General features: G+C 61.9%; 206 protein-coding genes (2 of these 206 running past the window's edge). 83 read left to right on the top strand and 123 right to left on the bottom strand.

Translation table 11 applies throughout. From position 1 onward, the window contains the following. The 3 genes from HPQ62_RS05005 to HPQ62_RS04995 all read right to left on the bottom strand — a co-directional run. On the bottom strand, positions 1-1,817 hold the 5' portion of the coding sequence (locus HPQ62_RS05005; protein WP_174801361.1) for an ABC transporter permease. 241 nt of this gene lie to the left of the window's left edge; only the first 1,817 of its 2,058 coding nucleotides appear in the window; its start codon is at positions 1,815-1,817; its stop codon lies beyond the left edge, outside the window. Beyond that, a complete protein-coding gene (locus HPQ62_RS05000; protein WP_174801360.1) occupies positions 1,814-3,373 on the bottom strand; it encodes a sugar ABC transporter ATP-binding protein in 1,560 nt (519 codons plus the stop codon). Before HPQ62_RS05000 ends, HPQ62_RS05005 begins: the two co-directional genes overlap by 4 nt. 66 nt (positions 3,374-3,439) lie before the next feature. Beyond that, entirely contained in the window at positions 3,440-4,546 is a 1,107-nt protein-coding gene (locus HPQ62_RS04995; protein ID WP_174801359.1) for a sugar ABC transporter substrate-binding protein, read from the bottom strand. A 137-nt stretch (positions 4,547-4,683) separates the two neighbouring features. Here HPQ62_RS04995 and HPQ62_RS04990 point away from each other — a divergent pair, with 137 nt between their 5' ends. Next, the gene (locus HPQ62_RS04990; RefSeq protein ID WP_174801358.1) at positions 4,684-5,376 is read left to right on the top strand and encodes a GntR family transcriptional regulator; all 693 of its coding nucleotides are present in this window, start codon (positions 4,684-4,686) and stop codon (positions 5,374-5,376) included. A gap of 655 nt (positions 5,377-6,031) precedes the next feature. Here the strand turns inward: HPQ62_RS04990 and HPQ62_RS04985 are convergent. The 9 genes from HPQ62_RS04985 to HPQ62_RS04945 form a co-directional block, all read right to left on the bottom strand. Continuing rightward, complete coding sequence (locus tag HPQ62_RS04985) at positions 6,032-7,069, bottom strand: zinc-dependent alcohol dehydrogenase family protein (protein WP_174801357.1); 1,038 nt, start codon at positions 7,067-7,069, stop codon at positions 6,032-6,034. Between the two features lie 172 nt (positions 7,070-7,241). Further along, on the bottom strand, positions 7,242-7,745 hold the full coding sequence (locus HPQ62_RS04980; protein ID WP_174801356.1) for an acetone carboxylase subunit gamma: 504 nt from the start codon (positions 7,743-7,745) through the stop codon (positions 7,242-7,244). A gap of 66 nt (positions 7,746-7,811) precedes the next feature. Further along, the gene (locus tag HPQ62_RS04975) at positions 7,812-10,121 is read right to left on the bottom strand and encodes a hydantoinase B/oxoprolinase family protein (protein ID WP_174801355.1); all 2,310 of its coding nucleotides are present in this window, start codon (positions 10,119-10,121) and stop codon (positions 7,812-7,814) included. Positions 10,122-10,143: 22 nt separating this feature from the next. Next, positions 10,144-12,393 (bottom strand): hydantoinase/oxoprolinase family protein, encoded by a 2,250-nt coding sequence (locus HPQ62_RS04970; protein WP_194246263.1) that lies wholly within the window; start codon positions 12,391-12,393, stop codon positions 10,144-10,146. Between the two features lie 31 nt (positions 12,394-12,424). After that, positions 12,425-14,182 carry a sigma-54-dependent Fis family transcriptional regulator gene (locus tag HPQ62_RS04965; protein ID WP_244629545.1) on the bottom strand — a complete coding sequence of 586 codons (1,758 nt, stop codon included), beginning with the start codon at positions 14,180-14,182 and terminating at the stop codon, positions 12,425-12,427. A 520-nt stretch (positions 14,183-14,702) separates the two neighbouring features. Next, on the bottom strand, positions 14,703-15,149 hold the full coding sequence (locus tag HPQ62_RS04960; RefSeq protein WP_174801352.1) for a MaoC/PaaZ C-terminal domain-containing protein: 447 nt from the start codon (positions 15,147-15,149) through the stop codon (positions 14,703-14,705). Beyond that, complete coding sequence (locus HPQ62_RS04955; RefSeq protein WP_174801454.1) at positions 15,149-16,258, bottom strand: extracellular solute-binding protein; 1,110 nt, start codon at positions 16,256-16,258, stop codon at positions 15,149-15,151. The genes HPQ62_RS04960 and HPQ62_RS04955 overlap by 1 nt, the downstream gene beginning before the upstream one ends. A gap of 17 nt (positions 16,259-16,275) precedes the next feature. Continuing rightward, a complete protein-coding gene (locus HPQ62_RS04950; RefSeq protein WP_174801351.1) occupies positions 16,276-17,439 on the bottom strand; it encodes a CaiB/BaiF CoA transferase family protein in 1,164 nt (387 codons plus the stop codon). After that, positions 17,436-18,500 (bottom strand): Gfo/Idh/MocA family oxidoreductase, encoded by a 1,065-nt coding sequence (locus HPQ62_RS04945; protein ID WP_174801350.1) that lies wholly within the window; start codon positions 18,498-18,500, stop codon positions 17,436-17,438. Before HPQ62_RS04945 ends, HPQ62_RS04950 begins: the two co-directional genes overlap by 4 nt. Positions 18,501-18,764: 264 nt before the next feature. Between HPQ62_RS04945 and HPQ62_RS04940 the strand changes: the two genes are divergently transcribed. Next, complete coding sequence (locus tag HPQ62_RS04940; RefSeq protein ID WP_174801349.1) at positions 18,765-19,097, top strand: zinc ribbon domain-containing protein YjdM; 333 nt, start codon at positions 18,765-18,767, stop codon at positions 19,095-19,097. A gap of 33 nt (positions 19,098-19,130) precedes the next feature. On the opposite strand, the gene HPQ62_RS04935 is transcribed toward HPQ62_RS04940, so the two are convergent. From HPQ62_RS04935 to HPQ62_RS04925, 3 genes are read right to left on the bottom strand one after another with little or no spacing between them, the layout of a single operon-like run. Next, positions 19,131-19,460, bottom strand: a complete 330-nt coding sequence (locus HPQ62_RS04935; protein WP_174801348.1) for an L-rhamnose mutarotase — start codon at positions 19,458-19,460, stop codon at positions 19,131-19,133. A 32-nt stretch (positions 19,461-19,492) separates the two neighbouring features. Then, positions 19,493-20,317 (bottom strand): amidohydrolase family protein, encoded by an 825-nt coding sequence (locus tag HPQ62_RS04930; RefSeq protein WP_174801347.1) that lies wholly within the window; start codon positions 20,315-20,317, stop codon positions 19,493-19,495. 53 nt (positions 20,318-20,370) lie between these two features. Continuing rightward, a complete protein-coding gene (locus tag HPQ62_RS04925; protein ID WP_174801346.1) occupies positions 20,371-21,126 on the bottom strand; it encodes an IclR family transcriptional regulator in 756 nt (251 codons plus the stop codon). Between the two features lie 181 nt (positions 21,127-21,307). Here HPQ62_RS04925 and HPQ62_RS04920 point away from each other — a divergent pair, with 181 nt between their 5' ends. From HPQ62_RS04920 to HPQ62_RS04885, 8 genes are all read left to right on the top strand, one after another. Then, positions 21,308-22,636, top strand: coding sequence for an ABC transporter substrate-binding protein (locus HPQ62_RS04920; protein WP_174801345.1), 1,329 nt, complete (start codon positions 21,308-21,310; stop codon positions 22,634-22,636). A 93-nt stretch (positions 22,637-22,729) separates the two neighbouring features. Then, positions 22,730-23,632: a carbohydrate ABC transporter permease gene (locus HPQ62_RS04915; RefSeq protein ID WP_174801344.1), complete on the top strand. Its 903-nt coding sequence runs from the start codon at positions 22,730-22,732 to the stop codon at positions 23,630-23,632. Next, on the top strand, positions 23,629-24,492 hold the full coding sequence (locus HPQ62_RS04910) for a carbohydrate ABC transporter permease (RefSeq protein ID WP_174801343.1): 864 nt from the start codon (positions 23,629-23,631) through the stop codon (positions 24,490-24,492). The genes HPQ62_RS04915 and HPQ62_RS04910 overlap by 4 nt, the downstream gene beginning before the upstream one ends. Positions 24,493-24,496: 4 nt before the next feature. Further along, on the top strand, positions 24,497-25,588 hold the full coding sequence (locus HPQ62_RS04905) for a sn-glycerol-3-phosphate ABC transporter ATP-binding protein UgpC (RefSeq protein WP_174801342.1): 1,092 nt from the start codon (positions 24,497-24,499) through the stop codon (positions 25,586-25,588). 2 nt (positions 25,589-25,590) lie between these two features. After that, positions 25,591-26,697, top strand: coding sequence for a mandelate racemase/muconate lactonizing enzyme family protein (locus HPQ62_RS04900; protein ID WP_174801341.1), 1,107 nt, complete (start codon positions 25,591-25,593; stop codon positions 26,695-26,697). Between the two features lie 11 nt (positions 26,698-26,708). Next, on the top strand, positions 26,709-27,440 hold the full coding sequence (locus tag HPQ62_RS04895; protein WP_174801340.1) for an SDR family oxidoreductase: 732 nt from the start codon (positions 26,709-26,711) through the stop codon (positions 27,438-27,440). Between the two features lie 25 nt (positions 27,441-27,465). Next, the gene (locus HPQ62_RS04890) at positions 27,466-28,752 is read left to right on the top strand and encodes an L-fuconate dehydratase (RefSeq protein ID WP_174801339.1); all 1,287 of its coding nucleotides are present in this window, start codon (positions 27,466-27,468) and stop codon (positions 28,750-28,752) included. 15 nt (positions 28,753-28,767) lie between these two features. Further along, a complete protein-coding gene (locus HPQ62_RS04885; protein ID WP_174801338.1) occupies positions 28,768-29,619 on the top strand; it encodes a fumarylacetoacetate hydrolase family protein in 852 nt (283 codons plus the stop codon). A 108-nt stretch (positions 29,620-29,727) separates the two neighbouring features. Here the strand turns inward: HPQ62_RS04885 and HPQ62_RS04880 are convergent, their stop codons facing one another. The 3 genes from HPQ62_RS04880 to HPQ62_RS04870 form a co-directional block, all read right to left on the bottom strand. Continuing rightward, positions 29,728-30,708, bottom strand: a complete 981-nt coding sequence (locus HPQ62_RS04880) for a zinc-binding dehydrogenase (protein ID WP_174801337.1) — start codon at positions 30,706-30,708, stop codon at positions 29,728-29,730. Next, the gene (locus HPQ62_RS04875) at positions 30,705-31,319 is read right to left on the bottom strand and encodes a TetR/AcrR family transcriptional regulator (protein WP_174801453.1); all 615 of its coding nucleotides are present in this window, start codon (positions 31,317-31,319) and stop codon (positions 30,705-30,707) included. Before HPQ62_RS04875 ends, HPQ62_RS04880 begins: the two co-directional genes overlap by 4 nt. Before the next feature lie 320 nt (positions 31,320-31,639). Then, entirely contained in the window at positions 31,640-32,527 is an 888-nt protein-coding gene (locus tag HPQ62_RS04870) for a LysR substrate-binding domain-containing protein (protein ID WP_244629544.1), read from the bottom strand. Between the two features lie 97 nt (positions 32,528-32,624). Between HPQ62_RS04870 and HPQ62_RS04865 the strand changes: the two genes are divergently transcribed. Continuing rightward, positions 32,625-33,014: a tautomerase family protein gene (locus HPQ62_RS04865; protein ID WP_174801336.1), complete on the top strand. Its 390-nt coding sequence runs from the start codon at positions 32,625-32,627 to the stop codon at positions 33,012-33,014. A 149-nt stretch (positions 33,015-33,163) separates the two neighbouring features. Here HPQ62_RS04865 and HPQ62_RS04860 read toward each other — a convergent pair whose 3' ends face one another. Next, positions 33,164-34,087, bottom strand: a complete 924-nt coding sequence (locus HPQ62_RS04860; RefSeq protein ID WP_174801335.1) for a LysR family transcriptional regulator — start codon at positions 34,085-34,087, stop codon at positions 33,164-33,166. Between the two features lie 256 nt (positions 34,088-34,343). Here HPQ62_RS04860 and HPQ62_RS04855 point away from each other — a divergent pair, with 256 nt between their 5' ends. The 9 genes from HPQ62_RS04855 to HPQ62_RS04815 are packed head-to-tail and all read left to right on the top strand — an operon-like array spanning position 34,344 to position 42,088. Further along, positions 34,344-35,387 carry an ABC transporter substrate-binding protein gene (locus tag HPQ62_RS04855; protein WP_174801334.1) on the top strand — a complete coding sequence of 348 codons (1,044 nt, stop codon included), beginning with the start codon at positions 34,344-34,346 and terminating at the stop codon, positions 35,385-35,387. Positions 35,388-35,392: 5 nt separating this feature from the next. Then, the gene (locus HPQ62_RS04850; RefSeq protein WP_174801333.1) at positions 35,393-36,199 is read left to right on the top strand and encodes an ABC transporter ATP-binding protein; all 807 of its coding nucleotides are present in this window, start codon (positions 35,393-35,395) and stop codon (positions 36,197-36,199) included. Next, complete coding sequence (locus HPQ62_RS04845; protein WP_174801332.1) at positions 36,193-37,008, top strand: ABC transporter permease; 816 nt, start codon at positions 36,193-36,195, stop codon at positions 37,006-37,008. Before HPQ62_RS04850 ends, HPQ62_RS04845 begins: the two co-directional genes overlap by 7 nt. 57 nt (positions 37,009-37,065) lie before the next feature. Continuing rightward, on the top strand, positions 37,066-38,433 hold the full coding sequence (locus tag HPQ62_RS04840; protein WP_174801331.1) for an FAD-dependent oxidoreductase: 1,368 nt from the start codon (positions 37,066-37,068) through the stop codon (positions 38,431-38,433). An 11-nt stretch (positions 38,434-38,444) separates the two neighbouring features. Further along, positions 38,445-39,611 (top strand): CaiB/BaiF CoA transferase family protein, encoded by a 1,167-nt coding sequence (locus HPQ62_RS04835; RefSeq protein ID WP_174801330.1) that lies wholly within the window; start codon positions 38,445-38,447, stop codon positions 39,609-39,611. Continuing rightward, positions 39,608-40,384 (top strand): enoyl-CoA hydratase-related protein, encoded by a 777-nt coding sequence (locus HPQ62_RS04830; protein WP_174801329.1) that lies wholly within the window; start codon positions 39,608-39,610, stop codon positions 40,382-40,384. Before HPQ62_RS04835 ends, HPQ62_RS04830 begins: the two co-directional genes overlap by 4 nt. A gap of 7 nt (positions 40,385-40,391) precedes the next feature. Next, on the top strand, positions 40,392-40,733 hold the full coding sequence (locus HPQ62_RS04825) for a 4Fe-4S dicluster domain-containing protein (protein ID WP_174801328.1): 342 nt from the start codon (positions 40,392-40,394) through the stop codon (positions 40,731-40,733). Continuing rightward, on the top strand, positions 40,730-41,593 hold the full coding sequence (locus HPQ62_RS04820) for a dihydrodipicolinate synthase family protein (protein ID WP_174801327.1): 864 nt from the start codon (positions 40,730-40,732) through the stop codon (positions 41,591-41,593). The genes HPQ62_RS04825 and HPQ62_RS04820 overlap by 4 nt, the downstream gene beginning before the upstream one ends. Before the next feature lie 12 nt (positions 41,594-41,605). Further along, the gene (locus HPQ62_RS04815) at positions 41,606-42,088 is read left to right on the top strand and encodes a deoxycytidylate deaminase (protein WP_174801326.1); all 483 of its coding nucleotides are present in this window, start codon (positions 41,606-41,608) and stop codon (positions 42,086-42,088) included. A 64-nt stretch (positions 42,089-42,152) separates the two neighbouring features. On the opposite strand, the gene HPQ62_RS04810 is transcribed toward HPQ62_RS04815, so the two are convergent. Then, entirely contained in the window at positions 42,153-48,494 is a 6,342-nt protein-coding gene (locus tag HPQ62_RS04810) for an autotransporter outer membrane beta-barrel domain-containing protein (RefSeq protein ID WP_174801325.1), read from the bottom strand. A gap of 280 nt (positions 48,495-48,774) precedes the next feature. Further along, positions 48,775-49,572 carry a transcriptional regulator gene (locus tag HPQ62_RS04805; protein WP_174801324.1) on the bottom strand — a complete coding sequence of 266 codons (798 nt, stop codon included), beginning with the start codon at positions 49,570-49,572 and terminating at the stop codon, positions 48,775-48,777. 225 nt (positions 49,573-49,797) lie between these two features. On the opposite strand from HPQ62_RS04805, the gene HPQ62_RS04800 reads away from it, so the two are divergent. The 11 genes from HPQ62_RS04800 to HPQ62_RS04750 all read left to right on the top strand — a co-directional run bounded on the left by HPQ62_RS04800 (position 49,798) and on the right by HPQ62_RS04750 (position 61,618). Then, positions 49,798-51,378 carry an ABC transporter substrate-binding protein gene (locus HPQ62_RS04800; protein ID WP_174801323.1) on the top strand — a complete coding sequence of 527 codons (1,581 nt, stop codon included), beginning with the start codon at positions 49,798-49,800 and terminating at the stop codon, positions 51,376-51,378. A gap of 49 nt (positions 51,379-51,427) precedes the next feature. Beyond that, entirely contained in the window at positions 51,428-52,459 is a 1,032-nt protein-coding gene (locus HPQ62_RS04795) for an ABC transporter permease (RefSeq protein ID WP_425312593.1), read from the top strand. Further along, the gene (locus HPQ62_RS04790) at positions 52,456-53,280 is read left to right on the top strand and encodes an ABC transporter permease (protein ID WP_174801322.1); all 825 of its coding nucleotides are present in this window, start codon (positions 52,456-52,458) and stop codon (positions 53,278-53,280) included. The genes HPQ62_RS04795 and HPQ62_RS04790 overlap by 4 nt, the downstream gene beginning before the upstream one ends. Positions 53,281-53,338: 58 nt before the next feature. Continuing rightward, positions 53,339-54,925 (top strand): ABC transporter ATP-binding protein, encoded by a 1,587-nt coding sequence (locus tag HPQ62_RS04785; RefSeq protein ID WP_174801450.1) that lies wholly within the window; start codon positions 53,339-53,341, stop codon positions 54,923-54,925. 73 nt (positions 54,926-54,998) lie between these two features. Then, positions 54,999-56,993 carry a CocE/NonD family hydrolase gene (locus HPQ62_RS04780; protein ID WP_174801321.1) on the top strand — a complete coding sequence of 665 codons (1,995 nt, stop codon included), beginning with the start codon at positions 54,999-55,001 and terminating at the stop codon, positions 56,991-56,993. Positions 56,994-57,337: 344 nt separating this feature from the next. Next, complete coding sequence (locus tag HPQ62_RS04775; RefSeq protein ID WP_174801320.1) at positions 57,338-57,829, top strand: Ldh family oxidoreductase; 492 nt, start codon at positions 57,338-57,340, stop codon at positions 57,827-57,829. 24 nt (positions 57,830-57,853) lie between these two features. Beyond that, positions 57,854-58,255, top strand: a complete 402-nt coding sequence (locus tag HPQ62_RS04770) for a RidA family protein (RefSeq protein WP_174801319.1) — start codon at positions 57,854-57,856, stop codon at positions 58,253-58,255. 4 nt (positions 58,256-58,259) lie between these two features. After that, positions 58,260-59,150: a fumarylacetoacetate hydrolase family protein gene (locus HPQ62_RS04765; RefSeq protein ID WP_174801318.1), complete on the top strand. Its 891-nt coding sequence runs from the start codon at positions 58,260-58,262 to the stop codon at positions 59,148-59,150. A 26-nt stretch (positions 59,151-59,176) separates the two neighbouring features. After that, the gene (locus tag HPQ62_RS20960) at positions 59,177-59,962 is read left to right on the top strand and encodes a cupin domain-containing protein (protein WP_206678044.1); all 786 of its coding nucleotides are present in this window, start codon (positions 59,177-59,179) and stop codon (positions 59,960-59,962) included. After that, positions 59,962-60,909: an amidohydrolase family protein gene (locus tag HPQ62_RS04755; protein ID WP_174801317.1), complete on the top strand. Its 948-nt coding sequence runs from the start codon at positions 59,962-59,964 to the stop codon at positions 60,907-60,909. Before HPQ62_RS20960 ends, HPQ62_RS04755 begins: the two co-directional genes overlap by 1 nt. A gap of 502 nt (positions 60,910-61,411) precedes the next feature. Beyond that, positions 61,412-61,618: a hypothetical protein gene (locus HPQ62_RS04750; protein ID WP_174801316.1), complete on the top strand. Its 207-nt coding sequence runs from the start codon at positions 61,412-61,414 to the stop codon at positions 61,616-61,618. A 56-nt stretch (positions 61,619-61,674) separates the two neighbouring features. Here HPQ62_RS04750 and HPQ62_RS04745 read toward each other — a convergent pair whose 3' ends face one another. From HPQ62_RS04745 to HPQ62_RS04725, 5 genes are read right to left on the bottom strand one after another with little or no spacing between them, the layout of a single operon-like run. After that, positions 61,675-62,721 carry a DUF2218 domain-containing protein gene (locus HPQ62_RS04745; RefSeq protein WP_174801315.1) on the bottom strand — a complete coding sequence of 349 codons (1,047 nt, stop codon included), beginning with the start codon at positions 62,719-62,721 and terminating at the stop codon, positions 61,675-61,677. Further along, a complete protein-coding gene (locus HPQ62_RS04740) occupies positions 62,718-63,551 on the bottom strand; it encodes an ABC transporter ATP-binding protein (RefSeq protein WP_174801314.1) in 834 nt (277 codons plus the stop codon). Before HPQ62_RS04740 ends, HPQ62_RS04745 begins: the two co-directional genes overlap by 4 nt. Further along, entirely contained in the window at positions 63,548-64,588 is a 1,041-nt protein-coding gene (locus HPQ62_RS04735; protein WP_174801313.1) for a FecCD family ABC transporter permease, read from the bottom strand. Before HPQ62_RS04735 ends, HPQ62_RS04740 begins: the two co-directional genes overlap by 4 nt. Further along, a complete protein-coding gene (locus HPQ62_RS04730; RefSeq protein ID WP_244629572.1) occupies positions 64,585-65,580 on the bottom strand; it encodes a FecCD family ABC transporter permease in 996 nt (331 codons plus the stop codon). Before HPQ62_RS04730 ends, HPQ62_RS04735 begins: the two co-directional genes overlap by 4 nt. Before the next feature lie 26 nt (positions 65,581-65,606). Then, positions 65,607-66,617, bottom strand: a complete 1,011-nt coding sequence (locus tag HPQ62_RS04725) for an iron-siderophore ABC transporter substrate-binding protein (protein ID WP_174801311.1) — start codon at positions 66,615-66,617, stop codon at positions 65,607-65,609. Positions 66,618-66,872: 255 nt separating this feature from the next. On the opposite strand from HPQ62_RS04725, the gene HPQ62_RS04720 reads away from it, so the two are divergent. After that, complete coding sequence (locus HPQ62_RS04720) at positions 66,873-69,011, top strand: TonB-dependent siderophore receptor (RefSeq protein ID WP_174801310.1); 2,139 nt, start codon at positions 66,873-66,875, stop codon at positions 69,009-69,011. A 40-nt stretch (positions 69,012-69,051) separates the two neighbouring features. Here HPQ62_RS04720 and HPQ62_RS04715 read toward each other — a convergent pair whose 3' ends face one another. Further along, complete coding sequence (locus tag HPQ62_RS04715) at positions 69,052-69,951, bottom strand: helix-turn-helix domain-containing protein (RefSeq protein WP_206678043.1); 900 nt, start codon at positions 69,949-69,951, stop codon at positions 69,052-69,054. A gap of 601 nt (positions 69,952-70,552) precedes the next feature. Here HPQ62_RS04715 and HPQ62_RS04710 point away from each other — a divergent pair. Further along, positions 70,553-71,590 carry an NAD(P)-dependent alcohol dehydrogenase gene (locus HPQ62_RS04710; protein ID WP_174801308.1) on the top strand — a complete coding sequence of 346 codons (1,038 nt, stop codon included), beginning with the start codon at positions 70,553-70,555 and terminating at the stop codon, positions 71,588-71,590. Between the two features lie 101 nt (positions 71,591-71,691). On the opposite strand, the gene HPQ62_RS04705 is transcribed toward HPQ62_RS04710, so the two are convergent. From HPQ62_RS04705 to HPQ62_RS04655, 11 genes are all read right to left on the bottom strand, one after another. Further along, on the bottom strand, positions 71,692-72,720 hold the full coding sequence (locus tag HPQ62_RS04705) for a LacI family DNA-binding transcriptional regulator (RefSeq protein ID WP_174801307.1): 1,029 nt from the start codon (positions 72,718-72,720) through the stop codon (positions 71,692-71,694). 7 nt (positions 72,721-72,727) lie between these two features. Further along, the gene (locus HPQ62_RS04700) at positions 72,728-73,327 is read right to left on the bottom strand and encodes a dual specificity protein phosphatase family protein (protein ID WP_174801306.1); all 600 of its coding nucleotides are present in this window, start codon (positions 73,325-73,327) and stop codon (positions 72,728-72,730) included. A 2-nt stretch (positions 73,328-73,329) separates the two neighbouring features. Further along, on the bottom strand, positions 73,330-74,355 hold the full coding sequence (locus HPQ62_RS04695; RefSeq protein WP_174801305.1) for an MBL fold metallo-hydrolase: 1,026 nt from the start codon (positions 74,353-74,355) through the stop codon (positions 73,330-73,332). Further along, positions 74,343-76,085, bottom strand: a complete 1,743-nt coding sequence (locus HPQ62_RS04690; protein WP_244629543.1) for an ABC transporter permease — start codon at positions 76,083-76,085, stop codon at positions 74,343-74,345. Before HPQ62_RS04690 ends, HPQ62_RS04695 begins: the two co-directional genes overlap by 13 nt. A gap of 5 nt (positions 76,086-76,090) precedes the next feature. Next, positions 76,091-77,065 carry an ABC transporter substrate-binding protein gene (locus HPQ62_RS04685; RefSeq protein WP_244629542.1) on the bottom strand — a complete coding sequence of 325 codons (975 nt, stop codon included), beginning with the start codon at positions 77,063-77,065 and terminating at the stop codon, positions 76,091-76,093. Positions 77,066-77,089: 24 nt separating this feature from the next. Continuing rightward, positions 77,090-78,172, bottom strand: a complete 1,083-nt coding sequence (locus tag HPQ62_RS04680) for an ABC transporter ATP-binding protein (protein WP_174801304.1) — start codon at positions 78,170-78,172, stop codon at positions 77,090-77,092. 120 nt (positions 78,173-78,292) lie between these two features. Beyond that, the gene (locus HPQ62_RS04675) at positions 78,293-79,423 is read right to left on the bottom strand and encodes a hypothetical protein (protein WP_174801303.1); all 1,131 of its coding nucleotides are present in this window, start codon (positions 79,421-79,423) and stop codon (positions 78,293-78,295) included. Positions 79,424-79,640: 217 nt separating this feature from the next. Beyond that, the gene (locus HPQ62_RS04670) at positions 79,641-80,648 is read right to left on the bottom strand and encodes a glycosyltransferase family 4 protein (RefSeq protein WP_174801302.1); all 1,008 of its coding nucleotides are present in this window, start codon (positions 80,646-80,648) and stop codon (positions 79,641-79,643) included. A gap of 18 nt (positions 80,649-80,666) precedes the next feature. Next, positions 80,667-81,662, bottom strand: a complete 996-nt coding sequence (locus tag HPQ62_RS04665; protein ID WP_174801301.1) for a glycosyltransferase family 2 protein — start codon at positions 81,660-81,662, stop codon at positions 80,667-80,669. A gap of 22 nt (positions 81,663-81,684) precedes the next feature. Further along, positions 81,685-82,623: a glycosyltransferase family 2 protein gene (locus tag HPQ62_RS04660; RefSeq protein WP_174801300.1), complete on the bottom strand. Its 939-nt coding sequence runs from the start codon at positions 82,621-82,623 to the stop codon at positions 81,685-81,687. Between the two features lie 2 nt (positions 82,624-82,625). Then, entirely contained in the window at positions 82,626-83,903 is a 1,278-nt protein-coding gene (locus HPQ62_RS04655) for an oligosaccharide flippase family protein (RefSeq protein WP_206678042.1), read from the bottom strand. Positions 83,904-84,123: 220 nt separating this feature from the next. Between HPQ62_RS04655 and HPQ62_RS04650 the strand changes: the two genes are divergently transcribed. Further along, on the top strand, positions 84,124-85,338 hold the full coding sequence (locus tag HPQ62_RS04650) for a polysaccharide biosynthesis/export family protein (protein WP_206678041.1): 1,215 nt from the start codon (positions 84,124-84,126) through the stop codon (positions 85,336-85,338). 8 nt (positions 85,339-85,346) lie between these two features. On the opposite strand, the gene HPQ62_RS04645 is transcribed toward HPQ62_RS04650, so the two are convergent. From HPQ62_RS04645 to HPQ62_RS04635, 3 genes are all read right to left on the bottom strand, one after another. Continuing rightward, on the bottom strand, positions 85,347-87,920 hold the full coding sequence (locus tag HPQ62_RS04645; protein ID WP_174801298.1) for an ATP-binding protein: 2,574 nt from the start codon (positions 87,918-87,920) through the stop codon (positions 85,347-85,349). 4 nt (positions 87,921-87,924) lie between these two features. Beyond that, complete coding sequence (locus HPQ62_RS04640; RefSeq protein ID WP_174801297.1) at positions 87,925-88,431, bottom strand: putative pterin-binding protein; 507 nt, start codon at positions 88,429-88,431, stop codon at positions 87,925-87,927. A gap of 152 nt (positions 88,432-88,583) precedes the next feature. After that, the gene (locus tag HPQ62_RS04635; RefSeq protein WP_206678039.1) at positions 88,584-89,936 is read right to left on the bottom strand and encodes a WecB/TagA/CpsF family glycosyltransferase; all 1,353 of its coding nucleotides are present in this window, start codon (positions 89,934-89,936) and stop codon (positions 88,584-88,586) included. A gap of 278 nt (positions 89,937-90,214) precedes the next feature. Here HPQ62_RS04635 and HPQ62_RS04630 point away from each other — a divergent pair, with 278 nt between their 5' ends. From HPQ62_RS04630 to HPQ62_RS04620, 3 genes are all read left to right on the top strand, one after another. Beyond that, on the top strand, positions 90,215-90,829 hold the full coding sequence (locus tag HPQ62_RS04630; protein ID WP_174801295.1) for a response regulator: 615 nt from the start codon (positions 90,215-90,217) through the stop codon (positions 90,827-90,829). A 116-nt stretch (positions 90,830-90,945) separates the two neighbouring features. Next, positions 90,946-92,484, top strand: coding sequence for a GumC family protein (locus tag HPQ62_RS04625; RefSeq protein WP_174801294.1), 1,539 nt, complete (start codon positions 90,946-90,948; stop codon positions 92,482-92,484). Then, a complete protein-coding gene (locus tag HPQ62_RS04620) occupies positions 92,474-93,799 on the top strand; it encodes a hypothetical protein (RefSeq protein WP_206678038.1) in 1,326 nt (441 codons plus the stop codon). The genes HPQ62_RS04625 and HPQ62_RS04620 overlap by 11 nt, the downstream gene beginning before the upstream one ends. Positions 93,800-93,900: 101 nt before the next feature. On the opposite strand, the gene HPQ62_RS04615 is transcribed toward HPQ62_RS04620, so the two are convergent. The 5 genes from HPQ62_RS04615 to lsrA form a co-directional block, all read right to left on the bottom strand. Then, entirely contained in the window at positions 93,901-95,154 is a 1,254-nt protein-coding gene (locus HPQ62_RS04615; RefSeq protein WP_174801293.1) for a class II aldolase, read from the bottom strand. Between the two features lie 68 nt (positions 95,155-95,222). Beyond that, entirely contained in the window at positions 95,223-96,254 is a 1,032-nt protein-coding gene (gene lsrB, locus HPQ62_RS04610; RefSeq protein ID WP_206678037.1) for an autoinducer 2 ABC transporter substrate-binding protein LsrB, read from the bottom strand. Between the two features lie 14 nt (positions 96,255-96,268). Further along, positions 96,269-97,270, bottom strand: a complete 1,002-nt coding sequence (locus tag HPQ62_RS04605) for an ABC transporter permease subunit (RefSeq protein WP_174801292.1) — start codon at positions 97,268-97,270, stop codon at positions 96,269-96,271. Next, the gene (locus HPQ62_RS04600) at positions 97,267-98,301 is read right to left on the bottom strand and encodes an ABC transporter permease subunit (RefSeq protein WP_174801291.1); all 1,035 of its coding nucleotides are present in this window, start codon (positions 98,299-98,301) and stop codon (positions 97,267-97,269) included. Before HPQ62_RS04600 ends, HPQ62_RS04605 begins: the two co-directional genes overlap by 4 nt. After that, complete coding sequence (gene lsrA / locus HPQ62_RS04595) at positions 98,294-99,790, bottom strand: autoinducer 2 ABC transporter ATP-binding protein LsrA (protein ID WP_174801290.1); 1,497 nt, start codon at positions 99,788-99,790, stop codon at positions 98,294-98,296. The genes HPQ62_RS04600 and lsrA overlap by 8 nt, the downstream gene beginning before the upstream one ends. A gap of 244 nt (positions 99,791-100,034) precedes the next feature. Between lsrA and HPQ62_RS04590 the strand changes: the two genes are divergently transcribed. Genes HPQ62_RS04590 through HPQ62_RS04580 form a run of 3 tightly spaced genes read left to right on the top strand, consistent with a single transcriptional unit; the run spans position 100,035 to position 102,896 of the window. Next, positions 100,035-100,991 carry a sugar-binding transcriptional regulator gene (locus HPQ62_RS04590; protein WP_174801289.1) on the top strand — a complete coding sequence of 319 codons (957 nt, stop codon included), beginning with the start codon at positions 100,035-100,037 and terminating at the stop codon, positions 100,989-100,991. Beyond that, entirely contained in the window at positions 100,988-102,556 is a 1,569-nt protein-coding gene (gene lsrK, locus HPQ62_RS04585; RefSeq protein ID WP_174801288.1) for an autoinducer-2 kinase, read from the top strand. The genes HPQ62_RS04590 and lsrK overlap by 4 nt, the downstream gene beginning before the upstream one ends. 40 nt (positions 102,557-102,596) lie before the next feature. Beyond that, positions 102,597-102,896 carry an antibiotic biosynthesis monooxygenase gene (locus HPQ62_RS04580; RefSeq protein WP_174801287.1) on the top strand — a complete coding sequence of 100 codons (300 nt, stop codon included), beginning with the start codon at positions 102,597-102,599 and terminating at the stop codon, positions 102,894-102,896. A gap of 111 nt (positions 102,897-103,007) precedes the next feature. On the opposite strand, the gene HPQ62_RS04575 is transcribed toward HPQ62_RS04580, so the two are convergent. From HPQ62_RS04575 to HPQ62_RS04535, 9 genes are all read right to left on the bottom strand, one after another. Further along, complete coding sequence (locus HPQ62_RS04575; RefSeq protein ID WP_174801286.1) at positions 103,008-104,243, bottom strand: metal-dependent hydrolase family protein; 1,236 nt, start codon at positions 104,241-104,243, stop codon at positions 103,008-103,010. Between the two features lie 19 nt (positions 104,244-104,262). Further along, entirely contained in the window at positions 104,263-104,745 is a 483-nt protein-coding gene (locus HPQ62_RS04570) for a GAF domain-containing protein (RefSeq protein ID WP_174801285.1), read from the bottom strand. Positions 104,746-104,749: 4 nt separating this feature from the next. Then, a complete protein-coding gene (locus HPQ62_RS04565; RefSeq protein ID WP_174801284.1) occupies positions 104,750-106,060 on the bottom strand; it encodes a TRAP transporter large permease in 1,311 nt (436 codons plus the stop codon). A gap of 23 nt (positions 106,061-106,083) precedes the next feature. Then, the gene (locus HPQ62_RS04560) at positions 106,084-106,608 is read right to left on the bottom strand and encodes a TRAP transporter small permease subunit (RefSeq protein WP_174801283.1); all 525 of its coding nucleotides are present in this window, start codon (positions 106,606-106,608) and stop codon (positions 106,084-106,086) included. 63 nt (positions 106,609-106,671) lie between these two features. Further along, entirely contained in the window at positions 106,672-107,649 is a 978-nt protein-coding gene (locus HPQ62_RS04555) for a TRAP transporter substrate-binding protein (RefSeq protein ID WP_174801282.1), read from the bottom strand. Between the two features lie 251 nt (positions 107,650-107,900). After that, complete coding sequence (locus tag HPQ62_RS04550) at positions 107,901-108,518, bottom strand: TetR/AcrR family transcriptional regulator (RefSeq protein ID WP_174801281.1); 618 nt, start codon at positions 108,516-108,518, stop codon at positions 107,901-107,903. Positions 108,519-108,745: 227 nt separating this feature from the next. Further along, complete coding sequence (locus HPQ62_RS04545) at positions 108,746-111,121, bottom strand: glycoside hydrolase family 31 protein (RefSeq protein WP_174801280.1); 2,376 nt, start codon at positions 111,119-111,121, stop codon at positions 108,746-108,748. A gap of 18 nt (positions 111,122-111,139) precedes the next feature. Next, on the bottom strand, positions 111,140-112,450 hold the full coding sequence (locus HPQ62_RS04540; RefSeq protein WP_206678036.1) for a TRAP transporter large permease: 1,311 nt from the start codon (positions 112,448-112,450) through the stop codon (positions 111,140-111,142). A gap of 12 nt (positions 112,451-112,462) precedes the next feature. Beyond that, a complete protein-coding gene (locus HPQ62_RS04535) occupies positions 112,463-113,023 on the bottom strand; it encodes a TRAP transporter small permease (RefSeq protein WP_194246262.1) in 561 nt (186 codons plus the stop codon). Between the two features lie 230 nt (positions 113,024-113,253). Here HPQ62_RS04535 and HPQ62_RS04530 point away from each other — a divergent pair, with 230 nt between their 5' ends. From HPQ62_RS04530 to uxuA, 4 genes are all read left to right on the top strand, one after another. After that, entirely contained in the window at positions 113,254-114,249 is a 996-nt protein-coding gene (locus HPQ62_RS04530; RefSeq protein WP_174801279.1) for a TRAP transporter substrate-binding protein, read from the top strand. A gap of 90 nt (positions 114,250-114,339) precedes the next feature. Then, positions 114,340-116,148 carry a glycoside hydrolase family 2 protein gene (locus HPQ62_RS04525; protein ID WP_174801278.1) on the top strand — a complete coding sequence of 603 codons (1,809 nt, stop codon included), beginning with the start codon at positions 114,340-114,342 and terminating at the stop codon, positions 116,146-116,148. Further along, positions 116,133-116,900, top strand: coding sequence for an FCD domain-containing protein (locus tag HPQ62_RS04520; protein ID WP_174801277.1), 768 nt, complete (start codon positions 116,133-116,135; stop codon positions 116,898-116,900). Before HPQ62_RS04525 ends, HPQ62_RS04520 begins: the two co-directional genes overlap by 16 nt. Positions 116,901-117,002: 102 nt before the next feature. Further along, positions 117,003-118,163 carry a mannonate dehydratase gene (uxuA, locus tag HPQ62_RS04515; protein ID WP_174801276.1) on the top strand — a complete coding sequence of 387 codons (1,161 nt, stop codon included), beginning with the start codon at positions 117,003-117,005 and terminating at the stop codon, positions 118,161-118,163. 115 nt (positions 118,164-118,278) lie between these two features. On the opposite strand, the gene HPQ62_RS04510 is transcribed toward uxuA, so the two are convergent. Continuing rightward, entirely contained in the window at positions 118,279-118,857 is a 579-nt protein-coding gene (locus HPQ62_RS04510) for an HXXEE domain-containing protein (RefSeq protein WP_174801275.1), read from the bottom strand. 360 nt (positions 118,858-119,217) lie between these two features. Here HPQ62_RS04510 and HPQ62_RS04505 point away from each other — a divergent pair, with 360 nt between their 5' ends. Beyond that, the gene (locus tag HPQ62_RS04505) at positions 119,218-119,634 is read left to right on the top strand and encodes an NUDIX hydrolase (protein ID WP_342343672.1); all 417 of its coding nucleotides are present in this window, start codon (positions 119,218-119,220) and stop codon (positions 119,632-119,634) included. 31 nt (positions 119,635-119,665) lie between these two features. Then, on the top strand, positions 119,666-121,168 hold the full coding sequence (locus HPQ62_RS04500) for an inorganic phosphate transporter (RefSeq protein WP_174801273.1): 1,503 nt from the start codon (positions 119,666-119,668) through the stop codon (positions 121,166-121,168). 35 nt (positions 121,169-121,203) lie between these two features. On the opposite strand, the gene HPQ62_RS04495 is transcribed toward HPQ62_RS04500, so the two are convergent. From HPQ62_RS04495 to HPQ62_RS04470, 6 genes are all read right to left on the bottom strand, one after another. Continuing rightward, positions 121,204-121,971 (bottom strand): ABC transporter ATP-binding protein, encoded by a 768-nt coding sequence (locus tag HPQ62_RS04495; RefSeq protein ID WP_174801272.1) that lies wholly within the window; start codon positions 121,969-121,971, stop codon positions 121,204-121,206. Then, a complete protein-coding gene (locus HPQ62_RS04490; RefSeq protein ID WP_244629540.1) occupies positions 121,968-122,987 on the bottom strand; it encodes a FecCD family ABC transporter permease in 1,020 nt (339 codons plus the stop codon). Before HPQ62_RS04490 ends, HPQ62_RS04495 begins: the two co-directional genes overlap by 4 nt. Positions 122,988-123,001: 14 nt before the next feature. Then, the gene (locus HPQ62_RS04485; RefSeq protein ID WP_174801270.1) at positions 123,002-124,018 is read right to left on the bottom strand and encodes an ABC transporter substrate-binding protein; all 1,017 of its coding nucleotides are present in this window, start codon (positions 124,016-124,018) and stop codon (positions 123,002-123,004) included. 189 nt (positions 124,019-124,207) lie between these two features. Continuing rightward, positions 124,208-125,383 (bottom strand): acetyl-CoA C-acetyltransferase, encoded by a 1,176-nt coding sequence (locus HPQ62_RS04480; RefSeq protein WP_174801269.1) that lies wholly within the window; start codon positions 125,381-125,383, stop codon positions 124,208-124,210. Further along, positions 125,380-126,039, bottom strand: a complete 660-nt coding sequence (locus tag HPQ62_RS04475; RefSeq protein WP_174801268.1) for a 3-oxoacid CoA-transferase subunit B — start codon at positions 126,037-126,039, stop codon at positions 125,380-125,382. The genes HPQ62_RS04480 and HPQ62_RS04475 overlap by 4 nt, the downstream gene beginning before the upstream one ends. After that, positions 126,039-126,752, bottom strand: coding sequence for a CoA transferase subunit A (locus HPQ62_RS04470; protein ID WP_174801267.1), 714 nt, complete (start codon positions 126,750-126,752; stop codon positions 126,039-126,041). The genes HPQ62_RS04475 and HPQ62_RS04470 overlap by 1 nt, the downstream gene beginning before the upstream one ends. A gap of 139 nt (positions 126,753-126,891) precedes the next feature. Between HPQ62_RS04470 and HPQ62_RS04465 the strand changes: the two genes are divergently transcribed. After that, positions 126,892-127,398 (top strand): PAS and helix-turn-helix domain-containing protein, encoded by a 507-nt coding sequence (locus HPQ62_RS04465; protein ID WP_174801266.1) that lies wholly within the window; start codon positions 126,892-126,894, stop codon positions 127,396-127,398. Between the two features lie 52 nt (positions 127,399-127,450). Here the strand turns inward: HPQ62_RS04465 and dhaL are convergent, their stop codons facing one another. From dhaL to HPQ62_RS04440, 5 genes are all read right to left on the bottom strand, one after another. Then, complete coding sequence (gene dhaL, locus HPQ62_RS04460) at positions 127,451-129,202, bottom strand: dihydroxyacetone kinase subunit DhaL (protein WP_174801265.1); 1,752 nt, start codon at positions 129,200-129,202, stop codon at positions 127,451-127,453. Between the two features lie 25 nt (positions 129,203-129,227). Beyond that, complete coding sequence (locus HPQ62_RS04455) at positions 129,228-130,049, bottom strand: sugar phosphate isomerase/epimerase family protein (protein WP_174801264.1); 822 nt, start codon at positions 130,047-130,049, stop codon at positions 129,228-129,230. A gap of 61 nt (positions 130,050-130,110) precedes the next feature. Next, entirely contained in the window at positions 130,111-130,869 is a 759-nt protein-coding gene (locus HPQ62_RS04450; RefSeq protein ID WP_174801263.1) for an SDR family NAD(P)-dependent oxidoreductase, read from the bottom strand. Between the two features lie 64 nt (positions 130,870-130,933). After that, on the bottom strand, positions 130,934-131,980 hold the full coding sequence (locus tag HPQ62_RS04445) for a transketolase family protein (protein WP_174801262.1): 1,047 nt from the start codon (positions 131,978-131,980) through the stop codon (positions 130,934-130,936). A gap of 12 nt (positions 131,981-131,992) precedes the next feature. Continuing rightward, positions 131,993-132,847 carry a transketolase gene (locus tag HPQ62_RS04440; protein ID WP_174801261.1) on the bottom strand — a complete coding sequence of 285 codons (855 nt, stop codon included), beginning with the start codon at positions 132,845-132,847 and terminating at the stop codon, positions 131,993-131,995. A gap of 306 nt (positions 132,848-133,153) precedes the next feature. On the opposite strand from HPQ62_RS04440, the gene HPQ62_RS04435 reads away from it, so the two are divergent. The 5 genes from HPQ62_RS04435 (at position 133,154) to HPQ62_RS04415 (ending at position 137,899) form a co-directional block, all read left to right on the top strand. Then, positions 133,154-134,131 carry a TRAP transporter substrate-binding protein gene (locus HPQ62_RS04435; protein WP_174801260.1) on the top strand — a complete coding sequence of 326 codons (978 nt, stop codon included), beginning with the start codon at positions 133,154-133,156 and terminating at the stop codon, positions 134,129-134,131. Next, complete coding sequence (locus HPQ62_RS04430) at positions 134,131-134,694, top strand: TRAP transporter small permease (protein WP_174801259.1); 564 nt, start codon at positions 134,131-134,133, stop codon at positions 134,692-134,694. Before HPQ62_RS04435 ends, HPQ62_RS04430 begins: the two co-directional genes overlap by 1 nt. After that, positions 134,691-135,950 carry a TRAP transporter large permease gene (locus HPQ62_RS04425; RefSeq protein WP_174801258.1) on the top strand — a complete coding sequence of 420 codons (1,260 nt, stop codon included), beginning with the start codon at positions 134,691-134,693 and terminating at the stop codon, positions 135,948-135,950. Before HPQ62_RS04430 ends, HPQ62_RS04425 begins: the two co-directional genes overlap by 4 nt. A gap of 7 nt (positions 135,951-135,957) precedes the next feature. Continuing rightward, a complete protein-coding gene (locus HPQ62_RS04420; protein WP_174801257.1) occupies positions 135,958-136,845 on the top strand; it encodes an NAD(P)-dependent oxidoreductase in 888 nt (295 codons plus the stop codon). Between the two features lie 79 nt (positions 136,846-136,924). Then, positions 136,925-137,899 (top strand): LysR substrate-binding domain-containing protein, encoded by a 975-nt coding sequence (locus tag HPQ62_RS04415; RefSeq protein ID WP_174801256.1) that lies wholly within the window; start codon positions 136,925-136,927, stop codon positions 137,897-137,899. Positions 137,900-137,970: 71 nt separating this feature from the next. Here the strand turns inward: HPQ62_RS04415 and HPQ62_RS04410 are convergent, their stop codons facing one another. The 5 genes from HPQ62_RS04410 to HPQ62_RS04390 all read right to left on the bottom strand — a co-directional run bounded on the left by HPQ62_RS04410 (position 137,971) and on the right by HPQ62_RS04390 (position 143,751). Then, on the bottom strand, positions 137,971-139,950 hold the full coding sequence (locus HPQ62_RS04410; protein WP_174801255.1) for a hypothetical protein: 1,980 nt from the start codon (positions 139,948-139,950) through the stop codon (positions 137,971-137,973). A gap of 248 nt (positions 139,951-140,198) precedes the next feature. Further along, complete coding sequence (locus HPQ62_RS04405; RefSeq protein ID WP_174801254.1) at positions 140,199-140,570, bottom strand: hypothetical protein; 372 nt, start codon at positions 140,568-140,570, stop codon at positions 140,199-140,201. Beyond that, entirely contained in the window at positions 140,567-141,427 is an 861-nt protein-coding gene (locus tag HPQ62_RS04400; protein ID WP_174801253.1) for a DODA-type extradiol aromatic ring-opening family dioxygenase, read from the bottom strand. The genes HPQ62_RS04405 and HPQ62_RS04400 overlap by 4 nt, the downstream gene beginning before the upstream one ends. A gap of 12 nt (positions 141,428-141,439) precedes the next feature. Continuing rightward, the gene (locus tag HPQ62_RS04395) at positions 141,440-142,888 is read right to left on the bottom strand and encodes an amidohydrolase family protein (protein ID WP_174801252.1); all 1,449 of its coding nucleotides are present in this window, start codon (positions 142,886-142,888) and stop codon (positions 141,440-141,442) included. A 41-nt stretch (positions 142,889-142,929) separates the two neighbouring features. Beyond that, the gene (locus tag HPQ62_RS04390) at positions 142,930-143,751 is read right to left on the bottom strand and encodes an IclR family transcriptional regulator domain-containing protein (RefSeq protein ID WP_342343671.1); all 822 of its coding nucleotides are present in this window, start codon (positions 143,749-143,751) and stop codon (positions 142,930-142,932) included. A 196-nt stretch (positions 143,752-143,947) separates the two neighbouring features. Here HPQ62_RS04390 and HPQ62_RS04385 point away from each other — a divergent pair, with 196 nt between their 5' ends. From HPQ62_RS04385 to HPQ62_RS04350, 8 genes are all read left to right on the top strand, one after another. Beyond that, a complete protein-coding gene (locus tag HPQ62_RS04385; RefSeq protein ID WP_174801251.1) occupies positions 143,948-144,742 on the top strand; it encodes a citryl-CoA lyase in 795 nt (264 codons plus the stop codon). Positions 144,743-144,768: 26 nt separating this feature from the next. Further along, the gene (locus HPQ62_RS04380; RefSeq protein ID WP_174801250.1) at positions 144,769-145,914 is read left to right on the top strand and encodes a CaiB/BaiF CoA transferase family protein; all 1,146 of its coding nucleotides are present in this window, start codon (positions 144,769-144,771) and stop codon (positions 145,912-145,914) included. Between the two features lie 21 nt (positions 145,915-145,935). Next, positions 145,936-146,331, top strand: a complete 396-nt coding sequence (locus tag HPQ62_RS04375; RefSeq protein ID WP_174801249.1) for a YciI family protein — start codon at positions 145,936-145,938, stop codon at positions 146,329-146,331. A 23-nt stretch (positions 146,332-146,354) separates the two neighbouring features. Then, a complete protein-coding gene (locus HPQ62_RS04370; protein WP_174801248.1) occupies positions 146,355-147,422 on the top strand; it encodes a C4-dicarboxylate TRAP transporter substrate-binding protein in 1,068 nt (355 codons plus the stop codon). 1 nt (position 147,423) lies between these two features. Beyond that, positions 147,424-148,002 carry a TRAP transporter small permease subunit gene (locus HPQ62_RS04365; protein WP_174801247.1) on the top strand — a complete coding sequence of 193 codons (579 nt, stop codon included), beginning with the start codon at positions 147,424-147,426 and terminating at the stop codon, positions 148,000-148,002. After that, entirely contained in the window at positions 147,989-149,302 is a 1,314-nt protein-coding gene (locus HPQ62_RS04360; RefSeq protein ID WP_174801246.1) for a TRAP transporter large permease, read from the top strand. The genes HPQ62_RS04365 and HPQ62_RS04360 overlap by 14 nt, the downstream gene beginning before the upstream one ends. Before the next feature lie 155 nt (positions 149,303-149,457). After that, complete coding sequence (locus HPQ62_RS04355) at positions 149,458-150,318, top strand: hypothetical protein (protein WP_206678035.1); 861 nt, start codon at positions 149,458-149,460, stop codon at positions 150,316-150,318. Next, positions 150,315-151,694, top strand: coding sequence for an NAD-dependent succinate-semialdehyde dehydrogenase (locus tag HPQ62_RS04350; protein ID WP_174801245.1), 1,380 nt, complete (start codon positions 150,315-150,317; stop codon positions 151,692-151,694). Before HPQ62_RS04355 ends, HPQ62_RS04350 begins: the two co-directional genes overlap by 4 nt. 140 nt (positions 151,695-151,834) lie before the next feature. On the opposite strand, the gene HPQ62_RS04345 is transcribed toward HPQ62_RS04350, so the two are convergent. The 9 genes from HPQ62_RS04345 to HPQ62_RS04305 all read right to left on the bottom strand — a co-directional run bounded on the left by HPQ62_RS04345 (position 151,835) and on the right by HPQ62_RS04305 (position 157,912). Then, positions 151,835-152,191, bottom strand: a complete 357-nt coding sequence (locus tag HPQ62_RS04345) for a hypothetical protein (protein WP_174801244.1) — start codon at positions 152,189-152,191, stop codon at positions 151,835-151,837. Between the two features lie 114 nt (positions 152,192-152,305). Continuing rightward, complete coding sequence (locus tag HPQ62_RS04340) at positions 152,306-152,830, bottom strand: VTT domain-containing protein (RefSeq protein WP_174801439.1); 525 nt, start codon at positions 152,828-152,830, stop codon at positions 152,306-152,308. 235 nt (positions 152,831-153,065) lie between these two features. Further along, the gene (locus HPQ62_RS04335; protein ID WP_174801243.1) at positions 153,066-153,914 is read right to left on the bottom strand and encodes an MOSC domain-containing protein; all 849 of its coding nucleotides are present in this window, start codon (positions 153,912-153,914) and stop codon (positions 153,066-153,068) included. Next, complete coding sequence (locus tag HPQ62_RS04330) at positions 153,911-154,894, bottom strand: mechanosensitive ion channel family protein (protein ID WP_174801242.1); 984 nt, start codon at positions 154,892-154,894, stop codon at positions 153,911-153,913. Before HPQ62_RS04330 ends, HPQ62_RS04335 begins: the two co-directional genes overlap by 4 nt. A 44-nt stretch (positions 154,895-154,938) precedes the next feature. Beyond that, positions 154,939-155,481, bottom strand: coding sequence for a tyrosine phosphatase family protein (locus HPQ62_RS04325; RefSeq protein WP_174801241.1), 543 nt, complete (start codon positions 155,479-155,481; stop codon positions 154,939-154,941). Beyond that, positions 155,478-156,095 (bottom strand): YfbR-like 5'-deoxynucleotidase, encoded by a 618-nt coding sequence (locus HPQ62_RS04320; protein WP_174801240.1) that lies wholly within the window; start codon positions 156,093-156,095, stop codon positions 155,478-155,480. Before HPQ62_RS04320 ends, HPQ62_RS04325 begins: the two co-directional genes overlap by 4 nt. Positions 156,096-156,098: 3 nt before the next feature. Then, on the bottom strand, positions 156,099-156,926 hold the full coding sequence (ygfZ, locus tag HPQ62_RS04315) for a CAF17-like 4Fe-4S cluster assembly/insertion protein YgfZ (RefSeq protein ID WP_174801239.1): 828 nt from the start codon (positions 156,924-156,926) through the stop codon (positions 156,099-156,101). Positions 156,927-157,075: 149 nt separating this feature from the next. After that, a complete protein-coding gene (locus HPQ62_RS04310; protein ID WP_174801238.1) occupies positions 157,076-157,333 on the bottom strand; it encodes a hypothetical protein in 258 nt (85 codons plus the stop codon). Positions 157,334-157,468: 135 nt separating this feature from the next. Then, positions 157,469-157,912, bottom strand: a complete 444-nt coding sequence (locus HPQ62_RS04305; protein ID WP_174801237.1) for an NUDIX hydrolase — start codon at positions 157,910-157,912, stop codon at positions 157,469-157,471. 60 nt (positions 157,913-157,972) lie between these two features. Between HPQ62_RS04305 and HPQ62_RS04300 the strand changes: the two genes are divergently transcribed. Next, entirely contained in the window at positions 157,973-158,716 is a 744-nt protein-coding gene (locus tag HPQ62_RS04300; RefSeq protein ID WP_174801236.1) for an SOS response-associated peptidase, read from the top strand. 75 nt (positions 158,717-158,791) lie between these two features. Here HPQ62_RS04300 and pssA read toward each other — a convergent pair whose 3' ends face one another. The 4 genes from pssA to HPQ62_RS04280 form a co-directional block, all read right to left on the bottom strand. Beyond that, on the bottom strand, positions 158,792-159,679 hold the full coding sequence (gene pssA, locus HPQ62_RS04295) for a CDP-diacylglycerol--serine O-phosphatidyltransferase (protein WP_174801235.1): 888 nt from the start codon (positions 159,677-159,679) through the stop codon (positions 158,792-158,794). Beyond that, a complete protein-coding gene (locus HPQ62_RS04290) occupies positions 159,679-160,392 on the bottom strand; it encodes a phosphatidylserine decarboxylase (RefSeq protein ID WP_174801234.1) in 714 nt (237 codons plus the stop codon). Before HPQ62_RS04290 ends, pssA begins: the two co-directional genes overlap by 1 nt. Before the next feature lie 81 nt (positions 160,393-160,473). Further along, entirely contained in the window at positions 160,474-162,360 is a 1,887-nt protein-coding gene (locus tag HPQ62_RS04285; RefSeq protein ID WP_174801233.1) for an ABCB family ABC transporter ATP-binding protein/permease, read from the bottom strand. Between the two features lie 276 nt (positions 162,361-162,636). Further along, positions 162,637-164,079 carry a LysM peptidoglycan-binding domain-containing protein gene (locus HPQ62_RS04280; RefSeq protein WP_174801232.1) on the bottom strand — a complete coding sequence of 481 codons (1,443 nt, stop codon included), beginning with the start codon at positions 164,077-164,079 and terminating at the stop codon, positions 162,637-162,639. Between the two features lie 173 nt (positions 164,080-164,252). Here HPQ62_RS04280 and HPQ62_RS04275 point away from each other — a divergent pair, with 173 nt between their 5' ends. Then, the gene (locus tag HPQ62_RS04275; RefSeq protein WP_174801231.1) at positions 164,253-164,873 is read left to right on the top strand and encodes an LOG family protein; all 621 of its coding nucleotides are present in this window, start codon (positions 164,253-164,255) and stop codon (positions 164,871-164,873) included. Positions 164,874-164,926: 53 nt separating this feature from the next. Here the strand turns inward: HPQ62_RS04275 and rarD are convergent, their stop codons facing one another. The 5 genes from rarD to cysS all read right to left on the bottom strand — a co-directional run bounded on the left by rarD (position 164,927) and on the right by cysS (position 170,172). Continuing rightward, complete coding sequence (gene rarD / locus HPQ62_RS04270; RefSeq protein WP_174801230.1) at positions 164,927-165,862, bottom strand: EamA family transporter RarD; 936 nt, start codon at positions 165,860-165,862, stop codon at positions 164,927-164,929. 98 nt (positions 165,863-165,960) lie between these two features. Next, positions 165,961-167,580, bottom strand: a complete 1,620-nt coding sequence (gene cimA, locus HPQ62_RS04265; protein WP_174801229.1) for a citramalate synthase — start codon at positions 167,578-167,580, stop codon at positions 165,961-165,963. A 49-nt stretch (positions 167,581-167,629) separates the two neighbouring features. Continuing rightward, a complete protein-coding gene (locus HPQ62_RS04260) occupies positions 167,630-168,100 on the bottom strand; it encodes a GFA family protein (RefSeq protein ID WP_174801228.1) in 471 nt (156 codons plus the stop codon). Beyond that, complete coding sequence (locus HPQ62_RS04255) at positions 168,090-168,581, bottom strand: GFA family protein (protein WP_174801227.1); 492 nt, start codon at positions 168,579-168,581, stop codon at positions 168,090-168,092. The genes HPQ62_RS04260 and HPQ62_RS04255 overlap by 11 nt, the downstream gene beginning before the upstream one ends. Positions 168,582-168,780: 199 nt before the next feature. Next, positions 168,781-170,172 carry a cysteine--tRNA ligase gene (cysS, locus tag HPQ62_RS04250; RefSeq protein WP_174801226.1) on the bottom strand — a complete coding sequence of 464 codons (1,392 nt, stop codon included), beginning with the start codon at positions 170,170-170,172 and terminating at the stop codon, positions 168,781-168,783. A gap of 408 nt (positions 170,173-170,580) precedes the next feature. Here cysS and HPQ62_RS04245 point away from each other — a divergent pair, with 408 nt between their 5' ends. After that, the gene (locus tag HPQ62_RS04245; protein WP_174801225.1) at positions 170,581-171,285 is read left to right on the top strand and encodes an outer membrane protein; all 705 of its coding nucleotides are present in this window, start codon (positions 170,581-170,583) and stop codon (positions 171,283-171,285) included. A 121-nt stretch (positions 171,286-171,406) separates the two neighbouring features. On the opposite strand, the gene HPQ62_RS04240 is transcribed toward HPQ62_RS04245, so the two are convergent. The 15 genes from HPQ62_RS04240 to HPQ62_RS04170 form a co-directional block, all read right to left on the bottom strand. After that, positions 171,407-171,988, bottom strand: coding sequence for a DUF1349 domain-containing protein (locus HPQ62_RS04240; RefSeq protein WP_244629538.1), 582 nt, complete (start codon positions 171,986-171,988; stop codon positions 171,407-171,409). Beyond that, a complete protein-coding gene (locus HPQ62_RS04235) occupies positions 171,985-172,728 on the bottom strand; it encodes an SDR family NAD(P)-dependent oxidoreductase (RefSeq protein ID WP_174801224.1) in 744 nt (247 codons plus the stop codon). The genes HPQ62_RS04240 and HPQ62_RS04235 overlap by 4 nt, the downstream gene beginning before the upstream one ends. Before the next feature lie 111 nt (positions 172,729-172,839). Beyond that, positions 172,840-174,330 carry an amidophosphoribosyltransferase gene (gene purF / locus HPQ62_RS04230; protein ID WP_174801223.1) on the bottom strand — a complete coding sequence of 497 codons (1,491 nt, stop codon included), beginning with the start codon at positions 174,328-174,330 and terminating at the stop codon, positions 172,840-172,842. Positions 174,331-174,383: 53 nt separating this feature from the next. Beyond that, positions 174,384-174,974: a CvpA family protein gene (locus HPQ62_RS04225; RefSeq protein WP_174801222.1), complete on the bottom strand. Its 591-nt coding sequence runs from the start codon at positions 174,972-174,974 to the stop codon at positions 174,384-174,386. 50 nt (positions 174,975-175,024) lie between these two features. Beyond that, positions 175,025-176,431, bottom strand: coding sequence for a DNA repair protein RadA (radA, locus tag HPQ62_RS04220; RefSeq protein ID WP_174801221.1), 1,407 nt, complete (start codon positions 176,429-176,431; stop codon positions 175,025-175,027). Positions 176,432-176,468: 37 nt separating this feature from the next. Then, positions 176,469-177,629: an alanine racemase gene (alr, locus tag HPQ62_RS04215; RefSeq protein ID WP_174801220.1), complete on the bottom strand. Its 1,161-nt coding sequence runs from the start codon at positions 177,627-177,629 to the stop codon at positions 176,469-176,471. Positions 177,630-177,691: 62 nt separating this feature from the next. Next, a complete protein-coding gene (locus tag HPQ62_RS04210) occupies positions 177,692-179,182 on the bottom strand; it encodes a replicative DNA helicase (RefSeq protein ID WP_174801219.1) in 1,491 nt (496 codons plus the stop codon). A gap of 337 nt (positions 179,183-179,519) precedes the next feature. Continuing rightward, on the bottom strand, positions 179,520-180,137 hold the full coding sequence (rplI, locus tag HPQ62_RS04205) for a 50S ribosomal protein L9 (protein WP_174801218.1): 618 nt from the start codon (positions 180,135-180,137) through the stop codon (positions 179,520-179,522). Beyond that, entirely contained in the window at positions 180,128-181,111 is a 984-nt protein-coding gene (locus HPQ62_RS04200; RefSeq protein WP_174801217.1) for a YybS family protein, read from the bottom strand. Before HPQ62_RS04200 ends, rplI begins: the two co-directional genes overlap by 10 nt. A gap of 245 nt (positions 181,112-181,356) precedes the next feature. Further along, the gene (gene rpsR, locus HPQ62_RS04195) at positions 181,357-181,605 is read right to left on the bottom strand and encodes a 30S ribosomal protein S18 (protein WP_018062978.1); all 249 of its coding nucleotides are present in this window, start codon (positions 181,603-181,605) and stop codon (positions 181,357-181,359) included. Between the two features lie 30 nt (positions 181,606-181,635). Beyond that, positions 181,636-182,085, bottom strand: coding sequence for a 30S ribosomal protein S6 (gene rpsF / locus HPQ62_RS04190; RefSeq protein ID WP_174801216.1), 450 nt, complete (start codon positions 182,083-182,085; stop codon positions 181,636-181,638). 326 nt (positions 182,086-182,411) lie between these two features. Beyond that, positions 182,412-183,605 carry a GGDEF domain-containing protein gene (locus HPQ62_RS04185; protein ID WP_174801215.1) on the bottom strand — a complete coding sequence of 398 codons (1,194 nt, stop codon included), beginning with the start codon at positions 183,603-183,605 and terminating at the stop codon, positions 182,412-182,414. A 488-nt stretch (positions 183,606-184,093) separates the two neighbouring features. Continuing rightward, positions 184,094-184,873 (bottom strand): siderophore-interacting protein, encoded by a 780-nt coding sequence (locus HPQ62_RS04180; RefSeq protein ID WP_174801214.1) that lies wholly within the window; start codon positions 184,871-184,873, stop codon positions 184,094-184,096. Between the two features lie 93 nt (positions 184,874-184,966). Continuing rightward, on the bottom strand, positions 184,967-185,887 hold the full coding sequence (locus HPQ62_RS04175) for a calcium/sodium antiporter (RefSeq protein WP_174801213.1): 921 nt from the start codon (positions 185,885-185,887) through the stop codon (positions 184,967-184,969). 357 nt (positions 185,888-186,244) lie between these two features. Continuing rightward, positions 186,245-187,288, bottom strand: a complete 1,044-nt coding sequence (locus HPQ62_RS04170) for an aldo/keto reductase (RefSeq protein WP_174801212.1) — start codon at positions 187,286-187,288, stop codon at positions 186,245-186,247. A gap of 222 nt (positions 187,289-187,510) precedes the next feature. Between HPQ62_RS04170 and fabD the strand changes: the two genes are divergently transcribed. From fabD to fabF, 4 genes are all read left to right on the top strand, one after another. Next, positions 187,511-188,455, top strand: a complete 945-nt coding sequence (fabD, locus tag HPQ62_RS04165; RefSeq protein ID WP_174801211.1) for an ACP S-malonyltransferase — start codon at positions 187,511-187,513, stop codon at positions 188,453-188,455. A gap of 48 nt (positions 188,456-188,503) precedes the next feature. Beyond that, on the top strand, positions 188,504-189,241 hold the full coding sequence (gene fabG / locus HPQ62_RS04160; protein WP_174801210.1) for a 3-oxoacyl-[acyl-carrier-protein] reductase: 738 nt from the start codon (positions 188,504-188,506) through the stop codon (positions 189,239-189,241). Positions 189,242-189,520: 279 nt separating this feature from the next. Continuing rightward, positions 189,521-189,757, top strand: coding sequence for an acyl carrier protein (locus HPQ62_RS04155; protein ID WP_018062986.1), 237 nt, complete (start codon positions 189,521-189,523; stop codon positions 189,755-189,757). Positions 189,758-189,982: 225 nt separating this feature from the next. Further along, positions 189,983-191,245 carry a beta-ketoacyl-ACP synthase II gene (gene fabF / locus HPQ62_RS04150; protein ID WP_174801209.1) on the top strand — a complete coding sequence of 421 codons (1,263 nt, stop codon included), beginning with the start codon at positions 189,983-189,985 and terminating at the stop codon, positions 191,243-191,245. 239 nt (positions 191,246-191,484) lie between these two features. On the opposite strand, the gene HPQ62_RS21290 is transcribed toward fabF, so the two are convergent. Then, positions 191,485-191,631, bottom strand: coding sequence for a hypothetical protein (locus tag HPQ62_RS21290; RefSeq protein WP_425312591.1), 147 nt, complete (start codon positions 191,629-191,631; stop codon positions 191,485-191,487). Position 191,632: 1 nt separating this feature from the next. Here HPQ62_RS21290 and mltG point away from each other — a divergent pair, with 1 nt between their 5' ends. The 3 genes from mltG to gmk all read left to right on the top strand — a co-directional run bounded on the left by mltG (position 191,633) and on the right by gmk (position 194,266). Then, positions 191,633-192,604: an endolytic transglycosylase MltG gene (gene mltG, locus HPQ62_RS04145; RefSeq protein WP_425312590.1), complete on the top strand. Its 972-nt coding sequence runs from the start codon at positions 191,633-191,635 to the stop codon at positions 192,602-192,604. Between the two features lie 127 nt (positions 192,605-192,731). Then, positions 192,732-193,619: a YicC/YloC family endoribonuclease gene (locus tag HPQ62_RS04140; RefSeq protein WP_174801208.1), complete on the top strand. Its 888-nt coding sequence runs from the start codon at positions 192,732-192,734 to the stop codon at positions 193,617-193,619. A gap of 2 nt (positions 193,620-193,621) precedes the next feature. Beyond that, complete coding sequence (gmk, locus tag HPQ62_RS04135) at positions 193,622-194,266, top strand: guanylate kinase (protein WP_174801207.1); 645 nt, start codon at positions 193,622-193,624, stop codon at positions 194,264-194,266. Positions 194,267-194,361: 95 nt separating this feature from the next. Here the strand turns inward: gmk and HPQ62_RS04130 are convergent, their stop codons facing one another. Further along, complete coding sequence (locus HPQ62_RS04130; RefSeq protein ID WP_174801206.1) at positions 194,362-194,967, bottom strand: alpha/beta hydrolase; 606 nt, start codon at positions 194,965-194,967, stop codon at positions 194,362-194,364. 83 nt (positions 194,968-195,050) lie between these two features. Further along, on the bottom strand, positions 195,051-195,983 hold the full coding sequence (locus HPQ62_RS04125) for a ring-cleaving dioxygenase (protein ID WP_174801205.1): 933 nt from the start codon (positions 195,981-195,983) through the stop codon (positions 195,051-195,053). Between the two features lie 123 nt (positions 195,984-196,106). Between HPQ62_RS04125 and HPQ62_RS04120 the strand changes: the two genes are divergently transcribed. The 3 genes from HPQ62_RS04120 (at position 196,107) to HPQ62_RS04110 (ending at position 200,257) form a co-directional block, all read left to right on the top strand. Beyond that, positions 196,107-197,006: a LysR family transcriptional regulator gene (locus tag HPQ62_RS04120; RefSeq protein ID WP_174801204.1), complete on the top strand. Its 900-nt coding sequence runs from the start codon at positions 196,107-196,109 to the stop codon at positions 197,004-197,006. A gap of 75 nt (positions 197,007-197,081) precedes the next feature. After that, positions 197,082-197,963 (top strand): DMT family transporter, encoded by an 882-nt coding sequence (locus HPQ62_RS04115; RefSeq protein ID WP_174801203.1) that lies wholly within the window; start codon positions 197,082-197,084, stop codon positions 197,961-197,963. Positions 197,964-198,061: 98 nt separating this feature from the next. After that, positions 198,062-200,257 carry an esterase-like activity of phytase family protein gene (locus tag HPQ62_RS04110; protein ID WP_174801202.1) on the top strand — a complete coding sequence of 732 codons (2,196 nt, stop codon included), beginning with the start codon at positions 198,062-198,064 and terminating at the stop codon, positions 200,255-200,257. Positions 200,258-200,344: 87 nt separating this feature from the next. Here the strand turns inward: HPQ62_RS04110 and rsmA are convergent, their stop codons facing one another. From rsmA to HPQ62_RS04075, 7 genes are all read right to left on the bottom strand, one after another. Beyond that, a complete protein-coding gene (rsmA, locus tag HPQ62_RS04105) occupies positions 200,345-201,172 on the bottom strand; it encodes a 16S rRNA (adenine(1518)-N(6)/adenine(1519)-N(6))-dimethyltransferase RsmA (RefSeq protein WP_174801201.1) in 828 nt (275 codons plus the stop codon). Next, on the bottom strand, positions 201,169-202,170 hold the full coding sequence (pdxA, locus tag HPQ62_RS04100; protein WP_174801200.1) for a 4-hydroxythreonine-4-phosphate dehydrogenase PdxA: 1,002 nt from the start codon (positions 202,168-202,170) through the stop codon (positions 201,169-201,171). The genes rsmA and pdxA overlap by 4 nt, the downstream gene beginning before the upstream one ends. A gap of 18 nt (positions 202,171-202,188) precedes the next feature. Next, entirely contained in the window at positions 202,189-203,139 is a 951-nt protein-coding gene (locus HPQ62_RS04095; protein WP_174801199.1) for a peptidylprolyl isomerase, read from the bottom strand. A gap of 258 nt (positions 203,140-203,397) precedes the next feature. Next, positions 203,398-205,716 carry an LPS-assembly protein LptD gene (locus tag HPQ62_RS04090; RefSeq protein WP_174801198.1) on the bottom strand — a complete coding sequence of 773 codons (2,319 nt, stop codon included), beginning with the start codon at positions 205,714-205,716 and terminating at the stop codon, positions 203,398-203,400. An 11-nt stretch (positions 205,717-205,727) separates the two neighbouring features. Continuing rightward, entirely contained in the window at positions 205,728-206,798 is a 1,071-nt protein-coding gene (lptG, locus tag HPQ62_RS04085; RefSeq protein WP_174801197.1) for an LPS export ABC transporter permease LptG, read from the bottom strand. Further along, positions 206,795-207,955 carry an LptF/LptG family permease gene (locus HPQ62_RS04080; RefSeq protein ID WP_244629537.1) on the bottom strand — a complete coding sequence of 387 codons (1,161 nt, stop codon included), beginning with the start codon at positions 207,953-207,955 and terminating at the stop codon, positions 206,795-206,797. Before HPQ62_RS04080 ends, lptG begins: the two co-directional genes overlap by 4 nt. A gap of 37 nt (positions 207,956-207,992) precedes the next feature. Next, on the bottom strand, positions 207,993-208,784 hold the full coding sequence (locus tag HPQ62_RS04075; protein WP_174801196.1) for a phosphatase PAP2 family protein: 792 nt from the start codon (positions 208,782-208,784) through the stop codon (positions 207,993-207,995). A 172-nt stretch (positions 208,785-208,956) separates the two neighbouring features. Between HPQ62_RS04075 and HPQ62_RS04070 the strand changes: the two genes are divergently transcribed. Together HPQ62_RS04070 and HPQ62_RS04065 are read left to right on the top strand one after the other, a co-directional pair. After that, on the top strand, positions 208,957-210,432 hold the full coding sequence (locus tag HPQ62_RS04070) for a leucyl aminopeptidase (RefSeq protein WP_174801195.1): 1,476 nt from the start codon (positions 208,957-208,959) through the stop codon (positions 210,430-210,432). A gap of 15 nt (positions 210,433-210,447) precedes the next feature. Beyond that, positions 210,448-210,897, top strand: coding sequence for a DNA polymerase III subunit chi (locus HPQ62_RS04065; protein ID WP_174801194.1), 450 nt, complete (start codon positions 210,448-210,450; stop codon positions 210,895-210,897). 39 nt (positions 210,898-210,936) lie between these two features. Here HPQ62_RS04065 and HPQ62_RS04060 read toward each other — a convergent pair whose 3' ends face one another. From HPQ62_RS04060 to HPQ62_RS04035, 6 genes are all read right to left on the bottom strand, one after another. Then, positions 210,937-211,614, bottom strand: a complete 678-nt coding sequence (locus HPQ62_RS04060; protein WP_174801193.1) for a hypothetical protein — start codon at positions 211,612-211,614, stop codon at positions 210,937-210,939. A gap of 139 nt (positions 211,615-211,753) precedes the next feature. Then, entirely contained in the window at positions 211,754-212,575 is an 822-nt protein-coding gene (gene pstB / locus HPQ62_RS04055) for a phosphate ABC transporter ATP-binding protein PstB (RefSeq protein WP_174801192.1), read from the bottom strand. A 17-nt stretch (positions 212,576-212,592) separates the two neighbouring features. Beyond that, entirely contained in the window at positions 212,593-213,498 is a 906-nt protein-coding gene (pstA, locus tag HPQ62_RS04050) for a phosphate ABC transporter permease PstA (protein ID WP_206678034.1), read from the bottom strand. Positions 213,499-213,517: 19 nt separating this feature from the next. Continuing rightward, positions 213,518-214,489, bottom strand: coding sequence for a phosphate ABC transporter permease subunit PstC (gene pstC / locus HPQ62_RS04045; protein ID WP_174801191.1), 972 nt, complete (start codon positions 214,487-214,489; stop codon positions 213,518-213,520). 114 nt (positions 214,490-214,603) lie between these two features. Further along, entirely contained in the window at positions 214,604-215,641 is a 1,038-nt protein-coding gene (gene pstS / locus HPQ62_RS04040; protein WP_174801190.1) for a phosphate ABC transporter substrate-binding protein PstS, read from the bottom strand. A gap of 390 nt (positions 215,642-216,031) precedes the next feature. Beyond that, positions 216,032-216,388 carry a hypothetical protein gene (locus tag HPQ62_RS04035; protein WP_174801189.1) on the bottom strand — a complete coding sequence of 119 codons (357 nt, stop codon included), beginning with the start codon at positions 216,386-216,388 and terminating at the stop codon, positions 216,032-216,034. A gap of 67 nt (positions 216,389-216,455) precedes the next feature. Between HPQ62_RS04035 and HPQ62_RS04030 the strand changes: the two genes are divergently transcribed. After that, entirely contained in the window at positions 216,456-216,887 is a 432-nt protein-coding gene (locus HPQ62_RS04030; protein ID WP_174801188.1) for a CoA-binding protein, read from the top strand. 93 nt (positions 216,888-216,980) lie between these two features. Here HPQ62_RS04030 and HPQ62_RS04025 read toward each other — a convergent pair whose 3' ends face one another. After that, positions 216,981-217,334, bottom strand: coding sequence for a DUF6455 family protein (locus HPQ62_RS04025; RefSeq protein WP_174801187.1), 354 nt, complete (start codon positions 217,332-217,334; stop codon positions 216,981-216,983). A 117-nt stretch (positions 217,335-217,451) separates the two neighbouring features. On the opposite strand from HPQ62_RS04025, the gene HPQ62_RS04020 reads away from it, so the two are divergent. After that, positions 217,452-218,735, top strand: coding sequence for an O-acetylhomoserine aminocarboxypropyltransferase (locus tag HPQ62_RS04020; RefSeq protein ID WP_174801186.1), 1,284 nt, complete (start codon positions 217,452-217,454; stop codon positions 218,733-218,735). A 70-nt stretch (positions 218,736-218,805) separates the two neighbouring features. Here the strand turns inward: HPQ62_RS04020 and HPQ62_RS04015 are convergent, their stop codons facing one another. After that, complete coding sequence (locus tag HPQ62_RS04015) at positions 218,806-220,002, bottom strand: GGDEF domain-containing protein (protein ID WP_174801185.1); 1,197 nt, start codon at positions 220,000-220,002, stop codon at positions 218,806-218,808. A gap of 281 nt (positions 220,003-220,283) precedes the next feature. Between HPQ62_RS04015 and clpP the strand changes: the two genes are divergently transcribed. From clpP to HPQ62_RS03985, 6 genes are all read left to right on the top strand, one after another. After that, positions 220,284-220,910, top strand: coding sequence for an ATP-dependent Clp endopeptidase proteolytic subunit ClpP (gene clpP / locus HPQ62_RS04010; RefSeq protein ID WP_174801184.1), 627 nt, complete (start codon positions 220,284-220,286; stop codon positions 220,908-220,910). A gap of 322 nt (positions 220,911-221,232) precedes the next feature. Next, a complete protein-coding gene (gene clpX / locus HPQ62_RS04005) occupies positions 221,233-222,513 on the top strand; it encodes an ATP-dependent Clp protease ATP-binding subunit ClpX (RefSeq protein WP_174801183.1) in 1,281 nt (426 codons plus the stop codon). Positions 222,514-222,758: 245 nt separating this feature from the next. Continuing rightward, positions 222,759-225,176 (top strand): endopeptidase La, encoded by a 2,418-nt coding sequence (gene lon / locus HPQ62_RS04000; RefSeq protein ID WP_174801182.1) that lies wholly within the window; start codon positions 222,759-222,761, stop codon positions 225,174-225,176. 123 nt (positions 225,177-225,299) lie between these two features. Continuing rightward, positions 225,300-225,659: an HU family DNA-binding protein gene (locus tag HPQ62_RS03995; protein ID WP_425312589.1), complete on the top strand. Its 360-nt coding sequence runs from the start codon at positions 225,300-225,302 to the stop codon at positions 225,657-225,659. Between the two features lie 199 nt (positions 225,660-225,858). Continuing rightward, entirely contained in the window at positions 225,859-227,022 is a 1,164-nt protein-coding gene (locus HPQ62_RS03990) for a TIGR03032 family protein (protein WP_174801181.1), read from the top strand. A 136-nt stretch (positions 227,023-227,158) separates the two neighbouring features. After that, positions 227,159-228,930, top strand: partial view of a PAS domain-containing protein gene (locus HPQ62_RS03985; protein ID WP_174801180.1) — the 5' end (the start) only. Its footprint extends 2,314 nt past the window's final position; the window shows 1,772 of its 4,086 coding nt (coding positions 1-1,772); its start codon is at positions 227,159-227,161; its stop codon lies beyond the right edge, outside the window.

The following is a 228,930-nucleotide window of genomic DNA, read 5'->3' as shown; positions in this document are numbered from 1 at the left end:
CCGGCGAGCAACACGCCCACCAACGCGGCGCAGAGCGCTGACAGGATATAGACCGAGACGATCACCCGCCCGGTGCGCACCCCCGACAGGCGCGCGGCGAGCGCGCTGTTGCCGACGGCATAGACGCGGCGGCCGAAGACGGTGCGGCCCAGAAGCAGGATCGCGAGGGCGGCAAAGGCGATCATGAACAGGATGACCGGGGTCACGCCGAGGATCTTGCCGGTCATGAGCCAGCGCAGCGCGGGCGGCGCAAAGCCCGCCGGCGTGCCGCCGGACCAAATCAGCGCTGCACCCTGCAGGATGCCGTTCATCGCCAGCGTCACCACGATCGGCGATAGCCCCAAAGCGACCACGCCGAGCCCGTTCGCAAGCCCGATCAGCGCGGCCACGGCGAACACCACCGGCAGCGCGACCAGAAGACCCGCGTCCTGGCCTCCGACCAGTCCGGTCATCAGCACGCCCGAAAGCGCGATGCACCAGGGCAGCGACAGGTCTAGCCCGCCGGTCAGGATCACCGCGCCCTGTCCCAACGCGAGGATAGCGAGGAAGCTAGAGAGCACCAGCAGCGAATCCCAGTAGCGCCATCCGGTGAATACGCCGCCGAGCACCAGTTGCGTCGCGATCAGCACCAGCACAAGGCAGAGCCAGGCCGGAAGCGCATGACGCAGCGTCGCGCCATAACGCTGCATGAGGCTCAGCTTCGGCGCGGTTCCGGATGGCTGTGTGAAGGCAAGTCTGCGGTCGGCCTTCGGGCGTTGCGACACCAGCCAGCCCTTGCGGCGGGCGGCAAGCGCGTCCTTCAACTCACGCAAGCGCTGCGAAAGCGGGCTGTTCTTGCTCAGCGAACCTGCCAGCACCGCAACCAGCAGCACGGCGCTTTCGGCGATGGTCGCGTAATAGGCCGAGACGTTGAGCGACAGCAGCAGGTTGACCACGATCATCAGGATATAGGCTCCGAGGATCGTGCCGGGAATGCCGCCCTTGCCGCCGCCGAGCCGGGTGCCGCCGATGACGACGGCGGCGAAGGTCGGCAGCAGCAACGCGTTGCCCACCAGCGGATCGCCACTGCCGGTCTGGGCGCTGACGAAGACCCCGGCCAGTCCGTAGAGACCGCCTGCAAGCATGTAGGTGACGAAGGTGACGGTGCGGGTCCTGAGGCCGGTCGCCCGGGCCGCCTCGGGATCGCTGCCGACCGCGAAGAGCGCCACGCCGAACGCCGTGCGCTTCAGCCAGAGCCATGCCAGGATCAGCACGCCGAGCAGGGTCAGCGGCGCTGGCAGCAGTCCCGGCAGCGTGTCGCCGAGATAGAATGATGCCAGCGACGGCGAGACGAAGCCGCCGGGCGTCGCCATGATCAGCAGCGTCAGCCCCTGAACGATGAACATGACCGCGAGCGTCACCACTATCGGCTGAAGCCGCATCACCGCGACGAAAAAACCATTTACCGCGCCGACGCCCATGCCGGTTGCGATCCCGACGGCGGTCCACAGCAGCACGGAAGCCTCGGCGTTCGCCGGGTCCATGGAGGTCGCCAGAACCGCATTGACCAGCGAAACCACGGCGCCGGCTGACAGGTCGAACCCACCGGAAAGGATCACCAGTGTCTGACCGGCAGCAGCGATGGCGGTGGTTGCCCCGCCGCTTGCAAGGAAGGAAATGTCGAAATAGCTCAGCGGATAGGGGCTCAGAAAGCTGTTCAGCAGCATCAACCCGGAAAAGACAAGTGCTGCGACGATGACCGCCTGGGCGCGCTTCAGGCTGCGCAGGCCCGAAAGAGTGGCGGTATGGGGGGTAGAGCCAAGGTGCTGATCAGTCATGCCGGGATCTCCTGGCGGGCGCTGGGGTTAGCGGCGTGCAGCGGATCGCAGCCCCCGAGCGTTGCTTCCATGATGGCGTTCTCGGTCAGGGCTTCGCCTTCGAGCCAGCGGCTCACGCGGCCCTCGTAAAGCACCCCGACCCGGTCACAGAGATGCGCCAGTTCGGGAATTTCGGTCGAATGCATGAGTACAGAGCCGCCGGCGTCGGAATAGGCGCGCAGCAATGCGTAGAGCTGTTCCTTGGTGCCCACGTCTATGCCCCGCGTCGGATCGAAGAGGAGCAGGATGCGGCTTTGCGCCACCAGCCATTTCGCCAGCACGATCTTCTGCTGGTTGCCGCCCGAAAAAGCGCCGGCGGGCAGATAATGCGCCCGCCCGTCAACCTCGACGGCGGCAAAGGCCCCGGCAGCAGCACGCGCCTCGGCGGCTTCATCCAGCAGCGGGCCACGGCTGAACCGGTCCAACACCGGCAGGCTGGCATTCTGCCGCCCCGGCAGCTTGAGGAACAGACCTTGGGTCTTGCGTTCTTCGGGCACAAGCCCGATCGCGACGGAGGGATGCAGAGCATCGGCGGGCGAGCGCAGGTGCAGCGGGCTGCCGTCCAGCTCGACATGGCCATTTGAGAGGTGTGCCTGTCCGAAAAGCGCGGAAAACAGCGCTTCCTGACCCATGCCCTGCAATCCGGCAATGCCTAGGATCTCGCCCCGGTGAAGCGCAATGTCGACATCCTTGAGCTTGGGCCCGGCGGACAGGCCGCGTGTTGCCAACACCGGCGTTTCGCCGTGCCGGTCGCGCGAGGGGCGTGGCGGTGGGAAGGCGTTTTCGACCGAGCGGCCGATGATCATTTCGACCACCTCGGCATCGGTGACATCGGCGACCTTTGCCGAATGCACCGAGCGCCCGTTGCGCAGGATCGTCAGCGTGTCGCAAAAGGCGCGCACTTCTGGCATGCGGTGCGATATGAACAGCACCGTGATGCCACGCGCCGCCGCATCGGCGATGATGCGCCCGAGCCAGTCGACATCGCTGCCCGACAGGGCCGAGGTCGGCTCGTCCAGCAACAGGATCCGGGGATTGCGATAGAGCGCCCGGGCGATTTCGATCTTCTGGCGGACCGCGAGCGTCAGTTCGCCGGCGAGCGCGTCAAGATCGACGGAAAGGTCGAGCGCTTCGAAATGGGCGCATACGGCGCGGCGGGTGCGGCCGCGGTTCAGCGTGCCGAGCGGCGTCCAGGGCGCGCGTGGCAGAAGCATGTTGTCGAGCACCGTCAGATCGGGCACCAGGGTCAGCTCCTGGAAGGCGGTCTGTACGCCGGCCGCATGGGCATCGCGCGGCGAACGCAGAACGACATCCCGTCCGTCGATGCGGATGCTGCCGGCATCTGGCCGCACGAGACCCGACAGCAGCTTCATTGTGGTCGACTTGCCCGCGCCGTTTTCGCCCAGCAATGCGTGGACTTTGCCCGGGGCAACGGAAAATTCGACCTGGTCATTGGCCACGGTCGGTCCGTAGGCCTTGGTCAGGCCGGAGACCGCGACAGCGGTTGCGGATGACATGGCGTCCTCGCGAATACTTGGGAAGAGGGGACCGGCGGCAGGCTGCCGCCGGATCGGGGCAGGGGATCAGCGCTCGGGCTGGCCCACCAGGGCAGCGTTCAAGCCGAGCTGCGGCAGTTCTTCCGAGAAGATCGAGGCAAACCAGCCGGGGTTCGACACCAGGCTTGGCTGGAACACGTTGCAGCCGGCCTTCTGTTCTTCCCAGCTCCCGGTTTCGCACAGCTCGACCGTTTCGTTGGTAACCAACGGCAGCGGCAGGGTGGTGTGCTGCGGAATATCGGTTCCATCGAGTTTGTCGACGGCCAGCTTCAGCGCCAGCGCGCCGGAATATGGCGGAGAAGCATAGGAAATTCGTTGCGCGCCCATTGGCGCATAGGGGGATGCGGCGCCATCGACCGCAGTATCGGTGGGCAACATCTGGATGCGGCCGCCGTTCGAGCCTTCGCCGGCGCAGGGCAGCAGATCCTCGGGCGCCTGCCCCGCCTCGAGCTGCATGGCATTGGCGGTATAGCAGCCAACTTGCATCCACAGACCGTCGATCGCGGACCAGTCGCGGGTCGCCATCAGCTTGTTGAGCTCGGTCCTTGCCACCGCCTGGCTCCACATGCCTACGGCTTCGCCGACGATGTTGATGCCCTCATGCTCGGCGAAGACTTCCTTCGCGGCCGTGGTGCGGGCGGTGTCAACCGAGGTTCCGGGCACGCCCGTTACCATGACGACATCGCCCATGCCGCCCATCTTTTCGACCAGCCATTCGGCGGTCTTACGGCCCGCTTCGGCCTGATCGATGGTGACGTTGTAGGCGCAGGGCTCGGTGATTTCAGCATCGTAGGCGATGATCGTCACGCCGCGCGAGCAGGCGCTGCGGACCACGCTGTTCAGCGCCGTGGGCGAGATCGGGTAGACCACGATCGCATCCGCGCCCGCCTGCACCATGGCATTGATCTGCTGGATCTGGCGCTGGGCATTGGGGCCGGCGACCTGCACCTCAAGGTTCACGCGATCCTTGTAGTCTTCCGATGCGGCCAGCGCCTTGATCATGTTCGAGGCTTCGGCCTGCCAGTCATTGCCGATGTAGCTCATCGAAAGAAAGACTTTGTAGGGCTCGGCGGCCTGTACTGCTCCGGCAAGGCCGATGGCGCAGGCAGCGCCCGCAAGTAAACGTCCAATCATGATTTCCTCCCGTTAAAGGCGACTCTCCCGATCGCCCGACAGAACTCAAGATTAAATATCTTTGATCAAAAGTCAAAACATCTTTCTCTTTGACCAGAAATTTCGTACCTTCCCCCTTCAGGACAAAGGGATTCACCATGCTCGAAAATGTAACGCCGTTGAAGAAGGAGACGCTTCAGGCTCTTGTGCACCAGCGCCTGTGCGACCTGATCCTCCAGGGCGAGATCGCGCCAGGAGAATCGGTCACCGTGGCGAGCATCGCCACAGCGCTGGATGTAAGTCCGATGCCCGTTCGCGAGGCGATTTCCCGGCTGATGGCGCTGGGCGCGCTGACGGTCGTTTCGGGCCGGTCGATCGGGGTGCCGCTGCTTGGCGCGGCGCAGCTCGAGGATTTGCGCAAGGTCCGTTCCGAGATCGAGGCCTCGGCTGTCACCTGGGCTGTGGCGAATCGGACGCCGGCGTTCGAGGCGAAACTCGAGGCCCTTTTGCAACGCATGGAAGATGCGGAAGCCCAGGGGCAGGTGCGTGATTTCATCCACCGCAACTACGAATTCCATTTCGCGATCTACACGCAGGCGGGCTCCGCGCTCATGCTTGATATCATCGCCACGCTCTGGCTCCGCATCAATCCGCAGTTCCACTTGCTGCAACGCCATGGTCACTACAAGGCGTCGAACCGGCAGCACCGCGCTCTGTATGAGCGAATCTGCGCGGGCGATGCGGGGGGCGCGGTCTCCGCCCTGCGGGAGGACATCGACAGCGCGTATGAAGTGCTCCTCAAAACGCTGAAAGAGCGCGGGCCGCGATCCGATCACACTCTGGCGCGTTAGTTCTCGGGCACATGTTGCTTGACCCGAAAGCGGCCGAGCCGATGCCTGTTCAAAGGCGACGGTCGCACCGCTTGTGAACATTGGAAAGCAGGTCGACCAGTTTCCGGAACACGCCAGGATCGACCGGACCTTCACGCGCTCGCTGAAACTTCGACGATCGATACTGCCAAGAGACGTTTGCGCCATGCGAGGAATGCGTGGCGACACGATGCATTCCAGCGACCGGGAAGCATGCCGTCATTCGACAGCGCTATCCACGACGGACGCTATCTTCGAGCAACATGTCCCGTCAATATTTCTGCCCGTCAAGCGCGTGGCTTTGCGATGCTTCAAGGGTGAGGCGTTTGGCATTCAAAGTGGTCAGGGTGGCTCTCATAAAGAGCCGAAGGCGGTGTTTCAAAACTCGCAACTTTTGCCGGCCACTTCACTGATGCTTTCGGGAGCATCAAGGCATAAAAACGGGATCAGGATTACAATTAGCCGACCGCAAAACCGGAGTTCAACGGTCGCTCGTCGCGATGACAATCCATGCGTGCTTGTGAGGCATGGCGGATACAATCTTGCTCTCCGCCAGAGACCCATGAACATAATGGTTTGATGTCCTCAGTATCCGGCGGAGAATGCCTTGCGTATCAAGCGTGGGCTGCAGGGGCGGTCAGGCGTTGAGGATGACTTTCATCGCCTTTTCGCGCGCGGCATTGCCGAACACCTCATAGGCATCGATGATCTTGTCGAGCGCGAAACGGTGGGTCACCAGCTTGCCCGGATCGACCTTGCCGGCGCTCAGCGTCTTGAGCAGCATCGGGGTGGTATTGGTGCTGACCAGACCCATCGAGATATTGATGTTCTTGATCCACAGCTCCTCGATATGCAGCTCCACCGGGGTGCCATGGACGCCGACATTGGCGACATTGCCGCCCGCCGACACGATCTTCTGGCAAATGTCGAAGGTTGCGGGCACACCGACCGCCTCGATCGCGACATCGACGCCGAGACCGTCAGTCATCGCCATGATCTTCTCGACCGCATCCTCGGACCCGACATGAACGGTGTCAGTCGCGCCGAACTGCTTTGCGAGTTCAAGACGTGACGGGTCCATGTCGACCATGATGATCCGTCCCGGTGAATAGAACTGCGCCGTCAACAGAACCGACATGCCCACGGGACCCGCGCCGACGATCGCGATCGTATCGCCCGGTTTCACGTGGCCATACTGCACGCCGATCTCAAGACCGGTCGGCATGATGTCGGAGAGCATCACCAGCGCTTCTTCGTCGGCGCCCTCTGGGATCGGGTAGAGCGAGTTGTCGCCATGGGGAATGCGGACATATTCGGCCTGGGTGCCATCGATCAGATGACCCAGAATCCACCCGCCATCCGAGCAATGGGCGTAAAGCTGGCGCTTGCAATTGGCGCATTTGCCGCAGGAGGTCACGCAGGAAATCAGCACCGGATCGCCGGGCTTGAAGTTGACCACGGCATTGCCGACTTCCTCGACAATGCCGACGCCTTCATGCCCGAGCGTCCGGCCCGGCGTCACCGCCGGCACATCGCCCTTGAGGATGTGAAGATCGGTGCCGCAAATGGTCGTCTTGGTGATCTTGACGATGACATCGGTGGGCTTCTGGATGCCCGGCTTTTCCTTTTCGACCCAGTCGTTTTCTCCAGGTCCGTTATAAACGAGTGCTTTCATCGAAACGCCTCCCTTGTTTTCTAACGGCTGCAAAGCAACCTTCTGAAGGAAGTGTACTCCTCAAAAACCGGCTGAATGTGTCCGAATCTCGGACAGCTTCTCGAAAGGGAAGCGACAAAACGCCGCGCGGAGATGGTTGCGCGGCGTCCTGTTGACGGTCTGAGTTCCGCGATCAGGCCGCGCGTTCCGGCACCTCGAGCCCCAGCCATTCAGTGTAGAAGGCATCGATATCCGGCTCGAAGTCATGGATCACCGGATACCAGGGCGTCGGCGCCTCGACATCCAGCAGGTCGCCCGATTTCGGGCAGTAATATTCGCGGATCACCTGCCAGTTCGACGAGGGCGCCATCAGCCGGGGATAGAGTTCCTCCATCTCGGCGGCCGTTTCGCGCACCCGCATTACGGCATGGAGTTTCCAGTTCTCGCGCCAGTCGCAGAACTCGTGCCCGGCCTCGGATTTGACCACCCATTTCTTGTCCGAGGGGCGCTGCACGATGTAGAGCTTCGGTCCCAGCGGCAGGATGATCCTGTCCTCCCATGGCACCTGTTCCTGCAGGATCTCGATATATTTGACGAAACGGTCGGCATCCTTGGGCGTCGAGAGCATCGTCTGGAGCGTGTCGCGGTCGATCTTGCCATCGACGAGGTCTTTGATCTTTGCCTTGGTGTAAGCCATTGTCTTTCTCCTGAATAAAAAGGGGCGCCGCGCAGAATGGCGGTTTTTTCGCGGCGCCCGGTGGGATCACTCCTCGACGAACTGAACGGTCTTCACATCCGGCAGATCGGAAAGGTCCATCGAATACTCGCGGCCATAGGACGGGATCGGAAGATCCGCCTCCTTCAGCTGCCAGTCGTCGGGCAGGTCCCAGAACTTGCGGAAACCTTCCTCCCATTTCGGGCCGAGCTTGAAGCTTGCCGCGAACATCTGCTGGACATGGGTGCCGGCATCCTTTGCGAGAATCCGCTCGCGCTCCTTCGCCATCCATTCGCGGGTCGGCTGGGCCTTTTCGAGACGCTCCTTGCGGATCTTCGTGCGCAGGGCCTTGGAGCCAGCCTCGTCGGCCGTGAACAGGCCGTCAGCGCCTTTCTTCAGGACGACGCCATAGACCGTTTCGGCGAAACGTTCGATCAGATATCCGCCGTTCACGTCGGTTGCCACGGACTGCGGCTCGCGATCCAGCGGATCGCCGAAGCCCGGCCCGCCGCGCATGTAGTTGAGATAAAGGTCGTAATCCTTGAACATCTCCTCTGTGGTGATCGCCTGCTTGTCGCGCTTGATGCCCTCGGCATTCACCAGCGCGTCGAAGGTCGGGTTTTCGGGGTCGGTATCGCCGCCGAAGGGGATCGGGTCGCCATTGGCGATCTTTTCCTTCAACCCGGTATCATGGGCTGCGAAGCGATAGCCGGAGGCTGCCGGATAACCGCCCATCAGACCCCAGTCGGAGCTGATATGGCCGTTGCCCATGAAGAACATCGTCCAGTCCTTGGCGTTCCAGACCATGCGCAGCGATTCAAAGCCGCAGCCGCCGCGATACTTGCCTGCACCGCCCGACGACGCCTTGATCTGGCGTCCGAGATAGACCAGCGGTTCCGCCAGCTCCCAGATCTCCATGTCGCCCATGTCGCCTTCCGGGTTCCAGATCGCGGCGGCATGGCTGATGCCGTCGGCGATTGCGGAAGCGCCGACCCCGTTGGCCGCGCATTCGAACGAGTTCACCGCATGGATCTCGTCATACTGGTTGAACCCGCCGCCCTGCAGCCAGTTCGAGGTGTTGGCGTTGCCGGCATTGACCTCTTCCAGATATCCGCGCCCGAAATAGGACCGCGACAGGCCGCGCCACAGCGCCGTCCACGAACTGACGAGGAAGTGCCAGCTATAGGCAAACGCCACGCGCCGGTCGTTCGGGTTCATCCAGGTGCCTTTCGGCAAACGGAATTCCGTGCCGTAGGCCGCCCCGTCATTGATCATCTCGGTCGGGATCAGCGTCTGGGTCATCATCACCCAGATGCCGGAGGTGAAGCTGACGGAATGGGCATTATAGGTATGCCAGCCCCAGCGGCTCGAGCCCTCGAAATCGAGACGCCACGTGCCATTCGGCCGGATCGTCATTTCCGACGGCGTGTGCATGATGGTGTCGACCTTGGCAAAGTCCGACGGCACGCGCACATCTTCATGGTTGTAGGGCACGTCGACGAAGCCGACCTGGCGATAGACCCCCGGAATGGTCATCGCCTTGATGCGGTTCTGCAGGCCCACGCGGCCATGCTCGACCGATTCATAGGCGAACTTCCAGTAGGCATCGATCCCTTCTTCGGCGATCACCTCCTCGACCAGCTTGCGGATCATGTGGCAGCCGGCGACGCGGGTGCGTTCATCCAGCATCCAGTAGCGGGTGGTGCGCACCGCGCGCTGGCTTTCATGGAGCCAGTCGCGCTTCAGTTCGTCATTCTCGCCGATCTTGCGGCAGGTGATGGAGTAGCCATCGCCGAAGCGCTGGACCTGACCGGTGGTCATGGAGCCCGGACCGACAGCACCGGTATCGATCACGTGGGTCACGCCGCCGACCCAGCCGATCAACTCGCCCTTGTGGAAGATCGGAACGATCGTATGTATATCGCAGGGGTGCACGTTCCCGATGAGGGAATCATTGTTGCAGAAGATATCCTTGTCCTTGACGCCGGGATTGCCCTCCCAGTCGTTCTCGATCATGTATTTGATCGCCGCGCCCATGGTGCCGACATGGATGATGATCCCCGTCGATGTCAGGATCGCGTCGCCAGCCGCATTGTAGAGGGTGAAGCAAAGCTCGCCTTCCTGCTCCACGATCGGGCTTGCGGCGATCTTCTTCGCGGTTTCGCGGGCATCCACGACGCCGGCACGCAGGCGCGAGAACAGCTTGTTGTAGAGGATCGGACTTTCCTTGTGCAGCGTCCGCTCCGTGAGGCCCGCATAGTGGCCCGTTCTCTTGGTTTTTTCCATGATCTCGTCGCGGTGCTGTTTCAGCGTCTGGCCGCCACGCACGATGCCGCGGATATCGGTTTGTACATTCATGATGTTTCTCCTCCCTTGACCGTTACACTTCTTTCAGATGGAACAGCCGGTGACCGTCGAGCCAGGTTTCAAAACCGCCTGGTACGACAAAGGTGGTGGCGTCGGATTCGATGATCGCAGGCCCGGTGACCCGGTTGCCGGGCTTCAGGCTTTCCATGCGGTAGAGCTGCGCATCGACCCATTTGCCCTTGCGGTAGAATTTGCGGGTCCCGAGCTTGGCCTCCTCAGCCGGCGTCGGGATGCCTTCTTCCTCCTTCGGAATGCGGGGTTTCGGGATCGGCACGGTGCCGCGCATGATCGCGCCGGTGACGGAAAAACCGAGCTCCGGCGAGCGCGCGGAGGCGGCATATACCCGTCCGTAAGTGTCGTTGAAGGCATCGACCAGCTTGTCCCAGTCCTCGGCAGTCCTGGCCGAACCGATGGGGCTGTCGATTTCCAGATCGTTGAGCTGGCCGCGATACTGCATCCGATAGCCGGGTTGCAGGCGGACCTGATCGCGCGAATAGCCGTTCAGCTCGAACTCCTCGAGCACCCGTTCGGCCAGTTCATGCCAGGCTGCGTTCAGCGTTTTCGCTTCGATCTCCTTGGCTTCCTCCGAGGCCGTTTCGCCGATGTTGATGTCGAGCGACTTGTCGTAGCGGTATTCGAAGTCCGCCGCCGCGCAGCCGAAGGCGGAGAAGCCCGCAGCCCAGGCCGGAACGATCACATCCTCGAAGCCCAGCCCTTCGGTGTAGCCGTAGGTGTGGACCGGCCCTGCGCCGCCATAGCTGAAGCAGGTGAAGGAGGACGGCGAATAGCCCTTGCCGGAAATCATCGAGCGCAGATAGTCGCGCAGCTCGCTGTCCAGCAGTTCGATGACGCCTGCGGCCGCTTCTTCCACCGTCAGGCCGAGCGGATCGGCAACCTGTTCCTTCATCGCGTTATAGGCGCGCTGCCGGTCGAGCTTGACCTGACCGCCGAGGAAGTTGTCGGGGTTCAGATAGCCGAGGATCACGTGGCAGTCGGAGATGGTCACCGTCTCGATACCCGACTCCTCCCAGCAGACGCCGACGCGATAGCCCGCCGAATCCGGCCCCAGCTTGATCGCCTTGGTATAGGGATCGAGGCGGATGAACGAGCCCGCGCCGGCGCCGACCGAATCGAGGCCGACCAGGGGAAGCGACAGCACCAGCCGCGCCATGTCCGGGTCGTTCTGGATCGTCAGTTCGCCCTGGGTGATCAGGGCCACATCGAACGATGTGCCGCCGATATCCGAGCAGGCGATGTTCTTGTAGCCCAGCACCTCGCCGAGATATTTGGCGCCGATCACGCCGCCGATCGGGCCGGAGACAATGGTGCGCGCCAGCTCCTTGGCCTTCCACGAAATGGTGCCGCCATGGGTGGCCATGACCCGGAAATCGAACTTCGATCCGTTCTCCTTGAACTCGGCCGAGATCTTCTTCAGGGTCTGGCGTGACGGCTCGGCCGCGAAGGCCTCCAGGATGGTGGTATTGGTGCGGTGGGTTTCCTTGCGGACCGGATAGTAGTCGGTCGATGCGAAGACCGGGGTCTGCTTGCCGGCCTTGGCGACCTCTTCCTCGACGATATCGCGCACCCGGCGTTCATGCGCGGGGTTCTTGTAGCTGTGCAGCAGCGAAATCACGATGCCTTCGACATCCTGCGCGATCAGTTCCTTCGCCGCCTGGCGGGCGGTATCCTCGCGCAACGGAATGACCACCGTGCCGAACATGTCGACCCGCTCCATGACGCCGCGCGTCAGGTGGCGCGGCACCAGCGGATCGTCGTAATAGTGGGTGTTGAGGTGAATGCGGTCCTCATAGGCCATCCCCAGATAGGCCTGGCAGGCACGGCCCATGCGGTGGAAATCCTCCATGCCCGCATTGACGATGAGACCGGTCTTGAGACCCTTGCGTTGAACCACGCGGTTGAGCATGGCCGTGCCGGAATAGACGCCGGTCTGGATCGAGCCCAGCGCATCCTCAAGCGACAGGCCCCAGCGCTCCAGTCCCTCTCGGCTCGATTCGATCAGTCCGCGCGCCTCATTGTCGGGCGTTGACTGCGCCTTGCCGACCACAAAATCCCCGTCGGAATCGACGAAGAACGTATCGGTCATCGTCCCGCCCGCATCGATGCCGAGCACCTGGACCGAACGGTTGCTTCTCTGCTCAAGTGACACGAAAAACTCCTCCCATTGTTCCGGCCATCCCGAGAGGGGACGGCCACGATTGAGAGGATGCACCTTTTGTGAATGCCGGGAGTGTCCGGTTTTCATGCGTCCGGACGGACATCTTGCGGACGCGAAATCAGTCCTTTCGCTCGCGCGAAATGCCGTAGCTGTCGAGCTTGAGGTAGAGCGTGGAGCGGGCTATGCCGAGGCGTTTTGCCACGCGGGAGAGATTGCCGTCTTCGGCCTTCACCGCGCCGAGGATTTCCGCCCGTTCGACATCGCGGAGTGTCTCCGTACGATCGGATTGCGCGCGCTGATGAAACTCGCGGGGGAGCGTGCGCTCGGTTATCAGCCCGCTTGGCGACAGCGCATCGAGCGCCGTGATCAGATTGCGCATCTCGAGCAGGTTGCCCGGCCAGGCATAGGCCTGCAACGCGCTCATGGCGCCGGAGGTGAACCGCAATTCGCGCCTGCCGGTTTCCTTGGCATGGCTCTGGACGAGCCGGCGCAGCAGCGGCTCGATTTCCCCGGAGCGTTCCCGGAGGGGAGGGATATGGAGGCGCGCGCCTGCGATCCGGTAATAGAGATCGCTGCGGAAATTGTGGGCGCGCATCTCGTCGTAAAGCGAGCGGGCCGAAAGCGCGATGATCCGGCCCCCGCGTTCGGACACCAGTTCGACGAGCGTGAACAGCAGCTTTTGCAGCGATGGCGAAATCGCGCCAGGGCTCGAGAGGCACAGCATGCCGCCAGCCTCGGTGTCGCGGGCAGAAGCGATCAGCGCGCGCAAGGTATCCTCGGTCAGCTGGGCGCAGTCGATCACCTCAAACGGGCCGTGGGCCTGTCTGCTGGCATTGTGGATCGCCTTGGCGAGAGCGTTTTTGCCCGTTCCCGTCTCGCCTTCGATCAGGATCGAGATCGGCGTCTCGGCCAGTCTCTGGGCCTGCGCGCAGAGTTCGGCCGAAACCTGTCCGACGCTGGCGATCTGCTGCAACTCCATGCCTGCCCAATTGCGCGCCAGCGGTCGCGAACGGCGCAGCGAGACCATGATGCCAATTGCCTCGCCCTCGGCTTCGATTACCTCGAAATCGGCGCCGTTCAGGCATTCGCCCAGGACCTCGCCGATCTGTCCCGCGGGCCGGTCGATCAGCGTGGGCAGAAGCTTCGGCAACTGGCGAAGGGCATCGTCATCTTCGCAGAACCGCGCGAAATCCTCCGTCGAAAACACGCTCGACCCATTGCGATCCATGACCAGCGTCTGATCATTGCCGCGCCTCAGTCGGCGAATGTGGGAATATTCGAGCAGCAGCTCGCGCTCGTGGCCGAGCATCTGGTTCAGCTCTGTCTCCACCTGCAAGGCCAGCGCCGACGACAGTGCGACGGCATTGGGCTGCATGATCGCGCCCGGCCAGGAAATATCGAGCACGCCCATGACGCGCCCGGTTCCCGGTTCGATGATCGGCGTCGCCGCGCAGTTCCAGCGCTGGATCGCCTCGCAGAAATGCTCGGCATCGCGGATGAGCGTCGGCACGCCGAGATAAAGCGCCGTGCCGATGGCGTTGGTGCCGATCGCTTCCTCGATCCACTGGCCGCCCGGGTAAAGGTGATTTTCCTGCGCATCGGCAAGCGTGTGAGGGTCGCCGGCGGCTTCGATCACCACCCCGGAATCGTCGCTGAGCAGAAGAATGTCGCGCGTTCCGATCAGCAGGTTTCCCGCCCGGTGCATGGCCTTTTGCGAGGCCTTCTCAAGTCTTCGCGCCCGCGCGCGGCGACCTTCCAGGCGCTCCTCATCGAGAACGGGAGCCATGGTGCGTTCGGCAATCGCGTGCCGCAGAGAACGCTTCCAGCTTTCCAGAACGTCATGACGAATGTCCGCAGGCGCCTGTCCCGTGGACATGAAATCTTCCCATTCCTTCTTTCGTGCAATGCGCTCCATCTTCTCCTCCCGAAAAGATAGCCCGCCAGAGAGCTGTTGCCGTTGAGGCTTACACTCTGATCGTGACCTCCATGAAACCATTAGAGCGAATATGCCGATAATACCAATTGCATGCGTTCCGTTGTGTATGAATTTCGGACAGTCTCGCCGCGGCCCCGCCGGCATTCTTGCGGGCCGCTGTTGCTTGCTGTTCAGGAACCGTGCCCTTCATTCGGCTCGGCCTTGCGCATCCAGTTGGAGCGCTTGGCCGGCGAGGCCGCACACGCGCTGGAGCTTGCCTGCGACATTGATGCAGGACAGATCATTCATCAATGAGTGTTTTGCCGGCGGCATGGAATTGCCGTCCGGCGGCGACACGCTTTCAGGCTTCGGCCGGGAGAAGGACTGGAGGGCCTGCTGTCTTTCCGCACGACCAAGGGCATCGCGACCGAGCCTTGCAGCGTCGCCGGTCTTTCGGCGCAGAGCGCATCCCTTCAATCGCTCAGACAGCCCTGCGTTGCACGAGGTAGACGTGGTCGCAGGCCATGACCACCTCGTCACGCTGGTTCTTCACGCGCACCTCCTCGATCACGCGGCCGTAGTCCGGCCGTTTCGGGTCGTCCTCGCAGCGCGCGATCGTCAGTACGGTGTGGATGGTGTCGCCGATAAATACCGGTTTGGGAAAGCGCAGGCGTTCGTAGCCATAGGTGAAGGAAAGCGGGTTGATTTCCGACGCCGACAGACCGATGCCGATCGCGAATGTCATCGTGCCATGGGCGATGCGCTGCCCGAAGGACGTCGACTTCATGTGTTCGGCGTCCATGTGGTGCGGGAAGAAATCGCCGGTATGGCCGGCATGGACCACGAAATCGGTCTCGGTGATCGTGCGGCCATAGGTGCGGCGCTCCTCGCCGACGGCAATATCCTCGAAATGGCGCGGACGTTCCATCAGAAACTCTCCTCGAACAGCCGGTTGAGCCGGGCAATTGTGGCATGGGGGGGGGCGCCGTCCCGGAGTGCCGCATTGAGCGCCTCTGAAGCCTCGGCCTGGAAGCGCATATAGCCGTCATGGCGCGGGCGCAGGTAGGAGGTCTCGAGTGTTTTCCGGGTGTTGCGGTAGAAGTCATGGGTCCTGACGTTCACCGCCTCGGCGCTCCAGCCGGCGTCATGGCCGGGCTGTCCGCCGGCCTCCGGGTAGAGCCCGGACTGAACAGCGCCGCCTGCCACCCAATAGGCATAATCCGTGGCGGCCTGCCTGTTTGGGGAAAAGGCAGAAACAGCAATGCCCGTGCCGCCCAGCGCAGAGCCGCAGGGGCCGTTTTCGCCGAGCGCCGGGATGTCCTTGAAAGTCAGGCGATGCGAACGGAAGCCATCAATCGCGTAATTCGCATAGCCATAGATGTAGGGCGAGAGCGCGGCTTCAGGGGCGGGCGCGGCGAGCGCCTCGAGCACGGCGATGGGGTCCATGGCGAAATTATTCGCCGGCACAAGGCGCGCAAGCTCAGCCAGCTTTTCGAAGACGGCCATGCCGTCGGCCGCGTCGATCAGTGGGCCTGGACCGTCATTGCGGCAGGGGCTGCCGGTGTTGGCGGCCAGGGTGTAGAATGTCATCAGATTGTGCGGCGGGCGAAGCGGCAGCATGACCCGGCCCGCGCGGGCGAGCGTGATCAGGCTTTGCCAATCGTCGGGAGGCGCTGGCAGCAGGTCTTCCCGATAGGCCAGAACCTGGGCTGCGGCATCCAGCGGGAAAGCCCATTGACGGCCATTGTAGTGATAGCTTGCATAGGAGGCACCGACAGAGCCGTCTTCCAATCCCCTGCGTTCATCCTCGCGACCTTCGACATCAAGCGGCGTCAGGCAGTTTTCCGCCGTGATCTGGCCGACATGGGGATGGTCGATGACGATCATGTCGTATTGCCGTGCCAGCTCCTCTACCGGAAAGCTCTCGAAATCCTGGAGGCTGCGCTTGTCCCACGCAATCGCAACTCCGGTCCTTTCCTGCCAGACGCTGGCGCTTGCCACCATGGGATCATAGCCGCGGGGGTGGCTCCAGGTCATGCCTCTCAGTTTGATTGTCACAGTCCGAACTCCGCGCGTATGGCCGTGCTTTGCTCCCCGATCCTCGGCGCTGCGCGGCGGGTCTGCATGCGTTTGCCATCGACCCTCAGCGGCGAGCGCGTGGTCCGGATTTCGATGCCATCCTCGCGCGTTACCGTTTGCAGCATGTCGAGCACCTTGAAGCCGGCATGATCCATGAGCTCCGGCCAATCGAGCACCTTGGCGCACCAGATGTCTGCCGGCTCCAATATGGCGAGCCAGTGCTCGGTGGCCTGCTCCTTCAGCACGTCAGCGATGATGCGCTTGATGTCGTCGCGGGCGGAAAACCAGAGATCCGGCTTTCCGCGATAGGGGGCGAGCGCGCCGATCCCCAGCGCATCGGCAAGCTGGTCGATCGGCATCATGGCCAGCGCCAGATAGCCGTCTGCGGTCGGATAAACGCCGTAGGGCGCGGACAGATAGGCGTGTGCGGAGCGAAAGGACGAGCGCTTCGGCGGACGCCTGCCGTCATTGAGATGGGTGGTCAGCACCTCGAACTGAAAATCGATCAGCGCCTCGAGAAGGCTGGTCTCGACATGGGCGCCCCTGCCGGTGCGGCCCTTCTTCACCAGCGCGGCAAGAACGCCCTGGCACAAGGCCGCGCCCGCCAGCATGTCGGCAATGGCGAGGCCGAAGGGGACCGGACCCTGCTCCTCGTCGCCATTCAGCCACATCACGCCGGAACGGGCCTGGGCGAGCAAGTCCTGCCCAGGCCGGTCGACCCAGGGGCCCTCATCGCCATAGCCGGTAATCGAGCCGTAGACGATGCCGGGATGGTACGCCTTGACGGTCTCGTAATCGAGGCCGAGCCGGGTGATCACGCCGGGACGGAAATTCTGCAGCACGACATCGGCCTTGCCGATCAGCGTCTTCAGCGCGGTCACATCGGCCTCGTCCTTCATGTCGATGGCGAGGCTTTCCTTGGAGCGGTTGATGGCGTGGAAGATGGTGGAATCGCCGCCGATTTCGGTGTCGGACAGATAGAGCCGCCGCGACAGGTCGCCGAGACCGGGGCGCTCGATCTTGATCACCCGGGCGCCGAGGTCCTGCAGGCGCAGGGAGCAGTAGGGGCCGGAGAGAAACTGGCACATGTCCAGCACAAGTATGCCGGCAAGCGGCAGGTCATCATTGTCTGCAGTCATGGTCTTTCCTTGATCGGAGTCGCGGGCGAAGCGCTCGACCGGTAGGCCGCCTCGACCAGCGCCATGGTGTTCCAGGCGTCCTCGACCGAGGTGACCAGGCGGTCATCATCGCCTGAGACGAAGCGCTGGAGATTGCTCATCACGCCGACGAAGGCATGCGGGAACCAGGTGCCGGCAAGCGGGATCTGCTGCCATTCGCCGCCTTTCGCGCAGAACCACAATTCATCCGGCACGCCTTTGGGATAGTTGAGGTTGACCCCGAGCGTCGTGCGCGCGACCCCCCTGGTGCCCTCGAAACGGAAATAGCAGTCCTGGAATTTCGGGCCGAAATCATGATTGTGGTTGATCGAAAGCACGGCGCGGACCGGGTCTGGATAATCGAGGATTGCCGATGTCCGGGTCTGGGCCATGGTCGACAGCGGATGGCCCATCGTGCGGGCGTGCACGCCCGCCGGATTGCCGAGGAAATGGCGTATCAGGTCGAGATAATGGATGGAGTGCAGCAGGATTTCGACGCGGTCCATGGTCTTCAGGAATGGCCACAGGTCCCAGGGCGTCATCATGTTGGCATGCATCTCGACATCGACCAGTTCGCCGAGCGCGCCGCTCCGGTAAAGATCGTGGATGGCGAGCATCATCGGCGAGAAGCGAAGCTGGAAGTTCACCGCCGCCGTCAGCTTCTTCGCGCGGCAGATGTCCAGAATGGCCGTCGCTTCCTCGAGATTGCGGCCCATCGGCTTCTGTAGCAGCACGGCCGCGCCATCGGGCAGGCGGTTCAGTACGTCCAGATGCGCAACCGGCGGCAGAGCGAGGTCGAAGATCGCGCCGGGCACGGCAGCCGCTTCATCAACGCTTGCGAACGGGGTGATATCCCACTCGGCGGCGACCTTTGCCGTGCGCTCGGGATCGATGTCGTAGATGCCGGCGACCGGCAGGCCGGCCATGCGATAGGCCGGCAAATGGGCGTCACCCACGATCGAGCCGGCGCCGAAGATGACGATGGGGCGCGGGGCGCGAACCGCCGCCCAGCTTTGCGCCGGGTTGCGAGCCTTTTCTGACACCTGCTCCTCCTTCAGGTTAGAATATCATTCTTATCTGAATAGAGTATTCAAATTTGGATTGATTGCAAGGGCGCGCATTCCATGGCGTGTGTTTTCCCTGCCGTTGCTGTGCTGCATCATGAACCCGTGAAAGCAGCCCTCCGCACTCGACAAGCCGTTCGTTTCGCACTAGGAAGCGCGGGTCTTGCGATCACCGGACCATGTGCCGCGCGATCTTCCTGGTGCCATTCCGCGCACCCCACCGCCAACACGATCAGGATGATCATGAGCGAAGTTCCGCCCTGTCCCAAATGTCAGTCCAGTTACACATATGAAGACGGTGCGCTGCTGATCTGCCCCGAATGCGGCAACGAATGGTCGGCCGGTGCCGATACGGCCGTCGAGCCGGAATTCAAGGACGCCAATGGCAATCTGCTCGCCGATGGCGATACGGTGACCGTCATCAAGGATCTGAAGCTGAAGGGTTCCAGCCAGGTTCTCAAGGTCGGCACCAAGGTAAAGAACATCCGGCTTGTCGAAGGCGATCACAATATCGACTGCAAGATCGATGGTTTCGGAGCCATGAAACTGAAATCGGAATTCGTGAAGAAGATCTGAAGTCCGCTCCGGAAAGCGCCATAGGCACCGCCGTCAAGCGAGATGGAAGACGTCTTCCATCTCGGCCCACCATTCGCCTTCCGCGGCGGTGTCGAGCGGTTTCTGGCAGGGCATGCAGACCGCCCACCATTCCCGGGTCTTGGGGTCGGCCGCCATCTTCGCCTGATCGGCCTCGTAGTCGTCCCCGGTGTATTCGTAATAGGAAAACAGCAGGTTCTCCGGCTCGCGCAGGAAGATCGTGTAGTTGCGGATATTGCACGCCTTGATCATGTCCAGCACGTCCGGCCAGACATTGGCGTGAAGCTCCTTGTATTCGGCGACCTTGTCGGCGCTGAGCCCGATGACCATCCCGATGCGCTGCATGGGGTTTCTCCCTTGGTTTGTCTGAATTGCGTCTAGAGGCGGTAGAGCCTCATGGCATTGCGGGAAAACAGGTTTTCCTGGTCCTGCTGCGTTGCTCCAGCGACGATTTCCTTTGTGCTCGCAACCCAGTCTTCAAGGCTTGCGTGGATGGTGCAGACGGGAAAGTCCGAACCCCAGACCACGCGGTCGAAGGTGAACACGTCGAGGACGTGAGAGATGTAGGGGCGGAGTTTCTCCGTGTTCCAGTCCGCCCCGGCATAGGCGATCACGCCGGAAATCTTGGCGGTGACATTGGCCAGTCGCGCGCATTCGGAGATATTTTCGGCCCAAGGCGCATAGGCCTCGTTTTCGATGTCGGGCACGCCGCAATGGTCGAGCACGAACTGTACCTCTGGGCATTTTCCGGCGAGGGCGATTGCAAGCGGAAGCTGGCGGGCGGCAACGCAGAGGTCGAAGGTGAGGCCGTGGCCGGCCAGGCGACGGATATTTTCTGCAAAGAGCGGTGCCTGCGAGACATCGTCCGGCACCACATGGAGCACGCGTCTCAGCCCGCGCACGCCGGGGATGGCGGCAATCCGTTCCAGATAGGCTGGGAAGTCCGGGCTCTCCGGCCGGCAGGCGGCGATCGCGCCAGCGATCTTTTGGTGCGCGCTGACCATGAAGACGGTCTCGGCCTCCATGTCGGTCTCCGCGACATCGACTTCCATATGCAGCGCGGCATCGATGCCGAGCTTTCCGGCGCGGGCGAAATAGTCCTCAGCCGTTATCTGGTGGTCGAGCGCCGGGGCATCCTTCAGCCAGGGATAGGAGAACCGGTCCTTGTAGACGAGATGAAGGTGAGTATCGATGATGCGCATTGTTCCTCCCTTGCCTCGGTGGGCATCTGTTTGCGGCGGCCGGGCCTCTCGTCTCACGGATCGGGACGGCCTTTGGAAAGGCTTGCGGCTGCCGCGCGCACAAATTCCAGGGTGCGCGCCCGGTCGTCTTTGATCGTGCGGTCAAGGCGCTCCGTATAAGGCGATGTGACGACCGCCATCACCGACCCGAGCGGCCCGATGACCGGCGCTGAAAGATTGGTGACGCCTGCGATCTGCTCGCTCGGCATCATGGTGTACCCCGCTTTGCGGATCCCCTCGAGACGGGCTTCGGTCTCCGGCGTCAGCGTCTCGCCGGCGCCCTTCAGCATCAACGCCCGGTTTTCGGGCGAAGAGAAGGCGAGGAAGACGAGGCCGGAGCCGGTCGAGGTAAGCTTCAGTCGCGTGCCGACGCGAACGGCGAGGCTCCAGTAGCTCGGCGCATCAACCTGCGCGACGACGACGGCGGCGTTGCGGTCGAACACGACGATATGACAGGACTGTCCCGTCTCCTGCGCCACGTGCTGAAGCAGCGGCATCGCCTGGTTGACCAGCCGGCGCAGTGGCGGTCTGGCATGGACCAGTTCGAACATCTTCAGCGTGATCTCGTAGCGGTCCTCCGGCGTGCGGCGGATATAGTCGCGCCGCACCAGCCGGTCGAGCATGCGGTAGATTTCGTTGGGTGTGCGGCCGAGCGACTTCGCGATCTCCGCCTGGCTCAGCGATCCGTCGGTCTCGGCCAGCAGCTCAAATATGTCGAGCCCCTTGTCGAGGGCAGGGGCGCGGTAGCGGTCGGAGTCTTCTGAAGCCATGTTCGTTCCTTGCGGCACGGGTGAAACTTCACCCTGAATTTGCTGCGAAACTGACGTCGTTCCCGCCCGATATCAAGAGCGACGTTGACGGCTGCGCCAAATTGATGCTTATATACGAATAGACTTTTCAAATATGGAGGATCAAGTCTTTTCTGGACTTGAGGGATTGAGGAGGACAGACATGCGACGGAATTTTCTGACAACAGCGCTGATTACTACCTGCGCGTTCGGCGGCCTTGCGGCTGGCGCACAGGCCGATGACTTCGACTACGGCAGTTTTCCGGGCTATACGCTTCAGGTGAAGCTGATTGGCGGCACCCAGTACGAGAAGCTCTACACGCGCATCCCCGAATGGGAGGAGATGACCGGCGCCAAGGTCGAGATCGTTTCTTCCAAGAACCATTTCGAGCTTGACCGCGAGATCAAGCAGGATATCGCGACCGGCGGCATCTCCTGGTGCCTTGGCTCGAACCACACCAGCTTCGCCCCGCAATATGGCGACCTCTATATCGACCTGTCGGAGTTCATTCCGCAGTCGGAGCTCGACAAATATGTCCCGGGGACGCTTGAGTCCGCCAAGGTCGATGGCCGCCTCGTCCAGTTGCCGCGTGTCACCGACGTGTCGAACCTCTATTATCGCAAGAGCCTCTACGCGGATCCGGCAAACCAGACGGCGTGGAAGGAGAAATATGGCACCGACCTTGCCCCGCCGAAGACCTTTGACGAGTTTCGCGACCAGGTGATTTTCTTCGCCGATCCGCCGAACCTCTATGGCACCGCGTTTGCCGGCAAGGACGAGGGCATGTCGGGCCGCTTCATGGAAATCCTGCGGGCCAATGGCGGCGATATGTTCGACGCCGATTTCAAACCGGTCTTCAATTCGCCGGAAGGCGTTGCCGCCCTGGAGTGGTTTATCGATGTCTACGACGCCGGCGCGGTGCCGGCCGGCACGGTCAATTACACCTGGGACGATATCGGCCAGGCGATGGCCGCGGGCCAACTCGCCATCGATCTGGACTGGCCGGGTTTCGCCGCCTTCTTTGCGGATCCGTCTTCATCCAAGATCGCGGATGACCTCGGGTATGCCGTGGCCCCGGTCGGCTCGTCGGGCAAGCGCGGCGGCTGGTCCGGTTCGCATTCGTTCTCGGTGACTGAGGATTGCGACAACAAGGATGCCGCCGTTTCCTTTGCCGTGTTCATGACCAATGACGAGAGCGAGCTCATGGAAGCGATGGCCGGCAACCTGCCGACCCGCTCTGCCACCTATGAAGAGGTGATCAACTGGTTCAACGAGAACGGCAAGGAGAACCTCGCCGAAATGTTCCAGGTCTGGCAGGAATCGCTGGCTGACGCCCGCACCCCGCCGCTGATTCCGGAATGGATCCAGGTCTCGAACGTTCTGTGGCCCGAGCTGCAGGCTGCAATCGTCGGCGAGAAGACCCCGCAGGAAGCGCTCGATGACGCCGCCGACAAGGCGACCATGATCATGGAAGACGCAGGCTACTACTGACCTGCCCACCTGACGCCGCCGGCCAAGGCTGGCGGCGTCATCGGCTCCGGCTGAACAGACTTTCCGATTTCCTGAACTTTCCGAAGGCGCGACATGAAGTTCTTCAGGTCTCCGCAGGCGACACCCTATCTTTTGCTGATGCCGGCCATCATCGTCATTATGGCGGTGGTGCTGGTGCCGCTTCTGGTGTCGTTCTGGACGAGCTTCACCAGCTACAATCTGGTGCGGCCGGACTCGCTCTATAATTTTGTCGGCCTGCGCAATTACAGGCGACTGATCGGCAATGAAGACTTCTGGTGGGCCTTCGGGCGCACCGTGGTGTTCATCACCATCGCGCTCAATCTGGAAATGCTGTTGGGGCTCGGTCTGGCACTGCTCGTTAACCGCATCACCTGGGGCCAGCGGACGCTCAGAACCATCATGATGTTTCCGATGATGTTCTCGCCGATCCTTGTGGGCTTCCAGTTCAAGTACCTGTTCAACGATTCCGTTGGCCTGGTGAACAATGCGCTGTTCGCGCTCGATCTGATCGACAAGCCGATCCCGTGGCTGGTCAATGGCTGGCTCGCCAATTTCTCGATCATCGTCGCCGAAATGTGGATGTCGACCTCGATCTTCGCGATCCTGTTGATGGCCGGCCTGCTCGCCATGCCGAAGGAGCCGATCGAGGCCGCGAAGGTTGACGGCTGCAACGCGCTGCAGGTGTTCCGCCACATCACGCTGCCCTTCCTGATGCCGTTCATCTGGATCGCGATGACCATCCGCTCGCTCGATGTCGCGCGCGCCTATGACATGGTCAAGATCATGACCAATGGCGGCCCCGCCGGACGCACCGAACTGATCTGGACGCTGATGACGCGCACCGGATACCAGAACGCGCAGATGGGGATGGCGAACGCCATGGGCTACATCTCGATCCTGCTTTCGATCGGCTTTACCATCATGTTCTACCGCAATCTGTCGAAGGCCCGCGTCTTCATGGGAGGGGCCCAATGAGCGCGCGCACCATCGAAAAGCCCTGGCAGCGCTGGCTGCTCCGGATCACGCTGTTCATCGCGATGATGATCCTGGTCGTCCCCGGCGCCTGGGTGGTGCTGACCGCCTTTCGTCCCAATGTCGAAGTCATGGCCCGCCCGCCGGTCTGGATCCCGCAGGTTTGGACGCTCGATAATTTCCTCGGCATTTTCGGACTTTTGCCCGACCGCCAGCAGGGATTGCCGGTCGAGCGCTATTTCATCAATTCGCTGGTGATTTCGCTGACCTCCACCGTGGTCGCGATCCTGGTCGGGATGATGGGCGGCTATGCCTTCGCCCGCTACCGGTTCAAGGGCAAGGGCGCGCTGTTCCTGTCGTTCATGCTGTCGCGCACCGTGCCGGGCGTGGCGCTGTCGCTGCCGCTCTTCATCCTGTGGAGCAAGGTCGGTCTGATCGACACCAAGTTCGGCCTGATCCTCGTCTACATGGCGATCAACATCCCGTTCACGATCTGGCTCACCGACGGTTTCTTCCGGCAGATCCCGGCCGATCTTTCCGAGGCTGCCCAGATCGACGGCTGCACCCGGTGGCAGGCCTTCTGGAAGGTCGAGTTTCCGCTTGCCCGTTCGGGCCTCGCCTCTGCCGGCATCTTCGCCTTTCTGACGGCCTGGAACGAATTCGCGCTGGCAAGCCAGCTCACCCGCACCACGGCGTCGAAGACCATGCCGGTCGGGTTGATGGACTTCACCGCCCAGTTCACCGTCGACTGGACCGGGATGAGCGCCATGGCCGTGCTGATCATCATCCCGGCGCTGATCCTCACCTTCATCGTACAAAAGCACCTGATTGCCGGACTGACGTTCGGCGGCGTGAAAGGATAATCCCGTGGCCGAAGTGCACCTTTCCAAAATCGTCAAGCGCTACGGCGCGCTTGAAGTCGTCCACGGCATCGATCTCGACGTCGCCCACAACGAGTTCGTGGTCCTTGTCGGCCCGTCGGGCTGCGGCAAGTCGACGACGCTCAGGATGATCGCCGGGCTCGAGGACATTTCCGGCGGAGAGCTCCGCATCGGCGACCGGGTCGTCAACACCCTGCCGCCGCGGGCGCGCAACATCTCGATGGTGTTCCAGTCCTATGCGCTCTATCCGCACATGACAGTCAGGGAAAATCTCGGCTTCGGCCTGAAGATCGCCGGCATGACGCCGGAGGACATCAAGCCGCGCGTCGACGAGGCGGCAGGCATTCTCGGCCTCGAACCCTTCATGGACCGGTTACCCGCCAATCTTTCCGGCGGCCAGCGCCAGCGCGTCGCCATGGGCCGCGCCATCGTGCGCCATCCGGATGTGTTCCTGTTCGACGAGCCGCTGTCGAACCTCGATGCGAAGCTCCGCGGCCAGATGCGCGTCGAGATCAAGAAGCTGCATCAGCGGGTCAAGACCACGGTCATCTACGTCACCCACGACCAGGTCGAGGCGATGACGCTTGCCGACCGGATCGTGATCATGCGCGACGGCTATGTCGAGCAGGTCGGCACTCCGACGGAGGTCTTTGAAAACCCGGTGAACACCTTTGTTGCAGGCTTCATCGGCTCTCCGCCGATGAACCAGCTTGAGGGCGTTGCCGAGAACGGCGCGGCGCGGCTCTCCGATGGCGCGCTGGTGCCGTTGCCTGGCGATATCGCGTCGAAGGTCTCGTCAGGTGACAAGGTCATTATCGGCTTCCGTCCGGACGCCTTCGCGCCGAAGGGTCATTCGCTGCATGCCGAGGACCGCTCGTTGGAGGTCGACCTGCAGGTGTTGATCTCCGAGCCGCTGGGCACCGAGACCATCATCTACACCGAGCTGGGCGGCAAGGAGGTGCAGGCGAAGATGCTCGATCCGCGGCCGCTGGCCGATGGCGAGAAACTGACCTTCACCCTCGACCTCGATCGTCTGCACGTCTTCGACGCCGACACCGGCAAGAGCCTGAGGGCCTGACCATGGGGAAGATCGTCCGCGCCGAAATCGTGATGGTCGACCTGAAGCCGAAGGTGAAGCGCGTCGATGCGATCCAGTCTTTCGTCTCCCAGGAAACGCCGATCGTGCGCATTACCGATTCTGACGGCGTTACCGGTACGGGTTATTCCTATACGATCGGCACGGGCGGCCCTTCGGTGATGGCGCTTCTGGAACGGACGCTGCTGCCGGCGCTGATCGGCCGCGAAGCGTTCGACATCGAAAGCATCTGGCGCGATCTGACTTTCCTGACCCACGCAACGGCGGTCGGCGCAATCACATCCATCGCGCTTGCCGCCATCGATACGGCGCTTTGGGACCTGAAGGCGGTCAGGCTCGGCCTGCCGCTTTATCGCCTGGCGGGAGGCGCGAAGTCCGAAATACCGCTCTACACCACCGAAGGCGGCTGGCTGCATCTTGAGACGGAAGCGCTGGTCGAGGATGCGGTGCGGGCGAAATCCGACGGCTTTTCGGGTTGCAAGCTCAAGGTCGGGCGACCGCTTTCGGAGGATGCCGCCCGCATCGGCGCGGTGCGCGAGGCTGTCGGGCCGGCCTTCGAAATCTTCACCGACGCCAACCAGGCCTTCAATGTCGATGAGGCGGTGCGTCGCGCCGCCGTCTACCAGCGCTTCGACATCGGCTGGCTGGAAGAGCCGCTGCCGGCCGACGATATCGAAGGCCATGCCGTGCTTTCGCGCCACACATCCGTGCCGGTCGCGGTCGGCGAGAGCCTTTATTCCGCCGCGCATTTCCGCGAATATCTGGAACGGCGCGCCTGCTCCATCGTCCAGGTCGATGTCGGCCGCATCGGCGGCATAACGCCGTGGCTCAAGGTTGCGCATATGGCGGAATGCTTCAACGTCGCGGTCGCGCCCCACTTCCTGATGGAATTGCATGTGTCGCTTTGCGCGGCCGTGCCCAATGCGCGCTGGGTCGAATACATTCCACAGCTCGACGCGATCACGCTTTGCGGCATGACCATGCGCAACGGACGCGCCGTACCATCGGATGAACCCGGCCTTGGCATCGCCTGGGATTTCGAGGCGATCGCCCGCATGGCGGTCGAAGGATCGCAGAAGACAATCACATGAAGGACACGCCCATGACTGACCTCACCGGCAAGACCTGCCTCATCACCGCCGCCGCGCAAGGCATCGGCGCGGCCTCCGTCACGGCTTTTGCAAGGGCCGGCGCAAGAGTGATCGCAAGCGATATCAACGCCGAGAAACTCGCCGAGCTGGAAAGCATGGATGGCGTCACCACACGGCTTCTGGACGTGTTGTCGGACGCGGCCGTCGTCAATGCCGCGCGTGAAATCGGCGCGATCGACATCCTGTTCAATTGCGCCGGCGTCGTCCATGCCGGTTCGGTTCTGGACATGAAGGACGGCGATCTCGATTTCGCCTACGACCTCAACGTCAAGGCGATGGTGCGCACCGTGCGGGCGTTCCTGCCGGGCATGCTGGAGCGCGAACACGGCGTGATCATCAACATGTCCTCTGTCGCTTCCTCGCTGAAGGGCGTGCCGAACCGCTTTGCCTATTCGACCACCAAGGCCGCCGTGATCGGCCTCACCAAGTCGATTGCCGCCGATTATGTGACGAAGGGCATACGCTGCAACGCGATCTGCCCCGGAACGGTCGACAGCCCCTCGCTGCAGGAACGGCTGAAGGCGACGGGCGACTATGAAAAGGCACGGACCGATTTCATCGCCCGCCAGCCCATTGGTCGTATCGGCACGCCGGAAGAGATCGCCGATCTCGCCGTCTATCTCGCCGGCGCGACCTATACCACGGGCCAGGCCCATATCATCGATGGCGGCTGGACCGCCTGAGCGACCGCAAGACCGAGTGCACGACATGACCACCATTACCGGACTTTCCATCCACGATCTGCGTTTCCCGACCTCGGCCAAGCTTGATGGGTCCGACGCGATGAACCCCGATCCGGACTATTCCGCCGCCTACGTCATCCTTAAAACGGATGACGGGCTCGAGGGCCACGGCCTGACCTTCACGATCGGCCGTGGCAATGAGGTCGTCTGCGCCGCGATCCGCGCGCTGGAGGCCCGGTTGAGGGGGCTCTCGCTCGACTGGATTGCCGAAAATCCCGGCCGCTTCTGGCGCCATGTCACCGGCGACAGCCAGCTGCGCTGGATCGGGCCGGACAAGGGCGCCATGCATCTGGCGACGGGCGCCGTTGTCAACGCCGCCTGGGACCTGATGGCGAAGGCGGCAGGCAAGCCGGTCTGGCAGCTCGTCGCCGATATGACGCCGGAACAGCTCGTTTCGATCGTCGATTTCCGTTACCTGACCGACGCGATCACGCCGGAGGAAGCGCTCGCCATCTTCCGCAAGGCGGAGGCCGGCAAGGCAGAGCGCATCGCGGAACTGAAGACGAACGGTTATCCCTGCTACACGACCTCCGCAGGCTGGCTCGGCTACAGCCATGACAAGCTCCGGCGTCTGGCGCAGGAAGCGGTCGATGCCGGCTTCACCCATATCAAGATGAAGGTCGGGCAGGATCGCGACGAGGATGTGGCGCGGCTGAAGATTGTGCGCGAGGTGATCGGCGAGGATCGCACGCTGATGATCGACGCCAACCAGGTCTGGGAGGTTGATCAGGCGATCGACTGGGTGAGGGCGCTCAGCGCCTTCCGGCCCTATTTCATCGAGGAGCCGACAAGCCCGGACGATGTCGCCGGCCACAGGAAAATCCGTGAGGCGGTGGTGCCGGTCAAGGTCGCGACCGGCGAAATGTGCCAGAATCGCATCCTGTTCAAGCAGTTCATCGCCGGCGGCGCGATCGACATCGTCCAGATCGATGCCTGCCGCATCGGCGGGTTGAACGAGGTGTTGTCGGTGCTGCTGATGGCCGCGAAATTCGGCCTTCCGGTCTGGCCGCATGCCGGCGGCGTCGGGCTCTGCGAATATGTCCAGCATCTGTCGATGATCGACTATCTCGTCGTCTCCGGCACCAAGGAGGGGCGGGTGATCGAATATGTCGATCATCTGCACGAGCACTTCGTCGACCCCTGCCGGATCGAACGGGCTGCCTACATGCCGCCGGAAAAGCCGGGCTTCTCCATCGAGATGAAACCGGAAACGATACGCAATTTTGCACACACGATGCCCAAGGCGTCGTAATCAGGGAATAGGATCATGAAACTGCTACGAGTCGGCGCAAGGGGCGCCGAGCGCCCTGCCATCCTCCACACCGATGGCAGTTATCGCGACATATCCGCGATTGTCGCCGATATTGCGGGAGAGGCGCTTTCAGACCATGGCCTGTCACGCATCCGCGCTGCAGATATCGCCAGCCTGCCGGTGCTGCCGGGGGAAAGCCGTATCGGTCCCTGCGTCGGCAGCGTCGGCAAATTCATCTGCATCGGTCTCAACTATGCCGACCACGCCGCCGAAACGGGTGCTGCGATCCCCGAGGAGCCGATCATCTTCATGAAGGCGACCAGCGCCATCGTCGGCCCGAACGATGATGTCCGCATTCCCAGAAACTCGAAGAAGAGCGACTGGGAGGTCGAACTCGGCGTCGTCATCGGCAAGGAAGCCCGCTATGTCGATGAGGCCAATGCGATGGATCACGTCGCCGGTTATTGCGTGGTCAACGACCTGTCCGAGCGAGAATTCCAGATCGAGCGCTCAGGCCAGTGGGTCAAGGGGAAGAGCGCCGATACCTTCGGCCCGATCGGTCCCTGGCTGGTCACGCGCGACGAGATCGATGATCCCCAGGACCTTGCCATGTGGCTCGAGGTCGATGGCCACCGCTATCAGGACGGCTCGACCAGGACGATGGTCTTCGGCGTGCGCCATCTCGTCAGCTATCTGTCGCAGTTCATGAGCCTGCAGCCTGGCGACATCATCTCCACCGGCACGCCGCCCGGCGTCGGCATGGGCCAGAAGCCTGCGCCGATCTATCTCAAGGAAGGCCAGCGAATGCGCCTCGGTATCGAAGGCCTCGGCGAGCAATCCCAGAAGACGATCGCCTGGAACGCGTAAGCACACCCTAGCTCCGCCATTTCCGAGGCGCAGATACACCGTCAGAAGAGGCCCGAAATTGTTGAGACAATCCGAGCCACTTCTTTCAGGAGGCGTTGTTGCTTCTGTTTAAGGCTTCAGCATCACCTTGCCGGCGCGGCCGGGCGTCAGGCTTGCATCCATCGCTTCCTTCACCTGGTCGAGCGGGAAAATGCCGCCAACATCAAGCGTCAAAACACCTTTTGCCGCGAGTGTGACCAGTTCGGTGATCAGGCGGATGCGTTTGTCGGGCTCCATTTCGGCGCTGACGCGCGCGCCCCAGAAGCCCTTGACCGTGATCTGCTTCATGATCAGGGCGCCCGATGAGAGCGGCATAGGCGCACCAGTCGCGGTGCCGAAAACGACCAACTCACCGTCGGATGCGAGAAGGTCGACCAGATCTGCGGCAATATCGCCGCCGACGGAATCGATTGCGGACATGACGCGGCCTTCACCGATGATCTTCCGCGCCTCGTCCTTCCAGCCATCGGCCGAAGTGGACACGACATTCTTGATGCCTTCAGCGCGAAGGTCTGCGGCGGCCTCATCGCGCCGCACAAGGTTCAGGAGGTGAACCCCGCGGGCCTCGGCCAGGATGGCCATCACCCGCCCGACAGCACCGTTGGCAGCCGTCTGGATGATCCAGTCGCCCTTGCCGGCCTTCAGCATATCGAGCATTGAAATGGCGGAGAACGGCATCGCGATCAGCTGCGCGCCCATCGCGTCGGAAATCTGCTCGGGCAGCGGCAGCACGCCGGCAGCGGGCGCGATGAAGTGTTCCGCCCAGGTTCCGTGTACGCCTGCAATGGCAACACGCTTTCCGACAAGCGCCGTGTCGACGCCTTCACCGACAGCGTCGACGATACCTGCGGCTTCCGATCCGCCGATCGCGCCGGGCAGGGGCGGCTTGTAGCCGTAATTGCCGCGGATCGTCCAGAGATCGTGATTGTGGATCGGCGAGAGGAGCGTTGCAACCCGCACCTCGCCTGCAGAAGGTTCCGGCAAGGCAACCTCGCGGGTTTCAATAACGTCTTTCGGTTCGCCAAAAACGTCGTGAACTGCAGCTTTCATTGGTTTTCTCCTTTGCGCGCGTCCGCGATCAGACGCGCTTTCGTATCGTTCATTGCCCGCTCCAGCGGGCGTTGATCAGCAGCGAGTTTCGACAGGATCGCAGCACCCAGCCATTCGGCGTAGAGCGCTTCAGCCACTGCATCGGGATCGTGCTGCGGCAGAAGGGAGCCGTCGCGGGCGCCCTCCCGCAGCAGATCTGCCAGGATCGCGATCAAAATCGTCACGCCATCATCGAGCACTTTGCGCATGCTCTCCGATAGGTCGGCAACTTCGGCGCCGAGCTTGACCACGAGACAGGTGCTGACCAGTCCCGCCTGGCGTTCCTGGTCAAGCCAGGCGGCGCAGAAGGTCATCAGCTTTTCCGCTGCCGTTAAGTCCATCTTCATCAACTGATCGAGGCGCGTCCGGTACTCCGCTACATAGTCCTGCAGCAGCGCCTCTCCGAAAGCCTCCTTTGACGGGAAGTAGTAGTAAAAAGACCCCTTCGGGACGCCTGAGGCATTGAGGATCAGGGATAGCCCGACAGCATTGAAGCCGCCCTTCGTCACCAGCTGACGGCCGGTGGCGAGGATCTTCTGTCGGGTTTGATCGGACTTGCTCTGCTTGGCCATGGGCTGCATATAGGAATTAATAGACCGGTCGTCTAGTGATGTCGAAAGAAGACCACGCATCTCCGGAAGCGGTGTCCTGGTGCAGCCCGCTCCTGGCTGATATTGTGATCGCTCGCGTGCCACGATCGATGTCGATCTGCATCGGGCAGGTGAATGGGGCAGGGGATTGGCGTTGATCATGAGGTCGGCCCCGGCCGCAAGGCCGGCTTCTCAACATCCGATGCTCCAGGTTCCTGCAAGGTCCGGGTGTTCCTTGCTAAGCGTGGCACATTCAGGGTTGGCCAAGCGCTGGAAAACGCCCGAACGTGTCGGGCTAGACTTCAGGAGCCGCTGCCTGCCGTCTGCATGGCAACGGCGGAGAGCAGCAGCTCCTCAAGCGTCTTTGATGCCTTGGTACCCGAGTTCGAGCGATGCAGGACGAGCGGGAGGGAGCCAAGGGCAGGAAGTCCGGTATCCGCGGAGCTGAGCGTGCTGAGATCGTCGGGGATAGCGTCTACGGTCCTCACCGTTATGCCGAGGCCCGCGCGGACGGCGGCCCAGACACCCAGCAGGCTCGATGTCGCAAAGGCATGTCGCCAGGGCGTTCCTGCCTTTTCGAGCGCTTCCGTCGCGCGCCGGTGGAAAGCACAAGGCGCATCGAAGGCAACGATCGGGACCGGCTCGTTGTCGGTCATCGCGTGATCCTTCCTCGCGATCCAGGCGAGCTGCCGTTCCGCGATCACGGTGCAGTCCAGGCTATTGAACCCGCCCCAGGTGAGCGCGAGGTCGAGGTCGCCGGAACGCACAGCCTCGGCCATACGGGAGCCGCGATCGACGCGCGCTTCGACACGGATTTTCGGATGCGCGCCCTGGAAGCGGGCGAGAAGAGGCGGCAGCCACGTCTCTGCAAAATCCTGTGGCACTCCGATACGAACCCAGCCTTCCAGATCCGCAAGCGTGTCGAGCGCCATGCGCGCCTCGTCATTGAGGTCGAGGATGCGGCGCGCGTAACCGATCAGCCGCTCACCGGCCTCCGTCAGGACCAGCCCGCGCCCGTGCTTGCGCATCAGCGGCTGGCCAGTCTGGTCTTCCAGCTTGCGCAGATGCAGGCTGATGGCGGAGGGCGACCGCCCAAGCCGCTCGGCGGCCTTGGCGAAACTGCCGAGGTCAACGCCGGTGACGAATGTGCGCAAAACGTCCATGTCGAGATTTACCGGAGCACCGACCATTCGTATTTCCTCAATAGAGTGTTTTGAAGATCCTGATATTCAAAACGAAATTGAACCGTCATGATGAGCCTGTCAATCCAGATCGGGAGCCATTCGAATGCCCTTCGTCCATATCAGCATCGCCGGCGCATCGCTTTCGGCCAGTGAGATCGCAACGCTTCAGTCGGAAGCAACCCGGCTGATGGCCGAGGTGATGGACAAGCGGGCGGACCTTACCGCCGTGCTGGTCGAATTCCATGAGCCAAGGCTCTGGAGCATCGGAGGGCAGTCCGTCACCGCTGCAGCCCACCTCGATGTCAAGGTGACCGCGGGGACCAATGACATGGAGCAGAAAGCGAGCTTCATCCGGCAGGCTCATGATCTTCTGGCAAGCACTGTCGGTGCGGGTCTTCCGGTCGCAACCTATGTCGTCATCGATGAAGTGGAAGCCGATGCATGGGGTTACGGCGGCCTGAGCCAGGCCGCGCGGCGGAAAGGCCTGGCCTGAGCGCCCGATTGCGGTGGTTTTTGGATCGGGACTGCACTCATGCAGGCGCAACAACGACATAAGGCGGCTTTGCGCTTGCCTGAAACGCTGGACCGCGCCGCCTAGATGTAGAACTCTGTTGTGGCTCTCTTCAATTGGGAAATAACAGACTAGACGGCGCCGGGTGCGGCGGCGTCAAGCCGGAGGCTTCCGAGGGCGCGTTTGATCTCGTTGCCGAGAAGCCGTTCCGGCGGGGAAATGCCGGAGGAGGCGGACATGATGACGCCGATCTTAAGGTTCAGCAGCACATCCTGCTGCAGCGGCACGAAACAGAGCCGGCCCTGCTGGATCTCCTCGTAAAACCCGATCTGCGTGTAAACGCCGAGGCTGCGGCCGGCCAGGATCAGGTGCTTGGCGACATGCAGCGTGTCGGTGAAGCAATTGGTCGAGAGCGACGGCGCGAGGCCGGAAAGCGCCTGGTCGATGATCGAATTGCGCCCGCGCGCGTCGACCGTGCGCACCAGCTTCAGCCCGCCGAGATCGGCGATCGAAAGGCTCGCACGGCTGGCGAGCGGATGGTCGGATCGCATGATGATCCCGATCGGGGCGCCCTTTTCCGAAATCACCCGGACGCCCGGATGGAGATCGAAGGTGAAGGTGATGCCGATATCGCAGGCCCCGTGCGCCACCTTCTCGCCGATTTCATCGGGCTGGGCCGTGGTCACCGAATAGGTGACCTGCGGATAGACGCTGTTGAAGTCGAGCAGGATGCGCGGCAGCAGGCCGTAGGTGACGGAATCGATCGCGCAGATATTGATGTGGCCGGTGCGCAGGTCGCGGATATCATCGAGCATCATCTTGGTGCGCTCGTACCCGTTCAGCGTCTCGCGGCAGTGTTCGAGCACGATCCGCCCCGCATCGGTCAACGCCACGCCCTCCGGCGTGCGTTCGAGCAGGCGCACGCCGATGGTCTTTTCGGTCGCGATGATCTTGCGGTTGACCGTGGTCGAGGACACGTTCAGCACCGCCGCCGCCTTGCGGATCGAGCGCTGGCGGGCAACCTCGTCGAAATAGCGCATGAAGGTCGAATGCATCGGGCGCTCCGCCTTAAACCTGCCGCCGTCGGACGATCCCTTCAGGCGGGTTGCTAGACATGTCAAAACAAGCAGTTAGCATCGGATCACGGTGCGGCAGACACGCACCGCATCCGGGGTGGTGCATTTTATGCCTCAGTGTTAGCAGGTTTTTGCACTTTTTGCAGCGCCATATGCTCCGTACACTTCTGGAACTGATAACCGGCAGGGGAACACCGGGTCAGTGCATCAGCAACCAGTGGCAGGGAGAACATCGATGCCGCACGCTCTTCTGAACGGTCTCAGCCGCCGTTCGCTTCTGAAATCCATGGGTGCCGCCGCCGGTCTTGCCGGCGCGGGCAGTCTGATTTCCATCACGCCATCGCGGGCCGCCGACACCTTCAAGGTCTCGATGCAGCTCGGCTGGCTCGCCTCGAACGGCAATCTTGGCGAGATCTGCGCCAACAAGCTCGGCTATTTCGCCGACGAAGGCCTCGAATTCGAGATCATTCCGGGCGGGCCGAACATCGATGGCGTCGCCTCCGTCGCCTCGGGTCGCGCCAATCTCGGGCAGGTGTCGTCCAGCCCGTCGCTGATGCTGGCGCGCGCCGCCGGCATTCCGGTCAAATGCATCGCCGCCGGATACCAGCAGCATCCCTATACCTATTTCTCGCTGAAAAAGACCCCGATCACCAAGCCGGAAGACATGATCGGCAAGAAGATCGGCACCCAGGCCACCGGCCGCATTCTGTTCCGCGCGCTGCTCGCCAAGAACGGCATTCCGGAGGACAAGGTCGAGCTGGTGATCATCGGCTCCGACATGAACCCGCTGATGACCGGCCAGGTCGATGCGATCACCGGCTGGAAAACCAATGTGAAGGCGCTCGAGATCCTCGGCGACCAGCGCGTCGACATGACCCTCTGGGACGCCGGCATCAAGCTTTACGCCAATCCCTTCTACGTCACCGACAGCACGCTTGCCGACCACGGCGACAAGGTGGACGCGATGATCCGCGCTATCTCGCGCGGCTGGGGCTTTGCCCGCGAAAACCCGGACAAGGCGGTCGACTATCTGGTCGAGGCCTATCCGAACTTCGACAAGGCCGCCGAGATGGAGGCCGTGCCGTTGGTGCTCGACTATTCCTTCAACGCGGCCACGAAGGAAAACGGCTGGGGCACGATGACCAAGGAAAACTGGCAGGACCAGATCGACATCTACTCCGAGCTCGACCAGTTCCAGGGCAAGGCGCCGACCGTCGACGAGGTCATGACGCTTTCCGTTCTGGAGGCCACCGCCGACACGCGGCCGAAGCTGGGATGATCGCCATGAACGCGCCAAACGCGGCGATGGCATACCGGGAGGCAGGCGCTCCGGCGCCTGCGGCCCGGCTGCGCAACGCTTCCGTGAAGTTCGGCGATTTCACCGCCATCCAGGATCTGAGCCTCGATATCGGCGAGGGCGAGTTCTGGACGATCCTCGGCCCCTCGGGCTGCGGCAAGTCCACGCTGCTCAGGCTCGTTTCCGATCTCATTCCGCCGGCATCCGGCGAGGTGAGCGTGTTCGGGAAGTCGACAGAGGCCGCCCGCCTTGCCCGCGAATTCGCCTTCGTGTTTCAGGACGCGAGCCTGCTGCCCTGGCGCAGCGCGCTGAAGAACGTGGAGCTGCCGCTCGAGGTCGGGCGGAGCCGCGGCATCAAGCTGCCCGTCGGCGACAAGACCCCGCGCGAGCTGCTGGAGCTTGTCGGGCTGAAAGGCCGTGAGGATGCGCTGCCGCACGAGCTTTCCGGCGGCATGCGCCAGCGCGTCGCGATCGCCCGCGCGCTGGTGTGCCATCCGAAGCTCTTGCTGATGGACGAACCCTTCGGCGCGCTCGACGAGATGACCCGCGATCACCTCAACCTTCAGCTCCTGAAGATATGGGAGGAAACCGGCGCAACCATCCTGTTCGTGACCCACTCGATCCCGGAGGCCGTTTTTCTCGGCCAGAAGGTGCTGATGCTGCAGGCCCATCCCGGCCGGCTGCGCAAGATCGTCGACATCGACATTCCCGGACCCCGCGCGATCGCCCAGCGCGAGACGCCGGAATTCATCCGCTACGCGGCCGAGCTGCGCCAGATTCTGGAGACATGCTGATGGCGACCACCGAGATGACAACGGATGTGGAGGCCATCGACGCCACCGCCGCAAGCCGCGCCGCCCGGCTATCGCGCCTCGTCGGCATCGCGATCCCGGTGTCCACCACGCTCGCGATCCTGCTGCTTTGGGAGGCGGGAGTGCGCATCTTCGGCGTGCCCTCCTACATCGCGCCGGCGCCGAGCGACGTGGCGCTGACCTTCGTCCAGGACTTTCCGACGCTGATGGCCAATTTCTGGCCGACGCTTCTGGAGGCGGTGCTCGGTTTCCTGGTCGGCAATCTGGTCGCGGTGCTGATCGCGATCGCCTTCGTCCACAGCCGGCTGATCGAGAAGGCCTTCTTCCCGCTCGCCGTGTTCGTCAACACCATCCCGATCCTCGCGATCGCGCCGATCCTGGTGCTGATCTTCGGCTCGGGGCTGACGGCCAAGGTGATGATCGCAGCGCTGATCTGCTTCTTTCCGACGCTGGTCAACATGGTGCGGGGGCTGAATTCCGTCAGCCCGCAGATCCTGGAGTTGACGCGGGTGCTGTCGGCGTCGAAATCCGAGGTGTTCTGGAAGGTGCGGTTGCCGTCGTCGCTGCCCTTCCTGTTCTCGGCGCTGAAGATCGCGGCGACTACCTGCGTCATTGGCGCGATTGTCGGCGAATGGGTCGGGGCCAATCTGGGGCTCGGGGCGCTGATCCTCGATGCCACCTTCAATTTCCGCTCCGCGCTGCTTTACGCAACGGTGTTCCTGTCCTCGGGCCTGTCTGTGCTGCTGTTTGCCGCCGTGACGCTCGCCGAGCGCCTGATCGTGCGCTGGTAGGAAAACCTCAACCGGAATTTCAAGACGGGCGGTTGCCCGGGGAAGAGCTGTGCCAAGATGAAAGAGACATACGGACATATAGCCCTGAAACGGGACGAGCAGATACCGGTGGTCGCCGATTGCGACGTCGTGGTCATCGGCGGCGGTCCGGCGGGCGTGAGTGCCGCGGTATCGGCCGCGCGCAACGGCTGCTCGGTCACCCTGATGGAGCGCTACCACCACCTCGGCGGCATGGCCTCGGGCGGCATGGTTCTGGTGCTCGACGACATGGTCAACGACGGCAACGAGATCGTCACCACCGGCATCGTCTCCGAATTCGTCGACCGGATGGCGGCAGAGGACGGCGCGGTCTATCCGCCGCCGGAGGACTGCCTGACCAATTGGGAGATGTGGCGCAAATGGTCGCGCTGGGGGGCGATCGACTTCCACAAGACCGGCATCCCGCAGCCGATCATCCACGCCGTCGCCTTCGACCCCGACTGCTGGAAGCGGACCAGCCTCAACCTGATCCGGGAAGCCGGCGTCAACCTGCGCCTCCATTCATGGTTTTCCGAGGCGCTGGTGGAGGATGGCAAGGTGACGGGCGTCATCTGCCAGACCAAGGTCGGCCGGCAGGCGATCCGGGCGAAGATGGTGATCGATGCGAGCGGCGACCTCGATGTCGCAGCCTCGGCCGGCGCCTCCTTCCTCACCGGGCAGTACATCGTCACCACGGTGTTCCGGCTTTGTGATGTCGATATCGAGAAGGCCGAGGCCTTCGAATTCGACCATCCGGAGGAATACAAGGCGCTCGACCGGCAGGTGCGCCGGGTGATCGGCGGGGCCTGGGGCATGTGGTGGCTGAAGACGCCGCTGCCGGGCATCGTATGGTGCAACTGCCCGCATATGCCGGGCTATGACGGGCTGTCGCCGGAGGACATGCTTGCCGCCGAGATCGAGGGCCGGGAACGGATGATGAAGCTTCTGCATTTCGTGCGCGCCAACCTGCCGGGCTTCGAGAACGCCAAGATGCTGGGGGCGGCCGAACAGCTCGGCATCCGCCAGACAAGGCTGCTGCAAGGCGAATATGTCGTCACCCGCGACGACGTGAAGTCCCGCCGCCACTTTGCCGACAGCGTCTGTCGCGGCCGCGATTACTACACGCCCTACCGCGCGCTGCTGCCGAAGGGGATCGACAACCTGATCGTCGCCGGGCGCCACTATTCGGTGGAAAGCGAGGCTCAGAAGCTGTCCCGCGAAATTCCGCCCTGCATGGCGCAGGGCGAGGCGGCGGGCGTCGCGGTTGCAGTCGCGCTCGAACAGAACGTGGCGCTGCGCGATGCCGATGTCGCCACCATCCAGAAGCGCATGCGCGCCCAGGGCGCCGATCCCGGCGATATTCCCTCGGCCAATGCCCGCGTGGAATCCACCGCCGCAGCAGAATGAAAGACAATGCCATGACGACAGATAATCTTCCCCTCTCCGGCATCCGGGTGATCGATTTCACCCAGGTGATGCTCGGCCCCTGCGCGACGCAGATGCTGGCGGATTTCGGCGCCGACGTGATCAAGATAGAGCGGCCCGGCGCCGGCGACCTGTCGCGCCATTTCTTCGACGACCACACCGAGGCCGGCCGCAACAACGCCGTCTACTGCTCGCTCAACCGCAACAAGCGCTCGGTCGAGATCGACACCAAGTCGGCGGAGGGCAAGGAGATGGTCTACGACCTCGTGCGCCAGGCCGATGTCGTGGTCGACAATTTCCGCGCAGGCGTGATGGAGCGGCTCGGCTTCGGCTACGAGGCGCTGAAGGCGATCAATCCGAAGATCATCTGCGCCTCGGGCACCGGCTTCGGCTCCACCGGCCCCTATGCCCACAAGGGCGGCCAGGATGTGCTGGCGCAGGCCATGACCGGCGTGATGGAGAAGACCTCGGATCCCTCGATCCCGCGCTCGATCTACCCGACCACGCTCTGCGACTACACCGCCGGCATGCATCTCGTGCAGGGCGTGCTCGCCGCCCTTCTGTCGCGCGAGAAGACCGGCCACGGCCAGCGCGTCGAGGTCTCGCTCTACGATTCGATCATCGCCATGCAGATGCAGGAAGCCGCGCAGTGGAACAAGCACCGCGCCGTGCTGAACTGGGCCGCGATGCCGCTGACGGGCGTGTTCGACAGCACCGATGGCGCGCTGGTGATCGTCGGCGCCTTCAAGGCCAATCCGCTGCGCGATATTTGCGCCGCACTCGGGCTCGAGGACCTGTCGCCGACCTATCCGGATCTTGCCAGCCAGCGCGCCAACAAGCCCTATCTGCAGAAGCGCTTCGCCGATGCGATCGCCACCAACACCACCGCCCACTGGATCGAGCGGCTCGAGGCCCAGGATCTCCTCTGCGCCCCGGTTCGCTCGCTCGGCGAGGCGCTTGCCGATCCGCAGACGGCAATCAACGACATGCTGCTCGAGTTCGACCACGATCTTCTCGGGCCGCTGACCCTCGTCGCTTCGCCGGTCCACCTCAGCGATGCGCCGGTGGTGCTGCGCCACAAGCCGCCGAAGCTCGGCGAGCACACGGCCGAGGTGATCGCCGAATTCGGTCTCGGCAGCGCCGTGAGGGCCGCCGGATGAGCGTTCTCTTCACCGTCGAAAACCATGTCGCGCGGGTAACCATCGACCGGCCTGAACGGATGAACGCTGTCGACCAGCCGACCGAGGCGCGGCTTGAAGAGATCTGGCTGGCGATCGAGGCCGATCCTGATATCCGCTGCGTGGTGCTGACCGGGGCGGGCGACCGCGCCTTTTCCGCTGGCGCCGACCTCAAGTCGGGCTCCGGCGCGTCGGGCCTCGAATACTGGGCGCGGATGAACCCGAACGGCTTCGGCGGCATCGCGCTGCGCCAGAGCCTCACCGTGCCGGTGATTGCCCGCGTCAACGGGCTGGCGCTTGGCGGGGGAATGGAAATGGTGCTCGGCGCCGACATCGTGATCGCCAGCGACACCGCCCGCTTCGGCCTGCCCGAGGCGAAGGTCGGCCGTCTGCCGCTCGATGGCGGCATGGTGGCGCTGCAACGGCTGATCCCGCGCAATATCGCCGCCGGCCTGATGATGACCGGGCGGATGATGAGTGCCGCAGAGGCCCATGCCGCTGGCCTCGTCAACGCCGTCGTGCCGGCCGAAGGCCTCGATGCAGAGGTCGATGCCTGGGTCGCCGACATCCTGAAATCGGCGCCGCTGTCGGTGAAGGCGATCAAGGCGACGTTGCGCAGGACCGCCCATCTGTCGGCGGCCGAAGCGCGGGCGCTGCAGACGCCGGAGCTGATCGCCGCGCTCGTTTCCGAGGATTCCCAGGAAGGCGTTGCCGCCTTCCGGGAAAAGCGCGCCCCGGTCTGGCGCGGCAGGTAGGCTTGCCATGGCCCTGGTCATAAAGAGCGAGTGCATCGACATCAAGGACGGCGTCTGCGCCACCGTCTGCCCGGTCGACTGCATCTATGAGGGCGAGCGGATGTTCTACATCCACCCGACCGAGTGCATCGAATGCGGCATGTGCGAAAGCATCTGCCCGGTCGACGCCATCCGCTACGATGACGATCCCGGTGAGGACATCGCCCGCTTTGTCGAAATCAACCGCGCTGTCTTCGATGATGGCGACGGCGGTTTGAAGGAGCCGGGCGGTTGGGTAAAGAACGCGCCGCCGATCGACGATCATTCCGTCATCCGTGACTGGCCAGTGAAACAGGAAAATCAGACATGAAGGGCATTATCGCCGCAGTTCCGACGCCGGTAGATGATCAGGGAAGGGCGCTCAAGGCGCCATTTCTGGAACATTGCCGCTGGGCGCTCGCACATGGTTGCGACGGGTTGAACGTGCTCGGCACCACGGGAGAAGCGAACTCGCTCGGCATCGCCGCGCGCAAGGAGGTCATGGCATGGGCGGCGGAAGCCTTCGACCCGGCGCGGCTGATGGTGGGCACCGGCCTTCCGTCTCTTGCAGATACGCTCGATCTGACGCTGTCGGCTGCCGACCTGGGCTACAGGACCGCGCTTGTTCTGCCGCCCTTCTATTACAAGCCGGTGAGCGATGACGGGCTGTTCCGATGGTACATGACGCTCGACGAAGCCTTGGGCGCAAACCCGATAGCGGTCTGGTTTTACAACTTTCCGCAGATGACCGGCGTGCCGATCCCGGTGGACGTCGTCGCCCGGCTTGCCGCCGCGCGGCCCGAGCGATTTGCAGGCATCAAGGATTCCTCCGGCGATCTTGCCTATTGCCGGAGCCTGGTTACCGCTGTGCCGGGGCTCGCCGTGTTTCCGAGTTCCGAGACCGCGCTTGCAGAAATCTCGACATCCGGCTTTGCCGGCTGCATTTCCGCGACGGTGAACATCTCCGCGCCGCTCTGCGCCCGTTATCTCGCCGCCCCGGACGACGCTCTTGCGACCGAGATCGCCGCGACCCGCAAGGCGATTGCCGCCCACCCGCTGGTGCCCGCCGTCAAATATCTGGTCGGCAAGCGCAGCGGCGATCCCGTCTGGCAAAACGTCCTGCCGCCCTTCACCCCGTCTGACGAAACCGCACGCGCCGCGCTTGACGCCGTCATTCAGGCAAACCGATGAGAGAGATCGATCATGGCCGATGAAGCAACATGGTCCAGACGCTTCCGGGCGCTCTGCGATGAGACCGCCTCCTGGTCGGAAGACCGCGATTTCAAGGTGGGGGCGGTGATCGTCGGGCCGGGCCATGAGGTCCGCGCCACCGGCTATAACGGGTTGCCGCGCGGCGTCTCGGATCATGACGACGCGCGTTTCGACCGGGCGAGCGGGGAAAAGTTCTTCTGGATCGAACATGCCGAGCGCAACGCGATCTACAACGCCGCCCGCTCCGGCGCGGCCCTTGCCGGCTGCACGCTCTATGTCAACCGTTTCCCCTGCGCCGACTGCGCCCGCGCCATCATCCAGAGCGGCATCACTTGCGTTGTGTGCCCGCCCAGGCCGGAAAACGATGGGAAGCTCGATCACAGTTTCGCTGTCTCGGAAGTGATGCTTCGCGAGGCGGGGGTTCGTTTTGGTGATGCCGAGTCATCGGCGCACAGGAACAGTCCGCGAGTGTGAGGTCTGTCCAGGGATAGGGAAGCGCGATGCAGCTGGTTTTCAGCGCGTCTGGCCGTGAAATGGTTCAGAAGCGCCAGCCCACACGTCCCGTGACGCTCTGAGCAACGGTCTCCCGGTTTCCCTCCATCTCATACTGAACCCGCACTTCAAAGCCACTGTCCGCGACATATTCGAAACCCAGCGCCCCCTGGCCGAGCCAGTCCTGGCCGTCGTAAAGGGTCGAGAAACTGGTATCCCGGCTCGATGCGCCGCTGAAGCGCGCATCCTGGGCAATATCGCGGTCGTGCCACCAGCTCACGCTGGTCCTGGCAAAGGGGCGCAGCGTACCGCCTTCGAGATCGACGCGCGCACCCCATTCAAGCCCCGGACGGATGCCGAAGGAAACGTCATCGACGCTTCCCATATCGGCGGCGTAGGCGCTGGCGCCTTGCTCCGAATAGCCCGGTACGTGGGTATAGATCGTATCGAGGTCGAGATAGGGCTTCAGATAGGATCCGCCGAGATCGGCATAATAGGCCGCTCGGAGCCGGCCGACAAAAACATGGGACTGAGGTTGCGAGAAGATGCTGTCTCCATTTCCTCCCGCAAGGGCCGCGCTGATATAGCGCGTCTGGTCGATGTCGCTGAAGATATAGCTGCCCGAGGCCGCCAGTTCGAAGGCGCCGTCGATCCGTTTCTTGACTGCAAAGCCCAGTCCATATTCGTCGGTGGAGGAGGAGTAGATGCCATTCGTCGCATGGGTGCTGCTTTGCCCGAGAACCGCCGAACCACCGATGAACCAGTCGTTTTCAAGCGCTTTCTGGCCGCCGAAGCGGAAGGCAGTGGTATCAGTGTCATAGCCTGGGGCGCCGTTTGCCGAGAATGTCCGGATCGTGCCGCCCGTGACCTTGCCCCACACGCAGCTTTCCTCCGTGAGAAACGCGGTTTCGCCGGTAAAGACCGGACAGGAATGAAGCGAGTCTGCAAGCTTCACGACCTTGCCGGATTGCTCTGCGGCAAGCCTCACCGCGCCCTGGGGCGAGAGCGATGTCAGCATCTCCGCGTAACCGGCACTGTTGCCTTCTGCCACATTGGCAAGGGCCACCATGGAGGTGCCAAGGTCGCCGATGTCGCCGCTTTGCCATTGCTGCTGGAAATAGGTCGCAAGCGAGCCCGCCGTGCCGGAAAGGCCTGCCTCAGAGGGCGCGAAATCGAGGCTTTCGGCGGCCAGCAGAATGCTTGGAAGGCCCTGATAGGTGCCTGAGGAAAGCGCATAGTCGACCACGAAGCTGTCGGTGACGGAAAGCGCGTTATAGGAGGGTGGCTCCGGCGTGCCGGTCACGCTGAAGATCGCAGCGCCCGGCAGCGGCGCGGACGGATCGCGCGTTTGGGGCAGGGCGACCACCGAAGGCGCCACGGTGCCCGCAAGCGAGACCGCCGCGTTCTCCGTTTGCATCCGGATCCAGTCCATCTGGCCATCGGCGAGGTTCACGTCGACTTCGAGCGTGGCCGAGGCCTGCTGGGTGAAATTCGAGACGAAGAAATTCGAAAAGCCGACCGTGCCAGGTCCCGCGACATTGAGCGTGCCCGCGTTCACGAATGTGTCCGCAGTGCTGTTCACGCCGCTCCGGGTCGGTACGGGATTGCCGATCGTGACGTCGGATTGGTTGGCCGCAAAGATCGTCTTCCAGAACTGGGTGCGCCCGTTCACCGGCGGCCCGCTGACGGGATAGAGGCTGTTGGCAAAATCCGTGTCATTGTCGATGACGATCCACGGGCCGGCATTCAGGGTTCCGGAATTTTCGAACCGGTTCTGGCCCACGCCGAGATCGACATTGCCACTGATCGTTCCGGCATTGGAAAGGGTGGTCAGATCGCTTGCCGGTGCAGAAACGCCGCCATTTGCCTGCCAGCCGAGACCCGTATAGGCGGCGGCGACCGCAAAGCCGTTTTCTCCCGCCGAAACCGTCCCATTTTGAATGTTGATCGTGTTTGACATGCCGCCGGCAATGGCAATGCCGGCACCTGCCGGGCCGCTGCCCCCTGTCACGTCGCCATTGACCTTGACGGCGATCTTCGGCAGGTCCGTGGTGGATACCGATAGCGGTCCGTTGCTGAGCGCCTCGGCATAGATGCCGACCGAGCCGGTGCCGGTCGCCTTGATCGTTCCTTCGAAATCAACGGTTACATTGCCGGCAACCGCGGCCGTCGGGGTGCCGTTCGACGCCGAAGACGCGCTGAAAACGCTGTAAAGTCCGGCATAGGTTGCAGCGGAGCCGCCCAGGCCGCCGGCAGACTGCGCGAAAATGCCATGCGCGCCGTACCCGGTCGTGGTGATCGAGACCGGCGCGTCATTCGTCCTGACGGTCACATTGCCGCCGGTGCTTCCCGAAGAGGGGGAACTGTAGATCTCCGTTGGCAGGAAGAGCGTTGCGAGCGCGGTATCGATGCCGCCGATATGCCCGCCGCCGCCGCCGACGGACTGCGCAAGGACACCTGCCGCGCCGGTGCCTGCGGTCGTGATGTCGCCGCCGAGCGTGACGGTGACCGCGCCGCCCGCGCCGCCGTTTCCGCCACCCGGACCATAGCTGACGTCGCCGACCGAAAGCGTCGCCGCATGACCGATCGCCCCGCCGCCACCGCCACCGCCGATGGACTGGGCAAAAATGCCGAATGCTTCGTCACCCTTGGTGACCAGCTTGCCGGTATTTACAATCGAAACCGAGCCGCCATTGCCGCCAGAGCCGCCCGATCCGCCGAGCGAAATGGAAAGGCCTGAAAAGGCTTCGCCTTCAGTGCTGGCGCCATCATTGTCCGCCACGCCGGGAGTGGCGTAGAGCGGAGCCTGCGTGCTTTCCGGCAGGTCGCTTTTCACATAGGTCTGTCCGTCGAGATAGGCATAACCGCCACCGCCACCGATGGACTGGGCCGCAAGCGCATGGCTCTGGGCACCGGAGGTGGTGATGTCGCCGGTATTGGAGATGTCGACTTCTCCGCCATTGCCGCTGGCGCCGCCATCGCCGCCATTTCGAAACTCGATACCCGTCAGGAGCGCCTTCTCGTCTGCGGCCAAACCGCCCAAGCCACCGCCGCCGCCGACGGACTGGGCAAGGATGCCGAAGGCGTGATTGCCCGAGGTGCCGATCGCACCGGTGTTCGTAACCGAAACCAGGTCGCCATTGCCGCCAGCCCCGCCAGTGGCGCCGATGATGACCGTGCCGCCCGCGGATGAACCGGCCCCGGTTGCAGCACCGCCCGCACCGCCGCCGCCGCCGATCGATTGTGCGAGAATACCGGCCGCAATCGTGCCCTCGGTCGTCACGGCGCCATGGTTCGTCACGGCTGTCGCGCCGCCCGCGCCCCCTTTTCCGGCGGAACCGCCGAGCGCGATATCCAGCGTGATCGTGCTGGAGGGCCCCTTGACGGAAGAGCGACCCTTCCACCAGTTTTCGAGCTTGGTCCAGTATTTGATGATGGTCTTGGGCGCCTTGGCATCATTCGCCATGCCAAGGGAGTTTGCCGCCGTGGCACTGCCGCCGGTTCCGCCGCCGCCGCCGACAGACTGGGCGAGGATGCCCGTGCTGCCATGCCCCTTGGTGGCGATCGACGAACCTTTCTCCGCGTGGACGGTGACATTTCCGCCCGCGCCGCCATTGCCGCCGGAACCACCGAGGCTGAAGTCAACCTGCATCTTGGCCGCGGCCGCGTTTGAGGTCGCGCCGCCGCCGAGGCCGCCGCCGCCGCCGACCGATTGTGCAAGAATGCCGCGCGAATTCGATCCTTCCGTGGAGATTGCACCCTTGCTGGTGATTGTGACCGGTCCACCCGCGCCGCCGCCACCGCCTTTGCCGCCGAGCGTGACGGAAGACGAAGCGCTTGACCCCGCCACGATCGCCACCCATTGCGGCGCATAGGCAGCCCCCGCGCCGCCGGTTCCGCCGCCGCCGCCGACAGACTGGGCGATAACGGCATCGGCGGAATTGCCGTGGGTTTTGACATGACCGTCATTGGTGAATTCGACAGTGCCGCCCGCGCCGCCGCCGCCGGCATTCCCGGCAAGGCTGACGCTGACGGCGCCATTCTTGCCCGCTCCCGCACTCGTCGACAGCGAACTGATGATGGACGTTGCCGAGGTCGCCTGGGAGTTGCCGCCATTGCCGCCGCCGCCGCCGATCGACTGCAACAGCGTACCGTAGGACTGGTCTCCCCAGGTCGTGACCGTGCCCTTGTTGGTGACCGTCACCGCGCCGCCATCGCCGCCGCCATCACCGGTGCCTGCAACGGCGACGCTGGCGGAAACGGAGACCCGGTCGCTGAGGCCTGATACCGGCGTTTCCGAAAAAGCCGTTGCCGCTCCTCCAGACCCGCCGCCGCCGCCGATCGAGGCGGCATAGATGCCGAGGGCATCATCGTCATTGGTGGTGATGGAGGCAAGATTGGTGACGCTGGTCGGGCCGCCAACGCCGCCTGCGCCGCCATTGCCGCCAATGGCAACGGACACGGCAATGCTGACGCCTTCGATGGGAATGCCGAAGGCGGCGCCGGTCGCACCGCCGCCATCGCCGCCGCCGCCGCCGACGGAAAGCGCATTGATGCCGTAGGCCCCGACCCCCCAAGTCTCGATCCTGGCCTTTTCCGCTTGCGACGCGACAGAGCTGTCAAGAACAGTCGGCAAGACGGTGACTGCCCCGCCGCTGCCGCCATTTCCGCCGGTTCCGCCTACGGTGATCGTCAGGAAGCCGCTTTCCGCGAAAGAGCCACCGCCTGCGCCGCCGCCGCCGCCAATCGACTGCGCCATGACCGCATGCGCATTGCTGCCCGACGTGGTGATACTGCCGATGGGGGCGATCTTGACTGCGCCACCTGCACCGCCGCCGCTGCCATCGCCGCCACCGGCATAGAACGCGCCGCCGGCAGAGCCGCCATCGCCGGAACTGCCGATCTCAGAGCCGAGGACAAGCCCGCCACCGCCGCCGACGCTGAAACCCGAAAGCCCGATCGCACCTGCACCAAGGGTCGTCAGCGTACCAGCGCTTGAAAGCGTCACGGCGCCGCCATTGCCGGAGCCGCCGGCATCGCCGCCGATCGAAACGAGACCGGAGGACGCGCCGCCATTGCCGCCGCCGCCGCCAACCGTTTGCGCAAGAATCGCAAGCGCGCCCGCGCCGTTCGTCCGGATCGATGATCCGGCCTTGGTGGTGATGCTGATCGCGCCGCCATTGGCACCCGCACCGCCCGCGCCCGCCCGCGCGTAAAAGGGGTCGACAGCGCCGGCGCCGGCGCCGCCTGTGCCAGCATAGGCTTGCGCGACGATACCGAATGAAGCATTTCCCTCGGTCACGACCTTGCCGGCAAGCGTGACTCCGATTGTTCCGCCTGCGCCTGCCGCACCGCCATCGCCGCCGCTTCCGAGGCTTCCGCCCGAACCGCCTTCGCCCCCGGCGCCGCCATTGGCAGAGACATAAAGACCCGCCGCACCACTTCCCGAGGTTTTGAGAAAAACATGCTCTCCCAGATCGACCGTCACGGCGTTGGCCGCACCGCCGCCGGCGCCGTTCTGTTCGGTGCCGCCTCTGCCGCCATTGCCGCCACTGGCATCGATCCAGAGCGCCGGCGCGTTCGCTCCGGAAGTCGTAATATCCGCGGCATGCCCCTTGATCGTGACCGTGCCGCCCGCGCCGCCACTGCCGCCCAAGGCCTCGACACCGAGCGGCTCGCCCTCGTTCTGGCCCGCCCCGCCGTTTCCGCCTGTTGCCGAAATGGAGATCGCGGCCGCATTGTCACCCGTCGATGTGATCGCAGGCTTTGTGTCGCCCGCGCCGGATTCAAGCGTCAATGACAGCAATCCGCCTGCGCCACCCGCACCTGATCCATTGGGGTCGTCCCATACAAAACCGGTTGCGCCGCCATTGCCGCCTTGACCGCCACTGCCGTTGACGGAGATCGCGGCTGTGCCGCTTCCGGTGGCCGTCAGCGTGGCTGCGGACGTGATCGCGGCCGTTCCGGCTGCACCGCCCGGCGCACCCGAAACGTCCGGGGTATCGTCAAACCCGCCCGACATGCTGACACCGCCACCCTTGCCGCCTGATACATCCACCATCACGGGTGCCGTGCCGGAGGGCTGGCTGTCGATCGTTCCGCTCACATCGACACTGACCGCCGATCCGTTTCCGCCGGAGGGAAGCGGATCGGAGGGATCCCCGCCATAATCGGGATAATTCGTGCCGCCGCCCTGGTAATTGACCGGCACGTTGGCGCCGTTATTGCTGACGCTGTCCGAAGACCAGGCCGGCGCTGTGAAAAGGGGATTGAGAAGGGTCGAGGCAAGAAGAAGCCGGAGGAGGGCTGCGCCGTGCGGCCGGGTGATCTCACCCTCCGTCTCGTGTCTCGTTGGAGCTTCTACAGTGCGCGCTACGGTAACCATCATGCCATGCCCCCATGATCATGCTTCAGGTTAACGCAGGCTTTTCTCGTAGACAATTGAACAGGGCTCTGAAGTTCAGCGTTTTGTGCGTGCGCAGGCACGGAAAATGGCCCTTGCATGGCCGGCTGCGGTGCCCGGGGCCGTTTGTCCCGGATCTCCGCCGTGACTGCAGGGCCTTGATTGCGAACGTTTCGATTGCAGATGGCTGCCGGCCTGCATCTATCGAGAGTATGTCCTGTTGCGGCGCGGTTGCTCGCGGGCGCTTCCAAGCGCCGGCCCGGACTTACCGGGCGGTCACCAGGGTGTGGTTTTCGCCTTCGCTGTTCAGGTAGCGGCGGACGGGGAGTGGCAGCTTCGGTGATCTTTCTGCGATCAGGCCGCATCCCTCCAGAAGCTTGCGCTTGTCGGGGTTCGTGCCGACGGCGCGCCAGATCGTGCGTGTCGAATAGGGCATGTTTTCCTGTCGCCAGGATACGCCGGTGGTGACGCCGCGAAGATAGGTGCGCTGATGCTCGCCAAACGGCATCAGTGTCGTCTGCGACAGGAACGAGTGTTCGGCCATGCCGCGCTCGACGATGAAGAGCCGATTGCGCCAGTAGGCGGCGAGCCCCGCATATTTCGAAAATTGCCGGATCTCCAGATCGGGGTCATAGATCCGCTCGATCGACTTGACCGTGATCTGGCCAGCCTTTTCTTCAATCAGGGAACAGCTCCGGACAATTTTTCCGGGCCAGGACAGGCTCTTGTGAAAAAGTTCGTAGTAGCCCGCGTAGGAGCGCAAGGCCGGGAGGTTCCCGGGAAAGCCGTCTCGCAAGAGCGAGATGGGTCCAACAGCTTCGGCCGGCGTCTCGAGAAGCTCCTGGAACCGCTTTTCGGGAAGCTCGAAATCCTGCGGGCCAAGACCGAAATACCGCGCGATCCTCCCTGTATTGTAAGGGGAGGGGCGACTTTGGGCGGCGAGGTAGCGATTGAACTGCTGCCGGTTGATACCGATCTCGCGGCAGATTGCCGTGATCGACGGGCGCGTGTCGCAGGCGAACCGTAGATTGGTCGCCAAATTGCTCTTGATCGGTGCAGTCATCTGCGGCCTGGACATTCCTCATAGCGTCAATTCGCGTCAGTTCGCGTCAATACGCGAAGTTGTCTGCTCCGCGCAAGGTGCTTATTCATCTGCCCATGTTTTTTGACCTGAGGGTCGATTGCGCCCTCAGCTATTCAGATGACGCCTTTCGCAAGTATCCGCGGCCGCTCTTTTCGGGCGGCATAAGCGAGATGCTGCCATGTTAAGTCAGTCAGGGGAAACCAGATGAAGAACAGAAAAGCCTCCATTCAGCAGGGCGGTCTCAACCGCCGCGCCTTTCTTGCCTCGGCAGCCGCGGCCGGATTTGCCGCCACCGCTTCCGGTCTTCTGATGCCGCGCGAGAGCTTTGCCGCCGAAGAGCCGCAGCGTGGCGGCAATCTCGTCCTTGGCCTGGATGGCGGACAGACCACCGATGTGCTCGATCCCGGCACCTATGCCGGCAGCACCATGTTTCTGGTGGGCTTCACCTGGGGCGACCGGCTGGTGACCACTGATCCGGTGTCCGGCGAAGCGCTGCCGAGCCTTGCCGAAAGCTGGACCACGTCCGGCGACGCGAAGACATGGACCTTCAAGCTGCGCAAGGACGTTCGCTTCCATGATGGCTCGCCGTTCACCGTCAATGATGCTGTCCAGACACTCCGCCGCCATTCCGACAAGGATTCCACCTCCGCAGCCCTCGGGCTTCTCGAAGAGATCGAAACCATCGAGGAAAGCGGCGGCGACCTGGTCATCACGCTGAAGAACGGCAATGCCGACCTGCCGCTGATGCTGACCGACTATCATCTGCAGATCCAGAAGAATGGCGGGATGGATGATCCCAACAGCGTCATCGGTACCGGCCCCTACAAGCTCGAAAGCTTCGAACCCGGCATCCGGATCACCTTTTCCAAGAATGAGGATGACTGGAACGAGGATCGCGGCTTCGTCGACAGCGTCGAGGTTCTCGTCATCAACGACAATACGGCCCGCATCGCGGCGCTGTCGTCCGGCAAGGTGCATTTCATCAACACGCTGAGCCCGAAGACGATGTCATTGCTGTCGCGGGCGCCGAATGTCGAAACCATCAGCACCAAGGGCAAGGGCTTCTATTCCTTCCTGATGCATGGCGACACCGCGCCCTTCGACAACAACGACCTGCGGATGGCGCTGAAGCTTGCCATCGACCGCGAGGCGATGCTGAAGACCGTTCTCGGCGGCTATGGCACGATCGGCAATGACTATCCCGTCAACGATGCCTATGCGCTGGCGCCGACCGATATTCCGCAGCGTGCTTACGACCCGGAAGAGGCCGCGCATTACTTCAAGAAGTCCGGCCATGAAGGTCCGGTCCTGCTGCGCACCTCCGATGCCGCCTTTACCGGCGCGGTCGACGCTTCGGTCCTGTTTCAGGCCAATGCCAAGGAAGCGGGCATCGACATCCAGCTCCAGCGCGAGCCTTCCGACGGATACTGGTCGAATATCTGGAACAAGAAGCCGTTCTGCGCCTCCTACTGGGGCGGCCGGGCGACGCAGGATATCCGCTACACCACGACACAGCTTTCGACATCGACGTGGAACGACACCCGCTTCAAGGATCCCGAATTCGACAAGATGCTGCTTGAGGCCCGTGCCGAGACCGATCAGGAGAAGCGCCGGGCGCTCTACCGCCAGATGGCGATAACGGTGCGCGACAATAGCGGCCTCATCCTGCCGGTGTTCAACAACTATCTCAACGCCCGTTCGGTGAAGCTGAAGGGCTGGATCGATGATGTCGGCAACGACCTGTCCAACGGCCAGATCGCAAGCCGCGCCTGGCTCATTTCCTGATCCGGCAACAGAGGAAGCCGCGGGCCAGACCCGCGGCTTTCATGACCCCATGACAGACACGCAACCAAACCCTTCCACCCCAGTCGCCGCGCCGCCGCCGGGCCCTGTCGTCGTCCTGCGCGCGCGCTTTCCCATGGCAAGCCGCATTGCCGAACGGATCGTGCTCGGCATCGGCCTGCTTCTTGCCAGCTCGATCCTGATCTTCGCCGGGATCGAAGTGCTGCCGGGCGATTTTGCCACCACCTATCTCGGTCAGGCGGCAACGCCGCAGGCAATCGCCAACCTCAGCGCCGAATTCGGGCTCGACCGGCCCCTGGTGACCCGCTACTTCGAGTGGCTCGTCAACATTTTGCATGGCGATTTCGGGAATTCATGGGCGAGCGGCCAGTCGGTCAGCGGCCAGATCGCCGACCGCCTGGGCAATTCGATGCTGCTGGCAGGCGCTGCCGCCGTGATCGCGGTGCCGCTTGCCGTCGGCCTAGGCCTGATCGCTGTCCTCTATCGCGACCGGCTCATGGACCGACTGATCAATCTTGTGTCGCTTGCCGCCGTTTCGCTGCCGGAATTCTTTGTCGCCTACCTGCTGATCATGGTGTTCGTGGTCCAGCATCCGGTCGCGGCGTTCCCGGCCACGGTCTATGACAGCATGAGCCTGTGGGAGAAGCTGCAGACGATCATCCTGCCGGTCGCGACACTCGTTCTGGTCGTTCTGGCACACATGATGCGCATGACGCGTGCCGCGATCATCAATGTCATGTCGTCAGCCTATATGGAGACTGCGGAACTGAAGGGCATCGGCGCCCTGCGGGCGATCGTCAAACATGCCGCGCCCAATGCGCTCGCGCCGATCATCAATGTCGTCGCGCTCAACCTGGCCTATCTGATCGTCGGGGTCGTGGTTGTCGAAGTCGTTTTCGTCTATCCAGGCATGGGCCAGTATATGGTGGATGCGGTGACGGTGCGCGACCTGCCTGTGGTGCAGGGCTGCGGGCTGATCTTCTCGGCCATCTACATCCTCCTCAACATGGTCGCCGACATTCTCTCCATCCTTGTCAATCCACGCCTGAGGCACCCACGATGAATATGCGATCCATTCCGCTGACGGCATGGATCGGCATGGCGGGCATCGCCATTGCCGTCATCGCTGCCGCCTTCGCACCCTTTCTTGCACCCTTCGGCGAAAACCAGATTGTAGGAACACCCTGGGAGCCGGGGAGCAGCGCGTTTCCGCTCGGGACCGACAATCTTGGCCGGGACCTGCTCTCGCGCTTGATCTACGGGGCGCGCATGACGCTATTCGTGTCGTTCTGCGCTACGGTTCTGGCCTTTTCCCTTGGGGTCGTTCTCAGCTTCGTGGGCGCTGTCATGCGCGGTGTGGTCGATATGGGCCTGTCGCGTCTCAACGACCTGATGATGTCGATCCCGACGCTGATCTTCGCACTGATCGTGCTGGCGGCGCTGCCGCAGAACCTGTTCGTGCTGATCGTGGTCATGGCGGTGCTCGATTCCACACGCGTCTTCCGTCTCGGACGGGCGCTGGCAGGCGATATCGCGGTGATGGACTTCGTCGAAGCGGCACGGCTGCGCGGCGAGAAGACGCTGTGGATCGTGTTCCGCGAGATCCTTCCCAATGCGATGACCCCGCTTCTGGCCGAATTCGGCCTGCGCCTCGCCTTTGCGGTGCTGTTCATTTCGACGCTCTCCTTCCTCGGCCTCGGCATTCAGCCGCCGACCGCCGACTGGGGCGGCATGGTCAAGGACAACAAGGACGGCATCATCTTCGGCGTGTCCGCAGCGCTGGTGCCGGGCGCGGCCATTGCCGCCCTCACCATTTCGATCAATCTCGTTGTCGACTGGCTGCTGAAACGCACGTCCAGCCTGAAAGGGGGCCGCGGTGGCTGAGCTTCAAACGCACGATGGATCACCTCTGCTTGAGGTCCGCAACCTCCAGATCGGCGCCATGGCCTATCCGCCGGGCGAGCGTCCGCATAAGATCGAGATCGTCAGGGGCGTGAGCTTCACGCTGGAACGCGGCAAGGTTCTCGGCCTGATCGGTGAATCGGGCGCGGGCAAGTCGACGATCGGGCTTTCTCCTCTCGCCTATGGGCGCGGCGGCGTCACCATTACCGGCGGCGAGGTTCTGCTCGATGGCATCGACATTCTGAAACTCGGAAAGTCCGGGACGCGGGCGCTTCGCGGCGCGCGGGTCTGCTACGTCTCGCAATCGGCGGCGGCCTCGTTCAATCCCGCCCACAAGCTTGGCGATCAGGTGATCGAGGCGACCGTTCGCCACGGGCTCATGAGCCGGACAGAGGCGCGCGCGCGGGCCGTGGACCTGTTTGATATCCTGGGCCTGCCGGAGCCGGAAACCTTCGGCAACCGCTATCCCCATCAGGTATCGGGCGGTCAGCTGCAGCGGGCAATGACGGCCATGGCGCTCTGCAGCCGGCCGGAACTGATCGTCTTCGACGAGCCGACCACGGCGCTCGACGTTACCACCCAGATCGACGTTCTGGCAGCGATCAAGACAGCGATCGCGAAAACCGGTACCGCCGCGCTCTACATTACCCATGATCTCGCGGTCGTGGCGCAGGTTGCCGATGACATCATGGTGCTGCGCAACGGCGAAACCGTGGAATATGGCAGCGTCCAGAAGATCATCGAGAATCCGGATGCCGAATACACCCGAGACCTGGTGAACGTCCGCGCGATCCGTCACACGGAGGCGGCGGACCAGTCCGAGCGCTTCTTCGAGATGAAGAACATCTCCGCCGCCTATGGCGCAACGCCCGTTCTGTTCGATGTTTCGCTGCATGTGCCGAAGGGCCAGACGCTAGCGATTGTCGGCGAATCCGGTTCGGGCAAATCGACGCTCGCGCGGGTCGCCACGGGCCTGTTGCCGCCGTCCGCCGGCAGCGTCCGCTTTGACGGGCAGGATATGCCGCCGGCGCTGAAAAGCCGCAGCCGTGAGGAATTGCGAAGGCTGCAGCTGATCTACCAGATGGCCGATACCGCGATGAACCCGCGCCAGACCGTCGGTGGCATCATCGGCAGGGCGGTGACATTCTACGAGGGCTTGCGCGGGTCTTCGCGGCGAAACCGCGTCAATGATCTGCTCGAGCAGATCGAAATGGGCAGCGGCTTCTATGACCGCTATCCGGCCGAGCTCTCCGGCGGCCAGAAGCAGCGCGTGGCGATTGCCCGCGCGCTGGCCGCGCAGCCGGAGTTGATCATCTGCGACGAACCGACCTCGGCCCTCGATCCGCTGGTCGCCGACGGCATCTTGAAACTGCTGCTGCAGCTTCAGAAGGAAAAGCAGCTTTCCTACGTGTTCATCACCCACGATATCGCCATTGTCCGCGCCATTGCCGACAGTGTCGCGGTGATGCACCGGGGCAGGCTGGTCCGTTTCGGTCCCAAATCGGAAGCTTTGACACCGCCTTTCGATGATTACACCGACCTGCTGCTGAATTCCGTGCCCGAAATGAAGATCGGCTGGCTGGAAGAGGTGCTGCAAAGCCGCAGGATTTCAAGCGCGGGCAATTGAAGAATTCCGGCCGGGCCGCAATGGCGGCCCGCGCCCGTCTCCCGAAAAATTCGAATACGAGAAGGTCAAAACCATGGCGCAACAAGGCTTCACGACGTCCGAAGACCAGTGGATCACGCTGAAGGACGGCACGCGCCTCGCAACGCGAATCTGGATGCCGGAGGGCGCCGGGGACAAGCCGGTGCCAACCGTGCTCGAATATCTGCCCTACCGCAAACGTGGCGGGACGGATCCGCGCGACGAATCCACCTATCCGGTGTTCGCCGCCGCCGGCATTGCCGGTGTCCGGGTCGATATCCGCGGCTCGGGCGAATCCGAAGGGGTCATCGACGGCGAATACACCCCGCGCGAACTCTCCGATGCCTGCGAAATCCTCGAATGGATTGCAGCCCAGCCCTGGTCGAACGGCAATGTCGGCATGATGGGTATTTCCTGGGGCGGCTTCAACTGCCTGCAGGTGGCAGCCCTCAAGCCGCCGCAGCTGAAGGCCGTGATCTCGATCGCTTCGACCGTCGACCGCTACAATGACGACATCCACTACAAGAACGGCACGCATCTATCCGCCCAGCTTTCCTGGGCGGGCACGATGCTCGCCTATCAGTCGCGGTCTCCCGATATCGATCTGGTCGGCGACCGGTGGAAGGAGATGTGGCTGGAGCGGCTCGAAGGCGAGCCCTTCTTCATGGAGGAATGGCTTGCGCATCAGCGCCGTGACGATTTCTGGAAACACGGCTCCATCTGCGAGGATTTCGACGGATTTCCCGTGCCGGCGCTCGTCATTGCCGGCTGGGCGGATGGCTATCGCAACACGCCGCTGAAGGCCATCGAAGGGCTCGATGAGCGGGCCAAGGCGATCATCGGCCCGTGGATCCACAAGTACCCGCATTTCGCATGGCCGAAGCCGCGCATGGATTTTCATGCCGAGGCGATTGCATGGTGGAAGCGCTGGCTGGACGATGCCGACAACGGTGCGGAGGCGTTGCCGCAAATGCGCGCCTATATTCTCGATGGGCCGCGTCCGGCGCTGCGGCGCGAGAACGATCCGGGCTACTGGATCGCCAAGAAGGACTGGGAAGAGCCGCAGACCCAAATGCTGACCGTCGCTGCCGATGGCGCGCTGAATGCAAACGGCGCCAGCGAGGGGACCGGCGACATCTATCTGCGTTCCCCGCTCGATACCGGCACCAGCGGCGGCGAGTGGTTCACGCTGAAGCCCGACGCGGAAATCGCCGGCGATCAGCGCATCGATGACGGCGGCTCGCTGATCTTCCGATCTGCGCCGCTTGACGAAGAGGTCGTCTATCTCGGCATGCCGGAATTGACGGTCGATGTTGCCTGCGCCGGCGATTGGGAAAACCTTGCCGTCCGCATCATCGATGTCCATCCCGACGGTACCGAGACCCGCGCATGCTACGGCGTGCTGAACCTCGCCCATCGCAATGGCAACGAGATTCCGGAAAACATGCCGCGCGGCGACAAGATCCGCATTTCCATGCAACTCGATGCCATGGGCTATCGTTTCGCGCCCGGTCATCGCATCAAGCTTGCGCTTTCGACGAGCTACTGGCCGATCATCCTGCCATCGCCGCAGGCGCCGGGCCTCACGATCGATACCGCGAGCATCCGCCTTGCGATGCCGCTTCTTGGTGCCCATGAGCGCATCACCGTCGATGCGCCGGAAAACCCAGACCCGCTTCCGCAGTATGAAATGCGGCTGCCCGACGAAACCCGCCGGTCGGTCGAACGGGATCTGGTCACCGGGCGCACTCATTACCGCATCTACGAGGACACCGGTCTGGAAGTGCATCCCGGAAACGGATTGCGCACCCAGGAAATCCGCAACGAGGACTGGTCGATCGACCCGAACGATCCTCTGTCGATGACAGGGGATATCGACTGGAACATCCGGATTGAACGCGATGGCTGGTCGGTTGCGACAAGGACCACCACGACAATGCGCTGCACCGAAACGGACTGGATCATTGCCGCAAGCGTGACTGCCTTAGAAGGCGAGCGGGAAATCTTTGCCAAGACGTTCGAACAACGCATTCCGCGCGACTTCATGTAGGCGAGAGCGCTGCCCGCAGACACCGGCACGACGCAGCGCGCGAACGGCTCTCCGGCATGCCGGAGCGGCGTTTGCGTGGGTCGGGTTTCAAACCTGAACGATGGTAGAGAGCATTCCGCCGCCGGCCGCAGCGCCAGTGCGTTGCCGCGAGATCAAGGAAGGATCATCGCGGCGACGGCCTCCGGGCCCCTCGGCAGCAGGCGGTTCGGCTCGACCGAGCATGGGCCGCCGAATGGATCGAGGCGGAGAGGATCCAGCATCAGGCTGCCTTTGCAAGACTGCGGGGAACCTGGTTGGGGCAGGGGCCCGATTGCAAGAAGGAGCCGCATCAGCTCCTGCCTGACATGACCACGCGACGGCCATGTCAGGCAAAGACGGCAAGCTGGGCCGTCAAGTCCGATGGCTCCCCGACCACCGATCCCGAGGAGGCGATTGAGGGCATGCTGCTTCCAACAGCCGGACCGAAGGGCTTTGGCCTCGCGCTCTCGATCGATCTTTTGTGCGGAATACTTTCGGGCGGGGCGATGGGTTCCGACGTGATGCCGCTCTATGGCAGCGCCGATGTGCCCTATGACTGTTCCCACGTGCTGATCGCGATCGACGTCGGACATTTCGGCGATGCGGCGACCGCCAGGGCCAGGGTCGAGGCATTCTGCAATGCCATACGAGACGGAGCCAAGGCCCCCGGCGTCGACCGCTTGTTCACGCCGGGCGAGCCCGAATGGCAGCGTCGCACGAAATGGGGCGACGAGGTGCCCCTGGATGCGTCGGTGCTCAACGCGCTGAAGGAGCTCGCCCGCGAGCTTGGAACCGAGATCAAGACAACTCCCCGGTAATGTGAAACAGGAAAGGCTACACTCATGCCGAAGCAGGAAATCACCTCCCCAAACCTCCGCACGCCGAATGGCCATTTTTCTCAGGCAACGACGATCGAAGCCAGGGGCAAGCTCGTGTTTGTCTCGGGCATGACGGCGCGGCGCGCGGACGGAACGATTGCGGGCATTGGCGATATCACCGAGCAGACCCGTCAGGTCTGCGAGAATGTGAAGTCCGCCGTCGAGAGGGCTGGCGGCACGCTGGATGACGTTTGCCGCGTCGACGTTTATGTGCGCAACATCGAGGATTTCGAAAAGATCCATGCAGTGCGGCGTGAATATTTCAAGTCACCCCTCCCGGCATCGACAATGGTCGAGGTCAGCAAGATGGTATTCCCGGAATATCTGATCGAGATCTCCGCCATCGCCGTCATTCCGGAGGCATGAGCAGATGCTGCACCTGGCATCCATCAATCTGAATGGCGCGCCGCGCCTTGCCTTCAAGGACGACGATCGCTTCCGCCTGCTTCCGGGCGACATGACCACGATGCAGGATGCGATCGTCGCGGGCAGCCCGGCATTGATCGAGCTATCGAACCGTGGCGACCTTGAACCCATTGCCTTTGACCCAGCCTTGCTGGTTGCGCCGAGAACGGGTAGCCGCCGCGATATTCTCTGCGCGGGTTGGAACTACTGGGACCATTTCGAAGAGGGCAGGGGGCGGCGCGACGGCCAGGATGTCGACCGTCCCGAGCACCCGACCTTCTTCACCAAGGGGCCCGATACGATGATCGACCCCTTTGGGGAAATTGCCTATGATCCCGAAATCTCCGCCAAATGGGACTATGAGGTCGAACTCGCGCTGATCATCGGCAAGGATGGCCGGAGCATTTCAGAAGACAGTGCCCTCGATCACGTGTTCGGATATTGTCTTGCCAACGACATATCGCAAAGGGACCAGCAACGCGCCCATGGCGGCCAGTGGCTCAAGGGCAAGAGCATTGACGGCACAATGCCGTTCGGCCCTTACGTAACGCTTGCGTTCGATGTTGATCCGGGCGCGGTCGACCTCGAATGCATCGTCAACGGGGAAACGGTCCAGAGCGCTTCCACGAAACTGATGGCGTTCTCCGTTCCCCAGCTGATTGCCGAACTGTCCTTTGGCATGACGCTCCGCGCGGGCGATATTCTCTTGACGGGAACGCCTGCAGGCGTTGGCAATGCCCGCACGCCACAACTATTTCTGAAGGAAGGGGATGAAGTCATCTGCCGCAGTCCGCAATTGGGCGAGCTTCGCAATCGCCTCGGTGCGACAGACCTGCATTCGACTTTCATCGCCTGACCCGCTCTTCAAGGAGATCCATCATCATGAGCGAAGATTTCGGCTTTGCACGCGCCGCAGAACGCGGCATCACACTGGGGCAGATCGGTCATCGAATTGTTGAAGAGAACGACTTGACCCGCGTTTGGGAGGTTCGGCTCGAGCCCGGCGAAGAGCTGGGCTTCCATATCCACTATCACCCCTATTGCGTGATTTCGCTGGGCGGGGGTGCGAACCGGATCGAGACGATTTTCGGAGAAGAGATCGCGACCGATGAACCGCTCGGGCACACCGTCTTCATCGACCAGAAGCGCCCGATCCACAAGCTCAAGAATGTTTCCGACACACTCTATCTTTCGCGTTTGATCGAGTTCAAGGCCCAGCGCTGGAGCTACGTTGATGACCCGTCGAATGCGAGGCCGCAGGCGGATGGCAGCGCACCGGAAGGATATGCTGCTGCGTTCAGGGAAATTCTGACGCAGACCGCCGACCTGCCATGGGAGCCCAAATCTCTCGATGGGCTGTCGCAGAAGATGCTGTGGCGCAACGAGGAGACCGGCGCCTCGATCGCGCTGATCCGGTTTGAAAAGGGCGTTGGCATTCCCAATGCGCACGCCCATGCATCCAACCAGTTCATGTTCTGCCTTTCAGGCAGGTATCGCTATATTCCGACCGGCACGACGCTGGTCGCCGGATCGTTCTATTGCAATCCGGTGGGAAGCGTCCACGGCCCGACCATTGCCGACGAGACGACGGTCTTCCTGGAAATCTACGACGGCCCTCACTATCCCGTGCAGCCGCCGTGGTACACGGATCCCAAGGATGCCCACTGATGGAGGGTGGCTGGGACATTCACACCCATCTTCTGCCGGTTGACATAACCGAGAAGGCACAGTCGGGCGCATACGGAATGAAGCCGGGCGACGGCTTCGTCGAGGTGCATGGCTTCAGGCTTCAGCTTTCCGCCATGGGCAGGCCGGAAAACCTGGTCAAGCGGATTGATCAGGACGGTCTCGATGGCGCTGTCGCCGCCGCACCGCCGCCGTTGTTTCGCGCGGATCTGCCTGCTGGCGAACGCAGGGGCTATGTCGACTGGTTGAATGCGGGTGTTCTCAAGGCCAGCGGGGCCGACCCGCGGATCAGGGCCATGGCCTATCTGCCGACGGATCTGCCCGAATGCGCGCTCGAAGTCGCGGCGTCGCTGACGCCGGACTGGGCCGGCGTGATCATCGGGACCGATATCGGCGCCCACAGCTATGCGGACGAGGCCTATCATCCGCTTTGGGCGCTCCTCTGCGAACGCCGGCTGCCGGTCCTCATCCACCCGTCCGAATCAAGGGATCGCCGGCTCGCGCCCTTTTACCTGTCCAATCTGATGGGCAATCCGATGGAAACGACGCTTGCCGCGGCACAAATGATCTTCGGGGATGTTCCGACGCGCTATCCCGATCTCAAGGTCATCCTGTCGCATGGCGGGGGAGCGCTTGCGCAGCTTGTCGGCCGGTGGCAGCGTGGTTTCGACAGCAACCGGCCGGGGATCAAGCCCTTGGGAGCAAGTCCCATCGATGCGGTCAGATGGTTCTATCTCGATACGATCGTGCATTCGGAAGCCGTGCTTGAGCTGTTGCTGAAGACGGTCGGCGAAGATCATCTCCTCCTGGGGAGCGACTGGCCTTTCCCGATGGGTACCGCAAGCGCCGAGGATGATCTGAAGCATTTGCCCGATCGGCTCAAGCGCAAGATCCGCCTTGAGAACGCAGGCCGTGTTTTTCAGCTCTGACAATCCTTGATGGGTGCAAAGGCGGGCGGGTGCGTCCTGACCGCCATGCGGTTTCTGGCAGCAGAGGCTGCTCGGAGCCTGACGCGGATCCGGAGAAACCTGCGCCTGGCACAATGACAACCCGGTTCCGTCGCGGGTGCGTGGCCCCTGGGGCAGCAGCCCCCTCACCGGGGGGCGGTGCGTTGCGGCCGCGCACTGAAGATCCGCGAAGGGTGACGACGCAAGGCCTGGTGAGGCGTGCGGCGGGCCGATCCTGTGGCACGCATTGTCGGGGCGAGAATGGCCGAGATGCAGCGGGCATATCCGATGTCTTGGAATATAAGCACGCAGGATGCAGCGATCTATTGCCTTTGCGTGGAAAGACGGCGGACCACGTTTGAGGTTGTCACGATCCGAAACCGATAGGCAAACTGCCTCTGCCGTCATCCGCTCGCGCATCAGGCTGCCGATCGCGCCATGAAGGGGCTGGACGATTGGCGGCAAATCGGCAATTCATTGATTCATGAAAACACTTTCCCTCATCTTCGGCATCCTGCTCCTGATCGGAACATTCGTCTGGTTCTCCTACTTCGTGCCATTGGGCTGCGCGATGAACACCACCGGCTGCCGGGAGGAGTTCAGCGTCTGGAGCCAGATCGGGCTCATCCATTTCTGGCTGCCATTGGCGGTTTCGGCGGCAGCGATCATTTTTGGCGTCAGGCGCGCGTGAGAGCGGCGGCGCCGGGGTTGGCTACGCCTGCGTTTTGGTGACCAACCGGCGCCGGATCAGGCGATGCTGTCGCGCTCCCAGTACCACGCGACATACATTTTCCGGCGGTCGTGCTGCCGGTTCTTCAGAAGCGCGCGGATATCGCGGATATCGCCCTTCTCGCAGGCGATCCAGACGAAGGTTTCGCTGTCGAGGCCGGTGATCGCCTCCCTGGTGGCCTCCGCCAGGCTCTTGTGGTCGGCGGAAGCGCGGTGCAGCCAGGTGAGGTCGAGATCGGCGGCCCCGCCGATCGCCTGTTCCTCAAATGCGTTTTCCACCTCGATGATCGCCGTCAGCCGTGTACCTGCCGGCGCTTCGCCGGCTATGCGGGCAATGGCGGGGAGGGCGGCCTCATCGCCGGCAAGGAAGATGTGTTCGGCCTCGGGAACGGCGCCGCCGCCGGGACCGAGAAATGCTGCCCTGTCGCCGGGCTTTGCATCGCGGGCGAAATCGGCGCCGGGCGTCTTCGTGCCCTCAGCCGGATGCTGGAGGAAATCGACCCAGACTTCGCCGCGCTCGATATCAACGAAGCGGATCGTATAGACCCGGATCAGCAACGAATCCGGGCCGTCCGGCCATTTGATCCGGCCGTCTTCGCCGATCACAGGCCAGACCGGCGGCCGGCCCTTTGGCGGCACCAGCAGGCGGACATGCATGTTGCCGCCGATGAACGGCGTCACGTCGGCGCAGGCAAACTTGACCCGCAGCATATGCGGCGTCACGCTTTCGGTTGCGACAACGCGGACCTCGTGCAGGTTTGCGGGGGCGGTTGGCGCCGGCGGTTCAGCCCATGTGAGTTCAAGCGGGTCGTCGCCTGCGAAATAGAACAGGTATTCGGCGAGCATGGTGCGCGCCAGTTGCAGCTTCTCTGTGCTTGGCGCGGCAAGCGCGATCGCCAGTTGTTCGCCATCGACCGTGAGCGCCATTGCGCCCGCTTCGGTCGTGATCGTCATCTGTCCGTCGGAATGCGCGATATCGAAATGCTCGCCCAGATGCTCTTTCAGGGTATCGAGCATGAGCGCCGGTGCTTTCGGCCGGGCGATGCCGGCAAGGTGGAACGTCATGGCGTTTTCCTTTCTGGCTTTTCGGTCGGCGTTTCGCCGCTGTGGTGGCGGCCCATCGGCAGCATCATCGGCCGGGCGGAAACCGGGTCGGTGATGATCCTGCTTTCAAGGCTGAAGACCGCGCGGATGTGGTCCTCGGTCAGCACCGTTTCCGGCGTGCCCGCCACATGAAGCCGTCCGGCCTTCATCGCTACCAGGTGATCGGCATAGCGTGCCGCCAGGTTGAGATCGTGCAGCACCATCACGACGGTGGTTCCGTGCTTCCGGTTGAGGTCGGTCAGAAGGTCCAGCACCTCGATCTGATGGCTGATGTCGAGAAATGTGGTCGGTTCGTCGAGCAGCAGGATATCGGTCTCCTGGGCCAGCACCATGGCGATCCAGACCCGCTGGCGCTGCCCGCCGGACAGTTCGTCGACGGCGCGGTCGGCAAGATCCGCCGTTCCCGTCGTATCGAGCGCAAGGGCCACCGCTGCGTCATCCTTCGCGCTCCAGCGCGAAAACATGGTCTGATGCGGGTGGCGGCCACGACTGACCAGATCGGAAACCGTGATTCCCTCCGGCGCGAGCGGCGACTGGGGTAGCAGACCGAGGGTGCGTGCCAGCAGCTTCGTCGGTGTGCGGTGGATGGCCTTGCCGTCGAGCAGCACCGCGCCCCGCTTTGGCGTCAGGAGCCGCGATAGCGTCTTGAGCAGGGTCGACTTGCCACAGGCATTGGCCCCGACAATCGCCGTGATCCGGCTTTCCGGCACGGTGAAGCTGAGATCGTCGAGCACGATCTTGTCGCCATAGCCGGTGGTGATGCCTTCTGCGCTGAGAACATGACGGTTCATGGCGCTCTTTCCGATCTGTTGGCGCGAATGATGAGATAGATGAGATAGGGTGCCCCTAGCGCCCCGGTGACGACGCCGACGGGATAGCGTGCCGGCAGCAGGAACTGGCCGGCATAATCGGCGATGAGAACGAGGCTTGCGCCGACCATGGCGGCCGGGATCAGCAGGGAGCCGCCGCTGCGCGTGATGCGCGCGGCGATCGGCCCGGAGAGAAAGGCCACGAAGGCGATCGGCCCGGTGACCGCCGTCGCGATCGCGATCAGGCCTACGGCGGCGATCGTCACCATGAGGCGGGTTCGGGCAATGCCGACGCCGAGCGCTGCGGCCGTATCGTCGCCAAGTCGGAGCGCTTCAAGATCCCGGGCCTTGCCGAGCAGCAGCCCGCCGCAGACGACAAGGCTGAGCACAAGCGGAACCGCCTGATCCGGCCGAGCGCCATTGATGCTGCCCGTCAGCCAGCGCAGCGCCTCCTGCAGGTTCCACATCGGCGCACGCGACAGCACATAGGAGATCATGCTCTCCAGCATCGAGGAAACGCCGATGCCGACGAGGATAAGCCGGGTTCCGGCAACGCCGTTCCTTGCGGCAAGGCCGTAGACGAGAAGCGCGACGCCGAGGCCGGCCGAAACGGCAAAGACCGAGACACTGGCCCCGTCGAGCTTCAGTACCACGATGGCAAACACCGCCGCGGCACTGGCACCGGAACTGATGCCGATAATGTCCGGGCTCGCCAGCGGATTGCGCAGCATGATCTGGAAGGCGACACCGCCAAGGCCGAAGCTCGCCCCGGCCAGCACCGCCAGCATGGCGCGCGGCAGGCGCAATTGCCCGACCGTGAAGGAAAGCCCCGGCACATCCTCGCCGAGCAGCACGCGCAGGACCGCGCCGGGTGGCGCGAAGGACTTGCCCAGCATCAGCGTCAACGCAAACAGGGCGGCAATCAGCGCGACGAACAGCGCCATGACCAGCCGCCGCCGATTGCCGCGCCGGGTTCTCGTCGCGCTCACGCGTTCAAGGGTCGAAGAGGGGGCCGTCATAGTTCGCGCACCTGCTGTCGCCGGACGATCCAGATGAAGACCGGCCCGCCGACCAGCGCGGTGATGATGCCGACTTCGACCTCGCCGGGACGGGCGGCAATGCGCCCGATGATATCGCTCGCCAGGAGCAGGATACCACCGCCAAGGGCCGAGAACGGAAGGAGCCAGCGGTGATCGACGCCGACGATCAGGCGGCACGCATGCGGGACCACGAGCCCGACAAAACCGATCGGCCCGCAGACCGCCGTCGTTGCCCCGCACAGGAGCACAGCTGAAAGCGCTGCGACTGCGCGGCCAAGGGCAACGTTTTCCCCGAGGCCCGCCGCCACTTCGTCGCCCAGCGCCATGGCGTTGAGCTTGCGCGCCGAGATAAAGGCGAGCGCGACGCCGACGGCAAGGAAGGGCAGGACAGGAAGGATGCGGGAAAATGTGGCCCCGCCGACGACACCGATCTGCCAGGAGCGGATGCCGCCGGCGATATCCCCTCTCGGCAGCACGATCGCCATGACCAGCGAGGCAAACGCGATCGAGGTCGCTGCCCCGGCAAGCGTCAGCTTCAGCGGCGTGGCGCCCCCGCGTCCGAGCGAGCCGACGAGATAGACGAAGACTGCGGTGACGCCCGCGCCGAGGATCGCCGTCCATATGTAGGCGTTGGAGGAGCTGATACTGAAAAAGGCGACGCCGATGACAACCGCCAGCGCCGCGCCCATGTTGACGCCGAAAATGCCGGGGTCGGCGAGGGGGTTGCGGGTGATGCCCTGCATCAGCGCGCCGGAAAGCCCGAGTGCGGCGCCCGCCAGCACGGCGAGAACCGTGCGCGGAATGCGCATTGCCACCACGGCCTCGCCGATCGTGTCGTCATGGCCGGAAAGGGCTGCCGCGATATCGGACACGGAAACCCCGCGCGTGCCGATCGCCAGCGAAGCGCCCGCCAGCACCACGACCGCGAGCATTGTGAGGGCCAGCCAGCCCACCCGCCGTCCGCCACCCATGCCGGGGGCAATTTGCCCTTGCGCCCTCATTCCGGCGTTGCGGCTGACTTTCTGGCCGCTGCGGCAAGTTTTGCCACATAGTCATCGAGCACATAGGAGATCGAAAGCGGGGTCGGGTTGGCAGCCGTGCCAAGAGGGTCGGACCCGAGGAGAACGACCGCACCATTCTTCACCGCCGGGATACGGCTCATCAGCGGGTTTGCTTTCATTGCTTCATAGAGCACGTTGTCGCCATAGGCGACGATGATGTCGACATCGTCGAGCGCATCGACCCGCTCGACGCTGAGCGAGCCTGAGAAGCTTGCGCCTTTCGAAGCCGCGACAACGCTTGCAGGCGCCTCAAGCCCGAGATCGGCGAAAAACTGCACGCGCGTGTCATGGGTCGTGTAGAAATTCACCACGCTTAGATCGGTGGCGTCGAGATGGGTTATGAACATTGCCGTCTTGCCGGACAGTTCGGGATATTTTGCAACCTCCGCCGCAATCTCTGCCTCGGTCCGGGCAATCAGCTGATCGCCCTCAGCTGCCATGCCGATGCCGGCACTGTCGAGCCGGATCATGTCGCGCCAGTTGGTCGACCAGGGCGCTTCGGGATAGGCGATCACCGGTGCAATCAGGCTCAGCGTTTCGTAATCGGCGGCAGTCAGTCCGGAATAGGCTGCGAGAATGACGTCCGGCCGGACCTCTGCAACGGCCTCGAAATCAATGCCGTCGCCCTCGTCGAACAGCGGCGGCGGTGCGGCGTCCAGTGTGCCGAGCCGCTCCGAAACCCAGGGCAAAAGCCCGTCTCCGTCATCATCGCCGAAATTGGCCGCCGCGAAGCCGACCGGCACCACGCCGAGCGCCAGTGGTACTTCTTGATTGGCCCAGGCAACGGTCGCCACCCGCTCCGGCTTTTCGGTGATCACGGTCTCGCCGAAGGCATGGCGGATGATGATCGGCTCGGCAAGGGGTTGGCCGGCAAGGGCAGCATCATGTGCGGAGAAGCTGAGCCCGGCTGCCGTGGCGAGCAGGGAGAATAGGAAAAAGCGCCGCATGACGACCTCTTTGAACGCTTAAAGTTGACGCTAACTTTCATGTTTAATAGACGAGGTCAAGCGATAGGCCTGTGCGCGCCGGCGCCGTTGGTGCAGGAGCAGGAGAATCCTTCAAAAACCGAAAAACATACAATACTAGACTAAAACAATCAGGTATTTTCGCGCCGAATATGACAGCCGTTCCGCCGCTGCCGCGCTGACGGATTGCACGGAAAAGGCTGTCAATCTGCGGGACGCGATTTCTGGAAACTGGACATGAATTTTTCAATACGCAATCAGGCCGGCCGGGGTTCCCTGAAGGGCTACAGGCTTGCTCTTCTTCTCGGCTGCACGGCGCTTGTCGCCATTCCTCTGCCTCTTTCGGCCCAGGAACAGACGGATAGCCAGGATGGCGAAAGCGTCGGTGTCACCGTTCTCGAGCCGGTCGTCGTCTCGGTTGATGGCTATGGCGCAAGCGATGAAAGCTCGATCGTTTCCTTCGGCAATACCGGCGGCGGGAAGCTCGCGACTGATTTCCTCGATACCGCAGCGTCCGTATCCGTCATTACTTCCAAGGAAATCCAGTTCCGCGATGCCCAGACCGTCGAGCAGGTGCTGGATTACACCTCGGGCGTGACCACGGACTTCTACGGTTCCGACGACCGCTTCGACTACTACAAGATCCGTGGCTTCGACGCTTACAGCTATCGCGACGGCCTTCCGCTCGGAGACCCCTTCGGGGGCATCCGCGAGGAGCCTTACGCTTTCGAGCGTGTGGAAGTCCTCAAGGGGGCTGATTCGACGATCTTCGGCGTTTCGGACCCGGGCGGGACCGTGAATTTCGTCTCGAAGAAACCGCGCAGCGAGCGGTTTGGCGAAGCCTATATCACCGGCGGTTCCTTCGATCACGCCGAGGTCGGCTTCGATTTCGGCGACAATATCACAGAAGATGACACGCTCTCCTACCGCCTGACGGGGAAATTCCAGAACGCGGATGCGGAATACGATTATTCCAATGATGACGAGAGCTTCATCATGGGCGGCCTCACCTGGCGCATCGACGACGCTACCGAGATGACGTTGATCTACGACTATCTCGACCTCGACGGCACGCCCGGCAGCGGTGGTTACCCGATCGGCTCGGACTTCAGCCGCAGCACATTTCTTGGCGAACCCGACTACAACTACAACGATGTGACCCGCAATACCGTCACGTGGATGTTCGATCACGACTTCGGTTCGGGGCTCATCTTCAGCTCGCGGACGCGCTATTCGAGCAGCGAAACCGGCTTTGGCTATGCCTATGTCTACGAGCCGGTCAGCAACGGCGACACCATCGCCGACCGCTACTATTTCGGCAATGCCCAGTCCTATGACGATTTCGTCATCGATGCGCATTTCGAGTACGATACGTCCTTCGCCAATGTCGACAGCCGGACGCTGGCGGGGATGCAGTACGAGACCTATTCCGGCACCAATGTCAGCTACTATGACGTTGCACCGGGCATAGACTGGACCAATCCGGTTCGCTCGGGCGGGCCCAACTACGCGGGCCCCTACGCCAGCACCAAGAACGACCAGATCACGACCTCGGCCTACGTGCTGGAAGAGCTGACCTTCTCCGAAAAGCTGATTGCCTCCGTCGGCCTGCGCAACGACTGGCTTAATCTCGAGCAGCTCAACCAGCTCTCCGGGACCAACACAACGGGCGACTACAGCGAGTTCACCGGGCGCGCTGGGCTGACCTACAAGATCACCGACGAAGTCTCGACCTATGCGAGCTATGCCCAGTCGGTGGCGCCGCCCACGCTCGGAATCGAGCCGGAACGCGGCGAGCAGTACGAAGTCGGCTTGAAATACGCGCCGCTCGCCTTTCCGGCCCTGTTCAGCGTCTCGCTCTACGACCTGTCGAAAACCAATATCACGGTCACCAATCCTGCGACCAGCCTGCAGGAATCGATCGGCGAGGCGCGGGTGCGCGGTATCGATCTCGAGGCCAAGGCCGAACTGCCGCACAATTTCAGCATGACGGCAGCCTATTCCTACATGATGTCGGAGATTGTGGAAAACGGCACACGGGGCAATGTCGGCAACCAGCTCGGTTTCGTGCCCAACAATGTCGCCTCGCTGTGGGTGGATTACACGCTGGAAGGCGAGGGCCGGCGCGGCGACATGACCTTCGGTCTCGGCGCACATTACCAGAGCGCCTATTATTTCGGAGAGGACAATCTCGTGAAGTCCGACCCGAACATCACGTTCGATGCGGCCTTCTCCTACGATGTCGCCGAACACACGACGCTGCAGGTCAACGCCACCAATCTCTTCAACGAGAAATACGTCGCCTATGGCGGCTACGGCGCCGACTGGTACAATCCGGGCCGAGCCGTTTATGTGACGCTGCGCCAGACCTGGTGAGACGGATCAAGGGCTGGCCCGCATCGTTGCGGGCCTTCCTTCACCCGCCCGTAGAGAGCGCCTTGCGCCAGGCAGCCGGTGTTTCACCGGTGATCTGGCGGAACACGCGGGTAAGATGCGCCTGATCGGAAAAGCCGAGCTGTGCCGCGACATCGGCAACGCTGGTTGCGCTTTCCCCGAGCAGGCCCTTGGCGCGTTCCACGCGCCGTGCAAGCTGCCATTGCAGCGGCGTCTTTCCCGTGGTCTGGCGGAAGGCTTCGGAAAACCAGCTCTCGGAAAGGCCGACGGCCTCTGCCATCTCGCCAACCGTCATGCGCCCGTCGGGCGATGCGTCGAAGCGCTGCAGCAGGCGGTTCATCTGCGCCTGCGTGATCCGGCCGTTGGACGTGCGTTTGCCGGTTTCGGCGGGAATGTCGAGCAGGGCGGTTGCAAGGCTGCCGACAAGGTTCTCGGCAAAGAGCGGATGATGCGCGGGATTGGCCAATTCATCGACGATCATGCCGGCAAGCGTGCCGATCGGGCCGACATCGTCGATTTCCGCCGGACGGCGCAGGATGGCACGTGCCGCGGAACTGCCGGTCGATGGCGCAAGGAAGCGCATCAGCCGGTCCTCATGCAGGTGGAGGTCGAGATGGGAGAAGCGATGACGGGCGGTGAACTGCGTCCACATCGGAACGCCCGCCGGCACGTAAATTGCCCGCGTCAGCGGCCGTTCATGGCCGGAAAACACGCCACCACGGTTCGACACGCGAATGCAATCTGCGACATCGTTGAAGAAGACGACGATCCGGGGGTCGGGAGAGAGATAATAGGCGTTTGCGCCCTGATCGCCTTCCGCCTCCCAGTAGACGCCGACAAGGCCGTCAAGGCCTCGCCACTGCACGGGCAAGACCGGCCGGATGCCATTTGTGTGGCACAACATGGAATGCCGATAGGTCAAGACAGGATACCGTTTTCAAATATTGGCTCACGCACGACTGCTTCGGCAACATGACGATGCCTTCAGCGGTGACGCCGGTGCGGTCAGCCAAAGCCGTATAACCTGACCATAAATATCATATTTTCTGCATGTGCAAGTTCGCATGTGCAAGCCTGCGTTTCCGAACGCACAAGTTCTATTGTGCCTCCGAACCTGATGTGCCTGCGAGGCAGCTATCGACAAAACCGGCCGAAGAACTTAGATAATGCCGCAGCGTGGTGAGGGAGCATCATGTCGCTTTCTGCGTCGCCGGCCTTGACGTGCTGTGTTGAACTGTCTGAATGGTTTGCCGCCCACAAGGGCCGATTATCGGAAGCTGATGCTGGCGGATGAGCTGGCATTTGTGCCTGTGGTCCTGCGAAAGCAGACAGCATGCGGGGGTTGGGAGGCTCTCAATGCAGAAGTCTCGAATTCCTTGTCTTTCCGCTGTAGCGCTTGGCGCTCTTCCCGTTGCCAGCGTGGTGATCTCAATCCCGCTGCCACGCTTCTTTTCCGTTCGCTCCGGCATGCTCTAACGCGCCTTCGAGCGTCAGGCCTCTGAATTTCATAAGGACACACAAACATGGAAGCTCTGGTTCTCGAACAGAAAGGCGTCCTGAAGATCCGCGATATCGATCTGCCACTTGCGGTCGGTCCGGATGACGTCAAGATCAAGATCCACACGGTTGGCGTTTGCGGCAGCGACGTCCATTATTATACCCACGGCGCCATCGGCCCCTTCGTGCTGCGTGAACCGATGGTTCTCGGCCATGAAGCCGCGGGCATCGTCGTCGAGGTCGGCGCCAATGTGAAGGACTTCGCCGTCGGAGACAGGGTCTGCATGGAGCCCGGCGTGCCGGATCTTGGCTCCCGTGCGTCGAAGCTTGGCATCTACAATGTCGACCCCGCCGTCCGCTTCTGGGCAACGCCGCCGATCCACGGTGTGCTGGCGCCCTATGTCGTGCATCCCGCGGCATTCACATACAAGCTGCCGGAGCGCGTCTCGTTCTCGGAAGGCGCGATGGTCGAGCCGTTCGCGATCGGCATGCAGGCGGCCTCGCGCGCCCGGATCGCGCCTGGGGATGTCGCGGTCGTGGTCGGCTGCGGCACGATCGGGATCATGGTCGCGCTCGCCGCGCTTGCCGGCGGCTGCTCCAAGGTGTTCATCTCTGATTTTTCGGCCCCCAAGCTTGCAATCGCGGGGCAATATCCGGGCATCATTCCGGTCAATGCCGGCGAGGAGGACTTTGCAGAGGTCGTCCTGCGGGAGACCGGCAACTGGGGCGCGGATGTCGTGTTCGAGGCGAGCGGCAGTGGCAAGGCGTTTGAAACGCTCTTCGATCTCGTTCGGCCCGGAGGCGCCGTGGTGCTTGTCGGCCTTCCGGTTGCACCGGTGAAATTTGACGTGTCAAGCGCCATTGCCAAGGAGGCGCGGATCGAGACGGTGTTCCGCTATGCCAATATTTTCGATCGGGCACTCAACCTGATCGCGTCCGGAAAGGTCGACCTCAAGCCACTGGTGGCCGAGACTTTCCCGTTCAGAGACAGCATCGCCGCCTTCGAACGCGCCGCATCTGCCAGGCCGTCGGACATCAAGCTGCAGATCGTCATGGAAGACTGATGACTTTCTATGGCGTCTGTCGAATGGCGCGAAGTGGGTTGGCAGCCGGTTCCTCACGCGCGCATTTTCGGGTGCGATGGTGGTTGCCGCGCCCGTGACGGTCATGGCCGCATCGGGCAGTCCCCTGCAGCTGCCGCGCGTACCGATGTCCGCTCGACAAGGCTTACGGGGATGAAGTGGTGGGAGGAGGGGGCATTCGCCGGTCCCATGACGGCTTTCAGCGTGGCGCGCGTGAGCGAGGACAGCGACTGGCTGATGGTGGTGAGCTGGTGCGACGACCAGTTGGAAATGGGCGCGTCGTCAAAGCCGATCACCGAGACATCGCCGGGAACGGAGAGGCCGAGCGCGTGACGCGCCGTGTTCATCACGCCGAGCGCGATCTCGTCCGTCACCCCGAAGATCCCGTCAATGCTTCCCTCGGAAAGCAATCCGTGGGCGGCTTCGATGCCGGTTTCGTAATTGTTGCGTCCACGGCTCCATTCCGTGACGGGAATGCGATGCCGCTCCATGACGTCGATGAAGGCTTCGGCGCGTGCAAGCTTGGCGGAGGTTCGGGATTCCGACAGGACGACCGCGACATTCTTGCAGCCGGCGGCAATCAGCCTCTGCGCGGCAAGCGCCCCGCCGGCGGCCGAATCCGCCTCGACCAGATCGACAAGCCCGATCTTTTCCGGCAGCGGCCGGTTGATGAGTACGAGACGCGTGCCGTTTGCGGCGGCAAGCCGCATCATCGCGTCCGGAACGGCGCCCGACAGCAGGACGACGGTGCGCACCCTGTAATCGAGCAGCTTTGCAACCGCGTTTTCCATGTCATTTTGCGCAACCGCCAGATTGAGCAGCATGCATTGCAGCCCTTGTGCCTGGAGCGCTGCGGTCAGCGCATCGACCTGGGCGGAAATATAGGGATTGGAGAGGTTCGCCCCGACAAGGCCGACGAGATCCGAGCGGTCCTTGTGCAGCGTGCGGGCGAGAAGGTTGACCCGGTAGCCGAGCTCTTCGGCTGCCTTCATCACCCGGTCGCGGGTTTTGGGCGCGACGCTTGCGCCTTCGGTGAAGGTGCGGGAGACTGCGGAGCGGGAGACGCCGGCGAGACGGGCGACATCGCCAGCGGAGATGAATTTTTCAGACATGACTTGCCTATGCCGCGTGTTCATTGCCCAGCAGATTGCGTGACCTGACCTCTTGCGCAAGCGCAAGCATGGGTGGCAGCGGGTAGTTGTCTTCGAGCCCGCGGAGGTCTCGAAGATGGGCAAGCGCATCATCGAAGCTTGAAAACCGATCATGGACAAAGCGGGAAAGCCAGAGCGCGATCAAGGTGACCGATCGCGAACGCCCGCCGCGGCAGTGGACCAGAATGTGGCCCTTGCGATGCTTGGGGTAATGCGGCTTTGCGGGCACATAGCCGCGCATCAGGCCTTCCACGGTATAGACGGCCGCTGCCATGAGATGCGGATCATTGCCGGCGCCGTCGATCATGCCGATCTGGTAGCGGCGGATATGGGTGCCGTCTGCAAGCTCGAGCGGTCCGGGGAACATGTTGATGGAAACGTTGAGCGTTTCCGTGATCCCGGCTTCGAAAAGGCAATCGGGATCTTCGGCGGCCGCAAGATTGCCGAGAAAGAGCGTTTTCTCGTATGGGCCGACATTTTCAATGACCGGAAACAACAGCGGACGGTCATCCTCGCGCGCTTCGCTTACGGGCACATGATCGGGAACTCCGAGGCGTTTTTCTGTCATGGTCAAATCTCCGTCTCCGGTTCCAGTCTTAGCCGTGCGCCGAGGTCGCGGGCAAGCGCGGGGGCGGCGGCCATGTCGACAAAGGCCGGCAGGACCTGTCGCGCGCCGCAGTGATCGGCGAGCGCAATGACATCGCCCCTGCGCGGGTGGACGTTCCAGGCAAGCCACACGGCCTCGCTGCGATCGATCAGGCGGCGCGCTGGCGTTCCGTTCGGGACATGGCTCGAAAACACGAAACGAAATCCCCCGCGTGCCAGAAGCGCCGCCGAGAGCCCGGCTTCGGCATTGGCTTCGGTCGCGACGATCACCTGCCGGGGCGTAGCGCTTTCGCCATCCACCACGGAAAACGACCGGCCGGTCGCCGCATCGATTTCTTCACCGACATCGGCGCTGACATGCACCTGGTGGCCGCGGGCGGCGAGGGCGAGTGCCATGTCCGTTCCGCGTCCGGCGGAAGGACAGCAGAGCACGGCACCACCCTCGGCATAAGCGGACATGGCCGCGATCTGGTCTTCGAGAGCCTGCGCGCGGTCGCCATAGGAAGCATCGACGACGAGGGTCGATGCAGGCGGCGGATAGTCGAACGGCATCCCGCGTGATTCCAGACTGATGTCGCCGGTATAGATGAAGTTGCCCGAAGGCGTTTGCATATGAAACCAGACGCCGCCCGGCGCATGGCCGCAGCGTCCGGTGGTCAGCGAAAGGCCGCAGGCTTCGAACGAACCCTGTTCGGGAATGATTTCCGCTGCGCTTGGCGCATGCTCGCCTTTCAGAAAGCCAAGCGTTCGCCCGGTTGCGAAGACGCACGGGTTCCCGATGTCGTCGAGGTGGTCAAGCGAGCCCGCATGGTCGCGATGGGCATGGCTGAGAAAGACCGCATCCACAGTCCCGATCGCGCCAATGTCGGGGTGTTCGTCCTTGTCGAGGCCGTCGCCGAAATCGAACAAGACGCGCTTTCCTTCCGCCTCGACCAGAAAGATCGCGGCACTCTTGCGGTTGAGCCCGCTGATCACCTTCAGTCGTGCCAAGGCAGAACTCCCTGTGGAAGCCTTTTGGCAAAGGTGAGGCTGAGTAGCATCAGCGCGAGGATGACGACGACCATCAGGCAGCCGACGGCGGCGGCAAGCGTCGATGATCCGGCCTCCTCCAGAAAGATGATCATCGGGCCGATGGTCTGGGCGCGCGAGGAAACGAGCAGGACGGAGGTCTGGATCTCGTTGATCGCTGTCATGAACACCAGGATTGCGGATGCCGCCGCCGCAGGGGCCAACACTGGCAGCACGATATCCTTCAGCCTGCGGAATATCCCGGCCCCCACCACCTGCGCGGCTTCATCGAGCGACCGTTCGACCTGCGCGAAGCCGCCAAGGATCGGCTGCAGCGAAAGCGCCAGAAAATTCGAGAGATAGGCGGCAAGGATCACCCAGACCGTGCCGTAGAGGCTGGCGCCCACGATCGGCAGGGGCTTCAGGAAGAACAGGATCATCGCCACGCCGATGATGATACCGGGGAGCGCGTAGGCGAGTTGGGAGGAAAGGTAGAGCAGGCGCGGCGTCACGCCCTTCCGCCAGCTCAGGAAATAGCCGAGCGCGACGGAGACCGGAATGAGGATCGCGACCGAGAGCCCCGTGAGCCACAGGCTGGTGAAGAAGGCGTTGCGGATGCCTTCGTGATGGAGGATGGCGTTGGCGAAATTCTCTAAGGTCAGCGTGTCGATAGTGAGCGGCTGACCGTATCCGCGCACAAGGGCGGAGCCGGCTAGTGCCGAAAGGGGCAGCGCCAGGGCAACCAGAAGGTAACCCCATGCAAGCCCGGTCACGGGCAGACGGAACCGGCCGAGCGGGAATTTGAAGGGCCTCGAGGCGCCATCGACGCGCTGGTCGCCCATCCGGCTCAGGAAGCTGGCAACGCCCATGCCGAAAATCGTCAGAGCAGCCAGCAGCAAAGCGAGGAGCGCCATGTCATTGAGCGCCGAGGGGCCGTAGGAATTGAGCTGCCGGTAGATCAGCGTGATCAGCGTCGGCACGCGGGCGGGAATCCCGAGCATGGCCTGAATGCCGAAATTGCCGATCGACGACACGAAGGCGAGCGCTGCTCCGGCGAAAATGCCGCCGCGGATCAATGGCAGAATCACGCCGATCGTGGCTTTGAGCGGCGAGGCGCCCACGGCGCGGGCGGCCTCCACCAGATCGGCGGGCACGCGGCGCAGATTGGCCCGCACCGCCAGAAACACCAGAGGCGCGTTATAAAGGCCAAGCAGAACGACGATCCCGCCTGCAGAATAGAGCGGATGGCGCATGCCGGGCGGAAAGCTGATGCCGAGAAGGTTCATCACCGGGCTTGCCGGCGAGAAAGCCTGGATCCAGGCAAGCGCGATGACCTGCGGCGGGATCATCAAAGGAAGGACGAAGCCGAATACCCAAGCAGTGCGGCCGCGCATGTCGCTTGCACCGACGAGAAGGGCGGCGACCGTACCGGCGGCGGTGGCAATGGCCGTGGCCGACAGCGAAATCCAGATCGTGTTGACCGTCGCCTCGAATACGCGGCGGCCGCCCAGCACATCGGCGATACGGCCAATTTCAAAGCCGGTGCCGGTCACGAAGGCTGCGTAGATCAGCCGTCCAAGCGGCAGAACCGACAGGATGCCGACGAACGCCGCAAGCGCCAGCATCAGCGCGCGCTCTTTCTTCAGGAGCCCGGACAGGGTGGAGAGCGTCCACGTAGGACGCTCTCCGGTTGCTGTGGTCGACAGGGACATCGCGATTACAGGCCGAAGATCTCGGCGAATTTCGCGCGGACCTGTTCGTCGGTCTTGACGGCCTCGTCGACATCATAGCCGATCAGCGTCATCGAGGAGAGTTCCGGATAGCCTTCCGGTGCGGCCACGCCCGGCATCAGCGGGATGTTGCCCTGCTTGGACACCAGTTCCTGGCCCTGTTCGGAGAGCAGGAAATCCACGAACTTCTTGGCCGCTTCCTCGTGCTTGGTCGTGCTCATGATGGCGACCGGCTCACCGATGAAGGAAACGCCATCCTTCGGGGCGATATAGTCGACGGGGGAACCGTCGGCCTTGGCGCGCAGCGTGTTGGCATCGACCAGGATGGCGTATTTCGCCATGCCGGAGGCAACGGCCTTGGTCGCCGGTCCGTTACCGCCCTCGGGCACGATGTCGAGATCGTTCAGACCCTCGTAGAACGACCAGCCGATCTCCGGCGCATTGATGAGCGCGTGAAGGTGGTTCAGCGCGGCGCCAGAATAAAGCGGGCTCGGCACGGCGATCATGCCGCGATTGTCTTCGACCAGAAGATCGTTCCAGCTTTCGACCGGCTCGGCGATATCGGTGTTGTAGGCAATGCCCGTGGTGATCGCCTTGGTGCCGAAATAGGTCATGTCCTTGTCGTAGGCGGCCTGGTCGTAGCCGTCGACCGGAGCGTCCGGATAGGCCATCAGATGGCCTTCGGCCTTGAGCGTGCCGAGGTTGATCGGGTCTGCGACCAGAAGGACGTCGGGCTGGATGTTGCCGGCTTCGATTTCGGCACGCATCACGTTCATCAGTGCCGAGGTGCCGTTGCGGGTCCAGTTGACCTTGATGTCAGGATTGGCGGCTTCGAAGGCGTCGACCGTTTCCTGGGCCTGTTCCGGCGCCTGGCTGGTGTAGAGCGTGATGGTTTCCTCAGCGTGGGCAGCCGAAAAGGCAAGTGCGCTGACCGTCGCAAGGGCAAGCATGGAGAGTTTCATCGGGGATTTCCTCGATTGTTTGGCTCAGTGGGAGAGTTCTGCTGCTTTCAGGTCCGGAAGGACCCAGCCGTCTGCAAGCGTGACGGCTACGCGCTGCCCGGCTTCAATGCGGGCCGGGGCAGGGACGTTCATGAAAAGGGTTTTTTCTTCCGGGCCGGCGGCAAGCTCGACCCGCAGGATATCGCCGCGATAGGTGATGCGGCGGATGGTGGCGGAAACGCCGCCGGTGTCCGTCAGACGGAGGTCGACGGGGTGAAAGGCGACCCGCGCCGCGCCGCTTGGCAGGGCCGAGGGGCGGTTTCGCACCCGCACGCGTTCTCCGAAGAAGCGCGCGAAACCATAGCCGCTTCGATCAGGCTGGAAATCCTCGATCGGCGCGATCTGTCCCTCGCCGATAAAGCTTGCCACCATCTCGTTGGCGGGCTGGCTGTAGAGTTCGGAAGGGCTTGCGAACTGGCTGATCGTCCCCCTGTCCATCACCGCGACGCGGTCGGCGAGCGCCAGCGCTTCGGACTGGTCGTGGGTGATGTAGAACATGGTGGCGCCGGAGCGGGCGTGGAAGCGGGCGAATTCCTCTTCCATCTCTCCGCGCAGATGCACGTCGAGATTGGCAAGCGGCTCATCGAGCAGCACAAGGCTTGCATCCATGGCAAGGCAGCGGGCGAGCGCGACGCGCTGCCTCTGCCCGCCGGAAAGGGCGGCCGGGCGGCGATCGGCAAATGCCGTCAGGCCGACTGTCTCCAGAACGCGGGCCGTGCGCGCCTCTCGCTCGGCGCGGCCGATCCCCTTGACCTTGAGGCCGAAGGCGACATTGCCCGAAACCGTCATGTGCGGCCACAGCGCGTAGCTTTGAAACACGACGCCGATACCGCGCTCTTCCGGGGGAAGGTGGCGCCCGTTTCCGGAAAGAAGCGTGTCGCCGACCCGGATCGCACCGCGATCGATCGGCTCGAACCCGGCCAGGGCCCGCAGCAGCGTGGTCTTGCCGCACCCCGACGGACCGAGGACCGCAACGAACTCGCCCGAACGGATCGAAAGCGAAATACCCTGCAATACGCTGGTCTTGCCGAAGGACTTCTCGACGTTCTCGATTTCGATCGCGCTCATGGGGTCTGTTCCGAGCTGTCGGCCGCAGTCGGAAGACCCTGCTGAGACCGGTGAGAGGCGTTTTGCAATGCTTTGCAATCTTCGACGCCATCAATGCACCGGTCGTGTGACAGTTCTGTTTCAGGCCCTTTTCGGTTTTGTGAAACTTAGGAAGTGCTGTTGGAAGCGCGCGCCCCTGATTTGTGAGGAGGGGTGCTGGCATGCCGGTCGCCTGGTGCGGATGAAGGCGGCGCCGAAAAGCGCCATCATAAAACCGAAGGCCAGACCCGCACCTGCAGCCCGCGCGATTTCAAAGGCCGGGAGCAGGTTCAGCACCAGGTTTCCGCCGCCATAGATGAAGAGGGATTGTTTGCCTGCACGCGCTAGCCCCGCTGTCAGATGCTTCAAATAGGGGGTGCGCTGCACGATCATCAGAAAGAGGCTGATGGCGCTGAACCCGAGGATGCCGACAGCGAAATAACCCGGGTGATTGGTCCAGCGGTGCGCGATAAAACGGCGACCGGCATCCATCACGCCGTTTGAGAGCTCGTGTGATAGAATAAGTGCGGCCAGCATTACCAGAATGGCGGGAAGGACCTTGCGTCGGCGCGCGGTCATCACCTCTCCGAGGGCGAGACCGAAGGCGAGAAAGGTCATCGCGGGCAGAAGTGCCGGACCATAGCCCGTGCCGATACCGGTGAAGAAGGTAAGGACGTAGGGCACGGTTGCGTCCAGGCTGCCGGCAGCGATACCCTTCAGGCCCCAGCCGAGCGCGGCGAGCCCGAGAACAAGATAGGCGCCGTAGCGCACAAAAAGTGGCAGCAGCACCAGAACCACAGAAAATAGCAGAGCGTAGATCATCAGGATCTCGCTGAAGCGGCCCGGTCCGAGACCTGCAAGGGCGCGTGCGCCCTCGGCAAGGCCAAGATTTCCCGACACCATTGCGGCAAGGGTGATGACGGAAAACAGCGACAGACATTGCACCATGCGTACCGCAATCCGGCGCCTCGCCTGCGAAATCGGCGCGCCGGCGCGCAGTTTTGAAAGATAAGCGAGCTCGATCATCACGCCGAACACGATGATGAAGCTTGGCGTCGACAGCCGGGTGAGCGGGAGCAAGAGATGAAAGTCGGGTACGAACTGCACTTTCACATGGTCGACCATGGCGAGCAGGACAGCCAGACCTCGGACAGCATCGAAAACGATGTAGCGCTGTGATGGTGGAACATGGGTCATAGGCTCACCGCCGGTTCGAACAATTTCAAGGGTCATTCTGCTTTCTGTCGCGTGCCATCGCTCTCCGTTGAGTACATCGCCACGATCGTTCGTATGACGCGGCCTTGCAGCTTTGGCCGTATCTGCTGCTCTTGCACTTTCTGGCCTCCTTGGCAGCTTTCGGGGAGGCGTGGGCATGCGGGCGAAGCCCGGATGAGAAAGGTGGGGCCCGCCGATCGAAACCGGCGAGCCCCGTTTGCGAGCGTGGATGGTTCTAGGCGGCCATCTGGTACCTGGGGGATTGGTCCTTCAGGTCACCGAGCAGTCGCAGCCAGCGTTCTGCGAATACCTGCTCAGCCTCCTTCGCTCGCTCTCTCAGGGACACGGCGCCCCGTCGAAACGTGTTGATCTCGAACGCCTGCAGAAAACGGGCCCAACCCTCCGGCGAATTGTCGCCGACGCCAAAGCCGCCGTTCCTGACATGGCCGGAAAGCCCGTCGGCAAGCGATGCGGCAACCGGCCGGCCGGCGGCCATGGCTTCAAGCGCCACGAGGCCGTAAGGTTCATAGCGCGATGGCATCGCGATCAGATCGCAGTCGGCCATCGCTGCAGCCGGACTTTTTGCAAAGCCGCAGAACTTGATGCGCGGATCGGTGCCGGCACGCGCTTTCAACTGCGCTTCCTCCGATCCTGAGCCGTAAAGCCGCAATTCAACATCCTGACGTCCGGAAAGGAGGAGCCCTTCGATCAGGATATCGAACCCTTTTTGACGGTCGAACCGGCCGAGCGCGCCGATGACGATCTTTTCCGTTGGGCGCCTGTCCTCCAGCGCGAAGAATTCATCGAGCCGCACGCAAGGCGAGACGACGGCAAGATGGTTGCGTGAGACGAACTTCCGGCCGAGCCACTCGCCCTGTTCGGCGCTGACGGCGACGATCTTGTCGAAAAGGGCATAGGCGGCCGACAGGAGCGTTTCGAACCGGTCGCGGTTTTCCACTTCGGCTGCCACGAAACGCTCGCAATAGCTGTGCTCCACATGGACCAGCGGCGTATTGGCATAGCGGGCGCGCAACGCCGTCATCAGCGGCATGTTCTTCCAGCAGACCGAGAGGTGGGAGACGATCTGCTCCGCATCGGCAAGGCGCGGGGGCGAAAGCTGGCCGCGCTTGACGCGCACGATCTCATGCGTGCCGGCCGTTTCTGCGAGCGCAGTGGTGAGATGATCGAGCATCCGGTTGATGCCGCCAAAACCGGCATCGTCGATGAGGTGATAGGTGGTCATGGTCTTCATCTTCCTTTGTCAGGCGTTGCTGTTGCCGAGCAGGCGGCTTTCGAGGTGGCCGTAGACGCCATCGCCCGCAAGCGCCATCAGCGCGGCTGCAGCAAGGGTCACGGTAGACTTCACCGGTTCTTCGAAGAACGGGCGCGGCGAGGCCTTCAGCGCGCGGAGCGCGAAGGACAGCGCCTTGCGACCCTGGCGCATCGAAACGCACCGGCGTGCGAGATAGCGCAACTGATAGGCTTCCGCGCGATTGCCGTGGCGGGCGACGAGGTCGGGCGCGATCCGGGCGATCTTGTCGCGCATCGCGCACCAGGTCTGGAACTGCCGTTCGACATTGGCCGAAAGCGCGCCGACATGGATGCGATAGAGCGTCAGGTGGCCGGGAATGCCCTCGATCTTCCAGTCCTGGGTCAGGATGAAGCGCAGCCAGCCCTCTATGTCGTCGGACTGCCGGAAGTTTTCGTCGAACCACCAGTCGCGCTCGGTTTCGCCTGCCGGACGATAGCCGAAACCCTTCAGCGCTTCTGCCCGCAGGACGGCGGCAGAGCCGTTGCCGATCGGATTGCGGCAGAACACATCTGCCGCGGTGATGTTTGAAAGCTTCGGAGTCTGATTGATGCCGACGGGCTCGCCCCTGCGGTCGATCAGGCTGGAGCCCGAAAAGCTGATGCCGACATCAAGGTTCTGCTCGAGGTGGCGGATATGAAGTTCTAGCTTTTCGGGGAGCCACAGATCGTCTGCATCGCAGAAGCCGATATATTTGCCCTTCGCAAGCGCAATGCCGGTGTTGTGCGCGCCCGCCAGTCCGCGGTTCGGTTGGCTGATCAGGCGGACGCGGGGGTCCGGGCAACGCTTGACGATTTCCGCGGTGCTGTCGCTCGAACCGTCATCGACGACGAGGATTTCAAGATCGGTAAAGCTCTGTTCCATCAGGGAAACAAGCGTTTCGCGGATGGTTGTCGCGGCGTTGTAGGCCGGTACGACGATGCTGGCGATGGGGTGCTGCCTGGTCATGATAACATCCTCCTGGTGGTGGTTAGTGGCATGCCGCAATGCGCCGGAAGACGCTGGGGCTCAGGGATTGAAGTGTGGCTGCGGCAAGTGTCAGGACACCGCGTGCCGGCTGTTTGAAGAAAGCGCGCGGGCTGAGCCGGAGCGCTTCCAGTGAAAGCTTGAGTGCCATGCCGCGCTTTGCCTCGAGCCTGAGCGCGCGGCGGGCGAGGTAGCGCAGATAGGTTGCCTCGGCCGCGTCGATTTGCTGTTCCGACAACGGAACGTCGAGAAACCGCGCTGTCGCAAGCGCCGTTTCGAAAGAGGCGCGCATTGCGAAAAGGTTCGATGACAGGCCGCGACGGCTCGTCCGGTAGAAGGTCAGGACGCGATCGATCCCCTGGATCCGCGCGCCGCCGGCTGCCAGACGCACCAGCCACTCGACATCCTCGCCGTGAACGATCTCTGCCTTCAGACCGCGGGACTTGAGGTAGGCGGCGCGGGTGACGACGATGTTCGACATCGTGCAGGTTTCGTTTTCGGCGATCAGGTCGGTGACTGTCAGCGGGCGTTTCGACACCGTCGAGAATGTCTCGACGTTTTCGGGGTTCTCGCTGAAGAATGCGACGCGACCATAGGCGACATCGAGAGCATCGGACCCGGCGAAACGTGCCTGCAGAATCTCAAGCCGGTTGACCGGCCAGATATCGTCGGCATCGAGAAAGGCAATCAGCGCGCCTTTGGCGAATTCGGACACCGCCCGGTTTCTGGCAACGCTCGGGCCGCTGTTTTCCTGCTGCACCACAGTGATGCGGGGTTCATTCCGGGCGATGGTCTTGACGACCGCGACGGTATCGTCTGTCGAACCGTCGTCGACGATGATGACTTCGAAGTCGCCGAAGGTCTGGTCGAGCACCGACGACAGCGTTCTGCGGATGGTGCTGGCTGCGTTGAAGCAGGGAATGATAACCGAGAAAGTGGGCATGATCAGGCTCCCTGGAAGGCGGTTTTGTTGAGTTTCGTGGCCGTCAGGCCGAATGCCTTGACGAGTACGGGGGCGGATACGGCAAGCTGGGCGACGGTGGCTGCGGCCAGCGTTGCGATCGCAAGGGCCTTGAGGCCATGGGGCGCGGCGATCATCGCGGCGGCGGTGATGATGCCGCCTGCAATCAATGACAGCACGAGCTCGCGTTCGGGATTGCCGCCGGAGCGCAGCCATTGGGCAGTGACCGACCACAGCATGTTCGGGATCGCCATCAGGCAGAGGATCGCAACGAGCGGTGCAACCTCATCCCACTGCGAACCGAAGACCAGGGCGACGTAGGATGGGGCGGCGATGCTTTGGGCAAGCGCCAGGACGGTGATAGCCGTCATGGCAAGCATCAGGCCACGCTTGAGCGCCAGCACCCGGTTGCCGCTCGTCGACAGATAGGGAAAGAGCACGGTCGACAGGGCGGTTGCGAGCGAAGTCGAGATGCCGACGCCAGCGTTGAAGGCGAAGAAATAGATGCCGAGGGCTTTGGTGCCGAGCACGGCGCCGACGATCAGCTTGTCGGCCTGCGCTCGGAGCGCCTTCACGAATTCGATCGCAAGCACCGACGCACCGAAACGGGCGAAGGCCGAGAATGGAGCGGGCGCGACATCGCGTTCGGGTTTCCAGGCCACCAGCCGGCGCATGCCGATCAGCCATACGGGCGCTGATACGAGTTTCGGCACGACCACGGAGAGCGGGCTTGGAAACACCGCGACCAGCACACAGGTCAGGAGATTTGCGCTGACATTCTGCGCGCCGGCGACAGCGGCCGTCTGTGCCAGCTTGCCCTTGCGCATGGCCAGCGCGCACTGCACGAGGCCACCGGGCATGAACATGTATTCGAGGCCCAGAAGCGCCATCAGGGCAAAGCCCATCAGGCTGCCGCCCGCAAGCCAGAAGCCGGCGCCGATGGCGACCTGCAGTACGGTCAGCCCCGTGCACCAGACCCAGAAGATATGGTGGGCGCGCTTGCAGACCGCTGCAAGTTCGGCTTCGGTCGCGATGATGATGCGCTGGCCGACGCCGTTTTCTGCAAGCGACTTGAGAATGTCGGAGCCGGCCATGGCCGCCGCCGCGATGCCTATTTCGAGAGGAGAGAGAAAACGGGCCATCGCGACGACGACCGCCAGTCGGGAGACCTTGGCTGCGGCCTCCGACGCCAGATAGGCCGAGGCGCCGCGCAGAAGCGGCGAAGACGCAGCATCAGCAATCATGTGTCTGAGCGTGTTCATCTTGTTATCCTGGCCTTTGTTGAAGCGGTGGACGTGTTGTTTCGTTGTGCTAGGGTTATACGTGAGAGGAGGGCGGTCTTTGGGGGTTCCGAAGATTAGCGAAACGCCCGTTCGGCTTTGTGTCCTATCCTTTGGTATAGGCGACAGGTCGCAAGGCCATGTGTTTATTGGGCGTATTGGCGGTCGCGTAAGAAAGCCGCCTTCAGTATGGGTCACCGCGTTGGAAAACCGTCTCAAATCGTCTGCCGCCCGCCTTGCGATCTTGGCGTTGCTTGCACTGGCGCAGGGCTGCGCCTCGCTCGAGCCGATCGAGAACAGCGAGAACGTGAAGCAGGGCGAAAGCTATCAGGCCCAGTATCGCGAGACGACGGACGACGAGGCCGAGCGGTTGAGGAAATCTTCCGTTCTCATGAATGCACAGCGCTGCGCGCCCGATCAGCGTCTCGGTCCCGCCGGCAGCCGCATGGTCCCGCCCGATATCGACATTCTATCGCCCGGCGATCTGATCGATGTCTCCGTGTCCGACGACGAGCTCATATCCGGGAAATATGAAATCTCACAGGATGGCACGCTCAGGCTGATGCATGTGCCGCCGGTCAGCGCCAAGGGCCGTTCGGTGGATTCCGTTGAGGAATCGGTCCGCAGGGTTCTGATCAATGCAGAACTCTACAACACCGTGCCGCTCGTCTCGATTCGGGTGATGGATTTTGCCTCGGCGCGGGTCTTCGTGGCCGGAGCGGTATTCGAACCAGGGTCCGTGACCATCGGCTCCGTCGAAAGCACCTCTCTCGATCAGCTGCGCCAGGAAACCATCGGCGGGCGTGCCAGCGGCCGACGGCTTGCCCGCGCGCTGCAGTCTGCGGGCGGCGTTCGCCCTGACGCGGATCTCTCCCGCGTATCGGTGTGGCGCGGCGGCCATCAGACGGTCTATGACATGCGCAACGTCATCACCGGTCATGCCTATCCGGACCCGATCCTGCTTGAGGGTGACCAGGTGGAAATCCCGAGCCGCAACTGTTTCCAGGAAGAGCTGATGGCGCCGTCGGCAGTGTCGCCGCCCGGGGTCAAGGTGTTCATGTCCAATCTCGCAGTGCCGGCGTCTTCAAATGCGCAGGCCGCGATTTCCAAGGATACGGTGGAGCTGCGCTACGGCACGCGGTTCCTGCAGGGCGTGTTCAGCCTGAACTGCGTCGGCGGCGCGAGGCTCACCAATTCGAACCGGTCGGCGGTGCTCTTTACCCGCAACCCGATCACGGGCCAGTCGATCGTGATCGAGCGCAATCTCGAAGAGCTTCTGCGGCGCGGCGACCGGGATGATTTCGATCCCTATCTCATGCCGGGCGATGCGCTCGCCTGCTACGATTCCTCGGTCATCAACATAACCGACCTCGCCACGAAGCTCGGCATCATCGGCGCGCTTGGCGTATTCATCTAGCGGTCGGATCAGTCCGTGAGGTCGGCAAGCGCGGCATGCGTTCTTGCGGCAAGATCTTCCGCGGCAGCGCAGAGTAGCTGGACATTCGCACCAAGGCGTGCGTTCGATTCCAGTTCCAGCAGTGCAGACCGCAACGCCAGTGCCCCGAAGACGGCCGCAGAGCCTGCCATCTTGTGCGCCTGCGCCGCAAGCTGATCGGGGTCGGGGCTGGTGAGCCACCTGGTTTCTGACAATTCGTGTCTGAACCGTTCAAGCTGCTGCACGAAAAGTTCGGGCGGAAGGGCCTCTGCAAGTTCCGCCAGGGTCTCGTGGTCGATGAGGTCGAAATCATCCAATCGGGAAAGCGGCTCGTGGGGCGGGATGGATTCGGCGTCCTGACGGGCGGTGAGGCTTGCAAGGACCTGGCGCACCTTCGCGCTTCGCAAGGGCTTGATGATGCAATCGTCCATGCCTGCCGCCGAGAGCTTCAGCCGCTCGTCGGGAAGAGCATGGGCGGTCAGGCCGATGATCGTGGTTTTGGCCGACAGCCCGCCGCCCTCGCGGATGGCGCGCGTCGCGCCGATGCCGTCGAGGCGCGGCATGCTCACATCCATGAAAATCACGTCGAAGCGCGCCTGCTCAGCCTTTTCCACGCCTTCGATGCCATCATGCGCCTCGACGATCCGGCAACCGTGTTTTGCGAGCATTTCCCTTGCCACGAAACGGTTGGTCTCGTTGTCTTCGACGAGCAGGACGGAAAGCCCGGCCTGCAGTGCCGGGACAAGCGGATCATTCTCCGGCTCGGTTTTGGCTGGCGCGGGCGAAACGGCCTCAAGCGCTGGAACCCGGAGGTAGAAACGGCTGCCTTCTCCGGGCGTGCTGTCGACGCCGATCTCGCCGCCCATGAGTTCGGCGATCCGGCGGGAGATGCCGAGCCCGAGCCCGGAGCCGGGCGCCGTCCGCTTGTAGGACGGATCGAGCATGATGAAGTCGTCGAAGATGCGCGCGCGGTCTTCCTCGCTGATGCCGATACCCGTATCGCTGACAGAGAATTCGAGCCAACCTTCCCGAGGGCCGGAGGCGGCCCGGAGCCGGATCTGTCCGTTTTCGGTGAATTTGACGGCATTGCCGACAAGGTTGATCAGAATCTGACGCAGCCCGTGACGGTCCTGCTGAAAGACTGCCGCTCCCTCGTCCACGTCGACTTCGATGCTGTTGCCGCGCGCATTGGCCGCAGGATCATTCATCTTCTTGATCTCGGTCAGCAGCGGCGTCACGTCGAAACGCGATGGCGTCAGACGGGCAACGCCGGATTCGATCCGGGTGATGTCGAGCACATTGTCGATATGGCCCTGCAGAATTTCGCCGGAGGCGATCGCGGTTTCGACATAGTCGCGCTGTTTCCGCGAAAGCCTGGTCTCGTTCAGCATGTCGAGAAGACCCATGACGCCATTGAGCGGCGTGCGCATCTCATGGCTCATCACGGCGAGAAAGTCAGACTTGGCCTTGGCCGTTGCCACTGCATCGTCGCGCGCCTGGGTAAGGTCGCGCTGGACGCGCTTGCGATCCGAGATGTCGCGCATATAGGTCACGATGATGCGGCCGTCGCCACTTCGTGTCAGGCCGACGGAGACTTCCGCCGGGAACACCTCGCCACTTGCGCGCATCGCGTTGATCTCGAAACGGCCTGTGAGATTGCTGTCGCCGCCGCGATAGGTTTCGAGAAACTGCTTGCGCCGTTCGCGGTGAAGCGCAATGTCTTCCTTCGGGATGATCAGTTTTTCCGCCGAAACGCCCAGCGTGTGTTCGCGCTTGTAGCCGAAGAGATTTTCGGCGGCCGGATTGAAGTCGAGAATACGCCCGGTCTCGTCGGAGACGATGATCGCTTCAAGCGACGCGTTGATCGCGCTTTCGTACAGAAGGTTCTGGGTCTGCAATTCCTCGCTTCTGATCCGCGCGATCCGGAACTGCCAGACCGCGAGAAACAGCGCCATGAACATGGCGGCCATCACGCCGGCGGTCACGAGCCCGGTGTGCAGCAGCAGGCTCGAGAAGGCCTGCCTGTCCTTGTCGGACTGCTCGGCCATGAACCTGACACCACTCAGCGTGATTTGGCGCACATCGTCCCGCATTGCGACGGCGGTGTCATTGAGCACGGGCAGGGCGGCTGCGAGCGCATCATCGGGCCCGTCGATGACGGGAATGAGTTGGGTCAGCGCATCGGCGACGGCGTTCAAGTCGCTTGAGATGTCCGATCCGCTGGTCAGCTTGCTGAACACAGGGCCGTCGCGCAGGGTCACGATCCGGCTGTAGAAGATGTCGAAGCGCTGCCTTACATCGGCGAGCGCGTCCCCGGTGGTATCGTGGATCGCATCATCGACGGCGCTTTCGAACATCAGCAGCTCGACCTGAACCTGGGCCATCGACCACTGGACATTGTCGGAGGATGCCGATTTCAGCCGGGCGAGTTCCTGTATGAGCTGCGCGGCGAGAAGGCTCAGCACCAGGACGACGCCCAGCAGCAGGAGACCGGCGGCGGCATAAATTCCCTTCAGGTCGCGCGGCCTGCGGGCGCTTTTGTCGTAGCCCGCCCTGTCATGCATCGTGTCAGTCTTCCACTTCGATCGATTTCAATTGCCATATGCTACGCGAATAGGTGACCTCTGTCTTGTAGGATGGCTTGTCATCAAAGGGGTAGATGACCCAGACAGGCCCCTTGTCGCGGATCGAAAGCGGTTTTCCGTCTACCCGCGTCGCCAGAATGGGGCCGCCGGCAACAGCTTCGCTTGAAGGCACTTCGATGGCGTAGTCGTTGAGCGCGGTCATCAGCAATTGCGTGCCATCGGCCTTGACGGTATCGAGCAGGGTCTTCAATTCGACACCCGAATATTCGGCATTGCCCTCCGTCCAGATGGTCTTCGTGCGGAAGCTGGTCTGCGGCAGGGCGTCGAGCATGGCCAGGTCGAATTCGGCGATCTCGCTGTCGACATTGGTCACGTCGATATTGCCGGAAACCGTGAGGATGACGCGCCCCTCGGGCCTTGCCAGGTCCTCGGCCCATGCCGACGAGGCAACCAGAAGCGCGGCGAAGGCGGCGTAAGCAAGCTTTTTCATGGTCATCAACCTTTGCGATTTTTGATCGTAGCCCGTGTTGTACGCCGTCTTGCGCTGCCGGTTTGAGCAATCAAGGATGGCGCCACTATCCGAAAGGATAGGTTTGTGCGGCCGCTGCCATGCGACCGCCGGAAACAAGCCTGATCGGGTGCCTAGTAGGCACCCCGACCGGAAAATACCGCGCGCACGGTCAGCGCGATGATCGTGAGATCGAGCAGGATGCTGCGCGAGCGGATATAGGCATTGTCCATCTGCAGCATGCGCTCGAAGCCGATCTCGGCGCGCCCGGAAACCTGCCAGAGGCCGGTGATGCCGGGCTTGGCCGCAAGCCGCGACCGGGCCTCGGGGTGATAGGCCTCTACCTCCTGCGGGAGGGCGGGCCGCGGGCCGACAATCGACATGTTGCCCTTCAGCACGTTGAAAATCTGCGGCAGTTCGTCGATCGAAAGCCTGCGCATGATGCGGCCGACCGGCGTGATCCGCGGGTCATGTCGGGACTTGAAGCAGATGCCTTCGCGGTCGCTGGTGGCAAGCAGGGCGGCGCGGCGGGCTTCCGCGTCCCGGAACATCGAGCGGAACTTGTACATGGTGAACGGCCTGCCGTTCTCGCCGATGCGTATCTGTCGAAAGAACACCGGTCCGCGCGACGTTGCAGCAACGGCAATGGCAGCTCCAACCAGCAAGGGGGAGAGCATCATGATGGCAGAGAAGGCGACGGCGATGTCGAGCAGGCGCTTGCCCTTGACGGCGCCGGGCACCCGGCCTTCGCGGACGCGCCGCGCTTCGCGCCATGCCGTCGCGAGAAAGCGGAAATTGCCGATGAGGTAGCGCTTTGCCATTCTCTTCGGTTCCATCATCAGCCGCCATACCCACTCGAAACCGGTCTTGCGAAGCAGATGCGGTGCGCGGGAAACGCGGCCTGCCCAGAAATCGAACTGTGCACCAACGCCCATCACCAGGTTTGCGTTGAGCCTATGGCGGTTGCGCGCGATCCAGACGTCCTGCATCGGCACGCCAAGCGCGACGAGCACGATGTCGGCGCAAGAGCCATTGATCGCGTCGATGATGCCGGCTTCGTCATCCTTGGTGAAATAGCCATGCCGGGTACCGGCGACCTTCAGCCCCGGCGCCAGCTCCCGCGCCTTTTCGGCGGCGTCTTCGGCGACGCCTTGCTTGCTGCCGAAGAAATAGACGGACAGGCCGCGCTGGGCTGCCTCTCTGCAGAGCGGCACGAACAGGTCGGTGCCATTGAGGTTTTCCTCGAACGACGTCTTCTGCATCTTCGCGGCAAGCTTCATGCCCGAGCCATCGGGCAGAACGTGGTCGGCCTTGCCGATCGCCCAGCGATAGGATGCATCGTCCTGATAGGTATTGATGCAGTGGGCGTTCACAAAGGCGACGCTCTGCTTCTCGTTCTGATTTTCAAGGAGACCGGCCACGACGACCTGGCGGGAGGCGCTGACGATGGGAAGTCCGAAAAGGGAAATTGTCTTGAAGGCGGTCATGTGTCTCTCCGACATGCGTGTTTGCGTTGATGGAGAGAATGGCGAACCGTTGCGCGGTTTTGTTCGTCGAGGAAGGCCAGAAGAGGTCGCAGAAGCGATGTCCGACTGTGCCGACGCAGTTTTCGCTAATGCTTTCGGATGGTTCTTATAGCCAAAGGATAGGCTTTGGTTCTGGAGACCTATCCCTTAGCCTAATTGGGGAGGGCCGGCGGTTACGGCGTGGCGGTTTTTCAGTTATGGATGAAGTATGCAGTGCAGATCACGGGAAGGGGCAAACCATGAAGATACTGATTGCCGATGACCACGAACTGGTGCGCGACACGATCTGCGCCTTTCTGGCCAATGAACCGGGTTTGCGCATTTCCGTTGCCGCCGATTTTGATGGCGCCGCCGCGCTGATGACCAAGGAAGGTCCCTTCGATCTCGTGCTGCTTGATTACTCGATGCCGGGAATGGATGGGCTCGGCGGTCTCGAAAAGGCGCGGAAGCTCAATTTCGGCAGTCCCGTTGCGATCCTTTCGGGGACGGCAAGCCGCGAGGTCGCCGAAGAGGCGCTGGCGTCCGGCGCTGCCGGGTTCCTGCCGAAAAGTCTTCCGGCGAAATCCCTGATCCATGCCGTCCGCTTCATGGCGGCCGGGGAGCAGTATGCTCCCGTCCAGTTCATGACCGAGAAGGAAGAGAAGGCGACCCATCCGCTTGCTGAAAAACTCACCAAGCGCGAGATGGAGGTGCTGAAGGGGCTGGTCGAGGGCCAATCCAACAAGGAAATCGCGCGCACGCTCGATCTTCAGGAAGTGACCGTCAAGCTGCACGTCAAGACGCTGTGTCGCAAGCTCGATGCCAAAAACCGCACCATGGCCGCCATGATCGCCAAGAACGCCGGTCTGTTCTGAAACTATCCGAACGGGTAGGGGGAATCGCGAAAGGGCATCGCATCTGTGCGACGGTGCCGGCCTGACAAAGGCGTTCGGCTTTATCTAGAACGGGAACTCAATGTGGGGACCGTTCGATGAAAACCAGCGACTTCGAAATTCCGGCCGACGACGCCAGGCCCGCCCTTGAAAGGCCTGCGCGCTCGGCCCCACGGCCGTTGAAGCGCATGCTGCGCGCCTTTGTCTATTTCCCGCGCGTGCTGAAGCTCACCCGTGGCGGCAAGCTCAGCCTGTGGCGGATTGCTGCCGGCGGCAAGCCGGACGATTCCGGTCGCCTGCCGCGCTATTTTCTGGTCGGCGCGATCATGCTGGGCGCGATCTGGGCGCCGGTGATCAGCTATGTCCGCTATGCGCCGCTCAAGTTTTCATCCGAAATGTCGCTGATCCTGCCGGGCGCCGGCGCATCGACCTCGATCAATCTCTCGGATATCGGCCAGGCTTCTTCCTCGGCCAATTCCGCCTATTCCAGCTCCACGCTGAGCCCGACCGTCACCTATCAGAGCCTGCTGTCGTCGCCGCAGGTCATCGAGCGGGCCGCTACGGCGCTCGGCGATACGCCTGCTGCCTTCGGCAATCCGCGCATCAAGCTTCTCGACCAGACGAGCTTCATCGCCGTCACCATCAAGGGCGGTTCTCCGGAGGAGGCGCGGGCTCGCAATGAGGCCCTGCTGTCCGCCTTCCTGTTCGAGCTCGACAAGCTGCGCGACGACGAGATCACGCGTCGTGAAGGCTCGGTGATCAGCGCGATCGACGCCTATCAGGGCCAGGTCGATGACGCCCGCAAGGCGATCGCCGATCTGCAGCGCGAAAGCGGACTGCAGTCCAACGATCAGTATGACGCGATCATTGCCGACAATGAGGACCTGCAGCTCGTCATCGACGCTGATGAGGCACGGCTTCGCGAACTGACCGAGCGGATCGAAACGCTTGGCCGTTCGCTCGGCACCACGGCCGAACGCGCGGCGTTGATCCTGAAGCTGGGCGCCGATCAGGAATATGTCACGCTGGCCGATGATCTTGCCCGCGACCGGGCGGATCTCGCGCGGCTTGCGGTCAATCTCGGCCCGAAACACCCCAAGATCGTTGGCGCCCACAATCGTGTCAACGGGCTCAGCGAGCGACTGTCGAGCCGGGGCGTGATCCTTGCCGGCTATGACACTGCGGATCTGGCAGGGGAGGTCGATGCGCTGGCCGAAGGCGAACGCGCAGCGCTTTTGTCAAACCTGGTGACCTATTCTGCGGAAGCACGCGGCCTTGAAGCCGAGATTGCAGCCCGCCAGGCATCGCTTGCCCTCAGCCAGGAGCGCGTCCACGCGCTGTCGGATGCCGCGGCACGGCTGGACGCGCTGAAACGGGAGTATAAGGTGGCAGAAGCCGTGTTCGCTTCGGCACTTGCGCGGATCAATACGGCAAAGTCCGATATCTTTGCGTCCTACCCGATGGTTCAGGTCGTCAGCCAACCCTCAAGCGACAAAACGCCGACATCGCCCAATATCAAGATCGCGATCGCAGGCGGCGTGGCCGGCAGTTCGTTTGCGCTCTTCAGCCTGCTGCTCGCCTGGATCCGTCAGCCGATCCTGGGCAGAGCGGTCAAACTCTTCACGCATGGCACGTAAGATGGCGTTCACCTTCAAGCCGGAGAGCATTCCGGAAGCCATTGTCTATAAGACGCTGGTGTTTACCTGGCTGTTCTATGCCTTCGGCGCGCTTTATGTCGTTGGTCCGGTCCTGGGGTGGACGCTGTTCGCCCTTGCGGTGATCGCGCTCTATTTCGGGCCGTCCCTCAGGCCGTCCCTCAGGCCGGCGGGGCCGGTGCCCTTCATCGTCTGGCTTTGGATCGCCGGCATGCTGGTGATGCTGATTGCACTTTGGGGCGGACACCTGCAATGGGGGCTTGGTCTGAAACAGACCATCAAATCCTCGGTCGGCTGGGCCAAGGGCTGGGCGCTGCTGGCGCTGTTTCCCCTTGCCGGAGCCGTGCTGCAGGTGCGGCGCGAATCGATCATACGCGGGCAATGCGTGATAGGGCTCTGGACCCTGTTGCTGCTGCCGGTGATGTTCGCCGCGCCCTATATCGGGCTGCCCGAACGGATATTCGTCTCGCCGCTGAAGGCCGTTGGCGGACCGGGGCCGGAATATTTCTCGGTCTACTTCTACACGCTCGACCCGTCGACCTGGACGCCGCGCTGGCAGTTCTATGCACCCTGGTCGCCCTTTGCCGGGCTGCTCGGCATCGTCATGGTCGCCTGCGCGCTGGAAGAAAAGCAGCCGTTCTGGAAGACCTGCGGCATTGTCGCCGGCCTTGCGATCATCGTCCTCACGAAGTCGCGGATGAGCCTTGTCGGGGTCATCGTCTGCACCGTCGCGCCCCGCATGCTGCCGCTGGTCGCAAAAGTCTATGCCTGGCGTCTCGCCGCAGCCTTCGCCACACTGATGGCAATCTTCGGCGGCGCGGTGCTGACCATGATTCAGGGCGGTATATACGCATTCAAGAACGCCCGCGCCGACAGCACGCGGGTGCGTGAGGCGCTGCAGCGCATTGCCTATGATCGCTGGTCGGAGGCCTACTGGTTTGGCCATGGCACGGTTCAGCCCGGTCCGCATCTTGTGGAATACATGCCGATCGGCTCGCATCACACCTGGTATGGCCTGCTGTTCGTGAAGGGGTTGACCGGCTTCCTGGCGATGCTGGTGCCGCTGGCAATGCAGACCTTGATCGTGGTCGTCGATTGCATCCGTCATCCCCGCGGGCAGTTGCCGCTCTCGATCGTGTTCGTCATGATCGTGCTGAGCTTCGGCGAGAACATCGAGATCGAAGCCTATCTGCTGTGGCCCGCCCTGATGATGCTTGGCATCCACGCAAGGGAGATGTGGCAGGCGGAAAACGCCAATGCGCGCTTGGCGCAGGCAGAAGAGACGATGCCTGCGTGAACACCGGTTGGTTGCGTCATGCGGTGGAGAAGCGCGCTTGGCGGAAAAGGACGCCGGTGATGGTGGTGCGCACCGATGACCGCTGCTCCTTCACCCTCACGTCATGCGCGTGCCACCTTCAGCTTTGCCTGCTCGAGCGTCCAGTATTCCATGTCGAACAGATCGGCTTCGGAAATCGGCGTGAAACGGCCATAGGATTCGGCCGCATTGATCGCCCGGGTTGCCTGTTCGCAGAGATCGCCGCCGATCCGTGCGGCGCTCTCGCTCGCGCCAAGGGCAACCATGCCTTCGCCCTTGATCACGATCACGCGCGGATAGGTGTCGAGGATGGTCTTGGGTTCGTCGGCTCGTGCTGCGTTGCGGGCGAAATAGGCCTCGTAGCGGGCGCGGTATTCCGCAAGGGCCTCTGCGATCTGCTGTTCACCGTCGTCGTTCTTGATGATCATGGGCCAAGGCTTGATGCGGATGACATGGTCGGGCGTCACCGTGCCGCGCGCGGAGACTTCATCGATGTCTGCGCGCGAGACGTAATCGCGGATCGCAGGCGTCGAACGGTAGTCCATGTGCAGCGCAGTCGCAAACGGCGAGCCTTCGCCGCGAAGCGCCTTTTCCAGCCTCTGCAGCAGCGCTTCGTCTTCTATCCCGTCGCTTTCCTGCGGTCCGGCAAGGGTGGCGCCCTCGGCGGCAAGTTCTTGCTCGGCCATGGTCACGAATTCGATCATCAGGTCGTAAGATGCCTTCGCCGTGTCCGCGAAGGTGAAAAGCCCGTGGTTTTCGAGCCAGAGGCCTTCGCAGTCAGGCTGGGCGCGGTAGATCTTGTCGGCTTCGATCGAGAGGTCGAAACCCGGCATGACATAGGGCACGAAGGCGAGCCTTTCGCCGTAAATGCGCCTTACCGTCTCGGCCATGTCCTTCTGGTCGGCCAGCGCCAGGATCGCGGTCGCATGAGTGTGGTCGACGAAGCGGAACGGCAGGAAGGCGTGAAGCAGCGCCTCGACCGAGGGGTTGGGAGAGGCGGGATCGATCAGGTTCGCCCTCAGCAGCGCGACCATCTCCGGATCGGTGAGCTTTTTGCCGTGACGCGCGGCCAGAAGCGGCGCCATCCTGACGGCAGGCAGGCCCGGCGCCTCGATCGTATCCAGATCCCAGCCGCTGCCCTTGATGTGGATGATCGCTTCGCCGTGCACGTCGGTGACCTTGACGGATGTATTGCCGCCGCCGTGGAGCACGAGATCGGGGTCGGCCCCGATGATGCGGGATGTATAGATCCTGAGGCCCAGATCCGGGTCCTGCCCTGCGGCGACCGCCGCATCCTCGAAGGCCTTTGCATCAATGTCGTTCCAGCGGCTTTGCATGTCAGATGTCCCGTTATCAAGAATGGGACGGGCGACCGTGATCGCCCGTCTCCTCTGTTGGATGTCGATCAGAAGTCGAAATCGTTGATATTGTCCTTGGTGAAGACGGTCCGCTCCGGCAGCAGGATGATGCCGTTCCCATCAGCCTCATAGTCATAGCCCTGGACGCTGTTGGGCGAGACCGTGACGGTTCCGATGCCCGGAATATCGAGCGTGTCGCCTACCTTCATCGGGCCGTTTTTTAGAACATGATCAGCGACATAGACAGAGATCTTGCCCTGCTGAGTGACGTCCCAAAGGCCGAAACGGTCGATCGTGCCGCGTTCGATATAGGGGCGCATGACGTTCGGCGTGGAGAAGCCGACAATGGTGACGTCGTCCGCCCGCTTCAGGTTTTCAGCGGCCTGGGCTGCTGCGGGAAGCGCATTGGCATCGGGCGCGATGATCGCATCGAGGTCCGGATAGGTCTGCAGGATGCTTTCCGCGGTCTGCAGCGATTTCTGGGCATCGTTGTAACCATATTGCGTGGTCACGATTTCCCAGCCCGGATGCTCCTTGGCAATCTTTTCCTTGGCGGCGTTCGCCCATGCATTCTGGTCGGTGACCGTCGGGCTCGAATAGAAGAAGGCCACCTTCGCCTTGTCCTTGGTAACGCCTTCGGCCGCCATCTCCACCAGAAGGCTGCCAAGCTGTTCCGGCGTGCCCTGGTTTACGTAGTAGCTGCGGCATTCCGGGTTGACGTCGCTGTCCCAGGTCATGACCAGCACATCGCGGGCCATGGCGCGCTTCAGCGCCGGGCAGAGACCATCGGGCGAAACGGAGGAGACGATGATCGCCTTGTAGCCCTGGTTCACGTAGTTGTTGATGAACTGCACCTGACCGGAGACGCTCGGCTCGGTCGGCCCGTCATAGGTCACCTCGTCGCCAAGCTCCTTGCCGGCCGCAACCGCACCGGCGCCGCCGCTGGTGAAAAAGCCGACGCCCACAAGCTTCGGAATGAAGGCGATCTGCTCCGATGCAAAGGCGGCTCCCGCCGTCAGCATCGAACCGGCGAGCAATGCCGCGCCGAAAATACCCGTCTTGAAACCAGAATTCTTCATTTTCGTTCTCCTCCTTAAGAAACTGACGCCCGCTTTGCATTCTGCTGACGCGCGACAGCGATGAAATCGGCAAGCATTGTCGTGCCATGACGCAATGCGACCGCTACAACCAGCAACCCTCCCGAAAGTGCGCTGGAAATCTGGCTTGGAACACCGACGGCCTGCAGCCCCTGCTGCAGGTAGCCAATGACGAAGGTGGCGATCAGGGTTCCGATGATGGAGCCCTGTCCGCCATAGATGGATGCGCCCCCGAGCACGGCTGCGGTCACGGCCGGCAACAGTGTGGCCGAGCCGAGGTCGACGCGCGCGGAGCCGAAATAGGCCGAGAGCGCGAGGCCTGCAATCGCGGCGCAGATGCCGGTGATCACATAGGTGATGGTCTGCACGCGGGTGACGGGGATGCCTGAGAAACGGGCCGCGCTTTCCGACTGACCTGTCAGGAACACAGCGCGGCCGAACCGGGTCATGTGCAGCAGCACGATCAGCACGGCGGCAAGCGCGATGAACAGCAGTGTTGGGGCGGGGATGCCCATGAATTCGGCATAGCCGAAAGCGGTGAAAGAATCCGGGAAGTTGCCGATCCCTTCATAGCCGCCCGCGCCTGCAAGGCCGGAGACCACGGTTGCCGCACCCTGAAACAGATAGAGGCTTCCAAGCGTCACCACCAGCGGCTGGATTTTCGAGAAATGGATGACGCAGGCGTTGAGAAGCCCGCAAAGCCCACCGACGATTAGTGCAACGGCGATCGAGACCGGCAGGGGCATGCCGAAATAGTTCGAAATGCCGAAGGAGATCGCGGCAAAGCCGATGACGGAGGCAAAGGACACGTCGATCCCGCCGGCGATGATGACCAGTGTCAGCGGCAGGGCGACAATGCCGATCTGCACGAAGTCCGAGATGCCGTAGATCAGGTTCGAAACGTTGAGGAATCGCGGATTGATCAGCCCGAAAATGGCAAGCTCCACGATCAGCATCAAGAGCAGCGCTGTTTCCCAGCGGAAGAGGATCTTTTTCATTGGTCAGCTCCGGCATGTGCGGGCGTGGTCGTGGAGATTTCTGTGGGCCTTTCAGTCCGGTCGTGCACGGCGTAGCGCTTGGCGCGGATGCGGCGGCTGACGATCAGGCGGATGCGGCCGTCGAGAAGGATGACGGACAGCAGAATGGCGCCGGCGATGAAGTCGTTCCAGTAGGCTGGGATCTTCAGGAAGACGAGCGCGCTGTCGATAGATGTCAGGAACAGAACCGCTGCGATGACGCCACCGACGGAGCCGGTTCCGCCAAGCAGGCTGACGCCGCCCAGAACATTGACGGCGATCGCCTTGAGTTCCACGCCGTTGCCGGCCTGGTTGGGGATGAAGCCGATCTGCGCGGCAAAGGTCAGGCCCGCAAGTGCGGCGCAGATACCGGTCACGACGAAGGCGGTGAATTGCACCAGCCTGACCGGAATGCCCAGATGATGCGCCGCCGCGTGATTGTCGCCGACGGCATAGAAGGCGCGGCCGAAGCGGGTGGCGCGAAGAAGGAGCCAGATCAGGATCAGCACGGCGAAGACGATGAGGGTCAGCACGGAGATCCCGATTGTGGCATTGGCGGCGAGCGACTTCAGGCCCTGCGGCAAATCCTCGATCCAGCGCCCGCCGGTCATGGCGAGCATGAGGCCGCGAAAGAAGCCAAGCGTTCCAAGCGTCGCCACGATTGAAGGAATGCCGAGATAGGCCACAAGCAGGCCGTTGACCGCGCCTGCCACGATGCCTGTGGCAATGCACAGCGCAATCGCAAGCGGCAGGCTTGCGCCCGCATTCAGCGTGAGGCCGAGAACGACTGCACTTAGACCCAGAACGGAACCACTGGAAACGTCGATATTGCGGGTGATGATCACCACCATCGTGCCAAGCGAAATGAGCGCCAGCACAAGGCTGTTCGAGAGCACCACGGACGCGGTTGCAAGAGACAGATATCCGGGCGCAAAGGCGCCTGCAGCAAGCGATGCAATGACCAGCACGACAAGCAGCGTCAGTACCCTGTTACGTGAAAAGGCCTCAAGCATGGGCGTTTTCTCCCGCTCCGAATGCCATGCGCGCGATCGCGTCAACGGCGATCTCGCTTCTGATTTCACCGGCAAGTCTGCCGAAGGCCATGACCTGCACGCGGTCGGCAAGCGCTTCGATCTCATCGAAATCCGAGGAAATGAGAATGATCGCGACGCCTTTTGCGGCAAGTTCGCGGATCAATGCGTAAATGTCGTTTCTGGCGGCGACATCGACGCCGCGGGTCGGTTCATCCAGAATGAGCACCTTGGGGCTTGCCGAGAGGCATTTTGCCATCAGCACCTTCTGCTGATTGCCGCCGGAAAGCCCCTTGGCCTCCTGGCCCGGCCCCGTGCAGACGATGCCCATGTCCGAGCGGAAACCGTCGAATGTCAGCCTTTCCTGTCCTGCACGCAGAAAGAAGGGCAGGCGGTGGACCAGATAGGAGGATGCGTTCCAGAAGAGCGGCGCTTCCAGAAACAGGCCGTGCTGCTGGCGATCTTCCGGCAGATAGACGAGGCCAAGGTCGATCGAGCGTCGCGGAGAGCGTTTGGCGAAGGCGGCGCCTTCGAGTGTGACGGTGCCTTCGGACTGGGGGCGAAGGCCGAACAGGGTTTCGGCAAACTCCGTGCGGCCTGCGCCAACGACACCGGCAAGGCCGAGAATTTCTCCGGCATGGACATCCATGTCGATATTGGCGAAACCTTCGCCGCTCAGATTTCTCACGGAGAGCCGCGCACGCCCGACATGGGAAATGGTCTGTGGCGTCCGTAAGGGGGCATCGGCGCTTTCGGCGTTGTCAACGCGGCTCATCGCATCGACGATCTCGTCATCGGAGAAGTCCGAAAGCGGGCCGGAGAGCACGATCGCGCCGTCGCGCAGCACGCTGATCGTTCCGCAGATTTCGCGGATTTCACGCAGCTTGTGGGAGATGAAGAAAATTCCGACGCCTTGCGCCTGCAGGCTGCGCACCCTTTCAAACAGGGCGCGGGTCTCGAACGGCGTCAGCGCCGAGGTGGGCTCGTCGAGAATGAGGACCTTGGCGTCGCGGATCATGCCGCGCAGGATCTCGACGATCTGCCGTTCGGCAATCTCGAGCCCTGCGGCCTCCTGGTCGAGGTCCAGAGAGACCGAAAGTTCTCCGAGCAATTGCTCGACACGGGGACGCATGGCTCTCGCAGACCGCTTCAGGCCGAGGCAGATGTTTTCCAGAACCGTCTGGTTCGGGAAGATATGCGCCTCCTGCGGGACGAAATAGAGCCCGAGCTTCTGCGCAGCGGCCGGCGAGGGGGTCGAAAGCGCCTGTCCGTTGATCTCCACGGATCCGGAATTGGCAGCGATGACCCCGGACATCACCTTCATGAGACTGGACTTGCCGGCGCCATTGCCACCCAGAAGCGCGTGCACCTCGCCGATGCCCAGCGTCAGCGTGACGCCCTTCAGCACCGGGACGGGCCCATAGGACTTCCAGATATCGGTCAGCTGTGCAGCCCTCCCGGCTGTCGACATCGCGCGTCCTCCTCGCCTGTTCAAATGCTCCACCTTGCGAACATTCGATCACAGTGAGCGTGCTCCGTCAATATGATCAACAATTCATATCCTGCGATTTTCACGGCCGAGGATACAATAATTCAGAATTATTATTGGAAATCAGTGCTTTGAATGAGTGCGAATTTTTAATCGTGCATATCCGTTGACGGATCAAATGTTTTTAAGATATTCAAATGTTCATGAACTGGGACGAGGGAAGCCGATGAGCGCAGACGCGGGCGACTGGAGTTATGCGGATACGGACGAGGAAATGCTCACCCGTATCGCGTGGTACTATTACAATGACGGCCTGACCCAGAGCGACATCGGCGAAAAGCTTGGCATGTCGCGCATCAAGGTGTCGCGGCTCCTGGAGAGCGGGCGCAGATCCGGCATCATCCAGGTGCGCATCAATTCCCGTTATCAGGGCTGTCTCACGCTGGAGCGGGAGGTGAAGGAGCGTTACGGCCTGCAGGAAGCCTATGTCGTTCCGAAGCTTCCCGAGGACAATCCAAGCGACCGCCTCGGCCAGGCTGCCGCGCAGTTTCTGATGCAGAGATTGCAACCGGGCGATCTGCTTGCGGTCGGCTGGGGTGAGACGGTTTCGAACACGATGCAGCGCCTGGGCCATGTCGCCAATGAGCGCAGTATCGGTCTTGTCAGCCTCACCGGCGGTGTTGGCACATATGTCGACGGCATGCGCACTGCCAACTGGGGCAGCAGTGTTCATCTGGTGCCGGCGCCGCTGGTCGTCCGCGATCCCGCCGTTGCCAATACGCTCAGCCACGAGCCGGCTGTCGCCAATCTTCTCGATATGGCGCTGAACGCCTCCTACCAGCTGGTGGGCATCGGAGAAATTTCGCCGTCGTCGACGGTGGTGCGGTCCGGATATGTCACGCCCGACGAGATAGAGCCGCTGCGGCGCAAGGGTGCGGTCGGCGATATTCTCTGCCAGTTCTTCAACGAGCAGGGCGAAGTCCTCGATCTGCCTTTCCACGACCGCGTGATCGGCGTGAAGCTCGCCGGCCTGTCGCGCGCGGAAAAGGTAATCGCGGCGGCCGGCGGCCTGCACAAGGTTCAGGCGATCCACGCCGCGTTGCGCGGACGGTTTGCCGGTATTCTGATTACCGACGAGACCACGGCGGAGGGGCTGATGAAGATCAGGGAGCGGGACGCATGAGCGGCAAGAACACCTATCTGCTCGCAATCGATGCGGGCACGGGCAGCGGACGCGCCGTGATCTTCAATGCGACAGGCGAGCAGATCGCAAGCGCGCAGCAGGAATGGTGGCACAAGCCTGACCCGCGCTTTGAAGGCTCGATGGATTTCGACGTCGAAGGGAACTGGGCGCTGCTTTCGCGCGCAATTCGTTCCGCCCTTCAAAAGGCAGGGATTTCCGGCAGCGATATCGCCGCCGTCAGCGCCACCAGCATGCGGGAAGCCTTTGTGCTGTTCGATCGTGACGGCCGCGAGATCTGGGCCTGCGCCAATGTCGACAGCCGGGCGGGGAGCGAAGTCGGCGCACTGAAACAGGCACACCCTGCACTTGAGGCGGAACTCTACGCGGAATCCGGCCAGACCTTTGCGCTCGGCGCTTTGCCGCGCCTGTTGTGGCTGAAACGAAACCTGCCCGAAATCTACGAGCGCACGCACCGCATAGCCATGCTTTCGGACTGGGTGCTTGCGCGCCTCTCCGGCGTCATTGCCAGCGACCCCTCCAATGCGGGCACCACCGGGCTCTTCGATCTGAAGGCGCGCGACTGGCAACCGAGCGCCATGAGCCGCGCCGGATTGAAAGATGACATTTTCCCTGATTGCGTCGAAACCGGCACAGTCATCGGAAGCGTGACGGAAAAGGCGGCGGCGGAGACCGGTCTTGCCGCCGGCATTCCCGTCGTCATGGGCGGCGGCGATTGCCAGATTGGCACTGCGGGGACCGGGCTCGTCAAGGAGGGCGATTGCGCCGTGCTTGGCGGAACGTTCTGGCAGCAGATCGTCAATGTCTCGCCGAGGCTCACCGACCCGTCGATGGATCTGCGCATCAACCCGCATGTCGTTGCCGGTCTCAATCAGGCCGAAGCGATCAGCTTCTTCGTTGGCGCAGTCATGCGCTGGTTCCGTGACAGTTTCGGCGCAGAAGAAGTGCTGAAGGCGGGAAGCGAGGGCGACGCTTACACGCTGCTTGAGGAGAAGGCGAGGGCCGTGCCGCCTGGCGCCTACGGCATCATCCCGATCTTCTCCGACGTCATGCATTACGGCAAATGGTATCACGCCGCACCTTCGCTCCTGAACCTGTCGATTGATCCGGAGCGCTCCGGCAAGGCCGCGATCTTCCGTGCGCTTCAGGAAAATGCAGCGATCGTGGCTGCCCGCAACCTTTCCCGGATATTCACGCTTTCGGGGATTACGCCGGACAAGATCGTGTTTGCGGCCGGCGCGGCAAAATCCGCGCACTGGGCCCAGATCCTTTCAAGCGCGACGGGCATCCCGGTGGTCACGCCGGTGGTGAAGGAGGCGACCGCGTTCGGCTGCGCCGCTGCCGCTGCCGTGGGGGCCGGGCTTTATGCGGATATGGCGGAGGCGGCGAACGCCTGGATCCGCTGGGATCAGCGGTTCGAGCCGGATGCAGGGCACAAGCAGATCTACGATGAAGCAGGCGAACGCTGGGCGCGGGCCTATGAACTGCAGCTTCAACTCGTTGACGAAGGCGTCACCACCGCAATGTGGAAAGCGCCGGGACTTTAGAATCTTACAACAGTTTCAATACCAAACCGGGAATTTAGATATGCTTGTTCAGTTGGTTAGCATCGCAGTCAAGGAAGGACATGCGGCGGAGTTCATCGAAGCGTTCCGTATCAATTATGAGGGAACGCGCAAGGAGCCCGGCAATGTCAGGTTCGATGTCCTAAGAGACCCGGAAGACGATAACAGCTTCCTGATCTACGAGGTCTTCACCTCGGAAGAGGCGGTCGATGCGCATCGCAAGACAGAGCATTACCAGGAATGCGTCCGCCGCATCGATCCGATCCTCGCCGGGCCGCGCACAAAGACATTCTACCGTGCGGAAATGGCCGAATTTCTGTGATGGCGCAACACGCCGGCCGGGCCTGGAAGGTCCGGCGCGGCGAGCCCGCGCCGGTCTGTGATGAATTGCCCGCTGCTTAAAGGCGACGGGCAAGGGGATTTGACGGTCGGGTCAGAGGCTCGATGCCTTCTTGATGGCGCGGCCGCCCTGCATGATCAGCGGCATGTGCGCGCCCTGACCGGTCAGGAGATCGAGGTTTTCGAGCGGGTTGCCGTCAACGGCGATGATGTCGGCATGGGCGCCGGGCGCAATCACGCCGACCTCGCCTTCCATCCTGAGCACCTTGGCAGCGTCGACGGTCGCGGACCGGATCACGGCATCGGAAGGAATAAAGCGACCCCGCAGCGGAAACTCGCCCGACTGCTCGGTCTGCATCCCGCCCAGAAGGTCAGAGCCGTAGCCCATGGTCACGCCCGCTTCGAATAGCTTCACCAGGCGCTCGAGACCGGCCTCGCGCACATCCGCTACCTTGGCAACCGATTCCGGCGGCAGGCCGAACTCGGCGCCCTTGCGGGCCAGCAGATCGTAGGTGATGTTGGTCGGCACCACGACCGCGCCTTCGCGCGCCACGCGCTTGATGGTCTCGTCGCCGATCAGGTTGCCGTGCTCGATGCAGGTGATGCCGCAGTCGAGCGCCCGAACGATCGCCGCATCGGCGTAAAGGTGGGCCGCGACATAGGTGCCGAAACCGTTGGCGATTTCGACGAGCGCCTTCAGCTCATCGACCGAGTACACCAGATAGCCGACCGGGTCGGAGGGTGACGAAACGCCGCCATCTGCCATTACCTTCAGAAACTGGGCTCCGCCTTTCAGCTCTTCGCGGGCGGCCCGCATCAGCTCCGGCTTGCCGTCGCAGATCCGGCCAAGCGTTCCGAGCGCCTGGGCGTACCAGCTGACGTCGCGGTTGTCGTAGGGGCCGCGGTAATCGGTGTGGCCGCCGGTCTGGGACAAGGCCTTGCCACAGATCACCAGGCGCGGCGCGGTGAAGTGACCTTCTTCCACGGCCAACTGGAGACCGCGGTCGGCGCCGCCAAGATCGCGCACCGTGGTGAAGCCGCGCATGATCATGTTCTTCATCAGCGTGGCTGCGCGCGCAGCCACAAGCGAGGAGGGAAGCGAGGCGTTGAGACCGAGATTGGCGGAGGAGGCGATGGTGTGGACGTGGCAGTCGATCAGCCCCGGCATCACCGTCAGGCCGTCGAGGTCGAGTTCTTCGTCGGCGCTGAAGGAAACCGAGGGTGCGACATCGCGGATGCGGCCGTCTTCAATGGCGATCTGCATCGGCGCGGTCGGCTCGGTCGAGGTGCCGTCAACAATGCGGGCGTTCTTGATCAGGAGGGTGGTCATTTGGTCATCCTTTCGAAGGTCAGATCAGCGCCGGCGCCAGTGTCTGCGCTATGAGTGTCATGTCGGCCATCTGATCGGGCTTGTAGGTGTCTCGCTCCGCATTCAGCGACAGCACGCCGACACAGCGCCCGGCCCAGATCACAGGCGCGCAGGCGCAGGCCTCGCATCCCTTGGACAGGATCAGCTCTGCATCGGGGAAGGCCCAGAGCACGTCCTCGCGCGAATTGCCGAGCCAGCTCTTGCCGCCATCCAGCACCACCTTACCCCATTCGGTCAGGCCCATCGGTTTCAGCGCGCCTGTCGGATAGTCGGACTCGGAACTGTGCATCCGCATCACGTTTCCGGTACCCGGAAGGTTTTTAAGAACCGTCAGGAACCGGAAGCCGAAACGTTCGCGGCAGAGGTCTTCCACAGCGCGGTAGAGCGTGTGGGGCTGGTTGAATTGTGCCTGCGCGCTCAGCAATGCGGCGAGGTCGGCGGAAGAAAGATGAGAGACGGTCATTGTCTTATCCGTAGAAGAAGTTCGGAAGCCACAGCGCGATGCCGGGGAAGATCGCGAGCAGGGCAACACCCACCAGCATCAGCAGGAAGAAGGGGAAGGCGGCGCGGGCGACATAGCTGATCGAGCGACCCGAAATGCCCTGCAGCACGAAAAGGTTGAAGCCGACCGGAGGGGTCACCTGCGCCATCTCGACCATCAGCACGAGATAGACGCCGAACCAGATCGGATCAAAACCGGCCTGCAGCGCAAGCGGGAGCGAGATCGGCAGGCTCATCACCACGATCGAGGTACCGTCGAGGAAGAAGCCAAGGCCGAGATAGAACAGCGACAGCACCACCAGAAGGCCCCATGGCGGCAGGTTGAGCGCCGCAATGCCGTCCGCGACATCGGCGGGAATATGCAGGTAACCGATCGCCGTGGACATGAAGGCGGCCGTGATCAGGATCGAGCAGACCATGGTCGAGGTCCTGAGTGCGCCCATCAGCGTGTCGCGCAACAGGGTGAGCGACAGCTGGCGGGTGACGGCGGCAATGGCGATGGCCGCGATCACGCCGACGGCTGCGGCCTCCGATGGCGTCGCGATGCCCGAATAGATCGAGCCCAGAACGATGGTCATCAGCACCACCAGCGGTGCCAGATCCCAGAGCGCGCGCAGGAAGTCAAACGCGCTGCGGGCCTCGCGCTCGGCCGGCACGAGCGCCGGATTGAGCTTGGCGCGCGTCATGATGTAGACCGAATAAAGCGCCGTGATCATCAGGCCCGGCAGCACGCCTGCGGCAAACAGGCGCGAGATCGATTGCTCCGCAAGGATGCCGTAAACGATCATCACGATTGACGGCGGGATCAGCAGGCCGAGGCTTCCCGCACCCGCCAGAGACCCCAGAGACAGACGGTCATCATAGCCGCGATTGCCGAGCTCTCGGGTCGTGATCCGCCCGACGGTCGCGGTGGTTGCCGGCGAGGAGCCTGAGACGGCGGCAAACAGGGTGCAGCCCAGAACATTGGTGTGCAGCAGACGGCCCGGAATGTAATCGACGAAGGGCGACAGGCCACGGAACAGGCGGGTCGAAATGTCGGTGCGGAAGATGATCTCGCCCATCCAGATGAACATCGGGATCGCCGAAAGCTCCCAGCTTGTGGAATAGCGGTAGATGATGCCGGCGGCGATCGAGCCGATCCGCGACAGGTCCATTCCGTGAAGGAAGAACAGCGCCGAGGTGGCGACAAGGGCCAGCGAGATGAAGACCCAGATCCCGAGGCCGAGAAACAGAAGAAGGAAGGCCAGGGTCGCGGCCGCGGTCAGAAGCGTATCCATATGCTCTCTCTCAGTGGGGCGGCTTATTCGACCGGGGTGGAAAGCGGGGAGCGGGGCGCGGGCGAGGGGTGCCCGGTGATATGGCGCAGACCGTGCGACAATGCTGCAAGCGCAAACAGCGCTAGGCCCACCATCATGGCGCCTTCGGGGATCCATGTCGGCACGGCGGCAACCGAGGAGGAGACGGTTCCGCGCGACCAGGCCCGGGCAACGCGGATCCAGAACATCCATGCAAGGCCAGCAGAAAGCGCGCACGCGACAAGCGCTGCAAATGCAGTCATCAGTTGCTGTGCGCGCTCGGGAAGGCGGTCGAGCACCAGGCCCACGCGGATCAGGTCGCCATGTTCGAGAACATAGCCGAGCGACCAGATGACGCAGACGCTGATCGCGTAGCCGACGAATTCGTCCAGCACGAATGTGGAGGTGGCGAACAGGCTCCGCAGGATGATTTCATAGGCGATGTGGCCTACCATGTAGACCAGCGCACAGGCAGCGATCACTGCGGCCACGCGCGACAGGGCGAAAACGCCGGCATAGAAGCGGGTCATGCGGAGCTCCGGAGGGAAAGGGAAAATGCGCGGGCAGAGCCTGCCCGCGCCCGTCATCTGTGATCAACGGTTGCCGTAGGCTTCCATGATGGACTGCGCACGCGGGCCAGTCTCTTCAACCCATTTGTCAATAAAGGGCTGCGCAGCTGCCGTCAGCGCTTCGGAGAATTCGGCCGGAATTTCCTCGGTCACGGTCATGCCGTTTTCGCGCATGGTGTCGAAGTCCTTGGCGGTGGCGGCGCTCAGAAGGCCCCAGCCAAATCCTTCGGCTTCTTCGGCAGCTTCCTGAACGGCCGCCTGCTGCTCTTCGCTCAGATCTTCCCAGGCGTCGAGATTGACATGGATCGCCTGAAGCGAAGAAGCGTAGTTCACATTGGTGAAGTCCGACTGCAGTTCCCACATCTGCACGCCGACGCCACCATTCGGCGAGGTCAGGACGGCGTCGATGGCATTGGTCGAAAGCTGCGCGGGCACATCCGCCCAGGAGATCTGGATCGGGAAGGCGCCGGCATTCTTCATGGTTTCGGTGGATGCGACATCATAGGTGCGCACCTTCACGCCTTCGAGATCGGCGGTCGAGGTGAACGGCTTGTTGCCCCAGAGGCCGGACGACGGCCACGGCGTCGCCAGAAGCATGATCTGGTTGTTGTCTTCAAGGACTTTCTCATATTCCGGCCGCGCAAGCTCGTAGAGTGCGAAGACATCTTCGGACTTCGGCGCGAGGAACGGCAGGGAGGACAGCTGGAAGATCGGGTCGATGCCGGTCCAGAATACAAATGCCGAGGAGGCAGCCTGAAGTGCGCCATCGCCGACAGCGTCGAAATTGTCGACGCTCTTGTAGCCGAGGGCCGCGCCATGGTGGACGGTGATCTCGACTTCGCCATCGGTCTTTTCCGCAACGGCCTTGGCGAAGAAATCGGCGGTCTGGCCCTGAAGCGAACCGGCGGGATATTCGCTCGACAGATCCCAGTTCACCGCGAATGCGGGTGCGGCGGCAAGGCAAATGCCTGCGGCGGTGGCGAGTAGCAACGTCTTGTTCATATGGACTTTCCTTTTACGGCCCTTGGAACCGGGCAAATTTCTCCAGTCTGCTCGCAGGTTAAAGATAACTTACGAACACCTCTGTCTGCATATTGCGATCAGTTCTGTTCGTAAATCAACCTTCTGCGTGCCAAAAATTGCGTATTCACCCCAGAAAAATGGCAAAAGCCACCCGGCGATCCGCAAGCCATTGGAATCGTTTGGCCTGGAAAATCCATGGCTGGGCTTTGTTTTTAGGGGCGAGCGACGGATCAGGCCTTGCCGGCGATCTTCTTCCAGAGCGCGATCAGCTTGCCGGCCGTGCGCGGATCGGAATCGAAGCTCTGGTGCATGGCAATGCCGCGCAGCACCGAGAGATGAAGCTGCACTTTCAGATCGGCCTCGTCATCATCGACATCGCCACCGACAAGGCGGACGGTGATCTTGTCGCGCTTGCGGATCCATGTGACGAGAATGTCGCGCAGTGCATGGCCGAGTTCGTTGTCCTGGCGCGCGGCAAGCATCAGTTCCATGGCCGCGATATAGCGCCCGTCGGAAAAGATGCAGTCCCACAGCGCATCGATCATCTCTTCGACGGTCAGCTGGTGTTTTTCGGGATCGAGCCCGAATGGGTAGCCGTCGCGCCAGTCGCTGACCAGCTTTTCAAAGGCGGCGACGAGCATGTCGTTGCGGGTCGGAAACTGGTGGGTAAGTGCGCCGCGCGATACCTTCGCCTTCTGGGCGATCAGCGTGGTCGAAATCTGCTCGTAACCGACTTCGACGAGCGCTTCCAATGTTGCTTCGCAGACCTTGCTGCGGGTTTCCTGAGATCGTTCCGCCTGCGTGCGGCGCGGTCTTGCTGAAGTCGGCTGTTCGGCCCCGGCGCTCATGTCCCGTCCCGTGCTCATGAAGTTACGAACCGGTCTACCTGTTTTTGCGGTCTTTGCAAACCAGCTGCGGATTGGCGGTGCCAGCAGGCGGCGCCGCGAGACAGCGTGGGCGCAGCAATCGGTCCGGCAACGCGCATCTGCCATCCTACATAAGGCGTCTGGTCGTTGCGTCGGCGCTGATCTCAATGGAAGGAAAGCGGGAGAGCCGGGGCTCTCCCGAAAGGTCGTCAGCGAGCGACGGCCGAACCGTTGGCATCTTGCGTGCCATTGACGGATATCATGCGGTTTTCGCCTGCGGGCAGCACGATGTTCACGGTCTCGTAGGCGGGTTTGTAATCGCCATCGTGCTGCCAGATCAGCGTAAGGCCGGCATCGTCGCCCGAAAGCGCGTAGCGCGTCACGACATGGGCCGAAGGCTCGCGCCAGTCGATGGTGTCGCCGTCATCCTCATAGTCGACCGCTTCCGCCGAAAATGCGCCGGGGGCCGGGAAGACCGCAAGCGTTCTGACCCGGTCTGCCGCGGCGTTGGCGCGGGTCGCACCGTCCGAGAGCGGGATGACGGATCCGGCGCGCACGAACAGCGGCATGCTCGAAAGCGTCACGGAAAGCGTCACTTCGCTTCCCGGCGCATGATAGTCGCCGGTCCAGAAGTTCCACCAACCCGTGTTGTTCTTCGGCAGGTAGACCGTGCGCTCTTGTGCCTCCTCGTCGACGATATTGGCAACCAGAAGGTCGCGCCCAAGCATGAAGTCGTCCGTCTCTTCGAACGTTCGCGGATCGTGCGGATGGTCGAGGAAGGTCGGCCGCAGCATCGGCTCGTCTGCAGTGCTGGCAAGCCATGTGAGCGTGTAGAGATAGGGCGTCAGACGATAGCGCAGCTTCAGGGCATCGCGCACGAGGGGAAGGACGTCCGGATACATCCACGCTTCATTGGCCGTGCCGTCATCATTCCAGGAGTGGATGGTAAAGCGCGGATGGAAGATGCCGTTCTGGACCCAGCGCACGAAGAGATCCGGCGAAGGCTTCGGGCCGGAAAAGCCGCCGACATCGTGTCCGACATTGTAGATGCCCGACAGCGACAGGGAGAGGCCCATGCGGATATTGTACCGGATGGTTTCCCAGCGGGTGTAGTTGTCGCCGGTCCAGGTCTGGGCGTAACGCTGGATACCGGGGCATCCGGCGCGCGAGATCAGGTATTGCCGGTGATCGGGATCGAATGTCTCCTGCGCTTCCTTTGAAGCACGGCTCATCAGCAGCGAGTGGAGCGGCCGGATGAGGGCGACGGGGATCTCCCTGCCGAACCCGTTGCAGCGGGCCGCGTCGTCCCAGATCTCGTATTCATTGTTGTCGTTCCAGGTGCAGCCAATGCCCTTTTCGAGCAGTTGCTCGGTCACGCCCTTCTGCCACCATGCCACCGCTGCCGGATTGGTGAAATCGAGATGAGCGCCCGAATCGTCCCAATAGACCGCATCGGCATAGGAGTTGGTTTCGCTGTCGGTGATGAACAGGCCGGCATCGAGCGCTTCGCGGAAGCGGGGATGGTCCTGCAAAAGCGCGGGCTTGATGTTGGCAATCAGGGCAAGCTCTGCATCCGCGAATTTCTTCGTCATCGCTTCGACGTCTGGGAACTTGTCGTAATTCCAGTTGAAGACATAGCGCTTCGAACCGATCGACGTGTAGCCGGACGACATCTGGAAACTGTCGCATGGTATGTCGTGCCGGGAGAGTTCCGCCAGAAAGCCCTCCAGCTCTTCCTGCGCATTCGGCCGGTCGGTGTAGGCCATGGTCGAGCCGGAATAGCCGAGCGCCCAGCGCGGCATGAAGGCCGTTCCGCCGGTCAGCCGGGTATGACCCCTGACGAGGGGCAGCATGTCCGGGGCCCATGCGAAATAATAGTCGAGGTCGCCATCCAGCGCCCGGTAGGCGCGGAAGGGCTTGTGATAATTGTCGAACTCATTGCCGAGATCGAACCAGCACGAGGCAAGGTTGTCGTAGAACACCGAAAACGCCCCGGCATCCGGCGTCACGGTGAAGGTGACCGGCAGATGCTTGTAGAGCGGATCGGTGCTCTTGGCGTCATAGCCCATGGCATCGAGATTGCGCATCTCGTAGCGCCTGCCCGAGCGTTCGAGATCGCCCGTCTTTTCTCCGAGGCCGTAGACCTTCTCGCCGGGCTTTCTCAGCAGGAAATGGCTGTTGCGATGATCGCGGATGCCCAGCATGTAGGCGCCGGTCGGGCGCTCCTCGGCGACGAGCTTCCACGAACCATCGGCCTGCTTCGCTTCCCAGCGCATGGTCAGCGGATTGCCGATCGTAAGCCGCAGGGTTTTCGTCTCGATCGTCAGCGTCTCGTCGCCCGTGCAGGCAAATTCCGGCAGCGAAAAGCCGGAGAGATCGTCGCGCAGGCGGCCTTCGAAGGGCACGTCCTCGGCGGGCGCGATCGACCACGTGCGGTCAAGCCGCCAGGCGCCTGCCTTCTTCAGGGAAACCCGGAAAAGGGCTTCCTCCAGAACGGTGATCTTCAGTTGATGTGAACCGTCGACGGCGAGCGTGACGCCATTGGCGTCACGCGCGTCGAGCGCCCATGATTTGAGGGTACGCATTGTCGTATTCCCGTGTCTTTAGCTGCCGTAGCCGAGAAGCAGGCGGGGCAGGGCGAGGCTGATCGCCGGAATGTAGGTCACCAGCATGAGGACCGCGATCAGCGTCAGGAAGAAGGGGATCAGCGGTTTCAGAACCTTCGGGATCGTCGTCCCGCCGACCGAGCAGCCGATGAAGAGCGCCGATCCGACCGGCGGGGTGCAGATGCCAACGCACAGATTGAGGGTCATCATCACGCCGAACTGGACCGGGTCCATGCCGAGCTTTTCAACCACCGGCATCAGGATCGGCGTGAAGATCAGAAGCGCCGGCGTCATGTCCATGAAGGTGCCGACGACGAGCAGGACCAGATTGATGATCAACAGGATCATGATCGGGTTGTCGGTCAGGCCGAGCATATAGCTCGAGATCATGTTCGGAATGTTGCCGAAAGCCATGGCGCGCGACATCGCGATCGAGCAGCCGATCATCAGGAGCACCACCGCAGTTGTGACGGCGGACTCGAGAATGATTGAGGGCAGTTGCTTGATCGAGGTCTCGCGGTACCAGACGAAGGCGAGCAGCAGCGTGTAGACCACCGCGATCGCAGAAGCTTCGGTGGCCGTGAAGATACCGCCGATGATGCCGCCCATGACCACGATGACGAGGCCGAGTGGCAGAAGCGCATCGAGGCCCTTCTTCACGAATTCGCTGCCCGAGGGGCGCGGCTGTGTCGGATAGCCGCGCTTCTTGGCGATGATGCCGGCGACGATCATGATGCCGACGCCCATCAGGATGCCGGGCACATAGCCGGCAACGAAGAGCGCTGCAACCGAGGTGCCGCCGGTGATCAGCGAGAACACGATGAAGGTGGCGCTCGGGGGAATCAGCAGGCCGGTTGTGCAGGAGGAGATGTTGACCGCGGCCGAAAACGCCGGGTCGTAGCCTTCCTTCTTCTGCAGCGGCGCCATGACGCCGCCCACGGCGGCGGCGGAAGCGACCGCGGAGCCCGAAAGCGCGCCGAACATCATGTTGGCGAGCACATTCACATGCGCGAGCGAACCGGGCAGGGCGAAGCCGAGGACCTTGCCGAAATCGATCAGCCGGCGGGCAATGCCGCCGCGATTCATGATGTTGCCGGCAAGGATGAAGAACGGAATGGCAAGCAGGGTGAACGAATCAAGGCCCGAGGCCATCTGCTGTGCGACGATGAAGAAGGACTGGTCGAAGCCGACAAACAGCATGAAGGTGAGGGCTGCCGCGACGCCGATCGCAAAGGCGATCGGGACGCCGATCAGCATCAGAACACCGAAACTGCCGAACAGCACCAGAGGGGCGTAAGACATCAACATAGTGTGGTTTCCTTAGTCCAGGCCGCCGCCGGCGGTTTCGCTCTGGCCGATCTCTACCGCGTCGTCGCGAGTGACGACTTTCAGCGCCATCTGCAGGCAGTAGAACAGGATGATCGCGCCGCCGATGGGGAGCGCCAGATAGATGTAGCCCATCGGCAGCTGCATGGCCGGGGACACCTGTCCGTTTGCAAGCGTGCGGGCAACGAGGCCGCCGCCGCCCTTCATCATCACCATGATCGCGAACAGGGCGATGATGGCGAGAACGAGCAGTTCCGACGCCTTCTTTTGCCAGCCCGACAGGGCCGGGGCCAGGAGTTCGATGGCAAGATGACGGCCTTTGCCGAACGTATATGCGCCGCCGATCAGGGCGACCCAGATGAACAGGAATCGCGAGATCTCGTCCGTGTAGATGGATGGCGTCTGCAATACATAACGGCTGACGACCTGCCAGACGACGCATCCGACCATCACCGAGAACCCGATGACGATCGCAACGCCGAGCAGGGCGTCGATCACGCGTGCAATGGCATTCACCAGGCGGCTGAATATGTCGGGTTTCTGATTTGCAGACATCCGACCCTCCCTTGTGTCTATTTTTTCGCAGCCCCCTTGGACCCAGAAGACCGGGCTGATCGGCGCGAGATTGCCCCAGTTTCAAAAATTGGTCAACCAATTAGTGAATTTGGTTGACAGTCATGGGGAATTGGTCAACCTATCGCCCATCCGCTGCGAATTTGGCACCTGAAGGCGGTCTTTACATCATTCATCCAATCCTGAAATGAAAAGGTGCCGGGAGGACAGAAATGAAAGTCTCGACCAAACTCGCTCTGGTATCCGGCGCGGCCGCTATCGCATTTGCTGCTTCGGCAGAGGCGCGCACGCTGCGTCTGAACCACAACAATCCGCCTGATCATCCGCTGCATGGCTCGATGGAGTACATGGGTGAACGGCTTTCGGCGCTGACCGATGGCCGCTGGGACATTCAGGTTTTCCCGAACGGTCAGCTCGGCAACCAGCGCGAATCCATGGAACTTGTCCAGAGCTGCGCCCTTGATATGGCAAAGAGCAATGCCTCGGAACTGGAAGCGTTCACGCCGGCCTATTCCGCGCTCAACCTGCCCTATCTTTTCGTCAACGAAGACCACCTCTTCGATGTCCTGACCGGTGAAATCGGCGATGAAATTCTTGATTCGTCGCGTGAGAACGGCTTCCAGGGCATTGGCTTCTTCGTCGAGGGCGCGCGTTCCTTCTACGGCAACAAGGCGATCTATTCGCCCGAAGACCTGAAGGGCATGAAGATCCGCGTCCAGCCGAGCCCGTCGGCCATCCGCATGGTCGAACTGCTTGGCGGCAACCCGACGCCGATCGCCTGGGGCGAGCTTTACAGCGCGCTGCAGCAGGGCGTCGTCGATGGTGCCGAAAACAACCCGACGGCGATGACGACTGCCCGTCACGGCGAAGTTGCCAAGCACTTCTCGCTCGACGAGCACACGATGATCCCGTCCGCAGTCGTGATTTCGAACTGCGCCTGGGATGAGATGACGGACGAAGACAAGGCCGCCTTCCATGAGGCCGCGATCGATGCTGCCCGTTACCATCGCGAAGCCTGGGACAAGATCAGCGATCAGGCGATGGTCGACATGCAGGAACAGCTCGGCGTCGAAGTCAACGAAGTCGACAAGGCGCCCTTCGTGGAAGCCGTACAGCCGATGTACGAGGAAATCACCAGCACTTCTCCTGTTGTCGCCGACCTCGTCGCTCGCATCCAGGAAGAAGGCAAGAACTACGGCGGCCAGTAATCCGCCGCTCTGTGACAGGATGGCCGCCGGCGACGGCGGCCATCGGTTGAAAAATATACGAAAAGATATTCATTCTTGTGGAGGGGTGAAATGCTCGAACGGTCCGATCTCGCAGAAAACGCGTTGGCAGCCCTGCATGATGAGGACTACGACCGCCCCTTCAATCTTCAGAACCTCAACCACACAACCATGATCTTCATGGGCGACCGCCAGCAGCAGTCGCTCGACGGTGAATGGAATTTCTGCGTCGACATTCTCGATACGGGCCTGCGCCAGAAGTGGTTTGCGATGCAGCCAGCCGATCCGGCAGAGAGGCTCGAACCCTGGGATTACGACCCGTTCATGGGCGAGACCGTGCCCGTGCCGTCATGCTGGCAGATGCTGAAGGAGAAGTGGTACTTTTTCGAAGGCAGCGCCTGGTACACGCGATCCATCGACTTTTCGCGCAAAGCCGGCAAGCGCAGCTTCCTGCGTGTCGGCGCCGCGCAATACGACTGCAAGGTCTTTCTGAATGGCGCCTTCGTCGGCAATCACTATGGCGGCTCGACGCCTTTCTTTGCAGAGCTCACCGATCGCCTGAAGGATGGCCGCAACTGGCTGATGCTCTGCGTCAACAATGTGCGCACCACCGATCGCGTGCCGATGCGCAATACGGACTGGTTCAATTATGGCGGAGTCTACCGCGAGGTTTCGCTGATCGAGACGCCGGAAAGCCTGATCCGCGATTTTTTCATTCACCTGAAGCCTTTCGCGGATGGCTCGGTTCTTTCCGCAAGTGTCGTTGCAGAGGGCGCGGACAGTGCCACGATCGCTATCCCCGAACTCGGGATCAGCCGGACGGTCGCGCTTGAAGATGGCCGTGCGACGGTGGACATTGAAGCTGCACCCCTTCTCTGGTCGCCAGAACGTCCGAAGCTCTATGATGTGCATGTCAGCGCGGGCGATGACCGCGTGTCCGATCGCGTCGGTTTCCGAACGATCGAGCGCCAGGGGCGTGAGCTGCGTCTCAATGGCCGGCCGCTCTGGCTGCGCGGCATCTCCGTGCATGAAGATGACGAAAAGCGCGGCAAGGTGGTCACCGAAGAGGATCTTCGCCGGCGCTATCAGCATGCCAAAGACATGGGCTGCAATTTCGTGCGGCTTGCCCACTATCCCCACCATGAACGCGCGGTCGAACTCGCCGATGAATTCGGGCTCATGGTCTGGGCCGAGATCCCGGTCTACTGGGCTATCGACTTTGCCAATCCGGCAACCGAGCGCGATGCGCAGAACCAGTTGCTGGAACTCATCCGCCGCGACCGCAACCGCGCAAGTGTCGTGATCTGGTCGGTCGGCAACGAAAACGCCGATACCGATGCGCGGCTTGCCTTCATGAAAGGATTGGCCGAGACCGCGCGCGCCGAGGACCCGACCCGTCTGATCGCTGCCGCCTGTCTCGTCAACCACGCCAAGCTCAAGATCGAGGACCGGCTTGCCAGCCACCTCGATATCATCGGCATCAACGAATATTACGGATGGTATGACGAGGATTTTTCCGAATTGCCGAAGATCCTCGCCAATTCGCAGCCTGACCGCCCGGTTGTGATTTCGGAGACCGGCGCGGACGCCGACATCACCGAAAAGGGCCCGAAGACGGGGCTGTTTTCCGAAGACTATCAGGCCGAGGTCTATGAAAAGCAGATCGCGACCCTGAAAGAGCTCGATTTCGTCAAGGGCATGTCGCCCTGGATACTTTATGATTTCAGGACCGAACGCCGGCAGGGTATCTTCCAGCGCGGTTTCAACCGGAAGGGCCTGATTGCCGCCGACAAGGCCACGAAGAAGAAGTCCTTCGCGATATTGCGCTCTTTTTATCATGCAGTGGCGGCAAGGGAGGCTGAGGAATGGGAGAGGTCGTGAAGCGCCGCTATCAGGAAGTGGCGGTTGAAATCAGGCAGATGATCGCCCGTTCCAGCCACAAGCCCGGCGACCGGCTGAAGACCGAGCGCCAGATGGCTGAAGAGCTGGGCGTCAGCCGCTCGCTTGTGCGCGAAGCCGTGATCACGCTTGAGCTTGAGGGTCTCGTCGATGTGCGCAAGGGTTCGGGCATCTATCTTGCGGTTCCTGCAGACGTCACCGAAGAAGCCGAGCCGCCCGTCGATGACCTGCCGGATGATTTCGGTCCTTTCGAATTGCTGCAGGCCCGCCAGCTTCTGGAATCGACAATTGCCGCCTTCGCTGCGGAAATGGTGTCGATGGCCGATATCAGACGCATGCGCGAGGCGCTCGACATGGAGCGGGAGGCGATCGAGAAGGGCAGCGATGACGGCTATGCCGCAGACGAGCTGTTCCACAGGTTGATTGCCGTCGCGACCCAGAATTCGGTGCTGGTCGACATGCTCGACGAACTCTGGGCCAAGCGCAAGCGGAGCCGGATGTGGGCACAGTTGCATACGCGGGTTTTCGATACCGATTACCGCCGTCGCTGGCTGCATGATCATCAGGAAATCCTGCAGGCGCTGCAGAAGAAGGACGCGGCACGCGCGCGTCAGGCGATGTGGAACCATCTCCAGAATGTACGCGAGACGCTGATGGCGCTTTCCGACGTCGATGACCCCGCCTTCGACGGCTATGTCTTCGGTTCGCATGAACTGGGACGGGTCGTGAAATGATCATCCGCCGGGATGCCCAGTGAGAGTTTTGCCGGCCTGCAGGGTTTTGAGCGCGTTTGCGCCTGCGAGCGCGGCCGGCATCGGAAATGACAGGAGAATAGCATGAAGGAAAGCTGGCGCTGGTTCGGCCCCAATGATCCGATTTCGCTTGCAGAAGTGCGCCAGACCGGCGCGACGGATATCGTCTCTGCGCTGCACGAGGTGCCGAACGGCGTATTGTGGGAACGCGATGCGATTGCCGCCCGCCGTGACATGGTTGCGAAGGCTGGGCTGACCTGGTCCGTGGTCGAGAGCATTCCCGTGCACGAGAAGATCAAGACGGCTGAATCCGGCTGGGAAAAGCTTGCCGAAACCTGGGGCCGCTCCGCCCAGAATCTGGCGCGTGAAGGCATCAACACGATCTGCTACAACTTCATGCCCGTGCTTGACTGGACCCGTACGGACCTGACCTATCCGCTGGAAGACGGCGCGCTGGCGCTGCGGTTCGATTACCCGCTTTACGTCGCGTTCGACCTGTTCGTTCTGAAGCGCAAGGATGCTGAAGCCGATTACAGCCCGGAAGTCATCGCGAGAGCCGAGGCCCGTTTCAAGGCGCTTGATGCTGACGCCGTTGCCAAGCTGACGGCGACGGTGCTGGCCGGCCTGCCGGGCGCCGAGGAGAGCTATACGCTCGACGATTTCCGCGCCCAGCTCGCGCGCTATCAATCCATTGACGCTGCCGCACTTGCCGAACAGCTCTCCCGCTTCCTCGAAATCGTCGTGCCGATGGTGGAAGAGGCGGGCGCCGTGATGGCGATCCACCCGGACGATCCGCCGCGGCCGCTTTTCGGCCTGCCGCGCGTTGTCTCGACGGTTGCGGATATGGACCGTATAGCCGCCCGCATTGAAACCCCTGCGAACGGCTTCACCTTCTGCACGGGTTCCTACGGCGTTCGCGCCGATAATGATCTGCCCGCAATGCTGAGGAAGCATGGCGACCGGGTGCACTTCCTGCATCTGCGCGCGACCCGGCGCGAGGAGGACGGGATGAGCTTCCACGAGGCTCCGCATCTCGACGGCGACGTCGATATGGTGGCCGTCGTCAAGGCGGCTCTGGAGGTGGAAAGGGCAAGGGGCGTGCAGATCCCGTTCCGCCCGGACCATGGCCATGCGATCCTTGACGATCAGTCGCGTAAGACCAATCCCGGCTATCCGCTGATCGGGCGTCTTCGCGGTCTTTCGGAGGTGCGCGGTATCGCGCGCGCACTTTCTGCAGCGCTTTAGAAATCGTAATCAAGTATATGAAAACATTGGCGAACGGTTTCGGAAGTCCGGAGGCGTTCGTTTGCTTTTGTCTGGTGCGCTGGCATTTTCGAGCGTCCGGCTTTTGCAGGAGGTCTCATTTCAGCGCGCCGCTTGCATGGCGATAGCGCCAGCCGGACTGCGCCATGATGGCGACATGGATCGCCACCGCTGCGGCGAGACCGATGAGATGATCCGCGATCGTGATGCCCGGAACGCGGAACGCGACCAGCAGCGTTGCCACGCCGAGCGGCAGGAACAGCAGGAGCGCCGTCACGAGGCCCGGATTGTAGCATCTGAGCCGCACTGTGGTTACGGCGTGAAGCAGGGCATTGACGATGAGGAGATAGGGCGCGACGAGAGCAGCGCCCGGCGCTGAAAGCAATGCTGCATAGAATGCGAACAGATTGACGCCCCAGACCACCGGCAGGTTGACCACGAGGACATCCACCGGGCGCAGCACTTCCAGTCCGTGGAACATCTGCGCATTGGCAAAATGGCGGAACCGGTCGCCGCTGTGTTCCTCGACCTGATGAAACATGTAGACCGGAAGGTGCAGGAAGATCAGCGTCGCGAACAAGGGCGTCGAGAGCGCGATGGCTGGTAAGAGCGCTGTGAAGCCGCAAGCCATGAACAACGCTGCAACGACCCAGCGTTTAGCAAGCCATGCCACCATCGATAACCTCCCACGCGTTCGCAATCCATCGCTATGACGGTGCATGAAGAGCGGACTTAAATCAACTTCGGAGGCGGGCGTCACGCCCGGATCGGTGAGGCGTGTCTCGCGCCGGGCCCTTGCGAAGCCGCTGCTGATGCCACGCTTTTGAAGCGATCACCATGATCTTCGCTCGAAGACAAAACGGTATCTGCTGCATCAGCAGCGCCCCTTTGCCCCCATGCTTCTGCCCGTCCGCGCTTGTGATCGGCGTCGCTTTTCACTAAACAGCACGGAAATTGTCCGCTGCTGAATGGTGCTTCCTTGATTACCCGGATCTGGAATAACTTCTTCGCCCCGCTTCTGCGGAGGCCTGCCCATGTGCAGATTGCCGCACTCTGCTACCGCATGACGGAAGCTGGGCCTGACGTGCTGCTCATCACCTCGCGGACCACCCGACGCTGGATCATCCCCAAGGGCTGGCCGATGAAGGGCACGGACGGGCTTGGAACGGCGCTGGAAGAGGCCTGGGAAGAAGCAGGCGTGAAGCAGCGTGGCGCGGATGCGCTTCGCATCGGACGCTATCGCTACAAGAAGATCTTCGATGGCGGGCTGCCGGTTGCGACCGATGTGCACGTCTATGCGATCGAAGTGCTCGAACTGTCCGACACCTTTCCGGAAATGGGGCAGCGGGAGCGCAAATGGATGCGCCACCAGGAGGCGGCTCTCGTTGTCGACGAGCCGCAGCTGAAGGCAATCCTGAAGGATCTTCCGGCTCTGCTCGAACAGGCGCGATGACTGTCGGCGGCACGCGCTGGCCCCTTCGTTTATGGGACTTCAAGGAAAATCGACATTGACTGAAAACGGCAACCGGGACTGGAAGACGCTCGACAAGGACCTGAACCGTCTGACGCGTCTGGAAGAAGCCTCCATGTATACCGCGCGTCCGCTCGTCGGCGTCGGGATCAGCCTCGTCTTCGTTTCGTTTGCTGCCGTGGCAGCGGCAATCTTCGCAGGCGGTGAGCCGCAAAGCATTGCCCTCGTCGTTGCCGCAGCCTTCGGGGCCTATATGGCGCTCAATATCGGCGCCAATGACGTCGCCAACAACATGGGCCCGGCCGTCGGGGCAAAGGCGTTGTCGCTTCTGGGCGCGATCGCGATTGCCGCGGTGTTTGAAAGCGCAGGCGCGCTCCTCGCCGGCGGGGATGTGGTCTCGACGATTTCCAAGGGCATCATCGATCCTTCGGCGCTCTCAAATGCCGCCGTCTTCGTCCGCGCCATGATGGCCGCGCTGCTTGCCGCATCGATCTGGGTGAATATGGCGACATGGATCGGCGCGCCGGTTTCGACGACCCATTCCGTCGTCGGCGGCGTCATGGGCGCGGGAATCGTTGCCGCGGGCGTCGGGACGGTCAACTGGTCCACCATGGGCGCCATTGCCGCAAGCTGGGTGATCTCTCCGCTTCTTGGCGGCATCATCGCCGCTGCCATGCTCGCCTTCATTAAATGGCGGGTGATCTATGTCGAAGACAAGATCGCCGCGGCCAGGACCTGGGTGCCGGTGCTGATCGGCGTGATGAGCGCCGCCTTCGCGACCTATCTTGCGCTCAAGGGCCTGAAGAAGGTCGTGTCGATCGACTTTACCACGGCGCTCGCGATCGGAGCGGTGACCGGCATCGCGCTCGGTCTGGTCTCCGTGCCTCTCGTCCGCCGCCAGTCGCGCGGGCTTGAGAACCGCAACCGGTCGCTGAAATCGCTGTTCAGCGCGCCGCTGGTCGTCTCGGCAGCGCTGCTCTCCTTTGCCCATGGCGCCAATGATGTGGCCAATGCCGTCGGCCCGCTCGCCGCCATTGCCTATGTCAACCAGTCCTCGGCCGTCGCCGGCGAGGTCTCGATCCCGCTCTGGGTCATGCTGATCGGCGCGCTCGGCATTTCATTCGGTCTTGTCCTGTTCGGCCCGAAGCTGATCGGCATGGTCGGCAGCCAGATCACCAAGCTCAATCCGATGCGTGCCTATTGCGTCGCGCTCTCGGCGGCTGTGACGGTGATTGCCGCATCCTGGCTCGGCCTGCCGGTGAGTTCGACGCACATTGCCGTTGGCGGCGTCTTCGGCGTCGGCTTCTTCCGCGAATGGTACACGGAGCGGCGCGCGCGCAAGCTGATGAGCGAGCGGCCCGTCAGCCAGCGCATGCCAGGCCAGGAGCGCGCCCGCCGCAAGCTCGTGCGCCGGTCCCATTTCATGACCATTATCGCCGCCTGGGTGATCACGGTTCCGGCCGCCGCTCTCCTGTCGGCAGCGTGCTTCCTGCTCTTGCGTGCTATCGGCTTTTGAGGCGGCGTTCGGCGGATCAGCCATGCGTGGCCGCTTCAAAGGGCCGCGCGGAAATAGATCTGCGGGTGTCCGGTATCCGGAGCGATGCCGACCTTGGCTGAGACACGGAAGACCTCCGCAATCAGCGCTTCTGTGAGCACGTCTTGCGGAGTGCCGGATGCGACGATCGCGCCATTCTTCAAGACGATGATCCGGTCGCAATAGGTTGCGGCAAGATTGAGGTCGTGGAGCGCCACGATGCTGGTCACCTCAAGCTGGCGGATGGTGTGAAGGATGTCGATCTGATGATGGATGTCGAGATGGTTGGTGGGCTCGTCGAGAAACAGCACTTCAGGGCTTTGCGCCAGCGCGCGGGCAATATGCACCCGCTGCCGTTCGCCGCCAGAGAGCGTCTGCCATGACTGGTGCTGAAGGTGGGTCATGCCGACGCGTTCAAGTGCGCGGTCGACGGCTGCCTGATCCTCCGCACGCCAGCCTGAGAGCGCCGAACGGTGCGGCGTGCGTCCGAGCCGGACGACATCGCGGACACTGACGCTGGTTTCCGTGGCCGCGCTCTGCTGGACGAAGGCGACGCGCTGCGCAAGCGTCCGTCTTGGCACATCCGCAATATCCAGGCCGTTGATGATCACCTGGCCCTGCTGCGGCCGCTTCAGCCCCGCCAGAAGCCGGAGCAGCGAGGACTTTCCAGAGCCGTTCGGCCCGATCAGCCCGAGCGTTTCACCAGTGGCGACCTCAAGCGAGACATCGCTGACGATCGTCTTGCGCTTGACGCCCCATGTGAGCCGGTCCGCGACGACGCTCATGATTGCGGCCTCGCGCGATAGAGGATGATCGCAAAAAACGGAACGCCGACAAGCGCGGTGACGACGCCGATCGGAATCGTCTGATTGGCGACCAGCACGCGTGAGGCGATGTCGGCGATCACCATGAACACGGCGCCGAGAATGGCCGATGCCGGCAGAAGCCGCATGTGCAGCGGGCCGACGACATAGCGCGCGGCATGGGGCACGACGAGGCCGACGAAGCCGATTGCGCCCACCTGGCTGACGATGGTCGCCGTCATCAGCGCCGTGACGCCGAAGAGGATCAGCCTTGTACGGGCAACGGGAATGCCGAGCGCTGCCGCATCCTCGTCACCAAAGGTGAAGGCGTCGAGTGCGCGCGCCATCACGATGCAGATCAGAAGGCAGATGACGAGGACCACCACCATCAGCTGGAACTGCGGCCAGCGTACGCCGCCGAAACTGCCGAGCAGCCAGAACATGACGCTGCGGGCCTGCTGGGCGCTTGCCGAGGTCGTGACGATATAGGCCGTCAGCGCGTTGAAAAGCTGCGAGGCGGCGACGCCGGCCAGAATGGTATGATTGGGTCCGCTTGTTGCACCGTTCGAAAGCAGGGCGACCAGTGCAAAGGCGGAAAAGGCGCCAACGAACGCGCCCAGCGACAGCGATACCGTGCCGGCACCGATGCCGAGCACGATGACCGCGACCGCGCCGGTCGAGGCGCCGGCAGAGACGCCGAGAACGAAGGGTTCGGCCAGCGCATTGCGCAGCAGCGCCTGCAGGATCGCCCCGCAGATCGCCAGTCCCGCGCCGCAGAGGGCGGCGACGAGGCTGCGGCTCAGCCGAAGGTTCCAGACCACGCTTGCTTCGATCCTGGGTATGTCGGCGGTCGTCAGGCCGAAATGATTGGTGATCGTGAGAAACACCGTTCTGACCGGAATGTTGTAGTCGCCGATGGCGGTTGCAACCGCCACCGCAGCCACGAGCACCGCTGCCGAGAGCGCAAGCAGAAACGCTAGCCTTGCACCGGCGCTCATATGCGTTCCCTTCGTCATTGCGGGAGGTCGATCGCCTTCAACTGCTGTGCGATTTCCTCGGCGCCGTAAAGCGTGCGGATGCTGGGGTTCATCGCCGCCCCGCTCATCACCACGATCCGGCCGTTCTCCACCGCATCCATCTGGCTTACGGTTGGGTCTGAGGTGAGGAACTTGATCTTGTTTTCGGCCTTGTCGAGATCCCAGCGGTTGCGATCGACCTGGGAGGCGACGATCACGGTCGGATCGGCCGCCATGATGCCTTCCCAGTTCAGGGTCGGCCATTCGGCTTCCGTCTTCAGCGCATTGGTGCCGCCGAGCAGATCGGCGATGAAGGCCGAGGGCCCGTTGCCACCGCCGAGATAGGCATCATCGGCCGGCGAGGCGCTTGAGAACCAGAACAGGAATGTCAGCTTGTCGTTCTTCGGAAACTGTTCGCGCAGCGCCGTCTCGCGTGACTTGAAATCCGCAATCACGGCTGCGCCGCGATCCTGAACGTCGAAGATCTGCGCGAGATCCTCGATTTCCTGGTAAAGCAGGTCCATGTTCCAGAGCTGGTCGCGGCTGCCATAGGCGTCGCTGGTATCGAGCTTGGTCGAGCAGGCGCTTGGGGAAAGGTAGGTCGGGATGTCGAGCTCTTCGAAATCGGTGCGCTTTGCAACCTTGCTGTCCGGGCCCATCAGCGTGGTCAGCATCGCCGCTACGAAATCAGGTTGCTGCTCGAGAACGTTTTCAAGGGTCGGGAACTCGACGGAGAGAAGTTTTACCTGCGCATTGGCATCGGCAAGTTCGGGAAGCACCTGGTTTGGCCAGAAGGCGGTTGCCGCCATGCGATCCTGAAGACCGAGAAGCAACATGATCTCGGCGCTGTTCTGACCCAGGGCGACGGCATGTTCCGGCGCCTTTTCAAAAACGACCGTCTCACCGCAATTTTCGATCGTCAGGGGATAGGTCGTCGATCCGGCGAAGGCGGCGCCGGCAGAAAGTGCCGTTGCCAGGCAAGCGAGAAGGCCAAGTTTTTTCGTCGTTTTCATGTCGCATCCAGTCTGCTCGGGTCATTCGTGCGACTTCTAGAAGCGGCAGCCTGTCAAATCAAGATAAAAATACTCATGTTTTCGCGCGGATCCCCCGAGTTCTTCCAAGCGGTTCCGACATCTGAAAGTGCAGATGATCAAGGGGGAGCAGACGGGGAGGCCGCGCTGCCTGGGCAGCGCGGCGTACCATCATGCCCGTTCGACGCACATCGCAACGCCCATGCCGCCGCCGATGCAGAGCGTGGCAAGACCCCGGCGCGCGTCGCGGCGGTTCATCTCGTGAAGCAGGGTGACGAGCACGCGTGCGCCCGATGCCCCGATCGGATGGCCGAGCGCGATGGCGCCGCCATTGACGTTGACCTTTGCGGGATCAAGGCCGAGTGCGCCGTTGACTGCGCAGGCCTGGGCGGCAAAGGCCTCGTTGGCTTCGACAAGATCGAGATCGCCGACAGTCCATCCGGCGCGCTCGAGCGCCTTTTGAGACGCATGGACCGGGCCAATCCCCATGATCGCCGGGTCTACACCCGCCGTCGCGAAGGCCTTGATCCGCGCCATCGGCTGAACGCCACGCTTCTCGGCCTCTTCGGCGGACATCAGAACCATGGCGGCGGCGCCGTCATTGAGGCCGGAGGCGTTGCCGGCTGTGACCGTGCCGGACTTGTCGAAGGCCGGGCGGAGCTTCGCAAGCGACGCCTCATCGGCATCGGCACGGATCTGCTCGTCGCGCGCAAATACCGCGTCGCCGCGGCGGTCCTTCACCGTGAAGGGAACGATCTCGCCTTCAAAGCGGCCTGCATCCTGCGCCGCGGCGGCCTTGCGGTGGCTTTGCAGCGCGAAGGCATCCTGTGCGTCGCGGCTGATCGCGTAGCGGCTTGCCACGTTCTCCGCCGTGATGCCCATGTGGTAGCCGTTGAAGGCATCCATCAGCCCGTCGTTCACCATCGTGTCGACCAGCGAAATCGGGCCCATCTTGGTGCCGGCGCGGGCATATTGGCAGTGGGGGGAGAGCGACATGTTCTCCTGCCCGCCGGCAACGACGATCCGGGACTGGCCGGTCGCGATCTGCTGGGCGGCAAGGGCCACCGCGCGCAGCCCGGAGCCACAGACCTGGTTGACGATAAGGGCGGTTGCCGCCTCCGGTATGCCGGCCTTCATCGCTGCCTGACGCGCCGGGTTCTGCCCGGCGCCTGCGGTGAGCACCTGACCCATAATGACCTCGTCCACCGCATTGGCGGAAACGCCGGCGCGCGTGAGCGCTTCGCTGATGACGGCGGCGCCGAGATCATGAGCGGGCACCGTTGCGAGCGACTTCATGAAGGCGCCGACGGCCGTGCGGCAGGCGCCGGCAATGACGATATCGCTCATGCCGTTTCTCCCGTCTCGAGCGCGACTTCGAAATCGGCTTCTGTCTTTGCGCGGATTTCGTCCACGCTGACGCCATCGGCAAGCTCGATCAGCGTCAGTTTCGCAGGGCCCGTGCGGGCCACCGTGAAGACGCCCAGATCGGTGATCACCAGATCGGTGACGCGGCTTCCCGTCAGCGGCAGGTCGCATGCCTTCAAAAGCTTGGATTTGCCCTTGGCCTCGTGTTCCATAACCACGACGACGCGCTTGACGCCGGCGACGAGATCCATTGCGCCACCCATGCCCTTGACCATCTTGCCCGGGATCATCCAGTTGGCGAGATCGCCGTTTTCAGCCACCTGCATCGCCCCCAGGATCGACAGGTCGATATGGCCGCCGCGGATCATGCCGAAACTATCGGCGCTCGAAAAATAGCTCGTCTCCGGAAGCTCGGTCACGGTCTGCTTGCCGGCATTGATCAGGTCGGCGTCCTCCTCGCCCTCGAAGGGGAAGGGGCCCATCGACATCATGCCGTTCTCGCTCTGGAGGCGCACATCGATGCCATCGGGAATATAATTGGCGACAAGGGTCGGAATGCCGATGCCGAGATTGACGTAGAAGCCGTCCTCAAGCTCGCGGGCGGCGCGCGCCGCCATCTGTTCGCGTGTCCAGGCCATCAGGCGGTCTCCTCTTTGCGCTTGCGGGTGGTGCGCTGCTCGATGTGCTTCTTCGCATCCTTCACCTCGACGATCTTCGAGACGAAGATGCCCGGCGTATGGATGTGATCGGGATCGATCTCGCCGGCGGGCACCAGATGTTCCACCTCGGCGACCGTCAGCTTCGCCGCCGTCGCCATCATCGGATTGAAGTTGCGCGCGGTCTTGCGATAGACGAGATTGCCCTCGGTATCGCCCCTGAAGGCGTGGACCAGCGCGATGTCGGCGAACAGCGCGCGCTCCATCACATAATCCTCGCCGTCGAATGTGCGCACTTCCTTGCCCTCGGCGATCATCGTGCCGACGCCCGTCTTGGTGAAGAAGGCCGGAATGCCGGCGCCGCCGGCACGGATGCGCTCGGCGAGCGTGCCCTGCGGGTTGAATTCCAGCTCCAACTCTCCAGAGAGATATTGTTCGGCAAACAGCTTGTTCTCGCCGACATAGGACGAGACCATCTTGGAAATCTGCTTTGTCGCGAGCAGCCGGCCAAGACCGATGCCATCGACGCCGGCATTGTTGGAAATCACCGTGAGATTACGCGCGCCCGACGCCTCGACCGCTTCGATCAGGCTTTCGGGAATGCCGCAAAGGCCGAACCCGCCCGACATGATCACCATGCCGTCCTTCAACTCTCCCGCAAGCGCTTCCGCTGCGGATGAAAACTGCTTTTTCATGATTTCTCCTCCCGGTTCTCAACCGTTTAGTGAGAATAGATTAGGCTTGATCTTCGACGGGCGTTAGTCGTATTTCTACCATATGACCGCACCATCCTCCCAACCGCATCGCTTCCCGCTTGCAGAAATTCCGGTGCCCATGGTCTATGCCACGCACCGCATCATTCGCGATTGCAATGACGAGTTCGCGGCCGTCTTCGGTTATGAGCGGGAAAGCCTGATCGACCGGAGTTTTTCGCGCCTTTATCCAGGCCTTGAGGATTTCGTGCGCACCGGGGAAATGTGGCGGGTCAATCTTCCGGAACATGCCGTCTATTACGATGAGCGGATCATGGCCGATGCGGGGGGGCGGCGCTTCTGGTGCCGGGTGCGCGGGCGTTCCTATGATCTGAAGGACCCCTTTGCAGCAGCGCTCTACTGCTTCGAGCCGATGACGCGGCCGGTGACAGGCGCGACGATGAAGCTGACCGGCCGCCAGCGCCAGATCCTGACGCTCGTTTCCCAGGGGAAGACCAATGGTGTAATCGCCGCCGAGATCGGGCTCTCGCCCCGCACCGTGGAGGCGCACCGCCTGCGCCTGACCCGCACGCTCGGTCTTGCCAACAGCGCGGAGCTGCTGGCGTGGTTTCTGAACAGCGAGCAGTAGCGGGCTGCTCGAACCGGCTCGGGCGGCCCCGTCGCGGGGCCGCCACGCGCGCTTAAGCCTTTGATGACTGCAGGGCGTTCAGCATTGCCTCAAGCGATACGAAGGCTGAGGCAGCGCCAGGGTCGACATGGCCAACCGAACGCGCGCCGAGCTTTGCGGAGCGGCCGCGCCGGCTTTCGATGGTTGCGGTATAGTCCATGCCGGCCTTTGCTGCCTTGACGGCCGCCGTCAGGACGCCTGCCTCATCCGCGCCTTCTCCGGCTGCTTTTTCAGCGGCTTCGGCTGCCGGAACCCAGGCGTCGATCATCGTCTTGTCGCCGGGCTTCGCGCCGCCGCGCGACAGGATTCCGTCGCTCATGCCCCTGATCCAGGCGGCCAGCGCTGCCGGATCGAGATTGAGGCGGTCGCTGACCGCGCTCGCGGCATGACGGAAGGCGCCGGCATAAAGCGGACCCGACGAGGCGCCAACGGCAGTCAGGAAGGCATGTGCGATCGTTTCGCAGGTCTCGGCGATAACAGCGTCATCCTCGCGGTTGTCAAGCTCGACCTTCACCGCGCTCCAGCCGATATTCATGGTCACGCCGTGGTCGCCGTCGCCGATCACGCCGTCAAGTTCGGAGAGCCAGTTCTGCTTGTCGCGGATCGCATCTGCGATGGCATCCATCATCGTGACGAAGAGCACGGGCGTGATCGCGCCGCTGTCCTTCAGCGATGCCCTGTCGATGGCCTGGGCCTTGGCGCCCTCCTTGACGACACGGGCGCTGCGCTTGCCGGCAGGCGCGATGTCGCCAGCAGCACCCACGCTGAGCGCAGGGGTCTGGCATGGATGGTCGAGGAGCGCGGTCAGCGTATCGTCAAGCTTCAGAAGCGTGATCGAGGCGCCTGCCATTTCGAGCGAGGTTGCGTATTCGCCGACCCAGCTGTTGTGAATGGCGATATCCTTCTCGCCAAGAATCTTGCGGACGCGGCGGAACAGCACGAAGAGTTCAAGCTGCGTCGTCGCGCCAAGGCCGTTGACCAGAACGGCAACGCGATCGCCTGCGGCAAGCGCAAGCTCTTCCAGGATCGGCGCCATCAACGTGTCGACGACACTGTCGGCCGTTTCGAGCCTGGTCCGGCGCATCCCCGGTTCGCCATGGATGCCCATGCCGATTTCCATGTCTTCCGCGCCGATCTCGAAATTGGGTTTGCCGGTCTGGGGCAGCGAGCAGGCGCCAAGCGCCACGCCCATCGACCGGCAACGTTCGTTCGCAAGCCGGGCCATCGCCTCGACCGTATCGATATCATCGCCGCGATCTGCGGCAGCGCCAGCGCATTTGAAGACGAAGAAGTCGCCGGCCACACCGCGCCGTTCGCCGATCCGCTCGCGCGGGGCAGAGGCGACGTCGTCCGTCACTGCTATGTGCCTAACAGGCGTGCCCTCGGCGGCGAGATCTTCTGCCGCCATGGTGAAGTTCAGGACGTCGCCGGTGTAATTGCCGTAGAGGAAGACGACGCCCGCGCCGCCATCGGCCGCGCGTCCGGCGTCGAGGATCTGTTCGGGCGAGGGGGAGGCGAAGACATTGCCGACGGCCGCCGCATCGGCAAGACCGCGCCCGACATAGCCTGCAAAGGCCGGTTCATGGCCCGAGCCGCCGCCGATCACGATGCCGACCTTGCCATCGCGGGGGCCGTTCTTGGCGACGACCGCGCGTCCGGTGCCACCTTCCACGCACAGCAGGTCCGGATAGGCGCCGACCAGTCCCTCGATGAATTCGGGAATGATGTCTTCCGGGGCGTTGATCAGTTTCTTTGTCTTCGTCATGGTTTCCTCCTCAAGATTGGGGTCCTCAGCCGTGATCTCCGGGAACCAGGCGTTTGGCGGCAGCGACCGTGCGGGCAAGCCATTCATGCTCGATCCGCCGGGTCTCTTCCATGTCGTCGCTCTGCGGCAACCAATGTTCAAGGATGACGCTCATGTCATCCGGGCAGTGGGAAAGGCAATCGAGAATTTCGCTGATTTCGGCCCGGCCTTCGCCGAGCGGCGTGCCGTGGATGCGGAAGCCCACACCATAGGGGTCCGGCGTGATTTCGTAGTCCTTGAGATGCAGGTTGATGGTGTAGGGCGCCAGCATCCGCACCGTGGTCATTGGCCATTCGCCGGCGCAGATCGAGTTGGCGACATCGAGGCAGACGCCAAGCGAATCGTCGGATACGGCATCGAGCAGCTCGACCATACGCGGCGAGGGGTAGTTGAAATGGTTCTCGATCGCGATCCGCATCCCGGCCTTGCGGGCATCGACCAGAAGCTCCTTGAGCTGGGCGGCGAGTTCCGGCACGGGAACGAATGCGTCCTCGGCATCGAGCGCGACCCTCAGGATCTTCGATCCGATGCGCTCGCCGATCGGGATGTAGCGGGCAAGCTGCTCGGCATTGAAGCACTGGGTGCCAAGCTCGAGCGCCATGCCGTATCCGTCTGCCTGTGCCTTCAGGGCTTTATGGTCCTCAGCGCTCAGACGGTCGAGCGGCATGTTGTCCGCATACTGGACCAGTTTCAGGCCATGCTTGTTTGCGATATCAAGCACTTCGAAGGCCGTCATCGGCACGTCGGGCTGGATATTGCCGATGCCGATGGACCAGCGGAACGCGTAGCTGCCAAGACCGAGCTTCATGTCATCCTCGATAAAAAAATGCTGCTGCGACCGGGAGGGGCCGCAGCAGCCGGAACTTTGGTTAGTGGATCAGCGAGCCGCCGTTGACGTCGACTTCCGAGCCCGTGACGTAAGCGGAGAGGTCGGACGCCAGGAACAGCGCGCAGCCGGCAACTTCTTCAGCCTTGCCTGCACGGGCCATCGGGATGCCGGCTTCGATTTCCGTCAGCTTCTCGGGCGTCAGCATGCCACCGGTGATGTCGGTTGCGATGAAGCCGGGGCAGATCGCATTGACGCGGACATTGTCGGGGGCGAGTTCGCGCGCCATGGCCTTTGTGAGGCCGAGGACACCAGCCTTTGCCGCCGAATAGTGCGGGCCGCCGAAAATGCCGCCGCCGCGCTGTGCGGAGACCGAAGACAGGTTGACGATCTTGCCCTGCTTGCGCTCGCGCATGTGCGGGATCACCGCCTGGCTGCAGTAGAGGGTTCCGCGCAGGTTCACGTCGAGAACGGCGTCGTAGTTGCCGGGACCGATCTCCATGATCTTCAGCGGCTGGGTGATGCCGGCATTGTTGACGAGGATATCGATCTGGCCCCATTTTTCGACGAGCGCCTGCATCACCTTCTTGGCTGCTTCGAGATCGGTGACATTGCAGGCCATGCCGACATGCTGCGGGCCGAGATCGGCTGCTGCCTGCTGCGCGGCGGCCTCATCGAGATCGAGAATCGCCACGGTCGCGCCGTGTTCGGCGAAGAGCTTCGCCGTTGCCTTGCCGAGGCCGCGCTTCGACGCGGCGCCGGTGATCACGGCGAATTTACCTTCCAGAAGAGCAGTACCCATATTCAGTCTCCCATTTGCTCATATGTCCGGCCGAAAAGGTCCGGTTGTTCAGGTCTTTGTTAAATCAGAGCCAGCCGCGAAGCTGATCCTTGATGGCCGCAGTGGAAATGCCGTAGCGATCGTGAAGGCTCGGCAACGCGCCCGCATCCAGGAACTGGTCGGGCAGGCCGATCATCTTGAACGGCGGCGTGACGCCGTTGGTCAGAAGCGTTGAAGCCACGGCCTCGCCAAGTCCTCCCACCACGGTGTGGTTTTCGGCGGTCACGACAAGGCGGCCGCTCTTGCCGGCCTCGCGCAGGATGGTCTCCTGATCGAGGGGTTTGATCGTCGGGCAGTGCAGCACGGCGACCGAAATATTGTCCGCCTCGAGTTCCTTCGCCGCATCAAGTGCGCGCATGGTCATGAAGCCGGAGGTGACGAGCAGCGCGTCCGTGCCGTCACGCAGGAGCTTGGCCTTGCCGAGCTCGAACTTGTAGTCCGGGCAATGGTCGCGGATCACGGACGGCACCTTGCCGCGCGGCAGGCGCATATAGACGGGGCCCGGATGCGCGGTGATTGCGGGGACCGCTTCCATCACATCGATGGCATCGCACGGGTCGACGATCGTCAGGTTCGGCAGGCCGCGGAAAATCGCGATGTCTTCGGTAGCCTGGTGGCTCGGGCCGTAACCGGTGGAAAGGCCGGGCAGGGCGCAGACGATCTTGACCGGCAGATATTCCTCGGCGATCGCCATGGCGATGAAGTCATAGGCGCGGCGAGAGGCGAAGACGGCATAGGTGGTGGCAAAGGGAATGAAGCCTTCGCGCGCCATACCGGCAGCGGCCGAAATCATCACCTGTTCCGCCATGCCCATCTGGTAGAAGCGATCCGGGAAGGCTTCGCCAAAGATGTGGAGGTCGGTGTATTTCGCAAGGTCGGCCGTGAGTCCGACGATGCGGTCATTCTTCTTCGCTTCCTCGACCAGGGCATGGCCGAACGGGGCTGAGACCGTGTCATAGCCTTCGGCTGCGAGCGATGCGATCATCGCCGACGTGCGGCCGCCTTCTCCGGGCTTCGGTGCCTGGCGGGGTTCCCATTTGCGGTGGGGATCGTAATTCTGGGCTGTGCTCATGGTTCTTCTCCCTCACTCCGGCCGGTTTTCGTCGAGAACGGCAAGCGCCTTCTGCCATTCATCCGCTTCCACCCGCACGAAATGGGTGATTTCGCGCTGCTCGAGGAAGGGCACGCCCTTGCACATCAGCGTGTCGCAGATGATCACGCGCGGCTGGTCGCCAGCGTGGTTGCGGGCGGCGTCGAGCGCCTTGACCACGGCGTCCATATCGTTTCCGTCAACGCGCTGGACTTGCCAGCCAAAGGCAGCCCACTTCTCCGGCAGTGGCTCGGAGGAGAGCATTTCCGTCGACTTGCCATCGGCCTGCTGGTTGTTGAAGTCGACCAGGCAGATCAGATTGCCGAGGCGGTGGTGGGCGGCAGACATCGCCGCTTCCCACGTCGAGCCCTCGCCGAGCTCGCCGTCCGACATCAGATTGTAAACGAAGGCGCCGTTCTTCTTGGCCTTGAGGCCGAGCGCCATGCCGACAGCGATGCCGAGCCCATGCCCAAGCGATCCGCCGGTGATTTCCATGCCGGGCGTATAGGCGGCCATGCCGGACATCGGCAGGCGGCTGTCATCGGTGCCATAGGTTTCGAGTTCGTGCTCGGGCAGGATCTTCGCCTCGATCAGGGCCGCATAAAGCGCAATGGCATAATGACCGATCGACAGCAGGAAGCGGTCCCGGCCTTCCCATAGAGGCTCATCCGGGCGATAGTTCAGTGCGTGGAAATAGGAAGCGGCGAGCACGTCGGCGACACCGAGGGCCTGGCCGACATAACCCTGGCCCTGAACTTCGCCCATGCGGACCGCCTTGCGGCGGATCTCCCAAGCGCGGCGCTCAAGACTCATGTTCGACAGCGACGCTGCCGGTTGATGACTGGTCATGTTTCCTCCCGTATCGTGCTGCTGACCGTTTTGTGGCCAGTCTCGCAATTTACTGGACTCAGGAGGGGGCTTCCCGCAATTAAGAAAATCGAACTAGTTGTTAAGTTTAACTTAGGTGACGGGCGTTTCAAAATACGCAAAGTTCGCTGCGGTCAGGCAGCAGGAGGTTTGGTTGCCAGGAGGAGGGTCAGCCTGTTTGAGGTTGGCATAGCTATCTGTAAACATTATGGCTCGTCCTCTCACCCGCTGAGCATGCGGCTCCTGTTCGCCTATTGCCTCGATTAAACAGCTCTCAGGGAGGAGTTCATGAAGATAGCTCACTTACTCGCAGCAGCGGTCGTTTCGCTCTGCGCCACGCAGGCATTTGCCGAAACGCTCCAGCTTTCGCACAATGCGGCCCCCGGCAATCCGAAGGACGTTGCGTCGCTGAAGTTTGCTGAACTGGTCAATGAAAAGACCGACGGCCGCATTACCGTCGATGTCGGCGGCTCCGCCCAGTTCGGCGACGATGCCGAAACGATCACCAATATGCGCCTCGGCACTATTGCTTTCTCTGCAAACTCGCAGGGCACGACTTCGGCCGTCGTTCCGGAGATCGCGCTTCTCGGTCTGCCCTTCCTGTTCCAGAACCTCGAGCAGGCCGAAGCCGTGATGGATGGCCCTGCGGGCGATCAGATCGCGGAAGCTGCCGAAAAGCAGGGACTGGTGGTTCTGGCATGGTGGAACAACGGCATTCGCGAAACGTCGAATTCCAAAAAGCCGATCAACACGCCGGAAGACCTGAAGGGCATGAAGATCCGCACGCCACCGGATCCGATGACGATCGACATCTTCACCGCGCTTGGTGCGTCGGCGACCCCGATGGCGTTCTCCGAGCTTTACATCGCGTTGCAGCAGGGCGTTGTCGACGGGCAGGAAAACCCGCTGATCAACATCTACTCTTCCAAGCTTCAGGAAGTGCAGCCCTACATCTCGATGACCAACCACAAATATGAATCGACGCCGTTCCTGGCCTCGAAGATCGTGTTTGATTCGCTGTCGCCGGAAGACCAGCAGGCCGTTCGCGATGCAGCCGTTGAAGCCGGCGAACTGAACCGCCAGATGGTGCGCGACCAGACTGCTGAACTGCGCGGCATCCTGGAAGCCGAAGGCATCAAGATCAACGATGTCGATCCGGCTCCCTTCGTTGCCGCAACCCAGTCTGTCTACGACAAGTGGCACGAACAGTACCCCGAGCTGGTTGACCAGCTGGTGTCGTCCGCCAAAGAAGCGGCAGCAAAGTAATGAACGCCGACGGTATCCGGACGGCGCGCAAGGCGGGAACTCCCGCCTTGCGCCTCGCTGAAGGGTTGGGCTGGCTGCTCGACCGTATCTCGATGGCAATCGCGGTCGGCTCCGTGGTGGTGATCTTCTTCTCCCTGATTGCCGAGGTGGTCGTTCGCTACATGACCGACGCAAGCCTTGGCTGGCCGAACGAAGTTCCCAATATCCTGTTTCCCTGGCTGATCATGGGCGGGATCGTCCTTGGCGCGCTCAGGGGAGCGCATATCGCCGCCGAGGCCTTCAGGTCGATGCTCAACACCGCCCAGCTCAGGGTGCTGATGATGGGTATCCATCTTCTGGTTGCCGTTTCCTTCTTCTATCTCGCCTATCTTTCCCTGCAGGTGATCCAGATCACCCGGGTACAGGTTTTCCCGATGACGGGGCTCGGTCAGGCCTGGGCCTACAGCGCGCTGCTGTTCGGCTTTGGCGGCATTGCGGTTGCTTCGGTGATCAACCTTGTCCGCACCGCCTACGCCGATGATCCGGAAACCCTGTTCGAGACCGATGTGGAGCACACGACATGACCGCAATCATGACCGGCCTTTTTGCCGTAATGCTGACGCTGTCTGTTCCGGTCGGCTATGCGCTGATCATCGCCGCCGGCGCCGCGATCCTGATCGATGGCGGAACCCCGACGGTCGTTGCCGTGGTCAAGCTGTTCCAGCCGACGCAGAGCTTTCCGCTGCTCGCCATTCCTTTCTTCATTCTTTCCGGCTCGCTGATGATGACCGGAACGCTCGGCCAGAAGCTGATCCAGTTTGCCGCCAATCTGGTGGGCCGCTTTCATGGCGGTCTTGGCCAGGTCACCGTGGTTGGCTCGACGATCTTCGGCGGCGTTTCCGGATCGGCGGTCGCCGAGGCCTCCGCGCTCGGCACGATGCTGATCCCGTGGCAGAAGCGCGAAGGCTATCCCGCAGGCTTTGCGGCTGCCGTTACCGCGTCGTCGTCCACGATTGCCGGTCTCATCCCGCCCTCGATCCCGCTGATCCTGTTTTCCACGGTGTCGAACGCTTCGATCGCGAGCCTGTTTTCGGCGGCCATCCTGCCGGGCTTGCTGCTTGCCTTCGGCATGATGATGGTGTGCTACCTGTCTGGCCGCATCCGCAATTTCCCGCGTCTGAGCGATACCGGCGGGCTGAAGCGGCTCGGCTCCACCATTGTTTCCGCAGCGCCTGCGCTTGCCATGCCGTTCATCATCATCGTGCTGCTGCGCGCCGGCATTGCAACGCCGACAGAAGTCAGCGTGATTGCGGTTGCCTATGCGCTGATCGTCAGCGTGCTGATCTACCGCGATCTCACGGTGAAGCGGCTTCAGGAGGCGCTTGTCGGCACGGTCATCACCACCGGCGTGGTCATGCTGGTGATTACCGCGTCGAGCCTTGTCGGCCACGTGCTGATTTCCGAACGCGTCCCAACCTATGTCGCCCAATGGGCGCAGGAGACGCTCGGCAACAAGTACATGATCATCCTGATGATGAACATCATCATGCTGGTCGTCGGCATGTTCCTCGATCTGCCCGCCGCGATCCTGCTGCTTGGTCCGACCTTTGTCGCAATCGCCCAGGCGATCGGCCTCGATCTCGTCCAGCTCGGCGTGATGATCTGCATCAACCTTTCGATCGGGCTGTTCACCCCGCCGATCGGCACGACGCTGTTCATCGGCGCGGTCATCGCGAAGGTTCCGATCGGTGCGGTCGTGCGTGAATTGTGGCCTTTCTACATGGTCGCGATCACGGTGCTTGCGCTGATCTCCTATGTTCCTTTCCTGACGTTCTACTGAGGTTGATATGTCGTCGAAAATGAAAGTCGCCTTTGTCGGTCTCGGATCGATGGGACTGCCGATGGCGCAAAACCTGGTGAAGGCCGGACACGAGGTGCGCGGTTTTGACATGCGCCAGGAGGCCATGGAGGCACTGGTGTCTGCCGGCGGCAAGCCGGCGGCCAGCCTCTCCTCAGCCTGCGCAGGGGCCGATGCACTGGTGCTGATGGTGGTGAATGCCGCCCAGGCCCGCAGCGTGCTCGTCGGCGCGGGAGCGCTGCAGGCGCTGCCAGAAGGCGCGCATGTCTGCCTGATGGCCACCTGTCCGCAGGACGAGGTGGTGATGCTCGACAGCGAGGTATCGGCAGAAGGCAAGGTTCTCGTCGATTGCCCGGTTTCCGGTGGCGTCGTCGGCGCCAGGGCCGGAACGCTGACAATCATGGTCGGCGCGCCAAGGTCTGCCTATGACCATGTCGAAGCACTTCTTCGGGCCATGGGCGACAAGCTTTACCACTGTGGACCGGAGGTTGGTCAGGGCGCTGCGGTGAAGGCGATCAACCAGTTGCTGTGCGGAGTTCATCTCGCCGCAGCAGGCGAAGCGATGGCGCTCGGCGAAAAGGCAGGGGTCGACACGGCCACGCTGCTCGAGATCGTGTCCGGTTCGGCCGCCTCCAGCTGGATGCTCAAGGACCGCGGGCCGCGCATGCTGATGGACGAACCGCCTGTCACCAGCGCGGTGGACATTTTCGTGAAGGATCTCGGCATTGCGCTTGCGACCGGACGCGCCGCAGGCATGGCGCTGCCGCTTGCGGCTGCCGCGCACCAGATGTTTCTTGCAGAAAGCGGCGCGGGCAATGGTTCTCGCGATGATAGCCAGGTGGTTGCGGCCTACCGCCGGCTCAATGGCATGGGTTGACAGCTTCCTCCCGAAGGCCGCATGAGGTGGGCGTGTCTGTTTTTGCAACGGGCGCGCCCAAGCTGCTTTGGAGGCCGCCATGCCGATCAGCCCCAACCTCAATTCGTTGGCCTATTTCGAAGCTGTTGCGCGCACCGGGCGGGTGACGCTTGCAGCAGCCGAGCTCGGCGTCTCGACGGCAGCGGTCAGCCAGCAGCTCAAGCAACTTGAGGAACAGTGGGGCGTGCGTCTGTTCAGGCGCAAGGACCGGCGGCTGACGCTGACGATCGATGGCGAGATGCTGTTCCAGACGACCACCTCGGCGCTGCGGATGATCCGCGATGCCCGTTCGGCGCTGGTTCACCAGCGCAACAGCCATCAGCTGACCCTGCGCTCCAGCCCGAGCTTCGCGGTGCGCTGGCTGACGCCGCGGCTCAAGCGCTTCGTCGATTCCCATCCGGACTGGGGTGTGCGCATCGATGCCTCTCCCGATTTCTCCGATTTCGAAACCGAGGTGATCGATCTTGATCTTCGGTATGGGTCCGGTGCCTGGGAAGGGTTGCATACGGAGTGCATCATCAATGATTTCGTGCTGCCGATGTGCAGCCCGGATTATCGCGAACAGATGCGATCGATCAGCCCCGATCCGATTGTCCAGTTTTCCCATTCACGGCTGATCCATTCGGTGAAGGCGCTCTACCAATGGGATGTGTGGCTGATGGTGCATGAAATTGCAGCGCCCACCGAAACAAGCGCGCTGCGCTTCGATCGGTCGTCTATGGCGATCCAGCTCGCGCGCGACGGGGCAGGGGTGGTGCTCGATTCCGCCACGCTTGCTCAAGAGGATCTCGAACGCGGGACCCTCGTGCCATTCAGTCCGCAATTCGACGTGATCGAGTTTCCGGCTTATTGGGCGGTATGCCCCGGCAGGCATGTCAACCGCCGCGTGGTGCGGCTGTTCATCGACTGGATCCTGAAGGAGGCCGAGACCTTCGACCGAACGGCGCGCGACATGCTGGTTGCGCAGGGCTGCCGGCTGCGTCTTGCGCGCGATGCCGAGCCGGGCCTCAGATAGTCCCTCCAGCCGCATGACATTTTGCATTGTGTCGCGGGCAGCGTGAAGTCACGCCGCCCGCAGCGCTCACGTTATTCGGCTGACGCGGAAATATCGACCTGCTGCAGCAGGCTCGCCGGCGCCATCGCTGCCGTCATCAGGGCCGGCATGCCGATGCCCTGATCGGACTTTGCCTTGATGGCAATTGCGAGCGTCTTGGGATCGGCGATGAAGGCCGAAACTGCGTCGATCACGGGCAGAATGGTCTGATCATCGCCCAGGCTCTCGGCAGCAACGGATAGCGTGAGGGCAACAATCGAAGCGGCATCCCCTTCGCTGATGCCCTTGTCGTCCGCATAAAGCTTCAGGGCCCGGGAGAAGAGGCCATCGTTTTCAAGCTCCATGCTGATCTCGTGGACTGTGAGCGCAAATGCCGCAGCCTGTACCAGATCCTTGTCGCCCGAGAAGAACTCTTCGCCGAAATTGCCGATCGTGGCGGCGAGCGAAATGCTGCCGATGTCCTCGCCGCTCAAGGTGATGTCTTCGATGGCCAGCTGCTTCTCGGCCCTGTCCCAACGAAGCGCAATGTTTTCCGACATCGTCACCTCTTCATAGCCCATCTTCCTGAAGATCTGGACCGCCTCGTTTTTCTCGTCGGTGAGTTTTATCTTCAACTGATCCATCGCAAAATGGATGCCGGTTGGAATGCCCTTGAAGGGCTCGTCGAAGACGACGCTGAAATCCTTGAGGCTCATCTCTAAGGTCTCATCCACGCCGAAGCCGTTTTCTGTGTCCGGCGTCGCGCTGACGGCGTAGTCCGTCATCGTGATCGTGCCGAATGCGGGCATGAAGGCACTGACCTCGAGCCGGTCCTGACCTTCCGGACCCGCCTCTATCAGGGCCCTCACTGCTTCCATCGTCGGAACGAAGGAGAAGCCGGAGCTCGTTGCCTTTTGCAGGGTGAAGAAGTCATCGCCAGCCCTGATATCGACCCCCTCTACCTCTGTATCAAAGACCAATTCGTCCATGGCGACCGCCATCCGATCAATCTTGAAGCTCATGTCCGGTTCTTCAGAGGAGGTCACGCGCATGTCGGAAACTTCCATGTCGCCCTTCGAAATCGTATCGATGAGCGACAGGACCTGAAGACCCAGACGCTGCTTCTGCTCGTCGGTCATGTCCTGCGTCTGGGCGGATTCCTGCAATGCCTGCACCGTTTCGAAGAAGGGCACTTCGGGCAGGCGCATCCAGAAACCGCTGCTCTTCAACGCGCCGTAGGAGATGCTTTCCTCGTCCATCGTCATGACGAAGTTTTTCGCCGAAACCGGTCCGTAGACCAGGCGGGGCTCGTTCTTGTCTTCGCCCGCACTGGTCTCGGTGTAGATCCGGGCGAGAAACGGTCCGTCGATGTCCTGACCTTCGATGCTTTCGATGGAAATCGTCGTCGAAAGCGGAAGGGCCGGCGCGTCTTCTCCCGTCGGCGGCGTGACCTGAGCGCGCATCTCGCCCGCGGCGTAGGAGCCGACATGTCCGTTGACGATGTCCTTCAGCACGACATCGGAGTAGGTTGTCGTCTGCGCGATGCCCTCGATATTCTGCTTCGCGTCGATCTGCGGAATTGTGATCTGACCGGCAGAGATGCGCTCGACCCGCTCCGCCGGCGTAAGGGCGCTGTTCTCGTCCATGGCGGCGAGAAACTCCCGGTTCAACCCGGCATTCTCAACCTTCAGGTTCGGAACGGTGACGTCGTACAATTCGCTCTTGAAGGAAAGGTCGCTGGCCTCGATCATGCCGGTGAGAAAAAGAAACTCTGGCCTTGCCTCGACCGAGGCGACGTGCAGGGATTGACCTTCCTCGATCGGAAGCGTGAGATCTGTTACATGGACGTGGCCAATGAGGTCAGCCTTGACGGAGGCTGCGGTTGCGCCGCTCTTTGCGATGCTGTCTGCCACCGTCTTTTCCAGCATGACCTTGCCGCCGACCGCGCCTGCAGCCGCAATCACGGCGATTGCTGCGACCGACCAAAGCAAAATCCGCCCCGCTTTCCGCGTGCCTTTTGCCTTCTCTTCCATGCGATGCTTCCTTTTATCTGTGCGTCTTAACTTTCCTAACAGGCATAAATCTCCCGGCTTTGATGTGCAACAGCGCAGGTGCTGGCGCCCTGTGATCGGTCGGAGATTGTGAAGGTATTTTCGGGTGCGCGGCCCTTCGCAGAAAGTGTTCAGGAAGGGCATGCCGCGAGTGTGAAGAGCGTCAGTTTGAAGAAAAAAAGGCCGCCGCAATCAGTGCTTGCAACGGCCTGATGTCATACGTTCGGGCTCTAGGTCTCGACCGTCGGATAGTCCTTGTCTCGCCAGTGCTGCAGCCGGGCGGCCATTTCGCGCTGGAAGGACAGCGGCCCGGTCTTCTGGATGTAGGGCTCGTCATAGATGCCGATATACATCGTCAGATTGAGGAAGAAGTGGGCCCCCATCTCGAACAGCGCCACATAGTCGTGGTTGATCAGCGCGTCGCGTTCCGCATCGGTAAATGAATGCACGCTCGAAGCCTCGACATCATTGCCGAGAAGCTTGGGCCCAATCGACTGTTCCCAGGTGGCAACGAAGGTGCGCGGATCGTCGGTGTAGCGCTTCAGCAGTTCCGGATCTCGGTCGACGGTGAACAGGAACTTGTTGACGTAATATTTGCTCATGCCGCCTGCTCCTTCGGATACCAGGTGAAATAGGCTTCCATGGTGTGGAACAGGTCGAGATTGTCGACATAGTCGGCATTCTCGGGACCGGCGACGCCCAGCATCAGGATGAAGTTCAGGAAGCCCTGGGTGGCGTTGCCGCTTTTCACCATGCTCTCATGGGTGACGTTGTCGAGGATTGCCTCGATATCGCCATTGCGAAGCCACTCGATCGCCTGCCGGTCGAACACCGGGTCCGGGCCTGTCTCCATGAACTGGCGGGGGCCGCCGAGCTCCAGCGACAGATGCCCCGTGCCGATGGCCGCAACGCGCTTGTCGGACGGATAGGCGTCGATCGCCTTCCGGATGGCGCGGCCGAGATTGTAGAAGCGGCGCGGGCTCGGAAGCGGGGGTGCGAAGATGTTGGTATAGATCGGCACCACCGGCAGATCGTTCTGCGGCCTGACGGTGATGATCGGGCAGATGATCGAATGGTCGATCTTCAGTTCGTTCGAAAATGCGAAATCGAAATCCTGATCCATCAGGTGCCTGTGCATGAAGCGCGACATGTCCTCGTCGCCTTCCAGCACATATTTCGGAATGCCGAATTCGCGCTCCTCGTTATAGAAGGTGGCGTCATAGCGCGCCGCCTTGCCGATCAGGAATTGTGGGCAGTTGTCGAGGAAGATCTGGTGGAAATGGTCGGAGCCGACCATCACCAGAATATCCGGCTCAGCCTTCGCGAGCGTCTCGCGATAGGCTTCGATTTTCTTCTTCCATGTCGGCGCCTCGGGCATCTGCTGCTCGGGCGGCATGGTGGTGGCCTTCAGATAGAAGGGGTGGTGCGTCGATGCCAGTGTGGCGACCAGTTTTGCCAAGTTCTCTCCTCCTCAATCACCAAACAGGGACCGGGTCAGTCCCGCCTTTTCGAAAATCCTGTCGCGGCTCTTCACCAGTTCGTCGCGCAGATGCGGGATATCGCAGCCGAGAAGCTTGCCCTTCCACTTGCGCACCTTGCCGGCGACCAGCACGGTGTCGACATTGGAGCGCTCCATCAGCGTCACCACCGCGCCCGGCACATTGTTGAGCGGCGCGACGTTCAGCGCTTCTGCATCGAGCAGGATGATGTCCGCTTCCTTGCCCGGCGTCAGAGATCCGGTCTTCTTCGAAAGCCGGAGGCCTTCCGCGCCGCCGACGGTTGCCGCATGGAGCGCCTGGCGCGACGTGATCAGCTCGGGATAATCCTCGCCGCCAAGCGCCTTTTCGTTGGCAAACATGCGCTGCATGGTCACCATGGCGCGCATCTGCGTGAAGAAGTCCGCCGTCATCGTGCATTCGACATCGGTGGAAAGCGACATGCTCATGCCGAGGTCGAGCGCGCGCTGGATCGGAGGCATGCCGTGGCGCATCTGCATTTCGATCGGAACCGAAAGCGAGATGTGGGCGCCGGCATCGCGGGCGTATTTCCAGCCGTCTTCGGACATGCCGGTCATGTGGATGAAGATGTTGTCCGCGCCGAACTTGCCGGACTTGCCGAGCTCGTCGAAGGTCGGCTGCATGCCGAATGTCCCGACGACGTGCAGCGCGATCGGAAGATCGAGCTCGCGGCCGATCCGCCACGCCTCCTCGTGGAAGGGCAGGTAGATCTCGCCGCCCATGACCATGGAGATGAGCTGGTCGTCGGAAGAGAAATACTGTTCCTTCAGGCGTTTCGCGTCGCCCGGATATTTCGCGCCGTCGCCCCAGCCTTCGAAATAACCGAACACCGAGCGCCTGCCCGAATCCTTGAGCGCCTTGATCACCGCGTCGGAATGCTCCGGCGTATGGTGGATCTGGCTGACGTCCATCACCGTCGTGACGCCGGCATCAAGCTGCGACAGCGCTGCGAAAAGCTCGTTGATGTAGACATCTTCCGGCGTATAGGCCATCGAGGCTGTCTGCAGCACCATCTCGTAGTAATTGTTGACGGAGGACGGCCGGCCGTCATTGATCAGGATGGCGTTGGCAAGCTGGCCGCGCAGCGCCGTTTCGAACTGGTGATGGTGGGTGTCGATGAAGCCCGGCATCACGATCTTGCCGGCAGCATCGATGACGATCGCGTCGCTTGCCTCGATCGAAGGGCCGATCTCGACGATCTTGCTGCCCTCAAGCAGGATGTCGCCGCGTTCGAAATCGCCCACCGCCTGGTCCATCGACATGACGATGCCGCCGCGAATCAGGGTGCGTTGCCCTTTTTTGCCGATCTCTTCGGCCTTGAAGCCCGACTGGCTGCTCGCACCCTCCGCCTGGAATGCCGGCATTGGCAGCGGCAGCCGCTTGGCGTCGCAAAATCTGCACATGATCTTTCCTCCCTGAAACGATGTGCGGAACCTGTTCTCCCTCAGGTTCCAAGAATTGATTGCAGGACGGGATAGCGTCCCATGGCAAAGGCAATATGCGAGGCGGCTTCCCGAAGGGCGGGAAGCCTTTCCTCGATCATCTGTTGCGGCGTCACCATGCCGGTGTAGCCGGATGTATTGAGCGCGGCGATCGTCCGGCCCTCGAAGTCGCGGACCGGCACGGCCAGTGCGGTGATGCCGTAGTCGAGCTGGTCGACCGTGGTGGAATAGCCGTTGGCGCGGACGTCCCTGATCTTCTGACGGAGAATGTCGCGGTCGGTGACGGTCTTCGAGGTCAGCGCGACGGGTTTGACCTTGGCAAGATAATCCTCAAGCGCCTCGTCGGAGAGACCGGCGAGCAGGACGCGGCCAAGCGATGTCGCAAAGGCCGGATAGCGCGCGCCGATCACGGCTGCGGCACGCCGCGCCCGCTGGACCGAGACGTGGGCGACATAGATCACATGGTCGCCGTCAAGCGTGCCGACGGACGAGGCATCGCCAAACTGTTCGACAAGGCCGCGCAGATTGGGTTGCAACACCTCGTCGATATGGGCGGAGAAATAGAAGGCGGAACTGAGCGTCATCACCTTGGGGCGCAGGTGGAACCGCTTGTCCTTCTGACCGACATAGCCGAGCGACTGGAGCGTGATGAGGCTCCGGCGCGCGGCAGCCGGAGAAAGGCCCGCGCGGCGCGCGACTTCCGACAGCGTCATTTCCGAATGGGCGGCATCGAAGGCTTCCATGATGGAAAGGCCCTTGGCGAGCGCCTCCACGAATTCCGCAGGCCGCTCTTCGCCGTCGATGATCTTCAAAGCTTCTGACACGTTTTCATTCCTTCTAGCCGAACATGCTCCGAAATTGACGGCAACGCCGCATCGGGACAAGGGCCTGTCGCGCGCTTCGGGTGGCTGATCTGATGCGATCGGTCCGCTCCTGACCTTGCGACTTGACGGCACGTTAAATGCTCTCTACGATTTCGGCAAGAGGAAATTATTTCGCACAGCGAAAACGGAGCATGCCATGCGAATTGGAAAACAGGACAACGCCCTCACTGCGATCGCCACGTCCGATGCCGAAACCATCACCGTTCGCGGCTATGATCTTTGCGACGACCTGATCGGGAAGATCGACTTCAGCGATTATTTCTGGCTGCTGGTGATCGGCGAAAAGCCGACGACCGCGCAGCGCCGCATGCTGGATGCCTGCCTCGTCGCCATCGCCGAACATGGTCTCGTGCCGAGCGTTCAGGCTGCGCGGATGACGCTTGCTGCCGGCCCCGATGCCTGGCAGGGCGCGATGGCGGCAGGCCTGCTCGGCATGGGCAGCGTGGTCGCCGGTTCTTCCGAGCAGGCGGGCCGCTATCTGGTCGAGGTGCTTGAGGACGCGGGCGAGGGCGATATAGAGCAGGCCGCCCGCAAGAGCGTCGAGGCGCTGAAGGCTCAGCGCAAGAAGGTGCCGGGCCTTGGCCATCCGCAGCATTCGTCCGGGGATCCACGCGCCAATCGGCTGCTGGAGATTGCCGATGAGCTCGGCGTATCGGGTCGACACATCGCAGCACTCAGAGCCCTCGGCAAGGTCGCGCCCGAGGTGATGGACCGTCCGCTGCCGATCAATGTGTCCGGCGCCATCCCTGCGACCATTCTCGACGCTGGCTGGCCCGTGGAGGCGCTGAAGGCCGTGCCGCTGCTCGCCCGCACCGCCGGTCTCTCGGCGCACCTGTTCGAGGAAGCGCAGCGTTCGATCGGCTTCATCATGTCGCACCAGGCCGATCAGGCGATCGCCTATGACGGCAAGACATCCAAAAAGACGGCCTGAAACAGGCAATTCCGGGAGGCAGCCATATGGTCAAGATTTTGAAGGACATCCGGGTCATCGAACTCGGCACCTATATCACCGGTCCGGCGGCAGCCGCCCATCTTGCCGATCTCGGCGCGGATGTGATCAAGGTCGAGCGCCCGGGCGAGGGCGACCCCTTCCGCGCCTTCAAGGGCGGGCTCTATTCGCCGCATTACCAGACTTATAACCGCAACAAGCGTTCGATCGCGCTCGACACCCGCAATGCGGAAGACCTCGCCGTGCTCCATGACCTGATTGCGGGCGCCGATGTCTTCATCCAGAATTTCCGTCCCGGCGTTGCCGAAAAGCTCGGCGTTGGCGAGGAGGATCTGCGCAAGGTCAATCCGAAGCTGGTCTATTGCGCGATCTCGGGCTTTGGCCAGTCCGGGCCGTCGCGGGATCGTCCCGCTTTCGATACGGTTGCGCAGGCAGCAAGCGGATTTCTCCGGCTCCTGACGCCACCGGATCGCCCCCGCGTCATCGGCCCGGCGATTGCCGATGCCATGACAGGCCAATATGCGGCCATGGCAATCCTCGCTGCATTGCTGGAGCGCAGTTCGACCGGCAAGGGCCGGCGGATCGACATCTCGATGCTGGAGGCGATGAGCCATTTCAACCTCGACAGCTTCACCCATTACTACGCCGAGGGCGAGGTGATGGGCCCGCTGTCGCGCCCCGTGGTGTCGCAGAGCTACACCTTCGAATGTTCCGATGAAAAGTGGGTTGCGATCCACATGTCGTCGCCGCCGAAATTCTGGGAAGGTCTGCTTGCAGCCACGGAACAGCAACAGCTCGCCGACGATCCGCGCTTTGCCGAAAGGCTGGAGCGGATCCAGCATCAGGATGAGCTGATCGACATCCTGACGCCGGTGTTCAAGACCCGCAGCCGTGATGAATGGTGCGACCGCCTGCTGGAAGCCGAAGTGCCGCATGCGCCGGCCTATGACAGTGACGAGGCGATGGAGGATCCGCAGGCGGTCCATCTCGGCATTGCCGTCGACATGGATCACCCGGTCAAGGGCCGCACCAAGACCATTCGCGCGCCCTACAGCTTTGACGGCAAGGCGGAAACCGATATCAGCCCGCCGCCCGAACTTGACCAACATGGCGCGGAAATCCGCGCCGAACTGGCCCGCCGCAAGGCCGGCTGAGGGACCACGGGGGGAGGAGCCATGGACAGGATAGACAGCGTACCGGCTGCGGCCGTGCTCGAGGCGAGCAAGGGCATGCTTCAGAAACGGCTCTATGCCATCACCACCACGCCGGTGGATGGCCTGGGCCCGGTCTTCGCCGGCATGGAGGAGCATCTCGCCTATCAGGTGAAGCTCGAACAGGACGGCCTGCTTTATGCCGCAGGGCCCTTGTTTTCCGATGATGGCGAGACCTGGGCTGGCGAGGGTTTCGTGGTGGTCCGCACCGCGACGCTGGAGGAGGCCCGCGCCATCGCCGAGGCCGATCCCATGCACAAAAGCGGTGCCCGGACCTTCCGGCTGCGCCCGTGGATGATCAATGAGGGCCGGGTCTCGATCCGGCTCGACTATTCGACGCAGACTTTTTCACTGGACTGAACGCATATTTTGGGGAGGAACCAATGCGTAAACTCTTGAAAATGACGGCGGCAGCGATTGTCGTGATGCCTTCTTCGCTCTTCGCACAGGAGATCATCGATCTCACCATTGCATCCAGCCATCCGACGGTCATTCCGTGGGTCGGCATGATGCAGACCCATTTCATGGCAAAGACCGATGAGATTCTTGCCGAGACCGGCGATTACGAGATCAACTGGAACGAAGCCTTTGGCGGCACGCTCTACAAGGCGAATGCGACGCTCTCTTCCGTCGAGGAAGGCATCACCGATGTCGGCTGGGTGTTCTCCATGCTCGAGCCAGCCAAGCTGCCGCTCAGCCAGCTGTCGAGCTATGCACCGTTCTCGACTGCCAATCCGAAGGTCATGCTGACCGTGATGCAGGATCTGATGGAGAACAACGAGGCGCTTAGGGAAGAGTGGGAACAGTACAATCTGAAGGTGCTGGGGCTGACCGGAACCGACATGTACGACATCTACACCAAGGAGCCGATCGAGAGCATCGAGGATATCAACGGCATGAAGATTTCCGCCCCCGGCGTGCTCGGCACCTGGCTGCGCGGCACGGGCGCAAATGCCGTCGATGGAGCGCTGACGACTTTCTACACCGATATCCAGACCGGTGTTTCCGATGGCGTGCTGACGCTGGCGCTCGGCGCCAAGCCCGCCAAGCTCTATGAAGTCGCGCCGTATCTCAATCGCTTCGATGCAGCCGTTGCCTTCTCGGGCGCGATCGCCATCAACCGCGATGTCTGGGACACGCTTCCGGAGGAAGTGCAGGACGCCATGCTGGAAGCCGGCAAATATTACACCGATGCCCACGGCACCCAGCTTCTCGAAGGCCACGAGCAGGCGCTTCTCGACATGGTCGAGCTCGGCAAGGATCAGAACCCGCCGGTGACGCTGGTGGAGATGCCCGCCGACCAGCGCGAGGCCTGGGTGGCGCTGCTGCCGGACCTCGCCGGCGAATGGGCCGAAAGCCAGGGACCTGCCGCTCAGGAAATGCTGTCTGCCTACATGCAGGGCCTGCGCGATGCCGGTGAAACCCCTGTGCGCGACTGGGACAAGCAGTAACATGGCCCCACAGCCTGAACAGGATACTGCCCGCCATGATGGCGGGCAGGGCGGAACGGCAGCGCGGCTGTGGCAGGGCCTCGTCGATGGGCTTGCAGCCCTCGGCACGGCCCTGATCCTTGGCCTGATGCTGATCATCACGGCCGATATCGTGGTTCGAAACGGCGCCGGCTCCTCGCTGCCGCTGATTTCGGAACTCGGCGCGCTGCTTCTCGTGATGATCGTTTCTCTGCAGCTCGGCAGTACGGTGAAAGCCGACCGGCTGGCGCGCACCGAGATCTTCTATCCGCAGTTCAGGCTCAAGTATCCCCGCGCCGGCGCACTGTTGTCGGCGTTCTTCAACCTGACCGGCGCTGCCGTGATCGGCGGCATCGCCTGGTCCACCTTGGCCATCCTTGAGAAGGACTGGAACGCGGGAGAATTCATCGGCGTGGTGGGGATCGCAACGCTGCCGACATGGCCGTTCCGCGTCTTCATCCTGCTTGGCGTCACGGTTGCCGCGCTGGAATTCCTTGTGCAGGCGGTCCGCGATCTGCGGTCCGCTGCCAGAAAACATGAGGCCCCTCATGAGCCCGCTTGAAATCGGCGGACTGGCGATCGCCGGCCTCCTCGTCCTGATCTATCTCGGCATGCCGATCGGCGTTGCCATGCTCGCCGTCTCCTTCGCAGGCGTCGCCGCCATCCGCGGTGAACCTGTGTCGATGCGGATGCTGGGGGCGGCAGCCAACAATTCGCTTCGGGAGTATCTCTACGCCATCGTGCCGCTATTCGTTTTGATGGGCCTCCTGGTGACCGTCTCCAAGGTGGGGAAGGACACGTTCGACGTTTTCCAGCGCCTGCTTGGCCGGATCACCGCCGGGCTCGGCATCGCCACCGTCTTTGCGAATGCGGTGTTTGCGGCGATCACCGGCGTCTCGATTGCCTCGGCAACGGTGTTTTCCCGCGTCGCCGTGCCCGAGATGACCCGTCATGGCTATACCAGGAAATTCGCGACCGGCGTCGTGGCCGGATCGTCCGTTCTCGGCATGCTGATCCCGCCGTCGCTCCTGATGATCGTCTATGCGGTGCTTGCCGAGGAATCGGTCGGCCGCATGTTTCTGGCGGGCGTCGGCCCGGGCATGCTGCTCGCCTTCGCCTTCTCGGTGACGATCTTCCTGCTCGCACGCTTTTCACCCGGCTTCGTCTTTACCGGCGAGAAGGAGAGCGAAACGGAGGATACGCTCGGCTGGGGCGCGTTGCTGCGCAAGGCCGTTCCGATCGTGTTTCTGATGGTGCTGGTACTGGGCGGGCTTTACGGCGGCTTCCTCAATCCTACGGAAGCTGGCGCTGCGGGCGCGCTCGGTGCGCTTGCAATCGCACTGCTGCGCCGGTCGCTCTCTTGGCGCAGTTTCTGGAACCTTCTGGTCGAAACCGGCCAGATCACCGTCTCCGTCCTGTTCCTGATCCTCGCCGCCACCTTTTTCAGCCGCATGCTGGCGCTTTCCGGCGTGCCGCGCTTCCTGGCGGAAGTGATGCTGGATGGACCGGTGGGCCCCTGGGGCTTTCTGGTGCTCTATCTGCTGCTGATCATCGCGCTCGGCTGTCTGATCGATTCGATCTCGATCATGCTGATCCTGCTGCCGATCGCCCTGCCGGTGGCCGAAGCGGCGGGCTTCGACCTGATCTGGTTCGGTGTGCTCACCGTCGTGTCGGTGGAAATCGGTCTCCTGACGCCGCCATTCGGCCTTTCGGTCTATGTCATCAAATCGGCGATGAACGATCCCGACCTGAAAATCTCCGACATCTTCAGGGGCGCGCTGCCATTCGTCGGCGCGATGATCGCATCGCTGGGTCTGATCGTTCTCATCCCAGGCATCGCGACCTTCCTCGCGCGGCTCTGATCTGTTGAAGTGCATCCCGGTGCTGCGCGAAATTGACGCAGGCCGGGAGCGGCGCAACGTCTTTGTCTGACAGGTCTCCCGGGCCGATCGCATGCCGCTTCCGGCAGACAAGTTGATCAAAGTTGTTCGTTTGAAAAGGAACCAAACGAGGGCCCATGACCTTTAGTCTGGACCATCAAGGTTTCGAACGGACGATTGTTTTGAGCATGCAGCTATCATCGGACTTCTGGAATTTTCGCGGCTCCTTCAGAATCGCGAAGATCGTCGACATCGGCACGCACATGTCGCTGGTGAGGCGCGCCAACGGTCGTTTCATCATGATCGACAGCTGCGCGCTGGACGACACGCAGCGGGGAGAGCTGCTGCAGTTGACCGATGGGGGCAGGGCGATCGAGGCAATCATCAATGTCCACCCGTTTCATACGCTGCATTGCCGCTCCGGCCACGAAATGGCGCCTCATGCGCGCCTGATCGGCACCCGCCGGCATCGGCAACAGGATAGCGACCTGCCCTGGGACAGCCAGGTTATCGAGGACGCGGAAACCCAGGCCGCATTTTCTGAAGACCTCGCCTTCACCCGCCCAGACGGAGTGGACCTTGTGACCGATGACGATGACGTGCACGCCGGATCCGTCTTGGTCCGCCATGAGCGCAGCGCCATCGTGCATGTCGATGACACGCTCAACGTCATCGCCGCGCCCGGTTTTCTGGGTCGGCTCCTGCCGCAATCGCGGCTGAAGTTTCATCCCATGCTTCCGAAGGCGCTCCAGCCACGGGCGGGCGCTGCCGATGCGTTTTCCGGCTGGGCGAGGGCGCTCGCAGAGAACTGGTCCGAAACGCGCATCGTCTGCGCGGCGCACTCTGCCATCAGGCGTCTGCCGGAAGTTGGCTGGCGCAAAGAAATCCATGCTGCCCTCGCGGACATCGAAAGCAAACTCGAAAAACACCGTGCGGCAAACGGCTCATCCGGCCGAAGCCGTAATAAACCTGAACTAGGGAAGGATGCACACCCATGAGTGACAAACAGCTTAAGACGATCAACCCTCTGACCGAAGACGTCATCGACACATATGATTACATGAGCGACGCCGAGGCGAAGGCCGTGGTGGAAGCAAGCCATGAAGCCTATCTGGAGTGGCGTCTGAAGAGCCTGGACGAACGGGCAAAGGTGATCTCGGCGATTGCAAAGGCGCTGCGTGACCGCAAGGAAGAATTCGCTCAGCTGATGACCGACGAGGTTGGCAAGCTGATCGGCGACAGCCGCAATGAAGTCGAACTCTGCGCTGCGATCTGCGATTATACAGCCAAACATGGACCTGAGGTGCTCGCCGACGAGGAGCGCGAGGTGGACGGGGCGAAGGCCTATGTCGCCCATGCGCCGATCGGCGTGGTCTACGGGATCCAGCCCTGGAATTTCCCCGCCTATCAGGCGGTGCGCTATTCGATCTCAAGCCTGATGGCAGGCAATGGCGTCCTGCTGAAACACGCCGAAAACTGCACCGGCAGCGGCCTGTTTCTGCGCGATCTCTATGAAAGTGCCGGCCTCCCGAAGGGGCTCTTCGGTGTCCTTCTGATCTCGCATGATCAGTCCAACGCGGTGATCGAGAACAAGCTGGTGCGTGGCGTCACGCTGACCGGTTCCGACAAGGCCGGCCGCGCGGTCGCAGCCATTGCCGGCGAGCAGGTCAAGAAGACGGTGCTCGAGCTTGGCTCGAACGACGCCTACATGGTGTTTGACGACGCCGATCTCGACCTTGCGGTCAAGACCTGCGTTGCCGGACGGATCTACAATAACGGCCAGACCTGCGTGAACGCGAAGCGCTTCATCGTGACGGAGCGAAACTACGACGCGTTTGTGAAGGCCTACGCCGAGGCCTTTGCCGCAATCGAGCCCGGCGATCCGAATGCCAAAGATACCAAGCTTGGGCCGATGGTGAGCAAGGCACAGCGCGACAAGCTCCATGAGCAGGTCACCGAAAGCGTGTCGAAGGGCGCGCGGGTGGTCGTCGGCGGCGAGGTTCCGGACCGCAAGGGCTGGTTCTATCCCGCGACCGTTCTCGCCGATGTCGCGCCCGGCCAGCCGGCGTATGATGACGAATTGTTCGGCCCCGCCGCTTCGATCATCAAGGCAAAAGACGACAAGGATGCCATGCGCATTGCCAATGACAGCCGCTATGGCCTTGGCGGCGGCATCTTCAGCCGCGACGTCGAAAGGGCCCGCAAGCTCGCCGCAACAGAGTTCGACACGGGCATGATCTTTATCAACACCTTCGACGTGGCAACGCCCAACCTGCCGTTCGGCGGTGTGAAGGATTCCGGTTATGGCCGCGAGCACGGCCCGGAGGGCATCAAGGAATTCGTCAACGTCAAGTCGATCAAGATCGCATCCTAGCAAGCCTTCGGCTGCGGCGCCTTCTGCAGAGGTTGCCGCGGCCGGTTTTGACGCCTTGCCTGCTGCAATGGCTGGAGTAGAAAAAAGAAAGCCGGGCGCTTGCTGCGCCCGGCTTTTGCTCATTCGAACGGGGTCCCAGATCACGGAGTCGGCGGAGTGTAACCTTCGGGGAACTGCAGCAGACGGTTGCAAGTGCCGCGATTGCCATAAAGCGTCTGCCATTGCTGGGCCTGCTGGCTGGCGCGGATCTTCGAAGCCTGGATATCCGCACCGGTCGCGCCCATCTGGCGCGCCTTGGCATAGGTGGCGTCGGCCGCGTCGTTCAGCCGGCGGCTCGCACGCAGCCCGCCGTATTCCTGGCAGTTCGCTGCACCATAGGCAGCGCGTGAGCCCTGGTCGAGCAGCTCTTCCAACGGCGTTTCCGGCGTCGTCGACTGGCAGGCGGACAGGGCCAGAACTGCGGCGAGCGGAAATGCGAAGCGAATGTGGGCGATCATATGGTCCCTCCTGAGGAAGCCCGCGCTTTGACGGCGGGCCGTTGCAATGAATATCGGATACTCCTGCAGCGCGCGCAAGCAGCGGCTGCGCCTTTTCACGGCTGATCCGCCGTATCAGCCACCGTGGCCGCCAAGGTCGAGGTGGAGCCAGTTGCCGATGACACCCGCAAACATGTAGGGGCCAAGCGTCCAGACCGTTGCCCAGAGCAGCGCGCCTGCAATGTTGGCTGCGAGAAAGGGCGGCCAGCGCATGCCCATCGATCCCGCGGCGATGCCGTTCAGCTGCCTGAGGACAACGACGAACCGGGCACCGACGACGACCCAGGCGCCGCGCTTTTCGTAAAGCCCCTCGATCCAGGCCTGGCGGGCTTCTGTCATGCCGACATAGCGGCCGTAGCGGTTGATCAGGGTGCGGCCGCCGAACCGCCCGATAAGATAGCCGGTGCTGTCGCCGACGACGGCGGCGCAGACCACGACGGCAAAGATCCCCGCGATCGGCAACTGTCCGTCTGCCGCCAGCAGCGACGCGCCGATCAGGGCGCTTTCGCCCGGCACTGGCGCACCGATCGATTCGAGCGCGATGAGCACGAACAGCGCAATCAGTCCGTAGTGATGAAGATAGGGCTCCATATGGGAAATCGAATCTGCCAGAAAATGCGCCATGTGACCTGCTGCCCTCAGGAGCAGGTTCGGCGGAAAGGCGCCGCTGCTCGATTTCCATCTGACCCGGCGTCTATATCAGAACGTCGGGGGATCCCTTATATCCGAAAAGCCTTAAGCGGTCCTGATTTCGCAAAAAGAGGGAACCGCTATCATTTTTTTTGTCGCTGCAGTTGCGGGCGGCGACCCGGTGGCCGCTTCGCCTGACACTGTTCTAGGACCGCTTCTTCAGCGGCCAGCGTTCCTTTTTCGTGGCGATCACCTTCACCGTATCGCCGACGCGCACGACGCCATCTCCGCGCGGCACTGCATTCCAGCCAAACAGCACGCCGGGTACCCGCCGATCTGCAGACATTCTGAGCCGCGCCAGGGCCGGCAGGGGATTGGCAACCTCGCGGGAGCCGGTCGACTGGTCTTGCGTGGTCATGATGCAGCGGGTGCAGGGTTTGACGAGATCGAAGGTGATGCCGGCAATCTCGATTGCCGCCCAATCATCCTCGGCCCAGGCTTCGGCGCCATCGATGACGATATTCGGTCGAAACCGCTCCATGCCGACAGTCGCGGAGCCATTGGCCTTCAGATCCTCATTGAGTGCTGCAAGCGATGCTGTGGTGGTGACGAGGATCTGGAAGCCGTCTGAAAACGTCACGGGCGTTTCATCGCCGACCCAGTCCGTGCTGGCGATCCGGCGTGCGCCCGCGTCGAAAAAGGCAAGGCGCACCGGCCGGTCGAGCCAGTCCGAAAGCGTTGCATCGGCATCGCCGGTGCTGGCCGCCGCATCCACAGTATCGCGCCAGACGGTCACGGAGAACCGGTCCTGCGAAGACGGCCCGGTCACGATGTCGTCTTTTCCTTCGAGCGAAAGGCGCAGCCCGCCTTGTTCCGCGCGGGCGGAGAGGCGGGCAAGTGCCGGCAGTTCGCGCTGGCTGATGAAGCTTCCGTCCGGGTTTGCAAGGATCGCGCGGCGATCGCCCGACAGCCCGGTGGGACCGCAGTCGGAGGCGTCGAGCGCGATGCCGCGCGCGCTTTTCATCGGGTAGATGGTGAGCCCGGACACCTTCACTGTTTGGCTTCCGTCACGTCGCTGTCGGCACCGTCTACGGAGCGACCGGCATTTTCACCCTTTTTGACATTCTTGCCGTCTTCAGCTTTTTCAACCTTCTTGGCCTTTTCGCCGTTCAGCGGCAATCCGTCGTCGTCGAGTGCCGAAAGCGTCATCTGCGGGAACGGGATGGAGATGCCGGCTTCGTCGAAGGCAAGCTTCGCGTCGCGCGTCATCACATGGGTGGTCTTCCACCACAGGGAACCCGGCACCCAGTAACGAATGGCAATCACGACCGCGCTGTCGCCAAGCTCCTTGACGAAGGCGTAGGGCTCAGGGTCGGACAGGACGTTCTCGTTGGTCTTGGCAAGGTCGATCAGGATGTCGAGCGCCTGCTTCATGTCGTCGTCATAGCCGATGCCGATCGCCAGTTCGTGCATGCGCTGGGTCACGCGCGAGTAGTTGGTGATCGAGACGTTCCAGAGCGTCGAATTGGGAGCAAGACGATAGAGACCGTCTACTGTCTTGAGTTCGGTCGCAAACAGGCCGACTTCGAGCACCGTGCCGTCAATCGAGCCCGTCGAGATATATTCGCCGACCTTGAAGGGACGCAGCACCAGAAGCATGATCCCGGCCGCGATGTTCTGCAGCGTGCCCTGAAGCGCAAGGCCGATGGCAAGGGCGGCGCCGCCGAGGGCAGCGAGGATCGACGCGGTCTTGACGCCGAACTGACCAAGAACCATCACCAGCACGATCGTCAGGATGCCATAACGGGCAATCGCCCCGAAGAAGCCGGCAAGCGTCTTGTCGACATTGTCGATCTTCATGAACAGCGATTTGACGTAACGCTGCGCCAGCGCTGCGAGGATCCAGCCGACGATAAGCAGGACAATGGCTCCGATCGCCGAGAAGGCGTAGGTCACCACCAGTGCGATGATCGCATCGGCAAGATCGCTCGATGCATTGAAAAGATCACTGGCTTGCTTCTCTAGCGAATCCATCAATTCTTCCTTCTGTCGTTCATGCTTGGAATGTTACGGATACTCTACCTATGGCGCAACGGTTCCATGACAAGGTTGTCAATGCTGAGCATGAACGGATTGTTGGTGCGGCAGTCGCGCCCGCGACCGATCGACTTCACTGCGGCTTCCAGCCTGCCATTCCGTGCCAGCGCCTCGTCGCCAAGGGCTGCGAGCCGCTTGTTGGGCGTTGCCGCAGGCGAGGCCTCGCGCAACGATGCCGCGAGCCGGGCGTCGTCGATTTCAGGCGCTATCGCAAGGGCCGCGATCATGGCGGCTGCGGGCGAGCGGGAGACGCCCATCCAGCAATGGATCAACAATGGCCCTTCATTTTCAAAGCGTTGCGCGAAGTTTATGATCTGATCTACATGCGCTCGCTCGGGCGCCACGAGGTCGCCAGTGCCCGCGAAGGCAATGTCGTTCATGCGCAGCACGAGATGATGCTCAATGATCCCGGGCTTGGCGAAGTCGTGCTTTGCCGCCATCAGGGATATCATCGCCCGGCAGTGATGCCGGGCTGCCATTTCACCGATCCGCTCCAGCGGCGAAACGATGATGGTGCGGCTCATTTCGCCTTGCCCGCGGGAAGCCGGGCCGCTTCGATTTCGTCAAACCGCTCCAGAAACCGCTTCTGAGCAAGTGCTGTCGGCATCGGCTCGATCGGCAACATGTCGATCGATATCCCGTTTGGCTCACCGAAGAAGCGCTTCGCCTCGGAAATCGAGAAGCCGGCAAGCGTGATCGATTCGAAATAGGCGGCGATCTTGTCGGCGGACTTGATCTTGTTCTTCAGCGCCGGACGGGGATGGGGCGGGAGGCCGAAGCGCAGATGCACGGCCGCCTCAAGCCGTTTTTCAACGGTCTTGTAGCCGCCGCCGACCACGGCCTTGAAGGGCGAGATCATGTCGCCGATCACGTATTCGGGGGCGTCGTGCAGGAGCGCGGTCTGGCAATCATCGGGATTGGCGCCGGTGAGATGCGCGAAGACCACCTCGACCACCAGCGAGTGCTGGGCCACCGAATAGGCGTGCTCGCCCACCGTCTGGCCGTTCCAGCGCGCCACACGGGCAAGGCCGTGGGCAATATCGGAGATCTCGACGTCGAGCGGCGAGGGGTCGAGCAGATCGAGCCTGCGGCCCGAAAGCATGCGCTGCCAGGCGCGCTTGTCGGCTTTGGGCGGCATGGTTCAGTCCGTGTCCTCGCTTGCGGCTTCAAGGGTGATGCCGCTCCACGCATAGGGCGTGACGGTGACGGCAGTGCCGCCTACGGCAAGGCGCTCCGCCGAAGCCGCACGGTCGATCCTGACGATCGCCATTGCGGTGTTTCCAGACACCGTGCCGAGCTCTCCTGCGGGCTTGCCGTCAGCCTCGATGCGGGTGCCGGGAGCGGGCAGTGCAGAGGCGCCTTCGACCTTCACCAGCCGGCGCCGCGCCGTGCCGCGATGCTGCATGCGCGACACCACTTCCTGACCGACATAGCAGCCCTTCCTGAAGGACACTGCGCCGTTCTTGTCGAAAAGCAGATCGTGCGGGAAAGCATCCTGCGCGGCATAATCGGCATGCATCTCGGCAACGCCGGCGGCAATCCTCAGCGCCGCATAGGCGTCCGCATCCGCTTCGCCATGCCTGCCCGGCAGGCGCTTGATCACCATGCCGGCATGGGAAAAGCGCATGTCGGTTACAGCGTCTTCCGGCGCTTCGCCATCGGTAAACACGGTGACGCCGTCGTTTTCGGCCGCGGCGATGGTCACCTTGGCGCGCAGCTTGTAGAGCGTCAGGCGCTGCATCAGCGCTGCGGCATCGGCGGCGTGGGTCTCAAGCGCGAAGCCTGCCGCGGTGCGGCTTGCGAGAAATTCGAACATGACCTTGCCCTGCGGCGTCAGCAGGGCACCGGGAAAGGCTTCGCCTTCGGCGATGCGCTCAAGATCGGTGGTGATCAGGTTCTGCAGGAAATGCTCGGCATCATCGCCCTCGAGCGTGATGATCGCCCGCTCTGCAAGGTGAATCTGTGCCATGGTCGGCTCCTCTGGCTGATCGCCATGTGGTCGCTCAGCGCTTCGGGTTCTGATCGGGAAGGGCTGCGCGACGCAAGGCTATCCCGCACAACGCGCGGTTTTTTGTGTTGTCACGCGCCGGAGCGGATTCGTCAATGCTGGAAGGCAGCTTACTGCAGGATGCGGTCCGGGGAGAACTCGCCGGCAAGCATGCGTTCGCGCAGCGATTCCAGCATGGCTTCGGCGCCTTCTTCGCCAATCATGCGCACGGTTTCGCGCATGGCGAGCGCCAGCGCCGCATCGGCGATGATTTCCGGCTCGATGCCGTCGGCGACGCCATCGGCCCAGGCTTCATTCTGATATTCGAGAGCCACCTGCATCTTCTCGCGCACGATCATGTCGTCGATCTCGTTGACGTTCGGCTTCATCGCATATCCTTGTCGGCTTCTTCATCCGTCCTGATTTGCACCATGTTACCAAGTTTTTCAGTGCTTTGTCAGCGTGGATGGCCGAAAAAGTGAATATCCGGTTAATCGTCCGGCTGCAGCGCCTATTTCGCGGGGCTAATGTGTTTCTTTCGTCACACGGGCAAGACGCGCCTGCTCGAGCTTCTCCGCGCATTCGCGCACGCTTGAGGGCACATGGAGGCGTTCGATATCGGCAAGCGTGAACCAGCCAAGATCGTCGGCGTCGTCTGCGGCCGCAGCAATGGCCTCATTATCGACTTCCGCGAGGAAGACGCTGAGCCGGTAGAAGCTCGTCACATGTCCGTCGTGATCGCGGTCGATCAGGTCGTAAATCGCAAAAAGCGTTGGTTCTGAAATCGTTAGTCCAGTTTCTTCCTTCAGCTCACGAATCGCTGCCTGTTCCGCAGTCTCGCCTTTCTCCGCCTTGCCGCCGGGAAAGGCATACATGGCTTTTGCCGGAGGATGGGCGCGGCGCACCAGCAGAAAGGTGTCTTTCCGCCGGATGATGACGGAGGAGGCGGGTTTTGGTTCGACAGCCATGCTATGGAAGAGATGTTCAGGAAGCAGCGCTTCCGGTTTCAGTGAGGATTTCTGCAAGCAATGTGTGGGCGTTTCGGTCTGATAGCAAGCCCGGAAGAGGTGGAAGAGGCCTTCGACATCACGGCGGTGGACCCGTTTCCGCCGCGTTACAACATCGCGCCGTCGCAGCCGATCCTGATGATCGTCAGCGCCTCGGAGCTGACCGGAGGCGGCGAGGGGCGCAATGCGCTTCTGGTGCGATGGGGGCTGATCCCCGCCTGGGTGAAGGACCCGAAGGACTTCTCGCTGCTGTTCAATGCCCGCAGCGAAACGGCGGCCGAAAAGCCTGCCTTTCGCGGCTCGATGCGGCATTTTCGGACGCTTGTGCCGGCGTCTGGTTTTTTCGAGTGGCGGCGCACCGGCGAAAAGGGCGGGGCAGAGCCGTTCTGGATCCGGCCGCGCCAGGGTGGGTTGATCGCCTTTGCCGGGCTGATGTCGCCCTGGCTTGGCGCTGACGGAACCGAGATCGATACCGGCACGATCCTGACAACTTCCTCCAGCGGCGTCATCAGCCATATTCATGAGCGATCGCCCGTGGTGATCCTGCCGGAAGACTACGAGCGCTGGCTTGACTGCCGGGGCCACGAACCCCGCGATGTCGCCGATCTTCTGAAGGCGCCGCCCGCTGATTTCTTCGAGGCGTTTCCGGTCGCAAAGGCCGTCAGCAATGCCCGCAATCTTGGCGCGGACCTCATAGAGCCGATAGGTCCGGCGCTTGAGCGGGCGCCGGACGAGAACGGACCGGGACAGATGGACCTGTTCTGAGATGGCAACGCCCGGGCCTTGCTTCGGCCTGATGCGGTCGCGGTCCGGCTCAGCTTCAGGACCGGCCGCAGAGCGTCAGATGTCGAGATCGAGCCGGTTCTTGCGTGGGACGCTGTCGTCCTCATCGTCCTCGTCATGATCGTCTTCCATCACCAGCGTGCCGTATTTGCGGTGCCAGGCACGCGCGCCGAGCGGCAGGCTTGCGAGATAGAGCGCGCAGCCCGCGATCATCACGTGCCAGGTGTAGGCAAACAGGAGCGCGACCGAGAGCACGGCGAGCAGCATCATCGGCAGGGCGAAGTCGCGACGTACGGTAAAGCCGAGGCTCTTGCCGGACCAGACCGGAAGGCGGCTGATCAACAGGAAGCCGATCAGCACGGTGTAGGCGGATGAGGCAAGTGCCGTGCCGCGCCCAAGCTCCATGCCGAGAAATCCGAGATAGACGGGAAGCAGCATGATGATGGCGCCAAGCGGCGCAGGCACGCCCACGAAATACTCGCCTTGCCAGCTTGCCTTGCGCTTGCGGTCGGCCATCACGTTGAAGCGCGCGAGGCGAAGGGCGGCAGCAATGGCGTAGATCAGCGCCGCGATCCAGCCGAGCGTTCCGCCGTCATGCAGCAGATAGGTATAGGCGACAAGCGCCGGTGCAATGCCGAAATTGACGATATCTGCAAGCGAATCCATCTGTTCGCCGAATTTCGACGAGGCCTTCAGGAGCCGTGCGAGCCTGCCGTCGATTCCGTCCAGAAACGCGGCGATCAGCAGCATCACGACGGCCTTGGCAAACTGGCCGTCGATCGCGAGCCGGATGCCGGAGAGACCTGCACAGATGGCAAGCACCGTTACCAGATTGGGCAGGATCAGCCGCAGCGGTATTTCGCGCAACCGCGGACCACGTCCGGATTTGTCGCCGGAGGGCTTCACCCGCGTTTCGACAGGATGCTTGATATCGTCATCCGCCATCAGATCTTCCGTCCGACGACCGGCAGTTCAAAACCGCTGAAGGCAGCCAGTACGGTTTCGCCAGCGGTGGCAAGCTGGCCGACGGCAACGCGCGGCGTGGCATTGGTCGGCAGATAGACGTCGAGCCTGGAGCCGAACCGGATCAGGCCGAAGCGCTCACCGGCGTCAATGGCGTCGCCAGTCTCCGAGAAGCAGACGATCCGGCGGGCAACAAGACCCGCGATCTGGACGACGCCGATGCGGCCATGGGCGGTCTCGAGGACGAGGCCATTGCGCTCATTGTCCTCGCTCGCCTTGTCGAGTTCGGCATTCAGGAACTTGCCGGGGCGATAATGGATGCCGGCGATCCGGCCGGCCATCGGGGCGCGGTTCACATGGCAGTCGAACACGTTCATGAACACGCATATGCGCAGCATGGGCTCCGCGCCGAGACCCATTTCGGCGGGCGGAATTTCCTCGCTGATCGAGGAGACGCGACCATCTGCGGGGCTGATGACCATGTCATCATCCTGCGGCACCATGCGATCCGGGTCGCGGAAGAAATAGGCGCACCAAAGCGTCAGGATGAGACCGATCCAGAACAGGGGCTGGGCAATCCATCCGAGAATGAGGGTCGCCACCAGGAAAATCGCGACGAAGCGGTAGCCTTCCTTGTGGATCGGCGCCATCGACTGCCGAATGGAATCGATAATGGTCATGTTTCCTCGCTTCATTGCCCAAATCTGAGCTCTAAACATACAGGCTCTCAGCCGCCTTGGGAACAAGGCAGCCGAGCGTGGCTGGGGACAAGCAGATCAGTTGGCGGGGTCAAGCCGCATGATCACGCCCATGTCGTCGCTTTCGCGCACCTCGCGCAGATGCTCCTCGGCAAGGGTCGCTTCGCGCTGACGCTCCCACATCTGCGCGTAAAGTCCGTTCTGGGCGATCAAATCGTCATGGGTGCCGCGCTCGGCGATCTGGCCGGCCTTAAGAACGATGATCTCGTCGGCGCCGATCACCGTTGAAAGCCGATGGGCAATCACCAGCGTCGTCCGGTTCTGGGAGACGATATCGAGTGCTGCCTGGATTTCGCGTTCGGTGTGCGTGTCGAGCGCGGAGGTTGCCTCGTCCAGCACCATGATCGGCGGCGCCTTCAGGATGGTGCGGGCAATCGCCACGCGCTGCTTCTCGCCGCCCGAGAGCTTCAGCCCGCGTTCGCCGACCTGGGTTTCGAAGCCCTCCGGCAATTGCCGGATAAAGCCGCCGACCTGAGCCAGTTCTGCCGCGGCGTTGACCTCCTCGTCGCTCGCCGATGTGCGGCCATAGCGGATATTGTAGGCAATAGTGTCGTTGAAGAGCACTGTATCCTGCGGCACCATGCCGATGGCATCGCGCAGGCTTGCCTGTTTGACGTCACGCAGATCCTGCCCGTCGATGGTGATCGCGCCGTCATTGACATCGTAGAAGCGGAACAGCAGCCGGGAAATCGTGGATTTGCCCGCCCCGGTCGGCCCGACGATCGCGACCGTCTTGCCCGCGGGCACCTCGAAGGAGATGCCCTTCAGGATAGGCCGCGCAGCATCGTAGGAGAAGTGCACATCCTTGAAGGCGATGGCGCCCTGGTGGATCTCAAGGTCCTTCGCATCCGGCTTGTCGGTGATTTCGAGGTCAACTTCGAGAATGTCGAACATCTGCTCGATATCGGTCAGGCCCTGGCGGATTTCGCGGTAGACCGAGCCGATGAAATTCAGCGGAATGGCAAGCTGGATCAGCATGGCGTTGACGAAGACGAAGTCGCCGATGGTCTGCGTGCCGTTCTTCACCGCAATGGCCGAGAGCACCATCATGATGGTCATGCCGATGCCGAAGATCACGCCTTGGCCGAAATTGAGCCAGCCGAGCGATGTCCAGATCCGGGTCGCGGCATTTTCATAACGCGCCATTGAGGTATCGAAGCGATGTGCCTCCATCTTCTCATTGCCGAAATACTTCACGGTTTCGTAGTTCAGCAGCGAATCGATCGCCTTGGTATTGGCATCTGTGTCGCTGTCGTTCATTTCGCGGCGGATAGCGATGCGCCAGTCGCTGGCCTTGATCGTGAACCACACGTAAAGCACGACGGTGACTGCGGTGATTGCCAGATAATCGAACCCGTAGCCCCACCAGAAGATGATCGCGACCAGGACGAACTCAAGGACCGTCGGCAGCGTTGCGAGGATCGTAAAGCGAACGATCGTCTCGATGCCCTTGGTGCCGCGTTCGATGATGCGCGACAGCCCGCCGGTCTTGCGCGACAGGTGAAAGCGCAGCGCCAGTTCGTGCATGTGGACGAAAACCCGGTGCGCAAGCCGGCGCACGGCATATTGGCCGACGCTCGCAAACAGTGCATCGCGCAACTGGTTGAAGCCCAATTGGCCGATGCGGGCAAGGTTGTAGAACAGCACCAGCGTGACCGCGCCGAACAGGAAAGCCGGAAGCATCTGGTTGATCTCGAGCTCACCCGTCAGCGCGTTGGTCGCCCATTTGAAGGAGTAGGGCACGAGCAGGAGGATCAGCTTGGCGATGACCAGAGCGATCGTGGCAAGCACCACCCTGCGCTTCAGATCCGGACGGCTCGACGGCCAGATATAGGGCCAGAGGTTAACGATCGTGTGGAGCGGATTGGATGAATCCGCCGATACGGTTTTGCCGCGTTCTGCCATGCTTGTCCCCGCGCTCAAGACCTGGGAGGTCGAGCAAGATTGAAAACCGAAAAGACGGAAATGTCCGAAACCGGCGCAGGTTTCCGACGATCCTCGGCAGCGTCCCGGCTGGCATGAGCGCCAGGCAGGGCCAGCTGATCGGGCAATCTGACCAGGCCCGAGCAGCCACCGGCTCATCGAAAGAATGTGCAACCCGAAGGATACCGCTTTGACCGCGACATAAGGTGGCCGGATGATGATTGCAATGGCGCAGAGCAGAAAGGCGCGCTTGACGGCCTATCTGTCGGCGGCCGGCAAGCCGTATTCGGGCCCCACTTTTTCACCCTGCAGAAGGCGACGATGAATGGTCTCGGCCTCGCCGATCGGCATCGGTTCCTTCGGCACGGAAAACACCTGACCGGGCAGGATCACGTTCGGATTGACGATCTGCTGCTCGTTGGCGATGTAGATCGTGGTGTAGCGCACGCCGCGCCCGTACATGCGCCGCGAAATCCGCCAGAGATTGTCTCCGCGCCGGATGATCACCGCATTGTCGCTGCCCTCAAGCTGCGGCTGGGTAAAGGTCTGGAAGCCGTCTTCCTGCTCTTCACCAGCCGTCGCGGGCGCGCTGGAGATCGCCGCGACCTGATCGCCCGCCGGGCGGTCGAAGGGAACGACGGCGCGGGCAATCACGCCTCCGTCCCGCGCCAGCATGTCGACCCGGATCGTGTGCAGACCGATCGACACGTCGATCTCGGCATCGAGAACGTAATTGCCTTCGATATTGACCTTCGCATCGCCGATCAGCGTGTCGTCGATATATCCACGGATCGTGGCGCCGGGATCGCCTTCGCCGGCAACAAACAGGCGAGCGCCCTCGATCTCCACCGCCTTGATGCTGACAAGGGCGACGATTTGGGAACTTCCATCGTCCGTCTGCCGGTCCTCGCTCGCTTGCTGATTGTCGTCCGCGCCGGTTTCGACCACGATGGTCGGCAGGCGCGTCTCGTCGCCGTCATTCTGCATGCCCGAGGCATTTCCGTCCTGCTGCGCCGAAGCGCCGCCGGTGTTTCCCTGGGTGGAGGCTTCGGCGTTCTCCCTTGCGGTCTTTTCATCCGCCCCGGCTGTGCCGTCGTCGTCGCTGGACGCAGACCGGTTGACTGCGACCACGCTGCCTTTTGCGGCGTCAGGGTCTTCGTCCGGCACGGCGACCAGTTCCGAAGCCTTGCCGGGCTCGGTGATCAGCGCCAGAAGCTCGCCATCCGGCGTTTCGGGGATCGAGATCGTTGCTGTCTGCAGCGAACGTGCCGTGCGTCCGTCGGGCATGGTGACATCGAGATAGATGAGGTGATCACCGGGCTTCAGCGGGGTCTCGACGATGGCGACGAAATCGCCGGAGCTGTCGACCTCGGACGAGGTGATCACCGCATCGCCTTCCTTCACGCTGAGCGTCCCCAGCGGTTCAGCAGCGCCTGCGATCACCACCGTCCCGTCCGGGTCGACGCGCAACACGTCGAAGGTCGGAATCCGCAGGCGCGCGCTTTTCGGATCGCTTGAGCTATCGCTGTCGCTGCTCGGGCCGTCCGTGGCCACATCTGGCTGCTCGTCCGCCTGGCTCTGCTGCGCTTGCTCTCCGGCATCCGTGCCTTTTTCACCCTCGCGCGCAACAAAGAAGAGACCTGCCGCGATCAACACGAGCAGGATGACGGCGATGACGATACCGGTCCGTTTGCTTTTCATTCATTGCTCCAGCGAGGCGATGACGCCAATTGCCTGAAAACGCTAGCCATACTGCCCTATATATACAAGACTTCAATCGCTGTCCGGGCAAAGCTTGAACAGGGTAAACGCGTGATTGTGTTCGAATTGCAATGAACTTGACCGCGCGCGCGGGAATGGGATTGATTGAGAGCATGGAAAAACAAGAGCAAACGATTCGCCGCATCTGCGTCTATTGCGGCTCCAGGCCGGGCGTGGATCCGGACTATATGCGCGCCGGAAAGGCGCTCGGCGAAGCCATCGCAGCGTCCGGCTATGGCCTGGTCTATGGCGGCGGCACCAAGGGCATCATGGGCGCGGTTGCCGAGGGCGTTCTGGAAAATAACGGCCATGTGATGGGCATCATCCCGGAGTTTCTGGTCGATATGGAAGCCACGCGCGATCAGCTCGAGGCGCTTGACGAGCTTCTGATCACGCCCGACATGCATGTGCGCAAACATACCATGTTCGAGCGCGCCGATGCCTTCATCGCGCTGCCGGGCGGCATCGGCACGCTTGAGGAAATCGTCGAGATCATGACGTGGGCGCAGCTTGGCCGCCACAACAAGCCGATGATCCTTGGCAATATCGGCGGGTTCTGGCAGCCGATGATCGAGCTGATGGACCACATGCTGAAGGAGGGTTTCCTCCACACCAGCCACCAGGTGCGCCCGCAGTTGATCGATCATGTCTCCGACATGATCCCGGCGATCGAGGCGCTCTGGAATGAAAGCGCCGTCTCTGACGGGCAGGAGAGCCTCATCAGCAAGATGTAGCCCGCGCTTGCTGAATGCCACGAACCGCCAGCCGCGCTGCGTCTGGCGGTTTTTTAGTGCGTCGAGACTTGCGCCTTGCGCTTCCGCCGGATCATTGGCGCGGTGTAGATCACGAGCGCGATCCAGATGAGGATGAAGGCGACAAGTTTCGCCGGTTCCAGCGGTTCGCGGAAAATCAGCACCGCAATCAGGAAGATCACGCTTGGCGCGATGTACTGCATGATCCCGATGGTCGAAAGCCTGAGCAGCTTGGTGGCGTTGGCATAGATGAGCAGCGGAATTGCCGTTGCCGCACCGCATCCGATCAGGAGCGCGGCCGTCGCCGGCGATTGCAGGAAATGCCCGGCGCCGGTCGCCTCCAGCCAGATGATGTAGGCGAGCGCCGGTCCACTCAGCACCATCGCCTCCAGGGTAAAGGCGGTGGTGCCCTCGACCGGCATGATCTTGTGCAGGAAGGCGTAGGCGCCGAAACTGAGCGGCAGGAGCAGCGCCACCATCGGCAGCCTGCCAAGTTCGACAGTCAGGATGACGACAGCAGAGAAGGCGAGCGCGACGGCCAGCATCTGTCCGCGCCCGAGCTTTTCGCGCAGGATCAGCGCAGCAAGCGCGATCGAAAACAGCGGGTTGATGAAATAGCCGAGCGCTGCATCCACGGTCTGCGCGGTGGCGACCGCATAGATATAGGTGCCCCAGTTGAGCGTGATGAACAGGCTGCACAGAAGCACAAGGCCCATCATCTTCGGCTTCCTGAGAACGCCGGTGACGATGCGCGACTGGCCCGAATAGGCCACCATCGCGCCTGCAAACGGTAGCGACCAGATGATCCGATGCGCAAGGATTTCGCCGGTGGGAAGATGGGTCACGAGCTTCATGTAAAGCGGCAGCACGCCCCACAGGAGAAAGACGATCAGGGCCAGGACAAAGCCCTTGAGCGTGTCTCCCTGCTGATCTTGAACGGGTGTGGCGACCGCGACTGGTTCGGCGGACATGGCATTTCCTTCGATATTGGCATGACGCCATAGCGTGTGGCAGGCGCCGCCGCCACACGAAACTTGCGATCACACGCGCAGCAAAAGCCAGAGCGCGGCTATTCCGCCGCCGCCCGGCCGGCAAGCTTGCGGTTCTTCATCAGCTTGAAGGTGATCGAGTCCATCAGCGCCTGGAACGAGGCTTCGATGATGTTTTCCGAAACGCCCACGGTCCACCACCGCACGTCGTCATCGTCGATGCTTTCGATCAGGACTCGGGTGATCGCCTCGGTTCCGCCGTTGAGGATCCGCACCTTGTAGTCGGCAAGCTTCAGGTCGGCGATCTCGCCCTGGAATTTCCCGAGGTCCTTGCGGAACGCCTTGTCGAGCGCGTTGACCGGACCATCGCCCTCCGAAACGGACATGACGCGCCTGCCGTCTATATCAAGCTTGATCACGGCCTCTGAGACGGTCTTGATCCGGCCATGGCTGTCATAGCGGCGCTCCACCATGACGCGGAAACTGTCGACGTGGAAGAAATGGGGGACGCTGCCAAGTTCCCGCAAGGCGAGCAGTTCGAAGCTGGCATCGGCCGCCTCATAGGCATAGCCCATTGCCTCGCGTTCCTTGACGATCGAAATCAGCGTGTCGAGACGCGGATCGTCTTTCGCAACAGGGATGCCGAGACGCTTGAGTTCATTGATGAAATTGGATTTTCCGCCCTGGTCGGAAACCATCACCCTGCGGCTGTTGCCGACCGATGATGGATCGATGTGCTCGTAGGTTCTCGGGTCTTTCAGAAGCGCAGAGGCATGAATGCCGGCCTTGGTGGCAAAGGCCGAGGCCCCGACATAGGGAAGCTGCGGATCGGGTGCGCGGTTCAGGAGTTCATCAAAGCCGTGGGAGAGGGCGGAGATTTCCGTCAGCCGTTCGGCGTCGATGCCGAGAACGAAACGGCTGCTGTAGCGTTCCTTGAGCGCCAGGGTGGCTGCGAGCGTGATGATGTTGGCGTTGCCGCAGCGCTCGCCGATGCCGTTCAGCGTGCCCTGCACTTGCCGCGCGCCGGCGCGCACGGCAGCGAGCGAGTTGGCAACGGCCTGGCCGGTGTCGTTGTGGGCATGGATGCCGAGCGACGAACCCGGAATGCCGCTTGCAATGACATCGGCGACGATTTCCGCGACCTCATCCGGCTGCGTGCCGCCATTGGTGTCGCACAGAACGATCCAGCGCGCGCCGGCAGCGAGCGCGGTCCGGGCGCAGGCAAGCGCGTAGTCGCGATTGGCCTTGTAGCCGTCGAAGAAATGCTCGCAGTCGAGCATCGCTTCCTTGCCGGCCGCGGTAACCGCTTCGATGCTTTCCGCGATGCATTGCAGATTGTCGTCATTGGAAATGCCGAGCGCGACCTTGACGTGATAGTCCCAGCTCTTGGCAACCAGACAGACCGCGTCGCCTGCGGCTGCGATCAGCGCGGCCATGCCCGGATCGTTCGACGCCGAGACCCCGGCGCGCTTGGTCATGCCGAAGGCCGTCATCTTGGCACGGCCGGTGCGCTTCTTCGAAAAGAACGCCGTGTCGGTGGGATTTGCGCCCGGATAGCCGCCCTCGACATAGTCGAAGCCGAAATGATCAAGCATGTTGGCTATCGCAATCTTGTCTTCGACCGAGAAATCGACGCCTGGCGTCTGCTGGCCGTCGCGCAAGGTGGTGTCGAACAGATAGATGCGTTCGCGGTCTGACATGATCGGGTCTCCGTCCCTTTCGGCCTTTGCGGCCATTCTTATGGGTCTGTTATGCGTCCTGGCCGTCTTCGGGCGGCCATTGGTCTGTGTCGTGGTCCGGGTGCTGGCGCGAGACGATTTCGCTTTCCTCCAGCGTCTGCGGACGTCCGGGCTTTTCAAACAGGGTATCGATCCACGGCAACCGATGATCGTGGTTGACCTGGATTTGCGGCTCGAAATGCGCCGGATCGTCAAATGCGCCGATTGCAAGCTCGATGCCACCCGAAAACTGATAGGTCAGCGGCGTTCCGCATTTTTCGCAGAATCCGCGCAACACCTTTGCGGAGGAGCGGAACATGCTGGGCTTGCCGCGCGTCCATTCAAGATGCGCGATATCGGCTGTCACCAGCGCGCCGAAGAAATTCCCGAACGCCTTCTGGCACATCCGGCAATGGCAGATCGACGGCCGCCCCAAATGGCTGGCGCGAAACCGGACCGCCCCGCACTGGCAACCGCCTGAAAAACTGGGTTCACCGCTCAATGTCAGTCTCCCTCGGCCAATGGTCCGTATCGTGATCGGGGTGCTGGCGATTGCTGGCGGCGACCCCGATGGTGCCGCCGGGAAGATCGGAACGGTCGGTCGACCGCTCGGGAAGGTGGGGCAGGGCATGGAAGAAGGGTATGCGACCCTCGACTCCATCCTGCGTCTCCGGAACAACTGCGGATGGATCATCGAGACTGCCGAGCGTCACCGAGATGTGCTCGCCGCCCTCGGTCATGAAGAACAGCGGTGTGCCGCACTCCGCGCAGAAGCCGCGCTTGACATGCTCGGAGGAGAAGAACCACCGCGGCGCGCCGCGCGTCAGCGAAAAGACGCTGTTTTCCGCGCTCGCCAGCGGCATGAAATAATTGCCGGCTGCCTTCTGGCACATCCGACAATGACACAGATGCGGCGTTGCAAGCGGGCCTTCGACACGGTAACGCACGGCTCCGCACTGGCATCCGCCGGAGAAGGTGTTCATGATCGGTCTCTCCGGATGAATATCGGTGCAGGAGGCGCCTTGCCGGGGATAGTGCTCTCCCTCTCGGAGTCATGCTCGGGCTTGACCCGAGCATCTAGGCCACTCGGGAAATGCTGCCTGGATCCTCGGGTCAAGCCCGAGGATGACGCGCTAATAGGATGCGCCGAAGTTGGTAAGGGCAGGAGGCTAGCGACAGTGTTCACCGCTTCACCTCCCAGGTGGTGATGCGCTCGCCGGTTTCCTTGTCTTTTGAATCCTTTAGCTGGATCCCCTGAGATGCCAGTTCATCGCGGATACGGTCAGCCTCGGCCCAGTTCTTGTCGCGGATGAAGGCGAGGCGTTGCTCGACGATACTTGCGACATCGAAGCCCGCGGCTCGCGGCTTCAGATCGATACCGATCATTGCGGCTGCTGCTAGAAGAGCAGATCCGTCGGCGGAAAGCAGCGACTGGATATAGGTCGGCGTGTTCAGATCATCGGCCAGTAATTCGGAGTAGGAGGTGGGCATATCTCGGCCCGGTTCCGCTCCATCCGCCTTTCGGCGCAACTTCACCAGGATATTCTCTGCCTCCTCCAGCCGCTTCACCGAAAAATCGATCGGCTCGCGGTAATGCGTCATCAGCATGGCGAGCCGCAGCACTTCGCCGGGCCATTTGCGGCCGCCGAATTTTTCGGTTTCCAGCAAATCATGGATGGTGACGAAATTGCCTTCGGATTTCGACATCTTGCGGCCTTCCACCTGCACGAAGCCGTTATGCATCCAGACATTAGCCATCACATGATTGCCGTGGGCGGAGCAGGACTGGGCAATTTCGTTCTCATGGTGCGGGAAGATCAGGTCGAGCCCGCCGCCGTGAATGTCGAAAGTCTTTCCGAGGTGATGCTCAGACATGACCGAGCATTCGATATGCCAGCCGGGCCTTCCGTGGATGACCGTGGGCGCTCCATTTTCGGTAAAGCGCGCTTCCCAGCCGGGCTCGTCGGCGGCGCTTTCCTTCCAGAGGACGAAATCGGCCGGGCTTTTCTTGTGGCCTTCCACGGCGATGCGGGCGCCTGCCTGCTGATCTTCGAGATTGCGCCGGGACAGCCTGCCATAGTCCGGCATGGAGGGAACGTCAAACAACACTTCCCTGCCGTCTGCCCCCTTGGCGATATAGGCGTGCCCCTTGTCGATCAGCGTCTGGATCATCGCCACCATGCCGTCGATATGATCGGTCGCCCGCGGCTCGGCGGTGGGCGGGAGGACGCCCAATGCCTTGATATCGGCGTGGAACTGGTCGGCGGTCTTTTCGGTAACGGCGCGGATCGCGTCGTTCAGTGGCAGGTCCGGGTAGTCGCGCTTAGCCCGCGCATTGATCTTGTCATCGACGTCGGTGATGTTGCGGACATAGGTGACGTGGTCGTCCCCATAGAGATGGCGCAGCAGACGGTAGAGCACGTCGAACACGATCACAGGCCGGGCATTGCCAATATGGGCGAAATCATAAACCGTCGGCCCGCAGACATACATGCGCACATTTTCCGGATCAATGGGCCGGAAAACCTCCTTGGCGCGTGTCAGCGTATTATAAAGGCTGAGGGCATTGCCCATGTATTCTCTCCTGAACTCATCATGGCGATCGCAAAACAATGCTGCACCCGGGGCCGGGGGCTTTGTCTGTTATCGTTTTTCAGGACAAGAGCGGCCGGCCAGCGAGGTGCTAGCGAATAATGATGCAGATCGTGCAAAGGGCCGTATTCATGCCAGGAGTTATGCCGACTTGCCGGGCCTGCGTCAAGTGCGTGGCGAAGGCCTGAGAAAACGTGTTAAGGTAGTATTGTTGGTCACTTGTTACTTAAGCTAGAATTCGATAAAAAACGTATAAAATCAGCGGCATGAAAAATATGGTGTGGTTTTTATGTACCAGTGTGTACTTTTCGAAAATAATAAATCAAATTTAAACTATACAAATGCATCCTCTGCACTACGTTTAATCTAGGAACGCAATAGGGGTACGCAATGATCAAGCGACTTTCAATTCTCGCGGCGGCGCTGGCGCCCGCCATCGGAGCTCAGGCCGCAGACGTGGTATACACGCCCCCGGTCGTTGAGGATGTTGTCATCATCGAACAGCCCACCTTCACGTGGACGGGCTTCTATCTCGGTGCGGTTGCCGGTTATCACTGGACCCAGGCCGAAGCAAACACCTACCGACTGGTCGATCCGAGCTTTGATTTCGACAACTGGGTCGGCGGCGTCTTTGCTGGTTACAACTACCAGTTCGCCAACGACCTCGTTCTCGGTATTGAAGGTGAGGTAGACTACTTCGGCAATTCTGACGACCAGGCGCTGCAGGTCATCATCACCGGTGCACCGGAGCCGGCTGTCGGCAAGTTCGAGCGTGGCTGGGGCGGTTCGCTCCGTGGCCGTCTCGGTTATGCCTTCGACAGAACGCTCATTTACGGTACTGCCGGCGGCGAACTCGCCAGCGGCAAGGTCACGGGTGCAACGGCGCTCTACTCGCTCGACACCGGCGAGCAGACCATTCTGGGCTGGACCGTGGGTGCCGGCATCGAGCATGCCTTCACCAACAACTTCTTCGGCCGTATCGAGTATCGCTACACCGACTTCCCGAAATACGACAAGTCGTTCAGCTGGGATCCGAACTTCAGCATGGAAGCCAAGCAGAGCGTCGTAAAGGTCGGTCTCGGTTACAAGTTCTAATCAGATCACCTTTGGATTGCGAAAAGGCCGGATGGGAAAGCATCCGGCCTTCTTTGTGCGCTCACGACAAGCGAAGGTGCGTGTTCTTCGCGATCCATCGACAGCGAAGGCCCGCAGCTTGTCAGTCGTGAAGGTTGCGGGAAATCGCCGGACCCACCTCAAAGCCGTCGAAGCGCACCCTGAGCCCGGCGCGTTCCGGCGTGCAGGCCGTGATCCCGACCATCGCGTCTGCGGATGAGAACGGGCAAAGTCGCGCCATCTGCCATTTCTCGTCGCCAAGGTGGAACTGGATACGGACGGCATCGTCGTGACGCGTGAGGCGGATTGAAACCTGTGTTTCCGGCGTCGCCGCGGCAAGCGGAATGACGGACCAATCGGAGACGTCGCGGGTGACGACGGTCGAGAAGTGCATCATCCCGTCGGTGAACTCTATCCCCGCCTTTATCCAGCAGGTCTCGTCGATCCGAAGCATGATGCCGGCCTGATCATAAAGCGCCTGATAGTCTGCGCTGACGGTTACGCTTGCGGAAAAATCGCCTACAACCGGCTGCAGCCAGGCATGACCGGTGTCGCGGATGAAGCCGTAAAACGTGCGCCTCCAGAAATCCGTCACATTTTCGGTAACCAGCGTCAGCGTAGTGTCATCGGCTTCCCACACGGCCGGTTCGTTAAGCCATTGGCGCATCGCCGTGGTGCCCGTCATTGCGGCAACTGGTAGGTTTTCAGCGTGTCTTCGCGCACGACGTAGAGCTTGCCGCTTTCCGTGAAGTCCGGCTTCGTCAGCGCGGCAATCTTTTCTGCAACTTCGCTCGGGTGGGGCAGGGTCGCCGGGTCTTCCCCAGGGGCAGCCTGGGCGCGCATGGCGGTACGGGTGCGGCCCGGATCGACGGAGGTCACCTTCAGCGCGGTATGCGCGGTTTCGCCGGCCCAAGTGCGCGCCATCGCCTCAACGGCGGCCTTGGAGGCGGCATAGGGGCCCCAGAAAGGACGGCAGGTATGGGCAACGCCCGACGACAGCAGCACGGCGCGTCCGGCGTCCGATTGCAGCAGCAGCGGCTCGAGCGAGCGGATCAGCCGCCACGTCGCCGTGACGTTGACCGTCATCACCTTTTCGAAGACCTTGGCTTCCACATGGGCCAGAGGGGAAATCACCCCCAGCACGCCGGCATTGGCAACCAGAATGTCCAGCTTGCCCCAGCGCGCAAAGATCGAACCGCCGAGCCTGTCGATGGCGCCCATATCGGAGAGATCCATCGGCACCAGGGTCGCCGTGCCGTTGCCGTCGGCCTTGATCGCGTCGTCAAGCTCTTCCAATCCGCCCACGGTGCGGGCGCAGGCGATCACATGCGCGCCCTCTTTGGCCAGCGCCAGCGCCGTGAAATAGCCGATCCCGCGTGAGGCGCCGGTGACGACGGCCAGCCGTCCTTCGAGTGACTTGGACATGGTATGCTCCGGAATGCTCTCAATGGGGCGGATTGGCATGCGGGGATGGCCATCCGCCCTGTCTTCAGTGGCGCCGCGGCTTGGCGGGCGGCAGGGGTGGGCGGCGAGCGCCTAGCCGTTTCCGGCCAGAAGCTCGACCTTCGAAAATTCGCCTTCGTGCTCCTTGTCGAGGAGCCGGGTGGGATAGTCGCCCGTAAACTGGTGATCGGTGAACTGCGGCAGCGCATTGTTGCGCTTCTCGCCACCGACCGCCATGTAGAGCCCTTCAAGCGACAGGAACTGGAGCGAGTCGGCGCCGATGAACCGGCACATGTCCTCGAGCGTTTCGTGGTTGTTGGCGAGAAGCTTGTCGCGGTCTGGCGTATCGATGCCGTAATAGTCCGGATAGAAGATCATCGGGCTTGCGACGCGGATATGCACTTCCTTGGCGCCCGCCTCGCGCAGCATCTGCACGATCTTGACGGAGGTGGTGCCGCGCACGATCGAGTCATCGATCAGCACGACGCGCCGGCCGGAGATCACGGCCTTGTTTGCGGAGTGCTTCAGTTTCACGCCGAAAGCGCGGATCTGCTGCGTTGGCTCGATGAAAGTGCGGCCGACATAATGGTTGCGGATGATGCCGAGCTCGAACGGAATGCCGCTTTCCTGGGCGTAGCCGATCGCCGCAGGCGTTCCGCCATCGGGCACCGGGACCACAACATCGGCTTCCACCGGCGCTTCCTTGGCGAGGTTGAAGCCCATATTCTTGCGGGTCTGATAGACATTGCGGCCGCCGACGATGGAATCAGGACGGGCGAAATAGACATATTCGAACAGGCAGAGGCGCTCGGTCTGCTTCAGCGCTGGCTTGCGGCTGTCGATCGAGATCGTTCCGTCGGCCTGCTGCTCGCAGATCACCACTTCGCCGTTTTCCACGTCGCGAACAAATTTCGCGCCGATGATGTCAAGCGCGCAGGTTTCCGAACAGAAGATCGGCTTGCCGTCGAGCTCGCCCATCACCAGCGGTCGGATGCCCGTGGGATCGCGCGCGGCGATCAGCTTGGTGCGGGTCATCGCGATCATCGAATAGCCGCCTTCCATCTGGCCGATGGCGTCGATGAAGCGGTCCGACGAGGTCTTGGCCCGGGAGCGCGCGATCAGGTGCAGCACGACTTCCGTGTCGGAGGTCGACTGGCAGATGGCACCGTCGGAAATCAGCTTGCGCCGCATCGACAGGCCATTGGTGAAGTTGCCATTGTGGGCAATCGCGATGCCGCCGACGCCGAGTTCGGCAAACAGCGGCTGGACGTTGCGCAGGACCGTGCCGCCGGTGGTCGAGTAACGCACATGGCCCATTGCCATCGAGCCACTCAGGCTTTCGAGCATCGCCGGGTCGGTAAAGTGGTCGCCCACAAGGCCCAGATGGCGTTCCGAGCGAAACTGCTGGCCGTCATATGAAACGATGCCGGCGGCTTCCTGGCCGCGGTGCTGCAGCGCGTGCAAACCGAGCGCCGTAAGAGCCGCGGCATCAGGGTGGCCCAAAATGCCGAATACGCCGCACTCTTCATGCAGCGTATCGTCATCAATGCTGAAATCGTCACTCACGTCAAATCTGGTTTTCATCATCTGGTCCGGAAAGTGCGGGGCAGGGAGGTCCGCGATAATTTCAAGTCGACTTAGATAGTGGTGGTTGAGGCCTTTACATCAGGCACTGTGATCACGATCGTCTTACCGTCGGCCGCAACATTCATGCGACCGTCCAATGGCATAGCCGAGGCCTGAACTTCGCCGCTGCCCGGCAGAAGCGTTTCGAGCTTGTCGGCCAGCATATCGAGCGCCGGCTTGGATTTGGCGTTCTTGATCCAGTCAGGGCTCTGCGCATCGCCGACGAGCCAATTCCAGAACGCGACAGCGACCGCGAGAATCAGGATGCCACGGGCCAAACCGAAAACGAAACCGAGAGAGCGGTCGAGCACACCGGCGCGACTGTCGATAATATAGTCCGCAACGCGCGTCATCACCAGTGAAAGAAGCAGCAAAGCTATCAGAAAAATGATCGCGAAGGCCGCCGCCATCGTCAGCCGGGTGTCGCTGAGCAGGCCCTCGAGCATCGGCGCGAGATAGGGCCAGCCGAGATAGGCGATCGCTGCGGACAGGCCCCAGGCCAGAAGAGAGAGAATTTCGCGCGAAAAGCCCCTGACCATGGCCAGAAGGGCAGAAAAAAGGACGACCAATACGACGATCAGGTCAAACAGGGTCAGTGGCATGTATTGCTCCGCTCGTCTATCGGGCCTGGTCGGATGATCCGTTGCCGGCCCTAGAAGTCGCCATTGTCATTCTCACGCGCCGCCAGATTTCCGCCGGCGATGTCCGCCACGAGCTCCGGCAGGGCCTCGAAGCCTTTTAGCCCGCTTCCCGTGCCCGTTGCAATTTCGCCTGTTCCCGAAGGAAGGACGGCACGGGAGAAGCCCAGCTTTGAGGCCTCTTTCAGGCGCTGCACGGCATGGGCCACGGGCCTGATTGCACCAGACAGGCTGACTTCGCCGAAATAGACGCAATCTGCGGGCAGGGCAAGTCCGGCCAGGGACGAAATCAGGGCAGCGGCAACGGCAAGATCGGCAGCCGGTTCGCTGACGCGGTAGCCGCCGGCCACATTGAGATAGACATCGTGATTGCCGAGCCGGACGCCGCAATGGGCTTCGAGCACAGCAAGGATCATCGACAGGCGTGCCGAATCCCATCCGACGACGGCGCGGCGCGGCGTGCCGAGCGAGGTTGGCGCCACCAGCGCCTGGATTTCCACGAGAACGGGCCGGGTGCCTTCCATACCGGCAAAGACGGCGGCGCCCGGCGCCTTCTCATTGCGCTCGCCGAGGAAGAGCTCCGAGGGGTTTGCGACCTCGCGCAGGCCCTTGTCGCTCATTTCGAAGACGCCGATCTCGTCGGTTGCGCCGAAGCGGTTCTTCACTGTGCGCAGAATCCGGTAATGGTGTCCGCGCTCGCCCTCGAAATAAAGGACGGCATCCACCATGTGCTCGACCACGCGGGGCCCGGCGATCTGGCCTTCCTTGGTGACGTGGCCCACCAGAACGATGGCAGTACCGGTCTGCTTGGCATGACGGATCATCGCCTGAACGCCGATGCGCACCTGTGTCACCGTGCCGGGCGCCGCCTCCGCCTGGTCGGACCACAGCGTCTGGATCGAATCGATGATCACCAGATCGGGGCGCTCGCCTTCGGAAATGGTCGCCAGAATGTCCTCGACATTGGTCTCTGCGGCAAGCAGCACCTTGGTGTCGGACGCGCCGAGCCGTTTTGCGCGAAGCCTGACCTGCGCGATCGCCTCTTCGCCCGAAACGTAGATCACTCGCTGGTTCTGGCGCGAAAGGGCTGCTGCTGCCTGCATCAAAAGCGTGGACTTGCCGATGCCGGGATCGCCGCCCACCAGAACCGCCGAGCCGCGCACGAAGCCGCCGCCGGTGACGCGATCGAGCTCCGCGATCTTGCTCTCGATGCGCGGGGCTTCCTCGCTTTCGCCGTCAAGCGCGACAAGAGCCACCGGCCGGCCTTTCTTCGGCGCGCGGGCCGGGCCGCCACCAATGCCGGCAAGCGGGTTTTCCTCGATGATCGTGTTCCACGCCCCGCAGGCATCGCAGCGTCCGGACCAGCGCGGGGTGACCGCGCCGCAATTCTGGCAGATGAACTGGGTTTTCGCCTTGGCCAAGAGCTCTTCTTCGTCAATGTCTGCGACGGGCAGGGTTTCAGTCGGGCTGGATATAGCGGCGGCTATAGCGCAAGCCAAGGGAGGTGAGCAATTCATATCCGATCGTGCCGCCTGCAGCGGCGGCATCATCGAGCGCGATATGGTTGCCGAAGAGTTCGACATAATCGCCGGCCCGCACCGCGCCTTCCGGGAGATCGGTGATATCGAAGATCGTCATGTCCATAGTGATGCGCCCGAGAACGGGCACGCGGTGACCGGCCAAAAAGCCCGTGCCGCCGGTGGAGATCGCCTCGCGCAGCGGCACGCCGGTGCCAGATTTCGCCCTCAGATAGCCATCGGCATAACCTGCCGAAACCACGGCGAGCCGGCTGTCGCGCTGCAGGCTCTTGGTCGCACCATAGCTGACATTCTCTCCTGCCTTCGCGTGACGGATCTGGATGATCCGCGCCTCGGCGGTGGCCACGGGTTTCAGCATCTTCGAGGACCCCGGCGCCGAATCACCGCCGTATAGGGCGATGCCGGGCCGCGTCAGATCGAAATGATAGTCAGCGCCCAGAAGAATCCCGGCGGATGCAGAAAGGCTCGCCTCGACGCCTTCGAATGCGTTGGCCACGGTGCGGAACCGCTCAAGCTGTTCTCGGTTCATGCTTGCCGCGGCATCGTCGCCGCAGGCAAGGTGGGAGAGCACCAGCACCGGCGAAAAGCTTGCCGGCCGCGACAGGTCACCGGCAAGCCTCATCGCCTCTTCAAGCGTAAGTCCCAGTCGGTTGAAACCGGTATCGACCTGCAGGGCGCAGGGGTAGTCGCCATAATCGGCAATCGCTGCAAAGAAGAAGGCAAGCTGCTCCTCGCTTGCCAGCACCGGCACCAGACCGTTTTCGAAGAAGGTTTCCTCCGTGCCCGGCCACATGCCGGAGAGCACGAAGATGCGGGCATCCGGCGCAAACTGGCGCAGCGTCGCCCCTTCTTCCGGCACGGCCACGAAGAAATCGGCCGCACCGGCTGCGTAAAGCGCCTCGCCGACATCCTCGATGCCAAGCCCGTAGCCATCCGCCTTGACGACGGCTGCCGTGCGGGCGCTTCCCGAGAGCGCGCGCATCGCCTGCCAATTGCTGACGATTGCCGACAGGTCGACGGTCAGGCGGGCAGGGGCCCAGTCAAAATTGAGATCGGTAAAATCGTTCGAATATTCCGTCATGAAACTGCCGTTCGTTGCGTGGTTCCGGCAATCATAGCGTGATTGACGCGTTTTACCCAGAATTATTCGTCGAAATTCGAGTTTGAGTAGGACGGATCCGCAAGATCCGCGAAGCGGGTATAGGCGGCCTGGAAGGCGAGGTTCGCCGTGCCTGTCGGACCGTGACGCTGCTTGGCGATGATCACGTCGGCGGTGCCCTTGACCTTGTCGAGCTTCATCTTCCACTCATCATAGGCCGGATCGTCAGGATCGCGCGGTTCCAGGTTCTGAACGTAATATTCCTCACGATAGACGAACAGCACCACGTCGGCGTCCTGCTCGATCGAGCCCGATTCGCGAAGGTCGGAGAGCTGCGGGCGCTTGTCCTCGCGGTTTTCCACCTGACGGGAGAGCTGGGAGAGCGCGATGATCGGCGCGTTGAGTTCCTTTGCCAGCGCCTTCAGGCCGGTGGTGATCTCGGTCACCTCCTGTACGCGGTTTTCGCCCGATTTCTTCGAACCGGTCATGAGCTGCACATAGTCGACCACCAGAAGGTCGAGGCCGCGCTGGCGCTTCAGGCGGCGGGCGCGGGCGGAGAGCTGCGCGATGGAAATGCCGCCGGTCTGGTCGATATAGAGCGGCACCTTCTGCATGGTCTGCGAGCAGGCGACCAGCTTGTCGAAATCGGCCTCGGTGATGTCGCCGCGGCGGATCTTGGATGAAGACACTTCGGTCTGCTCGGAAATGATACGGGTGGCGAGCTGCTCGCCGGACATTTCCAGCGAGTAGAAGGCGACGATGCCCCCCTGCTTGGCCTCGATCGTGCCGTCCGGCATCACTTCCGGTTCATAGGCCGATGCGACGTTCCAGGCGATGTTGGTCGCAAGCGAGGTCTTGCCCATGCCCGGACGGCCGGCGAGGATGATAAGGTCGGAGCGCTGCAGGCCGCCCATCTTGTTGTCAAGCGTATGGATGCCGGTGGAAATGCCCGAGAGATGCCCGTCGCTCTCGAACGCCTTGCCAGCCATGTCGATCGCGATCGAAACCGCATTCTCGAAGGTCTGGAATCCGCCCTCGTAGCGGCCCGTTTCGGCCAGCGCGAAGAGCTTGCGCTCGGTTTCCTCGATCTGCTCCGATGGCGGCACGTCGATGGGCGCGTCATAAGCGGTGTTGACCACGCCTTCGCCGATTTCGATCAGCTGGCGGCGGATGGCGAGATCGTAGATCGTACGGCCATAATCTTCCGCGTTGATGATGGTGACGGCCTCGACCGCAAGGCGCGCCAGATATTCAGCCACCGTCAGGTCGCCCACCTTCACCGATCGCGGCAGGTGGGTCTTCAGCGTGATCGTATTGGCGATCTTGTCCATGCGGATGGTATCGCCTGCAAGCTCGTAGATCTTCCGGTGCAGCGGCTCGTAGAAATGCTCTGGCTTCAGAAAGTCCGAGACCCGGTAGAAGGCGGCATTGTTGACGAGAATCGCGCCGAGCAGCGCCTGTTCGACTTCCAGATTGTTCGGCGCTTCACGCGGCTGCGGTGCGGCGGCTTGGAAGGATGGCGCAAGGTCGTTCATGATTTTTCCGGAAGCTCCCGTGTGGATCGCTCAAGCATAGACGAATGAGGTTCGCGGTGAAGGGTAGATGCCGTTCTCAACACCAATTCACAGGTTGAAAATTTAAACGCCGCATCTCGGCCCGGCGCGCTTGACATGATTCGCCGTGGTCGCGCCAGAGGGATGATACACCCTGAGCCCGGCAAATGAAAAACCCGGCCTTGGATAAGGCCGGGCGGATTTTGCACTGTTTCCCATTCTCTAAGTCAAGCCCGAGCATGACACGTCACGGAAAGGAAGGCGAACCATAGCGGCCTCACGCACGGCCGGGCAGTCCGCCCCGCAAGGCCGGAAGGCCTTACTTGTCTTCTTCTTCGCCGTCTTCTTCCGAAGCTTCGGCAGCTTCGTCGTCGAGGTCGTAGTCGGCGTCCGGGTTGAAGAAGTCTTCCGGACGCAGAGCGTCCTCGTCAACGCCGTAGATGGCTTCGGCGGAGGTGAGGTCTTCACCCTTGGCCTGACGCTCGGCTTCTTCCTTGGTACGGGCAACGTTCAGCTCGATGGTGATCTCGACTTCGGCGTGCAGGTGCAGCTCGACATTGTGGAGGCCAACGGTCTTGATCGGCGTGTTGAGCACGACCTGGTTGCGGCCGATGTTGTAGCCTTCAGCAGCCAGGATGTCGACGACGTCACGGGCGGCAACCGAGCCGTAGAGCTGGCCGGTTTCGCCGGCGGCACGGACGGCGATGAAGGACTTGCCTTCGAGAACGTCGGCCACCTTCTGGGCTTCGTTCTTGCGTTCCAGGTTGCGGGCTTCGAGAACCGAGCGCTCGGCTTCGAAACGGGCCTTGTTGGCCTCGTTGGCGCGCAGCGCCTTGCCGGACGGCAGCAGGTAGTTACGGGCAAAGCCATCGCGAACCTTAACGGTTTCGCCCATCTGGCCGAGCTTGGCGATGCGTTCAAGCAGGATTACGTCCATGGTTCATTCCTTTCATCATCATTGGGATTGCGGGCCGACGGCGAAAGCGCGATGGCCCGTCTGGTATCGAGAAGACCCATGGTGATGAACACCAGGGCCGGGAAGGTGAATATCAGTGACAGGTAGGACAGTATGATCACCGGCACGCCCCAGCTCTTGCCGCGGGCGGCAAGATGCATGCGGGCGAGACCGGCGAGAAGAAACCCGCCGCCAAAGGCGCCGAGGCAGGCAGCGCCGATCAGGCCGATCGTGCCGCCGAAGAAGGTGATGACGAGTGCCGCCAGAAACACGTAGATCGCGTTGGTGCTCATCCTGAGCGACTGCGCCACATCCTCGCGCGGGCGGGTGGAGAGCCCGGACGAAATGGCGATGCGGCTTGCAAAATGGAAGGCGACGAACAGCAGGATCACCGAGGTTGCGCCCTGCACGATCGGCAGCATCAGCGAAAACATCGCCTTGTACTGGGCAATCATCGCCGCATCGGTGGCAAGCTCGGGGTTCTGCTCGGAAAGCGCTGCGGTAAAGGCATCGATGATCTGGCCGGTCGTGTCCGGTCCGTAACCGGCAACGGCGCCGACCACGATCAGCGCGGCGGTGACCGCAAAGCAGAGATGCAGCATGATATCGGAAAGCGGATACCATGCGGTCAGCCCTTCCGGCCCGCCGATCTCGGAGGCCGGGCGCGCGAGATTGCCGAGATGGCTGAGCCAGCCGGCGGGTATGAGCGTGACAGCAAGCGTGTAGAGCGCGAAAAAGGGCGAGGCGAGCGCAAGGCCTAGCGCGCCTGCGACCACGATGCCGATAATCGCCGGGACCAGCCCGTAGCCAAGACCTGCAATCAGAATGGGAAGCGCCGAGGCGGCGGCAAGCAGCGTCGAAAACAACACGGTGACACCCGCGCCATAGGCCAGCGCAAAGGCGGCCACGCCGGAAAGCACACCGATCAGCAATGTTCTTGCGGTAAGCGTTTTCATCTCGCTGTCCTGCTTGTCCAAGCAGTTAGGGAAAACTGAGTTTCCCAACCTGGGTTTTCTATTCGGCTGCTGCGCGCCCACCGCGCCGGAGCCAATCTCTCATGCGTCATGCTCGGACTTGATCCGAGCATCCATAACGCCCGGAAAGCCTTGCCTGGATCCTCGGGTCAAGCCCGGGGATGACGCAGAGTAGGCGGCGGGCGGGGCGCATGAAAGCGTGCCCCGCCCGCCAAAGTCAAAAAACCTTACGAAACGACGTAGGGCAGAAGGCCGAGGAAGCGGGCGCGCTTGATGGCGCGGGCCAGTTCACGCTGCTTCTTCTGGCTGACGGCGGTGATGCGCGAAGGCACGATCTTGCCGCGTTCGGAAATGTAACGCTGCAGCAGACGCACGTCCTTGTAGTCGATCTTCGGAGCGTTGGCACCGGAGAAGGGGCAGGTCTTGCGACGGCGGTTGAACGGGCGACGCGTCGGGATAGAAGCGATGGCTACCATTGTATTGATCCTTTTATCTCGTAAGCGCGATTAGAAGCGCGGGCGGCGTTCGCCGCGGTCACCACCACGATCGCCGCGGTCGCCGCGATCACGGTCGCCGCCACGGTTGTCGCGGCCGCCATCGCGTCCGCCGTCACGGCGGGGACGGTCGTCGCGGTCGCGCTTCTGCATCATGGCCGACGGGCCTTCCTCGTGCTCTTCGACCTTGATGGTCATGTAGCGCAGGATGTCTTCATTGATGCGCATCTGGCGTTCCATCTCGTGGATCGCGCCAGCAGGGGCATCGATGTCCATCAGGGCGTAATGCGCCTTGCGGTTCTTCTTGATGCGGTAGGTGAGGGACTTGAGGCCCCAGTTTTCGATACGGCCAACCTTGCCGCCGTTCTCTTCGATCAGTCCCTTGTACTGCTCGACGATGGCGTCAACCTGCTGGGCCGTGATGTCCTGGCGGGCCAGGAACACGTGTTCGTAAAGTGCCATTGATATGTGCCTTTCTTGCGTTTCCAGGACCCGGAATTCGGCGGCTAAGCCTCAACGACTGCTCCTGAGGGCGAACCCAGCAAGAAAAGCGCTATGACGAGACGGTCGAGAGCGGCGACACGGGAGGCAGGCGCTTTTATCGCGCCAGGCTATAAGCCCTCCGTTCAGCCACCAGCCTGAAGACCGGACCTTTGGATGAGCGGCTTATACACAGTTTTGGCAGGATGGCAAGGGCCGCGGGCAAGACGAGGGCGTCGTCCCCTTTCGAGCATTGCCAAACACGCTGTCGCAGACCTGCTTGGAGGGGCCTGCGAAAGGGCTGCGCTTCATTGCAGTTCGGGATCGGGCCCGGGATTTTTCCTGAGCAGGACGTCCCCACCTTGAGATTTCAATGCCAGCCATGCGTGGCGGCTGGTGCGTGCGGGGGTTGCGGTAATCGCCGAGGGAGTCGGCGCGCCGGCAACCACAATCTGATTCCGGCCGGCGACCTTTGCCTGGTAAAGCGCTTGGTCGGCGAATTTGAAGGCCGTCTCCAGCGCTTCGGTTTGCTCTGAACAAAACAGGCCTATACTGGCGGTGACGGTCAAGCCGGCATCGGCGTCTCCGGCTGTCGCGATCGCGTCCAGTATTCTCTGCGTGATGGCCATCGCCTGAACGCGACTGGCGTTACGCAGCAAAACCGCGAACTCTTCGCCGCCATACCGGGCTGCCAGGTCCACGCTGCGGATACTGTCAGAGATTTTCTGGGAGACATCCAGCAGCACGGCGTCGCCGGTGGCGTGTCCGAAGCTGTCGTTTATCTTCTTGAAGTGGTCGAGATCGATCAGAAGGAACGCAGTCCCGTTAGCGCTGTCTTGCAGCACAGACTGATTATATTCCAGCTCGAAGGCACGCCGGTTTCGAAGACCGGTCAGGGAATCGACCGATGCCTGATCCCGAAGATTGCGCTCGCGGATCTTCCGCTGACGTTCCCACTCCAGATATCCACCCAAAATCATCATCCCGACAACATTCGTCATGGTCAGGAAAGGGACGGCTTTCAGGAAGATGGTGGACCAGTCCTGTCTCGGTAGAAGGAAGGTACAAAGATAGGACAGGCTGATGAACAGTCCCAGTTGGACGAGATGCGCGGGTTCGATGTGGCTGTGGTTGCGGGTATAATGCCTCCATGCCAGCCCAGCGCAGCTGGCGAGGAACAGAGAAAGTATGCAAACATAAGCGTACTCGTACCCTTCGAGATACCGCGTGATCGCAGCCATCACAAAGCTGATCGCAGCCGCCAGCGGCCCGCCGAAAGCGCCCGCACAGGCAACGAACAGGTTGCGGGGGTCTATCTGCAGTCCATTGACAGACATGATTGGCTGGAGCGAAACGAGCGTCGCGCCCAGACCGAGTGTCAGGCCGAAGATGACCTGTCTGCTGAAGTGGCCGGATACATTCCTCAATATCACGGCGAACGCGACAGCAGTTAGCGCCATCATCCCAGCAAAGTTAACAAGCGAAACCAGATGCGATGACATGGTTTTTGAGGCTTTCTCAACCACGCCTAAAAACAGGCGAGAACCGAAAATAGCAGGTGTCGTCCGTTATGGGCAAGCCACAATTAAATTACCTGCAGTCTCCGCCCCTTGCTGCACAGGCAGATTTACCGGAAAATGCTGCGGCAATACCTGGATATTTTGCCAAATGGAACGAGCGAGGGGCAGTCCGGCAGCCGGTTCCGCACGGTTCGGCTGAAGTGGATGCGCAACGGTTCATCAGATTCGGAATCACCGATCGATAGCGCCTCAATAGTTCCGAAGTGTCCGTCCGCGCTTACGGATGCGGCTATTGCAAGATCAGATGACTGGATGGCCCCACTGAAGCCATCCGCATCAAAGTCGCGCCGAAGGGACCGAAACCAGACACCGCATTGTTGCGCGGTACAGTGCGGAAAGCGATGATATTGACGTTCCAGCGGTGCGGCCACAGTGCTGGTTGCGGCGTCGGGCCAATGGCGCTGTTTGGCCTATATCGGAGCGGCGCTCACCGGTCCCAATGTCTTCTCCTCGGCATCCGCTCTCTTCAAAACCTTATGCTGATCCTCCCCCAGCCCCTGTTTCCAGTAGCTTGAAACATAGAGCTGATTCGGCCCAAGCCCGCGTTCTTCTCTAAGATAAGCACGCACGCGCCGCATGGTTTCAAATTCCGTGGCGCACCAGGCGTAGACGCGGCCCTTGCGCCATTCGATGGCGCGTACGGCTTCATCGAAGGCTTGCGGATGATGGCCGGGCTCTGGGTTGATCACCCAATGGAGGCGGATGCCTTCGGGGTGGAGGAGGTTCTGCCGGTCGGCCTCGCTCTGGATCTCGATCACGGCATCGCCGACCGCGTCTTCGTGCAGCGCCTCCAGATTGACGGCGATCGCGGGAAGGGCGGTCATGTCGCCGGCTGCAAGATACCAGTCGGCGCCGGGGGCAAGGGGCTTTGCCGGTCCCGGTCCGCCGACTCGGATGGTTTCGCCGGGCGTCACGGTCTTCGCCCATGAAACAGCGGGGCCGCCGCTGCCGTGATCGCCGTGGAGTGCGAAATCGATGTCGAGCGCATCGGCGCTCTGGCGGCGGATCGTGTAGGTCCGCACCACCGGCTTTTCATCCGCGCCGGGCAGCATCAGCTTAACATAGCCGCCATCCTGCCCGGCGGGAAACGTCGTCATGGCAGGTCCGCCAATGGTGACGCGGCGCATGTTGGGGGTGATCTGTTCTGCGGAGAGGACGTCGAAGAGTTTTGGTTCTGGTCGTTTGTTCATCGTTTTAATATGACTATAAGTATCATGTTTTGCAATGACGCTGACATTTGATGTCAAGGAGGCATGATCGGGATCGCCAGTCAGCGCGTGCTGCTACACCAAAGCCCAGATATAGCCGCCGTAAGCCACCAGCATCGCAGCCCCCGTCGCCCGGTGGAATTTCGGGGCGAAGAACAGCATGGCGGTGAAGAACACGGTTGCGGCCAGCATCACCGGCACGTCGAAGGTGGCGAACCCTTCAGGCACCGGCAGCGGCGCGATGGCCCCAGTGGCGCCGAGGATGCAGAGGATGTTGAAGATGCAGGAGCCGGTGACATTGCCGATCGCGACATCGGAATGGCGTTTGACGGCGGCGACGATTGCGGTCGCAAGTTCCGGCAGGCTGGTGCCGAGCGCCACCACCGTCAGCCCGACCACCGCATCGGAAATGCCGAAATGGGTCGCCAGTTCGGTCGCGCCGCGTATGAGCAGTTCCGCGCCGGCAATCAGCGCCAGCAACCCGGCTGCGATCTGAAGCGTCATCTTCCAGACCGGGCTTGCGCCATCTTCCGGCAGTTCGGGCGTCGTGTCACTGGCAACGGCAAACCGGTAGGTTCTGAACAGGAAGAGCGCCAGCAGCGCCAGCAGGACGAGGCCGGCCACCCGGCCGATGATTTCATATTGTACCAGAAACAGCAGTAAAACGCTCGAGCCGGTCATCACGGCGGCGTCGCGGCGGACATTCCTGTCCCAGCCGGAAATCGGAAAGATCACCGCCGCCGCGCCGACAATCAGCAGGATATTGGCGATGTTGGAGCCGACCACATTGCCCAGCGCAATGCCCGGCGATCCGGTCAGCGCTGCGCGCACCGAGACCAGCAGTTCCGGCAGGGATGTGCCGAAGCCGACGATGACGATGGAGGCGATGAGGGGCGATATGCCGAGCCTGCGCGCCGTTGCCACCGCGCCCGCAACCAGCCACTCCGCCCCGAAATAAAGCCCGACGAGCCCGAGCGCGATATAAAGAAAATCCAAGTCCTGCTTCCCCTGCCGCCAATGTCTCTGGGCATATGGGGGCTCCAGCGCGGGAGACAATGTGCGGGGCAGGAAAACGGCAGGGGAGCCATGTGTTTTCAGAACATGGTAGCCCATCCTCCTCCACGGGCCGTCATCCTCGGGCTTGTCCCGAGGAGCTAGTCACATTTCGGGCGGAGTGGGTGGCCTGGAATACGTCGTATCCTGTCCAACTTTCTTGTCCGAGACGCCTGTCGTGCTGATCCGTGTTGAGATGCTCGGGTCAAGTCCGAGCATAACGGCAGAGGACAAAGCGGACTTTCTCAACAAACCGCGTCTCCTTCGCAAGGGGCCTTTGCAGGGCTATGCGGAGCCGCTTCAGATCGGCGCGGGAAACGCCCGGTGCACCCTGGCGATATCGCCGAGAATGTCATCTGTCATTGCGATATCGGCAGCGGCGATGTTGGTCGCAAGCTGTTCCATCGTCGTGGCGCCGATGATGGCGGCGGTCACGAACGGGCGCGACAGAACGAAGCCGAGCGCCATCTGCGCGGCGTCGAGGCCATGCTGCTCTGCCAGCTTGCAATAGGCGTCGACCGCCGGTTCCTGGTACTCCTGCATCCGCCCGCCGAGATCGGGCGAGATCGTGATGCGTGAGCCTTCCGGGCGGCGGCCATTGCGGTACTTGCCGGTCAGCAGCCCGGTCGCAAGCGGCGAAAAGGCCAGCAGGCCGACATCTTCGTGATGGGCAAGCTCTGCCATGTCGAGATCATGGTGTCGGTAGAGGAGGTTGTATTCGTTCTGGATCGTCGAGACCCGCACGCGATCCTTCGCCTCGGCCCGCGCCAGATATTTCATCGTGCCCCAGGCGGTTTCATTGGAAAGGCCGATCGCGCGGATCTTGCCGGCCTTCACCAGATCGTCCAGCGTGTCGAGCGTTTCGGCGATGTCGATGCGGACCTGGTGGCGGTCCTGGCCGAAGGGGGAATAGGACCAGGAATTGCGGAAGTGGAAGTGGTTCCGGTTCGGCCAGTGCACCTGGTAGAGGTCGACATAATCGGTGTTGAGCCGCTTCAGGCTCTGGTCGAGCGCGGTTCGGATGGCATTGGGCGTCAGCGGCTCGCCGTTTCTCACCCACGGCCTGCCGGGACCCGCCACCTTGCTTGCGAGCACGATGTCGTCGCGCCTGCCGCGCGCCTTCAGCCATTTGCCGATATATTCCTCGGTGCGGCCATAGGTTTCCGGGCCGATCGGGGTGACGGGATACATCTCTGCGGTATCGAAGAAGTTGACGCCGTTTTCCACGGCATAGTCCATCTGGGCGCACGCCTCGTCCAGCGTGTTCTGTGTGCCCCAGGTCATGGTGCCAAGACAGATTTCGGATACCTTGATGCCGGTGCGGCCCAAACTTTTGATTTTCATGAATTTACCTTGAGAAACGGCTGGCGTGACAATGGGGCGACTTTAGCCGCTCGCGTCGGTCGCGCAAGCGTGATGCCGCGTTTTCCTGCAACTTTCCTGGATGGGCGAAAACCCCGTCGCCCTTGACTTGCCCGTCCGAAACGTCAAATGGAGAACGAAACCGCCGCATTCCACCAAACAAGGAACGCGCGGGGAGGTTTCACCGCTAAGAGGCTGATCGAGATGAGCGTTGCATTCACCTTTCCCGGACAGGGAAGCCAGACTGTCGGCATGGGCAAGGCGCTGGCTGACGAATTTACTGCCGCGCGGCTGGTGTTCGAGGAAGTCGACGATGCGCTGGGCGAGAAACTCTCCGCCGTCATCTGGGAAGGCCCGGAAGACCAGCTGCAGCTGACGGCAAACGCCCAGCCGGCGCTGATGGCGGTGTCGCTTGCAACCGTGCGGGTGCTGGAAGCCGAAGGCCTCGATCTCGGCAAGGACATTTCCTATGTCGCCGGACATTCGCTCGGCGAATATTCGGCGCTCTGCGCTGCCGGCACCTTCTCGCTTGGCGATACCGCGCGGCTTCTGCGCATTCGTGGCAACGCCATGCAGCGCGCCGTGCCGGTGGGCAAGGGCGCGATGGCGGCGATCATCGGGCTTGAGTTCGACGATGTCGACGCCCTTTGCGGCGAGGCGTCTGCCACCGGCGTCTGCCAGATCGCCAACGACAATGGCGGAGGACAGGTGGTGATCTCCGGCGAGAAGGAAGCCGTTGAGAAGGCGGTTGCGATCGCAACCGAAAAAGGCGCCAAGCGGGCGCTGATGCTGCCGGTCTCCGCACCCTTCCATTGCGCGCTGATGGCGCCCGCCGCCGATGCCATGGAAGAGGCACTGGCAGAGGTCCGTCGCGGCGAACCGGTGGTGCCGGTCATCGCCAATGTCCGCGCCGCCCCCGTTTCCGATCCTGACGAGATTGCGAGGCTTCTGGTCGAGCAGGTTACGGGCCGGGTGCGCTGGCGCGAAACGGTGAGCTGGTTTGCGGCAAACGAAATCGAAACGCTCTATGAAGTCGGCGCCGGCAAGGTCCTGACCGGTCTTGCGCGGCGCATCGAACGCTCCTTGAATGGCGTTGCGATCAATGCCCCGGGCGACATCGATGCCGCGCTGAAGGCGATCAAGGGCTGAACCCGAAACGGCCCGCTTCTGCGGGCATTCATCTGACGAGGTTATGACATGTTGGATCTAAACGGCCGCAAGGCGCTTGTTACCGGCGCCAGCGGCGGCATTGGCGAGGCGATTGCCCGCATGCTTCACGCACAGGGTGCAACCGTTGGCCTGCACGGCACGCGGGCCGAGAAGCTTGAGGCGATTGCCGGCGAGCTCGGCGAACGCGCGCATGTGTTTCCCGCCAACCTTTCCGATCGGGATGCAGTCAAGGCGCTTGGCGAAAAGGCCGAGGCCGATCTCGGCGGCGTCGACATCCTGGTCAACAATGCCGGCATCACCAAGGATGGCCTGTTCGTGCGCATGAGCGATGCCGACTGGGAAAGCGTGCTGGAGGTCAATCTCACCGCCGCATTCCTGCTGACGCGCTCGATCATGCATCCGATGATGCGCCGCCGCTTCGGCAGGGTGATCAACATCACCTCGATCGTCGGCGTCACCGGCAATCCGGGCCAGGCCAACTACTGCGCGGCCAAGGCAGGCATGATCGGTTTCTCCAAGTCGCTGGCGCAGGAAGTCGCGCCGCGCAACGTCACCGTCAACTGCGTAGCGCCCGGTTTCATCGAGACCGCGATGACCGACAAGCTCAACGACAAGCAGAAGGAAGCGATCCTCGGCGCCGTGCCGATGAAGCGGATGGGAAGCGGTGATGACATTGCGGCCGCCGTGGCTTATCTTGCGTCCAACGAGGCCGGCTACGTGACGGGCCAGACCTTGCATATCAATGGCGGCATGGCCATGATCTGAAGATGACGGCACGCGCTATGCGTGCCGTTGAAAATGCTGGAGAGACCGGCAATCCTATGCTTTTAGGGCTTTGCGGCCACAACAAAGCATGGTAAGCGGGCCGGGACTGCCAAGAACAGTCCAGCGAGCGAACCCCGGTCTTGCGGCCGGGATTTCGATTTAAGTGGGCTTTGGTTCACATATCTGCCGCGGCATCTTCCCTGTTGGAAAGAAGGCGGCTTCCACATAGCGGATGTTTATGACATCCGGTAGAACTTGAGACAGGTCGAGGAAACCGACATGAGCGATATCGCAGAACGCGTTAAGAAAATTGTAGTTGACCACCTGGGCGTGGATGCCGACAAGGTTGTCGAAAGCGCAAGCTTCATCGACGATCTCGGCGCCGACTCTCTCGACACCGTCGAGCTGGTCATGGCCTTCGAAGAAGAATTCGGTGTTGAAATCCCTGACGATGCCGCCGATTCGATCCTGACGGTTGGCGACGCCATCAAGTTCATCGAAAAGGCCCAGGCCTGATTTCGTGAAAATTCCGGGCGGCATTCGGGCATAGCCTGAAGCAAGCCTTTCATGGCCCGGTCATTCGGGCCATTTTTTTGTCCGGAGTTTCGCTGCGCTGACGTTTTGCGCTGTCTGAAACTGCGTTTATAGTCTGGCGCTGACCGATTCAGAATGGCTCGGAGAAAGCCGTGTCTATCGGCGTCATGACAGGAATCTTTTGAAGGAATGGGGGGCGATCCACCAATGAGGCGTGTCGTAATCACCGGTCTGGGCATGGTCACACCGCTCGGCTCAGGGGCCGAGGTCACCTGGAAACGTCTGCTGGAAGGCGTCAATGGCGCAAGCAGGGTCACGGCGTTCGAAGTTGACGACCTTCCCGCGCAAATTGCCTGCTCCATTCCCCTTGGCGATGGCAGCGACGGCACCTTCAATGCCGATCAGTGGATGGAGCCGAAGGAACAGCGCAAGGTCGATCCCTTCATTACCTATGCGATGGCAGCGGCCGACATGGCGCTTGCTGATGCCGACTGGCATCCGGAAACCGACGACGACCAGATCTCGACCGGCGTCCTGATCGGCTCGGGCATCGGCGGTCTCAACGGCATCGTCGAGGCCGGCTACACCCTGCGGGACCGTGGTCCGCGCCGCGTGTCTCCGTTCTTCATTCCCGGCCGTTTGATCAATCTGGCGTCCGGCCAGGTTTCGATCCGCCACAAGCTCCGCGGTCCGAACCATTCGGTCGTGACCGCCTGCTCCACCGGCGCGCATGCGATCGGCGATGCCAGCCGCATCATCGGCTTCGGCGATGCCGATGTGATGGTTGCCGGCGGTACCGAATCGCCGATCTGCCGGATTGCGCTCGCCGGCTTTGCGGCCTGCAAGGCACTCTCGACCGATTTCAACGATGATCCGCAGCGCGCTTCGCGCCCCTATGATGTCGACCGCGACGGTTTCGTCATGGGCGAGGGCGCCGGCATTGTCGTGCTTGAAGAACTGGAACATGCCAAGGCCCGCGGCGCGAAGATCTATGCCGAGGTTGTCGGCTACGGCATGAGCGGCGACGCCTTCCACATCACCGCGCCGAGCGAAGACGGCGAGGGCGCATTCCGCTGCATGACGGCGGCCCTGAAGCGGGCCGGCATCGCGCCGTCGGAGGTCGATTACATCAACGCCCATGGTACCTCGACCATGGCGGACACAATCGAACTCGGTGCGGTTGAGCGGCTTCTGGGCTCGTCGGCGAGCAAGGTCTCAATGTCGTCTACCAAATCCGCGACCGGCCATCTTCTGGGTGCTGCAGGCGCGATCGAGGCGATCTTCTCGACGCTTGCAATCCGCGACAATATCGCCCCGCCGACGCTCAATCTCGACAATCCGGAGCGTGAGACGCAGATCGACCTGGTGCCCAAGGTTGCGCGCAAGCGCAATATCGATATCGCCCTGTCGAATTCCTTCGGCTTCGGCGGGACGAACGCCTCGCTGGTCTTGAAGCGCTTCGCCGGCTAGGGCCGGCGTCACATCTGAAAAAGAAACGGCTGACATTTTGCAGCCGTTTTTTTATTGAACGACAGCCTGTGCTCGCCGCGTCCCGCCCGGGACGATTCGATGGCGGGCGTGGATCGGCAGCGCTATTGGCGCGCCGGCAATGGCGGGGCCGAGCAACGGCTTCGGCAAGACATGGGTCAAGCGGGCATCGCGATGTCCGCACGGAAAATGCGACAAGGGGGTCCGGTGAGCGGCTCGGATCAGGATAATGGGCGCGCAAACGCGCCGGAACGCAGGCCTGCCTCGGTAAAATCCGCAAAGCAGGCGCTGAGGCCCGAACGTGTACCCCAGCCGAGGCCGCGTTCGAAGAAGGCGAGAAGCCCTGTCGTGGTTTTCATGAACTTCATGATGACGCTTCTGGTTCTTTGCTGCGTCGGGGCGATTGGCGTCTATTACTATACCATGTCGCGCTATCAGGATCCGGGTCCGCTTGAGGCCGCGCAGGAGTTCAAGGTGCGCAGTGGCGCTGGCCTCGCAACTATCGCCGTGGACCTCGAGCGCGAGGGGATCATCTCCGACTCGCGGATTTTCCGCTATGTTACGGCCGCCCGTTTCCGCGATGGTGAAACCATCAAGGCCGGCGATTACGAGATCGAGGCCGGTGCATCGATGCAGGAGATTGCAGACCTCTTCGAATCTGGGAAATCGATCCTCTTCAGCATTTCCTTTCCCGAGGGGCTGACCGTTCGCCAGATCTTCGACAAGCTTGCAGCAGACCCCAATCTCTCCGGCGACCTGCCGGACGAATTGCCGCCCGAGGGCAGCCTGATGCCGCAGACCTTCTCGTTTGCGCGCGGCACGCCGCGGACGGACATTCTTGAACAGATGCGTGCCGGGCAGGAAGCGCTGATCGACGAGATCTGGCTGACCCGTGAAAAGGATCTGCCGATCGAGAACAAGGACGAGTTCGTGACGCTCGCCTCGATCGTCGAGAAGGAAACCGGGGTTCCTGATGAGCGGCCGCAGGTTGCTGCCGTCTTTCTGAACAGGCTCGGCCGCGGCATGCGCCTGCAATCCGATCCGACCGTGATTTACGGCATTTTCGGCGGCGAGGGCAAACCCTCGGACCGGCCGATCTATCGTTCCGATCTCGACAAGGAAACGCCCTACAACACCTATCGCATCAACGGCCTTCCGCCGGGTCCGATCGCCAATCCGGGCAGGGATGCGCTGGAAGCGGTCGCAAACCCCGCGCCGATCGATGCGCTCTATTTCGTCGCCGATGGCACAGGCGGCCACGCCTTCGCCAAGACGCTCGATGAGCACAACGCCAATGTCCGCAAGTGGCGCAAGGTAGAGGCCGAGCGTTCGTCAAACTGAACCGCCCGGATGCATCCGGAACACGCATCGGTTTCAACCTCAAAAACCGGTGCGATTGAGGATATGTGGCGTTCCGGCTGCGGTTCAAATCCTGTAGGCTCGGCGCCGGAAGCGACAGCGAGGGATCATGACGCAGCAATCGATGACAGGCTTTGCCAGAAGCAGCGGCCATCGCGACCGTTTTCGCTGGAGCTGGGAGTTGCGGTCCGTCAATGGCAAGGGTCTCGATCTGCGCCTGAGGCTGCCGCAGGGTTTCGATCATCTGGAAAGTGCGATCAGAAAGCAGATCAGCGCAAGGCTGCAACGCGGCAATGTACAGGTGGTGCTGAATGTCAGCGTTTCCGACAGCAAGCTGGAACTGGTGGTCAACGAAACGGCGCTGAAGGCGGTCATGGAGCTCAAGTCCCGGCTTGCGTCTCAACTCGATGATTCGCGGCTGACGCTTGAGGGTCTGCTTGTCATGCGCGGCATTGCGGAACTGCGCGAGGCGGAGGAGCAGGGCGAGGCTCTGAAATCGCGCGAGTCGCTGATCCTTGCTGATCTTGGCGTAGCTGTCGAACATCTTGCCGCCATGCGCGCCGAGGAAGGCGAAAAGATCGTTGCCATGCTTGGCGAGCAGATCGATCAGATCGAGACGCTGACCGCTTCGATCGAGGCCGATCCGTCCCGGCAGCCCGCGGTGATTGCGGCAAGGCTCGCCGAACAGGTCCAGCGCCTGATCGAGGCCGCGCCCGCACTTGATGGCGAGCGGCTTTATGCCGAGGCGGTGCTTCTTGCCACCAAGGCGGATATCCGCGAGGAAACGGACCGGCTTCACGCCCATGTGGCGGCAGCGCGCAAGCTTCTCGCCGAAGGTGCGCCATGCGGGCGCAGGCTCGATTTCCTGGCGCAGGAATTCAACCGCGAAACAAATACGATCTGTTCCAAGTCCAATTCTGTGGCTGTCACCACTGCCGGCCTTGAATTGAAAACGGTGATCGATCAGTTTCGCGAACAGGTACAGAATTTGGAGTGACCATGGCAGACGATGTGAGCGGTTCCGGCAAAAGGCGCGGCGTGATGCTGGTGCTGGCCGCACCTTCGGGCGCGGGCAAATCGACGATTGCGCGCAGGCTTCTCGCCGAAGATCCTATGATCGACCTTTCGATCAGCGCCACCACGCGCCAGATCCGCGCCAGCGAACGCGAGGGCGTGCATTACTTCTTCATGGATCCGGAAGGCTTTCTGAAGAAGCGGGACGCGGGCGCCTTTCTGGAATGGGCCGAAGTGCATGGCAACTACTACGCGACGCCAAAGGCTGCCGTTGAAAAGTCGCTCGCCGAAGGCCGCGACGTGCTCTTCGATATCGACGTTCAGGGCGCCGAGCAGCTGAAACAGTCGATGCCGCGCGACGTTGTCGGTATTTTCGTCCTGCCGCCGTCGATGGAGGCGCTGCGGGCGCGTCTGATGGCGCGCGCCGAAGACAGCAAGGCGGCGATGGATGTGCGCCTGAAGAATGCCACAGGCGAGATCGCGCGCTGGCGCGATTACGAATACGTCGTCGTCAACGATGACCTGGAAGATGCTTATGATCTCGTCAGATCGATCCTGAGGGCCGAACGGGCCAAACGCGACTATGAAACCGTAATCCCGGATCACGTGTCGCGCCTGCTCGCCGAATAGGCCGCTTCTTCCCGACGGACAGCAACGCCGCATGGCCGCCCGGAGCGATAAGCAAGGGCGGCCATGCGGCGTTTTCATTCAGGCCTTCGAGGCTCTCAACCGCGCAGGAAGCGGGCAACCGCGTCGATCTCTTCCTGCCGGATCTCGTGGCCGCCCGGATGAAACTGGGTCGTAAGATCCGCCTTCTGCGATCCGAAATATTCAATCAGCGCGTGGGTGCCTGAAGGCGGACAGATCGGGTCGCGTTCGCCTGCGGTGATCAGCACGCGCTTGTCCTCAAGTCCGGCATTGTCGTCCGGCGTCCACGGGATCAGCGGGTGGAGCAGGGCGGCGCGATCGAACAGGTCCGGGCTTTGAAACAGCACCGAGGCGAGGATGTTGGCGCCGTTTGAATAGCCGATGCCGTAGACCGCGCGGCCGGGATTGTCGCTGCGATGCTTCGCGATGAAACGGCGCATCTTCTCCGTGCGGGTGGCAAGGTCGTCCATGTCGTAGACGCCTTCGCCGGTGCGCCTGAAGAAGCGCAGCGCGCCATGTTCCGAAACATCGCCGCGCGGGGAGACGATAGCCGCGCCGGGCAGCAGCTCGGTGACGAGCGGAACGAACTGGTTTTCATTGCCGCCCGTGCCGTGAAAGCTGAAGACCAGCGGCTGGTCCGGTGCGCCGTTGCTGGTGAATGCCTGATAGGTTTCTTCGGTCATGGTGTTCTCCCTCGGCAGGGCGGACCCGGCCGGTTTTATTGGCGGTTAGCGCGCGCTCGGCTGGAACGCGCGCCTTCCCACACTCAGTCCTTGATCGGCGTCAGGATCTGCTCGATCCGGGCGCGGTGCTGCTCGTATTGCGGCGGTAGCTTAAGCGCTTCACCCAGATGGGCGGTGTCCTCGTCGGCATCGAAGCCGGGCTCATTGGTCGCAATCTCGAACAGGACGCCACCCGGCGTGCGGAAGTAGATCGCCCAGAAGTAGTTGCGGTCGATGACCGGCGTGACCTGGTAGCCCGTATCCATCAGCTGCTTGCGGACTTCGAGCTGCGCTGCCCGATCTTCCACGGCAAAGGCGATGTGGTGGACGGAACCCGCGCCTTGGCGGGCGGCATTGGCCGATGGCAGGGTCTGGATATCGATCACATCCGCTCCATTGCCATTGCCGATCGCATAGCGGGTCCAGTCATCATTGCTGTCGACCTTCTCGTAACCCATGAAGCCGAGCAGTTCGGCGGTCGCGCCGCTGTCCCTGAGGCGCATGCTGGCGCCGTGGAAACCGCGGATCGCTTCCGCTTCCGCAATGTCGCCCTTCAGAAAGCCCGCACGGTCGTCATTGTCGACTTCGACAAGGCCAAAGCCGTCGCCGTCGGGTCCTGCGAAATGAAGGCGCTTTTCGCCGAAAACTTCGCTCTCTGCGATCTTGCCGACATTGAGGCCTGCGAGGCGCTCCTTCCAGAAGCCGAGCGAACCCTTCGGAACCGCAAACAGCGTCTCGCCGACTTCGCCCGTGCCGGGCTTGCCGGCGGCGATATGCGGGAAGGGGAAATAGGTCATGACCGAGCCCGGCGTGCCGGTTTCGTCGCCATAATAGAGGTGATAGACATCGGGCGCGTCGAAGTTGACGGTCTTCTTCACGCGCCGCAAACCGAGCGTGCCGGTGAAGAAATCGTTGTTCGTCTGTGCATCTGCCGCCATCGAGGTGATGTGATGCAGGCCTTTGATCTGCTGTAACATCATGGTGTTCCTTGTCCTACGGGGCCGTTGCCTCGTTTCTGGAAATAATATGATGGCTGCGTTTGGAGACGTGAAGCGAAATAAAATTGAATTTATTGTTGCAGTGAGCGTAATAATGGGCGGATGAAGGATCTTTCGGACATTCGCGTTTTCCTGAGCGTCGCAGCGCTCGGCAGTTTCGCAGCGGCCGCGCGCGCGCTCGCCATGACCCCGCCCAGCGTGACGAGGGCCGTCGGCGCACTCGAGGAACGGCTTGGCGTGCAGCTCTTCGTGCGCACCACGCGCCAGGTGTCGTTGACGTCTGCCGGTGCGGTTTATGCTGCCAGGATGGGGCCTCTGCTGAAGGCATTCGACGATGCGGCCGAGGAGGTGCGCGCGCAGGAGAGCGCCATCAGCGGTCTGATCCGGCTTAATGCGCCACTGTCGCTCGGCCAGCAGATTCTGCCGGATGTCCTCTCGGGGTTCCGTGCGGAAAATCCCGCCATCTCCCTCGCCGTCACTCTGACCGACAGTTTTGTCGATATCGTCACGGCGCCATACGATCTCGCGATCCGCATTTCCGGGCCGCCGGATGACAAGTCCACGATCTGGCGCAAGCTTTGCCCGATCCGGCGGGTCCTGGTTGCCTCGCCCGGCTTTCTTGCCGCCAACGGCGTCCCCGAAACCCCGGATGATCTGCCGGCCGCTGCCTGTCTCGCCTTCGATGCGGAGGCCGCGGGCGAAAACTGGGAGCTCACGAGTGCCGGCAGACGACGCCGTCTGCGTGCAGGCGCCGTTCTTGCCGGCAATAATGGTGAGCTTCTTGCAAGGCTTGCGGAGAACGGCGAGGGCGTGGTGATGCTCCCGCATTTCATCGTCGAGGAGGCGCTTGCCGCCGGGCGGCTCGTCCAGGTTCTTCCAGACTGGACGCCGCCGGAACTCTGGCTCACCCTCTATTATCCGCCCTATGAGCGCCTGCCGATCCGCGTCGCACGGTTTTCGGATTTCTTCGAAGCCTATGTCACGCGGGTTAGACCCTTATGAAGTGCTTGCCGAATGGCGGCAACTTCTCTACCTCTTTGCCACGATTTCGTTCGCTCAGAAGGACTTGATGCGCTTATGGCAAAGGCAATCTATCGCTCGCCGGCTCTGACCGGCGCCTTCTGGATGGTGCTTGCAGGCGTGGTCTATGCCGCCGGCAATGTTCTCATCCAGCAGGTGACGATGAATATGGGGTTTGCCGCCTCGTCGGTCGCCTTCTGGCAGTATGGCATCGCGCTGGTGTTTGCCGTGCCCTATCTCTGGCGCACCGGGCTTTCGGTGATGCGCACCAGCCATCCCTGGCAGCACATCATCCGGGTTGCCTTTTCCGCGCTGGGCGTTCAGGCGTGGGTGATCGGCCTTGCCTCGGTTCCGATCAGCCAGGCGATCGCGCTGGTGATGACGTCGCCCTTCTTCATCATCGTCGGGGCCAAGCTTTTTCTGGGCGAACGTGTCGGGCTATCGCGGTGGATGGCGACGGCTGTCGGCTTCACCGGCGCGCTCCTGATCCTTCAGCCCTGGTCGGAAACCTTCACATGGGTCGCGCTCTTGCCGGTGGCTTCGGCGCTTCTGTGGGGCGCCACCTCGTTGATCACGAAGCGCCTGACCGAGCACGAGAAACCGGAATCTATCACGGTCTGGCTCTTGATGTTGCTGACGCCGATCAATCTTCTGGTCGCGGTGAGCGGGGATTTCGCCGTGCCGGCCGGCGCGGTGATCTGGATCATGCTGGCGCTCGGCCTGCTGACGGCGCTGGCGCAGTATTTCCTGACGCTTGCCTATTCCAGCGCCGATGCCGCTTATGTCCAGCCTTTTGACGACCTCAAGCTTCCGCTCAACGTGCTGGGCGGCTGGCTGGTGTTCGGCTATGCGCCGGACGGCCTGTTCTGGCTTGGCGGGGTCATGATCCTCTGCGCGTCGCTCTCGATCATGCTGATCGAGCGCCGCCGCGAGCGCTGATTGCGGGTTGTCACCGTCCTGTAACGTCTGCGTAATCCTGCTGTCACACATCTCGCTCAGAACCCTCGCAGAGATCTTTGCATCAGAGGGGTTTTTCCATGCGATTCCGTCTTACCGGAGCGGCCGTGACTGCCGCGCTTCTTGCCTCGGCCGCATTCCCGGCATCCGCCGAACCGGTCTTCAACCGTATCTCGGTCTTCAGCGTTGCCGGCAACCTGCCCGCCGACATGGACCCGGCGACGGAAACCTCGGCAGAAATCATTGCCGCGAGCGAAGACGGCAACACGCTGGTTTATACCGACAGCCCGCTCGGCGCGCTCGGTTTCGTCGACATCACGGATCCGAAAGCGCCTGCCGCGCTCGGCATCACCAAGCTCGATGGCGAGCCGACCTCGGTTGCCGTTGCCGGCGCAAAGGCGCTGGTCGGCGTCAACACGTCTGAAAGCTACACCGCGCCGTCGGGTTTCCTCGGCGTGGTCGATATCGCCTCGCGCACGCTCGAAAGCCAGTGCGATCTTGGCGGCCAGCCCGATTCGGTTGCCGTGTCGCCGGATGGCTCGATGGTGGCCATCGCCATCGAGAACGAGCGCGATGAGGAGTTGAACGACGGCGAACTGCCGCAGATGCCCGGCGGCGATCTGGTGATCATTTCTCTGAAAGACGGCGTGGCTGATTGCGGCACGATCAAGCATGTCGTCATGACCGGCTTTGACGAAATGGTGGCGCCCACCGATCCCGAACCGGAATTCGTCGATATCAATGCCGACAACGAGATCGTGCTGACGCTTCAGGAAAACAACGGCATCGCCATCATCGACGGCAATACCGGTGAAGTAAAGAACCACTTCTCGGCTGGCACCGTCGATATCAGCGGCGTCGACACCGAGAAGGATGGCAAGCTTGATTTCACCGGCTCGCTTTCCGGTATCGCCCGCGAACCCGATAGCGTGAAGTGGCTCGACAATGACCGTTTCGCCATCTCCAACGAAGGCGATTACAAGGGCGGCTCGCGTGGCTTCTCGATCTTCTCCGATACCGGCGAACTGCTTTACGATTCCGGCAACTCCTTCGAGCGCGCCGTCGCTTCCATCGGCCACTTCCCGGACAAGCGCGCCGGCAAGAAGGGCGTCGAGCCCGAAGGCATGATCAAGGGCACGTTCGGCGGTACCGATTACCTGTTTGTCCTGTCGGAGCGTGGTTCCGTCGTCGGCGTCTATGACGACAGCGATGGGAATGCGCCTGAACTCGTGCAGCTGCTGCCATCCGGCCTGTCGCCGGAAAGCGGCGTCGCCATTTCGGATCGCAACCTGCTGGTGACGGCCAACGAGACCGATCTCGGTCCGGATGGCGGCGTGCGGGCGCATGTGATGCTCTATGCCTATGAGGACGCGGAGCCGAACTATCCGCAGATCCTGTCCGATGTTTCGCGCGATCCGCTGATCGGGTTCGGCGCGCTGTCCGGTCTTGCGGCCGACCCGTCGGATGCCACCAGGCTCTATGCCGTCAATGACAGCTTCTATTCCGCACAGCCGTCGATCTTCATGATCGATGCCTCCAAGAAGCCGGCGATGATCACCGATGTTATCCGCGTCACCCGTGACGGCGCTCCGGCCGAAAAGCTCGATCTTGAAGGCATCGTGACCGATGGCAAGGGCGGTTTCTGGCTCGCCTCCGAAGGCAACCCGGAAAAGGAAGTTCCGCACGCCGTCTACCATGTTGATGGCACGGGCGCGATCGTTGACACCATCGAGCTTCCCGAAGCGCTGCTTACGGGCCAGACCCGGTTCGGCATGGAAGGCATCACCACGGTCGGCGAAGGCGATGACCTGACGCTATGGATGGCCGTCCAGCGCGAATGGGCCGATGACGACAAGGGCTTCGTGAAGTTGCTGGCCTACACGCCCGCGACCAAGGAATGGGGCGCTGTCGCCTATCCTCTGGATGCAGCCGAAAGCGGCTGGGTCGGCCTTTCCGAGATCACCGCCAGCGGCGATTTTGCCTACATCGTCGAGCGCGACAACCAGATCGGCGAAGCGGCAAAGCTCAAGAAGCTCTACAAGGTCGCGCTCTCCGACATGCAGCCTGCCCCGATCGGCTCTGATCTCCCTGTTGTAGAAAAGCAGGAAGCCGCCGATCTTCTGCCGCTGATGAAGTCGGCCTCCAATGGCTTCGTCGTCGACAAGATCGAAGGCTTTGCCATCGCCGCCGATGGCACAGCCTATGCCGTGACCGACAATGACGGTGTCGACGACAGCTCGGGCGAGACGCTGTTCTTCACCGTTCCGCTGAACTAGGTGGGGTCCGTCTTACTGAAAGGCCGGGGGCTCAGCACCCGGCCTTTTGCATTCATGACCGTGCGAAAGGCCATACAACCGCGTTCTTCAGAGGTTTTCCGCGAGCGTGCAGAATTCGGCGATGCTCAGCGTCTCGGCGCGACGGGTCGGGTCGATATCCGCCTTGGCCAGCAGCGCCTCGCCGCCAAGGCTCTTGAGGCTCTGGCGCAGCATCTTGCGGCGCTGGCCGAATGCAGCCTGGGTCACCTTTTCAAGGGCTGGTGCTGCCACCGGCAAAGGCGTCTGCCGCGGTGTCAGATGCACGACGCTCGAGGTTACTTTCGGCGGTGGCGTGAAGGCCTGGGGAGGGACATCGAAGGCGATGCGCGCCTCGGTCCGCCAGCCCGCCAGAACGCCGAGCCGTCCGTAGTGATTGTCCCCGGCCTCCGCGACGATGCGCTGGGCGACTTCCTTCTGGAACATCAGGGTCAGCGATTCCCAATAGGGCGGCCAGCTCTCGGGAAGCAGCCAGTTGACCAGCAACTGGGTACCAACATTATAGGGCAGGTTGGCAATGATCTTGACGGGCCTGTCAGCACCAAGCGCCGCGAAATCCGTCTTGAGCGCGTCGCCGCTGATGATCTCGAGCCGGCCCGGATAGTGGGCGGCGATTTCCTCAAGGGCTGGCATACAGCGCTCGTCGCGCTCGATCACGGTGAGGCGCGCGGCACCCAGCGACAGGATCGCCCGCGTCAGGCCGCCAGGGCCCGGGCCCACCTCCACCACATGCGCGCCTTGAAGATCACCTGCCGTGCGCGCGATCTTCTGCGTCAGATTGAGGTCGAGCAGGAAATTCTGTCCGAGCGCCTTCTTGGCGTTGAGTTCATGGGTGGCAAGCACCTCGCGCAGCGGCGGAAGGTCGTCGATCTGGCTCATGCGGGGCTCCTGGAAAGCCGGTCGGCGAGCTGCAGCGCCTCTTCTAGGCTGCGCGGATCGGCAACGCCCTTTGCGGCAATGTCGAACGCCGTGCCGTGATCGGGCGAGGTGCGCACGAAGGGCAGGCCCAGCGTCACGTTGACGCCCTCCTCGAAACCGAGCGTCTTGACCGGGATCAGCGCCTGATCGTGATACATGCAGATTGCTGCGTCATAGCGGGCACGCGCTGCGGCATGGAACATGGTGTCTGCCGGAAGCGGGCCGACGGCGTCGATGCCTTCTGCCCGCAGCCGCGCGATTGCGGGGCGAACGATTGCCTCATCCTCGCGCCCGATGGTTCCCTGTTCGCCGGCGTGGGGATTGAGGCCCGCAACCGCCAGACGCGGCGCGGCAAGCTTGAAGCGCGCGATCAGATCGCGATGGGTAATGCGGATCGTGTCGACGATCAGCGATTCCGTCAGCGCTTCTGCGACGTCCTTCAGCGGAATGTGGATGGTAACCGGCACGACGCGAAGCTTGGAGCAGGAGAGCATCATCACTGGCCGGAAGGCTTCCCCCGTTGCGCGCTCCGCAAGCGCTGCCAGAAATTCGGTATGGCCGGGATGGGCAAAGCCTGCGCTGTAGAGCACGGACTTGGCGATCGGATTGGTGACGACCGCGCGCGTTCTTCCCTCATGGGTCAGTTGCACCGCCATTTCTATGGCGGCAATGGTACCGGCACCAGTCGCGGGGTCGGGCGTGCCCGGTGAGACCGCACCTGCGCTCGGAAGCGCCATCACGGGCAGCGATTCGTCGAATAAGGCGGACGCGTCCTCCGGCGTGCTGGATCTGATTGGCACATCGATGGCCATCATGGCCGCCCGGGCTGCAAGGACAGCTGGATCGCCGACATAGACGAAGGCTGGCGTGCCGGTCTCACGTCGCCTGTTCCAGGCTTTCAGTGCGATCTCCGGACCTATGCCCGCCGGGTCGCCCTGGGTCAGTGCCAGCGGCACCATGTCATGCTTTTCCAAGGACTAGTTGCCCGGTTTGACGATCTGTGCCTTTGCGCGCAGCTCTTCGAGATACTTGTCGCTCTCGGCATCCATGTCGACCTCTGCCGAATCTTCCTTGGCGCTCAGAACGAGGCGCGCGGCGTAATCGTCGGTCGCGGTCTTGCGCTCGCAGACGGCGAGGAACTCCGCGCCTGCGGGCGTCGTGATCACCGATGTGGTGTTACCGGTGGATTTGACAACGGCGCTCTTCCACTGGTCGGGAAGCTGCGGCTCGAGAAAGCGACCGAGATCAACGACGGCGACGTCGTTCTGGCCGGCGGCGAAGGCAATGGCCTGGTCGCAGCCGGGAAACGACTTGCGTGCTGCCTCTGCCTGTGACTTGCGCTTGCCGAGCAGGGCGCCGCGTTCCTTCTCCGGCACCACGAAGATGATCCGCTTCAGGAGATATTCGGTGGTCTCCGGCTTCTTGCCTGCCTTCTCGGCCGCCTCGAGCTGCGGAATGAACTCCTTGTCGGGCAGCATCGTGCTGCTGCCGTAGCGCGCCCGCACGAGTTGGCCCCAGCTCATGCTGACGGCCATGAAGAATTTGAAGTGATCCGGGCCAACGCCTGCCTGATTGAGAATGTTGCTCATCTGGGCGACCGACATCTTGTTGCCGGCGGCAAAGTTCGCAAAGGCGGCATCGACCTCAGCCTGGCTGACCGATGCGCCGCGCAGCGCGATTTCCGACTGTTTCAGCGCCTGATCGACCATCGCCTCCCGCGCCTTGGAGTCGCTTGCGCCCCTCTCGCCCATCAGGCGCAGAAGGTTCTTGCGCTTGGTGATGTCATCATTGGTGATCGGAACGTTGTTGACGATCACCGCTATGTCGACGGTCTTGGCGAAGGCCGGAGCCGCGGGCGCGCCAATGAGCGAGGCCGTGGCAATCATCACGGCGGCAAGGGCAGTCACGGAAAATCTGGCGGCGTTCATGTTCTTTCCTTTCCCCGGCCGGGCGACAAAGCCGTCGCGGCCGCATCCCAATCTCGTTTCGCGGCCTGGCTGAGCGAACGCCTGCGGGCGTAACGCACGGACGCACCGTGTCCTCAATCCTTCAGGAGACATGTGAGGCCATGCGCCGCGTCCCATGCCGATCCCGCGTTTTCAAGGAAATGTTTTGTCTATTTCGGAGGCAAAAGCAAGGCATTGCAAAGATTCGATGTTGCAGGCTACCGAGAATGCTCTGCCGAATTAATTGCTGCCGATCGCGATATCGCCCAGCGTGCGCAGCGTCAGTCGCGCGCCAATGGTCCAATCCACGCCATTGGTGTTATCTGTATCATAATTGTCCTGATAGGTGATCGAGAACGAGGTGCAGATGTCCTCGTAGCTCAGGCCCACCCAACGCCGCGTCAGCACATTGTTGGTGAGATCGTAGGTCAACGAGCCCGAAATGCCCCAGTTCTCGTTGAAGCGCAGCGTGCTGGTGGACTTGATCTCGCTGTTTTCCTGCTCGTAGGCATAGCCCGGCTGGGCGGAAACATTGGTGTAGTCAAGCGCAGTATCGAAGCGCGACGAAGCATAGGTGATGCCCAGATCGGTGCGCTGCAACGAGAAGTCGTCCTTGTCGAAACGGCCCGAGGCGTTGATGCCGACGCCGAAGGGCAGGGTTATCTGTCCGGCGCCAACATAGTCGGAGCGGCTGCTTTCAAGGCCCGATTCCAGTCCGACGCCGACGAGGTCCGGCGAGGCAAACGAATTGGCACCGGCAAGCTGGAACGACTGGCCGAACAAGCCGTTGACCAGAATGCCATTGTCATAAACCCCGCGGTAGCGGAAGCCGACATTGGCACGGGTGCCGCCCTCGACGCGGTCATAACCGGAGAACTTGTCGCGATCGAACAGTGTTGACGCGTCGAAGACGAAGCTCTGGGCGTCTTCATTGGGCAGGCCGCCGGCATATTGCTCGTCGTTGCGAACATAAAGCTGGCCGATCGGTTCGAAGACGTGCGAGCTGAAACCGTTGGTGATCAGCATCGGGTAGTTGACTTCCATACCCGCCGTCAGCATGGCACGTGCGGCCGAATCCTGATCGACGAAATTGCCGGTATAGTTCAGGACTCCGGGATCGATCGAGTTCGGATCGTCGACATTCAGCAGATAGCCGTCCGCCCGTGCGGCAAGGATCGGGGTGAGCTGCAGCCCCTGGGGCGAGGTGTAGGTTTTCTTCCACTCGACCTCACTCGTCAGCCGCGTGCTGTTGCCCTGAAGGCCGAGGAAGCGATCATTGACCGATGTGACGTCGATGTCGTTCTTCTGGCGAACGATGTTGGTCAGGTTGTTGGTGACCGAAAGCTGGCCTCCGGCGAACGGGCGCGGCGCAATGTAGTCGTAATCGATTCCCGGAACCACGATCGCCTGCTCATCTTCGCTGGCGTTCTGGCTGTTGGCATCCTGCACATCGAAGTAGTTGCCCTTGATCGAAAGCGAACTCCGCTTTCCGAGCCCCTCAAGATAGACCTGGTTGTTGAAGATCCGGTCGTCATGGCCGTCGATGGAGTAGGTGCGGGCGAAATTGGTGTCGCTCTGGGCCATCACATCCCAGCCGAACACCCATCGCGGATTGATCTGGAACTGGGCAGTCGAAGCAATCATGCCGCGCGCATCGTTGTCAGCGTCGCTGGTGCCCGCAGCGAAGCGGTCGCTGCCCTGCTGGTCGATGCCCGCAACGCGCAGCGTGTGCTGGCCGTTGCGATAGCGTTTGCGGTATTCGCCTTCCAGCAGAACGCCCTGCAGCGTGTAGCCCGTCGCGGTGATGGTGACGTCAGAGCTTGGGCCAAGCGGAATGTAGTAGGGGACCGAAAGCCCGAAACCGAGATTTTCCTCCATGCTCATGGAGGGGAACAGGAAGCCACGCTTGCGCTTCACGCTGCCATCGGGAACCGTAACCGTGGGCAGCACGGCGATGGTATGTCCAAGCAGCTGGAAGCGGGGATGCTCGAGGCGCACCGTCTTGGTAACGCCGTTCTGGATCACGCGCTCGGCGCGGATCTGCCAGAAGGGCGGCTTTTCGGGATTTTCGGCGCAGGGTATGCAGGCCGTGTAGACCCCGTCCTCCAGAACCATCACGTCATTGTCGATGCGCGTCGCGCGCTCGCCAGCCATCGCGATATTGTCGGGCGTGCGCACGCTGATGGCATCGAGGAAGCCGTTGGCGAAATCGTCTGTCACGTCGAGCTTCTCGGCGCGCAGACGGTTGCCGTCCGGGTCGATGACCTCGATACCGCCGAAGGCCATCAGCTTTCCGGCCTTCTGGTCGTATTCGACCTTGTTGGCGACCATACGGTAGCCCGCGTAATAGATCTGCACGCCGCCAAGCGCGTAGACCTGCTGGCTGTCATGATTGTAGACGAGCTCGTTGGCGCTGAGCAGCATCGGCCCTTCATCGCCCGTGGGAGCGGACGGCAAGCCGACCTCCTGGGCAGAGGCTGTCTGGATGAAGCCCATTCCCGGCGGGGTCAATGCAGTGGCAAGAGCCAGCAGCCCGGCAAGGCGATATGTGCCCGTCATGCGCCGAACCACTAGCCGTCCTCCTGATGCAGTAATATCGTCAAACCCAACGCCATCGCCACGACAACCGGAATCCAGGCTGCGAGAAGCGGGGAGAGTGTGCCGCTACTGCCAAACGCCTTTACAAGAACACTCGAAACATAAAGCAGAAAGCCGCACAGGATGCCACCTAAAATAACCGTGGGAGATTGCGCGAAGCGCGAGAACTTAAGGCAGACCGTTGCTGCGATCAGTGTCATAGCGACGAGCAGGAATGGCAATGAAAGCAGATAGTTATACTGCGTTTCTAGAGCGCTGGTCGATGTCTGGAACTGTTTCGCCAGCGCGATTTGTCGCGGCAGGGCAAAAAAGCTGACAAGATCGGGCTGGGCCAGATGCTGCTGGACGAAGTCCTGTTCCAGATTGGTTTTGACCCGCACTTCGTCCATATGTGTGGATAATTCCCCGAGTTCCGTCTGGGTGACGTTATGGAGCGTCCACCAGCCCTCGCTCAGCACCGCGCGTTCTGCGTCCTGACGTTTTGCGATTCCATTCTGATCGTTGAAGTAGATCACGACGGCATCGATGAGCTCCGTGCCGTTCTCCGCAATGCCGCGACCGCCGATGATGGTGTCCTGGCCATCGGTGATCTGGCGCAGCCACGGCACCACCTGGTCCTGCTTGCCGCCGACCGCCTCCAGCCCCAGCGCCTTTTTCTGGCTCCAGGATGCAAGCGGGTTGAGCGCGAGCACGGCGGAAGCGCCAAGAAGCGCTGAACCGATGACGAAGGGCATGATGAACTGCCAGACCGAAATGCCGGCAGCGCGCGCCACCACCAGTTCATGGCGCCGGTTGAGAGCGATCAGTGTCACCATCGCCGAAAACAGCGCGATGAACGGGATCGTCTGCTGCAGAATGTAGGGCAAGCGCAGCGCCGTGATGATCAGGGCGTCAAACAGGTTCTGACCCGCCGATTCGGAAATGTTGCCGACGACTTCGCTGAAGTCGATCAGATAGATGATCGACACCACGCCGAACAGGAACCAGCCGACCGTGATCAGATAGCGCATGAAGAAATAGCGGCCGAGGACGGAGCTGATCATGCAGCACCCCCGTCATTGGTCTTTCGCGACAGACGCGGCAGCGATGATGCCAAGCGGCCGAGCGGCCCGGTTCCGCGCCGCGCCCGGCGCGGGCGAAGCAGAAGGTAGAGACCGACTGCAAGCGAAACCAAGATGATCGCATAGGACACATAGACGAAGACGGGATCGTTTTCGGCCTGGTTGGAGCTGAAATGCGACAGCAGTCTCAGCAGCAGCGTCAAGCCGAAAGCCGTCGCCATCGGGGGCGCGCGTCGTTCACGGTGAGAGCGCGCGTCGCCGACGATGACAATCGTGAAGATCGCGTAGATAAAAGGAAGCGTCCAGTCGGTCAGGCGGCGCGTCAGTTCGGCGCGGTAAGAGCCTGGATTACCGAGATAATCCGGATCGTCTTGTGGCGGGTTCAGCAGGTAGGCAAGCCCCCGGTCGGTAGCGCGGCGGTGGGTCTGGCTCTTGCCGCTGGTCAGTTCCGACAGGTCGAAGCTGTACGAATCAAACTGGACGATCGAAACTTCGCCCTGCTGATTTTCCCGCTGCACCTGACCGTCGCGCATGATCAGCTGACTGCCGCTCTCGTCGACGGCGCCTTCCTTGGCGTAATAGATGTAGGAATTGTCCGGTTCGCGATAATCAGCCACGAACAGCCCCTTCAGGACGCGGCCGGAGAGGCGCTCCGAAATCTGGATGTAGAGGCCGTCCTCCACTTCCCGGAACGACTTTTCCTCGATCACCGTCGACAGCAGGTCGGCATAGACGGAGGCGATCAGGAGACGGGCTTCGGCGCGGGAACGCGGTTCGATGTAATTGTCGAGCACGAAGGAAAAGGCGCAGAGCACGACCGCAAACATAAGGATCGGTCTGTAGATGATCGCGCGGGTGGCGCCTGCGCCATCGATCACGGCAAGTTCCGAATCATTGTTCATGGCCGTCAGCGTCTGCGCCGTGCCGAGAACGATGCCGAAGGGCAGGACCGTCGGGATCACGGTCGGCAGGATCAGCGTTGCGAGCGTCAGGAAGGAGAGGATCGACTGCCCGCTATCGGTCACCAGATTGATTCGGCCGAGAACCTGCGTCAGCCACAGCACGGCCAGCACCGGCAACAAGGTTGCCAGGAACATGCGCACAACGCGGGCCAATATGTAGCGTTCCAGTATCTTCATGCCGATGGGATGTCGTCGCTTGTTCCGGTTGCCGCGCTCAGCGGGCATCGCGGATCATTTTGGGGCCGACATGTTCCTTTCTGGTAAACAGATACAATGTTCCAGTGAAAACCACCACGGACGCAAGCCATCCGAGAGTGATATCCGACAGATAGTGTCCGCCATAGGCGAGCCGCATCGCCGGAGAGGCGAATGAGAGCGCGATCAGCGGGGGCATCAGCAGGATGCGGAAGCGTGCCGGCAGGAGAAAGATCGCATAGCAGAACAGCCAGCCTGCACCCGCGGCTTCGCCGGATACGAACGAGCAGTTGGAGCCGCAGGCGCCGGAGAAGTCCCCGGCCGGCACGAAGCTCAGGTCGCCGCCGAAGAAATCGGTGTTGCGCGGTCGCGGCCGATGCGAAATTTCCTTCAGCATCGCGTTGACGATGAGGCCCGGTCCGACGATCAGGGCAATGAGACCGGCAAGCAGCCGCTGGGCGAGCGCCCTGTCATAGGTCGCGCCGTGATGGGACCAGGCAAGGATCAGGCGGTAGATCAGGGTGAGGCCCAGAATGATCGGAAGATAGAAGATCACTTCCCGGAGCATGCCGAGCATGGCGTCGCCGGCGATCGGGAAGCTGCCGCATATACGGCCGGGAACGGCATCCGCCTGGCAGGCCGTCTGATGAAAGAATGCCTTGGACGCTGCGATATCCATGTCCGGAAACAACCAGAAAATGGCCAGCAACACCCACCACAGCCCGAAGGACATGACGAACACGGCCTTGAGCCACGGCATCTTGCCGAGCCCGAAGGGCAGGGTTTCAGGCCATTGGTGCGGGAGCTGCAATGCGGATATTCCGGTTTCGTTGACGGCGCGGCGCACACACCGTTTCCAATTCTGCCGTTTTAAGTGTTATGAGGATCGGGTCAACCATTCTTGGCCGGTTGCGTTAATAAGGGGTAGATTTCTTTCCCACCTCATCCTGTCAATTCCGTGACACCCTTACCCGGAGCATGAAATGAAGTTCTCGATTTCCTTTGTCGACAAGGCCGACAGCGCTGGCGCTACGGCGATTGTAATCGCAGGCGAGGCACAGACGCCCGCAGGTCTTGCGGCCATCGGGTTAAGCGAAACGCTCTATCGCAAGGCTTCTGCGACCGCAGGGTTCAAGGCGAAACTGTGTTCATCGCTGGATCTGCTGGCGCCTGCCGAAAGCGAGGCGGACAGGATCGTGGTCATCGGGCTGGGCGAAGCGGACGAGCGCAAGGCCGACAGCTGGCTGAGGGCTGGCGGCAAGGCCGCATCGCTTGCCGGCAAGGCAAAGAAGCTGGTGGTCTATCCCGATTACGCTGCGGCTGCTTCGGATATCGCAGATTTCGCACTCGGCATGATTCTTGGCGGCTACGCCTTCGACCGTTTCAAGACCAAGGGCCGCGATGAGGATGAGGGCGAGGTCACCGTCGAAATCCTTGCAAGCCATGTCGCCTCGGCAGAAGCGGCCTTTGCCGATCGCCAGGCCGTCGGAGAGGGCGTTCTCCTTGCGCGCGAACTTGTGAACCTGCCCGCAAACATTCTTGGCCCGCGCGAATTCGCTGACAAGGCCGAAGCGCTTTCCGAACTCGGCGCCAAGGTGGAAATTCTCGATCGCGACCAGATGGAAGAACTTGGCATGGGCGCGCTGCTCGGCGTGGCGCAGGGCTCCGTGCGCCCGCCTTATCTCGCTGTCATTCGCTGGGACGGCGGTCAGGGCGATGAGCAGCCGATCGCTTTCGTCGGCAAGGGCGTGGTGTTCGATACCGGCGGCATTTCGATCAAGCCTGCCGCTTCCATGGAAGACATGAAGGGCGATATGGGCGGTGCAGCCGCCGTCATCGGGCTGATGCATACGCTTGCCGCCCGCAAGGCCAATGTCAATGTCGTGGGTATTCTGGGGCTCGTTGAAAACATGCCGGACGGCAATGCCCAGCGACCAGGCGATATCGTGACGTCGATGTCGGGCCAGACCATCGAGGTCATCAATACCGACGCGGAAGGCCGCCTGGTGCTCGCCGATGCGCTCTGGTATTGCAAGGAACGCTTCAAGCCGCGTTTCATGATTGATCTCGCCACGTTGACCGGAGCCGTGATGGTGGCGCTCGGCGCGCACCGTGCCGGCCTGTTTTCGAATGACGACGCGCTTTCGGCGGCACTTGCGGAAGCTGCCGAGACGACGCAGGAGCATGTCTGGCGCATGCCGCTTGGCGATGAATATGACAAAATGGTCGACAGCCGCTTTGCCGACATGCGCAATACCGGTGGCTCGCGCTTTGCCGGATCGATCACCGCTGCCCAGTTCCTGAAGCGCTTCGTCGGCGACACGCCATGGGCGCATCTCGATATCGCCGGCACGGCCATGGGCGCGCCGAAAAGCGAGATCAACCGCAGCTGGGCCTCTGGCTTTGGCGTGCGTCTGCTCGATGAGCTCGTGCGGTCGCATTACGAGGCGCGGGACTGACGAAACGCAGAAGCGATGACGGAAATCCTGTTTTACCATCTGACGGAATCTCTGCGGGAGGCGGCACTGCCGCCGCTCGTGGAGAAAAGCCTGGAGCGCGGCTGGCGGGTCGCGATCCAGACGGCGAGCGAGGAAGAGCGCGATCGTCTCGATGAGCTGCTCTGGACCTTCCGCGCCGACAGCTTCATTCCTCATGGCCGGGACGATGAAGATGGAGCAGAGCGCCAGCCCGTGCTGCTGACAACCGCATCTGGCAATCCCGGCAAGGCGGATATCCGCTTCTTCGTGGAAGGCGCTGCGGTGGCCGGTGTCGAGGACTATCAGCGCGTGGTGGTGATGTTCGACGGCCACGACAGCGATGAGCTCGCCGCGGCGAGAGCCGAATGGAAGCGGTTGAAGCAGGGCGACCACAGCCTGACATACTGGCAGCAGGGCGAGGGTGGTCGCTGGCAGAAGAAGGCCTGACGGGATCGATCTTTCAAGGTAGGCGAAGTGCTGTGGGCGTCAGCCGGCCTCGACGCTTTCAGGCTTGGCGATTAGGCTGTCGTCTTCATTTTCCTTCAGGAATTCAGCAAAATAGCGCTTTAACTTCGGAATCTTGATGAGCTCGTCGAGCGAGTATTTGTGTGAGTCGCGCACAAGCGTGGAGGGGTTCAGGTAGGCCTCCGCGTTTTCGGGTGTCAGCACGAAAGGCGGCTTTCCCTCCCGGCCGAGAATGTAGCTCATGATCAGGGCGCCTGTTCGGTGGTTGCCTTCGATGAAGAGCTGCGGGCGGCTGAGGACCCGGACATAGACGCCTGCCGCGCGCTTGCGCACAGGCTTGCCGGCATGGCGCTGATACCATTCGACAAGTCCGCCGATGTCGCCATATTCCCGGTCATAGAAATGCGCTTCGGTGCGTTCGAGATGATTGCGGAACTCATCGCGCCGCGCCTTCGAGGACCCGCACAGCACAAGGTGATTGAGCTCCAGCAGATGGTGGAACTGGCCCATGCGCAATATGTCGACATTGTCGCGCAAAAGCTTGTCGACATAGCCGTAACCTTCCATCATGTGCTCGATCACGCTGTCGGGCATGCCGTCCCGGCGCATGGTCAACTGTGCATTGATGCGATCGAACTGGCGCTGGGTATCGCGCAGCTTCTGTTCGATCTTCTGAAGGTCCAGTACGTGTTTGAACATCGTCAGTTCCGCTCAGCCATTCCTCGGGCTTGAGGCTATCATCATGGTCACGTGCGCCGCCGCGCAGGCGCATGATACCAAAAGGGCGGCATCCCTGAAGAAGCCGCCCGCAACGCTTCGATTTCGAACGACAGCCTGATCAGCTGAACTCGCCCGAGAGGTATTCCTTGGTCAACTGCTGCTTCGGGTTTTCGAAGATCTGCTTGGTCTCGCCGACTTCGACGAGGAAGCCGGTGCGGCCGCCCTGCGACATGTCGACGGAGAAGAAGGCGGTCTTGTCGGCAACGCGGATCGCCTGCTGCATGTTGTGGGTCACGATCGCAACCGTGTAGTCCTTCTTCAGCTCCAGCATCAGCTCTTCGATCTGACGGGTCGCGATCGGGTCAAGCGCGGAGCAGGGCTCATCCATCAGAAGCACGGTCGGCTCGGTGGCGATCGCACGGGCGATGCAAAGGCGCTGCTGCTGGCCGCCGGAAAGAGACAGGCCGTTCTGCTTCAGCTTGTCCTTCACCTCGTTCCAGAGCGCTGCGCGACGGAGCGCCTTTTCGACGCGGGCATGCATGTCGCCCTTGAAGCCGTTGAGGCGCAGGCCGAAGGCGACGTTTTCGAAGATGCTCATCGAGAACGGATTGGGCTGCTGGAAAACCATGCCGATATGGCGGCGCACAACCACCGGATCGACGTTCTTGGCATAGACATCCTGGCCGAGGAAGTGCACGTGGCCTTCAAGGCTGAAGGACGGGATCAGATCGTTCATACGGTTCAGCGAGCGCAGGACCGTCGACTTGCCGCAGCCCGAAGGGCCGATGAAGCCGGTGATCTTGCCCTTTTCGATATTCACGTTGGCATCGCGCACGGCCAGGAAATCGCCGTAGAAGATCTTTTCGATCTTGACGCCGATTGCGACGTCGCCGGTTTCCGGCGCGTTCTGGATGCTGTTCATTTCCATGGTGGCTGACATATCTTTCGACCTTTTTCCTATACCCGGCGCGTGCCGAAGGATCGGCTCAGGATGTTGAAGACGAGCACGATGAGCACAAGCACAAGCGATGCTGTCCAGGCAAGTTCAATCTGGTTTTCATATGGCATTGCCGAAAAATTGTAGATCAAGATCGACAATGATGCTGTCGGCTCCGTGAAGCTTCCGATCCAGTAATTCGAAAACAACGCTGTAAACAGCAGAGGAGCAGATTCACCCGATGCACCCGCCACTGCCAGCATGACGCCGGTCATAACACCGGGAAGCGCCGTCGGCAAAACAATTTTGGTGGCGACCTGGGTAGAATTGCAGCCCATTCCATAGGCCGCATCCTTCATCCGCTGCGGCACCATGCGAAAGGCCTGTTCGGCGGTCAGAAGGATTGTAGGGAGCATCAGGATCGAGAGTGCAACCCCGCCTGCAAGCGCCGAATAGGTCTTCATCACCACCACCAGCCAGGCATAGACGAACACGCCGGACAGGATCGACGGGAAGCCTGTCAGCACCTTGCCGACGAAGCGGATGAGAGCGGAGAGCTTGCCGTTGGGGTTAAGCAGACCGGTGTAGATGCCGCCGAGGACGCCGATCGGGATGGAGATTGCGGCTGCAATCACCACCATGACCAGCGTGCCGAGAATGGCGTTGCCGATACCTCCGCCCTGTTCAAACGGGGCAGGAGGCAATTCGGTGAAGATGGCGAGGCTGAGCCGAAGCCCGCCGCGGCTGATCAGCATCCACAGAACCGAGATCAGCGGGATGGCCGCTACGCCGGCCAGCAGCCACAGAATGAGTGTCTGGATGAAATTCCAGAGCGTGCGGCGTTCGGCAAAGGAGAAGCTGAGATCGGGATCGCCGAGGGCGACGGCCTCGGGGTTCATGAAGGATTGATCCGTCGTCGTTGTCATGGTGTCTTTGTCCATTGTCTCAGGTGACGGTCTGGCGCGTGGTGTAGTTCATGATGATCGTGCCGATGATGTTGACGGCCATGGTGATCACCAGAAGGACGACGGCGGCATACATCAGAGGGCCGATCTGGTTTGCACCGGCTTCCGGAAAGGTCGAGGCGAGCAGCGAGGCAAGCGTCGTTGCGGGCGAAAACAGCGACAGGGAGACCTGCTGCGAGTTGCCGATCAGCATTGCAAGCGCCATCGTTTCGCCGAGCGCGCGGCCGAAGCCAAGCACCAGCGAGGCGAAGATGCCCCCCGATGCCGTTGGGATGATGACCTTGCGGATTGCTTCCCACTTGGTGGTGCCCATCCCATAGGCCGCTTCCTGGATCTTCATCGGAATGGCGCGGAAGGCGTCCTGCGAGATTGCGGCAACCGTCGGCAGGATCATGATCGACAGCACGATCATGGCGGGGAACATGCCGGGACCTGCAAGCTTCGTGGAGAAGAAGGGAATGAAGGGAACCGTGTCATGCAGCCAGTTGGCGATCGGACGGATCGCGGGGATGAGCACATAGATACCCCAGAGACCGTAGACCACTGAAGGGATGGCAGCGAGCATCTCGACGATCAGACGGAAGACCCAGGCGAGGCGGGCATTGAGGAAGCCCTGTGTAAGGAAGATCGCGACGGCAATGCCGAGCACGCCGCCGCACAGCAGCGCCAGCAGCGAAGAATAGAGCGTGCCCCAGATTTCGGCCAGAATGCCGAACTGGTTCTTGCCCGGGTTCCACTCGACCGTGGTGAGGAAGGAGAGCCCGTATTCGCGCATCGCGGGGGCAGCCTGGCCGCCGATCTTCCAGAAAATATAGACGAGCAGAAGAACCGTCAGGATACCCGCACCGAGCGTGAGCATGCGGAACGACTTGTCGTAGGTGTATTCGAATGGCGTTGGCGGTCGAGAAACGCTGCCTTCGGCGGGCAGGTTGGTATTCGTTCTATCGGCCATCAAAGGCTCCTGCTGTCGTTGATCGGCGCGGTCGCGATCGAAAGAGGTAGGCTTCATGTCAAAAAGCCGGGGCGCATAAGCTGCGTCCCGGCCCAGATCATTAACGATCTATTATTACATTCCGATGTCAGCGAACGACTTCTTGTCGAGTTCGATGACGTTTTCCGGAAGCGGGATGTAGCCGAGGCTGTCAGCCATTTCCTGGCCTTCGGTCAGGGCGTAGTTGACCATTTCCTTCAGGGCAGCAACCGTATCGGCATCCTGGCCTTCCTTGTAGAAGAGCAGCCAGGTGAAGGTTGCGATCGGATAGGCTTCTTCGCCCTTCGGGTCGGTGATGAAGGCGCGGTTCATGTCGTCGAACTCGGCCGAAGCGAGCGCAGCCTTGCCGGCTTCAGCGCCAGCCTTGACGAAGTTGCCGGACTGGTTTTCCAGCATGGCGAAAGGCGTCTTGGTCTGCTGGGCGTAGCCGTACTCGATGTAGCCGATCGCGCCGGGGGTCTGCTTGACCGTCGCGGTGATGCCCTGGTTGCCCGGAGCGGCGATGAAATTGGCAGCCTTCGGCCAGGAAACCGTCTTGCCGGAGCCGACAGCGCTGTCGAATTCGGGGCTGATGGCAGCGAGGTGGTTGGTGAAGTTGAAGTTGGTGCCCGAGGAATCGGCGCGGACGACTACGGTGATGTCTTCGTCGGGAAGATCAACGCCTTCGTTGGCGGCAACGATGGCCGGGTCGTTCCACTTGGTGATCTCACCGAGGAAGATCTTCGGGTAAACGTCGCGCGGCAGCTTGATGTCTTCGACGCCATCGATGTTGTAGGCAAGAACGATCTCGCCGGCCGTCATCGGAAGCAGGATCACGCCGCCGTCGATCTTGGCGATTTCTTCGTCGCTCATGGCAGCGTCGGAAGCTGCGAAGTCAACAACGTGGTTGGTAAAGTCTTCGATGCCAGCGCCCGAGCCCTTGGACTGGTAGTTGACTTCGATGCCGGTCTTCTGGCCAAAATCCTTAAACCAGGCCGAGTAGAGCGGGAAGGGGAAGGAGGCGCCCGAGCCGGTCAGCGACGTGTCGGCAGCATTTGCAATGGTGCCGGAGAAGACCATGGCGGCGGCAACGACTGCAACCTTAGCGCCCTTGGAAAAATTTCCGATTTTCATCAGATAGCCCTTTTGAGGTTTGGTTGAAAACGGGAGTGCTATACCAATCAAAGTCTAGAAAGCATATATTGTTGTAAAAATTTCATATTTCTCGAAAACTATTTGTTTCTATTTATCCAAAATTCACATGACTGTCATAAAAGTGTCATGCTCGGGGATGGGCATGGGTATGCTTGCTTAAAGCGAATGCAATATTTGGGTTTGCGCATTTTATTGTCGCGCACGATGATGGCGCGGACGATGCTTTTCGCCGGGGCAGAGATCCTGAATTCCGCCGCGACGCCTTAAGATGAGGGAGACAACCCGCCCATCTGAAGGCTTGGGATCTGTAAACACAAAAAAAGCCCCGCAAGATCTGCGGGGCTTGATGAGGGAAGACGGAGTGCCGTCTCAGTTGTCGTAGCAGGCGAACATGTCGAAGGCGATCCCGTCATCGTCGCAATCCGGCGGGCCGGGCCTGCAAGACAAGGTGGGACAGGCATTCGTGTCCGCTGTCGGGATTTCGCGGCGGATGGCGTGTCCGGCTTCACCGAAGCAAATGGCCGGGCTTGCCACGTAACGGTCATAAAGAATGCGTCCACTGCCATTCGGTGCGGGATAACGCAGGATCGCGGCGCCCTGCTGGTTCAGGATCGTGAGCACCTGATTGCAGGTCAAATTCTGGATGTCGTAGCGATTGACGGGTTCCTGTGCTTGAGCGGCACCAAGTGATGCGAGAAAAACACTTGCCGTAATGAGTTGTTTCATGGTCCCAAACCCTCGTGGTCTCCCTGGTTTTCTACTAAACCATTGTAACAAGGAAATTGTTTCAGTCATGGTGCAACTTCAAGTGGATGATTCAACAATTGTTGATGTTTTGAAATCGGTGAAGCGCATTGCGCTCGTGGGCGCGTCCCCGAAACCGGAACGACCGAGCTATCGTGTCATGGGATTTCTCCTGTCCAAGGGCTACGACGTCGTGCCCGTCAATCCGGGCCTCGCCGGCAAGTCGATCCACGGACAGGCTGTGTGCGGCAGTCTTGCCGAAATCGACGGCCCTATCGACATGGTCGATATCTTCCGCGCCTCTTCCTTTGTGGGCGGCGTGGTTGATGAGGCGCTGGCATTGTCGCCGCTTCCCCGTGTCATCTGGATGCAGCTCGACATTCGCGACGATGAGGCAGCTGCGCGCGCCAAGGAAAAGGGGTTGACGGTGATCATGGACCGTTGTCCCGCGATCGAATATCCGCGTCTGATCGGCGCCTGAGCCGAGGTACGGCCGAGCGGGACTCGGCTTTGCCTCCTGAAAGTTGCGCGCAAGCCGGCGCTGCCTTTGCTGTCCTTCGAGTGTGACGCCGCTTCAGACGTCCTGAAGCAGCACGTCGGGGTCTGCGCGCATCTCGTTCAGAAGGGTTTCATTTTCGCAGTAGTCGCGGAAATTTTCGGAAGCCTGCCCATGGGCAAGGTCCGTGCGGCAGCGTTTCTTGTCACGGCAGCCGGCGCAGTTCGCTTCCATCCCATAATAAAGCCTGCGATACTGAAACTCCGCTTCCACCGGATCGATGTTGAGCGCTTTCATCATCTCGGACATTTCCGCCGCATCGCGCAATTCGAATTCCGCGAAGGGCGCTGTCGAAAGCGACGGAAATACGGCTTTCGCGGCGTGGTCGCCAGCAGGCGGCTGGTTGGGGTCGGCACTCTGCAAAATATCCATTGCTGCTCTCCACGTTGTCGACAGCCATACTGACACTTGTATAAAAGACGACATTGATCCCGATCAAAGGCCGCAACGCGGCTTTCAGGGGCATGTGAAACCAGGGAAGGAAATAATATGGCAAACCGGGAACCGGGCTTTTCGACGCTCTCGATCCACGCAGGTGCCGCGCCAGATAGCGCGACCAATGCGCGTGCAACGCCGATCTATCAGACGACATCGTTCGTGTTCAACGATTCAGACCACGCCGCGGCGCTGTTCGGCCTCAAGGAATTCGGCAATATCTATACCCGCATCATGAACCCGACGACGGGCGTGCTGGAGGAGCGCGTTGCCGCGTTGGAGGGCGGTTCTGCCGCGCTCGCCGTTGCCTCGGGACATGCCGCACAGTTCCTGACGTTCCATATGCTGATGCAGCCCGGCGACAATTTCGTCGCTGCAAGAAGGCTTTATGGCGGTTCGATCAACCAGTTTGGCCATTCTTTCGAGAGCTTTGGCTGGAAGGTTCGCTGGGCGGATTCGTCCAATCCGGAGAGCTTTGCCGCTGAAATCGACGACCGCACCAAGGCGATCTTCATCGAGAGCCTTGCCAATCCGGGCGGAACCTTCGTCGACATCGAGGCAATCGCCAAGGTCGCCCATGACCATGGCCTGCCGCTGATCGTCGACAACACCATGGCGACACCGTATCTGGTGCGCCCGCTCGCCCATGGCGCAGACATCGTCGTGCATTCGCTGACGAAGTTTCTCGGCGGCCACGGCAATTCCATGGGCGGCATCCTTGTCGATGGCGGTACGTTCGACTGGTCTAAGTCGGGCAAATATCCGATGCTCTCCGAGCCGCGCGGTGAATATGGCGGCCTGGTGATCCATCAGGCATTCGGCAATCTGGCCTTTGCGCTCGGCGCACGCGTTCTCAGCCTGCGCGACCTCGGTCCGGCGATTTCGCCTTTCAACGCCTTCATGATCGCGACCGGGATCGAGACGCTGCCGCTGCGCATGCAGCGCCACTGCGACAATGCCCTGGCTGTTGCCAAGTGGTTGAAGCAGGCGGACCAGGTCTCCTGGGTCAGCTATTCGGGCCTGGACGACGACGCCAATCACGACCTGCAGCAGCGTTATTCGCCCAAGGGCGCAGGCGCAGTCTTCACCTTCGGCCTGAAGGGCGGCTATGAGGCCGGCAAGACCTTTGTCGGGGCGCTGGAGCTGTTCTCGCATCTCGCCAATATCGGCGATACGCGCTCGCTCGTTATCCACCCTGCATCCACAACCCATGCACAGCTTTCGCCCGAGCAGCAGGTTGCGGCAGGCGCAGGACCAGATGTCGTTCGTTTGTCGATCGGCATTGAAGATCCCAATGATATCATTGCCGATCTCGAGCAGGCTCTGAACAGGATCTGATGAAAAAGCCGACGGGCGGCAAAGGCTTGCCGCCCGTCGGCTGAACGACTTATCCACAATCGACAGGGCGTCACATGGCCAGTGCGATATCGCGGTCGGTGGAGCCTGCTTCGGCGCTTTGGGTCGCGTCGTAGAACACGATCCGGTTCCGCCCGTCACCCTTGGCCTTGTAAAGCGCGCGATCGGCTTCGGTGAGCATGGTTTCGATATCGCCGATCCGTCCGCGCATCATCGTCACGCCAATGCTTACGGTCATTTTCAGGATGCGATCATTTTCCCGGAACGAGGTCGCCTCGAGCGAGGAGCGGATCCGCTCGGCAATCTGGGCAGCCGTCCGGCGGTCCGGCACGCGGGTGAAGATCGCAAACTCCTCGCCGCCAGTGCGGCCGAAGATGTCCTTCTCGCGCAGGCATTGGCGCACGACATTGGTGAAATTCACCAGCGCCCTGTCGCCAACGCTGTGGCCGTGAATATCATTGATCCCCTTGAAGTCGTCGAGATCGAGGGAGAAGTAGGCAAACTGATCGGTCTTGGCCGAACGATGCGACATCTTCTCGATCTCGTCGATCACGCCGCGGCGGTTCAGGACGTTTGTGAGCGGGTCGCTAAAGGCCAGGTCGCGCAGGTCACTCTCGAGTCGCTCCACGGTGAGCCAAACCGCGAAGAATCCCTTCGCCGAAAAAAGCAGAAACCCGGAAATCATGGCAAGTGAAGTGGTTGCGCTATCAAGTGAAGGCGGAGATGTCTGGAAGTTATAGGCCCCCAGGAATGCTACCGCTACCAGTGCTTCCGTAAAGAAGAGGGTCAGGAGAGGTCTGCGAAAGCGCAGTTTTATGCTCGGCATGCGGGTCGACAGGAAGTAAAAGCCATATACTGCGACCGCGAAGCTGCCGATATAGAAGCCAGCCACATTGGCGGCACTGCCAACGCCTGCAAGCCTGCTGAGGACGCCTACGCCAACCGACAAGGCGACAATGACCATCGTGAACGCAGCGGGCCTGTCTTCGCCGTAAAGGCTCAACAGCCCTGCCGTGGCGAGCGCGCGTGCGCTGATCAGGAAGGTAAAGGCCAGCAAACCGACCAGCCTCAGGGGATCAGATCCGGCCACCATCAGCAAGGCGAGGCCCAACCCCTGGGCCACCAGCGCGAAGATCCAGTAGAGCACATAGAAGCGCGTTCTGTTGCGCATCCAGAGCGGAAACAGAAAAGCGGCCAGGAGCAAGCTGTCCGCAGACCATGCGATGATTGCTGTTAGGTTATAGGGCAAATCTCAATCCCGAAATCCTGCATGCGGGGCTAAACCATAACGAGAAGCCATGGGATTCTCTAGATGTTTACTGGTCCTTTTTTCACGTTAATCGATTGAATCGGTGTAAAGTACCGTTGTTTACGCAATCTTTGCGAGAAAATCAGACAGATTTGGCGCGCGGGTCGTTGTTTTCCTCTCCATCAATCCATCTCTTGAAGTGACAGTGTATGGCACTCTATGTAGGAGGGACGACAAGATTCGAATGAGATCGGCGACACAGAGCCGCCCGAAGGACAGCCATGACAAATCCCGTAGACACTGCGATGGCCCTCGTACCCATGGTCGTGGAGCAGACCAATCGCGGCGAACGTTCCTATGATATCTATTCGCGCCTCCTCAAGGAGCGGATCATTTTCCTGACCGGCCCGGTGGAAGATCATCTGGCCTCGCTGGTGTGCGCCCAGCTTCTGTTTCTCGAGGCGGAGAACCCGAAGAAGGAAATCGCGCTTTACATCAATTCGCCCGGCGGCGTCGTGACGGCCGGCATGGCCATTTACGACACGATGCAGTTCATCCGTCCGGCGGTGTCGACGCTCTGCGTCGGTCAGGCTGCCTCGATGGGATCGCTCCTGCTGGCCGCTGGCGAAAAGGGGATGCGCTTTGCAACCCCGAACGCCCGGATCATGGTGCATCAGCCATCCGGCGGTTTCCAGGGCCAGGCATCCGACATCGAGCGTCATGCCCGCGACATCATCAAGATGAAGCGCAGGCTGAACGAAGTCTATGTCCGCCACTGCGGCCAGACGTATGAGGAAGTTGAAAAGACCCTTGACCGTGACCACTTCATGGACGCCGGCGAAGCCAAGGATTGGGGCCTGATCGACAAGGTCATGACCTCGCGCAGCGAAATCGAAGGGCTCAACTGAGCAGCGTTTAAAGGTGAGAAGCGTTCGGGCTCTTGAAGTTCGGATGCTTCATGCTTTGGTGCGCGGTTGCAGTTGACGATCGGCAAATCGCAGCGGTTGGCGCTTTTGGGGTTTTATCCGCTGCTGAAGCCGTTAATAGTATGGCAAACCGATGCTGTTACGACATCGTATTGCGTAATGAGTCCGGCGTGGCGGTTTGACCGGTAGGCGGGCATGGCCCGTCGTGTTGTTGCCCTTTTGTTTTGCGAGCGTGCTTCAGGGCGGCAGATAGCGAATAAGGTAGTGGCCGTTGTATCTGACGGCTTACTGGAAGGAAGTGATAATGAGCAAAGTCGGCGGTAACAATGGCGGTGACTCGAAGAACACGCTCTATTGTTCCTTTTGCGGCAAGAGCCAGCATGAAGTCCGCAAACTGATTGCCGGCCCGACCGTTTTCATCTGCGATGAATGCGTTGAGCTGTGCATGGACATCATCCGCGAGGAAAACAAGACTTCGATGGTGAAGTCGAGCGATGGCGTGCCCACCCCGCAGGAAATCATGGAAGTTCTGGACGAGTATGTGATCGGCCAGAAGCAGGCAAAGCGTATCCTGTCCGTGGCGGTTCACAACCATTACAAACGTCTCGCCCACGCTTCCAAGGGCGGTGGCGAGATCGAGCTTGCGAAATCCAACATTCTGCTGGTCGGGCCGACCGGCTGCGGCAAGACCTATCTCGCCCAGACGCTCGCCCGCATCATCGATGTGCCGTTCACCATGGCGGATGCGACGACGCTGACGGAGGCAGGCTATGTTGGCGAGGATGTCGAAAACATCATCCTGAAGCTGCTTCAGTCGGCGGATTACAATGTCGAGCGCGCCCAGCGCGGTATCGTCTACATCGACGAAGTCGACAAGATTTCGCGCAAGTCCGACAATCCTTCGATCACCCGTGACGTTTCGGGCGAGGGCGTACAGCAGGCGCTCTTGAAGATCATGGAAGGCACCGTTGCCTCCGTGCCGCCGCAGGGCGGGCGCAAGCATCCGCAGCAGGAGTTCCTGCAGGTCGACACCACCAACATCCTGTTCCTGTGCGGCGGCGCCTTTGCCGGACTCGACAAGGTGATCTCGGCGCGCGGCGAACGCACGTCGATCGGTTTCGGTGCGTCCGTCAAGTCGCCGGATGACCGACGCGTCGGCGATGTGCTGCGCGATCTGGAGCCGGAGGATCTGGTGAAGTTCGGCCTCATCCCCGAATTCATCGGCCGTCTGCCGGTGATCGCGACGCTGGAGGATCTCGACGAGTCCGCGCTGATGCAGATCCTGACCGAGCCCAAGAATGCGCTTGTGAAGCAGTATCAGCGCCTGTTCGAAATGGAGGACGTCGAACTGTCCTTCCAGGAAGATGCGCTGCTCGCCATTTCGCGCCGCGCAATCGAACGTAAGACCGGTGCCCGTGGCCTGCGCTCGATCATGGAGAAGATCCTGCTCGATACGATGTTCGAGCTGCCGGCGATGAAGGGTGTCCGCGAGGTCGTGATCTCCGATGAGGTGGTGGCCGGCACGGCCCAGCCGCTCTACATCTACGAGAATCGCTCCGAAGATAAGGCGAACGCCTCGGCCTGAGGCTGCCAGTCTGTTGATAAAAGATGACGGGGCAGGGCGGTTTACCGTCCTGCCCCGCGCGTTTTCAGGCGCATGAGACATGAAACGGCGGACGTGGCGGCCTTGTTCCGGCGAATTCACGGTACAGCTTGAAATCGCTCTTTCAAAACGCCACTTGTTCCGCAACAATTGACAAGAAACAACGGGTTGCTCCCAACAGCCCGCCAGTGCCCGGTCTTCTCCGGGCAGTCGGAAAGGAAAAAGACATGACGCAGAACGCGCCAGCAGCGGAAAACGCCGCTTTCCCCGTGTTGCCATTGCGTGACATCGTGGTTTTCCCCCACATGATCGTTCCGCTCTTCGTAGGTCGCGAGAAGTCGATCCGTGCGCTTGAAGAAGTCATGAATGCCGATCGCCAGATCATGCTCGTTACCCAGATCAACGCCGGCGACGACGATCCGGCGCCGGAGGCGCTTTATCGCATCGGCACGATCGCAAATGTGCTTCAGCTGCTGAAGCTTCCCGACGGTACCGTCAAGGTGCTGGTGGAAGGCAAGGCGCGTGCGGCGATCGACGATATCCGTCTTGAAAACGACTTCTACGAAGCCAATGCCACAGTCCTGGGCGAACCCGAGGAAGATTCGGTCGAGATCGAGGCGCTGTCGCGCTCGGTCGTTTCCGAGTTCGAAAACTATGTGAAGCTGAACAAGAAGGTTTCGCCCGAAGTCGTCGGCGCTGCCGGCCAGATCGAGGACTACTCGAAGCTTGCCGACACGGTTGCCTCGCATCTCGCGATCAAGCTGACCGAGAAGCAGGAAATGCTGGAAACCACCAGCGTCAAGGGCCGCCTTGAAAAGGCGCTCGGCTTCATGGAAGGCGAAATCTCCGTCCTCCAGGTCGAAAAGCGTATCCGCACCCGCGTCAAGCGGCAGATGGAGAAGACCCAGCGCGAGTATTATCTGAATGAGCAGATGAAGGCTATTCAGAAGGAGCTTGGCGAAGGCGAGGACGGCCGCGACGAGAACAGCGAGCTGGAAGAGCGCATCAAGAATACCAAGCTCACCAAGGAAGCCCGTGAAAAGGCGGACGCGGAGATGAAGAAGCTCCGCAACATGAGCCCGATGTCTGCCGAGGCGACGGTGGTGCGCAACTATCTCGACTGGCTCACCGGTCTGCCGTGGGGCACCAAGTCGAAGATCAAGCGCGACCTCAAGCATGCCGAGCAGGTTCTGGAAGAGGATCATTTCGGCCTTGAAAAGGTCAAGGAACGCGTTGTCGAGTACCTCGCGGTTCAGGCGCGTGCCAAGAAGCTCAAGGGCCCTATCCTCTGCCTCGTCGGACCGCCCGGCGTCGGCAAGACGTCGCTTGCCCAGTCGATTGCCAAGGCAACGGGGCGTGAATATGTGCGCATGGCGCTTGGCGGCGTTCGCGACGAAGCCGAGATCCGTGGCCATCGCCGCACATATATCGGCTCCATGCCCGGCAAGATCGTGCAGTCGATGAAGAAGGTGGGCAAGAACAACCCGCTGTTCCTGCTCGACGAGATCGACAAGATGGGCGCCGATTTCCGCGGCGATCCGTCGTCGGCTCTGCTCGAGGTGCTCGATCCGGAACAGAACTCGACCTTCATGGACCACTATCTTGAAGTCGAGTACGATCTGTCGAACGTGATGTTCATCACCACGGCGAATACACTCGACATTCCGGGCCCGCTGATGGACCGTATGGAGATCATCCGCATCGCCGGCTACACCGAGGATGAAAAGCTGGAAATCGCCCGCAAGCATCTCCTGCCGAAGGCGATCCGCGAACATGCCCTGAAGCCGGAAGAGTTCTCCGTCGATGACGGCGCGCTGACACGCACGATCCAGCAGTATACCCGCGAGGCGGGCGTGCGCAGCCTTGAGCGCGAGCTGATGAAGCTTGCCCGCAAGGCCGTCACCGAAATCGTGAAGGGCGACAAGACCGAGGTCCATATCACCGCCGATAATCTTCATGATTATCTCGGCGTCCAGCGCTATCGCCACGGCGAGGCGGAGGGCGACGATCAGGTCGGCGTGGTCACCGGTCTTGCCTGGACCGAGGTCGGCGGCGAGCTGTTGACGATCGAAGGCGTGATGATGCCGGGCAAGGGCCGCATGACGGTGACGGGCAATCTGCGCGACGTCATGAAGGAATCGATTTCGGCGGCTGCATCCTACGTGCGGTCGCGCGCGGTCGACTTCGGAATCAAGCCGCCTTTGTTCGACAAGATTGACATTCACGTCCACGTTCCGGAAGGGGCGACGCCGAAGGACGGGCCGTCTGCAGGCGTCGCCATGGCAACCGCCATCGTTTCTGTCCTGACCGGCATACCGATCAACAAGAACGTGGCCATGACCGGCGAAATCACGCTGCGTGGCCGGGTTCTGCCGATCGGCGGCCTGAAGGAGAAGCTGCTTGCTGCCTTGCGCGCCGGCATTACCAAGGTGCTGATCCCGGAAGAAAACGCCAAGGACCTGCCGGACATTCCGGACAATGTGAAGAACGGTCTGGAGATCGTTCCGGTCTCCCGCATGGGTGAAGTGCTGGAGCATGCTCTTCTGGAAGTTCCGAAACCCATCGAATGGGATCCGGAAGCCGAAGCGGTCGCGATTTCGAGCGATGAATCGGACAGCGACTCGGGCAAGACTTTCGCCCATTGACGCCGAAATATAGCCACTTTTCCGGGGCTCCTGTGGAAAAGGGGTGCGAAAGGCCGGTGATACACCGGCCTTTTGCGTGGAATTAGCCCCAAATCTCTTGCAATTCCCTGAAACGCAGGGCTTTTGAATTGCAGCGGGCTTTGGTGGCGTGTAACTAAAACCCCGAGACAAGAACTCGTTTCGAACCATTTGAGAAAGGGTGGAAACATGAACAAGAGCGAACTCGTAGCTTCCGTTGCTGAAAAGGCTGGCCTGTCGAAGACCGACGCGGCTTCGGCCGTTGACGCTGTATTCGACGCCGTTCAGGGCGAACTGAAGAATGGCGGCGAAGTCCGTCTCGCCGGCTTCGGCGCCTTCACCGTATCGCACAGCGCAGCACGCAAGGGGCGCAACCCTTCGACGGGCGCGGAAGTCGACATTCCGGCGCGCAACGTTCCGAAGTTCACGGCTGGCAAGGGCCTCAAGGAAGCTTGCAACTCCTAATTCCGGCATTGCGTCGGCGATATCGAACCCGGAGCGGTCTGCTCCGGGTTTTTTTATGATCAAATACGTTGAGTTCGGCTTACCGTAGGTCTTCACGGACCATTGTTGGGAGAAAGCCCGGTTTCCAGACGATCAAAGGTTCACCGCCGTCAAAGCCTGGGCTAGTAAGGAGTGGCACAGGTGGCATGGGGGACGGCCGATGACCGAAGACAAGCAGGAGCGATCCGGAGAATCGGTTGCGGAAAAGCACGCGTCGCAGCGCGCCGATGCTCCGGGAGCGGGCGAAGGCGGTGCGCTTCAGACGAGCATATCCTGCTCACGCGGTTTTCCGCAGTGGCTTGCCATGCACCACTGCTCGATTGCCTTCACCTCCTATCAATCCGGACAGCTTTTTCTTGCAGGCACCTTCGCCGATGGCTCCCTGTCGCTGCATCAGCGGAATTTCGTGCGGGCCATGGGCCTGATCGGCGACGAGCAGAGATTGCTTCTGGCAGGGCTTGCCCAGATCTGGCGGTTCGAGAACGTGCTCGGGCCCGACGAACGCGCGAACCAGCATTTCGACAGGCTTTACGTGCCGCGGCGGGGACAGACGGTTTCCGATCTCGACGTCCATGAGCTGGGTATCGACGCCGCCGGCCGGCTGATCTTCGTCAACACCAAATATTCCTGCCTTGCGACCGACAGCGTGGTCCACTCCTTCAAGCCGGTCTGGCGTCCGCCGTTCATTTCCAGGCTTGCTCCTGAGGACCGGTGTCACCTCAACGGCCTGGCGATGGAAGCGGGCGTGCCGCGTTTCGTCACCTGTGTCTCGACCACCGATATCGTCGATGGCTGGCGCAACCATCGTCGCGACGGCGGCGTCGTCGTCGATGTGGAGACCGATGAGATCGTCGCGGAAGGGCTTTCGATGCCGCATTCGCCGAGGCTCCACGATGGCGCCCTGTGGTTTCTCGATTCGGGCAACGGCTATCTCACCCGCCTTGATCTTCAAAGCCGGATACGGGAGCGGGTGGCTTTCTGTCCGGGCTTTCTGCGCGGCCTGTCCTTTTTCGGACAATATGCGGTGGTCGGCCTGTCGCAGCCGCGCCGCGAAGGTGTTTTCGCGGGCCTCAATCTCCAGGAGGAGCTTGATCAGCGCAAGGCGGAGGCCTGGTGCGGCATCCAGGTGATCAATACCGCCAACGGCGATATCGTCGAGTGGTTGCGCCTTGATGGCGGCATCCGCGAGCTCTTCGATGTACGCGTGCTGGCAGGCGTTCGCTGCCCGATGGCGTTACCGACCTTCGGTCCGGATCTCGCGAGCTTCATCACGATTGAAGCGCCCGACCGTCCTCTCGGCGAGCGCGGCTGGCATGATCAATGAGAGGCGGTGGCTATCATTCCGTATAGGGTGGGAATCCGTTTGGGAGATGTTTTATGGAACGGTTCCAATTTATGTTATCCTCATATGTCCGGGGCATCTCTGATCGTAGACAAGGCGGGTGACTTTGGAAGCCGAATTGAAGGACAGAAATGAACGGAGGCGTCTCAAGGCGCTTCAAAAGCTGGATGTGCTCGATACGCAGCCGGAGGAGGAATTCGACGCGCTTGCTAAAGCGGCGGCGTTGGTTTGCAACGTTCCGGTCGCTCTGGTTTCGTTGATCGACAGCGATCGACAATGGTTCAAGGCCAATATCGGTCTGGAGGGCCTCAAGGAAACCGCGCGTGATGTCTCCTTTTGCACGCATACGATCGAGGGGGACGGGCTTTTCGAGATCGGAGACGCGCGCATTGACGCCCGTTTCGCTGAGAATCCCTTTGTTACCGGTGATCCGAACATCCGGTTCTATGCTGGTGCGCCGCTGAAGCTGTCGAGCGGGGAGACAATCGGCTCGCTCTGCGTCATCGATACTCGCACGCGCAGGCTCTCGCAAACGCAGCGCACGATCCTGAGCCATCTTGCAACAGCAGCCGCAACCGCGCTGGAAGCACGCCGGGCTGCAGCCCATGAGCGCGAGCTGCTCGCAATTGCGGCCGAAACCCAATCCATTTTGCATCATAGCGAAGACGCCATCGTCACGCGCGACATGACGGGCCACATCACCCGCTGGAACCGAGCTGCCGAACGCATGTTCGGCTATACCGCCGGGGAGGCTGTGGGTGCTCACTTCAGCATTCTCAGCGGCAATCCCGGCCCCGACGACGCCGAAAGCCTCACCTCCGGTCGAAAGGGCGAGCGCCGCACGGAGCGAACGTGCAAGGACGGGAGCACAGTGCCGGTTTCGATCTCGGTCGGTCCGGTGGTGTCCGAGGAAGGCGAGATCGTCGGCATCACCGAGATTATCCGTGATATTTCCGAAATCGTGGCAGTCGAGCAGGAACGCGCCGGCGCCGAGAAGCGCTTGCGCCAATGCATCGCGGCAACCGAGGCCGGTACCTGGGAGTGGAATATCGTTTCCGGCGAGAACCGGGTCAACGACAGTTGGGCCGGGATGCTGGGGTACGCGCTTGAGGAATTGACGCCCTTCGGCATAGAAAGCTTTACCAGCCGGATCCACCCTGATGATAAGGCTGCCTTCGAAGCGAGGCTGAACCAGCACTTGAACGGTGAAAGCCCGGATTTCGAGGCCGAGCTCAGAATGCGCCACAAGCTTGGTCACTGGGTCTGGATCCTGACGCGTGGGCGGGTGATGGCTCGGCTCGAGGATGGCAGTCCCGAATGGATGTTCGGCACGCATCAGGACATTACCGAACGCAAGCGCGAAGAAGAGGAATTGCGGCTCAGCAAGGAGTTCCTGGATCGCACCGGGGCGGCTGCAGGCGTGGGCGGCTGGGATTTCGATCTGCGCGAAGGCAGGTTGCGCTGGTCGCGCGAGACCTGTCTCATTCACGATCTTCCGCCGGATTTCGAGCCCGCGCTTGAAGAAGCGATCGATTTCTACGCTCCGGAAGCGCGTCCGGTGATCGAGGCGGCGGTGCAGCGGTGCATTGAAACCGGCGAAGGGTGGGACCTCGAGCTTCAGCTGATCACTGCCAAGGGGCGCTGGATCTGGGTCAGGGCGGTGGGAACTGGCGAGTTTGACGAGAATGGTCAGGCCATCCGCCTCAGTGGTGCGTTTCAGGACATCAGCGAGAAGGTTGCCCAGCGCACCGCGATGGAAGAGATCAACCGGCTTTTCACGCTTGCAACTGAAAACGGCCGTATCGGCATCTGGGATGCCAATCTGGCAACGGGCAAAACCGACTATTCGGACATCTGGTGCGGACTGCTCGGCTACACGCGCGAAGAAAT

The sequence above is a fragment of the Martelella limonii genome, from assembly GCF_013344475.1.
In the GTDB taxonomy this organism is placed as follows: domain Bacteria; phylum Pseudomonadota; class Alphaproteobacteria; order Rhizobiales; family Rhizobiaceae; genus Martelella; species Martelella limonii.
The sequence above is the reverse complement of the archived record's forward strand: the minus strand, read 5'-3'. Positions and strand labels throughout refer to the sequence as shown.

Coding starts and splice junctions, on each gene's coding strand:
- HPQ62_RS05000 (WP_174801360.1), bottom strand. CDS start 3,373: ATGTCATCCGCAACCGCTGTCGCGGTCTCCGGCCTGACCAAGGCCTAC.
- HPQ62_RS04995 (WP_174801359.1), bottom strand. CDS start 4,546: ATGATTGGACGTTTACTTGCGGGCGCTGCCTGCGCCATCGGCCTTGCC.
- HPQ62_RS04990 (WP_174801358.1), top strand. CDS start 4,684: ATGCTCGAAAATGTAACGCCGTTGAAGAAGGAGACGCTTCAGGCTCTT.
- HPQ62_RS04985 (WP_174801357.1), bottom strand. CDS start 7,069: ATGAAAGCACTCGTTTATAACGGACCTGGAGAAAACGACTGGGTCGAA.
- HPQ62_RS04980 (WP_174801356.1), bottom strand. CDS start 7,745: ATGGCTTACACCAAGGCAAAGATCAAAGACCTCGTCGATGGCAAGATC.
- HPQ62_RS04975 (WP_174801355.1), bottom strand. CDS start 10,121: ATGAATGTACAAACCGATATCCGCGGCATCGTGCGTGGCGGCCAGACG.
- HPQ62_RS04970 (WP_194246263.1), bottom strand. CDS start 12,393: ATGAAAACCGGACACTCCCGGCATTCACAAAAGGTGCATCCTCTCAAT.
- HPQ62_RS04965 (WP_244629545.1), bottom strand. CDS start 14,182: ATGTCCACGGGACAGGCGCCTGCGGACATTCGTCATGACGTTCTGGAA.
- HPQ62_RS04960 (WP_174801352.1), bottom strand. CDS start 15,149: ATGGAACGTCCGCGCCATTTCGAGGATATTGCCGTCGGCGAGGAGCGC.
- HPQ62_RS04955 (WP_174801454.1), bottom strand. CDS start 16,258: ATGACCTGGAGCCACCCCCGCGGCTATGATCCCATGGTGGCAAGCGCC.
- HPQ62_RS04950 (WP_174801351.1), bottom strand. CDS start 17,439: ATGACTGCAGACAATGATGACCTGCCGCTTGCCGGCATACTTGTGCTG.
- HPQ62_RS04940 (WP_174801349.1), top strand. CDS start 18,765: ATGAGCGAAGTTCCGCCCTGTCCCAAATGTCAGTCCAGTTACACATAT.
- HPQ62_RS04935 (WP_174801348.1), bottom strand. CDS start 19,460: ATGCAGCGCATCGGGATGGTCATCGGGCTCAGCGCCGACAAGGTCGCC.
- HPQ62_RS04930 (WP_174801347.1), bottom strand. CDS start 20,317: ATGCGCATCATCGATACTCACCTTCATCTCGTCTACAAGGACCGGTTC.
- HPQ62_RS04925 (WP_174801346.1), bottom strand. CDS start 21,126: ATGGCTTCAGAAGACTCCGACCGCTACCGCGCCCCTGCCCTCGACAAG.
- HPQ62_RS04920 (WP_174801345.1), top strand. CDS start 21,308: ATGCGACGGAATTTTCTGACAACAGCGCTGATTACTACCTGCGCGTTC.
- HPQ62_RS04915 (WP_174801344.1), top strand. CDS start 22,730: ATGAAGTTCTTCAGGTCTCCGCAGGCGACACCCTATCTTTTGCTGATG.
- HPQ62_RS04910 (WP_174801343.1), top strand. CDS start 23,629: ATGAGCGCGCGCACCATCGAAAAGCCCTGGCAGCGCTGGCTGCTCCGG.
- HPQ62_RS04900 (WP_174801341.1), top strand. CDS start 25,591: ATGGGGAAGATCGTCCGCGCCGAAATCGTGATGGTCGACCTGAAGCCG.
- HPQ62_RS04895 (WP_174801340.1), top strand. CDS start 26,709: ATGACTGACCTCACCGGCAAGACCTGCCTCATCACCGCCGCCGCGCAA.
- HPQ62_RS04890 (WP_174801339.1), top strand. CDS start 27,466: ATGACCACCATTACCGGACTTTCCATCCACGATCTGCGTTTCCCGACC.
- HPQ62_RS04885 (WP_174801338.1), top strand. CDS start 28,768: ATGAAACTGCTACGAGTCGGCGCAAGGGGCGCCGAGCGCCCTGCCATC.
- HPQ62_RS04880 (WP_174801337.1), bottom strand. CDS start 30,708: ATGAAAGCTGCAGTTCACGACGTTTTTGGCGAACCGAAAGACGTTATT.
- HPQ62_RS04875 (WP_174801453.1), bottom strand. CDS start 31,319: ATGGCCAAGCAGAGCAAGTCCGATCAAACCCGACAGAAGATCCTCGCC.
- HPQ62_RS04870 (WP_244629544.1), bottom strand. CDS start 32,527: ATGGTCGGTGCTCCGGTAAATCTCGACATGGACGTTTTGCGCACATTC.
- HPQ62_RS04865 (WP_174801336.1), top strand. CDS start 32,625: ATGCCCTTCGTCCATATCAGCATCGCCGGCGCATCGCTTTCGGCCAGT.
- HPQ62_RS04860 (WP_174801335.1), bottom strand. CDS start 34,087: ATGCATTCGACCTTCATGCGCTATTTCGACGAGGTTGCCCGCCAGCGC.
- HPQ62_RS04855 (WP_174801334.1), top strand. CDS start 34,344: ATGCCGCACGCTCTTCTGAACGGTCTCAGCCGCCGTTCGCTTCTGAAA.
- HPQ62_RS04850 (WP_174801333.1), top strand. CDS start 35,393: ATGAACGCGCCAAACGCGGCGATGGCATACCGGGAGGCAGGCGCTCCG.
- HPQ62_RS04845 (WP_174801332.1), top strand. CDS start 36,193: ATGCTGATGGCGACCACCGAGATGACAACGGATGTGGAGGCCATCGAC.
- HPQ62_RS04840 (WP_174801331.1), top strand. CDS start 37,066: ATGAAAGAGACATACGGACATATAGCCCTGAAACGGGACGAGCAGATA.
- HPQ62_RS04835 (WP_174801330.1), top strand. CDS start 38,445: ATGACGACAGATAATCTTCCCCTCTCCGGCATCCGGGTGATCGATTTC.
- HPQ62_RS04830 (WP_174801329.1), top strand. CDS start 39,608: ATGAGCGTTCTCTTCACCGTCGAAAACCATGTCGCGCGGGTAACCATC.
- HPQ62_RS04825 (WP_174801328.1), top strand. CDS start 40,392: ATGGCCCTGGTCATAAAGAGCGAGTGCATCGACATCAAGGACGGCGTC.
- HPQ62_RS04820 (WP_174801327.1), top strand. CDS start 40,730: ATGAAGGGCATTATCGCCGCAGTTCCGACGCCGGTAGATGATCAGGGA.
- HPQ62_RS04815 (WP_174801326.1), top strand. CDS start 41,606: ATGGCCGATGAAGCAACATGGTCCAGACGCTTCCGGGCGCTCTGCGAT.
- HPQ62_RS04810 (WP_174801325.1), bottom strand. CDS start 48,494: ATGATGGTTACCGTAGCGCGCACTGTAGAAGCTCCAACGAGACACGAG.
- HPQ62_RS04805 (WP_174801324.1), bottom strand. CDS start 49,572: ATGACTGCACCGATCAAGAGCAATTTGGCGACCAATCTACGGTTCGCC.
- HPQ62_RS04800 (WP_174801323.1), top strand. CDS start 49,798: ATGAAGAACAGAAAAGCCTCCATTCAGCAGGGCGGTCTCAACCGCCGC.
- HPQ62_RS04795 (WP_425312593.1), top strand. CDS start 51,428: ATGACAGACACGCAACCAAACCCTTCCACCCCAGTCGCCGCGCCGCCG.
- HPQ62_RS04790 (WP_174801322.1), top strand. CDS start 52,456: ATGAATATGCGATCCATTCCGCTGACGGCATGGATCGGCATGGCGGGC.
- HPQ62_RS04785 (WP_174801450.1), top strand. CDS start 53,339: ATGGCCTATCCGCCGGGCGAGCGTCCGCATAAGATCGAGATCGTCAGG.
- HPQ62_RS04780 (WP_174801321.1), top strand. CDS start 54,999: ATGGCGCAACAAGGCTTCACGACGTCCGAAGACCAGTGGATCACGCTG.
- HPQ62_RS04775 (WP_174801320.1), top strand. CDS start 57,338: ATGACCACGCGACGGCCATGTCAGGCAAAGACGGCAAGCTGGGCCGTC.
- HPQ62_RS04770 (WP_174801319.1), top strand. CDS start 57,854: ATGCCGAAGCAGGAAATCACCTCCCCAAACCTCCGCACGCCGAATGGC.
- HPQ62_RS04765 (WP_174801318.1), top strand. CDS start 58,260: ATGCTGCACCTGGCATCCATCAATCTGAATGGCGCGCCGCGCCTTGCC.
- HPQ62_RS20960 (WP_206678044.1), top strand. CDS start 59,177: ATGAGCGAAGATTTCGGCTTTGCACGCGCCGCAGAACGCGGCATCACA.
- HPQ62_RS04755 (WP_174801317.1), top strand. CDS start 59,962: ATGGAGGGTGGCTGGGACATTCACACCCATCTTCTGCCGGTTGACATA.
- HPQ62_RS04750 (WP_174801316.1), top strand. CDS start 61,412: ATGAAAACACTTTCCCTCATCTTCGGCATCCTGCTCCTGATCGGAACA.
- HPQ62_RS04745 (WP_174801315.1), bottom strand. CDS start 62,721: ATGACGTTCCACCTTGCCGGCATCGCCCGGCCGAAAGCACCGGCGCTC.
- HPQ62_RS04740 (WP_174801314.1), bottom strand. CDS start 63,551: ATGAACCGTCATGTTCTCAGCGCAGAAGGCATCACCACCGGCTATGGC.
- HPQ62_RS04735 (WP_174801313.1), bottom strand. CDS start 64,588: ATGACGGCCCCCTCTTCGACCCTTGAACGCGTGAGCGCGACGAGAACC.
- HPQ62_RS04730 (WP_244629572.1), bottom strand. CDS start 65,580: ATGGGTGGCGGACGGCGGGTGGGCTGGCTGGCCCTCACAATGCTCGCG.
- HPQ62_RS04725 (WP_174801311.1), bottom strand. CDS start 66,617: ATGCGGCGCTTTTTCCTATTCTCCCTGCTCGCCACGGCAGCCGGGCTC.
- HPQ62_RS04720 (WP_174801310.1), top strand. CDS start 66,873: ATGAATTTTTCAATACGCAATCAGGCCGGCCGGGGTTCCCTGAAGGGC.
- HPQ62_RS04710 (WP_174801308.1), top strand. CDS start 70,553: ATGGAAGCTCTGGTTCTCGAACAGAAAGGCGTCCTGAAGATCCGCGAT.
- HPQ62_RS04705 (WP_174801307.1), bottom strand. CDS start 72,720: ATGTCTGAAAAATTCATCTCCGCTGGCGATGTCGCCCGTCTCGCCGGC.
- HPQ62_RS04700 (WP_174801306.1), bottom strand. CDS start 73,327: ATGACAGAAAAACGCCTCGGAGTTCCCGATCATGTGCCCGTAAGCGAA.
- HPQ62_RS04690 (WP_244629543.1), bottom strand. CDS start 76,085: ATGTCCCTGTCGACCACAGCAACCGGAGAGCGTCCTACGTGGACGCTC.
- HPQ62_RS04685 (WP_244629542.1), bottom strand. CDS start 77,065: ATGAAACTCTCCATGCTTGCCCTTGCGACGGTCAGCGCACTTGCCTTT.
- HPQ62_RS04680 (WP_174801304.1), bottom strand. CDS start 78,172: ATGAGCGCGATCGAAATCGAGAACGTCGAGAAGTCCTTCGGCAAGACC.
- HPQ62_RS04675 (WP_174801303.1), bottom strand. CDS start 79,423: ATGACCCTTGAAATTGTTCGAACCGGCGGTGAGCCTATGACCCATGTT.
- HPQ62_RS04670 (WP_174801302.1), bottom strand. CDS start 80,648: ATGACCACCTATCACCTCATCGACGATGCCGGTTTTGGCGGCATCAAC.
- HPQ62_RS04665 (WP_174801301.1), bottom strand. CDS start 81,662: ATGACCAGGCAGCACCCCATCGCCAGCATCGTCGTACCGGCCTACAAC.
- HPQ62_RS04660 (WP_174801300.1), bottom strand. CDS start 82,623: ATGCCCACTTTCTCGGTTATCATTCCCTGCTTCAACGCAGCCAGCACC.
- HPQ62_RS04655 (WP_206678042.1), bottom strand. CDS start 83,903: ATGAACACGCTCAGACACATGATTGCTGATGCTGCGTCTTCGCCGCTT.
- HPQ62_RS04645 (WP_174801298.1), bottom strand. CDS start 87,920: ATGCATGACAGGGCGGGCTACGACAAAAGCGCCCGCAGGCCGCGCGAC.
- HPQ62_RS04640 (WP_174801297.1), bottom strand. CDS start 88,431: ATGAAAAAGCTTGCTTACGCCGCCTTCGCCGCGCTTCTGGTTGCCTCG.
- HPQ62_RS04635 (WP_206678039.1), bottom strand. CDS start 89,936: ATGACCGCCTTCAAGACAATTTCCCTTTTCGGACTTCCCATCGTCAGC.
- HPQ62_RS04630 (WP_174801295.1), top strand. CDS start 90,215: ATGAAGATACTGATTGCCGATGACCACGAACTGGTGCGCGACACGATC.
- HPQ62_RS04625 (WP_174801294.1), top strand. CDS start 90,946: ATGAAAACCAGCGACTTCGAAATTCCGGCCGACGACGCCAGGCCCGCC.
- HPQ62_RS04620 (WP_206678038.1), top strand. CDS start 92,474: ATGGCACGTAAGATGGCGTTCACCTTCAAGCCGGAGAGCATTCCGGAA.
- HPQ62_RS04615 (WP_174801293.1), bottom strand. CDS start 95,154: ATGCAAAGCCGCTGGAACGACATTGATGCAAAGGCCTTCGAGGATGCG.
- lsrB (WP_206678037.1), bottom strand. CDS start 96,254: ATGAAGAATTCTGGTTTCAAGACGGGTATTTTCGGCGCGGCATTGCTC.
- HPQ62_RS04605 (WP_174801292.1), bottom strand. CDS start 97,270: ATGAAAAAGATCCTCTTCCGCTGGGAAACAGCGCTGCTCTTGATGCTG.
- HPQ62_RS04600 (WP_174801291.1), bottom strand. CDS start 98,301: ATGCTTGAGGCCTTTTCACGTAACAGGGTACTGACGCTGCTTGTCGTG.
- lsrA (WP_174801290.1), bottom strand. CDS start 99,790: ATGTCGACAGCCGGGAGGGCTGCACAGCTGACCGATATCTGGAAGTCC.
- HPQ62_RS04590 (WP_174801289.1), top strand. CDS start 100,035: ATGAGCGCAGACGCGGGCGACTGGAGTTATGCGGATACGGACGAGGAA.
- lsrK (WP_174801288.1), top strand. CDS start 100,988: ATGAGCGGCAAGAACACCTATCTGCTCGCAATCGATGCGGGCACGGGC.
- HPQ62_RS04580 (WP_174801287.1), top strand. CDS start 102,597: ATGCTTGTTCAGTTGGTTAGCATCGCAGTCAAGGAAGGACATGCGGCG.
- HPQ62_RS04575 (WP_174801286.1), bottom strand. CDS start 104,243: ATGACCACCCTCCTGATCAAGAACGCCCGCATTGTTGACGGCACCTCG.
- HPQ62_RS04570 (WP_174801285.1), bottom strand. CDS start 104,745: ATGACCGTCTCTCATCTTTCTTCCGCCGACCTCGCCGCATTGCTGAGC.
- HPQ62_RS04565 (WP_174801284.1), bottom strand. CDS start 106,060: ATGGATACGCTTCTGACCGCGGCCGCGACCCTGGCCTTCCTTCTTCTG.
- HPQ62_RS04560 (WP_174801283.1), bottom strand. CDS start 106,608: ATGACCCGCTTCTATGCCGGCGTTTTCGCCCTGTCGCGCGTGGCCGCA.
- HPQ62_RS04555 (WP_174801282.1), bottom strand. CDS start 107,649: ATGAACAAGACGTTGCTACTCGCCACCGCCGCAGGCATTTGCCTTGCC.
- HPQ62_RS04550 (WP_174801281.1), bottom strand. CDS start 108,518: ATGAGCGCCGGGGCCGAACAGCCGACTTCAGCAAGACCGCGCCGCACG.
- HPQ62_RS04545 (WP_174801280.1), bottom strand. CDS start 111,121: ATGCGTACCCTCAAATCATGGGCGCTCGACGCGCGTGACGCCAATGGC.
- HPQ62_RS04540 (WP_206678036.1), bottom strand. CDS start 112,450: ATGTTGATGTCTTACGCCCCTCTGGTGCTGTTCGGCAGTTTCGGTGTT.
- HPQ62_RS04535 (WP_194246262.1), bottom strand. CDS start 113,023: ATGTCTGCAAATCAGAAACCCGACATATTCAGCCGCCTGGTGAATGCC.
- HPQ62_RS04530 (WP_174801279.1), top strand. CDS start 113,254: ATGAAAGTCTCGACCAAACTCGCTCTGGTATCCGGCGCGGCCGCTATC.
- HPQ62_RS04525 (WP_174801278.1), top strand. CDS start 114,340: ATGCTCGAACGGTCCGATCTCGCAGAAAACGCGTTGGCAGCCCTGCAT.
- HPQ62_RS04520 (WP_174801277.1), top strand. CDS start 116,133: ATGGGAGAGGTCGTGAAGCGCCGCTATCAGGAAGTGGCGGTTGAAATC.
- uxuA (WP_174801276.1), top strand. CDS start 117,003: ATGAAGGAAAGCTGGCGCTGGTTCGGCCCCAATGATCCGATTTCGCTT.
- HPQ62_RS04510 (WP_174801275.1), bottom strand. CDS start 118,857: ATGGTGGCATGGCTTGCTAAACGCTGGGTCGTTGCAGCGTTGTTCATG.
- HPQ62_RS04500 (WP_174801273.1), top strand. CDS start 119,666: ATGGGACTTCAAGGAAAATCGACATTGACTGAAAACGGCAACCGGGAC.
- HPQ62_RS04495 (WP_174801272.1), bottom strand. CDS start 121,971: ATGAGCGTCGTCGCGGACCGGCTCACATGGGGCGTCAAGCGCAAGACG.
- HPQ62_RS04490 (WP_244629540.1), bottom strand. CDS start 122,987: ATGAGCGCCGGTGCAAGGCTAGCGTTTCTGCTTGCGCTCTCGGCAGCG.
- HPQ62_RS04485 (WP_174801270.1), bottom strand. CDS start 124,018: ATGAAAACGACGAAAAAACTTGGCCTTCTCGCTTGCCTGGCAACGGCA.
- HPQ62_RS04480 (WP_174801269.1), bottom strand. CDS start 125,383: ATGAGCGATATCGTCATTGCCGGCGCCTGCCGCACGGCCGTCGGCGCC.
- HPQ62_RS04475 (WP_174801268.1), bottom strand. CDS start 126,039: ATGGCCTGGACACGCGAACAGATGGCGGCGCGCGCCGCCCGCGAGCTT.
- HPQ62_RS04470 (WP_174801267.1), bottom strand. CDS start 126,752: ATGAAAAAGCAGTTTTCATCCGCAGCGGAAGCGCTTGCGGGAGAGTTG.
- HPQ62_RS04465 (WP_174801266.1), top strand. CDS start 126,892: ATGGTCTATGCCACGCACCGCATCATTCGCGATTGCAATGACGAGTTC.
- dhaL (WP_174801265.1), bottom strand. CDS start 129,202: ATGACGAAGACAAAGAAACTGATCAACGCCCCGGAAGACATCATTCCC.
- HPQ62_RS04455 (WP_174801264.1), bottom strand. CDS start 130,049: ATGAAGCTCGGTCTTGGCAGCTACGCGTTCCGCTGGTCCATCGGCATC.
- HPQ62_RS04450 (WP_174801263.1), bottom strand. CDS start 130,869: ATGGGTACTGCTCTTCTGGAAGGTAAATTCGCCGTGATCACCGGCGCC.
- HPQ62_RS04445 (WP_174801262.1), bottom strand. CDS start 131,980: ATGAGCACAGCCCAGAATTACGATCCCCACCGCAAATGGGAACCCCGC.
- HPQ62_RS04440 (WP_174801261.1), bottom strand. CDS start 132,847: ATGACCAGTCATCAACCGGCAGCGTCGCTGTCGAACATGAGTCTTGAG.
- HPQ62_RS04435 (WP_174801260.1), top strand. CDS start 133,154: ATGAAGATAGCTCACTTACTCGCAGCAGCGGTCGTTTCGCTCTGCGCC.
- HPQ62_RS04430 (WP_174801259.1), top strand. CDS start 134,131: ATGAACGCCGACGGTATCCGGACGGCGCGCAAGGCGGGAACTCCCGCC.
- HPQ62_RS04425 (WP_174801258.1), top strand. CDS start 134,691: ATGACCGCAATCATGACCGGCCTTTTTGCCGTAATGCTGACGCTGTCT.
- HPQ62_RS04420 (WP_174801257.1), top strand. CDS start 135,958: ATGTCGTCGAAAATGAAAGTCGCCTTTGTCGGTCTCGGATCGATGGGA.
- HPQ62_RS04415 (WP_174801256.1), top strand. CDS start 136,925: ATGCCGATCAGCCCCAACCTCAATTCGTTGGCCTATTTCGAAGCTGTT.
- HPQ62_RS04410 (WP_174801255.1), bottom strand. CDS start 139,950: ATGGAAGAGAAGGCAAAAGGCACGCGGAAAGCGGGGCGGATTTTGCTT.
- HPQ62_RS04405 (WP_174801254.1), bottom strand. CDS start 140,570: ATGAGCAAATATTACGTCAACAAGTTCCTGTTCACCGTCGACCGAGAT.
- HPQ62_RS04395 (WP_174801252.1), bottom strand. CDS start 142,888: ATGTGCAGATTTTGCGACGCCAAGCGGCTGCCGCTGCCAATGCCGGCA.
- HPQ62_RS04385 (WP_174801251.1), top strand. CDS start 143,948: ATGCGAATTGGAAAACAGGACAACGCCCTCACTGCGATCGCCACGTCC.
- HPQ62_RS04380 (WP_174801250.1), top strand. CDS start 144,769: ATGGTCAAGATTTTGAAGGACATCCGGGTCATCGAACTCGGCACCTAT.
- HPQ62_RS04375 (WP_174801249.1), top strand. CDS start 145,936: ATGGACAGGATAGACAGCGTACCGGCTGCGGCCGTGCTCGAGGCGAGC.
- HPQ62_RS04370 (WP_174801248.1), top strand. CDS start 146,355: ATGCGTAAACTCTTGAAAATGACGGCGGCAGCGATTGTCGTGATGCCT.
- HPQ62_RS04365 (WP_174801247.1), top strand. CDS start 147,424: ATGGCCCCACAGCCTGAACAGGATACTGCCCGCCATGATGGCGGGCAG.
- HPQ62_RS04360 (WP_174801246.1), top strand. CDS start 147,989: ATGAGCCCGCTTGAAATCGGCGGACTGGCGATCGCCGGCCTCCTCGTC.
- HPQ62_RS04355 (WP_206678035.1), top strand. CDS start 149,458: ATGACCTTTAGTCTGGACCATCAAGGTTTCGAACGGACGATTGTTTTG.
- HPQ62_RS04350 (WP_174801245.1), top strand. CDS start 150,315: ATGAGTGACAAACAGCTTAAGACGATCAACCCTCTGACCGAAGACGTC.
- HPQ62_RS04345 (WP_174801244.1), bottom strand. CDS start 152,191: ATGATCGCCCACATTCGCTTCGCATTTCCGCTCGCCGCAGTTCTGGCC.
- HPQ62_RS04330 (WP_174801242.1), bottom strand. CDS start 154,894: ATGGATTCGCTAGAGAAGCAAGCCAGTGATCTTTTCAATGCATCGAGC.
- HPQ62_RS04325 (WP_174801241.1), bottom strand. CDS start 155,481: ATGAGCCGCACCATCATCGTTTCGCCGCTGGAGCGGATCGGTGAAATG.
- HPQ62_RS04320 (WP_174801240.1), bottom strand. CDS start 156,095: ATGCCGCCCAAAGCCGACAAGCGCGCCTGGCAGCGCATGCTTTCGGGC.
- ygfZ (WP_174801239.1), bottom strand. CDS start 156,926: ATGGCACAGATTCACCTTGCAGAGCGGGCGATCATCACGCTCGAGGGC.
- HPQ62_RS04310 (WP_174801238.1), bottom strand. CDS start 157,333: ATGAAGCCGAACGTCAACGAGATCGACGACATGATCGTGCGCGAGAAG.
- HPQ62_RS04305 (WP_174801237.1), bottom strand. CDS start 157,912: ATGGCTGTCGAACCAAAACCCGCCTCCTCCGTCATCATCCGGCGGAAA.
- HPQ62_RS04300 (WP_174801236.1), top strand. CDS start 157,973: ATGTGTGGGCGTTTCGGTCTGATAGCAAGCCCGGAAGAGGTGGAAGAG.
- pssA (WP_174801235.1), bottom strand. CDS start 159,679: ATGGCGGATGACGATATCAAGCATCCTGTCGAAACGCGGGTGAAGCCC.
- HPQ62_RS04290 (WP_174801234.1), bottom strand. CDS start 160,392: ATGAAGCGAGGAAACATGACCATTATCGATTCCATTCGGCAGTCGATG.
- HPQ62_RS04285 (WP_174801233.1), bottom strand. CDS start 162,360: ATGGCAGAACGCGGCAAAACCGTATCGGCGGATTCATCCAATCCGCTC.
- HPQ62_RS04280 (WP_174801232.1), bottom strand. CDS start 164,079: ATGAAAAGCAAACGGACCGGTATCGTCATCGCCGTCATCCTGCTCGTG.
- HPQ62_RS04275 (WP_174801231.1), top strand. CDS start 164,253: ATGGAAAAACAAGAGCAAACGATTCGCCGCATCTGCGTCTATTGCGGC.
- rarD (WP_174801230.1), bottom strand. CDS start 165,862: ATGTCCGCCGAACCAGTCGCGGTCGCCACACCCGTTCAAGATCAGCAG.
- cimA (WP_174801229.1), bottom strand. CDS start 167,580: ATGTCAGACCGCGAACGCATCTATCTGTTCGACACCACCTTGCGCGAC.
- HPQ62_RS04255 (WP_174801227.1), bottom strand. CDS start 168,581: ATGAACACCTTCTCCGGCGGATGCCAGTGCGGAGCCGTGCGTTACCGT.
- cysS (WP_174801226.1), bottom strand. CDS start 170,172: ATGGGCAATGCCCTCAGCCTTTATAATACGCTGACACGCGCCAAGGAG.
- HPQ62_RS04245 (WP_174801225.1), top strand. CDS start 170,581: ATGATCAAGCGACTTTCAATTCTCGCGGCGGCGCTGGCGCCCGCCATC.
- HPQ62_RS04240 (WP_244629538.1), bottom strand. CDS start 171,988: ATGACGGGCACCACGGCGATGCGCCAATGGCTTAACGAACCGGCCGTG.
- HPQ62_RS04235 (WP_174801224.1), bottom strand. CDS start 172,728: ATGTCCAAGTCACTCGAAGGACGGCTGGCCGTCGTCACCGGCGCCTCA.
- purF (WP_174801223.1), bottom strand. CDS start 174,330: ATGAAAACCAGATTTGACGTGAGTGACGATTTCAGCATTGATGACGAT.
- HPQ62_RS04225 (WP_174801222.1), bottom strand. CDS start 174,974: ATGCCACTGACCCTGTTTGACCTGATCGTCGTATTGGTCGTCCTTTTT.
- alr (WP_174801220.1), bottom strand. CDS start 177,629: ATGACGGAATATTCGAACGATTTTACCGATCTCAATTTTGACTGGGCC.
- HPQ62_RS04210 (WP_174801219.1), bottom strand. CDS start 179,182: ATGAACGACCTTGCGCCATCCTTCCAAGCCGCCGCACCGCAGCCGCGT.
- rplI (WP_174801218.1), bottom strand. CDS start 180,137: ATGGACGTAATCCTGCTTGAACGCATCGCCAAGCTCGGCCAGATGGGC.
- HPQ62_RS04200 (WP_174801217.1), bottom strand. CDS start 181,111: ATGAAAACGCTTACCGCAAGAACATTGCTGATCGGTGTGCTTTCCGGC.
- rpsR (WP_018062978.1), bottom strand. CDS start 181,605: ATGGTAGCCATCGCTTCTATCCCGACGCGTCGCCCGTTCAACCGCCGT.
- rpsF (WP_174801216.1), bottom strand. CDS start 182,085: ATGGCACTTTACGAACACGTGTTCCTGGCCCGCCAGGACATCACGGCC.
- HPQ62_RS04185 (WP_174801215.1), bottom strand. CDS start 183,605: ATGTCATCGCATCTGGTTTCGCTTGTTAACTTTGCTGGGATGATGGCG.
- HPQ62_RS04180 (WP_174801214.1), bottom strand. CDS start 184,873: ATGAACAAACGACCAGAACCAAAACTCTTCGACGTCCTCTCCGCAGAA.
- HPQ62_RS04170 (WP_174801212.1), bottom strand. CDS start 187,288: ATGAAAATCAAAAGTTTGGGCCGCACCGGCATCAAGGTATCCGAAATC.
- fabD (WP_174801211.1), top strand. CDS start 187,511: ATGAGCGTTGCATTCACCTTTCCCGGACAGGGAAGCCAGACTGTCGGC.
- fabG (WP_174801210.1), top strand. CDS start 188,504: ATGTTGGATCTAAACGGCCGCAAGGCGCTTGTTACCGGCGCCAGCGGC.
- HPQ62_RS04155 (WP_018062986.1), top strand. CDS start 189,521: ATGAGCGATATCGCAGAACGCGTTAAGAAAATTGTAGTTGACCACCTG.
- fabF (WP_174801209.1), top strand. CDS start 189,983: ATGAGGCGTGTCGTAATCACCGGTCTGGGCATGGTCACACCGCTCGGC.
- HPQ62_RS21290 (WP_425312591.1), bottom strand. CDS start 191,631: ATGAAGTTCATGAAAACCACGACAGGGCTTCTCGCCTTCTTCGAACGC.
- mltG (WP_425312590.1), top strand. CDS start 191,633: ATGACGCTTCTGGTTCTTTGCTGCGTCGGGGCGATTGGCGTCTATTAC.
- HPQ62_RS04140 (WP_174801208.1), top strand. CDS start 192,732: ATGACGCAGCAATCGATGACAGGCTTTGCCAGAAGCAGCGGCCATCGC.
- gmk (WP_174801207.1), top strand. CDS start 193,622: ATGGCAGACGATGTGAGCGGTTCCGGCAAAAGGCGCGGCGTGATGCTG.
- HPQ62_RS04130 (WP_174801206.1), bottom strand. CDS start 194,967: ATGACCGAAGAAACCTATCAGGCATTCACCAGCAACGGCGCACCGGAC.
- HPQ62_RS04125 (WP_174801205.1), bottom strand. CDS start 195,983: ATGTTACAGCAGATCAAAGGCCTGCATCACATCACCTCGATGGCGGCA.
- HPQ62_RS04120 (WP_174801204.1), top strand. CDS start 196,107: ATGAAGGATCTTTCGGACATTCGCGTTTTCCTGAGCGTCGCAGCGCTC.
- HPQ62_RS04115 (WP_174801203.1), top strand. CDS start 197,082: ATGGCAAAGGCAATCTATCGCTCGCCGGCTCTGACCGGCGCCTTCTGG.
- HPQ62_RS04110 (WP_174801202.1), top strand. CDS start 198,062: ATGCGATTCCGTCTTACCGGAGCGGCCGTGACTGCCGCGCTTCTTGCC.
- rsmA (WP_174801201.1), bottom strand. CDS start 201,172: ATGAGCCAGATCGACGACCTTCCGCCGCTGCGCGAGGTGCTTGCCACC.
- pdxA (WP_174801200.1), bottom strand. CDS start 202,170: ATGGTGCCGCTGGCACTGACCCAGGGCGACCCGGCGGGCATAGGTCCG.
- HPQ62_RS04095 (WP_174801199.1), bottom strand. CDS start 203,139: ATGAACGCCGCCAGATTTTCCGTGACTGCCCTTGCCGCCGTGATGATT.
- HPQ62_RS04090 (WP_174801198.1), bottom strand. CDS start 205,716: ATGACGGGCACATATCGCCTTGCCGGGCTGCTGGCTCTTGCCACTGCA.
- lptG (WP_174801197.1), bottom strand. CDS start 206,798: ATGATCAGCTCCGTCCTCGGCCGCTATTTCTTCATGCGCTATCTGATC.
- HPQ62_RS04080 (WP_244629537.1), bottom strand. CDS start 207,955: ATGAAGATACTGGAACGCTACATATTGGCCCGCGTTGTGCGCATGTTC.
- HPQ62_RS04070 (WP_174801195.1), top strand. CDS start 208,957: ATGAAGTTCTCGATTTCCTTTGTCGACAAGGCCGACAGCGCTGGCGCT.
- HPQ62_RS04065 (WP_174801194.1), top strand. CDS start 210,448: ATGACGGAAATCCTGTTTTACCATCTGACGGAATCTCTGCGGGAGGCG.
- HPQ62_RS04060 (WP_174801193.1), bottom strand. CDS start 211,614: ATGTTCAAACACGTACTGGACCTTCAGAAGATCGAACAGAAGCTGCGC.
- pstB (WP_174801192.1), bottom strand. CDS start 212,575: ATGTCAGCCACCATGGAAATGAACAGCATCCAGAACGCGCCGGAAACC.
- pstA (WP_206678034.1), bottom strand. CDS start 213,498: ATGACAACGACGACGGATCAATCCTTCATGAACCCCGAGGCCGTCGCC.
- pstC (WP_174801191.1), bottom strand. CDS start 214,489: ATGGCCGATAGAACGAATACCAACCTGCCCGCCGAAGGCAGCGTTTCT.
- pstS (WP_174801190.1), bottom strand. CDS start 215,641: ATGAAAATCGGAAATTTTTCCAAGGGCGCTAAGGTTGCAGTCGTTGCC.
- HPQ62_RS04035 (WP_174801189.1), bottom strand. CDS start 216,388: ATGAAACAACTCATTACGGCAAGTGTTTTTCTCGCATCACTTGGTGCC.
- HPQ62_RS04030 (WP_174801188.1), top strand. CDS start 216,456: ATGGTGCAACTTCAAGTGGATGATTCAACAATTGTTGATGTTTTGAAA.
- HPQ62_RS04025 (WP_174801187.1), bottom strand. CDS start 217,334: ATGGATATTTTGCAGAGTGCCGACCCCAACCAGCCGCCTGCTGGCGAC.
- HPQ62_RS04020 (WP_174801186.1), top strand. CDS start 217,452: ATGGCAAACCGGGAACCGGGCTTTTCGACGCTCTCGATCCACGCAGGT.
- clpP (WP_174801184.1), top strand. CDS start 220,284: ATGACAAATCCCGTAGACACTGCGATGGCCCTCGTACCCATGGTCGTG.
- clpX (WP_174801183.1), top strand. CDS start 221,233: ATGAGCAAAGTCGGCGGTAACAATGGCGGTGACTCGAAGAACACGCTC.
- lon (WP_174801182.1), top strand. CDS start 222,759: ATGACGCAGAACGCGCCAGCAGCGGAAAACGCCGCTTTCCCCGTGTTG.
- HPQ62_RS03990 (WP_174801181.1), top strand. CDS start 225,859: ATGACCGAAGACAAGCAGGAGCGATCCGGAGAATCGGTTGCGGAAAAG.